Origin of the sequence: Psychrosphaera algicola (assembly GCF_028401425.1) — a bacterium.
Classification (GTDB): Bacteria; Pseudomonadota; Gammaproteobacteria; order Enterobacterales; family Alteromonadaceae; genus Psychrosphaera; species Psychrosphaera algicola.
On the sequence record NZ_JAQOMS010000002.1, the window covers coordinates 230,687 to 461,372 of the forward strand.

The following is a 230,686-nucleotide window of genomic DNA, read 5'->3' on the forward strand; positions in this document are numbered from 1 at the left end:
ATTCACTGCGTTAGGCGGCGATTTTCAAGCATTATATGAACAAGGCAATGTCACATTATGAGTAACATAAATTCATTAAACTCGACCTCAAAGCTAAAGAAAAAGCTTACAGCAATCGTAATTATGCTGGCCGCTATCGCGTTGGCCTTTTTATATTTTCAAACCCACCAGTAGCTAAACGCGAATTTAAAGCGCCGAAAGCCCAAATGACCGTGGATGTAAAAAACATTAAACCAGAATTGTACCAAGTCTATTTAGACAGTTTTGGTACTGTTAAGCCTCGTACTCAAAGTAAGTTAGTGGCTCAGGTATCCGGGCAAATTGATGCCATTTCGCCAAAATTTCGTGAAGGAGGCTTTTTTAAGAAGGGTGATTGGTTAGTCACAATTGACGATCGAGATTATAAAGTCGACGTTAAAGTGGCTGAGGCAAGTTTATTAGATGCTCAACAACAGTTGGCTGAAGAACAAGCTCGGTCAGATCAAGCACGTGCTGATTGGAAACGCATAGGGAAAGGTGGTGAGCCAAACGATTTAGTTTTGCGACTGCCTCAGCTTAAAGCTGCTGAAGCCAATGTATTGTCTGCAGAAGCTCGATTAGAAAAGGCTCAATTGGCACTTGAGCGAACCAAAGTTCATGCGCCTTATGATGGCCGTATATTAACGAAACAAGTTGATGTGGGCCAAGTTGTGTCCAACAACGCCTATTTAGCGGATATTTTTGCAAGTGATTATGTTGAAGTCAGATTGCCTATTAACAACAACGATATACCACTAATTAATCTACCTGAACAACAGCAAGAAACCGACATAATGGCGCTAGCGCAAGTACACTTTTCGAGTCGTTTTGATAATCAAGACTGGGCAGGAAAACTGGTTAGGACAGAGAGTTCTATTGACAGTAATTCGCAACAGTTATACGTGGTTGCACAAATAGACGATCCATATGTTGTTAAAGCAAATGGCATGACATCGTTAAAAATTGGTCAATATTTGACTGCGAGACTCGCTGGCAAAATATTATCAGATGTCATTGTTATCCCAAATAAAGCCATTTACCAAGGTAGCTATGTTTATGTTGTAGAAGAAGGTGTACTGAAACGTCGCGAAATTCAAATCCTATGGAAAAATTCCTCAGACGCAATTATTAATAGTGGTTTAGAAGAAGGCGATAGACTAGTGTTGACGTCACTTGGCCAAGTCAGTTCTGGAACACCTGTGACGATTAATGGTGAAGCAAAAGTGACCAAAATAAAGCCTGTAAAAAATAACTTTGAGCGCAAGTTTGACCAATTGCCGGCGAAAGCTCAGGAAAGGATCAAGCAACTTGCTGCTGAAAAAGGCGTTTCTGTTGATGAAGCAATGAAAATGCATAGACCTCGCAAAGATAAGCAGGCGACGAGCGGACAGGGAGACAAATAGATGATTGCTTGGTTTACCCGAAATCATGTAGCCGCTAATTTATTGATGATATCGATATTATTAAGTGGACTATTTTCTCTATCGAGCCGGATCCCATTGGAAATATTTCCGTCATTTGAATCCGACATTATCAGCGTTTCACTATCATTAAGAGGCGCGACCCCAGAAGATGTTGAAAAGGGCATCAGTATTCGAATTGAAGAAGCGGTACAAGATCTTGAGGGGATTAAAAAGATCACGAGTACTTCTGGAGAAAGTTCTTCAAGAGTTAATATAGAAGTAGACAATGGATATGACGCACGAGAAATGTTAGCTGACATAAAATCTCGTGTGGATGCCATTAATACATTTCCGGCTGACGCTGAAAAACCAATTATTTCAATTGCACAACGTAAACGAGACGTAATGACTGTTACGGTTGCAAGTGATTATGGTGAAGCGGAAATTCGCCAGTTTGCAGAACGAGTGCGTGACGATATATTACGTATTCCAGGGTAACTCAATTAGATTTATCCGGGGTTCGTAACTACGAAATCGCGATTGAAATATCGCAGGACAAGTTACAACAGTATGGCTTAACACTTGGTCAAATCTCTAACTCAATCGCAAATAGTAGCCTAGATATCTCTGCGGGTAATCTGAAAACCTTAGGTGGAGACATTTTACTGCGTTCAAAAGGGCAGGCCTATCGTAAAGACGAATTTGTCAAAATAGTCGTAAAACAAAATACGGATGGCAGTATTGTTAGATTGGGTGATATTGCAAATGTTAATGACGGCTTTGAAGAATCGCCTATTAGGACACGTTTTAATGGTAAACGGGCAGCGTTTATTGATGTTTATCGTATCGGCCAACAAAGCGCAATTGAGGTTGCCGATCTTGTAAAAGAATATATAAAAGAAGAACAGTCCAACTTGCCTCAAGGTTATGAGCTAAGTTACTGGGACGACGATTCGATGATTGTTAAAAATCGTTTAACAACTTTGACAACAAGCGCACTGCAAGGTGGGTTTTTAGTACTGCTGTTATTAACGTTATTTTTACGGCCTTCAATCGCTTTTTGGGTCTTTATCGGGATCCCAATTTCCTTTATGGGCGCGTTCATCTTTATGCCGTTTTTAGGCGTAACCTTGAATGTTATGAGTTTGTTTGGATTTATTCTCGTTTTGGGGATAGTAGTAGATGATGCCATTGTGACTGGTGAGAATGTCTATACCCATTTACGAAAGTCAGACTCGGGTGAACAAGCGGCAATACGAGGAACGCAGGAAGTTGCAACTCCAGTTACCTTCGGAGTTTTAACAACGGTTGCGGCATTTTTACCATTGGCATTTATTGAAGGGCAGCGAGGCGCATTATTTGCACAATTACCGGCAGTTGTTATTCCGGTATTAATCTTTTCTTTAATCGAATCAAAGTTTGTTCTGCCGGCTCATTTAAAATACATTAAAATTCGGAAGAATGAAGACACTAACGGCTTGGCTCGATTTCAACAACGCTTTGCGGATGGTTTTGAAAACGCAATATTGAAGTACTATCAGCCCCTGTTAAACAAAGCTCTTAGAAATAAAGGCACGACCGTATCTTTGTTTGTTGGTGCCTTGCTAGTGGTTATTGCGTTATTAATGAGTGGTTGGACTAAATTTATATTCTTCCCACGAATTCCATCTGAAACCGTCAGAATGAACTTGTCAATGTCGACAGGAACGCCATTTGAGGTGACCGATCGTCATATTCAAAAAATATCTGATGCAGCTTATCAATTACAGCAAAAGTATGTCGAAGAAGATGGACGAAGTGTCATTATGAATATATTGGCATTTACGGGCGGCCGTGGTGGCGCGACACATCAGGGGCAAGTTCGATTTGAAATAATTCCTCCAGAAAAGCGAGAGTCGACCATAAGTTCACGAGAGTTATTAACCGAGTGGCGTAAAGAGATTGGAGAAGTCCCTGGCGCTGAAAGCATGTCATTTAGAGCGGAATTAGGACGAAGTTCTGATCCAATTGATGTGCAGTTGTCATCGACCTCAATGGAGACGTTGCAAGATGCCGCAGAAAAGGTGAAAAAACGACTCGCAACGTACCCTACGGTATTTGATATCAATGACAGTATGTCTAGCGGTAAGCAAGAGCTGCAAATCGAATTAACAGAGCAAGGAAAAGCGTTAGGGTTAACTCGAAACGATATCTCTAGACAAGTTCGTAATGCGTATTTTGGTTCTCAAGTACAACGTATTCAGCGCGGTAGAGACGATGTTCGGGTGATGGTGCGTTTACCATTGGACGAGCGACGTTCAATATCAGAATTGGAACATATCCTTATTAATACGCCAAATGGCGGCAGTGTGCCTTTGGCACACGTTGCTAAGCTCGATCCTGGCGTGAGCCCTTCATCGATTAATCGGATAGACCGTTATCGTGTGATAAATGTGACTGCGGACTTAGATAAAACCAAAGTTAATATGACAGTATTAAACGCAGACTTAAAAGACTATCTTGACGAGTTAGTAGGTCATTATCCAGGTTTGTCACACTCTTTAGAAGGCGAAGCTAAAGAACAAAGGGAGTCATTTGGATCCTTAAAATGGGCGTTAGTATTTGTTTTCTTTATTATTTATTGTCTATTGGCGATTCCGTTTAAATCTTATACGCAACCAATTGTTGTTATGAGTGTTATTCCATTTGGTGCACTTGGTGCCATGTTGGGACACTGGATTATGGGGATGGACTTATCTTTGATGAGTTTGCTTGGCATGTTGGCGCTTGTCGGGGTGGTGGTAAATGATTCATTGGTGTTGGTTGACTATATCAATAAAAAACGAGCGGAAGGCATGGCATTATATGATGCTGTTTCAACTGCGGGGGCCGCAAGGTTTAGACCGGTTATGCTTACGAGTTTAACCACATTTATCGGTTTAATGCCGTTGTTGTTTGAAAAATCAACCCAAGCACAATTTTTGATACCGATGGCGGTATCACTAGGGTTTGGTATCTTATTTGCGACGTTTATTACTTTGATGTTGGTGCCGGTCAATTACATATTACTTGACCGCGTAATCGGGTTTATCAATCCAAGCAAAAAAACAACATAGCGTAAAGCGCTGTGGGAAAAAAATTAGCTTGAGTACGGCTCATTAGTTTCCGTATTTGTTTTAATCCATATAAATCATGCCGCTGTTGTTGATTTACCAACAACAGCGGTTATGATCGTGTCACTCTTCAACAAAAAGTGACTACCAAAAATGATCACCACCTCTGACTTCCATGATATTGAAACACCAACGGGCACAATGCGCACTTATGTGTATCGACCAAATGAAACTGGTAATTTCCCGGCTATAATTTTCTACTCTGAAATATTTCAACAAACAGCGCCGATTGCACGTACAGCAACAATTTTGGCTGGTCATGGATTTGTGGTTTTAGTGCCAGAGGTCTTTCACGAGTTAAACCCTATTGGAACTGTCTTAGGATATGACGATGAAGGAAAAGATAAAGGTAATAATGATAAATGGACTAAGCCTTTAGAAGCGCATGATAGCGATACAGTAGCGTTAATTGATTTTGCTAAATCACTAGATTATTGCACAGGAAAAGTTGGTGCAATGGGGGTATGTATTGGTGGCCATTTGGCGTTTCGAGCGGCATTAAACCCCAATATTCTGGCGGCCAGTTGTTTGTATGCGACAGATATTCATTCAGATACGTTGCCTAGCGAAAAAGACAACGATTCATTTAGTCGAACAGGCGATATCAAAGGTGAATTGCAAATGGTTTGGGGAAAACAAGACCCTCATGTCCCTGACGCTGGGAGAATGAAGATACACCAGCAACTTCTAAATTGTGGTAATCATTTTAGTTGGACCGAATTTAATGCGCAACACGCTTTTATGCGTGATGAAGGGGAACGCTACGATCCCGTTTTGGCAATACGTGTTTACACTATGGCTGTGGAATTATTCCAAAGAACACTTAGATGATCTTTTTAAACTTTAATTTAGGCGCATAATAGAAACTCGACTCTTCTAAAAAGAGCCTCAATAAAAACTAAATTATGATCATTTTGATAAAAATGATTGTTCAGTTGTACAGAAAGGAAATTGAATGGATTACAACATTGGTGTACCTAGCCAACCTTGGGGAAGCACTGAAAAACAACAGTGGTTTGCGCAACAGTCGATAAAACGTGACTATAAGCAAACTGTCATGCCGCATATAGAAAAGCTTAAAACCCATTTTGAGGTAACCCAATACGGGGCGCTGTCATACAATTCTGACCGTTACCCTTTGTTTGCAGTTAAGACAAAAAACGCTGACTCACAATTACCAACAATATTAGTTACCGGTGGGGTTCATGGGTATGAAACCAGTGGGGTAATGGGCGCGTTGAGGTTTTGTGAAACGACCATGCTGGATTATCAAAAGCATTTTAATTTTATTGTAATTCCCTGCTTAAGCCCCTAGGGATTTGAAACTATTAATCGATGGAATCCCAATGCGGACGATCCTAATCGGTCATTTTTCCCGGCTAATATTAATGACAACATATCAGTTGAAGAGTCTGGTTTATTACAAACCTATTTATCGCAACTTGATGTCGAACCTTTGGCCCATTTTGATTTGCATGAAACAACAGATACTGACAATTCAGAATTTAGACCCGCCTTAGCAGCTAGGGATGCAATTGAGCAAAAATCGTGGAATATCCCAGATGGTTTCTACGGTGTTGGCGATACGTTAAAGCCTGAACCTGAGTTTCAAGCGGCTATTATTAAGTCAGTGGAAAAAGTGACGCATATTGCACCCGCGGATAACGATGGCAAGCTCATAGGCAATGAATTAGTCCAGAAAGGCGTGATTAATTATGCGACTAAAGCGTTAGGTTTATGTGCAGGTATGACGGACGCTAAGTACGTTACAACTACCGAAGTTTATCCAGACAGTGATTTGGTTGATCCAGAAAATTGTACCATCGCACAAGTTGCAGCTATTGTAGGTGGCTTAGATTATTTAATTACCGTAATTTAAATTTGAATACTGCATTAAACAATACATTTTTAATGGTACAACAAATACAAACGCCGCTTAATTTAGCGGCGTTTGTGTTTTTGCTGCAGTAAAATGAAGTTTCTATTATTTTAATTTGCGGTATTAAAATGTTGCCGGATATTGGCGCAATGTTAGCGCAATTTCTTCTGCCATAGCGTCAGGAATGGTCATTTCAAATGCCTCAATGTTCTCTGTAAGCTGAGCTAACGAGGTTGCACCAATAATTGTTGATGTAACGCCGTCTATTTGATTCGTCCAAGCTAACGCTAACTGAGCCGGCGTAAAGCCATATTTATTCGCTATTTCTACGTATTGCCGAACTGCGGCGTCGGTTTGTTCTGTATCTCTAAATAAGCCGTTACGTTGGGCCATCCGCCAACGGCTTCCCTCTGGCCTTGCACCACCAATATATTTACCTGTTAGGGCACCTGCAGCAAGTGGCGACCAAGGAAGGTATGCGATGTTTTCATGAACACAATTTTCAATCAAATACGGCCAATCTTTGGTATGCAATAAATTAAACTCGTTTTGAATCGATACCATTTTTGGTAAATCGTATTTGTCACTTAGCTTAAGGTAGGTATTTATTCCCCAAGTCGTATCATCAGAAAGGCCACAATGATGTATTTTACCCGCCTCTTGACAGGTTTTTAACGCTTTTAAAATTTCCAACATTTGTTCGGTATGAAGTTTACTATCAGCTTGCGAAAACTTAACCTTGTTAACATGGTGTTGTGCAAAGTGTGGAGAAGTGCGATTAGGCCAATGCAATTGATACAAATCGATGTAGTCTGTTTTCAGGCGTCTAAGTGAATCATCAACGGCTTCAATTACACTGGCACCGGTAATTTTTCCACCGTCACGAATGTAAGGTAATCCTGGACCTGCAATTTTAGACGCTAGTATCATTTCTTTTCGACGTTCTGGGTTTCGGCTCAACCAGTTGCCGATAACTCGCTCTGTGTCACCATATTTTTCAGGGACAGGTGGAACGGGATATAGCTCAGCGGTGTCAAAAAAATTAACGCCTTTGCTTAGTGCATATTCTATTTGTTCATCGGCATCTTTTTGCGAGTTTTGGTTGCCCTAGGTCATTGTGCCTAAACACACTCTAGACACTTTTAAACCACTGGTTCCTAACGTTGAATACTTCATTTTTTAACCTAGATTTTTCTCAATAAACAATAAATTGTGATGAAAGCTCAATATTCAATGCCAATTGTTGTTTAAATAAAGTAGTTGAAATTAGAATGGCACTATAAAAACGTGGCGATATCTTCAAATGGCTTTTTATCCCGAGCATGATTGGGCACTGTAGCACCTTCTTCAGGGTAGCCTGCAATAATCAACATATAGGGACGCTCATTATCAGGTCGTTGGCATATTTTTGACAGGAATTGCATTGGCTTTGGCGTGTGTGTCAGCGTGACTAAACCACAGTCGTGCAAGGCATTGATCAAGAAACCCGTGGCGATACCGACTGATTCATGAACATAGTAGTTTGTTTTTTGATCTTCGGCTTTGAGGCCACCTTTTTTTGGGAAAAAACAGCGATAAGCCAAGGTGCATGCGCTAAATAAGGTTTCTGAGCATTGGTGCCAAGGGGTTTTAAAGCATCTAGCCATTCGTCGCCTGCGCGCCCGTCATAAAAACCTTGTTCGTGTAATTCGGCTTGTTCTCTAACCTGTTGTTTGATCTCCGAGCTATGTATTGCAACAAAATGCCATGGCTGATGATTTGCTCCGCTCGGTGCAGTACCCGCGGCTTTTATGCAATTTTCTATGATCTTTTGGTCAACGGGTCTGTCACTAAATTGTCTAATACTGTGGCGACGTTTAATATTATTTAAAAATGTTTCTGAACGTTTCAGCATGACATCAGGGGCGTATTCGATGTAGTCATTTAGCGGTGTACAATTGTGTTCATTCATTCTTGAATTCTTATAATTATCAGTGAGTAAAAGGATACGAGTTGCGCCTAGCTTACCCATAGAATGTTATAACGCCAAGTCTATGGGTAAAATTTAACTCAATTCAAATTTAAGGTCGAATGTTCACTCGTATTCTTTTAAGTACACTCACATAGCCATCAGTAATAGTCACGGAAACAAACACGTCCGTTTCCTCTGTCACTGCTAATGACGTCACGGTTACTGTGTTAGTGGGTGGACTATTGGGGTCACCAACAATCACTAATAATTCCGGGTCTCCACTTTCTACCGAAACGACAGAGACGACATCACCGTCTGTGGCAGAATCTGGATCACTAGGCGTAATGTTAAAAGTAAACGTTGAGTTTTGCAGCATTAAAACGCTACCGGTATCGTTGGTTATCGGTGGTTCATTTTCCAAAATCACTGAAACGACAAATGGCACTTCGGTATAGGTTTCGTCGTCGTAAACACGTAAAATAAGTTGAGCGTTTTCGATTACCGAACCCTTACTCGCGCCTGAAATGCGAATGCTATTTATATCAGCTCCGTGGACGACGATCTGGCTTGGAATTATCGCAGAGGTTGGTGTACGCACCTCAACACTTAGTGACAAATTATCAATATCTACAACGCTTAGCGGTAAAGACACAATGTCGTCATTAATTAACGTTAGGTTATTCTCTGATAGTGTGATTACTGGTGGATCATTGACCGGCATAACATTTAACGAAACAGTTTCAGTGGTCACAAACGCATTTGCAGAGTCGTCACGAGCCGTTATGTCAAAATACAATAAAGTGTCGACCAAAACGTTATCTGGCACTGACACTTCAATATACCCGTCCTGTTCGGTAAGAGCTAACTGATTAGGGAACGGGTTTGTAATGGTAATAGCGATATTGTCGCCGTTAATATCAAAAACTCGATAGTTAATAATCAAATCAGCGCCTTCGGAAACGTTACTTAAATAAGCAGACACCGTTAACTCCGGTGGCGTAGGAATAATAGGAACGGTAACTGTGATATTCAAAAACGTCGATAAGAATCCGTCTGATGCCGACGTAGAAAAGATAAACTCCTGTTCATAAGGGCTATCTTCAGAGACGGCGAGGGCCAATATTTGCGTATTAGGATCATAACTATATGTTAAGTTTGAGTTGTTTACAGTGGAAAATAGATTCAACTCGTCGGTATCTGGATCAACATAGGTCAATCGCATTTGCAGTGTTTCACCAGGTAACATAGATACTTCGGTGTATTGTGCCGTGATCACCGGTGCGGTATTTGTAAAGCGTATTTTGGCCGGAATCGATACGAGGGCCTGTTCGGCAAAGTCGTCAACCGCAGTTACGTCGATTACACCGTCGTAGTCTTCCAATACATTGAGTGCTGTTACAAATAGACTGCTACCTTCGACAACAATCGCAAATTTATTTGTGTCGTAACTTAGGGCAAACGGTAATGTACCTTCCTCGGCATCGGTTACGTCAACTTGAATTTCGGCTGTACCGCCTTCCACTAACTCAATACTGTTTGTATAAGTTATTACCGGTGGGGTGTTATTTTTTACGACTACATTAATGTCGGTACTCGATTGAGCGCCAAACTCATCTGTAGCGATAAGTGTTATGGTTGTCTCGATATCATCGTCTGTTTCGTTTGGTAGGGCAGTGATTGCCAAATTTTCGTTTTCTAAAATGACCTGTAAAAGACTATCATCAAATTCAAATGTAACTGTAAAATCGTGAAGTTCAAGATCAGCGATGGCATAAGGCAATAACACACCGGTGGTCTCGAGCACGTCAATAGTTTGTGCAACATCAATTAACGGTGAACTATTCGGGTGGCCACCAAGAAACTCGACAAAGTTATTTTTAATGTATAAGTGATAGGTGAGTTTGGAGTTAAAATTACCATCACTAGCAACAATCGTTATTTGTTCATGGTTTAAATCGGTTACGTCGTCGCTGTAAACATAGACATATGGATAATCAATGCGATAACTGAATGCAGGATCAGAGGCGATAACCGAATATTCTAAGTTACTTTCTAAGTCGTCAAACGCGGCAAATGCTAAAGTCGCGATTAGGTCTGTTTCCACGCCCTGCAATTTGATTAATAAACTCAGGTCTACATTACGTTCTAAGTAGATCTGAGGTGGTTCATCGATAGCAACTTCACCAGTTGACGTTAAGGTAAATGTCGTTTGGCTGCTGTTGTGTGCGTCACTTATTTCTACCGTAATTTCGTTATCATCTATGTCAAATGACGCGATTGGATATAGGGTAATTTGGATCCCTGTTTGGGTTAAATTTACGTGGGTCGTCAGCCATTTTGGGCCTTTAATAATGCGATAGGCAATGCGGTCGGAATCGGGGTCATACAAGTCATAATCGAGCGTGGTTGATTGACCTGTTGGAACATTGATCGTGGTATCTTTGACCGCTAAAGTAGGTATGTGAGTGGTTTCTAAGTCTCGGTTTTTATTGTAATAAATCATATACATGGTGGATTCATTTACCACACCGTTTTTTTCAGTTACGGCTACAATTTCACCATATGTATCTTCTTCTCCGATAAAGGCTTCTATGATCAGGCTGTTCTTATCAGCTGAAAGCTGACCTTTAATCACCGCAGAATTGAAATAAAATTGTTCGGTGACTTCGTCATCATCTGTGTAGTTACGCTGTATTTCAATTTCAACCGTCTCGCCCTCAAAAATGGTTATGTAATTGCTGGGAAAATAAATGAGATTTAGGTTGAGTTCACTAAGGGGGCAGTCATCAACTGAGCCTGTACAGTCAGGGTCTGGATCTTCAGTTCAGGATCAGTTGAAATGGGAGTCGCAACGTAGTTTACGGTCATTTCTGACGTTTGAGTTTGGCTAGAAAACGACAACGTAAATTGTCCAGAACCAGTCTGGTCTCCTAACATAAAGCTGATCTGTTTATTTGTTTGATCAACCGCTAAGGTGCCATGACTTGGTGCGGATGTGATTGCGACATTGATATCAAATTCAGTTTCTTGCACAACAAGATAATTGAGGAGCGCTGTAGAATTAATCTCGACAGTTAACTCCGTTGAGTCGAGTTCAACGGTAAAACTTTCATCAATTGTTGTTGTCTTATTGCTGTCACTGCAGGCCAATACAAGCATGGAGATAAAAATGAGCAATAGATTTCGACCAGCCACTACAAAATGCGTCATCATAAAAACTACAGGTACCAAGGTGAAAAGAGACTTTAATTATAGCGGCAGTTAGCGGATTTTCTTTACTTGAATGTTGAAGATTTGTTGAAATTAATTAGCAAAAAACAAGGGAAACTGAACGTTTCCCTCGACTGTTACACAAGTCTAATTAATGACAAAAGTAGAACAAAATATTTGGTGATAGCGTATTACTCTTGTCAAAGTTTAACGTGCGTCAATTATTGTGTTAATAGCGCAACGGCAGTTTGGAGTTTGTCATTTAACTCTGCATTGCTGAGTTTGCCTTGCTCTACGTCAAAATTGTCGTAGAAACTAGGTATTGACAATGATGCTTTAACATCGCCATTAAAATACGGTGCTGACGTTACCGCTGTATTTAATACAGAAGCAGCCCCACTATGATCTTGGCGAAGTGGCCAGAAGCAACATAGGTTTATTTTGATAAACTTTTGGATCAATACGCGAAGTCCAATCAAAAAGGTTTTTAAACGCCGCCGAATAGCTGCCATTATATTCTGCAAAACTAATCACAATTGCGTCGGCATCAGCAATTTTTTGGTGAAATTGTTTCGCTTGTTCAGGTTGACCTAATTCGGCTTCGCGTTCCATGCTAAAAATAGGCATTTCATAGTCGTTAATATCAATGATGTCAGCTTCTGCATTCTCAATTAATGATGTAGCATAAATGGCAAGTTGTTTGTTTATTGAATTTGCAGAATTACTTCCTGCAAGTGTTAATACTTTCATAATAGTTCTCCTCTTGGGTAATGCTGAGCAGTCTATTATGTTCGATTAGAAAGATTAACAGGCCAAATGGTGAATGATTGTTTCCAAATGGCCTTTAATTGACGGTAAGACGTTGATTTTCAATTTAACTTTTAAGCTATTTTTTTACTTTTGCATTATCTGGATGAACTTGTTCGTAATAATCTTGCTTGTAGTCCGTTAGCAGCTCGTCTTGTTGTTCGAAGGTAAATCCAGAGCTAAGCAGTAACTGACGGCTTAACTCGATACTTGCTTCTAAATTTTCCGAAACGACTTTGTAAGCGCCTAAATCCATAAGCTTTTTACAAATAGGGGCATTATGGCCACGAGCATAAATCTTAATTGATGGGTAGTGTTGGCTCAAAATTTCCACGAGCGTGGTGGCCACTTCTGAGTCATTAACCGTCACGATAATTGACTCCGCATTTGCAATGCCTGCCGAATGTAATGTTTCAGGCTTTGTGACATCCGCATAAAAGACTGGCATTCCCAATGCTTGGTATTTTTCACTAAAGATACTTCACTCTCAAGCGCCACATAGGGCACTCCAGCAAGCGATAATATGTCGCCAACGCGGCGTCCAACACGACCAAAACCGGCAATAACAATGGGTTGGAATTCAATTTCTTTTTGTTCAAGCGGTTTGTCAGATGGCTTTAAATGTAATTTGTAAGCAATTGCAGCCAAAATAGGTGTGACAAGCATACTAATGAGGACAATTAATAACAAAGTATCAAATGTAGATTGAGTTAAAATGTGACTATTAAATGCGATGGAAAACAATACAAGTGCAAATTCGCCACCTTGAGCCAATATCAAAGCCACAGCCAAGCCGTTGTGCTTATTTAAGCCAAATAAGCGACTTATAGGCCACAGAATCAACGCTTTAATAGCGACGAGTGCAAATACCATTGCAATGATAAATAGGGGCGACTGACTTAATACATCTAGGTTTAGCGACATACCCATCGACATAAAAAATAGCCCGAGTAACAAACCACGGAACGGTTGGACTTCGGCTCGGATTTGGTGACGGAACGCGCTGTCTGAAATAAGCAATCCCGCTAAAAATGCTCCCATTGCCATTGATAGACCAGCATGTTCGGTTAAATAGGCGGTACCTAAAACAATGAGAAGGGCAGAGGCAGTAAATACTTCTGAATTAGCAGCATGTGCGACTCGATAAAGTATTGGGTTAAGCAAGTAACGACCAGCCAAAATAACAAGCGCTAAGATCCCAATGGATTTTAAAAATGCATAGCCTAAATGTATATCGCTTGACTGATCGGCGGATAACAGAGGGATCATGGCTAGTAAAGGAACGACGGCTAAATCTTGAAACAGTAAAACCGCCATAGAGCTTCGCCCGTATTCAGAACTTAAAGACTTTTGCTCATTTAAAAGTTGAAGGACAAATGCTGTAGAAGATAATGCGAGCGCTGGACCAATGATAATAGACGCTGCAAAATCTAAATTAAACCCGTAATAACAAATGGAAGTAATAACCGTGCCGGTAAGCACTAACTGCAATGAGCCCTGACCAAAAACCAGTCGTCTAATTTTCCATAGAAATGCAGGTTTCATCTCCATTCCGATCAAAAATAGCAGCAAGACAACACCAAATTCAGAGATATGACTAACATCTTCTACCTGTGCAATAAGCCCGAGACCAAATGGACCTATGGCTAATCCAGCAAGTAAAAATCCTGGAACAGCACCAAGTTTAATAGCTTGGCAAATTGGTACCATGATTACAGCGGCGATGAGTAAATAAATGAATTCGAGCAAGTATTGAGAAGGCACTATTTTTCCTAGTTGTTAATGGCTACGGATACAATAAGTTTATCTTATTATTTACGGATAAAAGTTGTGTTAAATCAAAGTGTTTTTCGATAATTATCAGAGTTACTCTTAATTATTAGAGCCACTTTTAAATTATAGTCTAGTAACAATCCAGCAAAATTTGATAAAAATATTACATTAGAGCCAAAAAAAGGAACGCACTAATTAAAATACGTTCCATTATTTATAAGCATTTAATGAGTTTACTTATCGCCTCGCTAAGAGGCTAAGTAATGCTTGGCTAAAATCTGTGAAGAACGAATATAAGCCAAGCGTTTCGTGTTCTACTTTTGCGACTTGATATGTGAAGCTAGAATTAACACTAAACCCTTACAAACAAACCGAATTTAATTAATAGCACCTAGCCACAGAAACACATAACAGCAAATAAAACGGTTGTTTATACTCAGCCGTTATTTGAGCGACGTGGCGCTCCACTGGAACCACGGTTACTTGTATTTGCTTTACGAGGCCCATTGCTGCGACGAGCGCCAGAATTATTATTTGCCCGGCCACTACCAGAACGATTGTTTGGTTTATTAGACCCTTTGCCCATCGAGCCTTTTTTCTCAGCGTCGTCAGAATTTAAGTCTAAAGATTTAACTTTTTTGGCTTTTTCTTTTGTGGTGCACGAATAGGGCGAGACGCTGGCACCTTTAAGCTAGGTTTAAACTCTTCATCAACAGAACGGTCGATATGTTTTTGAATTAACTGCTCAATCTTACTTAAGCTATCAAATTCCTCTTCACATACAAATGAAACTGCGATGCCTTCGCTACCCGCACGACCTGTACGACCAATACGGTGAACATAGTCCTCTGCAATATTCGGCATATCGAAGTTAATTACCTGTGGTAACTCATTAATATCGATACCACGTGCAGCGATGTCGGTTGCTACCAAGACTCGTATAGAACCATCTTTAAAGTTTGCTAACGCGCGGGTGCGAGCACCTTGGCTTTTGTCGCCATGAATCGCAGCGGCTGTGATGTTTTTAGAGTCTAGGTTACGTGCTAATCGGTTTGCGCCGTGTTTTGTGCGACTGAAAACCAACACTTGTTGCCAGTTATTTTGTTTGATTAGCTTGATAAGAAGCTTAGATTTATTACTTCGGTCAATTTCGTACAGCATTTGATTTACCGTATTCGCCGTCGCGTTTGCCGGAGATACAGACACTTCTACAGGGTCATTCATTAGCCCTTTGGCTAGAGTTTTTATATCGTCCGAAAACGTTGCAGAAAACATCAAATTTTGTCGTTTTGTTGGCAGTAATTTTAGAATACGTTTTATGTCGTGAATAAAGCCCATGTCTAACATGCGGTCAGCTTCATCAAGGACTAAGGTTTCAAGTTCGTCAAAACGCACTGCTCTTTGATTAAATAAGTCCATCAATCGATAAGGGTAGCAACCAAAACGTCAGCACCTTTTCTCAACGCCATCATTTGTGGGTTGATTTTTACGCCGCCAAAGACACAGACATAATTTAAATTTAAGTGCTTGCCATACATTTCAACGTTTTCTGCAATCTGGGCTGCAAGTTCGCGTGTTGGCGTTAGGATCAGGGCTCTTACTTGATTTGAGCTGGCTTTTTTGCCGTCCTCTAAGCGGTGCAATAGCGGCAGAGTAAAGCCTGCCGTTTTACCTGTCCCGGTTTGGGCTGCTGCCATTAAGTCCTTTCCGGATAGTACAGCTGGGATAGCCTGAGCTTGAATTGGCGTTGGTGTTTCATAATTTTTTCAGATAACGCTTTAAGGATAGACTCGGACAAACCTAATGAAGAAAAGGACATTAATACTCTCAAATTGGTGAATTGGTGGATGGTACAAACGCGCTGGAGGCTACAGTAAACAGTGTACTAAGGCAAGCTCGTCGTGTATTCAGCGATGAATTATAGCCTAAAATTTAACATCCTCCATAGTTTGACGTTAACATTCCTCTTAACTTTAGCATTAAAATTCATTACCTTTAGCGATATTCAGTTTCGGGAGCACTAATTTTGAGTTGGTTTGTTTATATTTTGTCCTGTAAGGATAAATCGCTATACACTGGGATCACGACAGATTGTACTAGAAGATTACTGCAACATAACAAAGGTACTGGTGCGAAATATACGCGGGCACGACTCCCTGTAACTTTGGTTTATCAAGAAATAGCCGATTGTAGAAGCACAGCAACCAAACGTGAAATAGCGATTAAAAAATTATCTCGTCAACAAAAACAAGAACTTATAAAATCTAAACCTTGTCAGAATTCATAATTTTCGGCGTCTGGCTCTAAAGTACCATTTTCTATTTATACCTGCTGTCTCATTATCAACCTGTACTGTAAAAAACGGGATTGAAAATGAAATCGACTTACCTAGCAATATTGACGTTAATTAGCGTTAGTTTTTCAACACTTGCTACAACAAAGTTTACTGCCTTAACCCAGTTTGGTGACAACCCTGGACAGCTTACGGCCACTTATCTATCGAGTGGTCAAAATAATAAAGCACTTGTTGTTTTGCTACATGGCTGTGGTCAGCACGGTGAAACCTTTGCGGATCAAAGTGGGTTAGCGGATGCTGCACAAGCTTTAGGATTCGCATTACTCGTTCCACAGCAAAATAAAAGCAACAATGTGCAACTTTGCTTTAACTGGTTTTCACCTATTGATCAGATTGGCATTGAAGGCGAAAGCCAGTCAATTGTAAATATGATCAACTCGCTAAAAATTAAATTACATTCTTCAGACGTTTATATTGCTGGTCTTTCAGCTGGCGGCGCAATGGTGTCAAACCTGTTGAGTTCACATCCTCAAATATTCAAAGCCGGTGCTGTTGTTTCGGGCATTGGTTTCCCATGTGCAGATTCGTTAGTGAAGGCGATTTCTTGTATGAAAAATGGCCCCGCGGAACCACCGGTGCAACTCGCAAAAATGTTAACCCCATTGCTAAAAGACAAACTACTGCCGCAAGTCACGCTTGTTGTTGGCAAAGCGGACAATATTGTTAACCCGCTAAATAGCGATAGTTTGGCGCAAAGCTGGGTAATGTTGAGTAAAGCGCAGCAGGTTTCACAATCGAGCAGTTTGGGTGTGCATCACCAACTTTGGCAGGACAGCAAAAAGGACAGCTCACTCGAGTTAATTAAATTTGATGACTTTGGTCACGGTTGGTCAGTTAATTCAGGTGAAAAATTTGGCGGTCAAGTTGCTCCGTATTTGATCGAACACAAGGTCAGTACCACAGTTTTATTACTTAAGGCTTGGAAACTTATTTAGTTTCATGGTCTTAGTTGGGAAATTCAATGGATAACCGTATACTACTAATGTACAAATTATTTATTTTACAAATTGGTATACAGTTTTTCGAGTCAATGTTTAAAGCTATAAAAATAACTACAACAGGGTAATTACATGAATAAGAAAAGCGTTAGATATACTAGTTTGGCATTAGCCATTAGCGCTGCACTTTCAAGTGCGAATGCGTTTTCAGCTGAACCAACAAAAGAAAAAAAGAGGCACTGGAAGTCATTGAAGTAACTGCTCGTAAAACAGTAGAAAATATTCAAAAAGTTCCAGTCGCATTAACGTCTGTAAGTGCGTCGGATTTAGCTGAGGCTGGTATTTCTGTTATCACCGAGATTCAGCGCTATTCGCCAAATACAACACTACAAACAAGCCGTGGTACGAACTCAACATTAACGGCTTTCATTCGTGGTGTCGGACAACAGGATCCGCTTTGGGGATATGAGCCATGGGGTCGGCATTTACATCGATGACGTTTACATGGCGCGCCCACAAGGTGCCGTTCTTGATCTGCTTGATGTGAGCAGAATTGAAGTATTGCGGGGACCGCAAGGAACCTTATATGGTAAAAATACCATTGGTGGTGCCATTAAATACGTTACGAATGAAATGTCAGGCGATAAAGAATTTAATATTGAAGGCACATTAGGTAGCTATAACCAAACAGACATCAAAGTTACAGGTCAAATGCCTTTAATTGAAGACAAACTTTACGTTGGATTTGGTCATGCAGATCTTAGCCGTGATGGGTTTGGCGAATTTATTATTGCGCCAACCGGCTAGGACAAAGAAAACTACAATAAAGATCTGTCGGCAACTCGTTTAACCCTTGAGTATCACGCAACGGATGATTTGTTTTTCCGTTTAGCGTGGGATAAAACTGTTGATGATTCAAACGCGAAAGGCGGACATCGTTTATTGCCGAGTCTTATTGACACCAATCCGGCAGCAACCAATATATATGATTCGAATACCAATATGCCAACTTGGAATAGTGTTGAGCTCGAAGGTATAAGTTTCATGGCTCGTTATGATATTAACAATAATACTTCGATTAAATATATCGGCTCTTCTAGAGAAAGTTATTCTGAAACCAATATCGATTTTGACAACACGGCAACAGATATTTTTGATGTTCCAGCCATTTATGACGATGAGAACTCGAGTCATGAATTACAGTTATCTCATACTGGTGATGATTATACGGTAGTGGGTGGTTTGTTTATGTCTGATGCGACGTCGTGTGGACATTATGACGCAATTTTGGGGCATTTGGGCAGAGTATTTGGCGCAAGTTCATTTACACGAGAAGTTACCGGATGTAACAACAGCGATAGTGTTGCGGCATACGCTCAAGGTAGCTACAACATTTCTGATAAATTATCGTTAACAGTTGGTGCTCGATATACAACTGAAGAGAAAACTGCATTTGTTAATAACACGGTCCACTGGGGAGAACATTACCCAGAATCTGGCTGGACTGACGGCTATGTGAGACCTGCAGACTTACCTGAAACGATGACATTGGGTATGGATACCAATGGAGATGATGTGCTCGACAGTGCAAAATCAGCAGATTGGTCTCGTTTTACTCCACGTATTGGTGTGGAATATCAAGCAGATGCTAAAACTATGTATTTTGCGAGCTACTCACAAGGGTTTAAGTCAGGTACATTTAATCCTCGTGCAGAAGGTAACGAAGAAGCTGCAGATCCAGAAGTTGTTGATTCAATTGAATTTGGTATGAAAAAGATTGGAACGACGTATTGAGAACTAATATCACGGTATTTTCAATCGACCATAAAGACCGTCAATATATCGTATTAGCTGATACAGATGATGCAACATCAATCCCTCAATATTTAGCCAACGCGGCTGAATCGAAAGTACAAGGGATTGAAGCGGAAGTGACATTTGCCGCAACTGAAGAATTGACCTTTGACGTTGCATTAGGGTACTTAGACGCTGAGCTAACTCAAGCAGAAAACATAGCAACTGAACTCGTTGGGCTAGCAAGTACGCCAGATTATACGCTTAACTTATCGGCTAATTACTTGATGGATACTGATGTAGGTTACTTTATCTTGTCAGGCAGCTACTACATGCGTGATGAATACGTGTTGTATGAAGAGACAGACTACTTATCTCAAGATGCTTATGGGCTATTAAACCTAAGCTTGAACTGGGAAAGCTTAAATGGCGATTGGTATGGCGCTATTCATCTGAAAAACATTACAGATGAAGAGTACTTAGTTGGTGGCTATACGTTTGTCGGTAAAGACGACGACGGTAACTGGACACCAAGGTACTGGGTTTGACCAAACGTTAATCGGTTATTATGGCGATCCGAGCACGGCTCATATCACCATTGGTTACCGTTTCTAAACTAGACAGTTTTATTTATTGTTGTGCTGTAAAAAGAGCTGGCGTCATCCAGCTCTTTTTTACCATAAAATTAATTGCCTTACAGAGTACAAATGATGTTAGCTTCCACTATATTAATTGCCGATGACCACCCGTTATTTCGGACCGCACTAAAACAAGCCGTAGGTCAGTGTTTGCCCAACGTGACTATGCTAGAAGCAAATAGTGTAGATGAGTTGTTTAGTGTAGTAGAGTCAACTCCAGAGCTGGAAATTATGTTTTTGGATCTGCATATGCTAAGGGAATAATGGCTTTACGAGTTTAACTCGCTTACAGAACCATCACCCGGATATCATTATTATTATGGTATCTTCCGATGATGCGCCTGAGATCATGCAAAAAGCCATCGACTTTGGGGCGGCGGCTTTTATTCCTAAATCGGCTGATCTAACGGTAATATCCGATGCAATTACCGCGGTACTAGAAGGGGATACTTGGTTACCAAAAGATGCCAACTTACCGAGTCAAACCAATCATAATGATAAAAAACTTGCTAAACAATTAGCATTGCTAACACCGCAACAGTATGTGGTTTTATCACAAATCGCAGATGGACAATTGAACAAACAAATTGCTTATGACTTAAATATTAAAGAAACGACAGTGAAGAAACATGTGTCTGCTATTTTACTAAAATTAGAAGTCACTAACCGCACTATGGCAGGAATGGCTTTCCAACAGTTAACGTTAAACTAGTCGTTTTACAATATATGGACGAAGGGATTCTCCCGTTATATAGCGCAGCCTGTCCCATCAATTAAACAGTAACTGTTTTAGTTGTTTTTTAAAGCCAGTGATTTAACTGGCTTTTTGGTAAATTGAAAGCCACCTAAGCTAACTTGTTCCCGTACCTGTTCCGATGTATCTGCAGAGCAAACAATGCAAGGTATAGGGGTGTCCGAATAGGCTAAAATGTGGTTGAAAAAGTCGATGCCGTTGTCGCCGTCATCTAAGTGGTAATCAACGATAGCTGCCGCCAGTTTAGGTTTGTAGTCTGAAAGCGTATCTATCTGCTTTGATTCACAATATTCTTGCCATTGTTGACGATCTTTTATCGCTAAAACGGTAAACCCCAGCTTTCTAATTGTTGTTTTAACGCCTCTAATAGCAACTCATCATTATCAATAACCAATATTGTATGCCCGTTAAACAATGGGCTATTTGATTCGATTAGCTCTGGGCTTTCTACTTGGCTTTTTATTTCAGGTGCACAAGTGGGCAGTGTAACGCTAAATACCGATCCTTTACCGACAACTGATCGCACAGCCAATTCAATATTGAGCAATTGAGCGATACGTTTAGAAATGGTTAGACCTAAACCCAAGCCCGGCTTGTCGCGGTTTTGTTCTAAACGCTCAAACTCTTGAAAGATTACGTCTTGTTTTTCCTGAGGGATACCTTGCCCGTTGTCCCACACCTGAATTTGGACTTTATCGGGATAACGACGAACGCCAATCAATACTCGGGCTTGTTTGCCGTCTTTTTGAGTAGGTGAATAATGAAACGCATTAGACAAATAGTTTTGAACAATGCGGCGCAATAAACGAATATCTGAGTTCACCCATAAACAACTTGATTGAAAATCAAAGCGAATGTTTTGTTGTTTTGCCAACAGACTAAACTCATGAAATAGTGGATCTAAAACGTCTTGAATAGCAAAAGGTTCTTCAACAATTTTTTGACTGCCACCTTCCAGTTTTGAAATTTCAACGAGATCCGTTAACAAACTTTCCACAACACCTAAAGAGTCTTGGATATGCTCTGCGATGGTTTCGGACTTTGTCCCTTTGACTTGTTGTTTTAACATGTCTGTGAATAACGACAACGCGTTAAATGGTTGCATTAAGTCATGACTTGCCGCGGCTAAAAAGCGGGTCTTACTTCGGTTTGCAAGTTCGGCTTCCGCCTTGGCTTTACTCAGTGCCAATGTTCGTTCATCAACTTTACGTTCTAAATGTTCATTGGCATATTGTAGGGCTTTTTCAGCCTCGATATGGCGGGTGATATCGGAAAAAGTACTCACAAAACCACCGCCCGGCATTGCTTGACCTCTGATTTCAAGAACAACGCCAGTGGGTAATACGCGTTGGAAATAGTGATTGTTCCCGGCCTGCATATGCTCGATACGTCGCACGACCATAGTTTCTATGTCGTCGCCTTCAAGCATTTTTCGTTCAGCATTAAATTGAATAAGCTCCTGGATAGGCATACCAATCTTGACTAGGTCTTTGGGATAATCAAGGAGTTCAATATAACGTGAGTTCCATAGGCAACTAGTCGCATATCGGCGTCAACGATACTTATACCTTGCTCGATGTTTTCAACACCGGCTTGAAGTAATTCTCGATTAAAATGAAATAACTGACTTGCTTCATCGACAATGTTCGCAACATCTTCTAATTGAATGTGCCGATTACTGTCCTCTACCGCGGCGTTCATCACTAATTTTGTTGATGCTGAGCCTAAAACAGAGGCGAGTTTTTTACGTGCGAACTCTGTTAATTGTGGTGAGGCAGGAGATTGTTTTGAGAGATTTGCATCTACATGCTGCATTAAATCCTTTGCAGCTTCTAGACTGACAAACCGATTTAGCAAACGGTAAAGGTCATCTGTCGTTAACTGGTAAGTAACTCTATTTGTTGGTTTTTTAAAAATATCTCCGCTTGTATTTTTTCACCAACAGAGCGCCGACTATTTAGCGATAACAACACAAAACACAGAGTATTGATGGCGAGACTGATAAATACGCCGTGACTTGTGACATCTAACATTCCTAGACCAAATAAATTGGTCGGTTGCAACCATGAAATGCCAAACAAACCTTGTTCAACGAGATATGAATTAGGCCATACTGTGGGCAATAACAAGGTATAACACCATAGACAACTACCGACTACGATACCGGTAAGGGCGCCGCTCGAACTGGCACTGCGCCAATACAATGCGCCTATCACAGCTGGGGCAAATTGAGCCAGTAACACAAACGATAAGATACCAATACTTGAAAGATGGCTTTGTTGGTCAACTATCCGTTCAAATAGCAATGACAGCATTAAAATGCCAACAATCGCAAATCGACGAAAATTTAACAATAAAGTAGAAAAGCGCTGGTTTTGATCTACATATTTGGGGTTGAAGCGTAATAGACTCGGGGTAATTAATTCGGTTGAAACCATAGTTGATAGTACAATTGAGGCAACGATAACCATACTCGTTGCAGCCGCAAGACCACCAATATAAACAAAGATACTTAACCATTCTTGTTGAAAATATAGTGGCAAAGTTAATATATAAGTATCGGCATTGACACTGCCACCTATGGAAGGTGATTTGTCCCGCAATTGCGATTGGAAGTACAAACAAGTTAATTAATATCAGAAACAATGGATAAAGCCATCGGGCGGTTTTTAATTGTTGTTCGTTGTGATTTTCTATCACCATGACATGGAACAGTTGCGGGGTAATAAAAATTGAAATAAAACCAAGGGCAATCTGAGCTATTGGCATATAAAACGAAGTCGTTTTGACTTCGGCTTGAGGAAGTTGCTGTTGTTGAACAAGTAAATCGGAAAACCCGTCAAATACGCCAAACGTAATGTAATAGCCGACTGTCGTGATGGCGAGTAACTTGACTATAGAACTAAAAGCGATAGCTAAAGTCAGGCCATTATTTTGTTTATTTGCAACAACATGCCGTGCACCAAATAAAACACTAAATACGGAAAGTACCATAGCGACGATAATGGTGGTATTCACCCCTGAACGATAACTGCCAGTCACTAAATCAAAACTTTGGCTAATGGCTCTAAGTTGTAGGGCAATATAAGGAATTGTCCCCAAAAGGGCGATAACGGTAACGATACCCGCAATGTTTAATGATTTGTCGTAGCGGCAGGCAACAAAATCCGCAATTGAGGTTAAATTTTGTTGTTTGCTTATTCTGAGCATTTTTAACAGCATCGGCCACGCTAGAATAAAACAGGCTATCGTACCGTAATAGATATAAGCAAGCCATTGACCGCTTGTTGCAGCTTGACCAATGATCCCGTAAAACGCCCAAGAGGTACAGCTCACGCCCAGACTCAAGCTATAAATCCAAGGGTGATTTGTCCATCTAGAGTTTTTGCCCTGTTGTCCCCAATAGGCGATAAAAAACAGCAGCAATAAATAGCCGAGAGACAACAACCCGATAAACCACGTATCGACAGACAGCCATGTAAACAAAGTATTACCCCAAAATATAAGCGAATCGTTAGCTTAAAGGCAGACTGCGGATAAGCATAGTGTACTAAGGTAGAAGATATTTTTGATAAACCCTGCGTTAATCTCCTACCATCACTTTTCTAAATGAAAAATTAGCATATATGAATATTAGTAACAAATACCTAGTGGAAGCGATTGTTTTTCTTAGTTATGTCTTGTTCGCGATGGCATGGGTGGGGGGAACTGCAAGTATGAGCCAAATAATGGCCAACTTAGATTTGACCAGTTTGGCGTCGGCGAGCTTTATTTCAGGGGCTGTCACGTTTGCAAAGATAGTCGGTACGTTTAGCGCGGCTTACTTTGCTATTCGTTTTGGAATAAAAGGAGCGTTCTTTGTTTCTTGCTTATTGGTCACCGTCGGGTTGATGACTCCTTATGCGCCTAGCTACGACTGGCTATTGGTTAGTCGATTTTTAATGGGACTTGGCGGGGCATTAATGATTGTTTACTTCAATCCAATTGTGATGAATTGGTTTGCAGTAGAGGAACGCGCCACGATTAATGGTCTAAATGCCGTCGCATTTAATGTTGGTACGGCGATTGTTTTGTGGTGTATGAACGACATCAATGCGCTTACCGGAAGCTGGCAAAATACGCTTGTATTGTTTTCTTTTTAAGTGGATTGCTGGCAATTTTTTGGTTGTTCGTTAAATTTGATGGGACTAGTTCTGCAGCGCAAGAGAAACAAGAAGGCGCAGTTCAATATAGTTATAAGTCTGGTATCACCGATAGCTTTAACTGGGCGTACGCTTTAACGTATTCTGGTTTGCTGGCGTTTTATATTTGCCTTTTTACCTTTTATCCAACAGCCGGAATATCCGCGAGTAAATGGGTTATAGGCGCGGGTATTATAGGCACGATTGCGGGCATGTTATATAGCCGTAAAATCAAACAGCGAGTCCCCGTTATTCGTTGGTCAGGCTTAATCCAAACGGTAATGGTTATAGGGTTGTCGTTTTCAGAAAACGCATTAATTCAAACAGGCTCCGCTATCTTACTGGGGTTCTTTATATTTTTCCCTATAACGGCATTGGTTTCTATCCCACATGAAATGAAAAAATGAGCGCGGGTAAAATTACCGTAGTCTTCAGTTTGTTCTGGTCAATCAGTTATTCGGTGGCAACCCTTGTCTTGTGGTTGTTTGGCCTCGTTGTCGATTGGCACCAGGGGGATTTTTTCTATGCATTTGTATTAATAAGTTTTGTTAGTTCAAGCTTCTTTCTAGGTAGTTTCTTTTTACCTGAAACCAATCCGAAATCTGATTTATCTGACAAAACTGAACCAACGACAGAATAGGACAATAAGCATGCGTGGCGAATTATCACCAAAGCTAACGGACTTTATTGCAACGGTAAACGTTGCAGCCAAAGCGTTTAAATCATCTGGTCAAACCCTGACGACGGAGCAGGCGAGATTAAATTTACAAAAACTGTCAGCTTTTGTAACTAAGGTTCCGGAAATTTCCTTTATTGCGGATAAAGAAATTCGTCATGAAACCTTATCAGTGCCCGTACGATTGTTTAGTCCCGATACTCAACGACCCTTGCCAGTACTTGTGTACTTTCATGGTGGTGGGCATATGTGTGGCGATATTGAGTTGTATGATCCTATGTGTCGAAAACTTGCCATTCATAGTCATTGCCATGTTGTGGCAGTTGAATATAGACGCTCTCCAGAGCATCCGTACCCTTGTGGTTTGGTAGATGCCGAGATCACAATTAAAAATATTCAACTGGTGTTGGGCGACGTGCAGCACAATGGTCAAATTTTTATTGCTGGTGATAGTGCCGGTGGCGCAATTTGTACCAGTATTTTGATGCGTCAAACCAGTTATGGATCTATTTTATCTGGTGTCACGATAGACAAGCAGATATTAATTTATCCAAGTGTTGATTACACCGGCTCCACGGGGTCCTATATAGAAAATGGCACGGGATACTTGTTGGAAAATAACCGAATTAAATGGTATTTCGATCATTATTTTACTGCCAATGAAGACCGAAAATTAGCGTCGCCTTTGTTTGGCCCGTTACCTGAGAACTACCCTAAGACACTAATTATTACAGCAGGGTGTGACCCTCTTAGAGATGAAGGTCTAGCTTATCTAGAGCGATTGATAACCAAAGGCGTTGAGACTCAACACGTACAGTTTGAAGGGATGATCCACGCCTTTATGAATATCGAAGATCTTGTCCCAGACGAGTGCCAATCTTTGTATAGTGAAATTAGTCGGTTTGTTCAAGCAGAATAATAGAGGTATGGGTTTTAGATTTTATTCACAAATAATAGTAATAAAAAACGCAGCCAAAGCTGCGTTTTTATTAAGTAAACGTAAAATAGATTTATTGAGCTGTCCAACCGCCATCAATAGGTAGCGATGCTCCGGTTATTCCAGCCGCCGCATCACTGCATAAAAAGTGAATCAATTCACCAATTTGCGATGGTGCTGCCATTTCTGCACGGGGTTGTTTGGCTGTGACGAGTTTTGCTTTAGCAGTCGCAAGGTCAGAGCCGTCTTTATCTGCAATATCTTGAATTTGTTGATTGATTAATGGTGTTTCCACCCAACCTGGGCAAATGGCATTAACCGTAACACCCATATTAGCGTTTTCTATAGCGGTCACTTTCGTTAGTCCAACTAAACCATGTTTAGCGGCGACATAAGCAGACTTGTTAACTGAGCCTACTAATCCGTGTACAGACGCAATATTGACGATACGTCCCCATTTTTTGAGCTGCATTTTTGGTAGTACAGCCTGAGTAGTATGAAATGCTGAGGATAAATTAACGGCTAATATTAGATCCCATTTGTCTTTAGGGAATTCATGAACTGGCGCCGTGTGCTGTATACCTGCGTTATTAACTAAGATGTCGACAGTGCCAAGTTCTTGTTCGATAAAAGAGAACATCTCTAAAATTTGGTTTTGATCGGCCATATTTGCATTTGAGAAATAGCTTAGAACGTTATATTTTTCGGCTAATTCATGGGCGATTTGCTCACCAATATGATCTTCCACTAATCCATGCACAACAATATGGCAGCCGGCATTTGCCAAAACCTCAACAGTTGCCAAACCAATGCCACTTGTAGACCCAGTGACTAACGCAATTTTGCCTTTTAACATGGTAAACCCTTTTATTTTTATTGATGTTATGACAATACCAAATAATGGGGTGAAAAAAATTACTACTAAAGTGCCACACAGGCCAAATTTAGTGGCCTTGGTGTTCTAAAGTAGCAATGACTTTAGGAGATTAATGCCTACACTGTAATAAAGCGTGTAATGACTTCGAAACAAAATGTGTCAAAAGATGTTTACTTACCTATGGTTCTTGATTGAGACAACCGTGCGCTAAAAAATTGGGTCAGTGACAGAGTTATGTAACTATTGGCAGATAAAAATACTAATAAAATAAGAGGGTTGAAAATGGCAGGGTTTGACAAAGTAGTGACAAGCTATGAACAAGCCATGGCGGGATTGGAAGACAACATGACCGTTATCGCAGGTGGATTTGGTTTATGTGGTATCCCAGAGGGCCTCATTGCTGAAATTAAGAAAAAAGGCACAACGGACCTGACAGTTGTATCAAACAATTGTGGTGTAGACGGCTTTGGACTCGGTATTTTATTGGAAGACAAGCAGATCAAAAAGATGGTGTCTTCGTATGTGGGTGAAAATGCGTTATTTGAAAAGCAATTACTCAATGGTGAATTGGAAGTTGAATTAACGCCACAGGGGACACTTGCAGAAAAAATGCGAGCCGGCGGTGCGGGTATTCCTGCGTTCTTTACTGCAACCGGCTACGGCACGTTAGTTGGTGAAGGCAAAGAAGTACGTGAATATAATGGCCGCAACTACATATTAGAAGAAAGCATTACAGGTGACTTCGCAATAGTCAAAGCGTGGAAAGCTGACCGTTATGGTAATTGTATCTATCGTCACACGGCGCAAAATTTCAATCCTATGGCGGCAACAGCAGGTAAAGTCACTGTTGTTGAAGTTGAAGAGATAGTTGAGCCTGGGAACTAAACCCAAGCGAAATTCATACGCCCGGGATTTATGTAGACCGCATTATTTTAGGTACGTTTGAAAAACGTATCGAAAAAATTACCACAGCAGATTAATAGGAGACACACTGATGGCGTTATCTAGAGAACAAATAGCACAACGTGTTGCTCGCGAATTTAATGATGGTGATTACGTAAACCTTGGCATTGGTATTCCAACTTTGGCTGCTAACTTTGTACCTGACGGCATGCAAGTTATGTTGCAATCAGAAAATGGATTGTTAGGTATGGGCCCATACCCTACAAAAGAAAATGTTGATGCCGATATGATAAATGCGGGCAAAGAAACAGTAACCACAGCCACGGGCGCGGCAATTTTAGTTCGGCTGAAAGCTTTGCTATGATCCGCGGTGGACATGTTGATATAACAGTTTTAGGTGCTTTTGAAATGAGATCAAAATGGTAATATTGCAAGCTATATGATCCCTAGTAAATTAGTTAAAGGCATGGGGGCGCTATGGATTTAGTGGCCGGAGCAGACAATATTATTGTTACTATGACTCACGCCAATAAACATGGTGAGTCTAAATTACTTGAAGCATGTACCTTGCCACTTACTGGTGTAAATTGCATTACTAAGGTTATAACTGATTTGGCTTATTTAGAAATAATCGAAGGCGAGTTTGTTTTGTTAGAGCGCGCTCCTAGCGTGTCCGTTGATGAAATAAAGCAAAAAACAGCGGGTAAATTACGGATTAATGGTGACGTGCCTGAAATGCAGTTTTAGTCGATGTTTTAAGCCTTAACGCCAATAACAGTTTGCTTTTTATAGACAAAAAGCAAACTGTTCTTCATTTAAGATTAACCTTTCTATACCCATTTTAAACCCTCATCCTTTTAAGTCGATTGATTATTAAAACATTCTAAAATTCATGTGTTTAGTTATTTGAATTATTCTAAAATCAGCCTAAAGTTAATTGAGTTAAAAAATGATATAACAAGTCAGCTTTCATCATTGACGTTATTTTCTTAATTAGGGTATACAAAAGAGGAATTTAAAATGGATTATATAGACGCCTTTGTCGCAGCGGTACCAACTGAAAATAAAGAACTTTATCTAGAACATGCTAAAACGTCCGTTGCACTTTTTAAAGAATACGGTGCTTTACGTGTGGTTGAATGTTGGGGAGATGATGTGCCAGACGGTAAAATAACGTCATTTCCAATGGCCGTTAAATGTGAAGCCAACGAAACCGTAGTATTTAGTTGGGTTACTTGGCCAGATAAAAAAACGCGAGATGCGGGTATGGAAGGGCTAATGCAAGACCCAAGAATGGACATGGAAATGCCTTTTGATATGACTCGCATAATATTTGGTGGGTTTCAAATGATCCTCAATGAATAATTTTTCTGCTTAATTTAAATCGTAAAAGTGATATAGCAAACAGGGAACTCATGACGTACGCCACTCAATCGGAAACAGAACTTAACCAAATACTTACAAATCGAGAAAAAGACTGGCGAATAGGTGCCGTCGTTTACCAAGTTTTGGTAGACCGATTTGCACCGTCTTCTCAACTCGAAAATAAATGTGGTCTTTATCCTGAACCCAAAGTTCTAAAAAGATGGAATGAAACGCCTAAACACGGACACTATTTAGAACAACACAAATTGTGGAGTCACGAAATAGAATTTTGGGGTGGGGATTTTGAGTCACTTACCGACAAACTGGATTACATCGTGCAGCTTGGGGTAGATGTTCTGTATTTAAACCCGGTTCATGAGGCGTATACCAATCATAAATACGACAGTTTGGACTTTAAAAACATATCACCAGAATTTGGCTCTAAATCAGATGTAAAAATGTTAATAGATGCTGTTCATCAAAAAGGCATGAAAATCGTGCTTGATGGAGTATTTAATCATATGGGGCAAAATGCGCCGGTATTTCAAGATGCACAAGATAAACCTGACTCGATATATAGAGACTGGTTTTGTTTTAGTGATGAATATGAAGTGGGGTATCGAAGTTGGGATAATGCGACCAATTTACCTGAACTAAACTTAGAAAATGAAGCTGTGCGTTCATATGTATATTTAGATGACGACTCTGTGGTTAAAAGTTATCTCACCGACGGTGTTGATGGATGGCGTTTGGATGTTGCCCATGACATTGGTTTTAATTACTTAGCTGAATTAACGTCTGAGGCCCACAAGCATAAACCCGGCTCGCTTATTATTGGTGAAGTATGGAGCTATCCACAGCAATGGTTAGGCAGTGTTGATGGCATTATGAATCTTACAATGCGGCATTTGATAATCCAAAGTGTTCTCGGTGCTATCCCAGCAAATTTAGCGAATAAACAACTTAATCAGATGGTTGTAGACTCAAATTATGAAGGATTATTAAAGTCCTAGGTTCTACTAGACAATCACGATACTGCGCGGCTGGCGACGTTAGTACCTGATATTGCACAGCGTAAACTCGCTATGGCGCTGCAGTTTTGCGTTCCGGGCTCACCAAATCTTTATTATGGCAGTGAGTTGGGAATGATTGGGGAGATGATCCAGAAATGCGAGCGCCGATGTGCTGGGATAAAGTGACGAAAGATAACGAGATGTTGTTGTGGACCTTAAAATTAGTAGCAACTCGCAAACAGAATAGGGCGCTTCGAATTGGCGAATTTAAAACGGTCCATTCATCGGATTTAATTGCGTTTCTGCGCTATACGGACAAAGTGGAAGATGCCTGTATTATAGTGGTGAACCCCAAAAACGAGTCAGTGAAAGAACAGTTGATGATCCCTTATTCGAAATTAATGAATATGGGGAACATGGTTGAATTACTCGGCATGTATCCCGCTCAACTTAGAATTTCAGCATCTTATTTGGCAGTCGAAATGGCCCCACTTTCAATTGCAATATTTAAACCCAATACTGCGCCAACTAATGGCTATACGACATATAAACGAGTTGTCTAAATGCGTATATCAGCGCATATTTTATAGATTTACCGATTAAGTTCACTAATTTATTGGTCAATTATTTGATTGGCCAATTTCTCTCCTTTTGTTCGTTAACAGCGTTTTTTGTTTACCTTTGAAATTTCTTAACGAGTCTGCCGGTTTTTATTGTGACTCGAAACGTTATACTAACCCCCATTGCTTACCAATTAAGATGCCTAATGGAACAGATCCAAGTCGGATATAATGCAGTACACGACCGAATGATAATGTCGATTAAAGCTAAGGGAGATATCCACAAAGTGTGGTTGACACGACGTTTTGTAATGTTGTTTTTAGCGCAATTAAACCAAACAACACAAAACGATCCGGTGATAAAAGAGCAAACAGCTGGCCCCCATAAATCTGAGATCATGGCATTTCAAAAGCAGCAGGCTGAATTACAAGGCAAGATCAATAAATCGGCGGAACCAATTAAAGTTGATTTAGATGAAGGTGAGCCAATTTTAGCTTGCGGTATAAAAATAGATGAACAAACCCTTCACATAGACTGCACAAATAAGCGACGTTTAACGTTAGGACTATCAACTGGTTTGGCTTATTCACTTATAAATTTGATAGAACAAGCGTTAAAACATACCGGTTGGGGCTTTACAGGTGTTAAACCGGTCGCTAAAAAACAACTGATGTGACGGTGGCGTCAAGTTGGTCTGCTTCCATTAATTAAACGCGATCAAATAGCTTACGAGTTCCGCTATACAGAACTACTAACGCCGTTCAGAGGTACTATTGATTGCTGAGTTTTAGTGAGATTTAATGCACTTAGCACCTGACGTAGCTGCAATTCAAAAATATCATTTAATGTCGCCATCGTCACGGACGTAAATTCAAAATAGACTTTTGGCTCGACCACAATTGTTGATGCATCAATAAACTCATTGGAGATTGTTCCGTTGAGCTGGTTTATTTGTTTTTTGCTAATTCAACTTTTTGTTTTTGTTCAAAGGTATAGGATCCACCGAGGATAAATGGTCTAAAACGTGTTCAGTGGTATTGGTTAGTTTTTGTTGTAAATACGCTAGCCTAATCTTATCGACCTTAGCTACAGTGTTTCATTGTGGCTATACCAACGCCAATCGCACGGCACTGACCAACAAATTCCGACGTTTGAATTAACTCGCGCCAAGTGAATCCAACGGAAGGTAATGAGGGCAATTGCGTACCATTTAATGCACTATTCTCAGCAATATCCTCTAATAGATACAGTAAATTTTCAATTAATTTGGTGTGTTGACTGAAGTTTTCTAAAACTGTAATCGTTGTTGTATTTTTTGTAGCCGAGTCCAGTGATCAATATAACTATCCCAACGAACATGGTTAATTTCTAACTCAGGTTTAGCAAGATTAGACTGTACGGATTTGATGTTTCGTTTTATTTTTACCAGATCAGTGCGAGCTTGGGTGTTGCCGTTTAATAAAGCTGAACTCATTCCTCGATGTTTTTGAGTGAGAGAAATGAGATCTTTTAACTGACTTATCTGAGCAACGCCTCGACACTGTGAAGTGACCAGCTGTCGCTTTTTGTGTATCTAAAATAAACAAAAAAACTAAAAATAACAGCTGAATAAATACAAATTTCTATCATAAGCTTCCCTATAGTTTTAGGCGTACTGCTCAGTTAAATGTTCCAAATGTGCTGCGACATGCTCTGTTTGTTTTGCTATTAATGCATTTTCTTTTGCAACAACCACAACTGAATCTACATGCTCTGCAATCTCGTTTGTCGCCACAGCTTGTTGTTCGGCGTTGGTCGCTACAATGGCAATTTGTTCCTGAACATCGTTTGTTGTTTGTTCTATTTGAGTTAGGGCTTGATCTACTATCACTGCGCCATCACAACTTTGCTGAGTCTCTATAACAACGGTGGTCATACTGTCTAATATCTGTTTTGTTTGATTAGATACCTCTAAGACCGCCCGAACAATACTGTCAGCTGCAAGGTGTGAGCGGGTAGCAAGTTCGCGTACTTCCTCGGCGACGACGGCAAACCCAACGCCAAACTGACCAGCACGAGCTGCTTCAATAGATGCATTGAGCGCAAGTAAGTTGGTTTGTTGGGCAATTTTTTGAATGGCATGGGATTCTTTTTCAACGGATGTCGCCATAACGTTCAGTTTTTCCATTCTAGTTTGCGTATCCTAGGCTTCGATAGTAACGTTATGTAACTTTTCAGTTAAATTGATGAGCTCTTTTTTCGCTAGTGATGCGGTACTACTCGCTCCGCATGCGGCACTATGAACCAGTTCTATCTTGTTACTGACTTCCTGTAAAGAATGTGTCATTTCTATTATGGCCGACGCAGTACTTGTGGTGGCGTCAGATTGACGCTGTACGTTTTCACTAACCGAATTGGCTGTACCGATCACTTGTTGGGCTGAGTAGGCCACCTCTCTTAATCTTGCAGTGTTTTGTTCATTGGAGCGGCTTAGTTCGCGGAGAACTTCGACAAATTTAGCAGCAAGTGGATGATTTTGGCTGGCTAAAGATTTTATATTACGGGGATCAAATTGTTCTATGTCTATTTCATCAAGAAAACTAAGGGATGTTTTCAAATAGTGGTAAGTGACATATAAAGTGCCAAATAAAAGGTAGCTAGAGAGTAAACATAAAATATTTATTTGGACAATTCCAATCGACAGAACATTGAAAATATTTAACATATTTAATGTGAGATAAATCGACAGGGACGTAATCGCTAAGACAAAACAGTTTCTTATCCCAATTGATTTTAGTAACAGGGACACAGGATAAAAATAATATTGCCCATAAATATTCCTTGTTAAGCAATGTTAACATCGCATTGCCTTATAAAAATGTGGTGTGGATTTTAACGGTCGATGCCATAAATTGCTTATGAACAGGAACACACGCTAAAAACTAAGTACTTAGGTAAGAAGTAATGGCAAGTTGTATTCCACAAATTAACATGTTGTTATATAAGTGAAAAAAATTAACTATTCAAAAGGGCTTGGAGGATATGAGGTACAACTGTGCAAGGTTGCATCATTTTAGTGAAAACCGACTTTTCACTATATTCATAATGGCTTGTGTATTTTTTTCTAAAACCAAATAAAACGGCTAGATTACTTTAATCTAGCCGTTTTAAAATAGTTTAAATAACTTTCCCTACAATTTTGTTACTGCGGGCGAACAAACGATGGCTTCGGTCTCTGAGTTTTAACAAAAGCACGTATGCAAGTGGTATAAAATAAAGACTGGTCACAGTTGAAAACATTAACCCGCCCATAATCGCTATGGCCATTGGTGAATATTCAGGACTGCCTGCGCCGCCAATGTTGGCATTTCCGACAGCAAGTGGCAATAAACCTAAAACGGTAGTCGCCACAGTCATTAAAATTGGACGAATACGATTACGACTACCTTCTAAAACGGCTTCTTTAATTGCATAACCTTGTTCCCGTAATTGATTAATCCTATCGACCAATACAATTCCGTTGTTTACGACGATACCCATCAAAATTAAGATCCCAATCATTACCATGATTGACATACTGGTGCCGGTTAGCATAAGTGCCCAGAACAAGCCTGAAATCGAAAACAATAACGAGGTGATAACCGCAGTAGGCAAGATCAAACTTTCGAATAATGCGGCCATTACGATGTAAATCATGGCTAAGGCCAACAACATATTAACTTCCATGACGCTTTCAGCTTCACGTTGTCTTTCGAAACTGCCATTGAGGCTCCAGCTATAACCAGTAGGGAGTTGTATTTGGTTTAAGGTTTCTTCTATTCGTAGTTTTGCTTGTTCTAAGGTTGTGCCTTCCGCCATGTTTGCACCAATATTTAAACTGGTTTGGCGTTCAAATCGACTGATTTGGCTCAATCTAGGTACTATTTTGAGCTCAGCAAGTTGATCAAGACGATAGTCAATACCGTCTTCGGAATGGATAACGATAGAACGAAAACGTTCAAGTGATTTTTCAACGTCCTGAGCAAACATTAGCCGTACTTGGATCTCACCAGAATTACGGTCACGATACGTACGCAAGTTTAAACCGCGAAGTGCCGTCCCCGCTGCTTGAGCAACATCTCGGCTACTAAGGCCAATACGTTGCACACGTTCTCGGTCAATAATTATTTGGATTTCTTTTTGATCACCAGTGACCTCAGAATTTACATCTTCCAAGCCTTCAATGTTCGAGATAACAGGAATTAATTGGTCTGCAATTTCCATCAATACTTCCGTCGCATTGCCTTTTAAGGTCACTTGGATGCCGCCGCCGTTGCCGCCACCCCAGCCAAACTGAGGTCGGGCCCGAACAAAGGTTGGCCAGTCTTTTTCTATATCAGTTTTGATGGCCTTAGCAGAGCGCGTAAGTTGTTTTTTAGGTTAATTACAGAGTTCGCGTAACCATTAGTGTAATAACTATAGACTGAATCAAATTCAAACTTGTCTTGATTGGCGTATAAATAGTCTTCCATTCGGTTTACTATTTTTTCAACTTCGTCTTTAGAATAGTTTTTTGCAGTTGGTAGTTGATAAACATGCGGGTGTTATCGACACCGTCGGCTTCATCACTCGTCACGGCGCCCATAGGAATAGCCATAGAAGCAAACAGTAAAAATCCAACTAAAAACGACTTTTTCTGATGGTTCATCACCCAATTTAACGATTTTTGGTAAAACTTCATTAGCTTACCGTCTTCTTTGTTCTTTTTAATCGGGATGTTTTTAATCTTGCTGGTTAGCAATGGGATCAATGTTTGCGCTATAAACAGTGAAGCGAATAAGGAAATACAAATAGCGATAGCCACGTGTTCTAAGAAGATAGTGATATCAATTTTTTTACCTATGATATTTGGTAAAAAACGATCGCTGTAGTACAAGTCCCTGCAATAACAGCAAGTGATACATTTTGTACGCCTTGGTTTGTCGCTTTTATTTGGTCTTTTTCATTTTGACGTTCGTGAAATATAGATTCGGTAACTACCACCGCATTATCCACTAACATACCGACGGCCAACATTAAGCCCATAAGCGACAATATATTGAGGCTGTAGCCCAGCATATACATCGCACCTAACGTGATAAAAATTGCAAAAGGTACGGACAAAACAACGATTATCGTTGTCGCCACATGACGCAGGAACAAATATAAAACGATAACTGACAGAAGGGCACCGATTAAACCGGCTTCCAATAAATTACTAAGGGAGTTGGTAACATCTTCGGCAGTGTTTTGCATGACGAACAAATTGATGCCATTAAATTGCGCACTATTAGAAACTTCATTTACGACTTCCATTACATCGGACGCAACTTGTACTAAATTAGCGCCGGACTCTTTCATGACATCCATGCCAATGGCATAAGTTTGATGCAAATGACGACCATCTTGACGTTCAGGCAACTCCAATTGAATATTTGCAATATCGCCAAGTTTGATGTTTTGTTCGATATAAAGATTATATACGTCTTCTACGGATTCAAATTTACCATTTGGGTTTATCATTATCTTACCGTCGGAGGTATTAAGATAACCGGCTGACTGACTGAAGTTCATGCGTCGAAGTTTTTCTACGACCGTGGGTAAATTTAAACGATAAGACGCTATTTTATTTTCATCTAAACGAATGCTAATTTGGCGTTTATCAACACCATATAGGGTCACTTGAGAAACGCCCGCTACACGTTCGATAGGGCGTTTTAGGTTACGTTCAAGTAAGTCATAAGCTAATGACAGATCTCGATCCGAAGATATACGCAAGTTAAAGACAGGCATGTCGTTCGTATTAAACTGAAATACCATAATGCGCTCTAGATCATCTGGCAATTGATCGCGAATTGCATCAATTTTTCTCTCGCTTCAATAGACTTAGCGTTTATATTTTCGTCCCATTTAAACTGGATAGAAATGTCTGCGCCGGTTTCCTTGGACCAAGTTCTAAATTGCTGGATACCGGAAATCGTTGCTAAAGCCTCCTCCACTGGCTTAGTTATTTGGCGTTCTACTTCAGCTGGTGTCGAATTTGGGTAGGGAACACTAATATACAACTCTGGAATATCAATCCTTGCCACTTTTCTAGCGGCAGTAACCGGCTGGCAACAATACCCAAAATAAGCAATGACACGAACATTATTATGGTTGTTACGGGTTTTTTAATCGCCCAGTTTGCCAACGATTTACTGGCAGTTTGTGTGTTGTTATTTAAATTATTCATTTCAACCTACTGAGCAATTGAGTCAAGGTGATTAACAGGTTCATCGACAGGAGATACAAATCGTTTTCGGTCGATCAGTAAATATAACGATGGAATAAAAATTAACGTCAGCAAGGTAGAAAATATCAGTCCAAAAATGACGGTAAGTGCCATTGGAGAACGTAATTCTGCTCCGTCACCCAGTCCTAGCGCTAGAGGCAGCAGCCCGAGAGTTGTTGTCAGTGTTGTCATTATAATAGGACGCAATCGGCTTTGCGCTGATTCCAAAATAGCCTGTCGTTTTTCAATACCGAGTTCTCGCAGCTGATTTATTCTATCAATTAGGACGATGGCATTGTTGACAACAATACCAGCCAACATAATAAAACCAATAAAGACGACAACGCTGATGTTACTGTTTGTTAAGTACAGACCGTAAATCGATCCGGCTCCTGCTAATGGCACAGTAAATAAAATAATGAGCGGGTGTAATAAAGACTCAAACTGTGACGCCATTACGATATACACCATAAATACGGCCAAGATGAGGGCAATGGTTAATGATTCAAATGAAACTTGCATATCTTCATTTTGCCCTTTCACAGCCCATGTAATTGACAGTGGCATATTTTGTTCCGTAATAATGCCGTTAACGATTGTGACCGCTTTTGCTAAATCAATACCAGTAACATTTAAATCAATAAGGGCAACTCGTTGCTGTTGTAACCGATTTATTTCACTTGGACCTGTGGTTAAACTCACTTCTGCGACATCGGCTAACGAAATTGGCATTGTTGAATTTGAATTGACGATTAACTGTTTTAAATCGTTAATTGAATTGCGGTCATTTTCGTTTGTGCGAACCAAAATATCGACTTTTCTATCGCCAACAGACAATTTGGTTGCGACTTTGCCGCCAATTTGTGCCGCAACAACGTCAGAGACTTGAGCCGCAGTTAAATTAAGTTGGGCTAGTCTACCGTGATTAAACTCGAGTTTTATTTCAGGGTGGCCTTTTTTAAACTTGGATTGACGTCGGTTAGGTAATTGTTTGACTCAAATAGGGCGACCAGTTTATTGCTTTGTGTTTGCAACATGGAAAGGTCATAGCCAGAAAGAACAACTTGTATTGGTGCTTTAAAGGTCAAGAGTTTAGGGCGGTCAATAGTGCCATTTACGCCAGGAATACGATTTAGTTCCGCACGTAAATTAGACATAACAATACTTTCTTGCTCTGATGATTGGCCTTTTTAAGGACAACATTGAGACGCCCCCAATTATCACCACTTTGACCTATGGTGACGCATTCATCAAACTTCCTGTTCCTACGACGCTATAGGTTCTTTCAACAGCCTCGAGGGTTTTGGCAACATTTGCTAATTGCGTCAAACGTCTTTCTGTTTCTTCTAGTTTAGTGCCAGTTGGCATTAATACGTCTACAAAAATTCACCTTGAGCCATCGGAGGTAATAATTCTGAACCAAGCTTTTTAACTAACGGCACGCTACCTAGTGCTAATAATGAGATAGCAGTTATCGTTAACGCAGGCCGCTTTAAAGAGACAATTAGGGTATTTTGATACACCTCACTCAAACGGTTGTAAACAAAATTAAAACCTTTAGCTGATGGCACCATAATAAAGGAAATAATTTTAACAAATAGGCGTATAACGGCTTTTAATACAATAGTGACAATTAACGGAATGTAATAAACCACGACTAAAATTAGCTTTTTAATAGGCTAGGTTAAATACCAAAACGCCAATGCGATCTTATTGGTTGGTTTTTCTTTAATTGTAGGTTGGATAAATGGGTCTTGCTCTTCTTCAAACTTTCTAGTTTCTCTTGCTGCTAACATTGGAATTAATGTGATGGCAACAATTAGCGATGCAAATAACGCAAACGTTACGGCAAGTGCTTGGTCTGAAAATAGTTGTCCTGCGATGCCTTCTACAAATGCAAGTGGAAAAAATACGGCCATAGTGGTCAGTGTTGATGCAGTTACGGCAGTCGCCACTTCTTTGGTACCAATCGCTGCTGCTTGTTTTGGCTCTAAACCCTGTTCTTTGTAACGGGCGATATTTTCGAGTACAACTATAGCAGAATCGACAAGTAAACCGATGGCTAATGCAATACCACCAAGACTCATAATATTAAGAGAAATGCTATTAGCGTGCATAAAATTAAAAGTGGCGATGACAGAAACTGGAATTGAAAGCGAAACAATAAATGTGGTCCAACTGTTTTGCAGAAACAAATACAGGATCAACATAGCCAATAAGCCGCCAATCACGGCTGCAATTTGTACTTCATCTACGGCTGAGTCGATAAACGTCGCTTGGTTATATATAGGCTCTAAAGTTAATCCTTTTGGAAGTATATCATTAACTACTTCGAGTTGACTTAGCACTAGTTCGGCGACTTTAACTACATTTGCATCACCTTCTTTGTAGATAGCAACTTCGATGGCTTCTTCGCCGTTGACCTGAGTAATGCTATCTCGTTCTTTATGAGCGTCGGTCACTTTGGCAATTTCACTTAATCTAATGATCCTGCTGCCGTCATGTTTGACGATAAGTTCGCGGATGTCGGTTAAATCTTTAAATTGGTTTATTGTTCGAACTAAATAATCCTGACTTTGGTCTTTGACTCGACCACCGGATAAATTGACGTTTTCGTCACGCAAACGTTGAATAATTTGACTGATATCTAAATTGTGATGAGCGAGTTTACGTTGATCGATTGAGACATGAATTTCCTGCTCTAAGCCGCCACCTAGTTTTACGGATGCGACACCATTAACAGCTTCTAATTTACGTTTTACTTCTTCTTCAGCAAATGTACGTATTGATTTTAAATCGGCATCTAAGTTGTCTGATTTAAGAGCGAATCGCAAAATTGGATCTAAGCTAGGGTTAAATCGCAGCAATACTGGCTTTTTAACATCCAGAGGCAGTTGCAGAATATCGAGTTTTTCTCGAACATTAAGACTGGCCAAATCCATATCGGCCCCCCATTCGAATTCTAAAACAATGTCTGACTGACCTGCTTTAGAAACAGAGTTTACTATAGCGAACATTTTTGACCGTACCTATGGCTTCTTCAATCGGCTTACTTACCAATTGTTCTACTTCTGCAGGGGCTGCACCTTCATAATCGGTTCGAATTGTTAATGTAGGATAAGATAATTCTGGCAGTAAATTTATTGCTAACCGATTTAAAGACACAATACCGAACAACATTACTGCAAAGACAAACATCCATATTGTGACCGGACGTTTTATGGCAACATCGACTATTTTCATTTTATTGCCCTTAAATATTATTAATTACGTTAACGTCAGCTTGGTCTTTTAGATTATTGTGACCTGCTGTGATCAAAAACGCGTTGTCGTCTAGGCCAGATAAAATTTCAACAAAGCCATTTTCCCGATAACCAATAACCACTTCTGTCTTAATAGCTTTATTTTCACTCACAATATAAGCAATCGATTGATTGTCCATCGTCAAAATACTGTTTGAAGGTGCGAGTAATGCATTGCGATGAACGCCATATTCGAGTTTAACTTCAGCGAACATTCCTGAATTTAAGAGTAATTTTTGATTGTCCATAGTGATTACTACCTTAAATGTGCCGCTTTTTGCATCAATTACAGGACTAATTCTTTCTACCTTAGCAACAAATTGTTGGTTATTTACTGCGGGAACAGACAAATTAACATTTTGGCCCTTCTTAACATTAGAAAATTGACCTTCTGGTAAATGTAAAACGCCCTGAAGTTCACGTTGAGATACGATATGGAATAAGTTTTCATGCTGATATTGTTGGACTAGATTTCCTTTTTAACGTAGCGAGCCGATATAAAACCAGAAATTGGCGCAACTACGTTAGCTTCTGCCACATCTAACTCAGCGATACTTGTTGCGGCTTCAAGCGATTTGTATTGCCATTGCAGTTTTTCGAGTTGATCTGCAGAAACCAAACCTTTGTTTTTAGTTGAATTGAGTCGGTCATATTCGCTTTTAACTTGTTTAAGCTCCGCTCTACGTTGGTCTAATACTAATTGGTAACGTGTTGCATCTATAGTGGCGAGTACTTGTCCTTGTTCGACATAGTCACCTTCTTCTACTAGGACCTGCTCAATAAGACCCTGTACCTTAGCGATTACATCAGCTTCATTGATGGATTCTAGGATGGCGTTGGCTGCATAATAATTTGCGATTTGGCCCCGAGTAATCTTAGTTGCTTCAACAGGGACTTTAACAATTTCTTTTTTTCTTCTTCTTCTTTATCCATTGACGCTGTCGCTTCACCACATCCGCTAATCGCGAATACGCTCGAAAAAGCAAATAAAATAGCGATGAGAGGGGAATGATTTGTTGTTTTTAAGTTTTTCATTTTTTGGCAAATCCATAATCTAAGGTTTGACTGGTATTGCACATAGCGCACCAATAATATTTGTTATATTTATCAACAACTTAGAACAGTATTGTGTTTTAGGTTTGGCGTATAGATAAATAATTTAACGAATATCGTTAAATGTTAGTCGAATTAACCAATATAGATGGATTTTTGTTAAATCATAGGCAAAAAAATAGCAGCCTAAGCTGCTATTTTCTAATAGGTACGTAATAATTAACGTTTATCTGCTGTAACGTAATCACGTTGAGGCGCACCAGTATATAACTGACGAGGACGACCAATTTTTGTCCTTCTTCACCTAACATTTCGTCCCAGTGGCTGATCCAGCCAATAGTACGAGACATAGCGAAGATTACAGTGAACATGCTAGTAGGAATTCCCATTGCTTTTAAGATAATGCCTGAGTAGAAATCAACATTTGGGTATAATTTCTTCTCAACAAAATACGGGTCTTCTAATGCAATGCGTTCAAGTTCCATTGCAACATCCAATAATGGATCTTCGATGTGTAATGCCTTAAGAACATCGTGACATGTTTGACGCATAACTTTGGCGCGAGGGTCAAAGTTTTTGTAAACACGGTGACCAAAGCCCATAAGACGGAACGGATCCGCTTTATCTTTTGCTTTTGCTACGAATTCAGGAATACGATCTACAGAGCCAATTTTTTCTAGCATAGTTAAACATGCTTCATTTGCTCCACCATGTGCAGGTCCCCAAAGTGACGCAATACCAGCTGCGATACATGCGTAGGGATTCGCACCTGAAGAACCAGCAAGTCTTACAGTTGAAGTAGATGCGTTTTGTTCGTGGTCAGCATGAAGCATGAATATCTTATCCATTGCGTCCGCCAAAACAGGATTAACTACATAATCTTCAGCTGGTACTGAGAACATCATATTTAGGAAGTTTTCAGAGTAAGAAAGGTCGTTGCGAGGGTAAACAAAAGGTTGACCGATACTATATTTATAAGCCATTGCAGCGATAGTAGGTAACTTAGCGACTAAACGATAAGCGCTACGTTTGCGTTGCTCTGGATCAGTAATATCAAGGTCGTCATGGTAGAAACTAGACATAGCACCAACAACACCACATAGCATCGCCATTGGGTGTGCTTCAATTACAAATCCTTGGAAGAATGTTGCAATTTTTTCATGTACCAATGTGTGGTTTGTAATGGTGTTTTCAAACGCAGCCAGTTCTTCTGCAGAAGGTAATTCACCGTGCAATAACAGAAAACATAATTCTAAATAGTTAGAGTTTTCAGCTAGTTGTTCGATTGGATAACCTCTATGCAACAGAATTCCTTTACCACCATCAATGAAAGTGATTTTAGACTGGCATGATGCGGTAGCCAAAAAGCCTGGGTCGTAGGTGAAAACCCCTTAGAACCCAAAGTTCTTACGTCAATGACATCGTTACCTGCAGTACCAGACATAATAGGAAGTTCGAAAGCTTCTTGTCCAGTGACTTGAACTGTGGCCTTTTTATCCGCCATTCATGTTCTCCTCATAATTGTCGTTTTTTAATTGTGCGACGTTTCTTAACTTGCACATTCAAAAATTAGTATTTTTGTAAGACAAGTAAAGTCGGTCATTTTTAAAAGTGCAACATTGTAACTACAAAATAGAGTAAAAAGTCAATTTAATTGCACTTATGACTAATAATTATTCAATATTAGCTAATAATTGTTCAATCGTTTGGATTAAAGCGCTTAATTTTAAACAGAAATTGATAAATCGAGAATCGATATATATACTCCACTTGGCTGCACACGTATGCAGTCTGTAATTTCTACCAAATTTTAATAGTTGTAAATATTAAACTTTAGTCGTATTGCAAAAACACAAGTGTACTGGTTTAGTACGCACACACAAAAATAAAAACAGCTCGGATAGGCATGTAACCGTGAAAAAACAAAGACCTGTAAATCTAGATCTGACAACCATTTCAATGCCAGCGTCGGCTAAAGCATCCATATTGCATCGTGTCACAGGTGTCGCATTATTTTTTGCGCTCATTTTTGTGATTGTAGTATGGGCGATATCCTTACAATCAGCTCAAGGATTTGAAACAGCTCAAGAATTAATTAATGGTGTGATAGGCAAAATCATCACTATTGGTACTCTTGCTGTTCTTTCCTATCATGTTATCGGTGGCATTCGTCATTTGATAATGGATATGGGCTATTGGGAAGAATTGGAATCAGGGAACATAAGCGCCAAGGTGTCAATTGCACTTTGGATTGTAACTGTAGTGTTAGCGGGAGTATGGATATGTTGATTAATCAAGCATCCTTAAAGCGTGACGGAATCCAAGATTACGTTTCACTTCGCGCTACGGCGTTATTCATGACAGCGTATGTCATATTTATTTTAGGTTATTTCCTAACAACACCTACTGTGACCTATGAAGGTTGGTCAGGTTTATTCTCTAACATTGCGGTTAAAGTATTTACCTTTATCACCTTACTTTGTATTTGGGTTCACACTCGTATAGGTCTTTGGCAAGTATTAACGGATTACGTTAAAAGCCCAAAAATGCGCTCAATACTAAGCTTTATTCTAAACACGATCGGTTTGGCTTACGTCATAACTGGTTTATTTGTTTTGTGGGGTGTTTAAGTGAGTATTAAAGTTCTTGAATTTGATGCCGTCGTAATCGGCGCAGGTGGCGCAGGTATGCGCGCCGCATTGCAAATTGCAGAGTCAGGCCAATCATGTGCCTTGATTTCAAAAGTTTTCCCAACTCGTTCGCACACAGTATCTGCTCAAGGTGGTATTACCGTAGCACTAGGTAATGCCCATGAAGATCACTGGGAACAGCATATGTACGATACCGTTAAAGGTTCTGATTTTATCGGCGACCAAGACGCGATTGAATACATGTGTAAAGAAGGGCCAGAGGCAATCTTAGAAATGGAAAATAAAGGTTTACCTTTTTCTCGTTTCGAAGATGGTCGAATTTACCAACGTCCGTTTGGTGGCCAATCTAAAAACTTTGGTGGCGAACAAGCTGCTCGTACTGCAGCGGCAGCTGACCGTACTGGCCACGCCTTGTTACATTTGTTGTATCAACAAAATGTTAAAAACAAAACTACAGTTTATAGCGAATGGTATGCACTTGATTTAGTTAAAAATGCCGATGGTGCAATTGTCGGTTGTACAGCAATTGACATCGAATCTGGTGATGTTGTTTTCTTTAAAGCTCGAGCGACTGTTTTAGCAACAGGTGGTGCAGGCCGTATTTATGCTTCTACTACTAACGCGCATATTAATACTGGTGACGGTGTTGGCATGGCGGTTCGCGCTGGCGTTTCATTGCAAGACATGGAAATGTGGCAATTCCACCCAACAGGCATAGCCGGTGCAGGTGTACTTGTGACAGAAGGTTGTCGTGGAGAAGGTGGTTACCTTCTTAACAAAGACGGCGAACGTTTCATGGAACGTTATGCACCAAATGCGAAAGACCTAGCGTCTCGAGATGTTGTAGCACGTTCAATGATGACTGAAATTCGTGAAGGTCGCGGTTGTGACGGTCCTTTAGGTCCTCACCTGAAGTTAAAACTAGACCACTTAGGTCGTGAAACGTTAGAAGCACGTTTACCTGGTGTATGTGAATTGTCTAAGACATTTGCTCACGTTCATCCAGCTGACGAACCAATTCCAGTTCTTCCTACTTGTCACTATATGATGGGTGGTGTTCCAACTAACGTAAACGGTCAAGCGTTAACAAAACTCGACGATGGCTCGTTTGCTGAAGTTGAAGGTTTGTTTGCCGTAGGTGAGATTGCTTGTGTATCTGTACACGGCGCAAATCGCTTAGGTGGTAACTCATTGCTTGATTTAGTTGTGTTTGGTCGCGCTGCAGGTCTATATCTAGAAAAATATTTAGGTGAAGGGCGCGGTGCCACTGAAGTAACTGATGCTGATGTTGAGAAAGCGATGGAACGTTTCAATCGTTGGGAATCGACTTCTCAAGGTGAAGATCCAGTTCAAATCAAAAAGATTTACAACGCTGTATGCAACTTAACTTCTCGGTTTTCCGTGAAGGTCAAGCAATGGCGGAAGGTCTGGCAGAATTAAAAGAAATTCGTGAACGTTTAAAACATGCGAAATTATCTGATAATTCGAAAGAATTTAATACCCAGCGTATTGAGTGTTTGGAATTAGACAATCTTATGGAAACTGCACTTGCTACCGCTGCCGCTGCTAATTTCCGTACAGAAAGCCGTGGTGCCCATAGTCGCGAAGATTTCTTAGACCGTGATGATGTAAATTGGTTATGCCACAGTATTTATGACCCAAAAACTCAAGAAATGAGCAAGCGTGAAGTGAACATGAGCCCTGTGCATCGTGAAGCATTTCCGCCTAAAGCTCGTACATACTAATAGGGGAGTAACGAAATATGAAAACTTTGAATTTCTCGATTTACCGTTATAACCCTGATGTAGATGATGTTCCATACATGAAAGACTATCAACTTGAAGTTGAAGACGGTCAAGACATGATGGTACTAGACGCATTAATGTTATTAAAAGAACAAGATCCAACATTGTCATTCCGTCGTTCTTGTCGTGAAGGTGTATGTGGTTCTGATGGTCTTAACATGAATGGCACAAATGGCTTAGCGTGTATCACGCCGCTATCTGCACTTGGTACAGGGACGACTATATTACGTCCATTACCTTGGTTTGCCGGTTGTACGTGACTTAGTTATCGATATGACTCAGTTCTACACGCAATATGAAAAAGTTAAGCCATTCTTAATTAACGACGACAAAATGCCACCGGCTCGCGAATATATTCAATCTGTTGAAGATCGCGAAAAGCTTGATGGTTTGTACGAATGTATTCTTTGTGCATGTTGTTCTACGTCATGCCCATCGTTCTGGTGGAACCCAGACAAGTTTATCGGACCTGCTGGTTTGTTACATGCTTATCGATTCTTAATTGATAGCCGTGACACCGCAACTGATGAGCGACTGGCTGACTTAGACGATGCATTTAGTGTGTTCCGTTGCCACGGTATCATGAACTGTGTCAACGTTTGTCCTAAAGGGTTAAACCCGACAAAGGCGATTGGACACATCAAGTCTATGTTGTTGCAGAGGTCAGTTTAGAAAGTGAAAACTGAGGCTGTAATGACCTAACAAGAGAAAGAGTCGTTTCATTTATTTGGAAGGGCTCTTTTTATTTTTAAACAAGAAAAAGCTAGTCACAAATCGACTAACAAGGATATATATCTAATGCACGAAGGTGTTATGCAATCTTGGCTGAATAGTTCACATTTATCAGCTAACAGCATGGTATATGTTGAACAGATGTATGAGTTGTATTTAGACGACCCGACTTCTGTTTCTGATGAGTGGCGTGAAATTTTTGATACTCTGCCAAAAGTAGAGGGGGTTTCCGTTGAAACCAAGCATTCAGAAATTCGCGACTTATTCGCTCAACTTGCCAAAACAAAAGACCGTACTGTCGTATCAGTTGCTGACCAAGCAGATGAAAAACAAGTTAAAGTGCTTCAGCTCATTAACGCGTTTAGATTCCGTGGTCACCAGAACGCCAACCTTGATCCTTTGGGATTGTGGCAACGTGAAAAAGTACGTGAATTGAGCTTAGCTCACCACGAACTTGATGACGTTGATAAAACGCGAGAATTTAATCTGGGTTCATTTGCAATCGGCAAAGATAAAATGCCGCTTGGTGAATTGTATGAAGCGCTAAAAGACACATATTGTGGTCCGATTGGCGCAGAATACATGCACATTACTGATACAGACGAAAAGCGTTGGATCCAACAACGTTTAGAATCAATTCAAAGCAAACCTTCATTTTCTTTAGATGTTAAAAAACGCATCTTAAAAGGTTTAATTGCTGTCGACGGATTAGAAAAGTACCTAGGTGCTAAGTTCCCAGGCGCGAAACGTTTCTCATTGGAAGGTGGCGATTCACTTGTTCCAATGATCAAAGAAATTATTCATCGTGCCGGCGAGCAAGGTCAAAAAGAAGTTGTAGTTGGTATGGCCCACCGTGGTCGACTAAACGTCTTAGTTAACGTACTTGGTAAAAAAGCAGGCGAATTATTTGAAGAATTTGGCGGCAAAGTTGATGAATCACTGGCCGCAGGTGACGTTAAATATCACCAAGGTTTTTCATCAGATTTTGCAACAGCCGGTGGTAATGTCCACTTAGCGTTAGCGTTTAACCCGTCTCACCTTGAAATTGTAAACCCGGTTGTAATGGGCTCTGTTCGTGCTCGATTAGACCGTCGTGATTGTGAAAATGGTTCTAAAGCGTTAGCAATTACCGTTCATGGTGATTCTGCAATCGCAGGACAAGGTGTTGTTCAAGAAACATTTAATATGTCCCAAACACGTGCTTATAAAGTAGGTGGTACGGTACGTATTGTTGTAAATAACCAAGTTGGATTTACAACGTCACTGCAAGAAGACGCACGTTCTACTGAATATTGTACGGACATAGCGAAAATGGTTCAGGCACCAATATTTCATGTAAATAGTGATGACCCTGAAGCTGTGGCGCTGGTTGCTCAACTTGCCGTTGATTACCGAAATACATTCCGTCGTGATGTTGTAATCGATCTAGTGTGTTATCGCCGCCATGGGCACAACGAAGCTGATGAGCCAAATGCCACTCAGCCTTTGATGTACCAAAAAATCAAAAAACACCCGGTTCCAAGAAACCTTTATATCAAACGTTTAGTTGCTGAAGGTTCGATCCAAGAATCAGACGTTACGCAATTGGCTGACGATTATCGTGGAATTTTAGATAAAGGCGAATGTACAGTTGAAGAATGGCGTCCGATGACAGAACATTCTGTAGATTGGCGACCTTTCCTAAATCACGATTGGGACATTGAATACAATAAAGCGATTTCAGTTGAAAAATTGAATGAGCTAGGTGAGAAAATCACTCAGTACCCAGCAGAGCACACATTGCACTCTCGGGTTAAAAAACAATATGACGAGCGTCGTAAAATGTTAGCGGGTGAAAAACCTCTCGATTGGGGTTTTGCAGAAACATTAGCCTATGCTGCATTATGTGATGATGGTCACGATATCCGTATTACAGGTCAAGACTCTGGTCGTGGTACGTTTTTCCACCGTCATGCTGTATTGCATAATCAAGTTGATGCATCTACGTATATCCCACTTCAACATTTACATAAAGAACAAGGTAAATTCGAAATATTCGATGCCGTGTTATCTGAAGTCGGTGTACTCGCATTTGAATACGGTTACGCAACTGCTGAACCAGAATCTTTGGTTATATGGGAAGCACAATTTGGTGACTTTGCCAACGTAGCACAGGTAGTAATTGACCAATTTATAAGCTCTGGTGAACAAAAGTGGGGCCGCCTATGTGGACTTACAATGTTATTGCCACACGGTTATGAAGGTCAAGGTCCTGAGCATAGTTCGGCAAGAATGGAACGATTCTTACAATTGTGTGCTGACCACAACATGCAGGTGTGTGTACCTTCGACTCCGGCTCAAGTATTTAACATGATCCGTCGTCAACAGATACGCCCAATGCGTAGACCACTTATCGTAATGACACCTAAGTCATTGCTTCGTCATCCTTTAGCCGTTTCAACTATGGAAGAATTGGCCGAAGGTACTTACCACAATGTAATTGATGAGATTGATGAGATTAATCCAGCAAACGTCAAACGCGTGGTATTTTGTTCAGGAAAAGTATATTACGACTTATTAGATCAACGTCGTAAAGCTGAACAAGACGATGTTGCCATTGTTCGTGTGGAGCAGTTATATCCGTTCCCACATGCAGAAATGGATGCGGTAGTAGAAAAATATAAACACGTGACAGATTTTGTTTGGTGTCAAGAAGAGCCACAGAACCAAGGCGCTTGGTACTGTAGCCAACACCATTTCTGGAATTCAATTCCAGCAAAAGCAAACCTAACATATGCCGGTCGTAAAGCATCAGCTTCACCAGCAGTTGGTTATGCCTCTGTCCATGCTAAAGAACAACAAGCGTTAGTTAATGACGCATTAACGATTAAATAATCTCAAGGATTAATCATGACTACTGAAATTAAAGTTCCAGTATTACCAGAATCAGTTGCTGACGCCTCAGTTGCGACTTGGCACGTAAAAGTTGGCGACACAGTCTCTCGTGACCAGAATTTGGTAGACATTGAAACTGATAAAGTTGTGTTGGAAGTTGTATCACCAGAAGATGGTGTTGTTACTGAAATTCTTCAAGAAGAAGGTGCCGTAGTTTTAGGCGAACAATTAATTGCAACTATTGGTGCAGCAGGAGCCGCGGCGGCACCAGCAGCACCTAAAGCAGAAGCAGCGTCGGCTCCAGCAGCAGATGCAGCACCGTCAAAAACAATTCAAATCAAAGTTCCTGTATTACCTGAATCGGTTGCAGATGCTTCTATAGCTACTTGGCACGTTCAAGAAGGTCAAGCGGTTAGCCGTGACGAAAACTTAGTTGATGTTGAAACAGATAAAGTAGTACTTGAAGTTGTGTCTCCTGAAGACGGAGTTGTCACTAAAATCATTAGCCCTGAAGGCGAAACGGTTCTTGGCGAACAACTTATTGCAGAAATTACCGTAGGTGGTGCTTCTGCAGCGTCTGCTCCAGCGGCTGAAGCTGAGGAAACAACGTCTTCTGATGATGCGTTATCGCCTTCAGTTCGTCGTTTAATTTCTGAAAAAGGGTTAGATGCATCTAAAATTACAGGTACTGGCAAAAGTGGGCGAGTTACTAAAGAAGATGTTGAAAACTTTATGAAAGCGCAATCTGCGGCACCAAAAGCGGCACCTAAAGCTTCTGCGACTCCTTCGGCACAAGTTCTGGGTGAACGCACACAAAAACGCGTTCCGATGACTCGTTTACGTAAAACAATTGCAAATCGTTTATTAGAAGCTAAAAACTCTACTGCAATGTTAACCACGTTTAACGAAGTTAACATGAAGCCAATTATGGACTTACGTAAGCAATATAAAGACGTATTTGAAGAACGCCACGGCGCTCGCTTAGGCTTTATGTCGTTTTATGTAAAAGCAGTTGTTGAAGCATTAAAACGTTTCCCAGCTGTAAATGCGTCAATTGATGGTGACGATATCGTTTATCATAATTACTTTGACGTAAGTATTGCTGTTTCTACGCCTCGTGGTTTAGTTACACCAGTACTACGCGATTGCGACAAAATGAACTTTGCTGAAATCGAAAATGGTATTCGAGCACTAGCAATTAAAGGTCGTGACGGCAAATTAACTGTTGATGAGATGCAAGGTGGCAACTTCACAGTAACCAATGGCGGTGTATTTGGCTCGTTGTTATCAACGCCAATTATTAACCTTCCACAATCTGCGATTTTGGGTATGCACAAAATTCAAGATAGACCAATGGCGGTTGAAGGTAAGGTAGAAATCTTACCTATGATGTATTTGGCATTGTCTTACGATCACAGATTGGTTGACGGTAAGGAATCAGTTGGATTCTTAGTAACAATTAAAGAGTTGCTAGAAGATCCGACACGCTTGTTACTTGATGTTTAATTTATAAACAAAAGTAAAATAAAGCTAACAAAATTAGTGCAATTATTCCAATTTATACTTTAGTTGTATTGCACTAATTTAGGGGTGAACTATAATATCCCCGCATGTAATTTGGGCTGTAGATGTTCTGCAGCCTTTAACTTATAAAAGAGATGGATTGAACCTCATGAATTTGCATGAATATCAGGGTAAACAGTTGTTTGCTCAATACGGGCTTCCTGTATCTAAAGGTTTCGCAGCTGAAACTCCAGCCGAAGCGGCAGCAGCTGCTGATCTAATTCTAGTGATGCTTATGTTGTTAAAGCACAAGTACACGCCGGTGGCCGTGGTAAAGCAGGTGGTGTTAAACTTGTTAATACTAAAGACGAAATTAAAGCATTTGCAGAAAAATGGTTAGGCGAGCGTTTAGTTACTTATCAAACTGATGAGAATGGCCAGCCTGTAAGTCGTATTTTGGTTGAACCATGTACTGACATTGCTCAAGAATTATACCTAGGTGCGGTTGTTGACCGTTCTAGCCGTCGTATCGTTTTCATGGCATCTACAGAAGGTGGTGTTGAAATCGAGAAAGTAGCAGAAGAAACGCCTGAGAAAATTCTTAAAGCGACTATCTGTCCTTTAGCGGGTGCACAACCTTACCAAGGTCGCGACTTAGCGTTCAAACTTGGTCTTGAAGGTAAGCAAGTAGGTCAATTTGTTAAGATCTTCTTAGGTCTTGCGAAAATGTTTAAAGAAAAAGACGTTGAGTTAATTGAAGTTAATCCTTTAGTTATTACACCAGCTGGTGACTTACATTGTCTTGACGCTAAAGTTGCAATCGACAGCAATGCTGTTGGTCGTCACGCAGACATCAGAGAAATGCACGATCCTTCACAAGAAGACGCGCGTGAAGCTGATGCAGCAAAATGGGAACTTAACTATGTCGCACTCGACGGAAACGTTGGTTGTATGGTTAATGGTGCTGGTCTAGCTATGGGTACGATGGATATCGTAAACCTTAATGGCGGTCGTCCTGCAAACTTCCTAGATGTTGGTGGTGGCGCAACTAAAGAACGTGTTGCTGAAGCATTTAAAATCATTTTATCTGATGACAATGTTAAAGCTGTTTTAGTTAACATCTTCGGCGGTATTGTTCGTTGTGACATGATTGCAGAAGGCATCATCGGTGCAGTTAAAGAAGTTGGTGTTTCAGTTCCAGTTGTTGTGCGTTTAGAAGGTACAAATGCTGAGAAAGGTCGTGAAGTATTAGCGAACTCAGACGTAGATATCATTGCAGCAGAAAGCTTACAAAGTGCTGCTGAGTTAGTAGTTAAAGCTGCAGAGGGCAAATAATGAGCGTTTTAATTAATAAAGACACTAAAGTAATCTGCCAAGGTTTTACTGGCTCACAAGGTACTTTTCACTCTGAACAAGCAATTGCATACGGCACTAACATGGTTGGTGGTGTAACGCCTTAGTAAAGGTGGTCAAACGCATCTTGGTCTTCCAGTATTTAATACTGTTGCTGAAGCGGTTGCAGAAACTGGTGCGGACGCGTCAGTAATTTATGTACCTGCTGCATTTTGTAAAGATTCAGTTCTAGAAGCCGCAAACTCTGGTATCAAGCTAATCGTTTGTATCACTGAAGGTGTTCCAACTCTTGATATGCTTGACTGTAAAGTTAAGTGTGACGAGCTAGGTGTGCGTTTAATCGGTCCTAACTGCTCAGGCGTAATCACTCCTTAGTGAATGTAAGATTGGTATTATGCCTTAGTCACATTCATTTACCAAGGTAAAGTAGGTATTGTTTCTCGCTCAGGTACATTAACGTACGAAGCGGTTAAACAAACTACAGACGCTGGTTTTGGTCAGTCTACTTGTGTTGGTATCGGTGGTGATCCAATCCCAGGTACTAACTTCATCGACGTATTGGAAATGTTCCAAAATGATCCGCAGACTGAAGCAATCGTTATGATCGGCGAAATCGGCGGAACAGCTGAAGAAGAAGCTGCTGCTTACATTAAAGAAAATGTAACTAAGCCTGTTGTTTCTTACATTGCCGGTGTTACTGCACCTGAAGGTAAGCGTATGGGTCATGCCGGCGCTATCATCTCTGGTGGTAAAGGTACAGCTGACGACAAGTTTGCTGCGTTAGAAGCAGCTGGTGTTAAAACTGTACGTTCTCTTGCTGAAATCGGCAAAGCACTTGCAGAAAAAACTGGTTGGTAATCTACCACTTAGTTTAATAAAAAAGGCACCTTAGGGTGCCTTTTTTGTATCTAATTTTTGGATTTTAAAAAATGGGTATTAGTTTTTAATATTTGCTCTAGCAATCCGAGTGACTTCGTAAAGAATGTCCATCGCCTTATCAATTTCCATAATGGCATTTACATAATAAACGTCGTCGATAAAAATACCCGATACTACATATTCACCACCAAGCTCTTGTGGCCAATAATCAATATCTTGTGCTGGACTGATACCGCAGAGTGGAGCAATTTCTACATCCATATAATTTGATGTTTTACCTGCTATCTTTTCTGTTACTTCAAATACAATAGCGTTATAACCGTCTAGGTTTGTTTTTGTTATAGGTGACTTATAAAGTCGAGAAACTGAGCCAATATAAACAAAGTCAGCCGTTTTTACGGCGTTAATAAATTTATCATTGTCTGATAGATCATTTTCTTCGCAGGCAAATACATTAACGCAAACCAATAACATCAAACTGATTACTATTTTCATAATTTAACCTTGTAAATTTAATACAGTTAATGACTAGCCTTCAGGCGACTCACAAGGCTCACCTGAAGCTTCTTCATTTTCGTTAGCCTTACACTCAGCTTTTACTTTATTAAGGCCTAAACTGGCAACCATGCCGTCTACTTCTATTTCTTCTAACCCTTCTTCATTAAACGAAAATGTAATTTGAGCGATGTTTTTTGAAAAAAGTAGTCCTTGTCGTCTATCGATAGAATGTAATCACCCATGACCGGTTTTGCTAGTATTTCTTTGTATAACCGAATGTGTTTTTCGCCAATCTTCCAATCAAAAGATTCAATTAAACTTTTTGAAAATTCCTGAACCCATACGTAGTTGTTTTTTGTAAAACTAATACGAAGGAATATTTGTCTGGGCGTCCAGAAACAGCATATTCGGCTTTACCTATTTTAAACGTATGATCGTATTCTTTGGCGACATAACCAATCGACATTTTTGACGATTCTTTAGCACCTGTTGGGTAAACCATTTTAACTTCGCCTTTAATGTCAAAGTCGGCAAGGGCAGACAATGATATTAGAGAGAATGCCGAAACAAATAGGACTTTATAAACAACACTCATTGTTTTATTCATGTGGAAACAACCCTATGGTTTTACAAAATTAACTGCATTAGTCGCTTTAAGTTCTAGTCACATCGACATAGAGCTTTAAAGCTTGTCCTACGCGTAGATATTTGTCTGTGTCTAATTGGTTCCATTTTGCAATATCGACAATTTTAACTTTAAACTTTTTAGCGATACGGGCTAAAGAATCACCGTTTCTAACTCTGTATGTAATTGCGCGCATGACCGCATTTTCAGATTGATGTTTCGTTACGGTATCTTTCCAAATAACGAGTTTTTGACCCGGTTTTATTGGATCTTTTGGCGCCATACCATTCCACTTTGCAAGCGACCTAATACTGACATCGTATTCGCGACTAATATCCCAAAATGTGTCACCAGATTGCACAATGTAAGTCAGTTTGTTTGACGCTTGTTTGGTATTTTGTTTTTTAACAAGGCGATTTTCAGCGGTTAACGTATAGTCTGTTAAGGCGATTGATGATGTCGGGATCAATAACGCTTGGTTCACCCTTATTAATCGGCCTTTGATTTTGTTGACATCTCGAAGTACATCTAACGAGGTATTAAATTTTTGTGCTATCCCACCAAGTGTATCTCCTGATTTGACAATATATCGCGACCAAGACATGCGTTTATTGTTAGGTAAATTTGCTAGAGCAACTTCAAACGCATTTGCCTTCTCAATTGGCAGTATGAATTTATGTGGGCCATTTGGATCTGTGGCCCATTGGTTATAATCAGGGTTTAGATGGTGTAAATCTTCTAGATCCATTTCCGCTAATTCTGCTGCTTTTGCCAAATCTATTTGACTTTTAGCATCAACCACGGCGATTGCTGGTTGATTGCTGATCTTTGTCCAGGCCAAATTAAATTCATCGTTTCTTTTAAGTAGATCTGCAAGGGCCAACAGCTTAGGAACATATGCAGAAGTCTCTTTCGGCAAATCTAACGACCAAAAATCGGTAGGGAGATGCTTTTGACGGTTGCGTTTAATTGCTCTAAGAACACGACCTTCGCCAGAGTTATAAGCGGCAATTGCATTCAACCAGTCGCCGTCTAGCGTCTTGTGTAAAAACGACAAGTAATCTAAAGCTGCACGAGTTGCAGCGATTACATCACGGCGTCCGTCATACCACCAAGATTGTTTTAATTTAAAACGGTTACCAGTCCCGGGAATAAATTGCCATAACCCTGATGCTCGGCCATGTGAATAAGCAAATGGGTCAAATGCACTTTCTACAATTGGTAACAGCGCAAGTTCTATTGGCATTTCACGTTTTTCAATTTCCTCTACAATAAAGTGAAGAAATGGTGATGCTCTAGCTGAAACACGTTTTATATAGCTCGGGTGTTTTGCGTACCAATTACGTTCAGTAACAACTTGTCTGTTTTGAGGTACGTTTATGCTGAGTTGGTAAGAAATTCGATCCCAAACATCCTCAAATTCTGGAGTTTTGAGTTCTTTGGCAAGCTCACCAACTTCCAGTTGTAGTGCAGCTATTGTTAATGCGTCGACAACTTCTTCTGGCGATGCTATTAATTCAGGTGTTTGATTTTTAGCTTGGTACTGGTTTTTCTCTTTGTCAGTGTTAAAAGCAGGTGTCAAATTACAGCCAGACAAAACACTTAGTGATAATAGTCCAGAGAAACAGTATAAATAAGTTTTGTTCATAAATAGTCTTTAATTTGGTTAGTAGTGAACTCAGCTAAATAGGCGTTGGGCTAAGCGACATAAAATTCAGTTACAGGAAAAAATAATATTAACCCATTTATTCTGCCTACGCTAATACCGAATAACTCTGTTTATCAATTAAAAACTATCTTTCCAGCGTCTTAAATTTGCAAAACAGTCTTTCTCATCAAGGTCTTTTGTAGAAAATTGTTTTTCGACAGCGTGTTTTACTGGAAGACTATCACACCGTAAAAATGGATTTATTTTATTTTGAACTTCTACGGTTGTAGGGATAGTTGCGAAATCATGTTTTCGCAAGTCCTTAACAATTGATTCATAAGCAATAAGATCTTGATTTGATGGGTCTACGGTTTTCGCAAATTGAATATTTGACAAAGTGTACTCGTGTGCACAATAAATATTGGTTGATGGAGCTAAACGACTGATTTTTTTAAACTGACAAGCATTTGTTCTGCAGATCCCTCGAAGAGGCGACCACAACCGGCAGAAAAAGCGTATCACCAACAAATACATTGGCTGAGTCGAAATAGGCAATGTGGTCTATGGTATGTCCGGGAACTTCGATAACTTCAATGCGAGTATCCGATGCCTCTAAATTTATAACGTCACCTTGTTTAACTCCTGGGCAAAGGAGTTAAAACGACTTGTGTCAGGACCATATATTTTGCAATTGGGAAAGTGACTTTGTAATTGCTTAACACCGCCAATATGATCAGAGTGGTGGTGCGTAATCAAAATTTCAGTTAACTCAAACTGTTGGATCTGTAAAAATGACATGACGACATCGCCATCGCTAGAGTCGACAATCGCACATTTGCCCTCATTATTGTGTATAGCCCAAATATAATTGTCTGAAAAGGCTGGAATCTTTACTACTTGATACATATGCTTACTTCTTTCATTGTTGATAGTTTAAGTGTAACTAATAATTTAGTTGTCGAGAAGGTCACAAATATATATGAAACCCGCACTCGGTTATCGTTGGATCCAGCCAGTGGAACATTGGCAAGAATTTCCAAATGGAGAGCTGTTAAAACAACAAGAAAACACCTCTATAAGTCATAGACTAAATCTTTGTTTTGGTAATCATTTGCTTAAAATTGGTTCACTTGCCAGTGCAATAGATACCACAACATGCCGTATTAACCATCAAATTAGTTTAGCTAATTTGGCCAGCAGAACTGAAAGTACTGGGGTCGTTGGCGAAATTGATGAATTGCCGTTTGTTCAACATGCAATTGACACTGCGGTGGTTTCTCATGTTCTTGAGTTTAGCGCAGATCCCCATCAAACGTTACGCGAAGTTCATAGAGTGTTAATGCCTAACGGAAACTTAATATTAACCGTGTTTAACCCTTTATCACTTCTTCTAGTTGGCAAGCTTTGGCCATTTAAGTCCAACAAGTCTTTTTGGCATTGCCGACTTTTTCAATTCCACGGATAAAAGACTGGCTGAACCTGTTAGGTTTTGAGGTTATTGATGAACATTATTTATGTCATTCGACCTTATTAGGTGAAATTAAAGAGCAAAAGAAAGGTCGCATAACCAATATGTTCGCCAATATTGCGCCCAAAATGGGTTCTGTTTGCGTATTGACCGCTAAAAAACGAGAGTGGCCTTTAACACCCATTCGACCAAGAGTTCGATATAGAACGGTTTTTCAACCTGCGGTGCGGACGGCGTCCATGTTAGACCATGACAAAAATTAAGTGTGTACATTTTGAGTATTTGTGTCACAATTTGGGGTATAAGATATAACTTTTAGGAATATGCATTTTGTTGGTCGTTGTTGCTCTAATAATTGGATTGGCGATGGGATTGTTTGGATCAGGTGGTGCAATCTTAACTTTGCCGAGTTTAATTTATTTTCTAGGCATTGAAGATAAAGTCGCTATTATTGGTTCGTTAGTCGTTGTTGGTTTTATTTCAGCGGTTACGGCAATACCGCATTTATTTTCAAAAACGACAAATTTTAGTGCTCTAGTGTATTTTGCGCCTAGTGGTATTGCCATGAGTTTCCTTGGCGCAAAAATTGGCTCATTTACCTCAAGTGAAATACAGATAAGCGTATTTGCATTATTGGCCTTTTTAGCCGCAATCAAACTATTAATGCAGCCAAATTTACCTTCGACAGACTCGTCAGAAGTAAAAAACTTTCCCTTGTTATCACCGGCGGTATAGTCGGTTTTTACTGGTTTTATCGGAGTTGGGGGAGGGTTCTTAATTGTTCCAAGTCTTATTCTGCTCGCCAATTTAAGTATAAGAGCTGCGGCGGCAACTAGTGTTGTAATCATATTGCTGCAATCTATAGTAGGTACCGCAGCATATGCATTATATTCACCAGACTATTTTGATCTGTTACCTTGGAAAACCTTAATGTTTATAGGTGTAATTGCGTCTGTTGGCTCTTTGTCAGGTGTCGTTCTTTCACGTTACTTGAGTCAAACCCTATTATCGAGAATACTTGGGGTGTTACTGATCCTTGTATCAACCACTTTGTTATATACCAAATTATTTTAATTAAAAATTAGGAGAAAGCGATGTTAACGTCAATTGGAGACATTGTTGCCAATGTTAAGCAAGAAATTCGTGAAATAAGTGTTGCTGATTTTAAAGAAATACTTAATAAAAATACCGTAGTTATAGATGTTCGTGAGCCATCAGAGTACTCATTGGGACATATAGAAAGTGCCGTAAACTATCCTCGTGGTGTGTTGGAAATGCAAATTACTCAACATCCATCGGTTAAAGATTTAGCTGATCCGATGTTAGGGTTAGCCGATCAAGATATTTATTTAATTTGTCGCTCTGGCGCTCGTTCAGCATTAGCTGCTGAGTCACTTAACCGTATGGGACTAGACGCCGTATATTCTGTTGCTGGAGGCATGGTCGCCTGGGAACAGCAAGCGTCTTAATTTAATGTCGTTTAATTCTCTAATGGTGTTTATGGAATAGATTCTAAATATTGTTTTTATTTCTTAAACACCCTGCAACTTATCTAAAGCAACCTACATTTGTATAAGTTAACTTTACAATTCTATGATTTTTTTAGAGTGATCACAGGTTGACGTTTACGTTAACTGCGATTACATTGTTCTACATTATAACGAGACCGTAAACAAAACCCATATCAGATTGATTTAGGTTTAGGAGATGATATGAAAGTTCTAGTACCGATAAAACGAGTTATTGACTATAACGTTAAAGCGCGCGTTAAAGCTGACAACAGTGATGTCGATTTAGCTAATGTGAAAATGGCAATGAACCCATTTTGTGAAATCGCGGTTGAAGAAGCCGTTCGATTAAAAGAGAAGGGCATTGCGACTGAAGTAGTTGTTGTTTCTATTGGCACAAAAGCATGTCAAGAACAACTGCGTACCGCATTAGCTCTTGGTGCTGATAGTGCGATTCAAATTGAGACTGACCTCAATCTTGGCTCTTTGCAAGTTGCCAAATTATTGCAAAAAGTGGTTGAAGAAATTCAACCTGAGTTGGTCATATTGGGTAAACAGTCAATAGACTCGGATAATAATCAAACAGGGCAAATGCTAGCTGCGTTAACAAATATGCCGCAGGGCACCTTTGCTAGTGAAGTAAATGTAGCAGATGGAAAGGTTGCGGTAACTCGTGAAATTGACGGCGGATTACAAACTGTATCATTGTCTTTACCGGCCATTGTCACTACAGACTTAAGACTAAATGAGCCTCGTTATGCCTCTTTACCGAACATTATGAAAGCAAAACGTAAGCCATTGGAAGTCAAAGTAGCAGCGGATATGGGCGTTGATACGACCACCAAACTAAATGTACTAAAAGTAGAAGAGCCTGCTAAGCGCGTGGCTGGAGTTATGGTCGAATCGGTAATAGACCTAGTCGAAAAATTAAAAAATGAAGCGAAGGTGATCGCATGAGTATTTTATTAATTGCGGAACATGATAATTCTGAATTGAAAGCCGATACATTAAAAGCGGCAGATGCTGCTAGTCAAATTGGTGGTGACATTCATATTTTGGTCGCAGGTAGTGACTGTATGTCGGTTGCACAGAGCGCGCAAAAAGTTGCCGGTGTGACTAAAGTACTGGTGGTTGATAACGCTTGTTATGAACATGCTTTGGCGGAAAATATGTCAGCGTTAGTTGTTTCTTTGGCGGCAGATTATTCTCACATTATGGCGCCAGCAACGACCACAGGTAAAAATTATATGCCTCGTGTTGCGGCATTACTCGATGTTGAACAGGTGTCGGATATTATCGCTGTTGAAAGCTCTGATACATTCAAGCGACCCATTTATGCAGGTAATGCGATAGCAACAGTACAGTCTGAGTACGCTAAAAAGGTTATAACAGTGCGTACCGCTGCATTTGATAAAGCTGACTTATCTGGTAACGCTGAATTAGTAAACATAGAAGCAGCGACATCGACAGATCTTTCGACATTTGTAAGTCATGAATTAACCAAGTCAGAACGTCCAGAACTAACAGCGGCCAATGTCGTTATTTCGGGTGGTCGCGGTATGCAAAATGGTGATAACTTTAAACTGTTAGATGGTATTGCTGATAAACTTGGCGCTGCTATTGGTGCTTCTCGAGCTGCTGTTGATGCGGGTTTTGTACCGAATGATATGCAGGTTGGTCAAACTGGTAAGATAGTCGCGCCGGATCTATATATTGCAGTGGGGATTTCAGGGGCGATTCAACACCTTGCCGGAATGAAAGATTCAAAAGTTATTGTTGCTATCAATAAAGATCCTGAAGCACCAATCTTTCAAGTGGCTGATTACGGTTTAGAAGCCGATTTGTTTGAAGTTTTGCCGCAATTAGAAGCTGCATTATAAATTAACTTGCCTAGTCGCAGTGTCATTTACTCTGCTAAGTTGGTTTATCAAGGCCTGCACATAAGTGTCAGGCCTTTTTTATGCTCTTTTATTAGTACGTTAGGGGTTTTATTATCGGGAGCACTTTGCACCCTAAAGCCAAACGGTTGGTAAAGTGATGTTAGTTCATTTGGGCAACTAAGCAGTAACCTAGCGTCACTTTTATTACACAATAAAGTTAATATCTGTTTGGCGATTCCGTAATGTCGATGCTCTGGGTCCACAAAAAGGCTTCTTAATACAAATTGACCTAATTCGGGGTGGTCATTACTTTGGCAAGACTGCGCTTCAGACCTAATTTTAATGTTAATACCTTTGTTTGTCGGTAAATAACAGCGTATTAATCCAGCTCCTATGATTTTGTCTCCATTATAACTGACAGCAACAAGGTCAGATTGATGGCAACTAACATTTAATTTGAAGGAACGGTAAAAGCGATTTACGGGTTTGAATGTTGTTCCCATCAATAAGTTGCTTTTGATATTTGTATTAGGCATAAAAAAGCAGGCTAGACCTGCTCCTCTGAGGTGTGTTATTTATAAACCCACAATCTATAGATTACGGTATTACCACTTTTTCTTAGGGGCGAATAACTCGTCTAAATCATCTTTTTCGTCTTCAATTTTTTTCTTCACCGCTTTTGCGTTAGCCGACTTCAAATCAGAAGCAATCAGCTCTAAGCGTTCAGTTACATTTTTCTTACGAGCAACAATATAGTCGTCTGAGTAGGGTTGAGCTTCCAATGTGGCAAGTGCTTTTTCAAAATATTGTCTAGCAGAACCTGTCAAGCCATTAGTAATTGCAAGTTTTCCTCGCTTAATCTGAGATTCGACATTTATTTTGAGCTGTAATTTTTCAATTTTTTTGTCTTCTTGCATGAACAAATTGCTAGGTATACGCCCTTTACCATGTTCAGACCGAAGGATCGTGCGGTATTTTTTAATACCTTGGATCAACGCAATCAGAAGTTTTTCATTGTCAGGTAATTCCGTATTTGAAACCTCCGCACTTGGAAAATCTCCAGCTGTGATTTTCTCTTTGATACTTTGTATCCGTGCTACAACATCCTTTTGACCGGGGTTAGTTTCATTCATCCCTGTTAAAGCATGATGCACTCGGCGATAAAGTATAGAATAACCTTCATTGGAAATTGGTACACCAACCTCATTCATTATCGTTTCGTCGGTTTCTTCTATGATTGCTCTATATTTAGCCATCTCTTGTCGCTTCTCAGCTTCAAGTTTGTCTTTTTGTTGTTGCATTGTATTCGCTACAACCGCAATAATGACAAGCCCTATAATTAGCGCGACTATGATCGCAAATAGCATACCGCTTCCTCTGTTTCTATAATAATTAATCGAAGATATATAGATTACTATCTAATTTCATTGTTCATAGTAAACAATAATTGGGCATTAAGGTAGTGTTAATGTGAATACACTGCCGTCTAATTCCCCACCGTTTTCCAGTTGTATTTTGCCTACATTTCCATCTTGAATATGTTTAGAAGCAATAAGTTGGGCAAAATAAAGGCCCAATCCAGTGCGGCTCATAGTCATATTGAATGTACTCGGTGTCGGCATTAGTTTATCTAGCATATTTTCAGGATAACCAGCACCATCATCTAATATTTTTACAATTAATGTTTCACCTTGCTGAAAAGCTTTTACTTTAATTGAAGTTTTACAGTAACGCATCGCATTTACAAAAACGTCATTAAGTAAATTGGCAACTAGTTCATTGTCAAAATACTAAGTACCAGCTCATCTTCTATTTCAAACTCGATGTTTAGTTTTCGGTTATCGATATACAATTCATTTTTTGCGACAAGTTCTTCGAGTATCTCATCAAGGTAATATTCGTCTATATTCAGCGGTAATGTGTCACAATCTTCACGGTATAAAGCTAGGATTTGTAATAAATTTGAATTTAATCTAGAGGCTTCGTAGTGGATCCCAGCGAGTTCTTGTGCTTCTTCTGCGCCTTTCTGCTCTAACTTATTACTTAAGTTTTCTATTGATTGAATGAGCAAACAAAGACTGTTTTTCATATCGTGAACCGATGATGCTAATACCGTTGAAAATTCAATTGTACGAGTTTGTTGAAGAGGTGCATTTGGATCCGCGATAGTCATTTATCGTAATTCTCTTTTAGTTGTTTAAACAAACGTTACCTTAATTATTGCACTTTGATGATAGGTCTTTGGTAATTTTATTCCATCAATTTTACTATCGTTATGTGATTTTTGTTGCAAATATTGCGTTCTTATTCCTAAAAAGTGCATAAAAATGAAGTTTTTATAAAAAATGCAATTCTTTATGGAATAAATTAACGAATATGTATATATTTTTCGAATAACGAAGGCCAAATAAGCAACAATTCAAATGAAATTACAGCAATTACGTTACATCGTCGAAGTAGAAAACCATAATTTAAATGTTTCAGCAACGGCAGAAAGCCTCTATACCTCTCAGCCAGGATCAGCAAACAAGTTCGTATGTTAGAAGATGAGCTTGGTATTCAAATATTTGGTCGCAGTGGTAAGCATTTAACTCATGTGACACCAGCCGGTAAAGAAATAATTGATATTGCGCATGATATCTTGAGTAAAGTGGACAGTATAAAGTCAGTTGCGCGTGAGCACACCTTACCTGATCAAGGTAAGTTGAATGTTGCAACAACCCATACTCAAGCGCGTTACGCTTTGCCTGAAGTTATCAAAGGGTTTATGGCGAGGTTCCCAAAAGTGTCTTTGCATATGCATCAAGGTACGCCGTCACAAATTAGTGATGCTGCTGCAAAAGGAGAGGCCGATTTTGCAATTGCAACAGAAGCACTGCATTTATATAACGATTTGGTTATGTTGCCTTGTTATCACTGGAATCGCTCGATTGTCGTGAAAAAGATCACCCTCTGGCGTTAAAAACTGAGCGTGTGACAATTGAAGATATCGCTCAATTTTCACTAGTAACTTATGTATTTGGTTTTACTGGCCGTTCTGAATTGGATAAAGCGTTTGCTAATAAAGGGCTCGAACCTAAAATCGTATTCACCGCTACCGATGCAGATGTCATAAAGACTTATGTGAGAATGGGGCTAGGAGTAGGTGTTGTCGCGACCATGGCAATCGATGACGATGATAGTGATTTAGTCGCAATTGATGCTGGACACATATTTGAAGCGTCAACAACTAAGATTGGGTTCCGCAAGGGCAGTTTCTTACGTACTTATATGTATGAATTTATTGAACGATTTGCGCCACACTTAACACGTGATGTTGTAGAAAGAGCCTGTTTATTAAGAAACCAAGAAGAAGTTGATAAGATGTTCGCAGATATGGATTTACCACTTAGGTAAGCCAATTTGTAAACAATAAAATACGGGATGCCAAAAACATCCCGTATTTTTTTGCCTAAAATTTAGTGCAAACTCAATTTTACTCGCTATAACGTCACAAATAGTCCTGCAATAGCCGCACTTAATAGATTTGCTAATGTTGCTGCCATTACCGCTTTTAAGCCAAGTTCTGCGAGGTCGTGTCGTCTTTCTGGCGCCATACTGCCAATACCACCAATTAATATTGCGATTGAAGATAAGTTAGCAAATCCGCAGAGGCCAAACGTGATTATAACTTGAGTAATTTCGCTTAATTGTTCTTTATGTTTGATAAAATCTAAGTAAGCAACAAACTCGTTTAATACAAGTTTTTGACCCAAGAAGCTTCCAGCAATGTGTGCTTCAGACCAAGGAATACCTAAAATAAAAGCAATAGGTGCAAACAAGTAACCAAGGATGAGTTGCAACGTAAGTTCATCAAAATCAAATAGTCCGCCAACCGCGCCTAAAATTCCATTTAATAAGCTTATCAACGCGATAAAAGCCATTAACATTGCGCCAATACTCAGCGCAAACTTCATACCTTCAGCGGCGCCATCGGCTGCTGCGTCAATAACATTAACATGGTTACTCGACGTTAAATTAAGCTCTTCTATATCGTTTTTAGGCACTTCCGTTTCTGGCATCATGATCTTAGCCATAAGTAAACCACCGGGAGCGGCCATAAAGCTTGCGGCAATGAGATATTTAAGTTCGATACCAATACCGGATAAACCAGCGATTATTGCACCAGCGACTGTCGCCATACCGCCTACCATTACGGCAAACAATTCTGATCGAGTCATTGTTTTTAAAAATGGTTTTACAACCAGTGGAGCTTCGGCTTGTCCAACGACAATATTTGCGGCGGCACACATGGACTCAGGTTTACTGGTTCGAGTGACATAACGTAACCCCCACCAATAATACTGACTGCTTTACCCATCACACCTAAATAATAAAGCACCGCTATTAACGAGCTAAAAAAGACAATGACCGGAAGAATATGAACAGCAAAGATAAAGCCAAGACTCTTGCCACCAATTTGTTCACCGAACAAAAAGAGAATGCCGTCTTCTGCATAACTAAACACATTGTTTAATGTGCTCGAAACTGCCATAAGAATGTCTTTTCCAGGCTCCCAATAAAGAACCATTGCACCCAAACCAAACTGCAGTAAAAACGCACAAATGGTGGTTCGCTTACTAATAACCTTGCGGTTTGCTGAAAACAGAACTGCAATCGCTAATAATGTGGCGATCCCGAAAACACTTCGTAACCAATCGAATTCCACCAAAATACTCCAAATATTATGTTTTATTTTTCTAGTGGAGGATAATAAGTGGAAAAATCAGAGTTGCAATAGTTGAACCTAGATTCGACCAAATAAAGACTAAAATTAGTCATTTTATAAAAAGTATCGAAATATTATTCAAATTCTAGGACAATGCACTTGTTAACATAACTTTTATGTATTACTAATTTATTAAAATCTAAAATCAAGACACACTTCAACAATAACTACGGAATAGACATGAAACTATTTAAGAAAGCAACAATAGCTAATATTGTGCAAATAGCACTTTTAAGTACAGCTTCAAATATTGCTTTAGCTGCGGATAAAAAGGCTGAAGACGACGGCAAACTAGAGCGCATTACAGTTACAGCGCTAAAACGCACTCAATCTATTCAAGATGTGCCGGTGTCAATAGCGACCTTGTCAGGCGAAAAATTTGAAAATATGTTTTCTTCAGGCGATGACGTTTTAGCACTTGCTACAAAAGTACTAGGGTTATACGCTGAGTCATCAAACGGCCGTGTAGCGCCACGTTTTTATATGCGTGGACTTGGTAACACCGATTTTGATTTAGCTGCCTCTCAGCCAGTTTCTATTATTATGGATGACGTAGTAATGGAAAATGTAGTATTAAAAAGTTTCCCATTATTTGACGTCGACCAAGTTGAAGTGATCCGTGGCCCGCAGGGGACGTTATTTGGACGTAATACGACGGCCGGTATCATTAAATTTACAAGCCGTAAGCCAACAGACGATTTTGAAGCTTATGTAAGAGCCGGCGTGGGTAGCTATGGACTACAAAATTTTGAGGGCGCAGTTGGCGGTGGCTTAACTGAAGACCTAACAGCGCGCTTATCTGTGTTAAATCAATCTAAAGATGATTGGATCGAAAACGGTTTCACTGGCGAAAAAGACGCTATGGGTGGTCACTCTGACCAAGCGGTCCGTCTCCAAGTTGGATACAACCCAACAGATGCATTAGATATTTTGTTTAACTACCACACACGAACTCTAGAAGGGACTTCTTCTATATTTAGAGCCAACGTACTGACTCAAGGTAAGTCGGGCTTAAACAGCAATTACGACCGTGACAAAGTGTATTACGATAAAGGTGATAACAATCCACAGGAATATGATAATTCTGGCTGGAGCGTTAACGTAACCTATGATTTAGGAGCGATTACGCTTACTTCGATAACCGCTATGGAAATGGCGGATGGTCGAAGCTTAGGAGATATCGATGGTGGTGTCTTACGTAATGCCGATGGTTCGACGCCTAGTGATATTGATTACGTTGAATACCAAGATGATTTTAACAATGACCTAATTTCGTATCCTGGATTTATTCCTTTTGATGCGATTACTGAAGATCAATTGAAAGACTTAGAGCAATTTACTCAAGAAATTCGTTTTAGCAGTAATACAACGAACCCGTTGTCTTGGCAAACTGGTGTGTACTTTTTTGATTCTTCATTTAGCGTAACGAGTATTGATGGCTTTTTTGGCGCAACTGAAGTCTTCCACGAAAATACAACTTGGGCGGTATTTGGCCAAACCACGTATCAATTATCTGATGAATTATCAGTAATTGGTGGCTTGCGTTATACCAAAGATAAAAAATCCCTTTCTGTTGGTAAACAAAACGAAGATGGTTTTGCCGTAATTATTGGTGCAGCGTCTATACAGGACTATGACGACGTTTCAGTATCGGATGGTCAATGGAGTTGGGAAGGCATGGCAAACTATAGAGTAAGTGAAGACGTGAGCCTATATGCCAGAATTTCTAACGGTTTCAGAGCACAGTCTATCCAAGGCCGCGACATCGCATTTGAAGGTATGCCGTCTACCGCTAAAGCTGAGACAATTATGTCTTATGAAGCGGGTTTTAAATCAGATTTAATCGACAATACCTTGCGTTTAAACGGTGCTGTTTTTCAATATACTATTGACGACATTCAGTTAACGGCAGTGGGTGGCAATGGAAATAACATTGGTTTAACAAATGCTGGACAAGGCACGGGACAAGGGTTTGAAGTCGATGCGGAATATCGCGTAACGGAAAATTTAGTTGTTACTGCGGGTTATTCATTAAATAAGACAGAACTCAAAGATAAGTCGTTAAGAATTGCAACATGTGGTTCAGGTGCGTGTACACCTACAGACGAAATTGATCCTGAAAACGGTGGTGCCATTGTTCATGGTAATCCATTCCCTAATGCACCAGAGTCTATATTTACAGCAACTGGTCGTTATACAGTTCCTATGGGGAATGAGGGCGAAGTGTTTTTCTATGGTGACTATGCGTACCAAGGTAAAACCAACCTCTTCATTTATGAAACCAAAGAGCATGTTACCGACGGTCAGTTTGAATTAGGCTTACGTGCTGGTTATATCAATTATGACATGGATTTCGAAATTGCTGTATTTGGTCGTAACATTACAGATGAAGATAACTTAAAAGCGGGTATCGACTTTAACAACAATACAGGTGTAGTTAACGAACCTGCTGTTTGGGGCATCGAGTTTAAGAAAAACTTCTATTAGTTCCGATAGCTAAGAACGAACGTCTATGTTTGTTCTTAGCTTTAGACGATAAAAAACCCGGTTAGCTAACCGGGTTTTTTATTTGCGTTGAACAATCTTGAGGGCAATAAATATTATTTGTATTTATTCGCTTTTTCAAAATTAAACAATCATTAACTTCATTGTATTTGTTGCGCCAATTGTTTCCATTTTGTCGCCATGAGTAACCATAACCAAGTCACCGTCATTTAACTTGCCTGCAGCTTTTAGCGAGTTTAATGCTTCACGTCCGTCTTCAACGGCATACTGTGTGGTATCAAACGAAAACGGATATACACCACGGTATAGTGCACAAAGGTTTAACGTTTTTTGATGACGAGATAATGCATAGATTGGAAGGCCAGATGAAATACGTGATAACAAACGAGCCATACCGCCAGATTCAGTCAATGCTATAATCGCCTTTATGCCAGTCATGTGGTTAGCTGCATACATCGTTGCCATCGCAATTGTTTCAGAGATATTGTCAAACTGAATATCAAGGCGGTGTTTTGAACTAAGTACGCTTGGGTGTTTTTCAGCTCCAACACAAACGTTTGCCATTGCTTGAACCGTTTCTAACGGGAAATCACCAGCGGCTGTTTCAGCAGATAACATTACGGCATCGGTACCATCTAAAACGGCGTTTGATACGTCCATAACTTCAGCACGTGTCGGCATTGGGCTCGAAATCATGCTTTCCATCATTTGAGTTGCTGTGATTACGGCTTTATTTAATTGACGTGAACGAGCGATAAGTTTTTCTGAACACCGACTAATTCTGCGTCGCCAATTTCTACACCTAAGTCACCACGGGCAACCATGATTACGTCAGACGCTAAAATGATGTCATCAATTGCTTCATCAGTTGCTACCGTTTCTGCACGCTCAACTTTAGCTACGATACGTGGTTTAAAACCAGCTTCGTGAGCGAGTTTACGAGCGTAGTGTAAATCTTCGCCATTACGTGGAAATGAAACAGCAAGATATTCAACGTCAATCTTAGCTGCTGTCAAAATATCTTCTTTATCTTTTTCAGTTAGAGCAGGGGCCGTTAGACCACCACCTTTTCTGTTTATGCCTTTATTATTAGATAATGGCCCGGCAACCGTAACTTCAGTAAGAACCTTAGTACCTTCGATGCTTTCAACGACGAGTTGAACTCGACCGTCATCTAATAATAATAAATCACCTATGGTTTAACGTCGTTTGGAAGCTCTTTGTAGTCAATACCAACTTGATGTTGGTCGCCTTCATCACGGCCTAGAGCAGCGTCAAGGATAAATTTGTCGCCTACTGCTAAGTGGATTTTAGTATCTTTAAATCGAGCTACTCGGATTTTTGGACCTTGAAGGTCACCCAAAATTGCAACATACGTATTTAATTTAGCAGCGATTGCACGAACTTTATTTGCGCGTTCAATATGGTCTTCTGCAGACCCATGCGAGAAGTTCATACGTACGGTATTTACGCCGGCCGCAATTATTTTTTCTAGTACGCCTTCTTTATCGGTTGCTGGACCAAGTGTTGAGACAATTTTGGTTCTTCGCAGTGCGTTAGCCATTCGGGAAACTCCAATATGATTGAGTAGGAAAACTGTAATTAAATTACATTTTGAAAGATTTAAAAAAATTACAAGGGGATAATGGTCGGATATGAATAAAAGTAACTAAATAAATGCAAAAAAGGCGATATTCATCGCCTTTTATTCATATTTTCAAAAAATTAATTGAAAGTTTCTTTCTTTTCGAAGCGTGATGACCGAAGTGAATCTTTAACTTTCTTTAAGTTGTCTCTAAACTTTGGTCCCCTGCGAAGGGTAAATCCCGTTGCTAATATATCGACAATAACCAAATGGGCTATTCGAGACGCCATCGGCATATATAGGTCTGTATCTTCAGGAACATCTGGACTTAAACAAATATTACACTCTTGAGCCAAAGGGCTGTCTTTAGCAGTAACTCCAATAACGGTTGCATCATTTTGGCGCGCTATTTCTGCAATTTCGACGAGCGGTTTTGTTCGACCGGTATGAGAGAATAAAACGACAACATCTCCCTCTGTGCAGTTCATGCAACTCATGCGCTGCATAACAATGTCTTCAAAACAATTTATTGGTACATTAAAACGGAAAAATTTATTTAATGCATCCTGTGCCACAGAAGCGGATGCACCTAAGCCAAAAAAGCTTATTTTTTCGCCTGAGTTAAAATATCTACAGAGCGATTAATTTGAGAAATATCAATGCTCTTTCTGGCTGTATTTAATGAAGCCATAGTCGATTCGAATATTTTCGACGTATATTCTTCAGGGCCATCACCTTCATCAACATGACGATTAACATACGGTGTACCGTTTGCTAGGCCTTGCGCCAAATGCAATTTAAAATCTGGGAAACCTTTGGTGTCTAATCGACGACAAAAGCGGTTAACAGTAGGTTCACTCACATCGGCAATTTTCGCTAATGTTGCAATTGACGAATGAATTGCCTGCTCAGGATTATCGATAATGACTTCAGCCACTTTTCTTTCCGATTTACTGAACGTAGTTATCTGTAAGTTTATTTTCTCAAGAATATTCATTAAAAGCCCTCGTACTCACAACGTTGCAAAGGTAATATATTGTCTCAAAACAAATAGCTTTGACTAATATAAGCTTTATCAATTGTCAGTAGTAACTGTTGTTGATTACCTAATCTTATGTATCGCATTAGAAAGTAATTACTAATTAAAAACAACATTATTCGTCAAAAGTTTACTGGAAATGTAAAAAATTACAAAATTACGGTTTACATGGGCTATATTAGTTAGTTAGCATTGCGAACATGTAGTTTAATTACAAATTGACCTAAAATTACAATAAACGGAGAATCTAATGGCACAAAAATTGAGCCACAAGCCATGTGATTTAGTACTTTTTGGTACCAAGGGTGACCTTGCACGCCGAAAATTAATACCATCATTATACCAATTAGAGGTTGCCGGACTGTTAGCTGCTGATACTCGTATTACGGGTGTTGCGCGCAACGAAATGACAACAGAAGAATATATCGAGCTGGTGACAACTAGTTTAGAGCGATTTGTTAAAGAAGGTGTAGATGAGGAAGCGAAAACTCGATTTGTCGCCCGTCTAAATTATTGTCAAATTGATATGAAATCACCAGAGCAATATAAAGCACTGTGTGAAGTTGTCGATTTAGAAAACCGCACTATGGTGAATTACTTCTCTACACCACCGTCAATTTTTGGTGACATTTGTAGTGGTCTTAATGCTGCTGGATTGGTCGTAGACGATACTCGTGTGGTTGTAGAAAAACCGATTGGTCACTGTTTAGAATCGTCTAAAGTAATTAATGATAAAATTGCTGAATATTTTAAAGAGTCACAAATCTATCGTATTGACCACTATTTAGGTAAAGAAACGGTTCTTAACCTTTTAGTATTGCGATTCGCGAATGCGATTTTTACCAACAATTGGGATCATGAATGTATTGATCATGTTCAAATCACCGTTGCAGAAGTTGTTGGTGTAGAAGGTCGTTGGGGCTATTACGATGACGCCGGCCAAATGCGAGACATGGTTCAAAACCATTTATTGCAAATTTTGTCATTGTTAGCGATGGAACCGCCAGTAGATATTAGTGCTGACAGTATTCGTGATGAGAAATTAAAAGTATTACGCGCACTTCGTCCAATTGACTCAAACAATTACCAAGAAAAAACCGTTCGCGGACAATACACTTCTGGTTTTGTTGAAGGTAAATCAGCACCGGGTTACTTGGAAGAAGAAGGGGCGAATACCCAAAGTACTACAGAAACGTTTGCGTCAATTCGTGTCGACATCGACAACTGGCGTTGGGCGGGCGTGCCATTTTACCTCAGAACAGGTAAACGTATGGCCAGCAAAGGTACCGAAATTGTTGTTCACTTTAAAGACTTGCCTCACAACATCTTTAAAGATACGTATAAGTCGTTGCCTGCAAACAAGTTGCTTATTCGTCTGCAACCAGATGAAGGTGTTGAAATACACTTACTTAATAAAGTCCCTGGTCTGGGCGAAACAATGGAACTTCAAAATACCAAACTTGATTTAAGTTTCTCTGATACGTTTAAAAATGAACGTATTGCAGATGCCTATGAACGTTTAATTTTAGAAGCCATGTTAGGTAATCAATCACTCTTTGTGCGCCGCGACGAAGTTGAAGCTGCATGGAGTTGGGTTGACGGAATTTTAGATGCATGGAAAGGCTCAAATGAGCCACCTCGCCCTTATGCGGCCGGTTCTTGGGGTCCTGTTGCATCTATTGCAATGTTGGCTCGTGACGAAAGAGAATGGGACGAATAATGAAAGCAGAACTTAGAAAATTTCAAACGTCTGCTGAATTAAATGACGTTTTTGCACCAGAAATAGCGGCCAAGCTACAGGCGGGAATCGACCAAGATGGTCGCGCAAGTTTATTGGTATCGGGTGGCAGTACACCGCGACCTATGTTTGCCAAACTTAGCGAAATTGACATTGATTGGTCCAAAGTGGATATCGCTTTAGTTGATGACCGTTGGGTTAATACTGATGACAGTGCGTCAAATGAAAAAATGGCGTATGAAGCACTGTTAATTAATAAAGCCGCTTCGGCTAAGTTTTACGGTATGAAAACCGAACATGAAGATGCGTTTGCAGCAGTCTCGACCGTAACTACTAATCTAGCATCGTTAAAAAAACCGTTTGATGTTGTTATTTTAGGCATGGGTGAAGACGGACATACAGCGTCTATCTTTCCATGTTGTGAACAATTAGATGAAGCGCTAACAACACAACAAATGATCATGGCGACTCAGCCAACAACAGCACCTCACCAACGTATGACATTTACTTTGTCTGCGTTGCTAAACTCAAAGCAGATTTATCTGCATTTAGTCGGTGAGAGTAAAGAAACGGTGCTTAATGAAGTTATAGGAATTAACGACATTAAAAAGCACCAATAAAAGCATTCTTAAATCAATCTGATGTACCAATGTCGGTGATGTTAGCGACAACTAAATAGATTGATTTAACAAGGGAGAAAAAACATGAATCCAGTTATTCAAGAAGTAACAGACAGAATTATCGAACGCAGTCGAGATAGCCGTAAAGCTTATCTTGCTAAAATAGAAAAAGCCCGCTTGAAAGGTCCACATCGTGGCATCTTGTCATGCGGCAACTTAGCTCACGGCTTTGCCGCGTGCAGCACTGAAGAGAAAAAGGACCTAACGGCACTTACAAAAGCCAATATCGGTATTATTTCGTCGTACAACGACATGTTATCGGCCCACCAACCTTATGAAGTTTACCCAGACAAAATTAGAGCTGCGGTACAAAAAGTTGGTTCTGTAGCACAATTTGCAGGTGGTGTACCAGCCATGTGTGACGGTGTTACTCAGGGTCAACCTGGTATGGATTTAAGCTTAATGAGTCGTGATGTTATCGCGATGAGTGCCGCAATCGGTTTGTCTCACAATATGTTTGATGGTGCTGTGATGATGGGGATTTGTGACAAGATTGTCCTAGGCCTCGTTATGTCAGCATTAACATTTGGCCACCTGCCATTTATCTTTATCCCAGCAGGGCCAATGGAATCTGGTATTCCAAATAAAGAAAAAGCACGTGTACGCCAACTTTACGCTGAAGGTAAAGTAGGTCGTGACGAGTTATTAGAATCTGAATCAAAATCTTATCACTCTGCGGGTACTTGTACGTTCTACGGAACTGCTAACTCAAACCAATTGGTTGTCGAAGTGATGGGACTGCATTTACTAGGTTCATCATTTGTAAATCCAGGTACTGAACTTCGTGAAAAATTAACAGAAGCTGCGGCAATTCAAGCAACACGTATAACTGACCTTGGCACTGAATATCGTCCAATTGGTCACATCGTTGATGAAAAGTCAGTGGTTAACGGCATTGTGGCGTTATTGGCAACGGGTGGTTCAACGAACCACACTATGCATTTAGTAGCGATGGCGAAAGCGGCTGGCATTATCGTTAATTGGGACGATTTTGACGCGTTATCTTCAGCCACGCCACTTCTTACAAAAATCTATCCAAATGGCCAAGCTGATATCAATCACTTCCAAGCTGCTGGCGGTATGGCTTTGTTATTTAGAGAACTTCTAAACGGTGGATTAATTCATAACGATGTTAAGACTATTTGTGGTGAAGGCTTAGAAATTTACACTAAAGAGCCAGTTGTTCGTAACGGCGAACTTGAATGGATTGACGGCCCTACGAAGTCACTTGATGACGACGTAATTGCAACAGTTGAAAAACCATTTAAAGCTGACGGCGGTTTATGTGTACTAGAAGGTAACTTAGGTCGTGCGGTTATTAAAACATCGTCATTACGTGCCGGTAAAACGAAAGTGAAAGCACCTGCAGTTGTATTTGAAAGCCAGCACGATTTAGACGGCGCATTTAAAGCAGGCGAACTCGACAAAGATTGTGTTGTTGTTGTTCGTTATCAAGGCCCAAGAGCGGTTGGTATGCCTGAATTACATAAACTAACGCCACCTTTAGGTGTGTTACAGGACAAAGGCTTTAATGTTGCGCTAGTAACCGACGGTCGTATGTCTGGTGCATCAGGTAAAGTACCTGCGGCGATTCATTTGTACCCAGAAGCGTTAGATGGTGGATTAATTGCCAAAATCCAAGATGGTGACATTATTGAATTAAACGCCGATGAGAACATTATCCGCGTACATGTATCTGATGAAGAATTGGCTCAACGTCAACCATTCATAAAAGATCTTAAAGAAGAACGTGAAGCTATGGGTCGTGAGTTATTTAATGGTTTACGTCAAGTAATGACGACGCCAGAAGAAGGCGCTAGCTGCGTATTTCACGAAGCTTAAAAAGGAATAGTAATGACAATTCAAGCTTTAGTTGCTGATGTCGGTGGTACTAATATTCGATTAGCTGTGGCGAATTTAGAAGATTATTCACTGTCATTAATTAAAACGTATCAATGTGCCGATTTTGACAATATTGATGCCGCGATTAGCCAATATTTTGCTGAAACTGACTGCAAAATTGAGTTTGCCTGTATTGATGTCGCCACTGCTGTGGTGGGCGATCAGGTTAGTCTTACAAATAACCACTGGTCGTTTTCACAAAAAGCGATTAAAGCGCAATTTGGATTCAAAAACTCATTATTATTAATGACTTTACTGCGATAGCGATGTCGGTTCCACATATCAGTGCTGATAAAAAAGTTCAGATAGGCGGCGGTGAAGCACAGCCCAATAAGCCGATTGCAATTTATGGCGCAGGTACGGGACTGGGTGTAGCAAACTTAGTCCATAGCGGCGAAAAATGGATACCTTTGCCTTAGTGAAGGTGGACATGTCGATTTTGCACCAATAGATGCGGACGAAATCACTATCTTGAAAGAATTGCAGAAAAAGTACGCACGCGTATCGGCCGAGCAGTTGTTATCTGGTTTGGGATTAGTTCAGATTTATCAGTCGTTGCAATCTGCACAGGGTCTTGCTGTTTCAAACGTTGATCCAGCTTATGTCAGTACAAGCGCATTAGAAGAAACCGATGAATTGGCAATAAAATCATTGCAGATATTTTGTCGTATATTGGGCAGTTTCGGCGGTAATTTAGCATTAACACTCGTAACGTTTGGTGGTGTTTATATCGCGGGCGGTATTGTTCCACGATTTATTGAATATGTGAAAAATAGTGATTTTAGAAGCCGTTTTGATACAAAAGGGCGCTTTAGTAAGCTAGTTGAAACTATTCCTGTTTATATTGTTACAGAAGATCAACCTGGTTTGATTGGCTGTGCAGCGTATTTGAAACAAGAACTTTAATTGAGTTCTTAACGTATTTGCCACCTTATTAGAGTGGCTCGAATTGAAAGTGAAAAGGATAAAATATGGCAGAACGTAATTGGTTAATGGATTCTTCTGAAGTATTTGCTGCTGGGCCAGTTGTTCCAGTTTTAGTAATAGAAAATGTAGAAGATGCAGTACCGATCGCTGAAGCGTTAATCGCCGGCGGGATCCGTGTTCTCGAAGTTACGCTTCGTACACCGGCTGCCCTAGACGTGATTAAAGCAATTGCAGACAATGTGCCAGAAGCCATTATTGGCGCGGGTACAGTAACTAATGCAGCACAACTTAAGCAAGTGACAGACGCTGGTGCAAAATTTGCTATTAGCCCAGGATTAACGCCTGAGTTATTAGATGCAGGTAATGCGGGTTCTATTGCATTAATCCCAGAGTATCGCCTCAATTTCTGAATTAATGGTTGGTCTAGATAAAGGCTATTCACACTTTAAATTCTTCCCAGCGGAAGCGTCTGGTGGTGTGCAATCATTAAAATCAATTGGCGGACCTTTCCCTGCGGTACGTTTTTGCCCAACTGGTGGCATCAACCCTAGTAATTACCAGGACTACTTAGCACTTAGCAATGTAATGTGTTGTGGTGGTTCATGGTTGTGTCCAGACAATATCGTTAAAGAAAAACGTTGGGGTGAGATCACTAAATTAGCGGCGACGGCAGTTGCTGGTAAATAGTAATCGGTAAAGACAACTTCGTCTTAGAATTTAAAAAGCCTACTTTATGTAGGCTTTTTTCGTTTTAATTTTTAGTGTTTGCAAGTTTTTAAATTACCCGTACTAAGCTTAATCTACCGAATGTTTTGTTTTAACTTATGGGTTTTTCATGATGCTAATATAAACCCTTGAGTGTTGGCCATTTCAATACACACCATATTTAAATATCCGTTGTCGTCAAAGTCAGGTATATCTTTGGCCAATTCTTTCCAAGGGTTCCAGACAACGATAGAGTCGTGACCCGCGCCACTGATTAATCTAGTCGTCGTATTCGTCTTACAGGACAAATCAGGCTGATCCGTGACGTATACTCTGTCTACTGACTGATCTATTTTAATATCTGAGACTTGTTGCTTTGACTCTTTAGTCAGTTTGTCTACAAATTGGCAGTTATCTAACCCTATGATCTCAGTGTTATGGATATCGTCCACTCTAAAATAAGTATGAATTGCTTGAGAAAGGGGACGTGGCGTTTCACTGACGTTTGTCGTAACTAAGCTTATTTTTAATTTATTGGAAAATTTATATTCAACAAATACGTCTAAACCTAGTCTTTCTTTAAGTTCACTCGGCATAATAGGGGATAATCTAACGGTTAACGCTTTATCGTCACCTTCAACGAGAATCAATTCCCAATCAAGACTTCTGATATAACCATGTTGCGGTTCGCCTTCAAATTCGCCCGTTGCCGGACCAAACCAAGGCCAACAAAGCGGTACACCACCTCTTATAGGCTTTGAACCATCTAGTTTAGCACTGGTAGATAACCACAGCCATTGTTCTTGATTGGTTGGTTTAAACGCTAATAAGTGCCCTCCAAATTTACTGATCTGGGCAGTAAATCGCGGGTGTACCAAATCAAATATATCCGAAGCGTCTTTATTTTTTACCAACTTAATATACGGGTTATTCATTTATTCACCAAAATTGAAAACAAAAAAAGGTGGCTAAGGCCACCTTTTACAATCTTATACAATAATGTTTCTTAATTCAGAAAAATTATTTTGCAGTCATTAACTGAACTGCATTATCTAACATGCGGTTTGAGAAACCCCATTCGTTGTCGTACCAGCTCATAACTTTAACCAATCGACCAATTACTCGGGTTTCAGTCGCGTCAAAGTTTGAAGAGTATGCAATGTGATTGAAGTCAACAGAAACGAGAGGTTCGTCGTTCACTGCTAATACTTCCGCTAATGAACCGCCTTTTGCAACAGCGTTTCGGATAGCGTCGTTAACTTGTTCTGCTGTTACGTCTGTTTTAGAGATGAATGTTAAATCAACTAACGAAACATTAATTGTTGGAACACGAACCGCTAAACCGTCAACTTTACCAGCTAGTTCTGGAACCACTAGACCAACAGCCGCTGCAGCGCCTGTTTTAGTTGGGATCATAGACATTGCCGCTGCACGAGCACGACGCAAATCAGTGTGATATACATCGCTCAAACGTTGGTCATTGGTATAAGCATGAATTGTATTCATAAGCCCAGACTCGATACCAAATTCGTCATTTAAGATCTTAGCAAATGGTGCGAGACAGTTCGTTGTACAAGACGCATTTGAAATAACAGTCATGTCACTCGTAATCGTGTCTTCGTTTACGCCGTAAACGATAGTCGCGTCAACATTTTTAGCCGGAGCTGAAATGATAACTTTTTAGCACCGGCATCTAAATGCGCACTTGCTGCTTCTTTAGACTGGAAAATACCCGTACATTCAAAAACAACATCAATTTCTTGCTCTGCCCAAGGCAAGTCAGCAGGGTTGCGTTCAGACGTCACGCTTATCACGTCACCGTTAACAACAATAGAGTCATCTGCCACTTCAACTTGAGCATTAAAACGGCCGTGTGCCGTGTCATATTTCAAAAGGTGAGCATTGATGCTGGCATCGCCAAGATCGTTTATTGCAACGATTTTAAGGTCATAATTTTTTCTGATTCATATAACGCACGAAGAACGTTACGTCCGATACGGCCAAATCCGTTAATAGCTACGCGAATAGTCATAAAGCACCTATAGATAGTGTATTCAATTTACAAAGTTGTAATAAAATTACATTTATTTCTCCGTCATGTAAAGCTATTTGCTGTTATCAACGAATATTTTTTACGACATTACCCTATATCGTAAAAAAATAACCAAATCATCGTGTTTTAGTTGTTTATTAATACAGGTGTCATATTATTTACGTACTTAGTCGATAGCCTACTAACGAAATTTAGCAAGTTTTCTATATAAAAATGCCGCACTTATCTTATGCAAACGTATGTAGTGGTAATAGAAGCCAAAACGCTTTTATAGTTACAACCTGACTGGGTGGGAGTGAACATTTTTTTGGGTCAAACTCCACAAACTCTCTTTAATTTCCATAGCATAGGAATGAGCATGAATGCATCATTAGTCGAACAACTTGTTCAGGCACGCGGTATAGAATCGGAATACACTGACGCATGGGGGACACGCGCAGTAATTAAACAAGAATCTAAAGAAAAAATTCTTGCAGCCATGGGATATCCAGTCCATGACGAAGCGGCATTAATTGAAAAAGTGAATGATGAGGCAGAACAAAGTTGGCTTTGTGTTGTCGAACCTGTAACTGTGGTTCGAACAGGTTCAGTGACCAGATTACTATTTAAATTACCAATCGATTTTGCCAATGATCCTTTGGTGTTAAAGATATCTCAGGGTAATCGCGTTATTCAAGAATTTGAATTTGTGGCTGTAGAGCAAGAACTTATCGCCGCTGTTGAGATCCGTGATGTCGAAATACAACAATATGCATTTGAATTTAACGAAGAACTTGATATGGGTTATTACAAAATCGAGTTATTTGAAAAAGGCGTAGAAGAGGCATTAGGCGAAGGAAAGTTAATTGTAGCGCCACAAGAATGTTATAAACAGCAAGCCTTAATTCAGGGTAAAAAATGTGGGGCCCTAGTATTCAGCTTTACTGTGTACGTAGTGCTCGTAACTGGGGGTAGGCGACTTCAATGACCTCAAAGTATTAATTGATAAAGTGGCAGACCGTGGAGCTGACTTTGTTGGTCTAAACCCAATTCATGCTTTGTACCCAAACAATGCTGACGCCTGTAGCCCTTATAGCCCGTCTTCTCGACGTTGGCTTAATGTTATTTATATCGATGTCCAGAGTGTTGTTGGCTTTAACGAGAGCAAAGACGTTCAAAAGCTAGTTGCATCTGACGATTTTATCGCGCAATTAAACTTAGCCAAGCAAACAAACGACGTTGATTATGGGTCTGTAATGGATCTTAAATTAAAAGCGTTAAAGCCGTTATATTCGTTTTTTGTAGCAAATGAAGTTTCTAAAAATACCAAAACGGCCAAAGCATTTGCGGACTTTAAACTGCTTGGTGGCGATAGCTTAAAGCAAATGGCAACCTTTGACGCCATTCAAGACTCTTTTAAAGCCGAAGGTAAATTTATCGGCGACAATTGGGGATGGCCTGTGTGGCCGGAAGGTTTCCGTGATTATGATTCTGAAGATGTAAAATCATTTGCAAAAGCACATAGTGATTTAGTCGATTTTTATATGTATCTGCAATTTGTAGCAGCGCAACAATTAGAAGATGTCGATCAACTCGCCAAAGCCAAAGGTATGGCGATTGGCACTTATCGAGATTTAGCCGTAGGGGTTAGCGAAGGTTCGACAGAAATTTGGGCAAATAAAGATTTGTATCGTACAGACGCATCGGTTGGTGCTCCTCCAGATGTATTAGGCCCGCTCGGCCAAAACTGGGGTTTACCACCAATGGATCCCGTACGACTTTATCAACAAGCCTACCAGCCAATTATTGATTTATTTAGAGCCAATATGCATGCTTGTGGTGCGCTTAGAATCGACCACGTAATGGCATTATTGAGATTGTGGTGGGTTCCGGCGGGTGAGTCAGCGAAAGAGGGCACTTATGTTTATTACCCGGTTGATGATTTATTAGCAATATTGGCGTTAGAAAGCCATTTAAATAAATGTTCAATCATTGGTGAAGACCTAGGTACTGTGCCAGACAATATCGTAGGCAAGTTAAAAGAAAATGGTATTCACTCTTATAAAGTGTTTTTCTTTGAGCAGGCCGAGGATGGCGGTTTCTACTCGCCAAAACATTATGTTGAACAAGCAATGGCAACGTTGACGACACATGATATGCCAACCCTCATTGGCTATTGGCACTGTAAAGATTTAGAACTTGGTCAACAACTTGGACTATACGAAGGTGAAGAACTCATCAAAAATTTATATGCTGACCGTATACATGCCAAACAATGTATTTTAGATAGTTTACATGGACATAATTCTTTGCCAGAAGAAATTGGGAAAGATGCGAATGAAGTGCCGATGACACAAGCATTGAACTACGGCATGCAAATTCATATGGCTAAAGGGGCCTCTGCTCTGTTAAGTTTACAGTTAGAAGACTGGTTACAGATGGACATGCCGGTGAATATTCCAGGTACAAGTTCAGAATATCCAAATTGGCGACGTAAGCTCAGTACTAACTTAGAAGACATATTTTCTATCAATGAAATAAATCATCTAACAAATGAACTGACAAAAGCTCGACAATCAGCGTCTTAGGATGGTAAAAAATAAGAAGTGAAATTAATATTTTAGGTATTTATTTTAGTCAATGGATAAAAAGTTATTAATTGACTCGAATAGGGACTAACGAATACTGTAATTTAAAGCATCGTCTAAGGTGGTAAATGCCTTAGACGATGTTTCGCATTTAGAATTTTGTTAAGGAATAAATATGCAACAACCGAATGCCTTGGTAAATCGACTTAATCAAGCTAACGTAACCTTTCCATTTGAACATCTTGGTATGCAATACAGACGACAACAATAAAGGCATTATGCTTCGAGTATGGCAACCTAAGGCAAGTAAGGTAGTGGTATTAGATGTAAAAACTGGCAAAAATTTAGGCGAATTAGTCGAAGTTAGAAACGGCTTGTTTGAAAAACAGTTTCCTCGAAGAAAAAATTACTTTAATTACAAGCTAGTTGCGACTGTTGATAACGTAGAAAAAGAAATTAACGACCCTTATTTTTATAAGGTTGAGGCGTATCATGCTGTTCATTATTTGGCGACAGCCGCCGAAAACATATATCAACAACTCGGTGCACAATTAATCACATTAGAAAACGGCGTATCTGCAACACGTTTTGCCGTATTCGCTCCAAATGCCATGAGTTGTAGCTTAATAGGCGATTTCAATGAATGGGATGGTCGTATTTTACCAATGCAAAAACCGATTGTGGACATTTTGTATTAGTCGTACCGGGTGTTGTTGCAGGCGATAAGTATAAGTTTGAATTAAAAGATGCGCATGGGCATAGTCTTCCACATAAAGCCGATCCTGTTGGCTTTAGCCATGACCAATACCCATCATTTGCCTCTGTAGTTTATGACCATAATCAATACCAATGGCAAGACAGCTCTTGGATGTCTAAACCGAAACAAAATGTTTACCGTCAACCGATGTCAATTTATGAGGTTCATTTAGGCTCGTGGCGGACTAAAATTATTGACGGTGAACAGGTTTCGCTTTCTTATCAAGAAATGGCACAGGAACTTATTCCCTACTTAAAAGATATGGGATACACCCATTTAGAAGTGTTGCCAGTAACTGAGTTTCCATTTAATGGTTCTTGGGGCTATCAACCAACCGGTCTATTTGCACCAACTTCACGATTTGGTGACCCAGACGATTTCAAAGCGTTTGTAGACGAGTGTCACAAAAATGATATCGGGGTCATCGTTGATTGGGTTCCGGCTCATTTTCCAGAAGACGCCCATGGATTAGCTCGATTTGACGGCTCTAATGTCTACGAATACGAAGACCCACGTCGCGGTTGGCACCCTGATTGGAACTCATGTATTTATGACTATGGTAAAGACACAGTCAGACAGTTTTTAGTTGCAAGCGCTTTGTATTGGGTTGACAAGTTTCATATTGATGGGCTGCGTGTTGATGCGGTTGCGTCTATGTTGTATTGGGATTATTCACGTAATGAAGGTGAATGGATACCAAATGTTGACGGCGGGAATCATAATTACGAAGCAATAAGTTTATTGCGTTGGATGAATGACGATGTTCATGCCAAATTCCCACATGCTATGACCATTGCAGAAGAGTCAACATCGTTTGCTGGCGTGTCTAAACCGTCAGAACATGGTGGGTTAGGCTTTGACTTTAAGTGGAATATGGGGTGGATGCACGACTCGCTAAATTACATATCTAAAGATCCGTCGTACCGTCGTTACCACCACAATGATATTACGTTTGCAATGGTGTATAACTACGACGAACACTTTGTCTTGCCGATTTCCCATGATGAAGTGGTTCATGGCAAAGGTTCACTAGTGGGTAAAATGCCTTAGGGATGAATGGCAACAGTCGGCGAATCTTCGTTGTTACGCTTCGTTTATGTATGCTCACCCAGGTAAAAACTAAACTTTATGGGGAATGAAATTGGTCAATGCGAAGAATGGAACCACAATCAAAGTTTAAGTTGGCATGTTTTAGAGTTTGATAAACATTCGGGTATGCAAAACTTATATCGTGATTTGAACAAATTGTATCGTAGCGAGACCGCGCTTCATGAATTAGATCATGAACATGGCGGTTTCCAATGGCTTGATCATTCTGACGCTGAACACAGTGTCGTGTCATTTATGCGTACAGATAGCAAAGGCGAGAACATAATTGTAATCTCCAACTTTACGCCTATTCCTAGAAACAACTATCGCGTTGGTGTCGCTCAAGCTGGCGAATATAAAGTGATATTTAACTCTGACAGTGAGTATTACTGGGGTAGTAACTATTCAGCGGGTGAACCGCTAAATTCTGAACCACAGTTATGGCACGATAAGGCAAATAGTCTACTTGTTAATTTGCCACCTTTGAGCACCATCTTTTTAAAATTAAAGTAAATGATTTGCCGTTTTAACGGCAAGTCTGAATGACTACCACAACAACTAAATGGTTACTATGGCTCAAACTAAACAATTTTCACCTCAAACGGGCAGCCCTTGCCCGCTTGGAGTGAGCTGGCAAGCAGAGAAACTAAACATCGCAGTCTTCGCATCTGATGCGACGCAATTATTTATTCATTTTTTCTTACCTGATACTGAAGAGGAAGTGGCTGTAGTTGAATTGGCCCACCGCACCGGCAAAGTATTTCATGCCGAATTTTTGGGGGTAAATAGTGACTGGTTATATGCAGTACAAGCGATACAAAAGACGAGAATAAGGGCAAGCAAGTTAATGACAAATTGCTTATCGACCCATATTCAAAGGGGATAAATCGTCCTGTTATTTGGAATAAAAGTCTGTATGAAGAAAATAGTCCATTTTTCATTCCTAAATCTACTCTCAAATCGCCTGATTTTGATTGGCAAGGGGTGACAAAGCCAAAAACCCCTCGCGAAGAAACCATATTATATGAGACACACGTAAAAGGATTTACACAACTCAATGAGTTAGTCCCTGAAGAAAATAGAGGTACATATCTAGGGCTATGCGATCCTAATGTAATCAAACATATTAAATCGTTAGGGGTTACCAGTGTGCAGTTAATGCCAGTGTTTTCCTATATGTCGGAGCCCCGACTTGAAGACTTGGAACTAACTAACTATTGGGGATACAACCCAATAAATTTCTTTGCTCCAGATCCAAGATACGCCAAACATAACGCGGTTGTCGAGTTTAAAACCTTAGTTAGAACTTTCCACGAAAATGGCTTGGAAGTCATTTTAGATGTGGTCTATAACCATACTGCCGAAGCGGGTAAAGATGGCGCTGTTCTGAGTTTTAGAGGGTTAGCTGAATTCGACTTTTACCTTATGACTTACGATGATTATTGCTTAGACTACGCCAATTATACCGGTTGTGGCAACACAGTTAATTGTGACAGCGACTTCAGTTTACGTATGATCATGGACTCACTTCGTTATTGGTTAACTGAAATGCAGGTAGACGGATTTCGATTTGATCTTGCGGCAACTATGGGCCGAAATGGTGAGCGATTTAATCGTAAATCGGCATTGTTCAAAGCCATCGCTCAAGATCCTATTGTTGGTCAATGTAAATTAATTGCTGAACCTTGGGATATTGGGCCAGAAGGCTATCAATTAGGTAACTTCCCGCTTATTGGAATGAATGTAACGATAAATATCGCGACGGTATTCGCAAGTTTTGGAACGGTGAGAAAGGCCTAGTACCTGAAGTTGCGAGTCGAATATTAGGATCGCGAGATGTATTTCGTAAAGGAAAACGAAGTCAACTTTCGTCAGTAAACTACATTTGTTACCACGATGGATTTACGTTACAAGATTTAGTGAGTTACGACCATCGCCACAATTTAGCTAATTTAGAAAATAACCGTGATGGACATGGCGCTAATTTTTCTAAAAATTATGGCGTAGAAGGGCCAACATCTGAATTTGCAATTGTTGATAAACGCGAATTACATAAACGCAATTTAGTTGCGACCTTGCTCTTCTCACAAGGGATCCCCACCTTTTAGCTGGTGATGAGTTAAGTCGTACACAAAACGGCAACAACAACGCTTATTGCCAAGACAACGAAATTAGTTGGGTGAATTGGTCAATTGACAGTCGTCAATCGGCATTTTTACAATTTATGAAACGTTGTATCGAAATTAGAAAGCGCTTCTCTGTGTTAAAACATTGTTTTCTGCCGGATGATAATTTTGAACACAGCACTTATCATCATAAAGTCAGTTGGATAAGGCCAGATGGCGAAGAGAAACGGATTGAAGATTGGCACAATCATTATAATCAATGCCTATAGGTTTACTCGTTGCTGACGAAGATAAATGTTACCAACTGTTATTGATCTTTAATTCTTCAAATAAAGACGTTGGTTATAACGTGCCAGACGGGCTCACTAAAACATTAGTAATAGATACGTCTAAACCTTATGCTGACGAACATGTTTCGGTCGGAACAACGTTATACAAACAAAATGCAAATAGCATGAGTTTGTGGAAAATCGACTACGATAATTGTGTTATTGGTCAAAAGTCTCAAACAGCCTAATTCGTTTTTAAGGTTTAAAGTGACCTTTAAACCTGTGCCGGATAGTTAACTTTAATATTGGAATTTGTTCCTTTGTATAATTAATTGTTCTTGACGGTATGAATGGAAGGATAGTTTTTGTATAATCCGCGCCAAATTTCAGGCTATGCCGAATTTGGTTCGGATTAAGAGGCGACGTAAAATGTCAGACCAAGAAATATTGTGTGATGTAGGTTTTATTGGCCTAGGTGTTATGGGCAAAAATTTAGCTTTAAACCTAGCAGATAATGGTTACAAAATTGCTGCATTCGACTTAGACACAGACAAAGTTAATGACGCAATAAAACAAGATGAAGTTGAACGAGGTGAAAACCCTCAGCGTATTTTTCCTTGTACCTCTTATACCGAACTATTAGCGAAACTAAAATCCCCTCATTTGATAATGTTATCTGTACCAGCAGGCAAGCCAGTTGATGACGTCTGTCATAAACTTATCGACGCCGGTATACAAGCCGACGATATTGTTGTTGATACTGGCAATAGCTTATGGACTGACACAGTTCAACGCGAAAAAGATTTTGAAGGTAAGCTTTTGTTCTTTTCTACTGCGGTTTCGGGTGGAGAAGTTGGCGCGCGCTTTGGTGCTTCATTGATGCCAAGTGGTGACCGATATGCATGGACTCGTATAGCACCTATGTTGAAAGCCATTGCCGCTAAAGTAGACTCTACTACCGGTAAGCCAATTGAACGTTTCGAACCAGAAATCCAGTGTTAGAAGGCGAGCCTTGTGCCACTTATATCGGTGGAACCGGCAGTGGTCACTATGTAAAAATGGTCCACAATGGTATTGAATATGCTGATATGCAGTTAATTTGCGAAGCCTATAATATCATGCGAACTGGGTTGGATATGCAACCTAGTGAAATCGCCAAGATTTTTAGAGATTGGAATAAAGGCGAATTAAATAGTTACCTAATTGAGATCAGTGCAGAAGTTTTAGAGCACATTGACCCTGAAACACAATTGCCTTTGGTCGATATTATTTTGGATCAAGCAGGTCAAAAGGGGACTGGACTATGGACTGCGGTTAGTTCACTGCAAATCGGTGCCCCTTCACCAACCATTACATCAGCTGTCTATGCACGCGCTCTGTCGACATTAAAAGAAGATAGAGTAAAGGCATCAACGATTTTGGCTGGTCCTGATATTTCAACAATGAATTTAGATAAAGACACGGTTATTAGAGAACTACACGACGCTTTGTACTGTTCTAAAATATGTGCTTATGCTCAAGGCTTCCAACTTATGAGTATGGCCGCTAAAGAATATGAATGGAGTTTAGATTTTGCAGGCATAGCTAAAATTTGGCGTGCTGGTTGCATTATTAGAGCTGTTTTTCTTCAGTCGATCACTGAAGCTTATCAACGTGATGAAGACTTAACCAACTTGTTAATGGACTCGTTTTTTCTGAACAAATATCTAAGTTTCAATCTAATTGGCGTAGAACTGTAGCAAACTCAACTATGATGGGCATTCCGGTTGGAGGGTTTTCATCCGCTTTAGCTTATTATGATTCTTATCGTAGCGCGGTATTACCAGCTAATTTGTTGCAAGGGCAACGAGACTTTTTGGGGCGCATACTTTTGCACGTACAGATAAAGCCGCTGGCAAAAAATACCATGTCGAATGGAGTCATAAAGATCGACCCATCGTAAAAATATAATACGAAAAAACCACATCACAGTATGTGGTTTTTTATGTCTATACTAAACTAACGTTTCGATTAAGCAGGAGTGACAAATGTCAAAAATAGTAAAAACCGATGAACAGTGGCTGGAACAACTTGGTCCAGAAGCATTTAAAGTGACGCGGAAAAAAGGAACGGAATATCCATAAGTACAGGCAAATTTTTAAACCACAGTGAAAAAGGCCTTTATGTATGTACATGTTGCCAAGCACCTTTGTTTACTTTTGATTCAAAATTTAATGCCCACTGTGGTTGGCCTGCATTTGACCAAAGCATTGACGGGGCCGTCGAATATATTAAGGACCACTCAAATGGCATGACCCGAATTGAAATATTGTGCACTAATTGCGATTCCCATTTAGGGCACATTTTTGATGACGGCCCGACCGAAACTGGTAAGCGGTATTGTGTTAATTCTTTGTCACTTTCTTTTATACCGTCTTAGGGGGCTTACATATTCAGGCGTATGTGCCTATAAAGCATGAAACGACTCCGTTTTTGCCAATTTATAAAAGATAAACAATAGTCACGTTGTTCAGTTAATTGTCATTTTTGTTGCAAGGTGTGTAATAGTACAAAATAACTTTCATGTTTTGGTTTGTTCCTTTACAATGTGTTCGTTTTTAGGTGCTTTACATCTAGTTATCCCGCAACGTTAATTAATTGAAGGTAGAAAGAATGACTTTAACTCCAGAACAGCAATATCAACAAAGTTGGTTAGTGCGACAAGAATTTGCAGAACGTATGCAACCGCTTATTGGTATGTTGTATCGTAATCGTGGTATTGAAATTTGCGTCTATGGTCGTCCACTTGTCTCTGCTTCTACAATTGATGTTATCAAAGCACATAAAACAGTTTCTAAATATGAAGACCACAAGTTAAGACTTAAAGAAAGTTTTGAGTTTTTAGAAATCATTAACAATCTTAATTTGAATCCTGCAAAAGTAGACCTTGGTAAATTAGCCTACGGTTATTTATTTAAAAACGCCGGGGAAGGGCTTACAAAAGAAGCGTATTTAAAACGAGAATTAGCACTTGTATTAGATCAGCCACCGGCTGAAAAACCGCAGGATGTTGTGCTCTATGGTTTTGGTCGTATCGGTCGTTTACTGGCTCGATTGCTTATTGAAAAAATGGTCCTAACGCTAATTTACGTTTACGTGCAATCGTTGTTCGTGGTGGTAAAGACGGGGATTTAGAAAAACGTGCCAGTTTATTACGCCGCGACTCAGTTCACGGACCATTTAACGGCAGCATTACCGTTGACGCAAAAGCAAATGTAATAAAAGCAAATGGTGCTTATATTCAGGTTATATATGCCAACTCACCAGATGAAGTTGATTATACTAAATATGGAATTAGTAATGCCTTAATCGTAGATAATACGGGTATTTGGAAAGACGAAGATGGACTTGGCCTTCATCTTAAATCCAAAGGCGCAGCAAAAGTATTGTTAACAGCCCCTGCGAGCGGGAAAATTAAAAACATTGTTTATGGTGTAAACCATTTAGATGTTTTAAAAGACGATAAAATTGTTTGTGCCGCAAGTTGTACAACAAATGCAATAACACCGGTGTTAAAAGCGTTAAATGATGAATATGGCATAAACAACGGTCATGTTGAAACTGTCCATTCTTATACAAATGACCAAAACCTAATTGATAACTTCCATAAAGCTGAACGACGTGGCAGAGCCGCAGCGCTAAATATGGTATTAACGTCTACTGGAGCGGCTAAAGCTGTGTCTAAGGCGTTACCTGAATTAGAAGGTAAATTGACTGGCAATGCGATTCGCGTCCCAACCCCGAACGTATCAATGGCTATAATGAACCTTAATTTAGACCGCGAAACGTCGGTAAAAGAATTAAATGAGCATTTACTCGATGTCGCTTTACATTCTGATTTACGTGACCAAATTGATTTCACGAGCTCAACCGAAATCGTTTCTACCGATTTAGTGGGCAATCGATACGCAGGTGTTATTGATTCAAGAGCGACGATTGTCGATGGTAATCGCGCTGTATTGTATGTTTGGTATGACAATGAATTTGGGTACAGTTGCCAAGTTGTACGTGTCATGCAACAAATGGCAGGTATTCAATACCCATCACTCCCTGTTTAAAAACAAAAACAATTTTAAAAAGGTCACTAAAATCAGTGACCTTTTTTTGTTTTTTGGTTAATCTTCCAAACAAATCTTTTAAGACTTTGAGTTATTTTGAGAAAATATATGATTGATGTCAGATCATCCTTGTTGTTATCGACATTATTGGTTGCCCCTTTGCTCACGCCAAACAAGACAATAGCGATTTATTCACGTTATCAATAGAAGAATTATTGCAAGTTGAAACGACTGTCGCAGGATTTAGCTCCGAGTTAATTGCGGGATCTCCTTCTGTGGTTACCGTATTTTCCAGTGGTGATATTCAGGCATATGGTGTCGACAATCTTTATGACTTAATGAACTTTGTACCGGGTTTTCAAACCACAGTAGGGGAGAAAGTTGGGGCGCAATCAAAGCTACAATCTAGAGGCGTCTATCTCGACAACGGCTATGTGTTGGTCATGATTGATGGCGTGCGAATTAACGAAGTTTCATTTGGCAAAGCAAGTGTATATACCCCTTTCATTAATTTGGAAACGGCCGAGAAGGTAGAAATAATACGCGGTCCAGGATCGGCTAAATATGGCAGCAATGCATTCTTAGGCGTGATTAATATTGTAACAAAAAAGGATGATCACTTAGCTGCAGGGATCGGTAGCAATGGCCAATCACGTTTTAGCTTTGGATTAACTGAATCTGTATTTAATGGCACGCTTGCCGCAAATTTTTCGTTTATAGAAGCTGATGGTCAGAAGTTCATCATTAGCAACCAACAAACGTTAAACGATGTTGAAACCCGTAATCCATATGAACATCAGCAGATGGCAATCAATTGGTCAAATGCCAATTTTGAACTCGGTTACCGAAAAGATAGTCATAAACAAGATGGGTTTATTAACCTTAATGGTTATCATCCACTTAACTATTATCTTTCTGAAAACCAATATTGGTATGGTAAAACGCAGTATTCATTTAATCCTAAGACCCAATTAAGTGCACAATTAGAATATGCCGATCATATAATCGAGTCCGCTGGCTTTATTGAATCATCGGGAATTGCACCATTTAGCCATGATGTCCTCCAAGGGCCTTACTGGGGAACTGACCGCTATTCGCTACAGGCTAATATCAGTCACCAATATAGTGAAAGTTTAGAATTTAGTGTAGGCGTTGAAGTTCAGCGAGAATCTCAAGTAAAAGCCGGTGTGGTAACCACGCATGTTACAGATGATGGCCAATCAACAAGTCCTGCAATTGACGCGCATTACCAAAATGGTTTGATCAAATTATCTGAACTAGGTGATTTTGAAGGCTTAAAAGACTCAATAACAAGCCGCGCATGGTTTGGTGAATTACAATGGCAAATCGATGACCAGCAAAAAGTATTTATAGGTGGTCGCTATGAAAATTATAATAGTGCCGGTGATGCTTTTTCTCCTCGTATTGCTTACATTAGAAAATTAGACCAACAGCATCAAATAAAAGCTATTTATTCGCAGGCATTTAGAGCCCCCGTGACTAATGAGTTGTATTCAAACGACGGTGTAACAGTTGGCAATTCAACACTAAAACCAGAATTGGTTGAAACGTCTGAGTTACAATGGCTAATGACAAATGACAAGCTCATGTTAGAAACCACTTTGTTCCATACAAAAATGACTGATTTAATTGTTTATCAAGAGCTTCCCAGTAATCAACGATTTACCTTCTTTAACAGCGGCAGTACTGAATTAAATGGTATTGAATTGTTAAGTAATGTGGATATAGCCCCAAATCTCTCCGCCAGAGCCACCTATACGCATATATTTAGCGATACAGTAAATGCTCAGTACGATCATTTTGCAACGGCAAGTCTCTTTTGGAGCAATGAGAAGTGGCGTTCAAATGTACATGTCATTTATCGCCCTGCAAGTTCTATAAGTCAGGTGTTTACCGATGGTAACGAGCAATATTTCTCTGAAACTAGTCAATTTATTGTAAACCTTTCTTTGCATTATCAGATGGGTCGCAACTTGTCTTTCCAATTTGCGGTAGAAAACCTAAACGACAATCAATATAACGGTTATGAACCTCGTCAATCACTTAATGACTTTGGGGTTCCACAGCCTAGAAGACAAATGAGTATAAATGCACGTTACGCATTTTAACTGTAATAATAGTCAGTCTCGAACGGTCTTGTAGAGTGACGTTGTTATGAGGTTAAAAATGTTTAAAAATATACTTACTCAAATTGTAGTTGTGTTCCTTGTATTTAATCTAGTGAGTACGATACGAGAGACATCGTTGCTTAGCTATGATGAAACTGTTCATAGGTTCATCATGCCAACAGTCAAGGGCACGACGGTTAATTCTGAGCAGTTAAAAGGTAAGCCTACGCTTATTTATTTTTGGGCCCCTTGGTGCAGCGTTTGCAATATTAGCCTACCAAATCTTCAAGACTTTTATCGTGATTATGGAAGCGAAATTAATATTGTTTCTGTGGTATTAAGCTACCAACAAATTGAAGATGTTCACATGAAGATCATTAAACATAAGTTGGACTTTCCAGTTTTACTCGGAACAAACGAAGTTGCAGATGAGTTTAATATCACTGGATTTCCGACGTATTATTTACTGGATGCGGATCAAAAAGTCGTATCTAAATCGCTTGGCTATTCATCTGAATTGGGAATGCGGCTAAGAGCGTTGATTTTATAAACATTGATCACCTAGATCACCAAGATCCTATGGTTAAAACTAGATAGAATATGATAACCTCATCTAGGTTTAACAAATTGGTGAAATATAATGAAAATAAGCAGTAATTTTGACAGCGGAAATATTGAAGTTGTCCGTTTAGAGTCTGCAACTGATATCCAGTTAAATATAAAGAAAGACAATAATTCTGATTTTTATCAATGGTTTCATTTTAAACTTGAAACTTCAGCTGGTGAAGAACATACAATTAAAATATTGAATGCTCAACAGTCAGCCTACCCAGAAGGTTGGAAAGATTATAATGTTATGGCCTCATATGACCGTAACACTTGGTTCAGAGTCGACACTGATTATGATGATGGGCCACTCGTTATTAACCATATCCCAGAATTTGACCACGTATTTTACGCCTATTTTGTACCATATTCCTACGAACGACATTTAGATCTAATCCACAGCGCACAATTAAATCCCAACACGCAATTAACGACTCTAGGTCAAACCATCGATGGTCGCGATATTTCGGTTATCCAAGTAGGTGAACCTGCAGAACACAAAAATCAATTTGGATCACCGCACGTCAACATCCTGGCGAATCGATGGCCGAATGGTATGTTGAGGGCCTGTTAGAACGTTTATTTGATTTAGACGATGCAACGTCTCGACTTTTACAGCAAAAAGCTGTGTTTTATATCGTCCCAAATATGAACCCAGATGGCTCGGTAAGAGGGCACTTAAGAACAAATGCCAATGGCGTTAACTTAAACCGAGAATGGCTAACACCAAGTAAAGAAAATAGCCCAGAAGTTTATTACGTTCGCGAACACATGTTATCTACAGGTGTTGATATGTTTTTAGATATTCATGGCGATGAAGCAATTCCATACAATTTTGTGGCCGGTTGTGAAGGTATTGAAAGTTACGACCAGAAACACAGAGACCTTGAAACTCTGTTTAAACAATCTTATGCCGCAGTGACACCTGAATTCCAAGATGAATTTGGGTATCCAAAAGATGAACCTTACCAAGCGCTTAAAACGGTGGGTTCAGCTTGGGTAGGTGAACAATTTAAGTGTTTAGCCTACACGGTTGAGATGCCATTTAAAGATCACAACAATGCACCAGATGTCGACTATGGTTGGAACGATGTTCGTTCAGCTAAATTTGGCGCAGATGTATTAACAGCAATTTTAGCTGTAGTTGATACGTTACGATAATAATTACCCTACACTGCGCGGTAATCAATAAAAATAACGCCGCGCATTAATTAAAACAATAACAACAAAAAGGAACAAACAGTGACGGCTTTTAATGACCTACTTGTTTTTCTAGATAGTATTTTAGGCAGCTCGCCTTGGTTTCCGTATGTGTTACTCGGTACGGGTGTTTTTTTCACGCTATATTTAAAATTCCCGCAAATTCGTTATTTTAAACATGCATGGAAAGTAGTTACCGGTAAGTACGACAAAAAAGGAGCGGAAGGTGATACAAATCATTTCCAAGCATTAGCAACGGCTCTATCGGGTACCGTCGGTACTGGTAATATCGGTGGTGTTGCTTTAGCACTTTCCATCGGTGGGCCTGCGGCTCTATTTTGGATGTGGATGACTGCCTTTTTGGTATGACAACTAAGTTTGTTGAAGTAACCATGTCTCATAAATATCGTGTGAAAACTGAAGACGGTACTATGTCTGGTGGCCCAATGTATTATATGGACCGCCGTTTAAACATGAAATGGTTAGCTGTGTTATTCGCCGTTGCAACGGTTATCAGCTCATTTGGTACAGGCAGCCTGCCACAAATTAATAACATTGCCGTTTCAATGCACGACTCATTTGGTATTGACCATATGGTTACAGGTGGTGTTCTTGCGATTCTATTAGCGCTAGTTATCTTAGGCGGGATTAAACGTATTGCGTACATTACATCACGCGTTGTCCCTGCGATGTCAATTCTTTATATCATTGGTGCATTAGGCGTTATATTTTATAACATCGAAAATCTTGTTCCTTCATTTGTCTCTGTTTTTGCAGAAGCCTTCACAGGTTCCGCAGCAACGGGTGGTTTTGTCGGGGCCGCATTTGCCTATGCATTTACTAAAGGTGTTAACCGTGGTTTGTTTTCAAACGAAGCTGGTCAAGGTTCAGCGCCAATTGCTCACGCTGCAGCAAAAGCCGATAACCCAGTATCAGAAGGTATGGTGTCTATTTTAGAACCGTTTATTGATACCATTATTATTTGTACACTGACAGGTATGGTGATCTTATCTTCTGGTGCGTGGCATCAAAAATACGAAAATGTATTCCAGCGCTCAGATATGGAAATATTGAAAGGCACTTACAGCCAACAAAATGAACAAGATTTTGCGGAAATATCCAGTTACTTAAATGGACAACCAAGTAAAGTTGAAGATTTTGATGGCGAAATCATTGTCCGTGAAGGTATTGCGGTTACTGGTGACTTCACAATTTTAAATTCACGTTCATTTGCTGAGAACGTTGTATTTTTGTTACCTTAGTGACCATGTGTATAACGGTAAGTTAAAAGTTATTGGTGGCCAACTGAAAAACGACGAGATTATTGTTCGAGGTGACTCCTTAATCCACTCTGCGGCCTTAACGACCAAAGCATTCACCCAAGGTTATTTTGGTGAATATGGTAAATATATTGTCACAATCGGGCTATTACTCTTTGCGTTTTCAACAGCAATAGCGTGGTCTTATTATGGTGACCGTGCGATGACCTACTTGTTAGGGGCAAAATCAGTAATGCCATATCGTGTTATATATGTTGCCGGGTTCTTTTGGGCTTCTTATGCCGATACATCTCTAATATGGACATTAGCTGCGGTCGCAATCGTCGTCATGACATTACCGAACTTGTTCGGTATTTTATTACTACGCAAAGAAATGAAAGAAACTGTTGGTGATTATTGGGTTAAGTTCAATAAAGAGAACGATACCAAGTAATTATTGATTCGATAAAACAGCACCCTTTAATAGGGTGCTTTCTGCGTTTACGGTGTTGCCGTAAAATTTTAAAACTCCTTTAGGTAGACCAATATGGCGATTATCAAATGTCCCCAATGTGCCAATAACATTTCGGATAAACACAAAGCTTGCCCACACTGCGAACTCGATATGACCGAGTTAACAGAAGAAAAACTTCATAGTTTAAACAAAATACGTTCGTTAAAATCCAACCAAACCCTTATGACACATCAGATAATTGCTATGTTGTTATTTTTGGCAGGTTGTTTCTCGTACTACAAACTTGATGATCCGGAGTCACCGCAATTTGTTGCGGCGCAGGCATCCATTGTAATTGGTTTTGTGTGGTATATCGTCAATCGAATTCGGATCATTCTCGCCAAACGACAAAAGTATTAAGGACAAATAATGAGTATTGAACAACTTTTAGCGGGTGTAACCCCCGAAGTTTTCGAAAACCTAAAATACGTTGTCGAAACTGGAAAGTGGCAAAATGGCCGTGTTGCAACACAGGAGCAAAAGATAATGCTCTGCAACTGGTTATCGCCTATCAGTCGAAAATCGAAAAGTCTACTCAGCACTTCACTATTGGTGAAGATGGTGAAATGGTAGTTAAGTCCAAAAGTGAACTCAAAAAAGAGTTTCTGGCAGCAAACGACATTGCAAGGTTTGACGAAAATGATATTTAAGAATCTTTTAAAAGAAAAAAATGGCTAAGTGAAAAAGTCAGTGACCGATTAGCGGCAATTGCCGAATTAGAATTGAGTGACCTTTCTAATAAACCCATTATTCATGAACTGGCTTTTAACGACAATAATGACAAGTTAGACGCGCCGCTTTGGATAAATTAAGTGATTTTGCATTGTGGTGGCAAGCATTTAAACACGATGTATCAGAACCGATTAAAAAGCACGCTGAAAAAGTTATCGTCGATAGTCTTACAGGAAAGGGCTCCGTAAAAATTGATGCGAGCTTAAAATCAAAATTTATTACTGAATGTAATATTAGCCACATACTTGAGAAAGTGGTTTTTAGCTTAGATGATGAATCGTTAGTTTTATCTGTCCTTAACAAACTAGATAAAGAATCTCTTTATTTTAAGGCCATTACAGACTCAGCCTTATCAGCGGAGTTAAAAAAGCAACTCATAGAAAATACCAATGAGCTAGGGCAGTTACGAAAACTCTCTAAAAATTAACAGCGGCTCAACTTGAATTAGTGAACGCTAAAATTCAAGTGCTTACCGAAGAAGCGGAACGTCCGGTTAAAATCGAAAAGCATGTTCGGTTGTTGTTGGCTCGACTTAATGCATTAAAAGAAAAAAGCGATTTTGATGTGATTCAATCGCAAATGACAAGTTTAAACGCCGAATGGCTTGCCAATGAACGTGATATCAGCTTATTAAGCGAGTCTGTTCAAACAGAACTGGCTACCAAATATAACGCCATAAATGTAAGCTTAGAACGTATTTTAGCGCCGCTTAAAGCGCAATTTGAAAAAGAACAAGCTATACGCCAAACTGCCATCGAACAAGATAAAAATTATACTGCCCTCAATACGCAACTAGACAGTGTGGAAGGTCAAATCACTTCGTCTATCGTGGAAGAAAAAGAAATTGATCAGGTTCAAATCACAGAAACGATCAATTCTATTTCAAAGCAATGTCACGAATTAGCGTTAACTGAACAAAACAAAGCGCAATTAATCAAACGTTGCGAATCAATTTTTAATCGTGCAAATCAAGTCCCACAAATAAAACAAGCGATAATTAATGCTGCGCAAGTGATTACTGAGCTGTCACAGTTAGAGGCGCCAAAAGATCTAGCGTCTTTAAATGTGTTTAATCCTCAGTTTAAAGCCATTAAATTGCGTTGGCAGGAAAATGTGTCGCAGGCAAATATCGCGCTTCCTGAAAACATTGCTAATGAATACAAAGTTAAATTAACAGCGCTGCAAGAACCCGTTTGGCAATTAGAGCGCGAACAAAAGCAAATGTTTAATCAAACGCGTCGTAAAATGGCGGAGTTAGAAGGGCTTGTAAAAGAAGGCCGTTACCATAACGCATTTGGTTTGTTTAAGAAATTGACGTTTTGGTTTGCAGAGTTAAATGATTATCAACAAACTCAGTTGACAAATAAATGGCAAATTCTACAAGAGCAAGTAGATGGCCTGCGTGAATTAGAGCGATCTTTTTCAAATCCTAAAAAACAAGAGTTGCTTGAAGAAATTGGCACACTCGCGACGACGCCTATAGCAGATCCTACAGAACAAGCTCATCGTGTACGTTTGTTACGTTCAAATTGGCAAAGTCTTGGCCATGCTGGTGACGATACGGAAACTGAGTTAAATAAGCAGTTTGACGATTTATGTGAGCAAGCATTTGTACCATGTCGAGAACATTACCAAATGTTAGAAAAAGAGCGCAGTGATAGTTTGGCAGCCAAGCAGCTTATTTTAGAACAACTGCAAAAACTCAACGATAATTTAACAAGTTCACAAGTCGCTGATTGGCGTGAGTTGGAGTCTGTATTTGTTAAGTTAACAAAGCTTTGGCGTGAAACTGGTTTGGTTGACCGTGAAAAAGTGGATGAAGTTAACGGAAAATACCGTACGCTTTGCTCACCAATTCGTAAAGCCATTAACGACCATCACAGCGATAATGAACAAGAAAAACGTGACATCCTTAAAAAGCAGAGGCGATCATTCAGTCCGATGACAAGTTAGACTCGAAGATTGACAACTTAAAAGGGCTACAAAATAAGTGGCAAAAAGTCGGTTTTGCTGGAAAAAATGTTGACCAAAAATTATGGCGAGAATTTAGGGCGCTAAACAATCCTATTTTTGCGCAGCGTGAAGAAGCTTATAAGCAGCAAAAAGAGCAATCGTTAGCTATCTATGATGACTTTGCCGACAGGCTTAAAGACCTAGCAGAGCGAGCGAACAATGGTAGTGACATTAGTGAATTACGAGCAGTTATAGACGACGTTGAGGCTGTTCTAAGTTCGCTCGAAGGATTGTCAAAAGGTCAATATGAAAAGCTGAAACGTACGGGGCAAGAAATTAACGCTGTATGTGACGTTCAGATTGGCAAACAACGAGAGTTACAAGAAAAGCAAGTTTACGTTGATTTGTTTGCTGCGGTTAAAAGCTTAGCCCTTGGCGAAAAGGCCGAAGTTAATCATCTTAAAGCAGCATGGCAAACTGCCTTGAATACAAATGGTAAATCAGACCGCCATCTTGTGACAATAAAACTCGAACTTATTGCCGGTATTAGTTCGCCAGCGGCAGACAAAGCCAAACGTAACGAAATACAAATGATCTTAATGTCGGAAAAACTAGAACAGGGTATCGAATATTCTACTCAAGACTTATTAGAAGAGTGGCTTACAGCCGGAGTATTTGAAGAAACAGATTTAGTTCTGTTAGATAGGATCAAGCCAATCTTTATGAACTAACCCTTAGGCTATTTCAGCCATTAAGCAAAAAGCCAAATACTGTGTATTTGGCTTTTTTATGCGTGTCTCTTTGTTTAATTGGACTATAAGTCGAATGACCGCACATAAACTACAAACTAAGTTCACCTTTTAAGTTTATTTCAAAGCGTCTTCGAACTTCGTCATAACTAAGATCTTGACTCAGCAAGTGATGAATTTTGGTAAGGCAAGCTTCTAGCGTCATGTCTCTCGCGGACAATACACCTGCATCTTTAAGTGCATGACCTGTGGCGTATCCTTCCATGTTAACCATGCCTCTGTGGCATTGCGTTCGATTTACAACCAAAATGCCGCGTTTATGGGCTTGCTCAATTTCGTTCAATAACGCTTCGTTTTCCGGTGCGTTACCAACACCATAACTCTGTATGATTAACGCATTTACAGGTTGAGCAAGAATGTTTGCAATAACCTGATGGGATATTCCAGGGTATAAACTAACGACGCCAATTGGTTGGTCTTTAATTGGAATGACAGTTAACTTACTTTCATTGCGCGGCGGGGTAACAACTAACTGACCTAGGTCGACGTTGATTTGAATTCCAGCGGTAATTAACGGGTCACAATTGGGACTTTCAAAAGCATTAAACCCTGAAGAGTCCGCCTTAGTTGAGCGATTTCCCCGGTATAATTTGTTATTAAAAAATAACCCAACTTCAGCGAGCGGGTAATGAGCTGCTAAATATAACGAATTTAGTAAGTTAAGTTGTCCATCACTGCGTATTTCAGAAAGTGGAATTTGGCTCCCTGTAACGATAACTGGTTTTTTCAAGTTATCTAACATAAAAGACAACGCAGATGCTGTATACGCCATTGTGTCGGTACCGTGCAATACCACAAAGCCATCATATTGGTCGTATTTTGCTTGTATATCATCAGCAATAAACTGCCAGTCATTAGGGGTCATATTGCTAGAATCAATAACAGGGCAGTATTCGTGTATATCAAAATTAGGCATCTCTTCTCGGTGCAGTTCAGTCAACCCTTTTACCACATCAGAAACATATCCTTGTACTGGAATATAACCGTTTTTAGATTTTTTCATTCCTATGGTGCCGCCAGTATAAGCGATATAAATACGTTTTTTGTTTATGTTCATAGAAGTGTCACTACCCAAGTAAATTTAAGGCATTGTAATTAAATAAATCGGCGAGGCAAATTGTCTCGCATTATCGTTCATTTGAAACATTCTATTTTGTACTAAAAACTTGACCGGGACTAATGTGCTAAAAAAACGTACTTCAATCTTGTTAATAGAAGTACGTTAAATTCATCTGTTGTTTGTTGAGGCCAATCTAAGATGATTTTAGTAGCATCAAAGTTTGTTTACAGCTCATTTGGTTTTTACTGCAAGGTGTCGCACTCCAAACAGTAAATGTAAACGCCTGCTGGATCATTCATTTCTGTCCATTTTTCTGCTTGCGTAGCTATGGTGCCAAAGAGCGATTGAATTGATTGACGACGAATATCGAAGTTGTCAGTTAAATTAGGTCCGTACGTTTTAAATAACTCTTGCATGAATTGCTCCATTGGATTGAGTTTTGTTTCTACGACTTTAATATCGTAATCACTTAACTCAGCTAAATTAGCTGCAGAATCAATGGCATCATTAAAGTAACCTAACTTATCTACAAGCCCAATTTCAAAAGCCGTTTTACCAGACCAAACTCGGCCCTGTGCAATTTTGTCTACATCAGATTTACTTATCGAACGTTCTTCTGCGACAAGAGAAATAAACTGGTCATAACCATGTTCAATCGCGAGTTGAATGACTTTTCCCATTTGCGGATCTAAAGCACGAACGGCTGATAGTCCATTAAGTTCCGTTGTAGCAACACCATCGGTTGTTACACCTAGTGCACTTAAGCTATCTTCATAGGTCAGGAACATTCCAAAGATCCCAATTGAACCAGTAATGGTAGAAGGGCGGCCCAAATTTCATCAGCTGACGCTGAAATCCAATAACCACCAGAGGCGGCCATAGAACTCATCGATACTACGATCGGTTTTCCAGCCTGTTTCATGGCTTCTACTTCATTTCGAATTAATTCAGACGCAAATGCAGAGCCTCCAGGGCTATCTACACGCAGTACAACCGCTTTGACGGACTTATCAAGACGTGCTTGCTTTAATAGCGCAGCAGTTGATTGACCACCAATTTCACCGGGTTTACGCTTGCCATCGTAAATAGTGCCTTTAGCAACGACTATAGCGACCTTATCCATAGGCTCCATCTCTAGTTGTTGACTCATTGACGCTAAGTAATGATTAAAGTTTACGTAATTTACATCTTTACCGTACTTTTCCGCTAAGTAGCTATCTAATTCTTGATGTGATTTAAGACCATCAATCCATTTGTTTTGCAATGCAAATAGCGAAAAACTACCATTGGTTTGAGTTAGCTTTTCTAAAAAATCATCTAAAGATTCATCAAAATTAGAGGTTTCAATATTTCGAGCTTGCGCTACGTCTTCTTTGTAGATTGTCCATAAATCGCTTAACCAATTGATATTTGCTTCTTTGGCGGCAGCTGACATATCGTCACGAATAAAGGGTTCTACTGCAGATTTAAATGTACCCACTCTAAAAATATGGGCATTGATTTTGAGTTTTTCCAAAGCCGCTTTGTAATACATATTAAAACGACCAAATCCGTCTAAACTAATCGACCCCATGGGATGCAGATACAATTCATCGGCGTGGGCCGCAAGGTAATATTGGCTTTGGCTAAAATAGTCGCCATAGGCAATGACAGGTTTACCGGCTTGTTTAAATTCGTCAATAGCAAATGCAATTTCCTGCAGTTTATTTAATCCGGTATTTTTTAAACTGTGTAAATTTAACACCAGTGCTTTAATTTTATTATCGTCTTTAGCTTCTGCGATTACGTCTAATACGTCGATTAATAATATTTCAGGACTTTGATTTCGATTACCCGCAAAATCAGCCATGACCTCATCGTAAGGGTCGACAAACGTTTTTTGTTCGACGATGTCACCAACGAGGTTTAGCGTTAGAATGGAATTGTTTTTACTACAATAGGAGCCGTTTGACTTGCACTAAAAATGATGAATAAGGCAATTAATACTAATATAAAACCGATATTTAAAAAGACTCGACGACTAAAATTTATGACATTCCAACTTGCTTTAATGAGATCTCTTAACCAATGTTTATTCTGAGATAGATCGCTACGCATAATATTCCTTGCTTTGACTTTAAATGGATTTTGTTGGTTATTGCTTATTACTCTGATTCTAAGACCAAAAGCAAATAATTTCAGTAGGTATTTAGGGAAACCTTGTAACAAAATATACAGTTGAAGTCCGACCAGTTGTTGGGTAGAGTAATACCATAATTATAAAAAGGGTTTTACAACATGTCATTTCCACACATTTTTGAACCATTAGACCTTGGATTTACCACTTTAAAAAATAGAGTATTGATGGGCTCCATGCATATGGGGCTTGAGGAAGAAAAAATGGATTTGATAAGCTTGCTGCTTTTTATCAAGCGCGAGCTAAAGGTGGTGTAGGTCTCATAGTTACTGGCGGCATTGCGCCTAATTTTGCTGGTCGTGTTGAACCCAAAGGGTCGCAACTCAGTTTCTTCTGGCATGTAAACAAACATAAAAAAATTACAAATGCGGTTCATCAAGAAGGCGGTAAGATCTGTCTTCAAATCTTACATACTGGCCGATACGCCTACCATCCGTTTAATGTAAGTGCGTCTGCTATAAAATCACCAATTTCTCCATTTAAACCTAAGGCATTATCAGAACGTGGTATTAAAAAGACCATTAATGACTTTGTTAATTGCGCCTATCTAGCACAAAAGGCCGGCTATGATGGGGTGGAAATTATGGGTTCGGAAGGGTACTTGATAAATCAATTTATTGCTCCGAAGACCAATAAACGAACAGATGACTGGGGAGGGAGCTTTGAAAATCGAACGCGTTTGGCATTAGACATTGTTCGTCAAACACGAGAAAAAGTAGGCCCTGACTTTATTATTATCTTCCGATTGTCCATGTTGGACCTAGTTGATGAAGGCTCTACTTTTGACGAAGTGGTCAAATTAGCGAAGCTATTAGAAACCGCCGGAGTAACTATACTTAATACCGGTATTGGATGGCATGAAGCTCGAATACCAACAATTGTAACCTCCGTGCCCCGTAAAGCCTTTACGTGGATAACAGAACGCATTAAGCAACAAGTCAGTATTCCTGTAATCACCACCAACAGAATTAATACGCCTGAAGTTGCGGAACAAATATTATCCTCTGGTCAAGCGGATATGGTTTCGATGGCTCGACCCTTTTTAGCGGATGCCGATTTTGTTAATAAAGCCAAAGAAAATAACAGTGATCAGATAAATACGTGTATCGCCTGTAACCAAGGTTGTTTAGATCATGTTTTTCAACGTCAAAGGGCAACGTGTTTAGTAAATCCAGTTGCTGGCTATGAAACCGAATTACTATTTAAGACGGTTGTCGAACCGAAAAAATTGGCTGTAGTCGGAGCGGGTCCGGCGGGTATGGCGTTTGCGTGTTATGCGGCTGAACGAGGTCACGAGATCCATTTATTTGACGCTGAACAATCTATCGGTGGTCAGTTTAATATCGCCAAGACCATTCCAGGTAAAGAAGAATTTTATGAAACGATTCGTTACTTTGAAAATCGATTAAAGCAACTCGGTGTGCATTTGCATTTAGGTGAAACAAAAGACGCGGAATCGTTAGTTGCTGGTGACTTTGACAAAATCGTAATTGCGACAGGTATAACCCCACGAAAACTACCAATTCCGGGTTTTGACTCAGACAAGGTTCTTGGTTATTTAGATGTCCTTAAGCATCATAAATCTGTTGGCAAAAACGTTGCGATTATAGGCGCTGGCGGTATCGGTTTTGATGTAGCATGTGCACTTACGCAACCTAAATCACATACATTAGATTTGGAACATTGGTTAGCCTATTGGGGCGTAGATACCGACTATTCGGAACGTGGAGCGATTAAAAAGCAAAAGAAGACCAGCCAACTCGTAAAATATACTTAATGCAACGTAAAAATACTAAAGTTGGAGCTGGTTTAGGGAAAACGTCTGGTTGGGTACACCGAATGGAACTGAAACGTTCTGGGGTCGATATGATGGCCGGTGTAGAATACAAAGCACTTACCGAAGAAGGTTTAGAAATTATTATCGATGGAGAAACACGTATTCTCGATGTGGATAATGTCATTGTATGTGCGGGTCAATTAAGTAATACGACACTTGCAGATGAACTAAAAGCACTTGGAGCAGATGTCGAAATAATTGGTGGCGCGAGTTATGCGTCAGAACTAGATGCAAAACGAGCGATACGCCAGGGCGCCGAATTAGCGTCGACGATTTAAATTGTTGGTGTTAGGTGGGTTAGAATTACAATTAGCTCATGGTAAACTGCGCGCAATTTTTTGTAATTAGAGTTTTTATGACAGATGTAACCATATGTTTGACCAACCCAAAGAGCCCAACCAATGTGGGTGGTGTAATGCGGGCTGTAGGTTGTTTTGGCGCGGATAAGGTACTTTATACTGGGAATCGGTATGATATTGCGAAAAATTTCATACCGATACACAAAATATATCGGCTGATATTGGACTTGTTCATGTTGACGATTTTTTGCGGAAAAACCGAAAGAAGTACCACTAATCTGCATTGAATTGGTTGAAGGGGCGATTCCTTTAAACGAATTTAATCACCCGCCAAAAGCATTTTACTTATTAGGTCCAGAAGATAGTTCGGTAAAGCAAGAGTGGGTCGACCAAGCAGACGCTGTTGTTTATATTCCAACTAAAGGCAGTTTGAATTTAGCCGCAACGGTCAATGTGTTGTTGTACGATCGATTTTCTAAATCAACTCAGGATATTGACCATACCTCTTTGATTAAGCAAAGTAGGGATGTCAATAATCGCTTAGCGGTCAAATAGTTCTCTAAAGTACTAGATTAGCGCCGAACTCAATCGACCTTACCTTAGTACCAAAAGCGATAACAAGTTTTGCTAAAAATGAGTTATCGCTTTTTAAGTTCAGCTCTCAAATGTACCTATTTTGACCGACTCTTTAATCGCATGATTGTGTTAAAGCACTTTTTTTAGTCATTAAAGAAGTCGTTTTAACAACCTATCAATTTGAGTTAACCGCAGCTTTTTAATTAACTTTTGTGGTTTTTGTGGATAGTCACGCAAAGATTGTAGTTCTGTAACCGACTTAACAACCGTTGTATTTTGATAAATTTGGGCAAGTTCGTTTTCGACCTGTTCGTTCAAAACTCCGTTTTTATCGTCAATGAGTAAACCATTTTCAAGGTCTAATGCCCACGCTCTTGGGTTTACATTACTGCCCGTAATTAAGTGGTATCTACTATCAGAAATAATGCCTTTTAGATGATAGCTATTTTTGTCATGTTTCCATAGGCGGATGGTTAATTGCCCAGACAAAATGTATTTCTGCCACTTTTTAACAAATCTAACCAACAAAATTTCATATAAATAGGGTATCGCGCCAATGGTTGAAAACTTGTCAGGATCTTCGATATAAAAGTCATTTGCAGTTTTATCGCCGACGGTAATTTCAACATTAACGCCACGTCGTAACGCTTTTGCAAGATCACGGACTAATACTTTTGGCATATTAAAATAAGGGGTAAATATAACAACCTTATCGACAGAGCGTTGTATTGTCTTTCTTATATGCTTATTTAGTTGATTATTTCTAGCTCCAAACCCAACAAGCGGTTTAACGGTAAGTTCACAATTTAAAGGTCTATATTGTTTTGTTTTATATTGCGTAACTGCCAATAACTTTCTTAACTTCTGAACAATTGTTTTGCGAGTTTGAAGATCTGGGTAATATTCGATATTAAGCTTTGGGGCTAATGCAGAATCGATAAATACAGTATCTAAGTATTGGCAGAAGCTATCGGCTAATGACTTGGAGTTTAAAATGTAATATCTATCAAGGCGGTATTTGTCATGTTGATGACAATAAACATCATTAATGCTCGCGCCGGTATAAAGTACATGATCATCAAATACCATGCCTTTGAGATGTAACACACCAAATAGTTCTTTATTTTTGACCGCTACGCCATAAATATTAATGGTATCGCCATATTGTTGTGCGAGCTTAAGGTAAAGTGCGCGGTTACCAAGTTGTTGTTTTTCGCCAATTAGTCCTCGCTGAGCTCGGTGAGCGTCTACAAATACATTAATATTAAGCTTAGGACGAAGTTGTTTGGCCTGATATAGCGCATCTAAAATGATTTTACCTGCGTCATCATCTTGCAGATACAACGCGGTAATGTAGATCCGTTTTTCAGCTCTTGAAATGTGCTCTAGTAACGCACTAAGGTATGATTTGGCTGAATCTAAGATGTTAATGTCGCCAACATCTAGTGCAATTGGTTTTGTCTCAAATAACAACAGCTTTACTCTTCAAGTAATAAAATTAGAAAACAAACTTTCACTTTAACAACTCTGAAAGATCTTGTTGCGGTTGAACAATGGTCTTACCGCCAGACTTAAATATAAAAGCGTCTTTATTGCCTTTAAGTGATAGAGAATGTCCATTTAGTTGTAGTGCACTTCCTTCTTGGATGCCGACAATCGTTGCGAGAGGGTTCAATACCATAAATTCTTCAATTCTCATTTGTCGCGTTTCACCGTTGTGGTCTGGAGGCTGAAAATCGGTGTAATGAGGGTTTAGTTGAAAAGGCACTAAATTAAGTGCCGTAAATGACTGAGGTTGCACTATTGGCATGTCATTGGTAGTTTTGATTGATTGTCCGGCAATATTTGAACCTGCGCTCCAGCCAATATAGTAAGTATGTCTTTCAACAGATTGTTGGATGACATCTAGTAAATCATGATTGTATAACTGATTTAACAACTCGAACGTATTTCCACCGCCAACGATGATCACGTCAGCATCTTTTAACGCCTGTTGGTAATCATTAAACTCGTGAATACCCTTAATCGAAAAAGGCAATGAAGCTAACGCTTGTTTAACCTTAGTCGTATATTCACCATAACTAATTGTGACGCCAGCAAACGGAATAAATACAGCATTAACTATTGTACGGTCAGCTAAAAATTCTGAAATTATGGGTAAAGCATGTTCCAAGTATTCAGTATTGCCTTCTTTTGAGGCACTTAATAATAGGGCATTCATATATATTCCATCTTCAACGCCTAAGGACTAAAACATGTCATATGTGTCGCTAAAAGTCGAATAAGTGCGACACATATAGAAGTCATAATCGCTGTAATAATTTGCAATTAAGCAACTTGCACAGTCTCGAGATTAAGTCGTTTGAGTAAATTTTTAAGTTTATGGGGCGAAATCGGTTTCGTTAAAAACCCTTTTGCGCCTTTATCCCAAGTTAATTTAACGTTTTCTACCGAATTATGGGCGGAGCACATGACAACATCTGTATTGCTGTCGCTTGCTTGGATCTGGTCTAGAATGACAGTCCCGCACAAATCAGGTAATTCAATATCCAAAAACGCCAAATCAAATTGTTCATTTTGGATTATTTCTAAAGCTTCTTTCCCGGTGCTTACTAAGGTTATGTCCTGATAGCCTAATTGATTCAGAAGGTGTTTGAAGAGGTGCAAAATGTCTGCTACATCATCAACAACCAAAACCTTTATTTGCATATTATGCTCGTTATTATTATTCGCTCTTATTTAAACTTAAAGCGTAGGTGTACGCAGTGTAAAAAGCTTGTTCTTGAAATTGTCTTAACTCAAGATCCTTCATGGAATATTCCATAGGATTATGTTTTAAGTTATCTTTTATTTCGTTATTTGTAATTAACTCGACATTAGCGCCTTCAATTAATTGAATGGCGGCTTCCATTTTAAAGCTATTTGAACTTCCGGCAAACTTGCCTCGAGTATGTCTTTGTTTAATTACTATTTTATCTATCTTGTAGTCTTCAATTAACTTTTTAAATTGAAACTGAAAGTGCTGCATGCCTTCGCTAGTCTCAGGCGTATTAGTACCGATACCGCGAGTTCGACATTCTTTGACGTTAAACAACCCATGTTCGAAGCTAATAATACAAATAACGGCTTCTTTGTTGTTTAACTCAACGCCAAGTATGTTCATAATATTTCCAGTTTAATAATAAATTTAAGTAACTATTAAAAATGGCCCAACTTAGAAAGCAGGACCATTTTTGTGTTTTTGTTAAAAGTTTGCTGTACTCAGGCGCACGTGGAAATGCGATAACATCTCTTACGTTTTGCATGCCAGTAACATAAGCAACTAGGCGCTCAAAGCCAAGACCAAACCCTGAATGCGGTACTGAACCGTAACGGCGTAAATCGCGATACCAGCTGTAGTCTTCTTTATCTAAGCCCATTTCTTCTAATCGAGCATCAAAAACGTCCAAACGTTCTTCACGTTGAGAACCGCCAATGATTTCACCGATACCTTGGTGCTAAGACATCCATAGCAGCAACCGTTTTACCGTCGTCATTTTGTCGCATATAAAACGCTTTAATGTCACGAGGGTAGTTTTGCATAATAATAGGAGCACCAATATGCTCTTCAGCTAAGTAGCGCTCATGCTCTGAAGATAAATCAATACCCCATTCAACAGGGAACTCAAATTTCTTGCCACAGTTTTGCAAAATTTCAATAGCGTCTGTGTAGTTCATTCGAACAAAATCACTTGTTACCAACGCTTCTAGGCGGCTAATCGCTGTTTTTTCAACACGCTGTGCAAAAAATTGCATATCGTCTGGCAACTCGGTCAATACCGCGTTTGCAACATATTTAAGTAAATCTTCAGCTAGTTGCGCAATATCACCTAAATCAGCAAATGCCACTTCAGGTTCAATCATCCAAAATTCAGCCAAATGACGACTTGTATTAGAATTTTCCGCTCTGAATGTTGGTCCGAACGTATATATTTTACTTAAAGCACAGGCATACGTTTCGCCATTTAATTGGCCAGAAACGGTTAAATACGCTTCTTTACCAAAAAGTCTTGGCTGTAATCCACTGTGCCTTCGTCAGTCAATGGTGTGTTAACCATGTCTAACGTTGAAACGCGAAACATTTCCCCAGCACCTTCACAATCGGACGCAGTAATTATTGGTGTGGATATCCAATAATAACCCTGTTCGTGGAAAAATCTGTGTATTGCTTGTGACAAGCAGTTACGAACACGCGCAACTGCACCAATAATATTAGTACGTGGACGTAAATGAGCATGTTCACGTAAGTATTCAATAGAATGACGTTTCGCTGACATTGGATATGTGTCTGGGTTTTCTACCCAGCCAATGATCTCTACTGTCTCAGCTTGAATCTCTAGGTTTTGACCCGCACCTTCAGATTGCACCAACGTACCGGTAACTGCAACTGAACAACTTGTTGTTAACTTTGTCACATCGTTATAATTTGGTAATTCGTTTGGAACTACTGCCTGAATTGGATCAAAACACGAACCATCGTGTACAGCCAAAAACGAGATCCCTGCTTTTGAGTCACGTTTCGTTCTTATCCAACCTTTTACGGTTACGGTCTCGCCAGCTTTTGTATCGCCAGCTAATAATGATTTTACAGTTTGATGTGACATATTTTTCGTTTTCAGAAGTTTCAATAATGTTCAAGTGGGGGCCAATTTTACTTTGTTCAAGTTGAGATACAAGACTTAAAACCGATATAAGTTAGCAATTTTTATTTATTTGCCAAACTAATACGGTATTGGCACAGAAATAGCTATCTTACGAATTAGTGTGTTAATTAAATAACGTACTCTTTCCTAAATTAGGTTCTGGTAGTTAAGTTTTTGTTTTGTCAGATTGCCATTAATTTACCTAATTACTAAATAAAGCGCATAATAGAGGCCGTCTACTAATTATGAATAAAGTTGTTACTATGATTAGAGTACACAAGTTAAAGTTGAGTAAAAATGTGGGATGGTAAAAATCGCCGCAAGGGCCCTGATAATTTAAGTATAATGTTGAATGTGCTTAACCTTATATCTTGGATGGTATTTGTCGCTGCATTGGGGCTATTTCACTATGCCCGTCCCGAAGTGTTTTATTTAACAGCGATGTTCCATGATGTGCCAGTTAGAACAGTATGGGTTGCATCACTTAAACATTGGCTGCTTATTACCTTATATTTTAACGTTGCGATAAGTATGTTAACGCTGTTTATCAATCAACGACGATCTAAACGAGCTAGTGACCACAGACGTTACAATTTGGTTTTTTAGTGCTCATCGTCGCTGCATTTTTATTCGCTACGAATACGTAAACAAAAATACAACAATTAAGTGACGCTCTGTTTGTCCCGTGCGCTGGCCTAAACGGCCAACGTGTTAATCTAACCTTTAACTTCGAGTCCGCGGATTACGCTATTTAAGCCATCGGTTAGTGCAGTGAGTTGTTCATCTGTGATCACATACTGAGGCATAACGTAAATAAGACGTCCAAATGGTCTAATCCACAAATTATGTTCAATAAATTGTTTTTGTATCGTCGCGACGTCGACATTTTGACACATCTCTATTACCCCAATTGCGCCAAACACCCTGACATCTTCAACGTGATCTAAATCTGCTAAAGAACTTAAGTTTGAACGGAGTAGGGTTTCTATGTTCTTAACATTAGATTGCCAATCATATTGACTTAACAAAGCCAAACTGGCATTTGCAACAGCGCAGGCAAGGGGATTGGCCATAAAAGTAGGGCCATGCATGATAACGCCAGCCTCACACTTTCCAATATCATTAGCGACTTCCGTTGTACAAATTGTTGCCGCTAAGCTCATATAACCGCCGGTTATCGCTTTACCAACACACATGATGTCAGGGAAATATTGGCATGTTCACAGGCAAACATTTTACCCGTGCGGCCAAAGCCAGTGGCTATTTCATCAGCAATAAGCAATATGCCGTATTTATTACAAATTTGACGGATTAAAGAGAGGTACTCAGGATGATAAAATTTCATTCCCCCAGCACCTTGTACTATTGGTTCTAATATAAATGCAGCAATTTCTAAATGATGTTTTTCTAGTGTGTCAACAAGTTCAGCCATATCTGCATTATCAAATGCTTGATGGGGTTTTATTGTCGGTGCTGAAACAAAATAATGTTGCGGTAAAATACCGGTATATAAGCTATGCATCGAATTATCTGGATCACAAACGGACATTGCGCCAAACGTATCACCGTGATAGCCGTTTTTAATGGTAATAAATCTATTTCTGCTTTTAAATCCTCTGCCTAACTGTGCCTGAATCGCCATTTTTAAGGCAACTTCAACTGCAACAGAACCACTGTCTGCTAAAAATACTTTATCAAGTCCAGCGGGTGTTAAATGAACAAGCTTCTTGCACAAATCAATGGCGGGTTTATGGGTTAAGCCACCAAACATAACATGGCTCATATCTGCTAATTGTTCGGTTACGGCTTTGTTTAAAATAGGGTGGTTATAGCCATGAATTACTGACCACCATGAGGACATGCCATCAATTAGCTTGGTGCCGTCTTCTAATTCTATATACACACCTTCCGCTCGCTTTACGGGATAACAGGGTAACGGATCTTTTAACGAGGTATATGGATGCCATACATGATTTAAATCAAATGTTGAATCGACAGTTTGGGTAGGTATATTACTTTTTACAGATTTTGTGGTCATAAATTGTTCACTTGTAAACTTTTGTGTAAGTCTTAAATTGACTTATTATTTGCGCAGGATAGACTACCGACTTTTAAAATTCATCAATTTTTGATTATTTGGATTAAATTATGTCTGCAGAAATACGCCACGATTGGTCTCACGAAGAAGTAAAACGCTTGTTTGAAATGCCATTTAACGACTTGATGTTTAAAGCACAGCTTGTTCATCGTGAACATTTTGATCCAAATTATGTCCAAGTAAGCACTTTATTGTCAATTAAGACGGGGCTTGCCCAGAAGATTGTAAATACTGCCCACAAAGTGCGCGTTATTCTACGGGACTTGAAAAAGAACGCTTGATGGAAGTTGAAAAAGTCCTAAAACGAGCTGAAGAGGCAAAAGAGATTGGTTCTACTCGTTTTTGTATGGGCGCTGCGTGGCGTAACCCTAAAGACCGCGACATGCCTTATGTAATTGAAATGGTTAAAGGTGTGAAAAAGCTAGGTTTAGAAACCTGCATGACTCTCGGAATGCTTACAAAAGAACAAGCGTTAGCATTAAAAGAAGCGGGCCTCGATTACTATAACCATAACTTAGATACCTCTCCTGAATATTATGGCGATATCATTACGACTCGTACTTATGAAGACCGTTTAGAAACTCTTGATAATGTTAGAACTGCCGGTATGAATGTCTGTTCTGGCGGTATAGTTGGCTTGGGTGAGTCTGAAAAAGACCGTCATGGCTTATTAATGGCGCTAGCAAACTTGCCTCACCATCCTGAAAGCGTACCAATTAATATGTTGGTTAAAGTGGAAGGTACGCCACTTGATTCAGTGGATGATTTAGACTCTTTTGAATTTGTTCGCACAATTGCAGTTGCGCGCATTATGATGCCTAAATCGTTTGTTCGTTTGTCTGCTGGACGTGAAGGCATGAATGAACAAATGCAAGCGATGTGCTTTATGGCAGGGGCAAACTCGATATTTTATGGTTGTAAATTACTAACAACAGCAAACCCTGATGAACATTTTGACCGCAAATTGTTCCAAAAATTAGGGATTAACTCTGAACAAACTAAAGACTATTCAGACGAAACTAAAGAAGCTGCGTTGTTAGAACAGATCAGTGATCAGACTAAACCAGCTGAAAAAGAAATGTTTTACGAAGCGTAATACGATGTTTCATCAGTATGTGGCGGAGCAGCTGGCTGAACGAGAACGGTCTGGCTTGCTGCGTAAAACGCAACTTGTTAATCCTAAAAGCGCTAGGCTGATAGAAGTCGAAGGTTCGCATTATTTAAACTTTGCGACGAACGATTACTTAGGCCTAGCAGCTGATTCAAATCAGATATTATCGTCAGCTAATACTAGTCTATTTAGCGGTGCGATGGCGAGTCCTTTAGTTACCGGTTACCATCAAATTCATCGCGATTTAGAGCAACAGTTGTTGCAACTGGTCAAAGCGCCTATTGATTTTGGTTGTTTGTTATTTAGCTCTGGATTTGCCGCTAATATGGGCGTCATTAAAGCGTTATTTAATAGCTTGAGTGGTAACGCGTTACTGATTCAGGATAAGCTGAATCATGCGTCCTTATTAGAATCCGGCAGTAATTCGCAGGGTCAAGGCTATTGCAAACAATGGCGATTCAAACACAATGATAATTCTAGTTTAGAGCAACTTCTTACGGCTAAAAACGCACATGAAACTCGATGTTTGACGGTAACCGAAGGCATTTTTAGTATGGATGGTGATGCGCCAGATTTGTCTGGTTTATCTCAAGTTGCTCGTCGAGCAGGTAGTCTTGTAATGGTCGATGATGCACATGGGATAGGTGTATTAGGACCCCATGGGATTGGTAGTTTAGCAGAACAGAATTTATCCTTTAGTGACATTGACATTTTAGTGGTTACCTTTGGTAAAGGCGTCGGTGCACAAGGGCTGCCGTCATTGCTCCGCAATTATATATTGATTATTTTACTAACTACTCAAAAGAGTTTATTTATTCGACGCATCTATCGCCAATGCAAACCTATTTGGTTAGTGAGAATTTAAAGAAAATGGTAAGTGAAGATTGGCGTAGAGAGAAGTTACACAGCAACATTGCCTATTTTAAAACCAAAATGAAAAACGCAAACAGAACCGTGATGCCAAGTGGCTCTGCAATCCAACCTATTTGGATTGGTGATGAGAAAGTGGCTTTGTCGGTTTCTGAGCAATTAAAACAAAAGGGAATTTGGCTCACCGCGATTCGTTATCCTACTGTTGCTAAAGGCGCTGCTCGATTGCGTTTAACACTGACAACTGATCATACCCATGACGATATCGATTTTCTTGTAAAAAGCTTAGTAGAATGTACATATGACTAAGCAATTTGAATCGCAACTTATAGCGCAAGATACGTTTCAACAATTGTCTCAGCGAGAAAAGATCCAGACTTGCTTTTCAAATTCAGCGCAAACGTATCGTTGCGGAGCCCAGTTACAACAAAGAGTTGGGCAAACTTGTTTATCTAAGATAGCTAACAAAAAATATAAACGCATTTTGGATTTGGGGTGCGGCCCGGGTTTATTTGCGCCTGAGTTAGAATTGTTAACAACACAACTTATCAGTCTTGATTTATCAAAATCCATGTTAGAAACAAATCCATCGTCTGGCGTTAAGATACAAAGTGATAGTCATAAGTTGCCTTTACAACCAAATTGCTTTGATTTGGTTTTTTCAAGTTTGATGATCCAGTGGTGCAATATCGAAACCGTTTTAAGTGAGATACACCAAATATTAAGACCTTACGGACAAGCCGTTATTTCTACTTTAGTAAGCGGTACGTTAATTGAATTGCAACAAGCTTGGTCTGCTGTTGATAACGATACCCATATTCATCAATATTCGACTTTTGAAGACATCGAGCGGATCGTTAACTCAAGTGATTGGAAAAAAACTAATGCAGAATTGGCAACTATATCGTTAAAATTTGATTCTGTTTTATCACTTGCAAAAGAGTTAAAGTTACTTGGTGCTAATTTTGTAAAAGATCGTAAGAACAAAGGTTTAGTGACCAAAAACAAATGGGTAAAAATGGAACAAGCATATCAACATAATTGTGGTAGCGACAATTCAATCCCCGCAACCTATCAGGTTGTTTATATAACGTTGGAGAAATAGCGTTTATGGATTTTGCTAAATTACCGACACGGTTTTTTGTCACTGGTACAGATACAGAAGTAGGTAAAACCTATTGCAGTGCTTTAATAGTAAAAGCCTTAATCCACAGTGGTCACTCGGTTTTTCCATTTAAGCCTGTCGCAGCTGGTGTTGAGCCATCATTGGTGGTTAACGGCAAAGCGGTAAATGAAGATGCTTATCATCTTTGGTTAGCGTGTAATAAAGTGTACTCGTTAGATCAAATAAATCCCATATTATATCAACAGCCCATAGCACCTCATATTGCAGCAGAGCTTGAGAATAAGGTTTTAGATGCATCGCTGCTTTCGTTGCTTAGTTCAAAAGTTCCTGGAGCGGAGTACACTTTAATAGAAGGAGCAGGGGCTGGCATCTTCCCTTAATAATGAAGAGCTGATGTCTGAATGGGTCGTTAATGAAAAATTACCTGTTTTATTGGTGGTAGGTATTAAACTCGGGTGTTTAAATCATGCGCTGTTAACTGCGGAGTCGATAATAAATTCAGGTGGCGCAGTTATTGGGTGGGTTGCTAACTTTATAGATGGTGAAACAGATATCGGGCGAAAAAACGTAGAGTATTTGCAAACTCAACTGACTAAACGCTTTAATATTTCAAAGTTGTTTGAAATCCAAAAAAACCAACGGACGCTTTTGTGACTCAACAAATTGAACTGATTGACGTGGCGCTATCATTTGTTCCTGTTAGCGCTGTTTTGTTTCTCATGTACCGCTCTAAAATGCCGGTGACCGGGCCCACTATCTCTATTGCTCGTATGTTATTGCAACTTATGGTCGTCGGTTATGCGCTGTTGTGGGTGTTTCAACAAGCGTCCCCTCTATTTATCACTTTGTTGATATTTTTAATGATGTTGATAGCAAGTTGGCTTGCTCTTAATGTTATTAAAACTAAAACGGTTGTGTTATTTCGCCACGCCTTAATTTCTATATTAATTGGCAGCGGCCTTGTTCTGATTTTTATAACTCAGGGGTTTTGAGAATTGAACCTTGGTACAACCCACAATATTTGATCCCACTTGGTGGTATGCTATTTAGTAGCAGTATGACCGCGATTAGCCTTGCGTTGGAGCGATTTGTTGCTGAACTTGAATATCACACAGTAGCTTCTGGCTAAAAATATTGCGATAAAAGCCGCTATGATCCCAGTAATCAATTCCATGTTGGCAGTCGGCGTTGTATCCTTGCTAAGGTATGATGACCGGTCAAATACTTTCCGGCGTAGAACCATACATTGCTGCCCGGTATCAAATTTTGGTAATGACCATGGTTTTTTCAGCAACCGGGTTAACGGTATTTGTATTTATGTATTTGTTGGCTAAAACCAACCTGTCTTATTTGAAGAGTAAAAACTGACTATGGCTTTAAAAGCAACGATTTATAAATTTGATGTGTCTATTACTGACCTAGATCGAAATTATTATAATGACCACCAACTGACGGTTGCAAAACATCCATCAGAAACAAGTGAGCGCATGATGTTACGCTTATTAGCCTTTATTTTAAATGCGTCAGAAACACTCGAGTTTACCAAAGGGTTAAGTGACACAGACGAGCCTGACTTATGGCAAAAGACATGTCTGATGTTATTGAACTTTGGATTGCGTTAGGCCAACCGTCAGAATCTCGAGTGAAAAAAGGCAGTAACCAATCGAATAAAATGGCTATCTATGCTTACGAGGACGGCTTTTTTAATGAGTTTTGGGCTAAGCAAAAGAATAAAATTAGCGTTAAAGATAACATTTCGGTTGTGACTGTACCTTCTACCATCGGACAACAACTTGTTGCAGCATTGCAGCGTACCATGGCTATTCAAGTCACGATTCAAGATGGTACTGTGTACTTAACGGTTGCGGGTGAAAGCTTGTCTTTTTCCCCTACAACTCATCTGTAGGTTTATCGTTAACCTTTGTATGCTCAGATGATTTCTCATCTGATTTTTCGAATTTTCAATGGGCTCCTGTTTTAGGTTCTTCATTGAAAATTTTGCGGAGTGTTTTAACAGCATAATGTTGCCGACTATCATACCAAGCGCGATAACAATAATTACAATTGCAAATCCTGACATTACTCTACTCGATTTACGTTCAAAATATAGTAATCAAGTATATGCTCAAAATTCCTAAGTATCGTGGTTTTGCCAGCTATATCTTCATTTATGATCAAATCGAACAATATCTTTGGTTCCGACTCAAGTAATTCCAAATAGCCTGAAGATAGCGGGTGATAAGACATGTGCCAAGGTTCTTCGGCAATACCGCCATTGTGGTTTAGATAAGGGAAATGGAAGCCAAAGTTTTCAGCATTGTTTAGTAGCCATTGGTGTAAATTAGCAAACGGTCCGTCGCCCTGATATTCAGAACTTACCAATTTAAGCCCCAACGTTTGATCAAAAGTAGATTTATCGTAATAGTCAAAATCAGTGCCCCAATGATGACGACTCGCACTATGAAGCGCGGAAAACCTCAAAATAGCTTTTATTCGCTCGAAGGGTTCAAGGGTATCAACGTCAAGTTGTATTTGATTGTCATCAAAAATTGGGATCATACCTAAATATTTGCCGTTCCATATTTTTAACTGTCTTTCAAAGTCTCTAAATCCTGATGCAATCTGCATGTCGAAACCGGCATCAAATGCTGCAGTTTGTAAGGCATTATAAGGCTCTATAACGTCGCTATGTATTGCGACGCCATTTGATTGAAAGATTATATTAGCGGTGTCCTTGCCGGTTAGATCCAATTTTTTCATTAACTAATTATTTTCCTAAATTATGGTAATAGGGCATTTTCTAAAACTTTAAAATACATTTCAGTTAGTTGATCTAAATCTGCGATAGCAACAGATTCGTCTACTTTATGTATCGTCGCATTACATGGGCCTAATTCAACGACTTGCGCGCCAGTAGGGGCAATGAAACGACCATCGGACGTGCCTCCTGTCGTTAGTAGTTGTGGCTTTTTCCCGGTAACTTCTTCAACTGCTATGTTAACAGCGTCGACTAACGTACCTTCGTCTGTTAAAAACGGTAGACCGTTATATGTCCATTTTAACTCGTAGTTAAGTTCATTATCGTTAAACAATGTTTCAACTTGATGAACAAGTTGTTCAGCGGTCACTTCAGTTGAATATCTAAAATTGAACATGATTTCAACATCGTCAGGATAACATTCCCAGCGCCAGTGCCAGAATTGATATTTGATATTTGAAAACTGGTAGGTGGGAAAAAATCATTGCCCAGATCCCATTGTGTTTGCGTCAATTGGAAAATAGATTGCGACACTTTATGAATAGGGTTTTCAGCAAGGTGCGGATAAGCGACATGGCCTTGCACACCTTTAACCGTTAAATCGCCTGTTAAAGACCCCCGACGGCCATTTTTTACGATATCTCCACAATAGTTGGTACTAGAAGGTTCACCAACAATGCACATATCAATCTTTTCATTTCGGGCTTCTAACGTTTCAATGACTTTCATCGTGCCGTTGATGAATGGACCTTCTTCATCACTGGTAATTAAAAAAGCGATAGAGCCTTTATGATCTGGGTGAGCTTTGACAAAATTTTCTGTTGCGACAACCATAGCCGCTAAACTGCCTTTCATGTCTGCTGCACCACGACCAAAAATATGACCGTCCTTGATAACAGGTTCAAAAGGTGGTGTAGACCAGTTTTTAACATCTCCTGTCGGTACAACATCGGTGTGCCCTGCAAAACAGAACACCGGCGCTTCTGTGCCTTTTCGTGCCCACATATTTAATGTGTCGACATAAAACATCGATTCGATATTAAAACCTAATTTTTCAAGACGAGAAGCCATTAACTGTTGGCAGCCTGCATCTTCTGGAGTTACAGACTCGCGACTTATAAGTTGTTGAGTTAATTCAATTGTTGGAGATATTTGCATATTAAGATTTGCCAAAAAGTGTTTCGTAATCAGTTTGTTTAAAACCCAGGTAATAATTACCGTTTGTATATAAAATAGGGCGTTTAATCATCGCTGGAGCGTCTAGCATACATTTAATCGCTAATGATTCGTCCATGGCTTCTTTTGTCGAATCGTCTAGTTGTCGAAAAGTTGTACCACGTTTGTTTAATACATTTTGCCAACCAAGTTCTTTACATACATTAACAAGCCATTGGTGTTCGATGCCGTCTTTGCGGTAGTCGTGAAATGTAAAAGAGATGTCTTGTGTGGTTAGCCATTTTTGCGCTTTTTTTATGGTATCGCAGTTCTTAATACCAAATATAGTTGTTGTATTCATAGTTTATTTATTCTGTCACTAAGGTAAATAAAGGGTCTGCACCATGCTCGACGTGAGTTCTTGGTACGACTATTCGTTTTATCGTTTGAGCATTTAACCAAAAGATATAAAGATGGGTCGGTGTTGAGTTGTGACTCATCTTATAAAGGTTAAGTTCCATTAATGGTTGATCAAGGGTTACTGCTTGACCTAATTTAACTAAAATCTTAATGCCTAGGCCCAAGTTTTGTTTGTATTCAAAAGGTAACTGAATAGCTAGTTTAAGCTTGTTTTTTGCTTGTAAAACGATCTGGCCGATTGAGATATCAATAGCAATCACATGGGCATTAAACGGTGCGGTTACCTGACTTGTCGTCGGAGTAATACTTACGCCACACCCTAATTGGTTGACTAATGGGCATGAAATTCTGGAGACTTTCCCCGATATAGGAGCAGGTATTTGTACCCCAGTTACAGTGGCCCCTTGTTTAAATTCTATTTTACTGGATTGACCAATCATGGTTTTACTAAATCTCAGCCCTTATTTTGTAGCCGGCTTTTTCGAGATGAATAATCGCGGCTTCAACATTTTTACTTTTAACTAAAATGTAGTCAGTATCGAATGTTGAAATTACGAATATGCTGATATCAGCAGCAGAGAGTACGCCGCTAATGTCTGACAAAATCCCTGTCAATGAAAAACCCAATGGCCCTATAACTTCTAAACTCTTCCAGCCATCCTCTTGCTCGTCGCTCTCTAATTTTAAATCAGAAGAGCAAACAATAGATAACTCGTCTGCAGTTTTACCTATAAAAAAGATATCAGATTGCAAAACGACTTGAGGTACCGGCGTTTCTGGTACGAAACTGTGTACTGAAAACTCTCCGTCTAGAAGGTGTAATGTTTGTTTAGGCATGAAGCCGATATCCTTATTCGATCTAGTAACCGATGCCTTTTATATTACTATGCTTTAAACAAAAAAGCAGTCTAAAACCTTTAAAATAGTCTAACGTTATTTTCTACAACGTTGTTAAACTCCTGTTTATTTACACAGTTATCAACTGTGCTTAATACTTTTCCACAGATTGTGTGGATAACTCTGTTGAGTAACTCTGTTATAGTCTGTAAGTTGTTGATAATAATATGTATTAACAAGTGGTTAAATATTGTCACCGAACAAATAACATACGCACGTAGTTGCTTAAGTAATCGGATTTGGGCCTGACTTTTAACCTATGAACAAATAGACAACAAAAGCAAGTATAAACTTGATGTAAATAGTGGATAAGTCGGTGTTTTTAAATTCGCTTGTGGATAACTTGTAAATAACATTTAGATAAAAATATGGTACTTAGATAGCTGATAAATAGCGCAAAAATTGATTATCCAGTGATAATGTCCATTTTGTATTTTGACGGTGTTGAGAATTAGGTTATCTTTAATGGTAGTGAGTCTATTTAAGAGGTAGTGAAATTTGCTAATAATTAAAACTCTAAAAACCGGATATGATTTTAGCCAACTTTGGCCAAAACGAGAACCCTATTTGGCGATGTTTGACCAAACAAGGGCGGTGAAACTAGCGTTGTTGTCTTTGACACTAATGCCTTCACTTGCAATTGTAACTGCGTTTCTGCATTTACAGTTTTTTGGAACAAGCCAGATAAATCTTACATTTGCGATGACGATTTTGTTTTTAAGTATTCCTGTACAAGCGTTTTATGTACTGGGTCTAAAAGCGAATAGTCAACTACCTGTAAGTTTACGAGTATGGTACAGAGAGTTAGAGTCTAAGATTAAATTGACGCCACTTGTGGAGCCTGGTTTAGAAGGTAAAGCAGATAAACGTCTGGGTAAATCAGATAATAAACTAACATTTTTAGACTTAGCCTGTGTATTACATGACCTGTTTGATCCAAGCAAAAGAACAAACAAGTCATTTAATTAACAATATAATAGACGATAGTAATCGAGTCATCATTTAAACGTTTTTTACTAAAGTGGTTTTGGACCAAAGTCGGCGCCACTTTTTATTTTAACGCTGCGATAACCTTAAACTTCAAAATCGATTTCAATAAATATAAATAGATTAGCCAATAGCAACGTAGTGTTCGTTGTTTTCGATACGTTTGAGCCAATTTGAAATATTCGGAAATTGACTGAGGTCAAAACCCCCTTCATCTGCAACATGGGTGTAAGCATAGAGCGAAATGTCCGCAGTTGTAATTGTATCACCTGTTAAAAATGCGGAGCTTTGCAAGCATTTTTCCATAACTGTTAGCGCTTTATTGCCGCCGACTTGTTTATCTTTATATTCTTGTAACCTAGATTCAGGCATTCCCAAATATTTATTAATAAAGCGCGCAACGGCAATAAATGGTTCGTGGCTGTATTGTTCAAAAAATTGCCATTGTTGGATCAGTGCTTGGGCTTTAGGATCAGAAGGGTAAAACTTACTGCTATTTGCAATATAGTTAATAATAGAATTAGATTCCGATAGGCAAAAGCCGTCACTAAAACGAACAAACGGGATCTTGCCATTTGGATTCATAGAGACAAACTGATTGGTCTTGGTATCGCCTTTTAATATGTCGACCTCAATCCATTTATATTTGACTTGTAACAACTCACAAACAAGTTTTACTTTGTAACAATTTCCTGAATTTACATCGCCATATACTTCAATCATCGTTAACTCCAGAGTTGATTTGTTAATCGTTATTGGTGACTAAATGCAAGGGAAAACGTAATTGGAACTGAATAGCTGATCGAACTTAGTCCCGCTAATTGTTTAAGTTTATCGATACCACCAGTTAACTGAAATTGGTCACTATTTATCACAAGCGGTTTGATAGTACTTATTGTCAGAGTTTTGTTTTTTCCTTTCACAAGCATCACTTCAGTTGTTATTTTTTGGGAAATACCATGGAGTGATAACATTCCCTCTATGGTCGTTGTTGTGTGTTCGCCCAAGGTTAGATTTTCATAAACGCTAGGTTTAACTTGGGTTGTAAAAACGGCCTGAGGGTATAGGTTCGTTTCAAACAACTCTTTTGTCATTCGCTGATTACGGATCTCGATATTGCTTTCGACACTATTTAGATCAATTGATAAACTTGCTAAGCCTTGCTTGTTTATTGTGCCACTTAGTTGAGTAAACTGATGAACTTCAGTGGTTGTTTGTTTTTTAGTCGATAAAAAGTGGAAGGCTGAATTATCATTATCCAATTTATAGTCGGCAAATACGCCAGCAGAGGCACTCATCATCAATGCCGACATGGCCAAATTAGTTATCATTTTACTGTTCATGTCTTTTCTCAATTTTTATTGCTAAATTTAGTTTAAATTTCAAACGTTGACCAAATTGGTGCGTGGTCAGAAGGTTTTTCTATACCGCGCAGTTCATAGTCAATATCTGATCCAACTAGAGTATCCGTCAACGATTTTGTTGCTAAGATCACATCTATTCTAAGGCCTCGGTTGTCATCAAATCCCTTAGAACGATAATCAAACCAGCTGTATTTTTCTGTAGTATCAGGGTGCAGTTGCCTAAACGTATCAGTAAAACCCCAATTTAAAAGGTCACTGAGCCATTCGCGCTCAATCGGTTGGAATGAGCATTTTCCAGTTTTTAACCAACGTTTGCGGTTTACTTCGCCAATTCCGATATCTAAATCTGTTGGAGAAATATTTATATCGCCCATAACAATCAAGTTTTCCGTGGGCGTTTGATTAGTCTCTAAGTGGTTCATTAAATCTTTATAGAACTGCTGTTTGTACGGAAATTTAGTCTCGTGTGAAAGGTTATCACCCTGTGGGAAATAGCCATTCATTACTGTTAACTTATTGCCTTTGGGCGTATTTAACGTCACTGATACCATTCTTTTTTGATGCAATTCTGTATCTGTCGAAAAGCCTTTATCTTCGCTGATGATCTGTTCAACTAAGTCTTGGCGAACTAACATAGCCACACCATAATGAGCTTTTTGGCCATGTACTATAGGATAGTATCCAAGAGCAGTTATATCGTCGAATGGAAAAACTTCATCATGTGCTTTAGTTTCTTGCAAGCCAATTATATCTGGATTGTGTTTAGTGATAAGCGCAGTTAGTTGGTGAATTCGAGCGCGAACGCCATTTATATTAAAAGAAATAATTTTCATAGAATTTAATCACGATGCTAATGTTTTATGGTGGAGATGATGCCTGTAAGTCATTAGAATCGCAAATATAAGTCTATTAAATTGTAGCTAGGAGCTAACTATTTTTCATTTATTTTTACACTTTCTAGTGCCGTGCTGCATTGCTTTAATTTTTGCACCAAAACAATGGCAAAAACCACTACTCATTATGATGTTAACGATGGTTGTTGATATTGACCATGTCGTTGCGGATCCGATCTACGACCCAAACCGTTGTTCAATAGGTTTTCATCCATTCCATAAACTTTATTTTATTTTGCTTTATGGTGTTTTGTTATTTTTTAAAAGAGTACGTTGGATTGGGGTCGGCTTAATGGTTCATATGTTGCTCGATAGTATCGATTGCTATCAAAATATGGGCATTTGGTGGCACAGTGCAGTGTAATTAATTCTTGTTCTTGGAATTACCCGTATAAAAGTTATACGGTCTTTTTAATAGTTTAAATTAATCACTGAAAACCAAGTCAATTTGAATTAGAGTTAAGCGATAACTAGGATACAACGAAGATCTTGTTTTCATGCTGAATGTTTTTCAATCTAATCGACTTGAAGCTCTCGTCACCATTTTATCAAAACAAATGAGTGACAATGCCGTAGATTCTGTACTAACCCCGGATACGATTTTAGTGCAAAGCCCCGGCATGGCGCAGTGGCTTAAACTAGAAATCGCAAAATCAAATGGTATAGCAGCAAATTTGGCGTTTCCGTTACCGAGTAGCTTTATTTGGCGACTTTATCAAAAAACCATGCCAGATATTCCAGAACAAAGTCCATTTAATAAAGACCGAATGACCTGGATATTGTTTAAGTTATTACCCCAGTTTTTAACCCATAAGCAGAATTTAACGCTCTGAGCCACTTTTTGGAAAGTGCTAAAATTGATACAAGTAATGGAAGTGAACATTTTTATCAACTTAGATTGTTTCAACTGGCCGAAAAAATAGCTGATGTACTCGACAATTACTTAATGTACCGACCTCATTGGTTGACGCACTGGCAGGAAGGCAATAATGATTTACCACTTACAGAACCCAATATCGATATAGAACAACACGCGTGGCAGGCCATATTGTGGCGAGAAGTTGTTCGATACGTAGAAGCAGATTATGACGATGTGGACAACATTCCTGCATTACACCGAGCGGAAATGCAAAGGGTGTTGTTAAATTGGTTAGCGCAAGCCGATAAGGCAACAATTCAGGCGATGGTTGGTGCTAGGGTCAGTGTATTTGGTATTTCAACGTTACCTGAGCAACAGATTGAAGTACTGGAAGCGCTCGCGAGAAACATTGAAATTGATGTTTATTGGTTTAATCCTTGTCAACTATACTGGGGCGATATTATTAGCCCTAAACTTGCTGCCCGATTGACGAGTCAACAACAAAACATAGTTAAGATTAATAGTGAATTACATGACCAATATTATATTGTTGGCAACCCATTATTGGCCAGTTGGGGAAAAGTAGGTAAAGATTACCTGGATTTGCTAACCAATAGAAATGTTGAAGTATATGACATCTTTATTGACCAAGCTGATCAAGCCACTAATTCAGTTTTACAAAAATTCAGCATGACATTCTAAATTTGGAATATCGTGACAGTCAGGTCCCGTTGACGCCTCAAGAGTTAAATTCAGAGCAGGGCAAATTAGTTTGGCCTCAAGACGATACATCAATACAAGTTCATATTTGCCATAGTCGTTTACGTGAACTGGAAGTATTAAAAGATAACTTGCTTCATTTATTAGCTGAGAACGAGGGGTTATTAGCGAGTGACATACTCGTGATGATGCCAGATGTTAATGCTTATAGCCCGTTTATAGAAAGTGTTTTTGGTGGGTTACACCAAGGTGCAAAGTACATTCCGTATACAGTTGCGGACCGCAGCGGTCACGATCTAAGTCCATCACTCACAGCATTTGTTGATATGTTCCTACTGCCTGAATCACGATTTACCATCATTGAAATATTGGACCTTATTGAAGTTCCTTTTATGAGTCGTTTATTCAGTTTTGACCAAGAAGATTTAAATCTTATTCGCAGGTGGGTTGATGGTTGTCAGATTAAATGGGGAATATCTGGACCGCATAAAACCAAATGGCAAATGCCAAATAGAGATATGAATACGTGGCAAAGTGGTTTAAAGCGTATGTTGCTCGGCATATCCGTAGGTGAAGATGCACTATGGCATGACATTGTTTCTTTTTCAGAAATTGAAGGTATGCAAGCGAAAACACTGGGTAAGCTAATCGATTTTTTCCAGTTTGTTGTAACGTTACAAGTTGAATTAGACGCGGCTAAAACCCCTGAACAGTGGCATCACTATATAACTGAGCTATTGGCGTATAGTTTTGACTTAGACACACTCGATGAAATTGAACAAAACGTATTAATGGCTATTCGGGACGTCAATGACAAACTCAAGGACTTCTCTAATACGTTACGTCTTGATCAAAAAGTGAGTTACAAAATTATTCACCGACATTTTGATACTTTTTTACAAGAAGATGGGGTAACGCAGCGATTTTTAGCGGGTAAGCTTAACTTTTGTAGCTTAATGCCAATGCGATCTGTGCCATTTAAAGTTGTTTGTGTATTAGGCTTAAATGAAGGTGAGTACCCTCGGAACGTTGACCCAATTAGTTTTGACTTAGTCTCGTTATGTTCGCCTAAAAAAGGCGATCGTTCGAGAAAATGGGATGACCGCTATTTATTACTAGAAGCATTGTGCTCAGCCAGAGACGTGTTTTATTTAAGTTATGTGGGTATTTCTCTCAAAAATAATGAAATGGTGCCTCCTTCAGTGTTGTTAAATGAGTTTAAAGATTACTTGTGTCAATCATATTTACCAACAAACAAGCAACAAAAACTAACGGATAGCTTTGAATATATCCATAGATTACAACCATTTGATAGCGAATATTATACGCAATCAACACAGAGTAATTTGCAAAATTCTTACCATAAACAGTGGTTTGATGTAGCAAAAGCAGCACATGCTGAAAACAATGGGGAGGAACTTACATCGTCGCCTTTGACCTCTGACCAATCAAATTTGGAGAACTGGTTTCAATACAGCGCGAATGCTAACGACAGTGAAATTAATATTGATCAGTTTATTGAATTTTGTCGCAATCCAATCAAAGCGTTTTATCGTCAACAATTAGATGTTCGATATGAGTTCTATACAGATACTTTAACAGAGGTTGAAAACTTTAGTCACAACGGCCTAACTAAATACACAATGAATCTTAAATTTATTGAAGCTGCACTTAATCAACAACTACCAAGTAAAACGCTTATGTTACAAAATGGTCAGTTTCCGTCGGACGAATGGGGACAACGACTTTATAAAAATTATAGTGCAAATAACGAAAAATATACGTCTGGATTGCATCAGGTAGTTGAGATTGAAGAAGGCGATAACATTCAATCAACACCACTTTCAATTGAATATAAACCAGCGTTTGGTAACGGTAATATTACCCTAGAAGCTGATTACCATTTGCTCGCAGGTCAAAACGTGCAACTCAGAGCTGGACGAATAAGAACGGTTGATATTATTAGTTGTTGGATTAACCATTTAGTGATAAATGCCAGTGGCTTTGAAATTAAGTCAGTGGTTTATGGGATAGAAGGTACGTCACCTAAATGGCATGGTTTCCTGCACTTAGTAAAGCGTACAGTGCACAGATGTTAAATGACTGGTTGCGACTTTATTGTTATTCAATGGACCAACAACGTTTGTTGAAATGGCACCCGGAAACCGCACTTTTATGGCTGCAGAAACGTAAAAAGATGTTTCACCACAAGAACTTGAAAGCGTATTGATGGATGCAATTGCAGAGGGCAGCGCTGCAGCTACAATTGCTATAGATAGTTACAGTTGGCGTTTATTTACCAAGCTTGATGATTTCACGCCTGAGTTTTTTGCTTTAGCAGATAAAATGTTATTGCCCATGTTAGAAATAGGAATGGGTTGTGGAGTTAGAGGGTTAAAGCACTATATTTCTCACATTAATCAAGCGCCAGTGGAGAGCCTTTAAATGAACGTACTTAATCCACTCTCTTTAGTGCTGAATCAAAATTGCCTAATCGAAGCGAGTGCAGGCACCGGTAAAACTTATACTATTACAACATTATATCTTAGGGCCATTTTGGGGCTCATAGACCCCGAACGTGAATTGAGCCCAATTGAAATTCAGAAAATTTTAGTGGTGACCTTTACCGATGCTGCAACAAAAGAGCTTAAAGATAGGATCAGAGATAAGTTAATTGAGGCGCAACATTATCTAATCTCTAGCCAATCTAGCGAAAAAACAAAAGCTGATCCTAATCTAATTGCGGTCATTTCCTTGTATCAACTAAAGTGCCAACAGCAATATGATATGGCGTCAGAAGCGGCTAGTTTACGGGCGTATACTCAGCTTCAACAAGCCATAGTACTTATAGATGAAGCGTCTATCTTTACGATTCATGGATATTGTCAACGGTGCTTAAACCAGTTTGCGTTTGAAACACAATCTGATTTTGACAAAGAAATGGACTTAGACAGCAAACCGACTACAGATAAAGCGCTTTATGATTTTTGGCGTCGTGAAGTATTAACGCTGACCTCTATTGAATTTGGATTATTTTCAGAAAACTGGGCGACACCTGAGGCTTTATATAACAATATTTCAAATGTTCTTGGTAAACGGATTTTAATTAACCCAACGTTGGATGAGGAAGGTTACCAGAGCCAACTTGCTACATTAATTGGTCTAACAGAAAAAATCCGTACACTGTGGAATGACTGTAATTTTAGTGACATTATTTTAAGCTCTGGAATGATTGCAAAGCGAAAAGCCGTTACGCGATTAGCTAGTTTAGAACCGTTTTTAGCGGGCGATATCGCTTACCCAGAGTTTGCCGATAAAGACAGGTGGTCAGTTTGGGGTCAGGAGGTTTTTGGGAAGCAAAGTAATTACAAAAAAGGTCATCCCTGTTTAGAGCACGAAATTATCGCTTTAATCGAACAACTAATCGCATTAGATGAGTCTTTTTGTGGCTCAGCTTTTAAAGGTTACTGGTTAACACACGCAAAAAATAGTATTGAACGACTTGCGAGTCAATCAAACTCACAGCAACAAACGATCACACCGGATGACCTGTTAACGTCCTTAGCCAACGCATTAGAAAATGACGAACAGCACGCTTTAGTTAATGTAATAAGAAATTCGTATCCGTTGGCATTTATCGATGAATTTCAAGATACGGATCCAGTTCAATATCAAATATTTTCTACGATTTATAAAACCTATTTTGAGCCTGAAAGAGAAGCGGGTGAGTCGGCCGCTAATATGATTTTAATTGGCGATCCGAAACAAGCGATCTCATAAGTTCCGTGGCGCAGATATTTACACGTATATTCGGGCAAAACACGACATCGCGCCGGAACGTCATTTTACTTTGAATAAAAATTGGCGCTCACACCCTGAGTTAATTCAATCAGTAAATTATATATTTGAACATAGCCCAGAACAATTTGAGCATAAATCAATTCCCTTTGTCTCTGTTGATTCCGGTCGCTCATTTGATTCACAACAAGCCCCAATTGACCACGACCAAGCGGCGTTTGAAGTATGTCATTTGGTTGTTGATGAACAGCAAGATAGTGGTAATTCGGAAACAAATATAAACAATACCGACGACACAGCAATTATTAACGCTGAAGAAGTTAAAGATAAAAACAAATCAACGTCATCAACCAAAGAGTGCGATAAAACAACTATAGCAAGTACACAAGGTTATGATCTCATGGCCAAATGGTGTGCCGTCGATATTGTTAATTTATTAAACGGACATAAACATAAGGGACCTGATGATCCAAAAGCGGTATCCACAGGTGATATTTGTATTTTGGTTCGTAGTCGTCCGCAAGCCAAAATTATAAAAAATAGCTTGAGTCAACTTGGCTTAGATTCCGTGTACCTGAGCCGTGATAGTATTTTTAGTAGTAAAGTTGCTCAGGACTTAAATCTTTTACTCGTGGCAATTGCAGCGCCGAACAACGAACAAAAAGTAAAAACCGCACTGGCGACTCAGCTTTTTCAATACTCAGTAGAAGACTTACTCACATTTCAACACGACCCAAATCTATGGCAAGAAAAGCTCAATTGGTTTTTCGAAGCTCAAGTTGAACTGCAAAGGGGCAATATTACGAGCAGTGTCGAACATTTAATGTTTTGCGCTGAAAGCTATTCAAAATGGTCATCGAGTGTCAATGACTTCAACCGACACGTAACCGACTTACGCCATTTGTTGGAAATATTGCAAACGCAACAGAAACAGCATGCTGGTATTGAAAAGCTTTTATTGTGGTTCGAACAGCAAATCTCGATGGATGTATCAAATGAATCAAACGATGAAAAAGTACTGAGACTAGAGTCGGATTCAAATTTGATAAAAATAGTGACATATCATGCGTCTAAAGGTCTGGAGTATCCTTATGTGTATTTGCCTTTTATCTGCAATGCAATGTTAAGTAAACAAGCTATTTATACCTCGGAAAAGGACAATACCACCTATTTTAGGGCCGATAATAGACTTATTGAACTGCAATACGCAGAACAAGAGCGCATGGCAGAAGATATACGATTACTGTATGTCAGTTTAACAAGGCCGATTTATCGCGTCGTTATTGGCATGTTTAACGTTGTAAACAGACAGTTTAAACTGCATCAAACCGCGATTTATAAATTGCTATTTGGCCGTGAAGAACAATCGAACATTGATGAGCGGATCAGTGATTATTTTACTGCAATGTCAAAGCAGGTTACTAATAATCAAACCGCTGGGGTTGTTTATAAAAAAGTAACTGTCTCTGAGGTTCATGACGCGTTTAAATCTTCACCAGTATTGTTGATGCCTAAGAATAGCGACGAAGCTTCGATGGTATTTAATCATTATAACCCACCTAAAAAACATGACTGGCGGATCATAAGTTATTCTATGATGAGTAACCAAATTGGTCATGCAAGTCATAGCGACGTCATTAAATCTGAGCCTGATGTTCTATTTGAAACTAGGGGGTTAACGAAGCAGAAGAAAGTGAATCTAATGATATCCTTGTCGCACCAGAAGGGGTTTTTAATCAGTTTCATTTTCCAAAAGGCGCTAATGCGGGAACCTGTATCCATTGGATTTTAGAGCATGTTGATTTTCAACAACCAATGTCTGCACAGACCCAGGTTATCATTGATGGGTTAACTAAATTTTCAATATCTTTAGAGTGGGTTGAGACGGTAGAACAATGGTTGCAAAATGTAATTTTAAATCCCAAAGCTGGTTTTTCTTTATCTCAATTGGCACCTAATAAATTTATTAATGAATTGGAGTTTTACTTTGATTTTAGTGGCCTCGACATGTCCATTTTTGGTAACGCGTTATCAATGTTGGGGCTAGAACAATTGAGTAACAAAATGAAAGGCTCAATGTTTTCAGTGTCTAGAGGCGTTGTTAAAGGGTTTATCGACGTTGTTGTCCAACACGAACAAAAGTTTTATGTAGTGGACTACAAATCCAATTTTCTAGGGTTTGAACTTCAAGATTATGACCAAACCAAGCTATTTGAAAGTATGATTGACCATCATTATCACTTACAAGCGCTGATCTATCTTTTGGCGTTACATCGCTTTTTAGCTACACGTTTAACGGACTACAATTACGACTTACATGTAGGTGGTGCTGTGTATTTATATGTCCGTGGGATGGATGAAAAAGATGACACTGGCGTATACAAATTTGAAGTGAATTATGACGTAATTCAATATCTTGATAATGCCCTAAAACAACACGATGTAGCGCAACACGACTTAGCGCAAAATGCCGATTTTGGCGAGTCAAAGTCAGCTGGAACGGATGTTAAAATTGTCGATGAAGGTTTATGGTCACAAAAAGGATTTGGGTTTTAACAATGAATTTTTTATTAAGAACAAATAGCAATACGTTAATAAATGATAACGGCTCCTTTATGGAAATAGGCTCAACCGATAAATCAATACTTAAATTTGATCAGACTCCCGTCGCACATTTGTTAACTGAGTTGGTCGCCAACGGCAAAATTGAGTCGGTCTGTAAACACTTCGCTAATATGATATTTGATGAACACTTAAGTCAAAATAAGCAAACTGAGGGAGATTCGAGTAGGAACCTATTAACGATTTTAGCGGCGTTTGTAATGGACGCAATGTTAAAACAACATTCATGTATCTATATTGATAGAAAAATCATTAGTAGCTGGTTAGCGATAAGCGATATTCTTGAACTTAACATTTTGCTACCCGATCACCAGATTTGGCTCGATACCGTTAGAGGTGAAACAGACTTTGTCCAAAATATTGACGACATTAGTTCGCTAAGTACTGCACAACAGGTTATTAAGCCATTTGTTTTGTGGCAAAACCGATTCTACTTGCACCGTTATTTTATCGCTGAACATTGTATTGCAAATAAAATTACTAAGATGTTAGGTCGAGCACCTAAGCAATCAAACAATAAGCTTGAAAGCGCAGATGAAGATCAAGCAGAAAATAATATTACGCCACGTACTTTAGGCTTTATCGAAAGCATGTTTAAGCGCAGCGATGAAAATAAAGAAAACGACAATGTTGTAGATTGGCAAAAAGTCGCAGTCACAAACGCTCTTCAGTCTCAGTTTTCTGTTATTAGCGGCGGTCCCGGCACTGGCAAAACGACAACCGTGGTTAAGTTACTTGCCGGAATTCTATTTGATCATCAGATCTTAGGTGGACAGGGAAAATTAAAAATCGCAATTACCGCGCCGACAGGTAAGGCAGCGTTACGACTTGAAGAGTCTATTAAAGGAGCGTTAGGTTCTCTTGATATTGAAGACGAACTTGCGGCTCAGGTTCCTGTTTCGGCCTCTACAGTCCATCGATTAATGGGCTCCCGAGGCAACGGGCAATTTAAACATGATCATAATAATTTATTGCGACTCGACATATTGCTTATTGACGAAGCTTCTATGATTGATGTCACATTAATGGCAAAAGTATTTAATGCGTTGCCGTTAAACTGCCGAGTGATATTGATCGGAGACAGACAACAATTAGCCTCTGTAGAGGCTGGTAATGTGTTAGCCGATTTTTACATTGCTCAAAACCAATTGTCCTTACGTTACCTTGTTGAACTAAAAAGAGTTTTCGGTTTGGTGCAGAAAGTTCGATAGGGCAACTCGCCGCGGCAATTAACGTTGGTGACTTTAATAGCGTCAATGCTACTTTTTAGCGGATACAGCAAATGAACAGTCGTTAAATTGGTATCGTCAGCCACACGCTGAAATTGATAAAGTAGTTGAGTTAGTTACAGAACATTATTCTAATATCCATAGATTGGCGGCAACATTAACAATTGAAAATGAGGCCAAATTGATCCCCGAGGTGTTTAAAACGTTATATCAATTACAGGTGTTATGTTGTGTCCGTAAATCAGAATTTGGTACTGAATCTCTCAATAGGCGTGTTCATAGACGATTAATGCAAAAATCGTTAGTGCCCAACAAAGAGCAACATTATGTTGGTCGGCCAATTATGATTGCAACAAATGCGTATAATTTGAAATTATATAATGGTGATATTGGGATTCAACTCATTGACCCGGTTTCGGGGTTATTAATGACGTATTTTCAAGTCGGAAAGTCTGCATTCTCTAAATTCCATTGCCAAAGGTTACTAAGGTCATGAGAGTGTTTATTCAATGACAGTGCATAAGAGTCAGGGTTCGGAATTTGACCATAGTATACTGATACTCCCAGCGGAAGATGAGTCTTCATCGTTAGTTTCAAGGGAAATTGTTTACACTGGACTAACGCGTTCCAAAATCAATTTTTCATTACTGGCCACTGAAACCAGTTTGCGTTCCGCGATAAATAGAACAACCCATCGTTACTCTGGACTAGCGGAAATGTTGGTCAATCAACTAAGCTAGTATATCTTTTGGTTTAATTAACGGGTGGTTTTTTGACAAAAACCACCACAAAAAGTGCGAGCGCAAAGCTACCAATAAAAGCTTCTACTGCTGCGATGAGTCGCGAAAATCCTACCGGCTGTATGTCGCCATAACCTAATGTTGTAAATGTTACGACGCTAAAATAAATGGTCGAGAAAAAGTCCGAAAGATTCGACGCGAGTGAATTTTCTGTTGAAAACTTAATAATGCCTTCGTTGGCTTGGACACCAAAGATAAAAAATAGCAGGGCGCAGACAAAGATCAGGGCGAGTGAAAATGAAATGACATTCATGGGACGTTCGCCATATCCACAAAATAAGTCCACCGTTTTTGATATTATCCGTCCTTTTGAAAACTTAGGAAACTGCTTACGTCGCATGGTAAGTTCTTTATGGGCACAGTGCCCCGCGAGGCCCAATAGACCGTCGGACTCAGCTGATTTTCTTAAGTTTCGATATATTTCTTCCGATTGTTCATAGTGGTCAGCCGCTTCTTCCCTTAACCCTTTTTTATCAAAAGAATCTGCGATTGCTTCTTGTTGAACAAAGTCACCAATTTTTATGTTATCTAACCGAGCGCCATGGAGTTTGGTGCCTAATAAGTTGCAATTGTGTAGGTTGGCACAATGCAGATTGGCTTCGTTGAGGTTCGCTTTCATTAACGAAGCACCACTTAAATCCAAATTAAACAAATGGGCTTCTTGCATATTCGCGCGATAAAGGTCGGCACTGCGCATGTCATAACCGATAGGGGAGTCTGGGCGCACTAAATTAACGTGGAATAAGTTGGCGCGTTTTAGTCTTATTCCCTGTAATAAGCCACCACTCGAGGCAAAGGCTTCTAAACGTTCACTCAATTCCATTCCGGTTTTGTCTATTATTGGGTCATGCCAAAAACAGAATCCAGTGCCTAAATCCTTTTCTTTACACTTTTGTTTGTCCTCCGAAACATAACTACAGGGTCTATACTCAGACATAAATTAAGTGCACTCTTAAGAATTTGTTCTTGTTATAAAAACAATAGTTGAAGATCGTTAACTCGGTAACAATTTTTTTACAAATTCTTGCAATTTAAATACACCTTTACGATTTAATTCTCGTTTTAACACGATACACTTAGTCAAACGACTAAAACTGATTTTCTTACATTACTTTTAATTAAGGGGCTAAAGCGTTATGCATATCATTGTTTTAGCTTCATTTATCTTTGCGATTGTAGGTATGTTGTTAGCAAAATATAAAGGTCTAAATTGGTTGTGGGGCTTTTTGGTTGGTTTAATTTTAGGCCCAATAGCGATCCCCTTATTTTATTAAAAGGAAAATAAATTTGTCAGTTACCCCTTCTATTTTATGCGGCCCTATACTACGACGTCTGTTGTCATCTGAGTTACTGATATGGTTGGTCATGGACAAACACCGTAACCTGACATTGAATTTATATTTAGAGCAAATCAAATTATTAGATACTGAGTGTTCAGTAGAATGGATCCAGATAGGTGATAATGCGACAATCGCGTTATTTAGACTTATTCCAACATATGAAGACGCCTTACCGAATGGTGTTGATATTGAATATGAGCTCAAAGATGATGATAGCGGTCATGTATATGATTTATCCCTTTTAAGTTTAAGTCGAACCAGACCAAGTTTTTGTTATAACCAAACGATGAGTTCGGTTATCCAAGGTTCATGTCGTAAACCTGACCATATTGCGAAAGACGCTTTTGCTGGGATTTATGCCAAACTTCAAGATGGCACGCTGTCTCGCCCTGATTATCTAATTATGGCGGGCGATCAAATCTACGCTGACGATGTAAGTGCGCCGATGTTGATTGGCGCTCAGTTACTGTCTAAAAAGTTGAAGTTGTATTCCGCTACTCACTACACAGATGCGCTACCAAGAACTGCATTAGAATGGCAAAAGTCAGTAAATAAACGACATCAGCTATTACCGCAAAAAGAAGGCTTAAGTCGGTGGCAAAATTTTTGGCATGGCTCAACCATTATTTCTGCACGATTTCATGAAAACCATTTAATTACATTAGATGAATTTTTGCGACCTATCTACTCACCTATGGTCGACAGCTTGTTGGCAATTGGTCATGGAAGAAGTGGAACTTGCAGCTGGTGATTTTTCTGGTTTAGAGCAAAAAAATACCTTGAAGAGTTACATACCGTAAAACAGTTTGTCGAGGAACTTGACCGATTTGAAGCGGTTGTCGCAAACGTACCTACATTAATGATATTTGATGATCATGACATCACCGATGATTGGAACTTAACAGCGGATTGGGAATCACATATTTATGGCAATACAGTGACCAAGCACATGATAAGTGATGGTTTGTTGTCTTATTGTTTATTCCAAGGTTGGGGCAATAACCCTGAACGGCTAGACCCCATAATAGAAAAACTTAGATCCCTCGCACTGAAAAAAGACTTTGCGAATAAACAACTCACTGAGCAACTCCTAGATTTTAATCAATGGGATTATGTCGTTGAAACATCGCCTAGAATTGCAGTATTAGATACGCGCACGCAACGGTGGCGTAGTGAGACGTCCGCTAAAAATCCAAGTGGGTTAATGGATTGGAGGTCACTTGAGCAGCTTGAAGATCAACTTTATGAATCGTTTGGTTCTATACTTGTTGTGTCGGCGGCGCCCGTTTTTGGTGTTAAAGCAATTGAAGTCGTACAAAAAGCTTGTGAACTTGTAGGCCAAGAATTGTTAGTTGATGTTGAAAATTGGATGGCTCATCAGGGCTCTGCACGTAAATTGATGAGTATGATGCGCCACGATAATGCGCCTGATGAGATAATCATTTTGTCGGGCGATGTTCACTATTCGTTTTGTTTTTCAGCGGAAAGACGTTTTAGCTCAAGTACCGACAAGATATGGCAACTAACATGTTCGGGATTTAAAAATGAATTTCCTCAAAAATTACTTAAGTTCTTTGATTACATAGATAGATTTCTCTATTCGCAATACAGTTTGCTTAACATTTTTACCAAAAGAAGAAAGTTAGCGGTTGATCATCATCCCTTAAAAACACAGGATAATGCGTTTAAACATTTAAATGGTAGACATTTAGTGAGTAGTTCTGCTGCAGGTGTTGTTGAGTTAGATCAAAAAGGAATGTTAAAACACTACCGGCTTGTAACCGGTAGTGGTGATATTCACGAATTTGCGCTCGATGAATAATTAGAATACTTGCGCGACAAAGCCTTTTAAATAGTAACCTTCAGGATACACACTGCTAATTATATGGTCTTGAGCCTGTGAAAGCTTTTCGATAAAGACCATATCACGTTTTGCATCTAATGCAGCATCGGCCAGAATTTTTTGGAATAAAGATGGTTCCATTAATCCTGAACAAGAGAAACTGAGTATGATGCCACCTGGGTTTAGCAACTGCATGGCAATCATATTAATGTCTTTATAACCACGACATGCGCCTCGTAACTGCGCTTTACTTTCCGCAAATTTAGGCGGATCCATGATGATTACATCGAATTTTGTACCTTCTTCGCGGTATTTTCTTAATAGTTTGAAGACATCATGTTTTACAAGAGAAACTTTAGCTTGGTCAAAATTATTTAAGTCAATGTTTTTAGCAGCAATATCTAGCGCCGACTGTGACATATCAACTTGTGTAACATGTTTTGCACCACCTTTAAGGGCGGTTAACCCAAACGTGCCGGTATAGCTAAAACAATTTAGAACCGTTTTACCTTCAACGTATTTTTCTAATGTTTTTCGATTATCTCGTTGATCTAAATAGAAACCTGTCTTATGTCCATTTTCAACGTCTACGTACGCCTTAATGCCGTTTTCTTCAATAATGATAGGTGATTGCAATTTGCCAAAGATCTCGCCGCGACGGTTTTTCAGACCTTCTTTTGACGCACATCGACGTCGCTTCTTTCATAAATGACATGATCAGGGAATACCGTCTTAAGGGCTTCGACGATTATGTCTTTATTTGCTTCAACACCCGCACTTAAGATTTGGCAAACAAGCGTAGTGTTATAAACATCAACGGTTAAACCTGTAATTCCGTCTGACTCTGCACAGAGTAGACGATAACCGGTTGTTTGAGCTTGTTTGATCATCGGTTGTCGAATAAATAAAGCTCGTTCAATTTTAGCTTTAAAGAAATCGATGTCGATTTCTTGGTTTTGCTCAAAACTCCAAATGCGCGCTCGGATCTGTGAGTGCGGAGAGTAGGCCGCCTTAGCTAACCACTTGTTATTTTCATCTAAAAGATCGACGGTTTCGCCTAATTGCGGATCACCGATGACTTCTTTAATTGCTTTAGAGAAAATCCAAGGGTGTTTGCGTTTGACCGCTTTAACTCGGTCATTTTTAATAATGATTGCTGACATGTGTATACCAATAGAAAATAAATTAGACGCAGTTTACCTTTTTATCACTAAACTAGATATTGTTCCGTTACGTGAGTAGTCGTTTTTACTTTTTAGTCCCAGAAAATTATTTTTTGTCTCACTAGAAATAAAACCGTAAAAACATCGTTCTTATTACTAACCAATAATAAATATTAGAAAGCAAAGGTGTATTTTGAAAATATATTCGACTTATAAAAATTTTGTTGAGCGCTTATCTCTGGCAGATGGTTTGCCGCTTTTATTTATCAGATTATACTTGGCTCCCGTCCTTATCCAAGCTGGCTGGACTAAATTTCAAGCGTTTGATCAGACCTCAGCATGGTTTGGTAATAATGAATGGGGATTAGGATTACCGTTTCCGGATTTAATGGCAAGTTTAGCGATATCTGCTGAATTACTAGGCGGGATTTTTATACTGTTCGGCTTACTCACACGGTTAACTTCAATACCACTTTTAATAACGATGTTTGTTGCTGCTAAAACCGCTCATTGGCAAAATGGGTGGCTGGCCATTGCCGATCCGTCTAGCTGGTTGGCCGACGGAACTCTATTTCTAAATGAGCAAATAATGGCCTCTGTAGAAAAGAAACAAAAAGCGATAGAGATAATACAGGAGCACGGTCATTATGATTGGTTATCGAGTAGCGGATCATTTGTTATTCTAAACAACGGCATCGAGTTTGCGGCAACGTATTTTATTATGTTACTGGTTTTACTTGTTTTTGGTGGTGGTAAATATACCAGTATTGACCATTATCTAACGGGTTTGGTAGACAAAACAAAAAGTTAATTTTAGTTCGTATCTATCACTTTAAAACTTAATGGGAATTACGTACTATCCTGTTTAAATTCACTTAATAAGTTTAGATATTTAATGGATGCACTAGAGTTATTGCTAACACGAAGTTCCTTTGCCCGTCTTGATGCTCCGGCACCAGAGGGCAAGGCTTTAGACAACATCATAAATGCGGGTTTGAGAGCTCCAGATCACGCCAACCTAACACCATTTGAGTTTGTCGTATGCACTGGTGAAGGTTTAGACCGACTCACCGATATATTTACAAATGCTGCCGTGGCTGCGAATCGAGAAGAACTCGTCATCGAAAAATCAAAAAAATGTGTTACCGCGCACCTATGATTATTGTTGCTATTATGCGTTATAAAGAACACGAAAAAGTACCGAGAGTTGAGCAAATAGCGACAACGGCTTGTGCTGTTCAAAATATGCAAATGGCCGCATTTGCCCAAGGATATAACGGCATTTGGCGCACCGGTAGTTTTGCTTTTGATGACAATGTACGAACCGCATTTGACTTGCAATCTCAAGATGAGATAGTGGGTTTTTTGTATTTAGGCACACCTGCTATACCAACACCAATTAAAAAAGCAAAGGCTATTGGTGATACTGTGTCTTATTGGCGCTAAAATTTCATTCGTTTACTAATTAGTTTTTCTTAACTCAGATTGCCTAAAATTAACGTGACGCCTACAAATAAAGGCTTCACGGTTAATTTAGACATTGTAATAACGATAAAAATCAATCACCTCTGGCATAAATATTTCTAATGATTTTGCCTTAATATAATTCGTTAACGCTTGTTAAAATTGCTGAATTAGAATGCGGAAAATTCACTAAACACATTCATAACTAAAGTGGTTATTAATGGTATTCAGATTAGAGGCCGTCCTATGTTGTTTTCAGAAAATTTAGCAGCGACTTGTCCAATTCGTCAAAAAATCCGCGATTTTTATCGAATTGAAGAAAACGAAGCTGTTGCGCATATTTTGCCATTAGCTGAGGTTGATTTACGGGCGAAAACCCGAGCATGGGAACGTGCCCGTAAAATGGTTCTACAGATCAGAGCAGAATCTGAAGGCAGTGGCGGTATAGACGCCTTGTTAAATGAATATTCATTATCGTCGGAGGAAGGTGTTGTATTAATGTGCTTGGCTGAAGCACTATTACGCGTGCCTGACAAAGCAACTCAAGATGAGCTTATACGCGATAAATTAACACAAGGTAAATGGAGTGCGCATCTTGGTGCTAGCGATTCTCTTTTTGTTAATGCATCGTCGTGGGGACTGTTAGTTACCGGTTCTATGGTTAAGTACTCTGATAAAAATCTGCATAAACATTTTGGCATTATCAAACGTTCACTAGGACGTTTTGGTGAGCCTGTTATCAGAAAAGCCATGAATATTGCAATGAAGATCATGGGCAAACAGTTTGTGATGGGTGAAACGATTGAAGAAGCAACGGTTAGAGCTCAATCTAAAGAACAGAAAGGATATGTCTACTCGTATGATATGTTGGGCGAGGGCGCTCGAAATGCTGACGATGCGCAACGCTATTTTAATTCATACAAAAATGCGATCCACGTGATTGGCAAGGCGGCTGGCAATAAAGGTCCACGCCAAAGCCCAGGCATTTCTATTAAATTATCTGCAATTTTTTCTCGCTATGAATTTACGCATCGCGAACGCGTGATGGCGGAACTTGTCCCAAAATTAAAAGAGTTGTGTTTATTAGCAAAGCAATACGACATAAGCCTAACTGTTGATGCTGAAGAATCGGAGCGTTTGGATATATCACTTGATGTAATTGAAGCCGTATTTTCTGACAGTGATCTTGGCACATGGGCTGGATTTGGCCTTGCGGTGCAAGCTTATCAGAAGCGATCTATCTATGTCATAGACTGGTTACGTCAACTAACTGAAAATGTTGGACGTAAACTCATGGTTCGTCTTGTTAAAGGCGCTTATTGGGATAGTGAAATAAAAAATGCCCAGAAAGACGGCATGTCACATTTTCCGGTATTTACTCGCAAAGCCAGTACAGACGTTTCTTACCACGCTTGTGCTAATAAACTTTTGTCGTACAGAGATACCATTTATCCGCAATTTGCAACCCATAATGCATACACAGCGTCAGTGATTATTGAACTAGCCGGTGAGGATAAGAAAGGTTTTGAGTTCCAATGTTTACACGGAATGGGCGATACACTTTACGACCAAATCGTAACAATGGATTATATTCAATGCCGTGTTTATGCACCTGTTGGTTACCACGAAGACTTACTTGCTTATCTTGTTCGCCGGTTATTAGAAAATGGCGCTAATTCATCATTTGTAAATGCCATCGTTGACGTTGATCGTCCAGTGGAAGAGTTATTGGAAGATCCTGTTGAGAAAATTAAGCGTACGGCGTCTAAATACAACAAACAAATTAAATTACCTATTGAGATGTTTGGCGAAGAGCGAGATAACTCCATTGGTTTCGATGTCACAGATATTAACCAACTAACGCCGCTTAAAAACAGCCTTGTAAGCTGGTTTGAACTTAATCAGCAGCTAGTACAACAGAACAAAAATGATGACTTAGTGGCAGTTACCAATCCAGCGAACTTGTCTGAAGTGATTGGTTGGAGTCAAGTCAATACAAAAGTGGATATGGAGCATATGCTCGAGCGTTCACAAACTGCCTTTGAGTCATGGTCTAAAACATCTGTTAAGGTGCGCGCAGACATTTTGCGCAAAACCGCCGACATGTTAGAACAACATAGTGACGAACTTTATGCCTTGTGTATTAAAGAAGCAGGGAAGGTTCTAGCAGATAGCGTTGATGAAGTTAGAGAGGCCGTGGATTTTTGTCGCTATTATGCAGCACAAGCAGAGCAACTTAGTGAAGACACTCGATTAACGTCACGTGGTGTCGTGTTGTGTATTAGCCCGTGGAACTTTCCATTGGCTATTTTCTTAGGGCAAGTTGCTGCTGCTATTGTTACGGGTAATACCGTTATTGCTAAGCCAGCAGAGCAAACAAGTTTGATTGCATTAAGAGCAATTGAATTAATGGAACTTTGTGGTCTGCCGAAATCCGTTGTTCAGGCGGTAATTGCTGCTGGACGAGATGTTGGTGATACTTTGTTACCAGATGAACGTATCGCAGCGGTAATGTTCACCGGCTCAACACAAACAGGAACATTGATTTCTCAAATTTTGTCCAAACGCGGTGATGAGCAAGTTCCGCTTATTGCCGAGACCGGTGGTCAAAATTGCATGATTGTCGATTCTACCGCTTTGCCAGAACAAGTTGTAGACGATGTTATTGCAAGTGGTTTCCAAAGTGCTGGACAACGTTGTTCTGCGCTTAGAGTTTTGTTTGTACAAGAAGATATTGCAGACAATATGATAAGAATGATCAAAGGCGCAATGGCAGAATTACACGTTGGTGACCCCCAGTTTTTGGGTACCGACGTTGGGCCAGTCATTGATACTAGAGCACTAACGGCGTTACAAAATCATGCCGATTATATGGAGAAAAATGGTAAGTTAATTTACCAATGTCCGTTGTCTAGTTCAGCTGATAAAGGTCACTTTTTTGCACCTCGTTTGTACGAAATTGACAGTATTGATGTACTTAAACAAGAAGTATTTGGGCCTTGTGTTCATGTTGTTCGTTTCAAAGCAAGTGAAATTGAATCCGTCATTGATAAAGTAAACTCAACAGGGTTTGGCTTGACCATGGGGATCCATACAAGAATTGAACGTCGAGCGGAAAAAATAATTAAATTGTCACGAGCGGGCAATGTATATGTTAATCGCAATATGATTGGGGCCGTTGTTGGAGTTCAACCATTTGGCGGTCGAGGTTTATCGGGGACGGGACCAAAAGCAGGTGGCCCAAATTATCTACAACGTTTGATGAAAGAAAACGTTGAAGTGGAGTTAAGTACCAACTTAAATAATGACCAAGCGCTATTGTCGGACGAAAAAATAGCTGCCGAAGCGACCGATTTTATGGCTAATGCAAGTCGTGTAGAAAAAGAATGGCGCTTAACGCCGTTAAATGACCGTATCTCTTTTGTGCGACGTTTACTCGCTGAGATTTCAAAACTAGACAGTATTGACAATTTTGCCGATGATTTAAACAACACGCTATTAATTGCCCGAGAGCAGTTAATCGATATTGAATCTAAATTAAAACGTCCAACTGTATTGCTCAGGCCAACAGGAGAATCTAATACGTTGTATTTAGAACCTCGTGGAAATGTAGTGGTGTTCGCTGATTGCCAAGTGACGTTTCATTACTGGGTACTTGCAATTATTACCGCGCTCGCAACAGGTAATACAGTTATCACTGTAGTGTCTGATATCTTTTATGATAAGGCTGCGGCATTTAGAAACAAGTTTTTACTTACGGATGCACCTGAAGGTGTTTTACAAATAGCTAAACTAAATCACTTGCAGGCACTGTTAAAAGAAGAGCAACTTGCGGGGGTGGTAATGCAGTCAAACTGTCAGCGACGTAAGTTAGTAGCAACATGGTTGTCTGAACGTGAAGGTGCTATTTTACCAACTATCACCGCGGAGTTTAATGACAACCTAATTACGCGATTAGTAACAGAGAAGACCGTAAGTGTTGATACTACAGCGTCAGGTGGTAATACATCGTTAATGACGTTGGAAGATGAATAGGGCGAAGTTATTTAAATATTTGAAATGCATTAAAAATTAATGTCAAAAGTAAATCAAGGCATAGAGTAAACACATCGCTCTATGCCTTTTTTGTTTCTGATTAACTTAGCTAATTACAAAGGGTTTACTATGTCCTTCAGTAATTAACGGACTGGCATTTTTTCTATGGATTTTACTAAGTTATTTAATTTCTAATAACTAAACGAAGTTTTCCGGCATTTGGGGCTTACTAAGCTGTTGCTTTAAACTGCGTAGGGTCCATCTAAGCTTAATTAGAAACATTACAGACGCTGCCGTTAACCCAAACACTATGCCTATCCAAAACCCCTCTGCTCCCATCGCGGGTACAAGGATATCTGTTCGTCCTAAGGTATAACCTAGTGCAAATCCCATTGGCCAATAAGCTATAAAGGTAATGTAGAATAAAGGTTTAGTGTCCTTTAATCCTTTAAAAACTCCCGCAGCCATCACTTGTATCGCGTCAGGTAATTGGTAAATTGCAGCGATAACTAAAATGGAACTCGCCAATAAAACCACAGACGGCTCGTCTGTATAAATAGCAATGATTTGTTGATTCAAAAAAGTGTTATAACCATTACGATGGCACCAAATACAAAGGCAATGTTAAAACATGTTTTAATCGAATGGATGAGTTTTGAATAATCCCCTTGACCCCTTAAATAACCGATGCGGATTGTGGCGGCCATCGCCAAGCTTAACGGTGCCATAAAAACAACGCTACTATAACTAAACGCGACTTGGTGGCCTGCAACAGCAATCGCACCGAGAGGCGCTATAAACAGTGCGGTAAACGCAAATAAACTGCTTTCGAACAATAAAGCGAGTGAAATGGGGGTGCCAATTTTGACTAAATTATTAATGGCAGAGAAGTCGGGTTTGCCAATGACTAAGCTTGCATAAGGTTTAAATACTCTTGAAACTTTAAAGTAAATTAATAGGCTGATAATTGAAATCCAGTTGACAATTGCGGTAGCAAGACCACAACCCGCGGCCCCCATTTTAGGCATTCCAAATTCACCAAATACAAAAATATAGTTAAGCGGGATGTTTGCAAGTAGCCCAACAACGCTAACTATTAATGCTGGTTTTGTCGCACCAACGCCTTCACAAAACCCTCTATAGATAAAAAATAAACACGTCGGCACTATGCCCCAAATTACATAGTTTAAATAACCCAAAGACTTTTGATGTAATACCGTTTCGAGTTCGAGTTTGTCGATGGGAATGTGAATAAATTGAAAAATAATCAGTACAAAGATGGAGACAAACAAAGCTAAATAGACGCCTTGTTTGAGGGATGCTTTTAAATCGGCAGTAGAACTGTTTTTATTAGCGCCCAGTAATTGAGCGACAACAGGGGTAATTGCGACTAATAAACCTTGCACAGAAAAAACGATCGGACTCCAAATACCTGTTGCTACAGATACCGCAGCCATGTCGACGTGACTCGCGCGACTGGCCATTACTGTGTCGGTAAAAAACATCAAACTAACGACAATTTGGGTTGCTAATAAAGGTAAGGCGAGCTTTAAAATTTGTTTAACTTCAGACATTGACTCATTTCTTAAAAGAGAACTAAAAGGTCGTTTTAAAACGGTTTTGAATTCTATCATGGATAAATTATTGCGGATAAGAATTTGTGGTACTCGCGCAATAATAGTCAGAGTTAATTGCCCTTAAATTGGTTTTGTATTCCATAGGTGAAGGTAAGAATTTGATGGTTTTATATTCAAGTGTGAGTGGGATCAATAATCAATAGTATATTAGCTCTAAAAAGTACCAATTATCTGTTTCAATTTGGCCGTCTATATGGCAGTCTAAACCAAAAGTGGTTAACGGTTTTACGCGGTTATTATGCGTTTTACAAAGACAATAAAGGTTTTTCCGTTGCACTAAAAATAATGTAACGCCAGCTTAGTTAGCTATTTATGAATGGAAGATCTACCAACATGTCGGACGCTAAAATTACATCAGTATTGTTTGTATGCTTGGGCAATATATGTCGCTCACCAACAGCACATGCCATCTTTCGTCAGAAGGCAGAAAGTATCGGATTATATATTGACGTCGAAAGTGCAGGAACGTCTGCATATCACGAGGGTACAAGGCCTGATCCGCGTTCCGTGGCTGCAGGAAAAAAACGAAATTACGATTTTTCGGACATTAGTTCACGAAAAATAAAAGAACAAGACTTTGAGCATTACGATTTAATTTTGGCAATGGATAACGACAATTTGGCTTCGCTGAAGCGTCGGTGCCCAGCAGAGTTTCAATCGAAAATTAAACTTATGTTGGCGTTTTCAGAAAAATACAATGACGTTGTTGAGGTACCCGATCCATATTATGGTGGCGCTGCAGGTTTTGAATTTGTATTAGATCTAATTGAGGATGCTAGTGACGGTTTGATATCAGCCATCTCTAAAAATTAAAAGTAACACAATAAATAAAGACAAAATAAAAGGGTATATACGTGAGTAACTGGACACCAGATAGTTGGAGAAAATTTCCAATCCAACAACAGCCAAATTATAAAGACCAAACATTGCTGCACAATGTAGAGGAACAAATTCATAGCTTTCCTCCTTTGGTTTTTGCTGAAGAGACACGTGATTTAAGAAAACAGCTAGGCGATGTTGCTGAAGGTCGAGGTTTTCTTTTGCAAGGTGGTGATTGTGCTGAATCGTTTTCAGACTTTAATGCTGCGAACATTCGCGATACATTTAAAGTTATGCTGCAAATGGCAGTTGTACTTACATTTGGTGGAAAAGTTCCAGTTACAAAAATTGCGCGCGTTGCAGGTCAGTACGCAAAACCACGTTCAGCTGATTTAGAAACAATCGACGGCGTTTCATTTCCTAGCTATCGTGGAGATATCGTCAATAGTTTTGAATTTAACGAACAAGCCCGTGAACCAGATCCAAATAGATTAGTGACTGCTTATCATCATTCTGCGTCAACCTTAAACTTGTTGCGTGCTTTTGCCTAGGGCGGTTTAGCAGACTTGCACCAAGTTAATCGCTGGAATATGAGTTTTGTTGCTTCAAATCCAAATCGTGAACGTTACCAACATCTTGCTGATCGTATTAAAGAAACTCTCGAGTTTATGAAAGTAATTGGATTAACGTCTGAAACGACACCAGTTATTAAAGAAACCCAGTTATTTACATCTCATGAGGCGCTACTGTTAAATTATGAGCAAGCTTTAACACGTCGTGATCATTTAACCGGTAAATGGTATGACTGTTCAGCGCATATGGTGTGGATTGGTGAACGTACTCGACAACTCGATCATGCCCATATCGAATTTTTTAAAGGCATAAATAACCCAATTGGGGTGAAAGTTGGCCCGGGAATGGACCCTGACGAATTAATCAAATTGATTGATACATTAAACCCAAACAATGAGCCTTAGCCGTTTAACTCTGATCACGCGTATGGGGGCAAATGTGCTTGAAGGTAAATTGCCTGCGTTAGTGCGTAAAGTGAAAGAAGAAGGTCGTCACGTGGTTTGGAGTTCGGATCCAATGCATGGCAATACTATTAAAGCAAGCAACGGATATAAGACTCGTAACTTTGATTCTGTATTAAAAGAAATTCAGCAGTTTTTTGCGGTTCATAAAGCTGAAGGTACATGGGCTGGCGGTGTTCATTTTGAAATGACAGGGCAACACGTTACCGAATGTACAGGTGGCGCGTATGGGTTAAGTGAAGCTGACTTATCACAACGTTATAAAACGCAATGTGATCCACGTTTAAATGCTGACCAAGTTCAAGAACTGGCATTTTTAATTACAGACGCATTAAAATTCGCTAAATAAAGTTGAATTTTAGATAAAACAAAACCGGATGTAATAGTCCGGTTTTTTGATTTTAACACTAACGTTAATTGCTTAAATAAGTGGTGTAATAGGTATGATTAATAATAGGTATTCTTTGTTAGATTGGCTTCGAGGGTTTGCCATTTTACTTATGGTTATTTACCACTTTTGCTACGATCTCTATTATTTTAACTATATCGACACCATGTTTGGCAAAGGCTATTGGATCCCGTTTAGATACGTCATTGTCATTCTATTTTTAAGTTTAGTCGGGGTGAGTTTAGTTTTGTCACACAATCCTAAACTTCGTTGGCGTAATCTTATCAGACGCTCTGGACAACTCGGTTTGGCAGCGTTCTTCGTCAGTGTATCAAGTTATTTTATTGCCGCTGATAAAGTAACTGTGTTTGGAATAATTCATTTCATTTTACTGGCGACATTTTTAAGTTTGCCGTTTATATCACGCCCAAAGATTGCGTTAGTGCTTGGGGTAATTGTCTTCTTTTAGGACATTATGTTCAATCCCAATTTTTTGACCCCTTATATTTTCACTGGTTAGGAATGGTAGAAACTAAACGTCCTGCGTTGGATTACGTTCCCGTGTTTCCATGGTTTGGTATCGTTTTGATTGGGATCTTTTTCGGACACTTAATTCAAAACAATAACGTGGTTCAGAAGGTCTTTAAAACAAACCTTGCAGAACAATTCCATTTACCTATGTTAACCATTTTTAACTCACTGATTGAACGAGCAGGCCAGCATAGCTTAATCATCTATTTGGTACATCAACCTATCTTGTTTGGGTTATTTATGGCCGTTGAGTTGTTGATCAACTAATGATTAAATCGCTCTAATGCCATTTCAGACATGATTTTTGCTGAAATCTCTTCAACAGAAAACGAAGTGGTGTTGATGAAAGGGATCTTAGATTTACGGTAGAGCCGTTCGACTTCCCGTAACTCCATACGGCATTGCCTTAACGACGCGTATTTGCTGTTAGCGTAACGTTCGTTGCGGATCGCTGCCAATCGTTTAGCGTCGATTGTTAAGCCAAATAATTTCTTTTTGTTGTTCTTCAAAATAGCAGGTAAGGTCAATTCATCCATATCGTCTTCAATAAATGGATAGTTTGCTGCCTTAATTCCATAATTTAGCGCTAAATAAATGCTTGTGGGGGTTTTCCCACTTCTCGATACGCCAACTAAAATAACGTCCGCGTCGGCATAATTCTGCATAGTCTGGCCGTCGTCGTTTGCTAAAGCATAGTTCATAGCTTCAATTCGATAGTCATAACGGTTTGTTTTCATGGAGTGGGTGCGGTGCAATTTTGGCGTTGCTGTAACGCCTAATGCCAATTCCACTTTGCTAGTAAACGGAATAAGTACGTCAAAACATACCGCTTTTGCATGCTCAATAATTTCTTTAAGTTGTTGGTCAACAAAGGTATAGAAGACAAGCGGCATTTTTCCGTTGGCAGCATATATTTGATTTATTCTAGAAACGACCTTTTTAGCCATCTCTATATTTTCGATAAAAGGTAGAGTAACGTGTTCAATTTGCATTTCAAACTGCGATAGTGTGGCGTGCCCAACCGTCTCAGCAGTTATTGCAGTGCCATCTGAAATATAAAATGCATGATGATCGAACATGTTTTCACTCCTAAAAAATTAAAAAAATCAATTTGCGCAATTGAATCACCTGTGTAAAATGCCGCAATATGTAATTCGTTTTGTATTATTACAATTTTACTTACATAATAATACTTACATAACAAAACAATACTATAGTTCATCTAAATATTAATGAAAATTACGGAGTGTTTGTCGTGCAAAATTATGTCCTTTGGTACAAAGAGTTAGGCATGGGTGATGTTAACCAAGTCGGTGGAAAGAACGCCTCTTTAGGTGAAATGATCAGCAATTTGTCTAGTGTTGGCGTACAAGTGCCAAATGGTTTTGCGACAACGTCTTACGCCTTTAATGAGTTTTTAGAACAAAGTGGCTTAGAGCAACGCATCCATGATTTGTTAGATGCGCTCGATATCGACGACTTAGCTGCGCTTTCGGCAGCCGGCGAAAAGATTAGAAACTGGATCATAGAAACGCCTTTCCAACCTGAATTTGAAAATGAAATGGAACGATCGTATGCGGAATTAGCTGGGAAGTTAGGGGATGAAGCGTCATTTGCAGTTCGTTCATCTGCAACTGCGGAAGATATGCCAGATGCATCGTTTGCAGGACAACAAGAAACCTTTCTTAATGTAAAAGGGCTAGATTCAATTAAAACCGCGGTAAAACATGTTTTTGCTTCTTTGTTTAACGACAGAGCAATTTCATATCGTGTTCACCAAGGTTACGATCACAAAGGTGTTGCATTATCAGCTGGTGTACAGCGTATGGTTCGTTCGGATCTGTCTTCGTCAGGTGTTATGTTCTCAATTGATACGGAATCAGGATTTGAAGATGTAGTATTTGTGACTTCATCTTTTGGTCTTGGCGAAATGGTTGTGCAGGGTGCTGTTAACCCAGATGAGTTTTACGTACACAAGCCAACGCTTGCAAATGGTCGCCCTGCAGTAATTCGCAAAAATATGGGCAGTAAAGCGATTAAGATGATTTATAGCGACGACGTGGAACATGGTAAACAAGTTAAAGTTATTGATGTTGAACCTGAACTCGCGAATCAGTTTTCATTAACTGAAGATGAAATTATGGAGCTTGCTAAACAAGCGGTGACAATAGAAAAACATTATGGTCGACCTATGGACATTGAGTGGGCTAAGGATGGTATGGATGGTCAACTATATATAGTTCAGGCACGACCAGAAACGGTACGCAGTAACGAAGAAGCAAATGTTATTGAATCATTTCAACTAGAACGACGCGGCAAAATATTAACAGAAGGCCGTGCAATTGGGCACAAGGTTGGCGCTGGTGTTGCGAAAGTGCTCGGTTCAATTGCTGAAATGGACCAAATTTTACCTGGAGACGTTTTAGTTACGGACATGACTGACCCGGATTGGGAACCGATTATGAAACGTGCTTCAGCGATTGTAACAAATCGCGGGGGCAGAACTTGCCACGCAGCTATTATCGCACGTGAATTAGGGATCCCTGCTGTGGTTGGTTGTGGTAATGCAACTGAGTCTATTGTCACAGGCGACGAGGTTACGGTATCGTGCGCAGAAGGTGATACCGGTTTTATTTATGGTGAAGTATTGCCATACGAAGTGGTGACTTCAAAGGTTGACGACATGCCAGATTTACCCGTTAAAGTAATGATGAATGTCGGTAACCCAGACCGTGCTTTTGACTTTGCTCGTTTACCACATGCGGGAATTGGCCTCGCTCGATTAGAGTTTATAATTAATAGAATGATTGGGGTGCATCCAAAGGCATTATTAAATTACGATGCTCAACCAGAAGATATTAAAGAAGAAATTGACGAACTTGCAGCAGGCTATGACTCTCCAGTCGAGTTTTATATCAATAAAATTAAAGAGGGTGTATCGACGCTAGCATCTGCTTTTTATCCAGAAAAAGTAATTGTTCGTATGTCAGACTTCAAATCAAATGAATATGCCAATTTAGTTGGTGGTGACCAATACGAACCTGAAGAAGAAAACCCGATGATAGGTTATCGTGGCGCATCTCGTTACATTTCAGATAGTTTTAGAGAATGTTTTGCTCTGGAGTGTGAAGCTCTAAAACGAGTTAGAAATGACATGGGATTGACTAATGTCGAAGTTATGATCCCATTTGTACGAACGGTAAGCGAAGCTAAACGTGTATCTGAATTATTAGAAGAACATGGTCTTAAACGTGGGGTAGACGGTTTACGAGTCATAATGATGTGTGAGCTACCATCAAATGCCTTATTGGCTGATCAATTTTTAGAGTACTTTGATGGCTTTTCGATTGGATCAAATGATCTAACTCAATTAACGCTTGGTCTTGATAGAGACTCAGGTCTTATTGCTGACCTGTTTGATGAACGAGACGAAGCCGTAAAAGCATTACTGTCTTTGGCTATTAAAGCCTGTAAAAAGGCAAATAAATATGTTGGTATATGTGGACAGGGACCTTCAGATCATGAAGATTTTGCTAATTGGTTGGTCGAACAAGGAATTGATTCAATTTCATTAAACCCCGACACGGTTCTAGAAACTTGGTTATATTTGGCTGAACAACAAAATAATTAATGATTTAGTCTAAAACACATAAGTAAATTGAAATGGTAGGCTTGGCCTGCCATTTTTATTTGATTTCACCTAAATCTAAATCGTTTTTACTTTTACAGAGGAACATCAAGAAGATATTAATCCCATTAAAGCAAATGCCTTAAACGATCATCTCATATGACACTTTTTAAATTTTTTACCGCTGTCGCACGGACAAAGGTCATTTCTATTTAACTTATTAATAGGTTCGTCAAATAGAGTTCCAGTGTCGTACTTCCAAATGCCATTTTCTACTACAAATTTAGAACGTTCGTGTAATACGCCACAATGTTCATGCTCGATAAAAAACGCTTTAAACTCCACAAACTGAGTTTCTGTATTAACAATTTCTAACTTAACAAAACAATTTTCAATACATGATTGACGCAACTGTTCAACCGTTAGCTGACTTTTTAGATTGACTGAACTTGTATCGTACAAATATTCTGGTTTATTTAGTACAAACGCAGAGTATCTTGACCTCATCAATTGTTCAGGTGAACTTGGGCTGCTTTTCCTTTCAATTAAAGGCTTGCAACAAATTTCATATTCACGATCACTGCACGGACAACAAAACATAGCTTAGGCACTTAGTGGGTTTGAATATACTCATTATAAGTGGTTTGATCTGAGTTTAATAGATATAGCGCAGTACCATTCTCGTGGGCTTGTTTTCGTATTAATTCTAATTCGAGACCACTAATCGAATCGTCCCAAATGACTAAAACGGCACAGTTATCAAAAAATATGGCCTTTTTGGCAAGTTCGAACGCGCTTTTGCAGTATCGCTTATGCACGGTAAGTACTTTACTTAAATTGATACTGCATGAATTAAGAATTTGCTTATCTGGAAGTTTTTCTGGCGCAATGAGCAACGTCCAACCATCGCTAAATTCATATCGTTTAATTATCTTCAGCAATTCTAAGTGTGTATCTAAAAGGTCGGCATTAATTGATGGTTTAATCGGTGAAATTGCCGGATGCTGAAATTTGTTATTACTAAAGTTTAAATAGTTCATCGCCAATACCTGTTTTTATTAATAGTATTTCTATACAGTGGTTTATACAGTAGTCGTAGGAGATTAAAAATGCAACAAAAATATTCTGTAAAAGAGTAAATATTTTTACTAAATAAGAACTATAATATGGCTTAACTATTGAGATATTTAGGAAATATAATGAAAAAAGCTGGGAGCTGGGCAATAACAGGATGTGTCCTTTTCATCTTATTTTCACTATTGTGGGGAATTAAAAGTTCTTTTGACCGTATAAACGAATTAAATATAAACACCAATAATCTGCAATTAAAAATTGATCAAGCGTATTTTGTTGATGACAAAAATCAATTTGTTAACTCTAATTATAGTGAATTTAAAAGTCGATTTAGACCAACTAAACTCAACTATTCAAAGATAGAATTTGGTGAAAGTGACGTTTGGTACCAATTAAAATTTAGAAACCTGACAACCACCAAAATGAATTTGGTCCTTCTATTAGATAATCCAATGTTAGATTACATTGATATTTATGAATTGAAGAATAATGACCTCCACGTTTTGTCAAAACTAGGCGATAAACGAAAGAATACGGAACTCGAGTTACTTGCTTTACCTCACTCCGTAATCGAACTTAACGGTTCTGGTGAGATGGAAATGGTTATTAGAACCAATTCTAAAGGTACGCCGAATTTACCTATATCTATTTTTACCGATGAAAACTTTGAACAATACAAATCCATGGTGTTTCTTATCTGGGGAAGTTTTGTCGGCATCGTCATATTAATGTCTATTTACAACATTATTTTATTTGTAGGTGTAAAAGATAAACTTTATCTAATTTATGTAGGTTACATATTTGCCTTTTAGTAGTCCTAGGTGTAGTTCATGGATTTTTAACTTACCTTGTGCCTTATTGGGTGTATGACCTAATAGCGGATAATGTCATCGCACTGTTTAGCATGGTTGGGGCGCTAATGTTGGCGTTTGCCATGAAGTTTCTAAAATTTGATCAAGACAAACGCAGTCTTAGTTTTCGGACGGGCTAAGGTCGTTATTAATTTGCTTTTGGCACTTAGTTTTTACGCGTTGTTTGTTGTTGAATATAAGGCGGCGCAACTGTTTTTATGGCACAAGGTTCTGTCTATATTTTTGCCATCATTTTAGTCGCAATCCGATTAAAGTTAGATTTTAGCTGGGCAAAATATTATGTGATTTCTAGTTACCGTTATTCATCGGAGCTGCAGTAGGCCCATTAATGTTAACGGGTAATCTGGAGTATAGTTTCTGGAGTCGTCATGCACTTTTGTTGGGCGTATTATTTGAAATGACCTTCATTTCGATGGCTTTAGCAGAACGATTACGAATGAGCGAAAATCAATTGCTGTTCCAGACCACACATGACCACTTTTTAAATATTGGCAATTCAATAATTTTGGAACAGGAACTTAAAAAACAATTTGATGTTGTACCTAATCCTTCATTTAGTTTAGTGGTAATTAAAGTTGAAAATTATCACCAGTTAACGCCTTATTTAGATCAAATAAGTTTAAAAGTCGTCGTTGATAAATTTTTAACAAAAGTTGAAACGTTTTTTAGTGACCATGTCACCTTAGCGACACTTGACGAACATATCGACGTAAAACATATTGCTGCTGTTAAAGATGGCTATTTTGCATTAGTAATTTTAAGTACCGATCAAATACTAATCGACAACTTACAAGATGAAATTGGAGAATTGCTTCCTTTTACCTATCGCCTGAAAGGATTTGATGTTTCGTTTAATTGCTTTATTAGTTGCGTAAATTCAGCAGAATTTGAGTCACCAGAAGAAATTATTACTTTTAGCTTTAATGTATTACAACAGAGCAATCGTGCCACGACTACATTTCAAACTTTTGAGAAACGGAGCTCGGATAAAAGGCATCAGCTAGTTTCGGAACTTGTAAAATCTAACGAACTACAAGATTTTCAAATAGGATTTCAACTTACAACAAACTCGGTTAACAGTAAATTATCGCTAGTTAAATTGAGTATAAGTTCCTCTAAAAATAATGAGTTCTTTGAACTTTCTGCCTGTTTAGATACAACGACTAACAATATGATGGCTAGTTTGTTCGAAGAACGAGTTTTCGAGTTAATTTGCAGTCAAGTTGCATTGTTAGACTCGACTAAAACTAAGTTTTTAATCGACTTCTCAACTCAAAATAGAATAACAAAAACCTTTATTTCCATGCTGATTAAAACGTTAAATAAATATGGTTTGAAGGCCGATTTATTTGTTATTACGGTAAGTAGCAAGCTAATGAATTCGCAAAACATACAGGAAATCAGCACGCTTCGAGAATTTGTCGACCTCGGATTTTTAATTAGTATTAAGGAAGATACATTTGGAATAGAAAGTGCAAACTGGATCAGTGAGTTGCCTATCTCAGTAGTTACGTTTCAAGCGGAAACAATGAAAAAACTTATAAGGACAAGCGACCCCGAACGAGTTCTCAATTTTTCTTCTACTCTACAAAAAATGGATATTTCGATATTGGTTGAGAATATAAAAAATCAAACGGATTTTGATGAGTTAAAAGTGCTTCCTTTTAATTTAGTTGGAGCGCTATCAACAAACGTGTTGTCAGAAATAGAATTTAAGGAATACATTGATCAGCGCTTTATCGACTCTCTCGCTAAAGACCAAAGTTTACATAGCTTTGTTTTAAATGGGGTGAAATCATGAAACTTCATTTAAGGTTCATTTCAATTCTGTTCATGTCCTTTTTAGTTGTTATTTTTACTAGCTATATCATTAGTAAACTCGAAAATATTAATAAACTGGCATTAAATAGTAAAAATTTGGCAGTCGAATCAGTTTACAGGAATGTTCAAGGTGACTTTAAAACTGACTCGCAGACCATCTACAATTTCTTTAAAAATGATACTCGAGAAAAGAAAACAATAAGTTTAGAGTTTGGTGAGAATGAATACTGGCACTTAATTAAAATTAGAAATCTACGTTCTGTATTGTCTGAATATGTTTATTTATTTGATAATCCAATGTTAGATGAAATAGACATTTATGAAATAAAAGCTGGTATCCCAACTCTCGTTAAACGATTAGGTGATAATCGAATTAATAAGAAGCGCGATATGGCGTTACCTTCAATCGCAGTGAGTTTGCAAAAGCAACAACAAAAAGAATTACTTATTAGAACTTATTCTTTAGGAACACCACATCTACCAGTGGCCCTTTTTGAATCTAATGGCTTCAATCGTTATAAAAATATGCTGTATTTGTTGTGGGGATCAATCGTAGGGATCGTCTTTGTTATGACAGCCTATAACTTAATCTTGTTTCTCGGTGTTCACGACAAATTATATATTTTATATGTTGGCTATATTATTAGCTTTTTAATGGTTTTAAGTTTTGTGCATGGTTTTGGAATTTATTTATTACCAGTCAGTTTTTACCAGCACATTGGCAACAATATTATTTCAGTTTATTACCTGCTTGGCATCTTCTTGCTGTTATTTAGTTATTACTTTTTACATTTCAATAATAAAGAACAATTAGTGATTCAGCGCTCTGTGAAAGGGTTAACGATCATATTGTTTGTATTTGGAGTATACGCCACAACCCAAAGTGAGTATGAGGCTGCTAAACCATTTTTTTAATGCAGCTATTTATTTATATTTTGTGCTTAATCATGTTGTTTCAGAGAATAAGAAAAAATAAGAGTTGGGGGACGCTTTACATCATCTCATGGTTGCCGCTCTTTGTCGGTTCAGCCGTTGGAACTCTATTGCTGCAAGGGCAGTTAGAATATGGCTTTTGGACGCGGCATGCGGCGTTTTTTGGCGTCGTTTTTGAAATGACATTAATTTCGATGGCACTTGCCGAAAGATTACGGGTAAATAAAGCAGAAATACTTTATGAAGCGACACATGACAAGATCTTTAAACTGGCAAATATTGCAAAATTAGAATTTTGCATTAATCAAACGCCTAAGCTAGCTAAGAATAAATACTCTGTAATATTAATTGAGTTAGATGAAGTTGATAATTTTACAACAATAGATAAAAACCAAGAACAAATAGCGTTTATCAATAGTTTTGTGAGCGATATACAACGATATTTTTCAAGTTATCTCCATGTTATTGACGTTGATAATGACTCGACGATAAGAAAAGTCTGTTTAGTGCGTGAGGGATTGTTTGCCATTACGATTACCAGCAGTGATGAAGCGTTACTCAAAACTACGATTAAAGAATTTTGTAAGTTACAAAAGTTAAACAATAGTACAACAGCACAATTGTATAAAATGCATTTTGTTATTGGCGCAGCGACCAAGGAAAGTAATGATTTTTCATTAACTGATATTGTCAATCAGGCGCAACAAGCGATTAATATCGCGAATTCTAAAAAATTAGATTTTTGGATTTTTAATGAATTAGATAAATTTAACCAAAATAGAAGAGTTGAAATTGCCACTGAATTACAAAAAGCGATCGATAACAAAGAACTCATTATCTACCATCAACCGAAATTGGGTGTGGATAAGCTTGAAGTGATTGGTAGTGAAATATTAGTTCGCTGGGAACATTCTGAGTTAGGTGAAATTAGCCCTTCAGAGTTTGTACCGATTGCCAAAGATACAGGGTTGATTTCGTCATTAACTGAATGGGTGATAGACACCTCGTGTCAAAACTTAAGTAAGCTAATTAAAGAGTTTGACCCTAATTATCATGTCGCCATTAACATTTCTGTTTCTGATTTACATTTGTCGCAGTTTTTAGCGATGGTCCAAAAAAGTTTAGATACATATAGAATTGCAGCCAAGCATTTAACGTTTGAGTTCACTGATCTAAAATTTGAAAATTTAGACAATAATATTAAAAAAACAATAATAGGACTAAAGAGAAAAGGGTATCGGATCTCAGTAGATGCACTAAAAACGCCGTTATCTAATTTAGGATTTGTATTTAACGGACTGGTGTCTGAAATCAAATTGGATTGCAGAGAAATTCAAAATATAGAAGCGACACAAGGTAATACAACCGTCATTCGTCAGCTTGTCAGCTTGACAAATACCAATGGTATTGATGTTGTAGGTATTGGGATAGACTCATTAGATTCTGAAAATATGATGCTTGAACTACCTTGTAATATCGTACAAGGGTTTAAATATTGTGAGCCTTTGCCTTTTCATATGTATATCAACTGGCTAAATACAAACGCAAGGTGAGTTTATTCAATACTTTTGATAAGGCGTTATAAATCGCTGTCGTCGTTGTATTAGAATGTTAGTAACCTATTTGTTTCTTTTCAACTTTACAAATAAGAGCTTAGAATGTATTTTGCTACTATCAAATCAGTAAGAGAAATCCATGTCGTCTGCGTTTACTAGAGCTTGCGTAATTATAACAATGTTGTTGTCCGTAATAGGGCAATCGCTTGCTAATACCGTTATGCCTTGCGAAATGACAGATAGTGGCCAACACATGACGATGAATCATACTGGGAAAACATCTACATCTTCATCAATGGCAATGCACAAAGATATGAAAGTATCTGGAAATATGTCACATGGTGCACCTTCTAATCATGAGCAAAGCGGGAAAATGGATTGTTGTGATATTGAATGCAGTTGTCCCGCAAACGCCTGCTCAACTTACACGTTTGTAACCGTTGACATACAGTCAATATTATCTCTAGTAACAATCGAAAAAGTGCCGAGCCTAGAACATACATCACCAATCTCAATTTATAAGTCTTTCTACCGTCCTCCTATAATTTCTTAATCCACAGGACAAGTGCATCTTAATTTTGGTGCACATACATAACTCTCTCAAAACCAAAAAGTTAGAACGACTTAGTCTATTTATTTGTCTAACGCCGTTTTCATTTAAAGATGGTAAAGCATGTATTTACAAACAAAAGAACTAATTGCCATGCTGGTATTTTTCGTCGCAGGCGCGATTTTGGCAGCAATGGCTAATGCAATGGCTAATGCAATGAACAAAATTGAGCCTCTTATTCACCCAGAGAAAAAGCGCCAAGTTTATAAAAACCTAGTTGTGGATGCTGTAAAAAATGGGGCTTGCATATTGACCACTACGAGGAGCAGTTTTGATGGCTCAACTTAATTTTCGTAATGCTACCTTAATCGGAGCGGTATTAATTTCTACTATGTCTAATTCGGTGACGGCGAATCCTGTTATTTCGTTAGACGACGTAATAATTCAAGCCATTACAAATGACCCTTGGGTGAATGGCAATAACCAAAAATACCGAGCGACATTAGCAAGAAGTTCTGCCGTCGCCACGATGTCTGATCCGCTTGTGTCAGTTAGTTTAATGAATGTACCTGTCGATTCTATGGATTTTAATCAAGAGAACATGACGCAGTTAAAAGTTGGTGTATCGCAATTGCTGCCAAGAGGAAACGTACTCGACATTAAACAAGCGAAACTGACTACAAGTGCGCAAAAATATCCGTTGATGCAAGAAGAACGAAAAGCCCAACTAACGCTAAATGTGACACATATTTGGTTAGACATTTATTTGGCCCAAAAGACCATTAACCTTATAACTCGTGACAAAACCTTATTTGAACAAACTGCAGATGTTGCTAGAGCGAGTTATTCTAGTACCGTAGGAAAAACCCGACAACAAGATGTTATTCGTTCACAACTTGAGCTTATCCAATTAGACGACAGATTAACGGTAGAGTATCAAAAGCTTGAATCCGCTATCGCAAGGCTTAATGAATGGTTGCATGTTTTTCAAGACGGTTTACATGACAATAGACCTAATTTTGACGCAATAGCAACAGACATCAAAGTAACTGATTCATTGCCATCAATACCTTTGAGAAGCAATATTTTGTCTAAAAATAAACTATTGTCTAGAAATTCATTAGCTCAACTTGTTTCAAATCATCCCACAGTACGTCTAATCGATGTTGACCAAAAAGTGGCATTAAAAGATGTTGAAATAGCGAAAGAACAATACAAACCACAATGGGGTATCAATGCGTCTTATGCGTATAGAGACGCTATGGAAAATGGTGATGATAGGGCAGATTTTTTTCCATTGGGGTTACTTTTGATGTGCCATTATTTACCAATAAACGACAAGATAAACTTGTATCTGCATCTATTTCCGACGCAGCGTCCATTAGAACGGACCACCTTTTATTAACAAAAAGCCTAATTACACAAATTGAAAAAGAATATAGAAACTTACAACGCCTTACCCAGCGACAGCAACTGTATATAACGCAACTAATAACCCAAAGTCATGAGCAAGCAGAGGCCTCGTTAACAGCTTATACCAATGACGACGGTGATTTCTCTGAAGTTATTCGCGCTCGTATCGCTGAACTTAATACACAAATATCGGCACTTAACATTGATATCAATTTGCTAAAAGCAACGGCTCGAATTAACTATCTAACGACGCAATCGCTACTGCCATATTATCCAGACGGATGGACTAAATAATGACTATTACACAAAAATTTGTCGCAACAATAATAGCTAGCACGATTTTAGGTGCAGTGTTAACCGTAATTAGTGCACCTACTTTACAACTGCTTGGCTTTAATCTATTCCCCAACAACGGTGCTGCAAATAGTACAGATGAGTCAGCAAGTAAGAAGCCACTTTATTGGGTAGCACCTATGGATTCAAATTACCGTAGAGATAAACCGGGTAAGTCACCAATGGGAATGGATCTGGTTCCGGTTTATGCCGAGAGCAAGCAACAGGGAACCGCTGGACAGGTGACAATTGCGTCTCACGTTATCAATAATATGGGCGTTAGGACGGCAAAAGTCGTTCGCGGTGAAATGATGACCGAAATCTCTACGGTTGGATATGTACAATATGACGAAGATCAATTGGTTCATATTCATCCCCGCGTAGAGGGATGGATAGAAAAATTGTTTGTCAAAGCCGCAGGGAATCCCGTTGAAAAAGGCCAACCTTTATATACGCTTTATGCGCCACAATTAGTTAACGCTCAAGAAGAGTTTTTAATCGCGTTAAAGCGCAATAATAAAACACTAATCATCGCAGCGCGAGAACGTCTACAGGCATTGCAACTGTCAGATGCGTTTATTCTTAACTTAGAAAAAAGTCAAAAGGTGGTTCAAAACATCACTTTTATCGCACCTCAATCAGGCGTAATAGATGGGCTTAAAATTCGCGAAGGATTTTTTGTAAAGCTAGAGCACAACGTTAATGAGTATTGGACAGCTTGACCAAGTTTGGGTTGAAGCCGAAGTCTTCGAACGAGACGCCGCATTGGTGCGAGCCGGATTAGATGTATCAATGACGTTAGATTACCTGCCAAGTAAAACGTGGTCAGGAATTGTTGACTATGTTTATCCAACTTTAAACCCTACAACTCGTACTCTACGAGTCAGATTAAAGTTTGAGAATCCGGACCACAAATTAAAGCCTAACATGTTCGCGCAAGTCTTAATTCACGCCACTGGTATTACAAATACGTTAATGGTACCAAAAGAATCTGTTATAAGAACGGGTAAACAAGATAGAGTTGTTTTAGCGTTAGGCGATGGTCAATTTAAGTCTATCGAGGTCGTCATAGGTCGTGTTTCAAATGATTACATTGAAATCAAACGTGGCTTAAATGATCAAGACCGAGTCGTTGTTTCTGCCCAGTTTTTGATTGATTCAGAATCAAGTAAAAGTTCAGACTTCCTCAGAATGAGTCCAACGGTTCGCAGTGAAACTGTATTTGCTACGGGCGTTGTAAACAGTCTGATGCAAGAACATCGTATGATAAATATCACACATGAGCCCGTAGAGGAATGGCAATGGCCTGAGATGACAATGGATTTCATTGTAGCCAATGAGGTCGATTTATCTGACGTTCGAGTTGGTCAAACACTACATTTTGAAATGACAAAACTGCCCAACGACGAAATTAACATTACTGTTATTCATATTAGTGACGAAGGTGATAATTCAGCAAAGGATTCACCTAATTACCCAACGGCAACTGTGGGCGGCATTATTAACAGCGTTGACAAAAAAATAGGATCGTAAACATAAGTCGAGAAGCCATAACCAAATGGCAAAGAGACGCAGCAACTTTGGATTTTGAAATTGAAGAAAATTTATCATTAGACAAATTTGTGGAAGGTAATCCTGTGACATTTACTTTTGAAGTTAGAGATGAGTTAACAGTGATTGCGATAAAAGTAAATGATAACCCCGCGATAAAACCTAAAGACAAGGTCGAACCAATGTCTATGCATGACGGCCATTAGGAGACTATTTAATGATTGAAGCAATTATCAGATGGTCAATTCAAAACCGCTTTTTTGTTATTTTAGCCACAATAATAATCGTTGGTGCCGGATTATATTCCGTCAAAAATACACCTGTAGATGCATTACCTGATTTATCAGATGTACAGGTGATCATTAAAACCAATTATCCAGGTAAGGCACCACAGGTTGTTCAAGACCAAGTAACCTATCCATTAACCACGGCAATGTTATCTGTGCCTTAGCGCTGTAACCGTGCGTGGTTATTCATTTTTTGGCGATTCATTTGTCTATGTCATATTTGACGAATCTACCGATTTATACTGGGCTCGCAGCCGAGTGTTAGAGTATTTGAGTCAAGTTACACCTTCATTACCACCAAGTGCACGTCCGCAATTAGGACCCGACGCTACCGGCGTTGGCTGGGTATATTTGTATTCATTAATTGATAAAACCGGGAAACACGACATTAGCCAATTACGTAGCTTGCAAGATTGGTTTTTAAAATATGAATTACAAACAGTGGCTGGGGTGTCAGAAGTCGCCGCAATTGGTGGCATGGTTAAACAGTACCAAGTCCAAATTGATCCAGATAAACTTAGAGCTTACGGTGTACCACTAAACCATATAAAAACCGCTCTACAACGCGGTAATCAAGAAACCGGCGCTTCTGTCGTCGAAATGGCCGAAGCTGAATATATGGTTACCGCGTCTGGTTACATTAAGAATATTCAAGACATTGAAGCAATTCCACTTGGTGTTAATAAACAAGGAACACCATTAACCATTGGTGACTTAGCCCAGGTAAGTTTAGGGCCACAAATGCGCCGAGGTATTGCCGAGTTAAATGGTGAAGGCGAAGTTGTTGGTGGGATTGTTGTTATGCGATTTGGCGAAAACGCACAGCAAACGATTGAAGGTGTTAAAGCAAAACTTAAACAACTCAAAAGGGACTTCCTAAAGGCGTCGAAATTGTCACGGTTTACGACCGTTCAGGACTTATTGACGATGCTGTAGAAAACTTATGGACAAAATTGTTAGAAGAATTTGCTGTTGTTGCATTAGTTTGTATGGTCTTTTTATTCCACTTACGATCGTCATTGGTTGCTATCATCAGCTTGCCAGTGGGTATCCTAACGGCATTTATCATCATGCATTTGCAAGGGATCAATGCCAATATCATGTCATTAGGTGGTATTGCAATAGCTATAGGTGCAATGATAGACGGCGCAATTGTCATGATTGAAAATATGCATAAACATATGGAGAAAACACCGCTAACAGACAAGAATCGCTGGCAGATCGTAGCTCAATCGGCAAGTGAAGTTGGCCCTGCGTTGTTTTTTCACTGTTGATCATAACGGTTTCGTTTTTACCGGTATTTACGTTAGAAGCCCAAGAGGGAAAAATGTTTTCTCCATTGGCGTTTACTAAAACGTACGCAATGGCTGCATCAGCGGCCCTCGCTATAACTTTAGTACCTGTTTTAATGGGGTATTTTATTAGAGGTAAAGTATTAGCTGAGCATAAAAACCCAATAAACAGATTGTTGACGGCAGTATACTTACCGACATTAAATAAGGTTTTAACTTATCCAAAGTCGACTATTGTTGCGGCATTTTTAGTAACCGTAGCTGGTTTTTGGCCAATAAGTAAAATAGGTAGTGAGTTTATTCCGCCCTTAGATGAAGGCGATTTAATGTATATGCCCACAACATACCCAGGTATTTCAATTGGTAAAGCCCGTGAATTATTACAACAAACGGACAAGTTGATTAAAACCGTTCCAGAAGTAGAAACTGTATTTGGCAAAGTAGGGCGTGCTGAAACGGCTACCGATCCCGCGCCATTAACTATGATTGAGACCATAATTCAGTTTAAACCACGGGAGCAGTGGCGTGACGGTGTCACAACTGAGAGCCTCAAGAAAGAATTTAATAATTTAGTTCAATTTATAGGTTAACCAATGCCTAGGTAATGCCGATAAAAACTCGAATAGACATGTTAGCTACAGGCATTAAAACGCCTGTCGGGATTAAGATTGCTGGACCTAAATTAAAAGATATTGAAGAAATAGGGAAATCGTTGGAAAAAATATTGATGACTGTACCTGGTACTTCGTCTGTTTACTCCGAGCGAGTCGCCGGTGGCCGTTATCTTAAAGTCGACATTCAACGTAAAAAAGCAGCGCGCTATGGTTTAAATATCGCCGATGTACAACAAGTTGTAGCCTCTGCGATTGGTGGTATGAATGTTACGCAAACAGTTGAAGGTCAAGAACGATACCCGGTTAATTTACGTTACCCACAGGACTATCGAGACTCACCTGAAAAACTTTCACGATTACCAATAGTTACACCGGATGGGATGCGTATTTCATTAGCGGATGTCGCTAATGTTTTGATTGAAGATGGTCCGCCGGGAATTAAAAGTGAGAATGCCAGAATAAACGGTTGGGTGTTTGTCGATATAGAAGGGGCGGATATCGGCACTTATGTGCAAGAAGCACAACGAGTCGTCTCGGAGCAATTAAAAATAAAATCAGGTTATTCTATCGCTTGGGCTGGGCAATATGAATATATGTTGCGGGCTAAAGAAAAGCTAACTTTTGTAGTGCCATTAACATTAGCGATAATTGTAATATTGTTGTACCTCAATTTTAGAAACGTTGCGGAAGTATTCATTATTATGGGGACTTTGCCATTGGCTATGGTAGGCAGTATTTGGTTAATGTACTTACAAGGCTTTAATTTTTCAGTGGCAGTTGGTGTCGGCTTTATCGCATTGGCCGGTGTTGCTGTGGAGATCGGGGTGATCATGTTAGTTTACTTAAATCAGGCAATTTACTCGATGTATCAAACATTGCTAAAGGAAAATAAACCGGTGACTAAAGCGGATATACAGAGTGCCATTATAGAAGGTGCTGGTATGCGGGTAAGACCTGTAATGATGACTGCCGCGGCAATAATTGTCGGTTTGCTACCTATTTTGTATGGCACAGGCGTTGGTTCTGAAGTGATGAGTCGAATTGCTGCTCCTATGGTAGGTGGCATGGCAAGCGCGGTAATGTTGACTCTCGTGGTATTACCGGCTGTTTTTATCTTAAGGAAGTAACAAAGTTAACGGTCGGAAATAAGGAAACGTAATGAAAGGAAAGTTCATGATCCGAAGTATTCGAAAATACCACAAATGGCTTATGGCGTTTGTTGGTGTGCAGTTTCTATTTTGGTCTTTGACTGGCCTATATATGGTGAGTTTTGATATCCACTATATTCATGGCGAAACCTTAGTTAAAGAGAATGAAGCGTCGATAGCGTTATCACAGGTAACGTACCCAATAAGCGACCTTTTAGCGCAATATCCAAAGGCTGAGTCGATTTCGTTGACGACTTTAATCGACCGGCCGGTTTATCTGTTTTCAGAGCCAAAAAGCAAACCTAGCTGGCGGTTGGTAGATGCTAAAACAGGGCTTATATTACCGGTAATCGACAAAATGATGGCAATTCATATCGCTGAAAGTAAATATAGCGGCAATAGTGAAATAAAATCAATAAGGCTTCTGAGTGAGTCTACAGACGTACCTCCTGAATTATCTTCTCGTTATATTCCTGTTTGGAAAATAGATTATGATCAGTTTTCCTCACCGACGCTATACATTAGTAAGGAGTCGGGCAAGTTAGTCACTAAAAGACATGATTTTTGGCGATTATTTGACTGGATGTGGCGCTTCCATATTATGGATTATGATGATGGAGAAAACGTCGCTAATTGGTTCTTATTATTAGTGGCTTCTCTTGGGATTTTGGCAGCATTTGCAGGAGCAGTGCTTACTTATATTCGCGTATTTAAACCCAATTACAATGAGGTTAAATAACGAATATGTATAAATTGAGTAAAACAGTTCACAAATGGGCATCGTTATTTGTAGGTATTCAATTACTCATTTGGTTAGCAACGGGTCTCTATTTTAATTTGATGGACCACGAAAAAGCCACGGGGAACAACAATCGCCAACATGTTAGTCAAATTGGGAACCATCAAGACTTTGTGTTTAAGCCGATAAAATCATTGGGATTACCCGTGCCGAAAGCGCTCAATCTAGTTTGGATCTTAGGTGAACCCTATTATCAATTAAAATATGAGCTACCAGCACATGCAGAAGCGCTACAGGATCAACTCGTTGTTCACGCGGTGACAGGCACGTCTTTTCAGTTAACAGAAAGGGATGCATTAAAAATTGCAAAGCAGTCATTCACAGGGACGGTAACTGAGCCAATAATAAGCTTTGTTCAACCGCCTATAGATAATTTGCCAAAACAAAAAACAGCTGTATGGAAAGTACAATTAGGTGATGTTGATAATACGGAAGTTTTTGTAAATGCCTACACAGGTGAGGTTGTTGGTCACTTTAATGACGATCGTCGATTACGTGACCTCATGTTTACTTTGCATTTTATGGACTATAACAATCAGGGAGTTTCAATAATTGGTGGATTATTCTATTTGGCGCGGCTACGTTTTTTGTCAATATCAGGACTGATTTGGTTGGTAGAGTTAGTTAAATCTCAACAGTTTAAAATTTCATTTTATAAAGAAAATAAGGCGGTCCAGTTACATTATTCAGATAACTCTAAAACTGAGACTCTCATCTTAAAGAGCAACGACACTGTATTGGAAAGTTTAGCGATTAAAGGTGTCTTTATACCATCTAGTTGTGGCGGTGGGGGAACCTGCGGTAAATGTAAGTTTATTGCAAATAAAGATGCATCTATATGGCCAGCGGATAGACAACAATTATCAAAGGAGGAATTAGAGCAGGGATACCGACTTTCGTGCCAACATAACGTTAGTGAATTAGAGAATATTACGTTGGCTAAACAATTAAATGCAAAACACATTTACCTGACTTTAGTTTCTAGTGAATTTGTTACGCCATTTATAAAAGAACTTAAATTTGAACCTACTTCAAATGCGGTTTTAAACTATAGAGCTGGGGCGTATATGCAACTCCATATTCCTGCTAGCCAATATGAAGCGACGTTTGACGATATACCAGAGGGTTATCAATCGTTTTGGAAAGGTATGGCAAGCCAAACATTACAACACGACAAAACCGTTAGAAGTTATTCAATTGTCAACTTTGATACTGAAACTCATCAGTTAACATTTGCTGTTCGGTGGCAAGTTCCGGTAAATAAAATTGGCGAGGTAGGGATTGGTTCAAGCTATTTATGTTCACTCTCGCTTGGCGATACTATCGAAGCAACGGGGCCTTTTAGTGAATTTTACGCTCGTCCAAACTCACTAAACAGACGTGTTTTTATTGGTGCAGGTTCTGGTATGGCTCCGCTGAGGGCAATTATTTTTGAACAGTTTAATAAGTATGACGTTAGCAACCCAACACTTTTTATTTTTGGCGCACGAACTGAAAAGGATTTGCTTTACAAAGATGAATTTCAAAAATTAGAGTCAACTAATAGCAGCTTTAATTATGTCCCTGTTTTATCGCAGCCGAGTTCAAACTGGCAAGGTCGCGAAGGCTACGTTCAAGACATATTGGAAGATTACATTAATCAAGACGACCCCCTTACCGACATTGAATTTTATTTGTGCGGCCCTGCTGCAATGATGATTGAAGTAGAAAATAAACTGCATTTGTTGGGTATCGATAGTCTAAATATATTTAAAGATGACTTTAGTCGTAACTCAAAATAATTGAAGGCTCCCTAACATCGATGTGGCCTGCTTTAGGCCCGTTGTATATCTAATATATGGCTCTTAAGCGATTAACTTAGCTTTCGAACATACGGGTTAATAATTCTAAAACAAGGTTGACCTGTGTCTAACTCACAGGTTTAAACTGACCATATTAATTGTATAACCACCAAAGGATATGCTGATGAAAGTATCTGAACTCGCCAGTTTGTTAAACATTTCTGCTGATACTGTACGTTTTTATACGAGAGAAAAATTGCTTAAGCCTACTAAAAGTAGCAATGGCTATAAATACTATTCCCCTCAAGATGTATCTCAGCTCAAATTCATACTTAGTGCTCGTAGTTTGGGCTTTACGATTTCAGACATAAAAAACATTTTAATTGAGGCAAAGCAGGGTAAAACCGCGTGTCCTATGGTTCGAGAAATAATTAAACAACGGTTAGCAGAAACAGAAAAACAGTTCCAAGCGATGTTAGCGCTACGACAGAAAATGACGGATACGCTGTCTTTATGGGAAGAAATGGACGACCGGTGTCCTACATCTGATATGGTCTGTCATTTGATTGGACATGCTGGCATGAGTAAACCTGAGGAAGTTACATTAGCTGGTATTGAAACTTCTAATCACAATAGCAGTCCTCAAAAGACAGGACCAAAAACGTTAGGAGGCGAGACTCATGACAAAGAATAGCTCAACGATAAGTGAACTTGCAAATTCAAAAGAACAGTTAAATCCAGCCCAAAGTAGCTGCTGTAAAGCTAAACAATTGCCTGAAGAAAAGGATAGTCAACGCAATATCGGCACTGAATCTAAATCTGAAGCACAACCTCAAAATCAGATGGAAATTATATTACTCATTGAAGGCGCTTCTTGTTCGAGTTGTGTATTAAAAATCGAAAAAGCTTTGCGAACGGTTAAAAATGTATCGTCGGCGGAAATGAATTTTGGCGACAGGACGGTTGTTGTCGTTGCCAACGTCGAAAATAATAGTAAAAAAGCTATCGTAACAAAACTCCAAAATGCAGTGGATATAGCGGGGTATAAAGCAACTATCGTTAACGACAATGTTAGTGAGGAAGCCGAGGAAGAAAAACAAAAGCTTGATGAATTACAATACAAAAAGTTAATAAAAAATACCGTTACGGCTTTGTCACTTGGTATTCCTCTTATGATATACGGCATGTTTATTGGCGAGATGACCGTCGTAACAAACAACGAACGCGCGGTCTGGGGCACCATTGGTTTATTGACCTTGGCTATTATGTATTTATCCGGAGGCCATTTTTATAGCAGTGCTTGGAAAAGTTTTAAAAATCATTCTGCCAATATGGATACCTTAGTTGCATTAGGAACAGGTACTGCGTGGCTCTATTCTATGGTAGTTGTTCTATCGCCAATGATGGTTCCAGAAATGGCTCGTCATGTGTATTTCGAAGCTACGGCGATGATCATAGGGCTTATTAATTTGGGACTTTCGCTTGAATTTACAGCTCGTGGTAAAACATCTGAAGCGATTAAACGGCTTATTGGTTTACAGCCCAAAACAGCGATTGTTGTTAGGGACAACGAAGAGGTTACGATTGCAATTGAACAAGTGGTAATTAACGATATTGTGAAAGTACGACCGGGTGAAAAAATACCAGTTGATGGACATGTTATATCTGGCGCTTCAACGGTTGATGAAGCCATGTTAACCGGTGAACCTATGCCTGTTGAAAAAACACAGGCGACAAAGTAATCGCTGGCACCATAAATAAAACCGGTATGTTCTTATTTAAGGCGAACAAAGTAGGTAAAGACACCGCATTAGCTAATATCATTACCTTAGTTAAAAAAGCCCAAAACTCTAAGTTGCCAATCGCTAAATTTGCAGATGTCATATCCGCATACTTTGTCCCTATTGTACTAATTATCGCGGTCTGTAGTGCATTGGTATGGCTCAACTTTGGACCTGAACCCACTATCGCTTTTGCATTGGTGTCCGCAACGACCGTGCTAATTATTGCGTGTCCGTGTGCACTCGGCTTAGCAACACCGATGTCTGTTATGGTAGGTGTTGGTAAAGCTGCTGAAGCCGGCATATTGATCCGTAACGGCGATGCGCTGCAATCGGCATCAAAGATTACCACTATGGTGCTTGATAAAACAGGCACTATTACAGAAGGTTCACCAAAGGTGACCGACATCCATGTTGTAAATCTAATGTCAGAAAACGACATATTATCTCTGGCCGCGAGTTTAGAGTCTGGCTCTGAACATCCATTAGCTCAGGCAATTGTAGAAAGTGCAAAAGAACGTAATTTACCGTTGGTCAAAATAACGCAGTTTTCTTCAAAAACAGGGAAGGGTGTTGAAGCTCATTGTGATAATAAATTGCTATCGTTTGGCAATGCTAGGCTTATGGCCGACAGTGGCATTCAAATTGATGAATATACAGATTTAACAAAAAGCTTTGCCCTACAAGCAAAAACGCCTATGTTTTTTGCTGTTGATAATAAACTAGCCGCGATTATCGCCGTGGCCGACCCAATCAAATCGGATTCAAAGCCAGCCATTCTACGATTACAACAACTTGGTATTAACGTCGTTATGTTGACTGGTGATAATTATGACACGGCAAAAGCAATTGCAAAATCAGTCGGGGTAGACGATTTTAAAGCGGAAGTATTACCAGAGGAAAAAGCGCTTTATGTTAAACATCTTCAATCTGATCATCAAATCGTAGCGATGACTGGTGATGGAATAAATGACGCCCCCGCATTGGCGCAAGCTGATGTTGGTTTTGCGATTGGGACCGGCACAGACGTCGCTATTGAAAGTGCCGATATCACACTCATTAGAGGTTCACTCCATGGGTTAGTTGATGGTATTGCCGTAAGTCGAGCAACGATTAGAAACATCAAACAAAACCTTGTGGGGGCCTTTATATACAATATTATCGGGATCCCAGTGGCCGCAGGCGTACTTTATCCATTAACTGGAATGTTGCTAAACCCAGTCGTCGCGGGCGCTGCGATGGCTTTATCGTCAGTAACGGTGGTGTCGAACGCTAACCGATTGCGCTGGTTAAAAATCAATTCTACTCATATGAGTCCAAAGCAATAATCAATTAGTTTTTGAGCTAACACGCTCTATATTTGCTTAAGTAATATTAACTAAGGATAAAATCAATGTTATTGATAAATTTAGTTGGAATCGGTTTAATCGCCTTCATTGTGTGGTGGTTTTGGTTGTATCAACCACCGAATAAATAACAAATATAAAAAAACGGGCTAATGATTTGCCCGTTTTTTTACATTTTTGTACATCTTAAATTGCGAGTAAGAACCTAACTTGTTGTTAAATGTATCGCGTGAAAGCGTAAGTGTTCTTCAATAAAACTCGCAATAAAAAAGTAACTATGATCGTAACCATCATGCTGAGTTAATTGAAGCGGATAACCACTTATTTGTGCTGCCGAAACGAGTGTTTCAGGCTTCAGCTGTTCATTTAAAAAATTATCTGCGTTTCCTTGATCAACTTTTGTAGGAACAAATTTGGTGGCAATTCGCATAAGTTCACTGGCATCATGCTTGCGCCATGCAACTTTGTCGTTACCTAAATATGCACTAAATGCTTTTTGACCCCAAGGGCAGTTCATAGGGTTACTAATAGGACTAAAGGCTGAAACCGACGTGTATCGGTCAGGGTTTAACATTGATATCGTTAATGCCCCATGCCCACCCATAGAGTGTCCAGAGATCGCGCGTTTGTCCGTTACCGGAAATGTTGTTTCAATTAGAGCTGGCAACTCATCAACAATGTAGTCATACATTTTGTAATGTTTATCCTAGGGGATTGCGTCGCATTTACATAAAACCCAGCGCCTTGACCTAAATCATAACCTTCATCGTTAGCAACATTATCGCCACGAGGGCTGGTATCTGGCGCAACTATAGCAATGCCTAGTTCTTCAGCAATACGTTGAGCACCGGCTTTTTGCATAAAATTTTCATCAGTGCAGGTTAATCCAGATAACCAATATAAAACAGGCACAGGCTGACCGCTAGTTGCCTGCGGTGGTAGATAAATAGCAAATTGCATTTCGCAATTAAGTACGTTGGACTTGTGTCGATACTGTTTGTGCCAGCCATTAAAACTCTTAGTTGCACTAATATTTTCAATTGTCATGTTTTTGCCCTAACTGCCTAATTTGAACTTCACAAACCAATACGACCTAACTCACTAATTTAAAAGCGACAATAAGTTTGTGTTTTATAGTCAATAAAAAGATGTAATTTAAGGTGACTGCTCAACATAAAGCAGCCACTAAAATCATTTACTATTTATCAAAGTGAATAACAGTGCGAATACTTTTGCCTTCATGCATAAGGTCAAATGCCGAGTTAATATCCTGTAAAGGCATAGTATGTGTAATAAAATCGCTAAGCTTAAATTCGCCTTGTAGGTAACGTTCTACGTAGTTTGGTAATTCAGTACGACCTTTAACGCCACCAAATGCAGTGCCGCGCCAAACTCGACCGGTCACTAATTGGAATGGACGAGTTGATATTTCTTGACCGGCACCTGCTACGCCAATAATCACCGATTCTCCCCAACCTTTATGACAACATTCAAGGGCAGAGCGCATAACATCAACATTACCAATACATTCAAACGAATAATCTACACCGCCATCAGTTAGCTCAACAATAACGTCTTGGATAGGCTTGTCATGCAATTTAGGATTAATACAATCTGTTGCTCCCAATTTTTTAGCCAATTCAAACTTGCTTTCATTGATGTCAATAACAATAATTCGGCTTGCCTTTGCCATCGTTGCACCGATTACTGCAGATAAACCGATGCCACCAAGGCCAAAGATTGCAACCGTGTCGCCTTCTTCTACTTTGGCTGTATTCATTACAGCGCCCATACCTGTTGTGACACCGCACCCCAATAAGCAAACTTCTTCTAGTGGTGCAGCTTTGTTGACCTTCGCCAATGATATTTCTGGTAAAACAGTATATTCAGAAAACGTTGAACAACCCATATAGTGGAAAATTGGCTGACCATCTTTATAAAAGCGGGTAGTACCATCCGGCATTAACCCTTGGCCCTGAGTGGTACGTATTTTTTGACATAGATTGGTTTTGCCAGAAGTACAAAATTTACACTCGCCACATTCAGGCGTATAAAGTGGAATGACATGATCGCCAACTTGCACGCTTGTAACACCTTCACCTACCTGTTCTACTATGCCACCACCTTCATGACCTAAAATTGCAGGAAAGATCCCTTCCGGATCTTCACCAGATAGGGTAAATGCGTCAGTATGACACACACCAGACGCAACAATTTTAACCAAAACTTCGCCTTTTTTGGCAACATGACGTCAACTTCTTCAATTGTCATTGGTTGGTTTGGACCCCAAGCAATTGCCGCCTTTGATTTAATAAATTGATCGGACATCATAATTCTCGCTTTTAATTAATATGTGTTTATTGCAATAGCCGAAACTAGCTAGATATCTACCAAGGTTTTGATTTATCTACAATTAGAGACAGAAATCTATGTTATTTAAGCTGACCTATGGCAGAACGTATTATTAACATTAATGGATCTGACTGCATTAAGTGAAGTAAGTCTAGTTCAGATTTTAGTTTGTGATAATAGGTCAAAATTACAAATCAGTTTTACCTATATGTAATAATCAATGGTATTTAAGGGGTAAGTGTTACATCATTACGACTATTATTTTTGTACTGCTAAATTAAATTTTATTACGGTTGAAGTCGTACTTTAACAAAAGGCATTTAAAGGTAGGTTTTAATGAATTGGGAAGGGATCAGTGAATTTGTATTTGTCGCTGAAAGTGAAAGCTTTACCTTAGCTTCAAAAAAGCTGGCTATTTCAACGGCTCAAGTAAGTCGTCAAATTAGCGCATTAGAACGTCGTTTAGACGTAAAACTGTTTTATCGAACCACTCGAAAAGTCGCTTTAACGGAAGAAGGGCGTATATTTTATCAACATTGTAGAAGCGTGCTTGACGGATTAGATGCGGCAGAACGTGCAATCACCAATTTGCAGTCGACACCTAAGGGAAAGATTAAAATGACTGCGCCAGTCACCTTTGGTGAGCAGTATATTTTACCTTTGTTAAACAACTTTATGGCACAACATAATGAAATCGAAATTAATGCGTATTTAAGTAATCACCAAATAGATTTAGTCGACGGTGGTTACGACTTAGCCATTCGAGTTGGAAACTTAGCTGACTCAACTATGATGGCTAAAAAACTTGGATCTAGAACAAACTATGTCTGTGCGTCACCTAGTTACATAACACAATTTGGCACACCGCATACGTTATCTGAGCTAAACAAACACAACTGTTTACTTGGCACGTTAGACAGTTGGCATTTTAAAGGAGATGGACGAGACCTAAATGTGCGAGTAAAAGGCAAGCTTAGATACAACAGTGGTTTTGGTCTAGTCGACGCGGCGCTCAAAGGGTTGGGCATCGTGCAACTACCAGATTATTACGTACAACAGTACTTAGAAAACGGTGAACTTGTTTCCTTGTTGGATAACCACCGGGTACCCGACGAGGGGATTTGGGCCCTTTACCCTCAAAACAGGCACCTATCACCGAAGATCCGCTTTTTAGTTGACTATTTAGCAGCAGAACTTAGTTAACTTTAGTCTTCATCCAGACCACTAGACCGAATAGGGCGATCAAAAACGGCAAGAAAAACAGTATCACGACGACTACCCGTTTTTGTTGACTGGTTAAATCAAGTCGCTCAACTTTTATTTGGTTTGAACTCATCAAGGTTTGATAGTCCAAATCGGCTAACCAATTAACAATGTTTAATCCCATTTTTGAATTACTGTATTGATTGATATAAACATTCGTCAAGAAGTCTGCATCGGTGAATACAATTAGCCGAGTATCTGATTTTGCTTTTAGTGTTACGCCATCGCCTGCATGTCGCCCTTTATGTTCTTCAAGGACGACATAAGACATTGGCACAGGCCCTAAGGTGTCGACGCCTGCATCATATTGAACTTCTAAATATCGATTTGTTTCCGCCCAACTTTGATCTTTAGAAGCTGTGGCGGCAATAACAGCAAGTTTAATGGTTGGACGACGACCATCAACTATTTTAATAGAACGAGGTCGAACGTAGAATGTGTAATCAAGATCAGCTGTGATGGCTTTATGATTTTGATAATTTTTAGTCGCAGGGCTGCCCACATCATTTCCTATATGATTGGTCAAGTCGACCACAACATCGGACTCTACATTAAGTCCCCACTGATTTATGATTTCATTAAGTGATGGATTTAGCTGTTGCTGCTCGTCGGTTAGCGGCTGATCTGGGGTTGTTACCAAAGAATGTTCAATCAAAAATAACGCATCACCACCATCTCTTAAGTAGTTGGTAATTAATGTTTGTTCCTGTGTAGTTAAGTATGTTTTTGGCCCCGCGATAATTAACACGTCACAGTCCGTTGGAATTTCAGGCTTGATACCTAACATTAGTGGATAACTTTGAATGTTGTTGTCGTCGAGTAGCTGCTTAAACGTCGACAAACCAATATTGCCTTGATTGGAAGTTGAATATTCTCCGTGCCCTTGGAGAAAATACACTTTTGCTGGCTCTCGAGTCACACGAGCGATTGCATTGGTTAGTTGTTCTTCTGTCAGCAAGTCTTTAGTAAAATCAACGTCCTGTCGTACGTTGTCGGACTGTACGATAACTTTCTGCTCGTCACTATTAACAACGTTACCAAAGGTTGCAGCAAATGAAATGTTTTCAATTGGGTCAATTATTTGAGTGGTAATAAAGCCATTGGACAATCGCTCGTAATTGTTAAATAAATCCTGTAGATATTTTGGCGGAGTCCCTACGTGCAACGCGGTTAACTCAACATTCTTATTTAGAGAACTGACCAATTTAATGGTATTACTAGTCATTGTATGCTGTTTACCAGCAGTGACGTCCCAAGGCGTTGGAAACTTTCCTGCAATGTAATGACTTATTCCTAAAAATCCCACGCTCGCTATTATTAACAAAACAATCAAAATAGGGGTGCGCCAGCGACCATAAAGGCTGTCTTGTGTTTTGTAACTGTTTTCTACGGTTTGCTCGTTTTTTGTGAATAGAAACCAAAATAAAACTACTGTGGATAAACAACCGATAAAAATTAAAAAACTTGCTAACGTCCATGACCAAAACGTGCTTTGTGCATTGATGTAAAACAGAGATAACCCTAAAGCGACCATCACTAGAGACATTGCCATCAAAATCGGCGAGATTGATTTAAATTTGCTTTTTAACACTTCCATGTTGTTCATTTAAGACCAGCTCCTATGATTTATACTGACACGGGTGAGGGTCAAACAAAGAACAATACCTGCAAGGTAATATACAAGGTCACCAATGGATATCATGCCAATTGCAAAGTTCTCAAGATGTGTACGGGTACTCAGTTGTATGACGAAGTTTTCAGCGGCTCCCGTAAAATACTTACTAAAGGTAACTGAAAAATAGAGCATAAATAAAATGATGTACGACAACATTGCAGCAATAATTTGATTGCGGGTCCAAGAAGAGGTTAATAGTCCGATAGCAATAAACAGTGCGCCTTCTAACCAAATTCCGAGATAACCGGAAAGCATGCTACTTGAATCAGGTTCACCAAAGTACTCAACGATAAAATAGTAACTTCCAGTTAGGCCAATTAATAGAGAGTAAAATAGTAAAACACTACAATATTTTCCTAGTACAATCATGCTCGGTGTTAAAGGCGCAGTTAATAAAAATTCCATCGTGCCATTTGCTTTTTCTTCAGCAAAACTTTTCATCGTTAACATTGGAATAATGAAAATAAACATAAATTCCATTACCTGAAACACATCTCTTAACGACACTTCTTTATTTTGGTCAATGATCATAAAAAACAAAATATTGAACAAGGACAAGCACGCAATAAGAATAATGTAGGCAATAGGACTGCTAAAGTAACTTCGCAATTCTTTTTGGTTAACGCATATATTTTATTCATTGTGTTTTATTATCTGCTATTGCTGACTTGGCACTAACGCCGTGAAAATCGATAAATATCTGCTCTAATGTAGCAACCTTGTTTAGGGGATTGTCACCTAAAGCACCTATACTTCCGCCTTTATAGTTTTGAAGCAGTGTTTCTAAAGGTTCGTCGATAACCAACTTACCTGTCTTAATCATTAAAATGCGCTCTGCTATTTGCTCAATTTCTGACAAAGTGTGAGTACTGAGCAATACGGTTCGTTGTTCACGTTGATTTTTAATTAACGACAAGACTTGTTGAATTTGAATCGGATCCAAACCACTCGTGGGTTCGTCTAAAATAAGTAATTTGGGGTCGTGGATAATAGCCTGCGCTATACCAACACGCTGTTTGTAACCCTTAGACAAGGTTGATATGGTTTTTTTGCAACCTCTTGTAAGTTACACTCATCAATTACTTTTGCTATTTGTACCGTCAGTTTTTTGCTGGAACTTCTTTTATTTCGGCAGCGAACTTCAAATATTGATAAACCGACATTTCTGCGTATAAAGGAGGGGATTCCGGTAAATAACCTATCTTTTGCCTTATAGCTAGGGAATGTTTGGAGATGTCATCACCGTCTACCAATATTTTACCCGTCGTTGGGGCCAAGAATGACGTAATCATGCGCATTAAGGTTGTTTTACCAGCGCCATTTTTTCCTAAAAAACCAACAATTTCACCTTGGTTTATTTCAAAACTAACATTGTCTACCGCCAGATGTGAACCAAAGCGCTTACTGATATTATCAACTGTTAGGATCTTCACTAAATCGCCTTCTATAAAGATGGGTGTATTCAAACCTGATTAAAACCATATTTTAGCGCGTTCATATATCACGAAATGAAATATACAAAACCGTTTGTTGTTTTTCTAAAAAATGAGTACGCAAAACAACATATTAACCATAAACCCCTCAGGATCTAAACAATTGTTGAGATGAGCGCTTAACTTTAATTTTGAGTGTAACACGTACTAGTAACTTTGGTTTTTTAACGTTACTAATTAGGAGAGGAGATGACGTAATAAAGCAGAAAATACCAAAGCTTATTCAAATGCTTTTAAGTTACATTTTGACGTAATGTTCTGGGTTATGCATATGGCGGGAACTTGCAGGTAATTTTACGATTAAAGCTTTGCTAAAAAGGTATCAATGTTCTTTTTAGGCATTTTTGATAACCTCTGTATAAGTGAAAACGGAACGTCACTAACACTTGTTTGTTGTTCTATATCATTAAGCATCACTAACCATAACTTCGCAGTCATTTCAGAGTCATATAACGCTCTGTGAAAGCTGCCGTTGGATTCAATATTTTTGTAGTTTACCAATGTGCCAAGTTTATGGTTTGGTGCATCTTGATATAATCTTCTTGATAAGAGAAGAGAACAAGCAAAGTCGCCATCATAATCTGCGGAAATACGTTGAAGTTCACTGTCTAAAAATCGTTTATCAAATGAAGCGTTATGGGCAACTAAGTTGTGTCCCTGTATAAAGTCAGCAAATCGGGCCATAACTTCACCGCAAGGCGCAGCCGAACTTAACATTTGGTTGGTAATTCCGGTGTAATCTTCGATAAAATAATTTATTGGCCGTCCAGGATCCATTAATTCCTGAAATCGCTCCGTAATAACACCATTAACTAATTTGACCGCACCAATCTCAATTGCTCTATCCCCGTTATCCGGTGATAAACCTGTGGTTTCAAAGTCGAGAACAATTACAGTGTGTGCGTTCATTTTAAAAATCTTTTAGTCAAAGTGACAGCAATATACAACAAGTCTTTGGATCCATTAAGAATAAATTTAGATTATATAAATTGGCATATAAATTTGAAGCTTTTAGACAATTATTGACTTATCGATACAAGATCCACTAGATAATACGGTTTTTGAACGGATGTTGTTGAGTATAGTTAAGTTGCTGCTCAGTACACTTTGTTATTGTTCATTCTAGTCATTTGTTCCTTTAGGTTTACTTTTTAAGCAATAAACCTCGACATTTTTATTAGGCTATAACCGTAAAACAAGGTTATCGCTCGCTAGATAATATACAAAATATTAACTTTTTATTGCTGGGTAGTTTAAATAAGTTGCGGATGAAACATTTGAACGTTCAAATGTTTGCAACGAAAATACTCGTACTATTTAATATATAATAAAAACAGTGGCTTATATTTGTATTTCGTTTTACGTTTTTTAGTCCAATTTAACCTATTGAATAAGTTTTTTTGAAGGCTTAGATTGAATTGTTGACTTTTTACTCATTAATTATTGTTTAAATACAATACGTTAAAGGGAAGGTGAATGCCGTTTTATAAAAGGAAAGTTAACAATAGAAAAACCAAAAATAATAATCCAAAAAGGAAGCTTAATATGATCAACATTTTAACTAAAAAAACCTATGTAAGGCAATGTTTTTATCATTGGCTGTAATAATGGCGTCAACTAACGCCTACGCTGGAAACATAACTGAGGAGCTATGTGATCCAGCAGAATCAGATACCGGTTTTGGTGCAGGTACTTTTAACGGAAAATTTTACTCTTGGTTTGAACTAACTCAAGAAGACAAAACGGATTGTAATACAAAGATCAGTTTTTATGATGAAGCTACAAGACATTTTAGAGTGGAATGGAATGTGGCTGAATCTTATGGAGAAGATGCTATAGGTGGTATGGGTTGGAGCAAGGGTTCAAGAAATAGAAAAATCGGTTATAACGTTGGGGAGTTAACGACTAATTCATCTATTCAAAAAGCGCTAGTTGCTTTATATGGTTGGTCTTGCGATACAACTAATGGTAAAGAAACTTCTCAAGAATACTACATTGTTGATACATGGGACGGTGGAAAGTTTGTTCCTTGGGACGAAAATACAAATAGCCCAGCAGAAAAATACGGAAGCGTAAAAGCAAATGGTGCTTGGTACGACGTGTATAAAGTTGGCCGTGAAGGTGCACAAGCTTGTTTCGGTGGGGATGAAATAAAATTCGAACAATTTTGGAGTGTTCGAAGAAGTCCTAGAGGTACTGGTGCAGACAGAAATATAGATTTCCGTCCACATGCAAACCGTTGGGATAATAATGATATGAAGTTTAAAGTGGGTGGCTTAAAAAAGGTTATCAAATTATGGCTGTAGAAATCTTTGGTGACGCAAGTGTAAGACATGAAGGAGCTGTTGATTTATCTGTATGGCTTCGTTAAGTAAATCGACGTCACTGATAATAAAATAAACGATAGGTCGAATTGCAAATAGAATTATTAGTAAGCACTTCGACCTATCAAATTTAACTTATTTAATTAAGTTTATCCGGAACGATGGGAATTTATCTTGAATAAAATTATCTCCCCCTTATCTTGGCGTTGGTTTGTTTTGTTGCAGGTTACCAATATTCGTCATTTAGCCAAAAGGCGTCAAGTCAAATGACGAAATGCACCGTCGAAAAGCAAAAACAACAATCAACGAATAATCAACATCAACAATTACCTACTCTTGTTAATGATACGGTTACATATCAGCAAGAAGTATCTCATTCTACTCTTAAACCTTTTGAACTAAATGAAAATATAGAGGCGTCAAACAATGATGATGTCGACTCAATATTTTATAAACTTCAGCAACTTAGATCAGTCCATAGGTAATGAGCAACTTATTGCTACTCAATTTGATTTACTGAAAAACGCTCTCATTAATCAACCTAATAATGTTGATGAGTTAGTTGATCTATTATCCAATGCAGAGGTAAACAGTAATACTTTCGATACAATACTAGTTGCAATAGGGGCATTACCTAATGAGGATGCAGACTCTGCGTTGCTTCAAATCGCTGAACAATATGTAATTACTCTTGACGATGAAACCTCGAGAGAAAATTTTCTAGCCGTGTTGTCAAATACCACAAGTCTGATAAAACCTGATCACATGATACGCTCATTAGTAGAAATCGCTATGCTAGATCAACCTGAAATAGACATAACGCTTGAAGCTCTTAATTTTACAGAGCCACATCAATTATATGAATCTGAAAGAACTGAAATAACACACAAGTTAAATCAACTTATTAGTAATAGTAGCGAAGAAGATGCTGCTCGAATGCTGCCACAACTATTACGTTTTTCACAAAAAGAACAACGAACTGAAATAGCAAAACAAAGCATCATGAAAGACCAACCAGATTCAATGCGAAACGCAGTTTTAGAAGGTATAGGCGCTGGCGAAATTTCAGCATCTGAAGAAATGAAAATAGTCCTATTGGGTATAGCGAAAGACCCAAATGATGCATTAAGCACAGAAGCTTTTGAAATACTTAATTATGCTTTTGACTTAAGTCATCAAGAACTTTCAAGTTTAGCGTTAAATATTGGTCAAAATTGATTATATTAGTAATTACTAAAAATGTATTAGTTCCGACTGAATTTTAACATTATCCGTTTTACATACAGGGTTTTGTCAAGGTGTTGAAATATTGCGTTTGCAACTTTCCAACACTTTGTTGACAAGCATATTAAGGCTTCTTTAACGCAATATCATTTGACCATAATATTGCGCAATTAAAAAATAGAAAGTACAGATTTACTTAATTATGTTCTGCGGTTTACAAGGGTCAATTGCATATCCAAAAAATGAGATATCAGTAAATAAACTGAAATGTATTTGGGGTGACAAAATATTGATTTAGTTGACATATAGAAAGAGAATTAAATCTACTTAAGTTATTGATTTAACGCCTACGACCGTGTGGAACCCAACTTTTCTTTTCAATTTTTGAACGAAAAATGTGCTAGGTGCGCGACAGCCTTTGGTCTGCCTATACTAGCGAAGAAGCTGGAAGGAGGATTTCAAATGATTTTATTTAAGCCCTATGTACAACAGGTGGGTTTTATTCGATACGGCATCGACTTTCACATTCGCTGAGGCATGTTAGGTATTGAGAAGTAACCAGCCCTGCATGAGAGCGCTTAGCTAAAGTCAAGTCTTTACCTACCGCATCAATCACGTGTTTCTAACTGAAGTGACATTGAAGTGTGGTTTGGAAAGACCTGACCTTTGTTTTAAAAAGGTGATTACACTTTTTTGCGTCGATTAAAGACAATTCCTGCAATACTAAGACTAAGAAGCATTAATGTTGTAGGTTCTGGCACAGCATTGGCTTCGTATGTCACTGAACCAGTAAGACCGTAAACTCCAAAACCGCCGCCTGCACTGTTGTGTGCCTTAAAGGCGATGACGTTGTCACCAGATACCAAATAGCTCGTTATATCAGCCGTTTGAACGCCACTATTGCCACCGTTATTATCAATTAGCCCAGGAACAAGTATACCGTTAACCCAAACTAGCGAGTCATCATCAACGCCTATGGAAAATGTTCCATAATTTGGAGTCCCACCGATGTTGAATACTTGACGTGCATAGAATGGAGTAAGTGCCCCCGCAGGTAAGCCACCGCTGTATGCAGACCAAGAAGAGTCATCATAGCTAGCGCTACTGTTCCAACCGCTGTTCGCTGATTCCCATGTTGAGCCTGTCGCAAAGATATTAGAAGCACAGGGGTAGCAGGTATTGTCAAATGATTCTGGGGTGACCGTTGCCTTCCAATCACTGCCTAAATAGGCGTCTAAGGAAATAACGGTAGCCTGTGCTGTAGCTGACAATATTAAGGCAGCAAATATCAGTGCTAGAGTGGTTACTTTTTTCATTATTCAATTTCCTAATTTATGAGGTTTGTTAATTAGGAAAAAGCACATAATAAGCCAATTGAATATTTTGTAATAATTACAATATCTTAGCTTCATAAGTAAACAGCCAAATTTCATGAGTGTAAAAATTTTCGACACTTAGGTGCAGCAAAACAATTTAAGCCGAATAATTTAAGTTTATCCTTCGCTACCTAATAAGTTGGTTTACCAGAATAGGGGAATAGCGCCAGTGAACTATAATGGCACAAAGGGGCCATTATTTTCTATATTTTCAATTCTTTTAGGGGATAAAGAATTGGTACGACCGAGTGGATTCGAACCACCAACTATCGGACCGGGTCACAAGGAGCGGTGTGCTTTTTCTTGTTTGAAACTACTTTTTGAATTTGCATATTTTCAATTCTTTTAGAGGGTAAAGAATTGGTACGACCGAGTGGATTCGAACCACCGACTATCGGACCGGGTCACAAGGAGCGGTGTGCTTTTTCTTTCTTGAAGTTGTCTTTTGAATTTGCATATTTTCAATTCTTTTAGGGGATAAAGAATTGGTACGACCGAGTGGATTCGAACCACCGACTATCGGACCGGGTCACAAGGAGCGGTGTGCTTTTTCTTTCTTGAAGTTGTCTTTTGAATTTGCATATTTTCAATTCTTTTAGGGGGTAAAGAATTGGTACGACCGAGTGGATTTGAACCACCGACTATCGGACCGGGTCACAAGGAGCGGTGTGCTTTTTCTTGCTTGAAACTAATTTTTGAATTTGCATATTTTCAATTCTTTTAGAGGGTAAAGAATTGGTACGACCGAGTGGATTCGAACCACCGACCCCCACCATGTCAAGGTGATGCTCTAACCAGCTGAGCTACGGTCGTACATTTTTAAATAGTTTGTCGTTAAGACGGGCGCTATGTTAAGTAGGCGCCTATAAAAAAGCAAGACGTTTTTTTAAAATGCCGTTTGTTTGCGGATTTTATAATCAGACAACGATTCTAATTCAGTAATTTCGTCTATTTTACACTCTTAACCTGATCTCAAATTAGATATTTTGGTATAGTCCTGCCATTATCTTTTTATTTAGATTAGCGACTTATATGTTTACAGGAATAGTTCAAACCAAAGGCACCGTAATTTCATTTGTTGGTAATGACAAATTTAGGACATTAACTTTGTCTGTAGCCAGTGAGCACCTGCAACGTTTAAATATTGGTGCAAGTATTGCGATAAATGGTGTCTGTTTAACGGTAACTAAATTTGCAAGCGATTTAGGTGAGAGAAATGGCCACGTGCAATTTGATATTATCGATGAAACATTAGACAAAACAAATTTAGGCAAATTGCAGAAGGGCGAAAAGGTTAACTTAGAACGCAGTGTTACATTTGGCACTGAACTCGGCGGTCATATTGTGTCGGGTCATATTCACGATTCTGTTTTAGTCGTTAGTGTTGAACAAAACAAAGACAACTGCTCAATCCAACTGCAAGTCGATCCAAATTGGATGAAGTTTATTTTATATAAAGGTTTTGTCTCGATAAATGGTTGCAGTTTAACCGTTGGTGAAGTCAAACCTGATGGTTTCTCTCTACACTTAATACCTGAAACATTGCAGGCCACTAATTTAGGCACTGTTAAAATGGGCGACCGTTTAAACCTAGAAGTTGATCAACAAACGTATTCTATCGTGCGAACAGTAGAACGCTATTTAGCAAATAATAAATAACGATAACTAGGTTTGCCACAGTGATTAAAAGCCGTAGGGCGACGACTAATAAATTTGTTCGTCGTCCGCATCAAGTTTCAATTCAATTTTTTGATGAACGTTATCTAAGTGCATGTCTATATGGATTGCATTGCAGCAAGCGGCACAATCTTCATAGTAGTTCTGGTCACCATTTGATGCATCAAACGTAAAGTGCACGTGGTGTCCACAATGTGGGCATAAAATTGTTTTTTCAAAGGTATCCATAGTTCACCTCTATTTAGTTATGCTTTGGCGCCTCCATTGACACTTCTCCCTCCGTCTACGGCCAAAATTTGTCCTGTTACATAATGTGCTCTAGCTAAATACAATATTGCTTCTGCAATATCATCGGGACTTCCAAGTCGGTTGAGTGCTATTTCATTTAATACTGTGACCTTATCTTCTTCAGCAAGTTCATTTTCGTGCCACAATATTGCACCCGGTGCGATGCCATTCACTCTAATATTAGGTGCTAATTCACGAGAAAGCGACTTTGTTAACATCGCTAAACCGGCTTTTGCCATGCAATAAATTGGGTAGCCTAAAAGGGGCCTGTCAGCATGGATATCTACCATATTGATTACACAACCTTTATTCGTTTCTAATTGCTGTTGAAGCGACTTAATCAAGAAGAATGGGGCCTTTAAATTAGTTGTCATTAAATCGTCCCACTGTTCGAAACTGGCGTTTTCGACATCAGTTGGATAAAACGTACTGGCATTATTAATAAGTAGGTCTAGTCGGCCGTAATAATTAACAGCTTGTTGTGCAATGATATTGAGTTGGTTTAGTTCCAATAGATCAGCGATGAGTAAGTGTGCTGAATTACTGCGTTTTTGATTTAACTGTTCAACAAGTTTCTCAGCATCTTTTACCGACTTATGACAGTGAATGATCACATTATAACCGGCGTTGTGGAGATGACACGCGGTCGTTTTACCAATACGTTTAGCCGCGCCGGTGATTAAAGCAACAGGAAATGTCATAGATTAAAAAGCCTTTCGTTGTTAATTTTAGCGATTTTGTCTTAGTGGTACCAATAGTACGGAAAAACTAGCCAATATCATACGGCTAACCCTTGCGAATTTGCACTAGATAAAATACCATTCGTCGTTCTTAGGCGCAGCTTTGAATAGGTAGTATCTGTTCTTGCGCTTTCAAATTAAAACACATTTTATTGTATATGCGACGTTTCGTATGCGCCGCCACTGTACTAAGGAAATTTCATGCCTGTAATTACTCTCCCTGATGGAAGCCAACGTGTCTTCGAAAATGCCGTTTCAGTAATGGACGTTGCCAATGACATCGGTCCTGGATTAGCTAAAGCAACAATAGCGGGTGCTATAGACGGTGTTCGCATCGATGCTTGTGACTTAATTGAAGCTGACGCTAATTTACAAATTATCACCGCACGCGATGATGATGGACTCGAAATTATTCGTCACTCATGTGCTCACCTTTTAGGGCACGCGATTAAGCAAATGTTCCCAGATGTTAAAATGGCCATAGGTCCAACCATCGAAAATGGTTTCTACTACGACCTAGATTTAGAAAAATCGTTAACTCAGGAAGACATTGATGCGCTTGAAAAACGCATGTTGCAACTTGCTAAGACCAACTACGATGTTGTTAAGAAAACAGTATCGTGGCAAGAAGCGCGTGATACGTTTGAAGCGCGTGGTGAACCTTACAAGCTTGAAATTTTAGATCAAAATATAGAACGTGACGATCGTCCTGGTTTATACCATCACGAAGAATATGTTGATATGTGTCGTGGTCCTCACGTTCCTAATATGAAGTTCTGTCAGCACTTTAAATTAATGAAAGTTGCAGGTGCTTATTGGCGTGGTAATTCTGACAACAAAATGTTGCAACGTGTATACGGCACAGCATGGGGCGACAAAAAGCAACTTAAAGCGTATTTAAAACGTCTTGAAGAAGCTGAAAAACGAGACCATCGTAAAATTGGTAAAGCCCTCGATCTATTCCATTGGCAAGAAGAAGCGCTATGGAATGGTATTTTGGCATAATGACGGTTACGCGATTTATACTGAATTGGAAAAGTTCATTCGCAACAAACTAGTTGAATACAACTACGACGAAGTTAAGGGCCCATTAATGATGGACCGTTCGTTGTGGGAAAAATCAGGTCACTGGGACAAATACGCTGAAAACATGTTCACAACAAGTTCTGAACACCGTGAATACGCGATTAAACCAATGAACTGCCTAGGTCACGTACAGATATTTAACCAAGGGCTTAAATCTTACCGTGATTTACCACTGCGTATGGCTGAGTTTGGCTGTTGTCACCGTAATGAACCTTCAGGTGCTTTACACGGATTAATGCGAGTACGTGGATTTACCCAAGATGATGCGCATATATTCTGTACTGAAGAGCAAATTCAAAAAGAAGTCAGCAGCTGTATAGAAATGGTTTTTGATACTTACAAAACATTTGGTTTTGAAAATATTAGTATCAAACTGTCAACGCGACCTGAACAACGTGTTGGTACAGATGAAAGCTGGGACAAAGCAGAAAAAGCGTTAGAAGACGCTTTGAAAGTAAATGAACTGGATTTTGATTTCCAACTGGGAGAAGGCGCGTTTTACGGTCCTAAAATTGAATTTACCTTACATGACTGTTTAGGTCGTGCTTGGCAATGTGGCACAATCCAAGTTGATTTCTCAATGCCTTAGTCGTTTAGGTGCAACTTATGTTGCAGAAGACAACGAAAGACGAACGCCTGTTATGATCCACAGAGCGATTTTGGGTTCTCTTGAGCGCTTTATTGGAATTTTAATTGAAGAATATGCAGGCTTGTTGCCAACTTGGTTAGCACCAAAACAAGTCGTCGTTATGAATATTACCGACTCACAAGCCGAATATGTGCAAGAAATCACCGAAAAATTGAAACTAAATGGAATTAGAGTCATTTCGGACTTGAGAAATGAGAAGATAGGCTTTAAAATCCGCGAGCACACATTAAAACGTATTCCTTATATGTTAGTTGTGGGCGAGAAGGAAAAAGAATCTGGTCAAGTTGCCGTTCGTACTCGAAAAGGTGAAGACTTAGGTTCGATTGATTTAGTCGATTTTGTCGGCTTAATTAAAGAAACGATTAGCAATCATAAATAATCGGTTCTAAAATTTGATGAACGGAGCTTAAAAATGAGAAATAGCTTCGTTCTTTTATATTAATTTCGTGGAGGATTTTGCCATTAGAGCGCAAAACAAACGAGGCCAAAAGGTCGCGGCAAACAGGTTAAACGATGAGATCACTGCTCAAGAAGTAAGATTAGTCGGGGTTGAAGGCGAGCCACTAGGTGTAGTTACTATTAGTGAAGCGTTAGGTACAGCGACTGAAGCTGGAATGGATTTGGTTGAAATTAGCCCAAATGCAGAGCCACCTGTTTGTAAGGTAATGGACTACGGCAAATTTTTATATGAAAAGAGCAAAGCTCAGAAAGAGCAGCGCAAAAGCAAAAACAGATCCAGGTTAAGGAAATCAAATTCCGTCCTAGGACTGACGAAGGCGACTACTAGGTAAAACTACGCAACCTGCGTCGCTTCATTGAAGCTGGGGACAAGGCGAAAGTCACGATCCGCTTCCGTGGTCGAGAGATGGCTCATCAAGATATCGGTATTGCACTTTTAAATCGCGTGAAAAAGATTTAGAAGAAATAACCAATGTTGAATCTTTTCCTTCAAGAGCTGAAGGACGACAGATGATCATGGTACTCGCGCCTGTTAAGACCAACTAGGTCGTTAACATAGCAAGTAATTAGGGCCTTTAAAAAGTAGCTCGATTAATTTATTAGTCGTCTCGCCTTATTACTATTATTAAACTTAACAATGCGGAGTTCAGGCTATGCCTAAAATGAAAACTCACAGTGGAGCGGCTAAACGCTTCAAAAAACTGCTTCTGGCGGTTACAAACGTAAACAGTCTCACTTACGTCACATTTTGACTAAAAAGAGCTCTAAGCGTAAACGTCATCTACGTAGCAAACTTATGGTTTCAGCGGTTGATAAACCGTTAATCGATCGTATGTTAGCTGGCGCTTAAGAGAGGAGACTGAAAAATGGCAAGAGTAAAACGTGGTGTACAAGCTCGCAAGAGTCACAAAAAAGTACTAAAGGCAGCTAAAGGTTATTACGGCGCACGTTCACGTGTTTATCGTGTAGCGTTCCAAGCAGTAACTAAAGCTGGTCAATACGCTTACCGCGACCGTCGTCAGAAAAAACGTGTTTTCCGCCAATTGTGGATTGCTCGTATTAACGCTGCAGCGCGTCAAAACGGTTTATCTTATAGCAAATTCATGAACGGCTTGAAAAAGGCGTCTATTGAAGTTGACCGTAAGATCCTAGCTGACATAGCAGTGCACGACCAAGCTACATTTGCAGCATTAGTTGTTAAAGCGAACGAAGCTTTAGCGGCATAATAGCAAACAGTTTGTTGAAAAAAGGAAGCTTATGCTTCCTTTTTTATGCCCGAATTTGAGTAACTAGGTAACTAGGTAACTAGGTAACTGCGACGACAACATACATCGAAAAAAGTACATGCTCGTACTTATATAGTTAAGCTATTTTGACTCGGTTTGTTGGGTAACTAAATCTTCTATTTCTATTTTTAAAAAACGTTCCGTCTGATCTTTACCAAATAGGCCATATTCATTGGTATCCGTATAATTTTTCAAAAATATCTGATTTGGCAAAAAGCACGGGCGATTAAACTGCACTTTTATTGAAGATACTTTTTCGGTTCGACTTTTTAAGATGTGTTTTAAACTAAAGTGCAAATTGAACATACCGTGAATTAACGCACGTTTTAGCCCAAACTGTTTAGCTAACGCAGGGTGAAGATGGATAGGGTTAAAATCCTTCGACATCCACGCATAATACTAGGCTGTTTTTAGTGACAATACCGTCGACGCCAAGGTTTTGCTAAGTGACTTAGTTTGCTTTTTTCTGGTGCAGAGCGGCTAGGGCGATAAGATGGATCTTTGTCTAACATTCTATTGGAATTGATGATCGTTATTTCACCGTTTTGAAATAACTTAGTCACGACCAAATAATTAAGGCCTTTTTCATCTTTAGTGACATCTTTAATTGACACTTCTATATCAGTCGGCAATAACCAATTATGCGGAGTAGCAATATTAAAGTCTGAATTTAAATGGATGAGCCCCATCAAATTTGATGTGATATTTGATTGCGCTAAGCATTGCAAAATTAATTTGAACGTTGCAACAAATGCAAAACTCGGAAGCTCATTTGGATGAGCGAAACCTTTAGTGAATTTTTCTAACTGAGCTCGTCGACAATAAAAATTATTGACGCGAATACTAAATGGCCGGAAATCTTCCGTCGGGTCTTTTTCCGAGACATTGCTTTATAAATTATTTTGGCAATCGAAAATTCTTTTTGAAGCTTAGACATAACAACACTCTTAATGTCAGTTGAAACCAGTTTATAGCTATCAATGTATTCAATTTGAATTCACCTTACCAGTGTTATTTCTATTAAATTTTAGTTCGTCCAGATCCAACTCTAGGCTGTTTTTAACTGCTGGTTCAGGTAGAATTCGATTAATTCCATTGCCCATTCTTTTAAATGGTTTTCCAACTAAATTAAGTCCCAACTAGGTTTGTTTAAATGAAAGTCGAAATTATTCCAGTAACGCCGTTCCAACAAAATTGCAGCATTATTATTTGCAGTGAAACAAATAGAGCGGCAGTTGTCGATCCTAGTGGCGAAGTAGAACGTTTAGTCGATCGAATAGACGCTCTGGGCGTAACGCTTGAAAAGATCCTAATTACTCATGCCCACATTGACCATGCCGGCGGCACCAAAGATCTCGCAGATAAATTTGACCTGCCTATTGAAGGTCCTCAACAAGAAGACATATTTTGGATAGATCGCTTAAGTGACCAATCTCGTATGTTTCAGTTTCCTGAGGCAAAACCTTTTGTTCCCACACGTTGGTTAGAACACGATGACACAGTAACTGTCGGGAACTTAACCTTTGATGTAAAACATTGTCCAGTGCCATACACCTATAGTCATGTCGTTTTTATAAATCACGAGAACAAATTAGCATGGGTTGGAGATGTATTATTTAAAGGCAGTATGGGAAGAACCGACTTTCCAAGAGGTGATCATCAAACATTAATTGACTCAATACATTCAAGTTTAATGACGCTTCCAGATGATTATCAATTTATCTCAGGACACGGTGATATTTCAACAATTGGTCATGAAAGACAAACAAACCCTTATATTAGATAACAAAAACCAGTGACGTTTTTCATGCGTTAAATTTTTTGTCTGCCCCTAAGTTAGAGCTACGGATTGGTTAACTTAGGTGGCTGTTTTATCGCACTTTTATACATTCAAATTATAAACTTCAAAAGCAGGTAAATTCTGCCTTCGGATACGTGTTATAGTTATATCTTGTGTCACATCTCGATAGGTTATTTGACACGTCTTGATCAAAGCAAAATACAGCTGTTCATTTCTACAACTAATGTTCGTACGCTGCTCTAATACTCTTTCCTTAAATCATTTTTAAATCGTTACTTAAAATATTTATACGTAATACCCAAATAATAATTGCGGCACACTAAATATCGTTATCAGACGTCTCACCTATTAAATATTTAATAAAAGGAAAGACAAATTGAATAACTTAATTGTAGGAGTCATTGGAACTTCTAAAAAACAAGATGAAAAACGTTTCCCTATCCATCCTGAACACTTACCAAGAATACCCGAATCTTTTCGCCGCCAGTTAGTATTTGAAACAGGTTATGGGATTGAATTTGGAATGAGTGATGAAGAAATAGCGGCAATGACAGGTGGTATAGCAACACGTTCTGAAATTCTAAAAGAGATAGGGACGGTTATTATCGCTAAACCCGTTCTTGAAGACTTACTTGAGCTAAAAGAAGGCGGTACTTTATGGGGTTATGCACATTGTGTGCAACAGCAAGATATTACGCAGGCGGCCATTGATAGAAAACTAACAATAATTGCTTTTGAAGATATGTTTGTTTGGTCGGCAACTGGACAGATAGGGCGACATACATTTTATAAAAATAATGAAATGGCAGGCTATTGCGCCGTGATCCATGCTTTACAACTCAAAGGCATAGATGGCCATTATGGTAACCAACGGAAGACTATTATCTTTGGTTTTGGTGCAGTTAGTCGCGGCGCTATTTACGCTTTAAAAGCCCATGGATTTAGAGACATTACTATCTGTATTCAACGAGTTGAAGATGAAGTTCGAGAAGAAGTCTTAGATTGTAATTATGTCCGAGTCAAAAATGGCAAAGAAGGCGAAGACAGAATGATGGTTTTTGAACATGACGGTACCTCTAGACCACTATCTGAATTGATAAGCGAAGCGGATATAATTGTAAATGGCACTTTTCAAAATACCCTAAAGCCGACCAACTTTGTAATTGAATCAGAACAAGAATGTCTGAAGCACAATAGTCTAATCATTGACGTGAGTTGTGATGAAGGCATGGGCTTCTTTTCGCCAAACCGACCACTTTTAAAAACCCGATGTTTAGGTATAACCAAACAGACTATTACGCAGTTGATCATACACCGAGTTATCTTTGGGAAAGTGCAACTCGTTCAATCTCCGCAGCACTAATTGTTTACATACCAGTCATGTTAAAAGGGCGGGACAGTTGGTTTAAAAACGATACGATTAAGCGTGCCATTAACATAGATAACGGTAAGATAAATAATTCAGCGATTTTTACGTTCCAAAAAAGAGTCCAAGACTACCCACATTCTTTAGTAGGAGAAGGCGAAATGAATGTTTAGCCTTTAACGCGATAGAAATTTAATAGACGTTAAAACATGAGATACAAAAAAGCAGCTAATTGCTGCTTTTTAATATTAAACACTAAAAATGAACGTTAGTTGTTATTTTTATAGTCTTCACATGCTTCTGTATCGTTACATTCGCCGTATAGATATAAACTGTGGTGAGTCAACTTCACATTGTAGCGTTTAGAAACCATCAATTGACGCTCTTCAATTACGTCGTCTTCAAATTCGATGACCTTGCCGCATTTTAAACAAACAAGATGATCGTGATGATGTTTATCGCTGAGTTCAAATACTGACTTACCACCTTCAAAATGATGGCGCGTAACGATACCTGCGTCGTCAAATTGATTTAACACTCGGTAAATTGTTGCTAGACCAATCTCTTCGTCTTGATCTAACATTAATTTGTACAAGTCTTCTGCACTGATATGTTCATCAGGAATAGACTTTAAGATCTCAAGGACCTTAAGTCGTGGCGACGTGACCTTAAGTCCCGCCTTTTTTAGTTGAATGTCGTTTTCACTCATTAGTCACTTTTTCTTATTTTAGTTTGTGTATGATTATAGGCATACAAAAATATAATTAAACCCAGTATTTAGTGGGGGATTATAAAGTCCCAACAAAGCGCGTTATACTGGTGTTCCCCAAAGATCATATTCGTCACTGTGTTCAATCTGAACATCAATCATATCACCCGCTTCAACATTAAATACGCCATTGAGATAAACCATACCATCAATTTCAGGAGCGTCTGCAGTTGTACGTCCAATTGCGCCTTCTTCATCAACTTCATCGACAAGCACCTTCATCGTGCTGCCAATGCGAGCTTTCAGTTTATTTGTACTTATTAATTGTTGTTTCTCCATGAAACGCGCATAGCGTTCTTCTTTTACATCTTCGCTCACATGGTCGGCTAAATCGTTTGCGACCGCACCTTCAACTTCGCTGTATTTAAAACAACCTACACGGTCGAGTTGAGCGTCTTCTAACCAATCCAACAACAATTGGAAATCTTCTTCGGTTTCACCTATGAAACCCACAATAAACGTTGAGCGGATAACAATTTCAGGACAAATTTCACGCCACTTTTTGATGCGCTCAAGAACTCGTTCTGCTTGTCCCGGTCGTTTCATTGCTTTTAATATTTTAGGAGACGCATGTTGAAAAGGAATATCTAAGTATGGCAATAATTTACCTTCCGTCATCAACGGAATGACTTTATCAACTGATGGATATGGGTAAACATAGTGCAAGCGAACCCATAACCCTAATTCACCTAACTTTTCACATAACGTTTTCATGTCAGTTTTTACTGGCATGCCGTTCCAAAAATCCATTTTATATTTGACATCAACACCATAGGCGCTTGTATCTTGCGAGATAACTAAGAGTTCTTTTACACCCGCTGCTTTTAACCGCTCCGCTTCAGATAAAACTTCACCAATTGGGCGACTAACTAGATCACCACGCATAGAGGGGATAATACAGAAGGTACATTTGTGATTGCAGCCTTCCGATATTTTTAAATAGGCGAAATGTTTAGGCGTAAGTTTAACGCCATGATCTGGGATTAAGTTTTCAAAAGGGTTATGTTCAGGTTTTGGTAAATGCTCATGAACTTGATTTAACACTTCTTCATAGGCATGTGGGCCTGTTACGGCAAGCACATTTGGATGTATTTCTCGAATTTCATCACTTTTAACACCTAAACAACCTGTAACGATAACACGGCCATTTTCTTTAAGTGCTTCTCCAATTGTATCGAGAGATTCCTGTACTGCGTCATCGATAAATCCGCAGGTATTAACGATGACTAAATCTGAATCATTGTATGTATTAACAACTTCGTAACCTTCTGTACGTAATTGAGTCAGAATGCGTTCTGAGTCAACCAAGTTTTTAGGGCAACCTAAGCTTATAAAACCAATTCGAGCTGCACCAAGGTTTATTTGCTGACCTTCTTTGGCGCTATTTGACTGTTGTTCTAAGACTTTTTTGGGTGTCTCTAAAGTCGTAGTTTGTGTCGGGTCAAATTTGTTTACGGTCATATTGGGCCTTATTTTGTGGTTCTATATTCGAAGTATGAATTGCGTTGCGTATAATACAGGATTTTAAACTCAAAAGGTACTTACAGAACCCTTAGAAACGTTTAAATTTAACAAAGATAAGTAGCCCTAAATATTACTCAACGTCATCGTATAATTGGTAATATTTACTTAACAAAATTTGTATTTTATCAAGTTCGTAGGGCTTTCCTAAATGCGCGTTCATACCAATTTTCTGATAATAAATGACTTCTTCTTCGGTGACATTCGCTGTTAATGCAACAATGATTAGTTCATCAAATTCGTACGTTTGTCTTAATACTTTGGTTGTTTCTATCCCGTCCATTACAGGCATTTGAACATCCATCAATACCACTCGGTAGGCATATTTTTCTATCGCCTCTAACGCTTCTTTGCCGTTTTCTGCTAAATCAACTGTTAAACCAAGGCTTTGTAGAAGATTCATTGCAACAATTTGATTTATTTTATTATCTTCAACTAGCAATATTTTTTGAATTAATTTAGATACCGTCGTTTGATTGTTAGGTACTTCCTTGACTAACTGGTTAGATTTTCCGATAAAGTCTAATTCGCTATGGTTTTTTTCTTTTGCTATTTTTAATATCTGATACAAACTTTCCATTGTTACGGGCTTAGGCAGAAATTGGCCGGTAAATGCTACGTTTGCGTGGTTTTCTATGTACTCTTTACTGTATGCACTACATATGACCAATAAATCAGGGCGATTTGCATGGTTTTCCATTGCGACAATAAAGTCGAGACCAGATTCTCCTTTTAAATTCCAATCTACTAGTGCAAGGTCATAATGATTTTTTCTACTAAAGTTAAGGCTTCTGAAATTGTTGTGGCGATATCAACGTCAACTTTAAAATGATTGGCCATTTTGCTTATAACAATTTGAGTCACTTCATAATCTTCAATAAGTAACATTCGTAAGCCGGGTAAGCTATCGGGCTCAATTTTTGATTTTAATTCGATAAGCGGTAACGCTACATTAAATTTCGAACCCGAACCCAATTCGCTTTCTACCCAAATTCGACCTCCCATTAACTCAACCAATAATTTTGCGATTGCTAATCCAAGACCAGTGCCGCCATATTTTCTAGTCGTTGAATGGTCTGCTTGAGAAAATCGTTTAAATAACCTCAGTTGTTGTTCAGTGGATAGACCGATACCCGTGTCTTCTATTTGGTAACAGATCCAGTCTTTATCATCGTATTGAGCCAAATTAACGTGCAATATGACGTGTCCATGTTCAGTAAATTTCACTGCATTGCTCATCAAATTAAGTAAAATTTGGTTAACTCTAACTGGGTCTCCGGTAAGGGTTTTTGGTACATCTGGGGAAATATCAAAAATAAGTTCTATTGCTTTATCCTCGGCAACACGACCTAACATAATGTTAAGACTGTCAAACAGTTTTATATGTTCAAAAGTAATGTTTTCGATACTGAGCTGGCCAGATTCTATTTTAGAAAAGTCTAAAATGTCGTTAATGATAGTGAGTAGGGCATTTGCAGAAAAGTCGACTTTCTCTAAGTAGGCGCGTTGCTGAGGCATCAACGTTGTTTTAAGTGTTAACTCAATGAGTCCAATAATCCCAGTCATAGGTGTTCGTATTTCATGGGACATATTGGCGAGAAACTGGCTCTTGATTTCTACGGCATGTTCTAATGATTCAGACGTCTGCCTTAATTTCATCTGTTGACGTTTTAACACGATTATAAGCAATAGCAATAGGCACAAAATACTGGCTGAAGTTGCAGTAATCAACGTTCGTTGTGACCGTGTAATATTAAGATATTCGGTTTCTACAGCTTTGTTAACATTACTAATAATAGGAAGGTTTATTAAGTGTTGCCGTTGCGTTGCTGACTGTTGGTAATTTTCCAAAACAAATAGACTATGCAGTCTAAATAAATTCCAATGGTTCAATTCTGATAGCGTCAACTGTGTTGAATCAAATGAATTTAATCGTGTCATTATTGCTTGTTGCAGTCGGCTCGTTGGGTTATTTAGAAAGTTAAAAACATCTATTTTTCCCTGCTGTATCACGCTGTTTGTAACCACAAATGCACTAGTTTCATAACCACTAATTAGTCGTAGTGACGTTTTAAACATTGTGACTAATTGAATGTATTTAGATGTACCTGATGAATAATTTCGAATGAGCGTTTGCAGTTGAGTCTTATTTTCTAAGTCTTTGGCAGCTTGTTCAATTTGCGAATCTAACTGGGCAAATCTATCATAGTGGACCTATAGTCACTAAAATTGACGTTCAATAATTGAATTTGATGTTTTGGTAATAACATTTCTAATGTTTTTAACTTTTCCAAGTTCACATATAAATGTTGACTATCTAGATATGCTTGACTTCCATTGTTTGCAAAATATGCCAGTAAAGACAAACAAAGAGCTTCAGGTAGATATTTAAATATACTCATATTAATCAACCTCTACCCGAGGCCCACTAAACGAATAAAGTAATGCGACAATGTCTTCAATTTCTGTCGATGTTAACTCCCGTCCTAACTGTGATCTTGCCATTATCTTTACGGCTTCATCCAATGTTGCGATTTCACCATTGTGAAAATAGGGCGCTGTTTCAGCAACATTCCGCAGAGAAGGTACTTTAAAAACATGATTGTCATTAGGGTCATTGGTAATAGCATAACGTCCAGGTCAGTTTTAAGCCCAAGTGGAACGTGTTGCAAACGCCCAAATTTTTGAAAAATGTTGCCACCTATATTAATACCTTGATGACACGTTGTGCAGCCGTAAGATTTAAACAAGTGTAAACCTCTTTGTTGCTGTATCGTTAATGCGTTGCTATCACCCAAAATAAACCGATCAATTGCTGAACCTGGGGTAATTAACGACTCTTCGAATGTGGCGATCACCTGCGTTATATTTTTTGCGTAATACCGTCTTCAAACAACTCTGAGAATTGACTTGCAAAATACGCATCATTTTTAAGCTTTGTAATAATTTCTGGTCAGGTAGTGCCCATCTCTATAGGGTTGTGAATAGGGCCAAGCATTTGCTCCTCTAACGTGTTTGCACGACCATCCCAAAATTGCTTAAAGTTAAATACGGCGTTCAATACGGTGGGTGAATTTCTAGAACCTTTTCGATTTTTTATGCCCGTCGATACTGGAAAACCATCATCACCACCATAATCAATTAGGTGACAGGATGCACATGAAACCGTATTGTCTTTAGATAACAACGGACTATGAAATACGGCTTTACCTAAACTTACCCATTCTTTGTTAATTTCAATGATGGTCGGAATAGGCTGTATTGCACCGTAAACTTTCTGAAAATTATATCGGGTCTGCGTAAATTCCTCTTTAAGTTTCAAATGTTCACCGTCAAATAATTTTAATAACGGGACAATTAAACACACTAAAACAGCACAAATTAATGCTACGTAATATTTTTTGTCCATTCGGTTAATTCCATTCGTATTTAAACGCTTAGTAAAAGCTTAGTAGATAAATAACATAACAACTTAATTTTGATAGAATTCATATTTCGTTCTATTCTAAACGCCTGTTTAAAACAAAAGTATTACTCCATGAATTCAACCAAAATTAAAATTTTAAATGCGGCAGAATATTTGTTTGCTACACACGGATATGCAGAAACATCCATGCGACAAATAACGAATCGAGCAAATGTAAATTTGGCATCGGTTAACTATCATTTTGGTTCAAAAAAGCGTTAACCATTGAAGTTATCGATAGGTATCTATCTCAATTGATGCCAGATATTATTGCAAATCTAAAACAACTTCAAAACAAAAAGAAGAACCAAGTATAAGCGCGATATTTTCCATTTTTAAACAACCATTATTAACCTTAAATTCAATAAATGATGGTGGAACTGTCTACTTTCTTAAGTTACTTGGTCGAGGTTATATTGATTCACAAGGCCATTTGCGAGGCTTTATTACCCACAAATATCAAACCGAGTTACGATTCATCCGTCAGGCATTTCATCAAAGTTGCCCACAATTGTCTGAAGAAGAATTATTTTGGCATTTACATTTTGCGTTAGGCACAACATCATTCACTTTGTCGGCATCTGATGCGCTGACAGATATTGTAAAAGCCGATTTTAATACAGAGCTTTACCTTGACGACATCTTAGATCGAATGGTGCCTTATATTTCGGCCGGTTTTATACGTCAAGGAAATTTAAATGTTTGACCCTAAACAAAGCCTTACCTTGGATAGCACCTATCGTCGCAGTATTTACAGGTTTCATATGTTTTTATTTAGGGTTATCACAGGACATTGCAATTACCATTGGATTAACAGTGTGGGTTGGCACTTGGTGGATATTTGAATGTGTACCCATCCCATTTACTTCTCTATTACCTTTTGTTGTATTGCCTACCTTTAACATTATTGATTATAAACAAGCTTCGTCGTCGTTTGGCAATCACGTCATTATTTTATTACTTGGTGCATTTTTACTCGCAAAGGGTTTAGAAAGCTCGCAGGTGCATAAGCGGATCGCATTTAAAATTATTAACGTTATCGGTGGTACTAGTGCATTTCGTATTGTTTTTGCATTTATGTGTGCCAGTGCTTTTTATCTATGTGGATGTCTAATACAGCGACTGTATTGGCATTAATGCCAGTTGCCGCAGCGGTATGTGCTGGCAGTTCTAATAAAGCATTTTCGGTAGCACTGCTGCTTGGGTTAGCTTACTCAGCTTCTATTGGAGGAGTAGGGACACTAATTGGTACACCACCAAATGTTATTTTTGCATCTGTTTATGAACAATATGCCGGTATGGAATTTAACTTTGTTGATTGGATGGCAATTGGTGTACCCATTGTCGTTGTAATGATCCCACTAGTGGCATTGTGGTTAACACACAAAATTAAACTCGACCACAAAATTGAGTTGCCCCAAATGGGACAGTGGCGTTTGGCTGAAAAACGGGCTTTAGCAATTTTTTCTGTTGTTGTTTGCCTCTGGGTTTTCAGAAAAACACCGTTTGGCGGTTGGACAGCTTGGAGCGGAATAGAAGGTGTTGGCGATGTTACCATTGCTATGTTTGGGGCGATCATAATGGCCATTGTTAAAGGCGATAATGACAGGCCAATACTCACTTGGGAGACGGCTAAAACCATCCCATGGGACATGTTAATACTGTTCAGTGGTGGTATTTGTTTAGCAAAAGGATTTAGTGCATCTGGCCTGAGCGAGCTTATCGGTAATTCGCTTTCTAGCGCATTAGAAATGCAAATATTTTTAGTAATGATTGTCCTTTGTTTAACTTTATCTTTTTTAACAGAGGTCACTTCTAATACTGCCACCGCGACGTTATTTATGCCAATACTAGCAAGTGTCGCTTTCGAAAAAGGGATCCCTATCGAATACATAATGATCCCAGCAGTTATTTCATGCAGCTTTGCATTTTGTTTACCTGTTGCGACTGCGCCAAATTCTGTTGTATTTGCAACAGGGCAAGTCACTGTAAAAGATATGGCAAAACAAGGTGTCCCGCTTAATATAATGGGCGCTTTCGTTATTTCTGCACTCTGTTATTTGATTTTATAGCCTAAGGTCTAATACCTTAATGTGTGTTTATTCTCTAGGTTAGTAGTGATAAAACTAGTCTGGAGAATAAACATGACCTATTTTACATCCTATCAAGCGGCTAAACATGACCCTGAAGGCTTTTGGGCTGAAGAGTCTAAAACTATCGAATGGTTTAAAAATCCAGATTCGATTTTAAGTAAAGACAGCAATGGCTTTTATCGGTGGTTTGATGGTGGTGAACTAAATACGTCTTACCTCGCACTGGATTGCCAAGTAAAACTCGGTCTTGGCGATAATGCGGCAATCATTTACGACTCGCCAGTAACCAATACTAAATTGACGATAACCTACAATGAATTACTAGAGCGTGTATCAAAATTTGCTAGTGTATTGGCGGCTCAAAATGTGCAAAAAGGCGATCGTGTATTAATCTATATGCCTATGATCCCTGAAGCTTTAATCGCAATGTTGGCAACTGCGCGCCTCGGTGCTATTCACTCTGTTGTATTTGGTGGGTTTGCAGCACATGAACTGGCCATTAGAATTGATGATGCGGAACCAAAAGTCATTGTTACTGCGAGTTGCGGTATCGAAATAGACAAAGTCATTCCATACAAACCTATTGTAGACAAAGCCATCGCCAGTTCGGATCCCCAGGTTAAACCAAATGCTTGTATTGTTTACCAACGTTCTCAACTGTTTGCCAAATTAGACCAAGAAATTGATATAAACTGGATGGACGAAGAGCAACTTGCACCTTTACATCCTCCCGTTCCTGTTAAGGCTACCGATCCGCTTTATATTTTGTATACGTCTGGTACCACAGGCAAACCTAAAGGTGTTGTGCGGGATAATGGTGGCCACGCCATTGCAATGAAATACAGTATGAAAACCGTTTACGGTGCTTCACAGGGTGATGTGTTTTGGGCCGCATCAGATGTTGGCTGGGTTGTCGGGCATTCGTATATTTTATATGGCCCGCTTATGTCTGGTTGCACTACGTTATTGTATGAAGGTAAACCCATAAAAACACCGGATGCAGGCGCTTTCTGGCGCGTGTGTGCTGAACATAAAGTAAATATTTTGTTTACTGCGCCAACCGCATTTAGAGCGATTCGAAAAGAAGACCCTAAAGCGAGTCTTTTAAAAGAATATGATCTTTCAAATCTTAAACGCCTCTATTTAGCAGGAGAACGGCTAGACCCCTCCACTTATCTATGGTTAAAAGAAGCTACCCATAAGCCCGTTATCGATCATTGGTGGCAAACTGAAACCGGATGGCCTATCGCTGGCATACCTGTAGGTTTAGAACAACTCGAAGAAAAGCTTGGCTCCGCTGGTTTACCAATCCTGGGGTTTCAAGTCGAGATCCTTAATCAAGACGGCCATCAATGCGAAGCCGGAAAAATGGGTACCATTGCGATTAAATTACCATTACCACCTGGGTGTTTACCGACTATCTGGAAAAACAATGACAGGTTTAAAGCCGGTTACCTAAATAGCTTTGATGGGTATTATGTGACTGGTGATGGGGGATATGTCGATGACAACGGCTATTTATTTGTTATGGGCAGAACTGATGACGTAATAAATGTTGCAGGTCATAGACTGTCTACCGGTGAAATGGAAGATGTTATTTCAGGACATACTGCTGTAGCAGAGTGCGCTGTAATGGGAATACATTGTGATATTAAGGGGCAAGTACCCTATGCATTGGTTGTCTTAAAAAATGGGATTGAATACCTAAATATATACGATAAGGAAATTAAGTCATTAATAAGGGAACAAATTGGCGCAATTGCATCGTTAAAAGAAGTGGCTGTTGCAAAACGTTTACCAAAAACACGTTCAGGTAAAGTCCTGAGAAAATTAATGAAGCAAATGATTGATGGTGAAGACATTCAAATACCATCTACTATCGATGATGTTTCTGTTATTTCAGAGTTAAAGAGTATATTTTCTCAACGATTACCAATTTAACCAAAAATAATATCGGTAACAGCCATTCACTCGCGGTTTTTAAAGGATTTTTTATCCATTAACAAACCGCGACGCTGTTACTACTGCCAAATTTTAATGTTTCGGTTTTCAAATATTTGTTTACCCTCTGTTAACAAGTGTTGAACAGCAGGGTATTTAATCTTTCGCTTTGGTAATACTTACATAAGTCGCAATCGCCTGAAAATAGTGCCACTGAAGATAGTAAAGCCAATCCTAAAGGTCATAGAAATAATATGTATAAGGAAGTTATTTTATATCACAGCCTTTAAAAATGATTTTTGATAAAATTGTAAGCTAAGCACATATTTCTATCGGAGATCCCTTTATGTCAGAGAGTCGTTTTAAACATATAGATCTAAAAGGTGATGTTTTTGGCGGTGTAACCACCGCCGTTATTTCTTTACCGCTAGCACTTGCGTTTGGTGTTGCCTCGGGCGCTGGTGCAGAAGCTGGTTTGTGGGGGCTATTTTAGTTGGTTTATTTGCCGCACTGTTTGGCGGTTCTACCACTTTAATATCTGAACCGACCGGACCAATGACAGTCATCATGACCGCAGTACTTACAACGATGATGGCTAAATATCCTGAAACTGGAATAGCAATGTCATTTACTGTTGTCATGATGGCCGGGGCATTTCAAATTTTACTGGGGACTTTAAAACTCGGAAAATATGTCACGTTAATGCCATACAGTGTCATATCAGGCTTTATGTCTGGGATTGGTATTATTCTCATTATTTTGCAGTTATCTCCGCTCGTTGGCCATCCTGCACCTGCCGGTGGTGTCATAGGAACATTAAGTTCACTGCCAGAACTTTTAAGCAATTTAAAACTAAGTGAAGTTTTTCTAGGTCTGATCACATTAGGGGTATTGTTCTACTTTCCTAAAAATATCGAAAATTTGTACCTGCACAACTCGTTGCTTTGATCTTTGTCACAATCGTCTCAGTCATCATCTTTGACACCGATAGTGTACGTAGGATTGGCGAAATACCATCAGGGCTACCTTCTATCGTCATACCTCATTTTAATGCTGAAATGTTAACAATTATGGTTATTGATGCGTTAGTTTTAGGTACTTTAGGTTGCATTGATACTCTACTAACTGCGGTAATCGGAGATTCATTAACTCGTAAAGAACATGACTCAGACAAAGAATTACGGGGTCAGGGCTTTGCAAATATGATCTCAGGCTTATTTGGCGCACTGCCAAGGTGCAGGCGCAACAATGGGAACTGTCACCAATATTCAAGTTGGCGCTCGTTCTCCGTTATCAGGCATTATACGTGCTGGAACCCTAGCTTTGGTCGTTTTAGTTGCTGGCGGATTAACCGAACCCATTCCGATGGCCGTTCTCGCTGGCATTGCGGTTTATGTTGGGTTAAATATTTTAGATTGGAGTTTTATTCAACGAGCCCATAAAGTTAGTAAACAAGGCATGTTTATTATGTATGGCGTTATGCTCCTTACGGTTTTTGTAGATCTAATTGCTGCAGTCGGTTTAGGGGTATTTATTTCAAATATCATTGTTATTGAAAAATTAAGTAAAGAACAAGCTCGTAAAATTAAAGCAATTAGCGACGCCGACGATAATGACGTGCCTCTGACAAATCGTGAACGGGAACTATTAGAACAAGCGAACGGCAAGGTATTGTTTTTTATCTCTCTGGGCCAATGATTTTTAGTGTCTCTAAAGCAATTTCAAAACAGCATGCAAGTATTTCAGACTATCTAGTCATGATCTTAGATTTAACAGACGTACCTATGATAGATGTAACCGTTGGTTTAGCGTTAGAGAACGCTATTAAGGATGCGGTAGATGCCAACTGTGAAATTTTGTTATTGTGTGACGATGTAAATACGAGACAACAATTAGAAAAATTTAAGATAATGGATTTAATAAAACAAGATGCGCTTTGCGAAAGTAGAGAAATCTCGTTGAATAGGGCACTTGAGTACATAAAATAAGTTTTTTAGCGTCAGACATAAAAAAGGACGGCTTACCGTCCTTTTTAATGCGCTATCTAAATATTATTTTAGTTCATCTAAACACATTTCTTCGTTTATCTGTGCACACCATTGTTTAATTCGTTGCTCGGTTAGTTCTGGTTGACGGTCTTCGTCTATACCTAAACCAACAAAATGGTTGTCATCTTGTAACCCTTTAGAAGCAACAAAATCATATCCTTCAGTAGGCCACAAGCCCATTAAAATACCGCCTTTAGCATCAACAATATCTCGTACCATACCCATGGCGTCTAAGAAATATTCAGCATAATCTTCTTGGTCGCCACAGCCAAATACAGCATATAACTTACCATCAAAATCTATTTGCTCTAATTCAGGAAAAAAATCATCCCAGTCACATTGTGCTTCGCCGTAATACCAAGTAGGGATCCCGAATAACAACAAATCGTATTCTGCAATTTCTTCTTTTGTACTTTTTGCGATGTCATGAACGTCAACTAGCCCTTTACCAAGTTCTTTTTGGATAAGTTTTGCTACATGTTCAGTATTACCAGTGTCGCTACCGAAATAAATGCCTACGCTTGCCATTTAAAATAACCTTCTATAAATTTTTTAATGATTCGTTTATCAAGTCAGCTAAAAATTCGCCGCGACTTAACCCTCGTTCTAGGGCCAATTCAGACGCTTTATCATAAGTTTCTTTATGAAGCTTAATTTCGACTCTTTTTAAACCCGCTTGTCTATCTCTAACAAGCTGATTTTTCTTATTAATTCTTAGTTGTTGCTCTCGACTATATGGAGACGATTTAGGTCGCCCCGTTGCTTTTCAGTCTCAAACAAGTCAATGGTTGTACGATCAATTGTTACTTTAGCCATTAAGAAAGTCCGTTTGATTCCCAAAGAACCTGAACTATGCCTTTAAACACAAAGCCGGCGCATCCCAAAAACAAAACAAACCAAACAAATACCCGACCAAATTTAGGCACTTCGCCTTTTTTTAGAACATCTTGAATTGCCATACCTATAAAAATGAAAATTCCGATAAAAAACAGATTTAATCCTATCGTTTCGGCAATGGCATACTGTTGCGGTGTCATCGTTTTAACTTACCTAAAATGTTTTTGAAAATTGTCTTAAACCCACCGTTTTATTTAATAAACAATAAACGGCGGCGGATTCTATCAAACTACGACACTAATTTCAGCTCTGAACTAAAAATTCTCGACAAATTTTTTCAAAAGCTGCTGGTTTTTCGGCATGCAGCCAATGGCCTGTGCCATGGATCACTTTAGAACGGGTATTTGGGAAGCGAGAGAGTATTGCTGTCTTATGTTCCAACGTGACGTAATTTGACTCACCACCGATAATAAATAGGGTATCTACCGGAGACGTTACATTGGTATTTCCGTCTATAAGATTGTCGTAGTTTTTGGCTAACGCATCTAAGTCAAAAGCCCACGGAGAACTTGCATTAGGTAGAAAACTTTTCAATAAAAAGCCTCGCACGCCAGGTTCTTGAATGTAGCCTTTTAACTTACTATCTGCATCACGTCTATTATTCGTATCAACCGTTACAGATTGCAGGCCATTTATTATTGCATCATGTCGGCGTGTATATTTAACGGGGGCAATGTCCGCTACAATAAGTTTAGTAATTAATGTTGGCTCTTTTAAAGCTACTTCCATTGCAATTTTACCGCCTAAGCTATGTCCTAATAGGCTGACTTTTGACAAGTGTTGTTGCTTTATAAAGGTTATTACCATGTCAGCCATAGATTGCAGATCCAATGGCGTCGGGGTTGAAGATTTGCCATGTGCAGGAGCGTCTATTAAAAACACTTCAAAATGATCAGAGAGACTTTTCCCGACTGTTTTTAAGTTGTCCAAAGTACCAAATAGGCCATGAATAACAATTAATGCAGGGCCACTACCAAACTTTTCAAAATGAATAGACATGTTTTTCTCTTTATTAATCTTAATTATCTACTCAACGTAGGCTAAATTTTATTTGTTTTAGCGGTATTTAGTCTATCCTAATTATTCAATAAAACTGTAATATCGCGGTAAAGCAGTAGTAAAACCATTTAAACACAACAGATATTTTTAATATTGGCGTTGTGACGATTTAGGTTAAAAGCTCTAGTGGGTTTATTGTCTAATAACAAAGGTTTTTATTCAATATCGTCTTTGGTATAAGATGGTTCTTTAAGCTGAGCAGGAATTCTGGTTATAATAGGCTCAACTCAGTGTTTTAATCACAATCCTCCAATGAACTGATCAATATTTATGAAAACTATTCAAATTGAAGATGATTTATACCAATACATAGCGTCGCAAACCCAAGATATTGGTGAAAGCGCGTCTAGCATTTTACGTCGATTGTTAATCGACCAGCAGGCAGAGAAGGCAATGACGCCTAATGTGTTAAAGCCTCTAACAGCAGAGGTACAACAAAATAAAGTCGCAATGTCCTCTGAACCAGACAGTGCCCCGCAATCAGCTTCTGCTGTTATAGCTAAATCTGTTGCTGATAATAAAGATATTATTAGCGAAGATGCGACAGAAGAGTTAAAAGAAGACATACAAGTCAACGGTAATGTTTTTGACGTTCTTAATAAAGAAGAAGTCATGACACAAAAAGGTGCGGTAGGCCGTTTCCTATTTATTTTGGCCGCTTTTTATCGTTGTCATAATAAATCATTTAAAAAAGTATTGGACATAAAAGGCCGTGAACGCCATTACTTTGGTGAGACGGCGAAAGAATTAGAAGCCAGTGGCAGTAGTATTAAACCCAAGCAGATTCCAGAAAGTCATTATTGGGTTGTTACAAATAACAATACGCCAAGAAAGAAATTAATAATTACAGAAGTAGCGTCTGCACTTAATTATACACAAGAGCAGGCAGAAGAATTACGTGAACTCATTTAGAATTTTAAAGGAATTGACCTATGGCGTTACATCCAAATGCTGGTAAACCCGCTCAAAAATCGGACTTAATTAATGTCCCTCGAGTGATGTCTGCCTATTATTTAAATGAACCTGATGTTGATAAGTTTCCTGAACAACGCGTAGCGTTTGGAACATCTGGTCATCGTGGCGCGTCTCTAAATACCACGTTTAATGAATCTCATATTTTAGCGATTACACAGGCCATCTGTGACTATCGCAAAGCCAATCATTTTGAAGGCCCACTATTTTTAGGGTTTGATACTCATGCGTTGTCAGAATCGGCATTTTATTCTGCGATAGAAGTGCTTGTAGCTAACGAAGTTGAAACTCATGTTCAGCAAGATTTGGGTTATACACCAACGCCGGTAATTTCGAATCTCATTATAAATTATAATGAAGCTCATCCATCCTTTTTAGCCGACGGCATTATTATTACGCCATCCCATAATCCGCCACAAGATGGTGGTATTAAATATAACCCTCCACATGGTGGACCGGCAGATAGTAAAGCGACAAAATGGATTGAAGACCGCGCAAATGAATTATTAAGGAACGACTTATACGATGTGCAAATCTTTCCTTATACTAATGCAATGAAAACAGGCTACGTTAAAGAACAAAACTTTATTGAGCAATATGTCGAAGGGCTAGAGCAAGTTATTGACTTTGAAGCAATTCGCAACGCTAAAGTAAAGATTGGTGTTCACCCGTTAGGAGGCTCAGGAATTCACTATTGGCCGGCAATTGCTGAACATTACAATTTAGACATAACTATGGTGTCTGACGTCGTTGATCCAACATTTGAGTTTATGACGCTCGACAAAGACGGCAAAATTAGAATGGATTGTTCCTCTGCATCGGCTATGGCTGGGTTAATCGCACTAAAAGATCAATTTGAAGTTGCGGTTGCAAACGACCCTGACTACGACCGACATGGAATTGTGACAAAAACACATGGATTAATGAATCCAAACCATTACTTGTCAGTTTGTATCGATTATTTAAGCAAGAATAGACCTCAATGGAATTCAACACTTAAGGTCGGTAAAACATTAGTGAGTACGTCTTTAATAGACCGAATTGCTAAAGACAATGATAAAGACGTTGTTGAAGTACCGGTAGGGTTTAAATGGTTTGTAGAAGGGCTGGTAAATCATCAACTTATGTTTGGTGGTGAAGAAAGTGCCGGTGCATCGTTTCTAACCAAAGAAGGCAAAGTTTGGTCGACCGACAAGGATGGAATAATCCTTGCGCTACTCGCCGCTGAAATAACAGCCGTAACCGGTTTAAATCCATCTCAGTACTACGAACAATTAACTGAAAAACTTGGTTCACCTATTTATAAACGTATAGATGCACCAGCAAATCCAGAACAAAAAGCCATTTTAACTAACCTTAAGCCTGAAGACATCACGTCAACAGAGCTAGCGGGTGAACCCATTACTGCAATTTTAACTAATGCCCCCGGAAATGGCGCTGCAATTGGCGGTTTAAAAGTTGTTACGGAAAATGGTTGGTTTGCTGCGCGTCCATCTGGAACTGAAAATATTTATAAAATTTATATGGAAAGTTTCTTAGGTCAGGCGCATTTGGATAAAATTGAAGCAGAAGCTCAAGCAATTGTCTCTTCATCTTTTAATAAAAAGTTATAAGAATGAATAAACACTGGCCAGAAACTTGCTGTGCAAACGTATGTTGCTAAAAACTTCGCAGACCACCTTGGTCTGCGGGGCTCTAGGATATATTCTTCACTCATCATTCAAGACTAAATCATTTATTTGTCATATATCGACTATAAATTTAACCATGATTTCAATAACTGCAACGGCGCAAAAGAGACGCTGTTTAAATAGGCAGTAATAAAGGAGTAGATCCCAATATGAAAAATAACAAGATGATCGCGGGCGAGATTACCGCCGAACAATTCAAAGACTCTATTATTAAACATTTACACGGTACGTTTGGTACTGACGCAAACAAAGCGAGCAACCGCTCTTGGTGGAATGCGACATCAGCAGCATTAAATGAATTTGTTTACAGCGGATTGAGTAATACACAAAAACCTATTTTGAAAATGATACACGTGCCGTTCATTATTTTTCTTTAGAATTTTTAATGGGACGTTTAACGGGAAACAACTTAATCAATTTGGGTTTGTTCGAAACAGCAAAACAAGCACTTACCGATTTAGACATTAACATTGACGAATTAGTTGATGAAGAAGAAGATATGGCGCTAGGGAACGGTGGCTTAGGTCGTTTAGCTGCCTGTTTCATTGATAGTTTAGCAACAATGGAATTACCTGCGGTTGGTTATGGTATTCATTACGAACATGGATTATTCCGTCAAGAATTCCAAGAAGGTCATCAAATTGAACGCCCAGATAGCTGGCGTGAATACGGTAACCCATTTGAAATATGCCGTCCTGAAAGTGTTCAAGACATACCGGTTTATGGTTATGTTGAAACAAAATTTGATGAGTCGGGCAAAATTGTAAAAGAATGGCACCTAGGTCGTATCATTAAAGGTGTTCCTTGGGACGTGCCGGTTGTTGGCTATACTGGTAATAACGTTAACGTTCTTAGACTTTGGGAATCTCGCGCTTCTAATTTCTTTAACTGGGATGTATTTAACTCAGGTGGCTACCATGATGCTCATAAAGAAAATGTAGAATCTGAGACAATTTCAAAAGTACTTTATCCAAATGATGAAACGGACGCTGGTAAAGAATTACGCTTAATTCAGCAATACTTCTTTAGCGCTTGTTCATTAAAAGACATTATCCGTCGTTATAAACGTGTTCACGGTGATGATTGGAGCAAATTTAGTGCTCAAGTTGCCGTACAGTTAAATGACACTCACCCGGCAATTGCCATCCCAGAGTTGATGCGTATATTAATCGACCGAGCAGAGTTATCTTGGGATTACGCATGGCAAATTTGTCGTGAAACTTTTTCTTATACCAACCACACCTTGTTGCCAGAAGCGCTAGAGAAGTGGTCTGTACGTTTATTTGAAAAAGTTTTACCACGTCATTTAGAAATTATTTATGAAATTAACCGCCGCTTCTTAGAAGACGAAGTTGAAGCAAAATGGCCTTAGTGACGACTCGATTAAATCTAAGCTTTCTATTATAGAAGAAGGTCATGATCGCATGGTAAGAATGGGTAACTTAAGTGTTATCGGTTCTAATAAAGTTAATGGTGTTGCAGAAGTCCATTCACAGTTGGTTAAATCTGACTTATTCCCAGAATTTGACGCTTTATGGCCTGACAAACTAACAAACGTAACAAACGGCGTAACACCACGTCGTTGGTTGAAGTATTGCAACCCTGAATTAGCTAGCCTAATTGACGATACGGTTGGTGATGAATGGCCAACAAACCTAGAGTTATTACGCCGTTTGGACAAAAAAGCAGGCAATGCTAAGTTCCAAAAGCAATACATGGACATCAAACATACTAACAAAGTTAAATTAGCTAAAGTTATTAAAGATTTGGTTAATGTTGACGTTGACCCATCAGCTATATTTGATATTCAAATCAAACGATTACACGAATATAAGCGCCAACATTTGAATCTAATTCACATTATGGCTTTGTACCGTCGTTTATTACAAAACCCAGATTACGATATGCACCCTCGTGTGTTTATCTTTGGAGCGAAAGCAGCACCTTAGTTATCGTTTAGCAAAAGACATAATTTTTGCTATCAACAAAGTTGCTGACAAAGTTAATAATGACCCAAGAATAAAAGACAAGCTTAAAGTAGTATTTTTACCTAACTACCGCGTTTCACTTGCTGAAAAAATGATCCCTGCTGCAGACGTATCTGAGCAGATTTCAACAGCCGGTAAGGAAGCATCTGGTACAGGTAACATGAAACTTGCGCTTAATGGTGCAATTACCATCGGTACACTCGATGGCGCGAACATTGAGATTGCTGAGGAAGTGGGCGAAGAAAACGTTGTTATCTTTGGTTTAACTGTCGATGAAGTTAAAGCAGTTAACGCTGAAGGTTATAATCCTTGGGATTATTACTATGGCAACCCTGAAATTAAAGCAGTGTTAGATTGGTTCGATACAGATTACTTCACGCCGGGTAAACCTATATGCGTTATCGAGTATCAAACATAGTTTATTAGACGGTGGCGACCCATACCTATGTTTAGCTGACTTTGAGTCTTATTCTGAGGCGCATAAAGAGATAGATGCTAAGTATCGAGACACTAAAGGCTGGGCGAAAAGTGCGATTTTAAATACTGCATATATGGGTAAATTTAACTCAGACCGTTCAATTCAAGACTATGTTGACCGTATTTGGAAACTAAAATCTTGCAAAACTAAATGGTAGTCGCGTAACAAAAGCGATACAGCAAACCCGTTGCTAAATTATTAGCAACGGGTTTTTTATTTTCTAGAATAAGCGTTAGACTCTAACTAAGTTAAAAATAATAATTATAAAATCCTATGACAAACATAAAAAATAACGATTTTTTGGCGTTAACTCGCCAACATGAGAACCATTTACCTGCAAGTCGATTTGAAGATAATAAACATAGTTTTGAGATCTGGGATACCGGAGTGTTGCAAGTCAGTCCTATTGGGGCCAGTAAATTTGACTTAGCAATTGTATTGTCCGCCGGTATACATGGCAATGAAACCGCACCGATTGAAATGATCAATGAATTGATCAAAGAAATACTCACTAAAGAGATAACGTTAAAACGACCAGTATTATTTATATTTGGTAATCCACCATCAATGAATATCAACAAGCGATTTGTTATTGAAAACCTCAATAGACTATTTTGCTCTACCTATTTAAACGGTGTCGATATTAATGGTGATAGAACCAACTTAGAACGTCAACGTGCTGAAAAACTAGAAGGTTATGTCGCACGTTTTTATCAAACCTATGATTCCGAAAACAAATGTCATTATGATTTGCATACCGCAATCAAAGATTCGGTCCATGAAAAATTTGCTGTTTACCCTTACATTGGCAATTCACCTTGGAAAACTCAGCAGTTTGAACTACTACGTGCAATGGACGTCACGACGGTTATGTTAATGCAAAAACCGGCTACCACATTTAGTTATCATTCATCGAGTGTCCACGGCGCAGATTCGTTTACCATTGAGTTAGGTAAGGTTAGGGGTTTTGGTGAAAACGATAAATCAAAATTTGAAAAAGCCAAAGTAACACTGCGAAATTTGATGTGTGGAATTGACGTAGACAAAACACTATTTGATGAAGCTAATTTTGTCATGCTAAAAGTGCATCGTTCTATTACCAAAAATTATGGCGACTTTGAACTTGGCTTTGACGACCAACTCGCGAATTTTAGTGAATTTAAAGAAGGTGAATTGCTCGCAAAGGAAAATGGGGATGACATCGTCGCTGAAATAGATGGGGAAGCCATCGTGTTTCCAAATGCAGCGGTTGAAATTGGCCAACGAGCCATATTAACAGTCGTGCCCACCAGCGTTTCAAAAAGCATAATTTAAAAACACATAAGGCACTGATATTAGTGCCTTTATTATATGTAGTGGCAACATATTTGAACACTTACAAGGTCTAAACTAAAAGCTCTAAAATGCCAGCTAATTGAATCCAACTTTACGTAAAGGTAAAGTCCCGCCAAATAATAACAATCAAGCTGTTTATCCAGACCGAGAATCGTTTTATTGGTCTAAAATCACATTAGTGATGGGATTAAGGGGAAGCCTAATGGGCAAGTTAAACAACATAGATAATCCAAATAACATTACAAAAGAAGAAACTTTGAAATTAGAGTTTATTTCTGAAAATGCGTTATCTATACCTGTATTTAAAATGATGGATGCCGATGGTGAACTTTACGACGGTGCTTGTCATTCGTCATTAGATAAAGACACTGCAATTAAAATTTACGAAACAATGCGTTTCATCCGTATATTAGACGAACGAATGCTGGCTGCTCAACGACAGGGGCGGATCAGCTTCTATATGCAGTGTTTAGGTGAAGAAGCTGCTGTAACAGCTTCTGCGGCGGCATTAGAATCCCAAGATATGATATTTGCTCAATATCGCGAACAAGCAGCGTTAGCGTATCGCGGGTTTGAACTTGAACAATTTATGCATCAAAACTTTTCAAATTCTAAAGACCTAGGGAAAGGCCGTCAAATGCCCATTCACTATGGTTCTAACGCGTTAAATTACATGACGATTTCATCTCCCCTTGGAACCCAAATTCCACAAGCTGCTGGTTATGCTTATGGCCAAAAACTAGATGGTAATGGTGGATGTACTATTTGCTATTTTGGTGAAGGTGCGGCTTCAGAAGGAGACTTCCACGCCGGTCTAAATATGGCCGCTGTTCATAAAGCCCCAGTGATATTTTTTGCGCGTAATAACGGCTATGCGATCTCAACTCCAGCAAGTGAACAGTTTAAAGGCGATGGCATTGCGTGTCGTGGCGTCGGTTATGGTATGAAGTCTATTCGTGTCGATGGCGTTGACACTTTAGCTGTATATGAGGCAGTTAAATTAGCGCGTGAATATGCTGTTAAAAATAACGAGCCGATTCTAATTGAATCAATAGCTTATCGTTTAGCTGCCCACAGTAGTTCAGATGATCCGACGGGCTATCGTTCGAAGGACGAGGAAGAAAATTTCCGTCTAAACTGCCCGGTTAATCGTTTTCGTAATTATTTGATCAAGCAAAATTGGTTAGATGAGCAAGAAGACGAATCAAGCAAAGAAACTATTCGTAAGGAAGTATTAGCGGCGTTGAAAAAGCCGAAGTTGTCGAAAAGCCGTCACTTGAAGACTTAATAACAGATGTATATGAAGAAGTACCACAGCATCTTCGTAAACAGATGGATGAACTTAAAGCTCACATTGCTAAGTACCCTGAGCATTATCCGGCCTCGTCAGGCGCTAAAGGGAGAACCACTAATGGCTAAAATGAACATGTTACAGGCGATCAATTCCACATTGATGATTGCATTGGAAGAGCACCCTAAAGCCTGTGTATTTGGCGAAGACGTCGGATATTTTGGCGGGGTATTTAGAGCAACAAGTGGACTCCAAGAAACATTTGGTAAGTCACGTGTGTTCAATACACCTCTAGTAGAACAAGGCATATTAGGCTTTGCGAACGGGTTAGCTGCGCAGGGCGTAAAAGCGATCGCTGAAATTCAGTTTGCTGACTATATATTTCCAGCATTTGACCAAATCGTTAATGAAACCGCAAAGTTTAGATACCGTTCAGGTAATGAATTTAACGTCGGAAATCTAGTGATAAGAACGCCTTATGGTGGCGGTATTGCCGGTGGACTGTATCACTCACAGTCACCTGAAGCCTATTTTGCCCATACACCAGGTTTAAAGTTAGTGTTTCCTAGAAACGCATATCAAGCAAAAGGGTTGTTAGCATCTTCAATTGAAGCGAATGATCCTGTGATCTTTTTCGAACCAAAACGTTTATATCGAGCATCTGTTGGCGAAGTGCCTGAGGAAAAGTACCTGATCCCGCTCGATAAAGCTGAAATCATCAAAGGTGGTAATGATGTCACGTTACTGGTACTGGGGCGCGCAGGTTGAGATTATTGAGAAGGCTGCTGAACTGGCGGAAAAGCAGGGAATATCCTGTGAAGTGATCGACCTAAGAACGGTATTGCCTTGGGATGTTGAAACCGTCGCAAACTCTGTGAGCAAAACGGGTCGTCTAATTATTTCTCAAGAAGCCCCATTAACCGGTGGTTTTGCCTCTGAAATATCGGCCACAATTCAGTCTGAATGTTTTCTACATTTAGAGTCGCCAATCGATAGAGTGTGTGGTTTAGATACCCCGTATCCATTAGCGCAGGAAAAAGAATATATGGCAGACCATTTAAAAGTTTACGAAGCGATTTTACGCTCAGTTCAGTATTAGTAAGGCGGTACACATTATGAGTAAAGACTTTATATTACCTGATATTGGCGAAGGCATCGTTGAATGCGAGGTTGTCGAGTGGTTTGTTCAAGAAGGCGATACTGTCGTTGAAGATCAACCTGTATGTGATGTTATGACGGATAAAGCGTTAGTACAGATACCAGCGATTTCTGACGGCGTTGTCACTAAGTTATATTATGAAAAAGGTGAAGTGGCTATTGTCCACGAGCCCTTATTTGCAGTCTCCTCAGTTGGAGAGCCATTGTCGGAATCAACGCCGATGCAGGGCGTATCTGAGCAGATTATGGATCAAACTCCTGTTGTTTCTATTAACAACAATGCGACAAAAACAGAAGACTTTTTATTACCTGATATCGGTGAAGGGATCGTCGAATGTGAAGTTGCTGAATGGTTAGTGGAAGAAGGCGAGGAAGTACTAGAAGATCAAGCCATTTGTGAAGTCATGACAGACAAAGCACTTGTGCAAATTCCAGCCAAAAACGACGGTATTGTTAGTAAGCTTTATTATGCAAAAGGCGATATTGCCAAAGTACATGAACCGTTATTTGCAATTACAAGTAAAGTAGAGGGCATTGCTCAGGTTACGTCACCACACATAGCAAGTGACGAAGATACTCAAACTAGAAGCTTAGCTAGTGCTGTCGGGTCAAATACAACAACAAACCCAGCGATAAGCGATACCAGCAATAACACAAGCAATAACACAAGCAATAACACAAGCAATGTGACGAGCATCACGGCTTCAACTGGTAAAAAGAAAGCAGTAGCGTCGCCTGCGGTCCGTAGGATGGCAAGAGAAATGAACCTCGACATTACAGCGGTTGTTGGCAGTGGTGAGAAAGGACGAGTATTCAAACAAGATTTATTGTCTGTCGGTAATTCTGTTAATACGGTTGTACAAGCCAATGCCGGAGTAAGTGGTGATATGACAGCGTCAGTTGCTAAAGCCTCAGCTTCAAATACTAATACAGGGTCTAATCGAGTAGAGCCGATACGCGGCGTTAAAGCGGCGATGGCAAAAGCAATGCAAGATTCGGTTTCAAGCATTCCACACTTTACCTACAGTGATGAAATTGACTTAACTGAGTTGATTAAACTTAGAAAAGCTCTAAAACCTAAATTTGAGCAAGATGACATTAAACTGACAATGATGCCTTTTTTCATTAAAGCAATGTCATTAGCGCTTAAGCAATTCCCTATAATGAACAGTCAGCCAAACAGTGATTGTACTGAATTAACCTATCTGGAAGATCACAATATTGGTATGGCTGTCGATAGTAAAGTTGGCTTGCTTGTTCCTAATATTAAAGGCTGTCAGAGTAAATCGATACGCGATATCGCTGTCGATGTCATGGCCATCACCAAGAGCGCTCGGGACGGTCGGTTAGCGCCTGAACAGCTAAAAAATGGCACTATATCGATATCTAATATCGGTGCAATTGGTGGCACGACAGCAACACCAATCATCAATAAACCCGAAGTCGCTATTGTCGCGCTTGGAAAAATGCAAACGTTACCGCGTTTTGATGAAAGTGGTAATGTGGTTGCGAGGCAAATAATGACGGTAAGTTGGTCAGGCGACCACAGGGTAATCGATGGAGGAACCATAGCTCGTTTCAATAATTTATGGACGAGTTATTTAGAAGAACCATCATCAATGTTAACTGAAATGATTTAACTTGTTGAAAATGCCCGCTAAAGCGGGCATTTTGCTATATGTGACTTTACCTAAGCGGCCACTTAGTTTAGCTTCAAATGAGATACGACTAAAAAAATAGCGATATAAAATGGAATATGACTTTGGAAATTAATTTAAAAAATTTTTATATTTCAGACGAACAGTCAATTTATTTATTGGCGGCAAACGACGCTAAAAAACTAAGAGATTGGGTCGCCTTGTGTCAAACACAATTACAAAAAATGGGCTACCAACAAGTCCATTTAATTGGTAAAGGTGCCTATGGATTTGTATTTGTCGGTACGGATAAAAAGCGCAATGAACGGGTATTCAAATTCTCCCGAATTACGTTACCTCAAGCTGTCCGTGAAAGACTCGAAGAAGAAGGGTATATGCTTGGTTTGTTAGATCACCCGAGTATTCCAAAATATATTGCATTTGAGAGCATAAAAAACAGGGCATTTTAGTAATGCAACGAGGTCAAGGAGTTGATTTACACGAGCTCTCTCGTAGTTATGGTCGTTTACCCGTGTACCTAATTATAAAAATTGCAGAACAACTCGCCGATATATTAGTTTATTTGCGAAGCGTACAAATACAAGGCGCAAATGGCCAATTAGAATCCCGTCCGATAGTGCACGGCGACATAAAACCATCCAATTTGTTATGGGATGAACATACTCAAAAACTTTCGCTTGTCGATTGGGGCTCTAGTGTATTTGCCCAGCTTGATACTCAATGCCAACCCATAGTTAACAACGTCATGGAATTAATGTCTGCAGATATGCAAAATACTAATTCTCGGTTAGGTGACGTATATTTTATCGGTAATGACCAACTAAACGGTGGTCTGTCTAGTCCTAGGTTCGACGAACAAGGCGCCGCGGCCACACTATATGCCTTAGCGTCTAATCAAAATTGCCGCTACGGTGTCGCGGCCATACCGACAAATTCGTTGTGCCTGCCAAAAGCGTTCTCAGATGTGTTGTCAGATATGTTGAGTGACGATGTCGCTAAACAGCACAAAGCCGGTGACACCTTTATTACGCAAATAAAACATTTAAAGAATTGGGTATTGAGTGACACCGAAAATTATCAAGACGCAAATCATTTGCCTATTTGGACAAAAGTACGAAAACAAAATGTAGAAACAGTTGTCTATTCATCGCGTAAGTCGTTTTTACGGCAACATCAGGCAGACGCGGCTTCACTTGACGGCATTAAAGATGCACAACTCGACAAATATTATAAAAACTATCTACAGGGCATGGGAGAAAATGAAAAAGCGTTTGTCGCGGCGGTAAGCCGATTGAATGAATTTCCCATCGTTGGTGGATTTGCGATTCACTGGTTAGCGGACAACATTTCTGTAGAATCGAATCTAAATCTATTTGACGTCAAATACCAAGTCAGTGTGGGTCAAACAATAGATAATATTATTGATTTAGCCCGAAGCTTAGAACTTAGAGAAGGTATATTTAAAGCGTGTTTATTTGATGCTAAAAATACCCTGCATTTTGAGCGTGAAAACGAACACCAACCATTTTATTGTTCGGATACCACACATATTTCATTTGAAATTACCCCGTACCGGAAACCGATGACAACAAACAACACTCATATTTTGAAGATGGTGATGATCCGGACGAAAAATTAGCCTTACCAGAAGAAATAATGCAACACATAGTCGCCCTGAACAACATACGGCATACTGGTTGTATTATTTTTGAGGCGTTGCCAAAACATCTAAAAATTCATAATTACTATACGTTATTAGATGAGTCACAATACTTGCAATTTAAACATCATTTAAGCGGGGTTTTGGCAAATATTAAGCATATAAAAGGCATAGGTGTATCTGGATTTATGAAGTTACCGTACAAAGACACTAAATCGTTTTCTTATCAAACCAAGCGACCTGAGTTGTATTGCAATACACTTAAACGACTCACGGCATAAGCGCGTTAAACGCACGATTAAAAACGTCAATTAGTTTAAAAACGACTCATTGAGAATTATTTTTTAGGTTCTGTCACTAGCGTATTAAATTTTTCAGCCAACGACATAGCTCTTTGATTATTTGCTTGAGCCAAAGGCATACCGTCGATTATCTTAAAGATAAACCGACATCTATCAATTAATTGCCAGCGCGACCTTGGCTCCGATTCAATTAAAGAAATTAGGACCTGGATAAGGTTTAGCGCCGTACCAGAGTTCATTGGAGCAATATTAAGTGCCTGTTCAAAGTATTTAAGCGAATTGTGCAGTTCACCTTTATGATAATCTTCAATACCTTTTTTATTGAGCGTTTTAACAAGATCAATATTTTCACCTGCATTCTCCCGGGCCCGCGCAATCATTTCAATTGCAAAGTCATCTAAATCATCTTTTACCATTTCAACTTTTTGGGCATATTCTTTGGCTTTTTCATATTCACCAATTTTCAGCATCAATGAAACACTGTCAGGCAATAAGTTAGAAGGGAGATCGATTTTGCGATTAGTAAATTTTGCTGATAATTCAAAAAATGATCGCTTGGCCTGATAATTTAGCCCATTTACAGAATCGAGTCGGGCCATGCAAATTTGTTCAAAGTCTTCAATTTTCAGTGCTGCATTCACATGTTGTTCATGTTTTGACTTTTGCAAAGCGTAAATAGCTTCTTGATTATACTTACGTTTTTTATTTACATCTTGTTCTAGTTCACAAATATCGATGATATTACGAATGTGGTTCAAAAGATGTTTTTGATCTCTACGAAATGATTTTGATGTCAGTTCAACAACTTGATTACATGCTTTTATTGATACGTCGTAGTCTTTATTCAATTTTGCAATAGAGCTTAATTTATATTGGCGTTGAACAGAAAAAGGGGATTTTTCGATGCCAGACCTGATCCAGTCGTAAGCGGGTTTAGTTTCCGAGTTTTGCAAATAACAATCAGCAATTATATCGTATGCTTCAATGGTCAGTTTGCTCAACGAGAGCGCTTCTTTACTATATTTTATCGCTAGACTGTGTTTGCCTTTGGACCGCATTAGTTTACTTTTATAAACCAATGCCCAATTTAAACTCTTAACTTTAAGTACTTGATCTAAAAAGGCCTCTAACTCTTGAAACTTGCCTAATTTAAACAAAATATCCGCTTTGTATTTTAAGATAAGTGTTCTTAATCGCGGAGCCGTTTTAGATAATTCATCAACCTGTATTAACGCCTTATCTAATTGATCCCTATCTAGATACATTAACAATGGCAATAATGTTTGCTTTTTGAGCCAAGTACGGGACACTCGTTGCTTTAATAGATTTTGAGAAAAGGGCTTAACAACGTAATCGTCAGGCCTAACTTCAACAGCCCCGATAACCATGTTTAATTCACTCTCACCAGTTACCAACATACTTACGTTATGCACTGGTAATAATTTTCGTTCCTTTAATTCTTCAAATAGCTGTCGACCGTTACGGCCATCACCTAAATTGTAATCGATAAAGATCACATCAAACTTTTCTTCATTACAACGCACAAGAGCTTGTTCTCCATTTGGAGAAACAACTACGTTTCTAGCCCCCATGTTTTTTAACATTCCCTTGAGCATGACTTGAAAAGGCTTCTGGTCTTCTACGATAAGAATGTTTTTGTCAGCAAATGAAAATTCAGTTTTCAAAGTTACAACTTATTGATATTTAATCTCACCTCAGTTTTGGTAAGTTTACGCTGAAATTCAAGTGTTTATTTAAAAGAATGGAAAAAATAGTAAAAGAAGACGAAAAAAACCGAAGTCATAGGACTTCGGTCTACATAATAAGTGGTGGAGGGAGGTGGATTCGAACCACCGAAGGCAGAGCCAGCAGATTTACAGTCTGATCCCTTTGGCCACTCGGGAACCCCTCCACTTAGTACGAGGTGGATATTAACAAATTATTAAGTGATGTAAATAATTTATTAAAGTTATTGGTTTAACCGTCGATAAAACGCTCAATAGCATAATAAAAAGTTGTAATATGCACACCCAACCGTCCTTAAACACTAAATTCGAACAAACTGCTGATGTGATCCGCGAGTCGTCTTTTCGCGCTGAACTTACTCAAGCGGTTACCGATAACGATAAAGCATTTTATAATTTGCTTATGTCTATGGTGAGTACTGACGCGACCGACTTAGATCAATTTCATCAATACAAAACCACACCTGTAGAAACATCGAACGACTTAAATAAGAAATTTAATGTGGCACACTTTGAATCGGTAGGGCAATTTGATGTTGAAACTGAATTAAAGTGCAATGGATTTGCAAATAGTGGCAACATATCTTCAATCAATTTAGCGCAGTCTCTCGCTCGACAACCCTTAGTTGCAAAGTCAGATAACAACTTGCCTGATGAGGTGATTGCAAATTTAGACTACAACATTAAGTTAAAATATTTAGCTCAACAGAAACTAAATCGAGATACTGAAACTAATTCAATTCTTGATGAAACCAAGGTTACGCCAAAACTTGATGTAGAAACATGGTTTAATACGTTAAACCAAGCACGTGCAATGGAAAATATTCGATTTAATAATAGCAACCGCCTTTCTCTTTCAGCTTAGCTTCTACGCAGACATACTGTTCAGTGGATTGTTCTCCTTCTACTTAATACAATGCCCATAAACACACATGTCGAAATACTTCTTAACCGTATTTAGTGCTTTTATTTCCAAAGAGGTAAGAATACGCTCGCAGTTTTTATCAAAGCCAAGTAAGTTAGCGTTTCAATATTAATAACTCAGTTGATAACTTACTGACTAAGCGGGTATTACATGCATATCGACAAGGCTAAAAAACGAATTAGCAAACACCTAAAGTCTGGTTTTAAGGGCTATCCACAGATCACGTTAGAATATTTTGGACAAACTGCAGCGTGTGCAAACGAAGTCGCTGTTCAATTTATCTTTGAGGAAGGTGCCGATGTTCAAGTTGAACGGTTCACGTGCGAAGAAGATGCAAGAGAAAGCGAACTAATCCAATCAACCATAGTTAAAATTATCGAACGTACTGATGTAAAAACAGTATTAGAGATTGAAGGTGTGACGATTCTATAATACAGAGGTTAACCGCACGTAATGTTTATCAATGACAGACGCCGCTAAAGGGCTGGTTCGGTCGGTAATAACCTTGTTTTTAACACTAAAAATGCTTATAAGCGTTAGTATTTTTAGACCGGTAAACAATCATCGTTGCATTTGATAGTACTTATTCTAATTTGGTAATTTCAATTTCAATTTAAAACGATATAATTCAATTCAAATCCAACAATTTGTCTTGCATATGATCCGCCGTATTACTGAACAAGAAACGCTTTCTCCGATTGTTTTCAACTTTTGTCGTCAATTGTCGCAACTCAACGTGTCTACCGACGCCACGCAGGCCGCCGACAACAAAATATCCATCACTACACCATTTTCCGGTGATATCGATACTACGTATGCTACGCGCGTTACATTGGCCTCTGATAATAGTATTTATCAAGAGTTACCACAGGCTGCCTTGTTTCCTAAAAACGAAAATGATTTATTGCTCATTACACAATTAGCCAACGACAAGCAATTTAGTGCCATTAAGTTTTCTCCACGAGGTGGCGGTACCGGCACAAACGGGCAGTCCTTAACCGAGCATGTCATCGTAGATATGTCTCGGTATATGCGTGAAATCATCGAAATTAACCTTGATGAAAAATGGGTCCGTGTTCAATCAGGAGTTATTAAAGATCAACTTAATGATTATCTAAGACCATATGGCTATTTCTTCGCCCCGGATTTATCTACATCTAACCGCGCAACAATTGGTGGCATGGTTAATACAGATGCATCTGGGCAGGGCTCTTTAGTGTACGGAAAAACCAGCGACCACGTACTAGCATTAGAATCAGTCACAATTTCTGGACACAAGCTTTCGACTAAACCTTTACCGGTAACCGAAGTCAAAACCATAATTGAAGAAAAGTCGCCATTAAGTCCGCTCTATCTTCAAGTATTTAAAACAGGTTACGAGCATAGAGAAGAAATCCTTAACGTTTTTCCACGTTTAAACCGGTTTTTAACAGGTTACGATTTAGAACATGTTTTTAACGACGACATGACCAGTTTTGACTTATCTCGAGTACTTACAGGCTCAGAGGGTACACTGGCATTTGTGACAGAAGCAAAGCTGAACATTACCCCAATCGCCAAATTTAAAACATTGATAAATGTTAAGTACGACAGTTTTGACTCTGCATTACGTAACTCACCATTTTTAGTAGAAGCACATGCAACCTCGGTAGAAACTATAGACTCAAAAGTATTAGGTTTGGCCAAACAAGATGTCGTATGGGATACCGTGTCTGACCTCATTCAATCGGTGCTTATGGTAAAGTGATGGACGGCTTAAACATTGTTGAGTTTAATGATGAAGTTGCTGAGTCGCAGCAAATCAAAGTTGAGAGTTTATGTGCTCGATTAGACCAACTCATCAGTTCTGAACAAGCCGGGGTTATTGGTTATCAAGTCATCAACGACTTAGGCGCAATACAACGTATTTATGGAATGCGTAAAAAGGCCGTAGGCTTGCTAGGTAATACCAACGGTAATAAAAAGCCAATCGCATTTGCAGAAGATACAGCAGTGCCACCAGAAAATTTAGCCGATTATATCGCAGAATTTCGTCAGTTATTAGACAGTTACAAATTAGACTACGGTATGTTTGGCCATGTCGACGCCGGTGTATTACACGTACGACCGGCTTTAGACTTAACCGATCCAGAACAAGAAACCTTACTGCGTACGATTTCCGATAAGGTCGTCGCATTAACTGCAAAATACGGTGGTTTAATGTGGGGTGAACATGGTAAAGGCTATCGTAGTGAATATGGCCCTGCATTTTTTGGCGAAAAGTTATTCGCTGAAGTTCAAAAAATTAAAGCGCAGTTTGACCCACAAAACAGACTGAACCCGGGTAAAATTTGTACACCATACAAATCGACAGACAAGATGGTTTCGGTTGATGCGGTAAAACGCGCTTCATTTGATAAACAAATTCCAATTGAAATAAAAACAGAGTTTGAAACCACCGTTAATTGCAATGGTAATGGGCAATGTTTTAACTACGATACATCATCGCCAATGTGTCCTTCTTATAAAGCGAGCAACGACCGTCGTTACTCACCAAAAGGACGAGCTTCATTAATGCGTGAATGGCTCAGATTACAAGGCAATACGTTTAGTGCTGATAATCGGGAAATGTATCGCACTGGTTTTACGCAGCTTTTAACATTCCCATATAAGGTATTTAGAACCGCTGGTGCAAAACTCGGCAACTACGACTTTAACCATGAAGTTAAAGCTAGCATGGACGAATGTTTAGCATGTAAAGCCTGTACAACAGCCTGTCCAATTAAAGTTGATGTGCCCACGTTCCGAACTAAATTTATCGAAGCGTATTATTCACGATACCTAAGACCAATTAGCGATCATCTTGTGGCTAACGTAGAAGGGTTATTACCTTTACTTAGTAGAACGCCATCTGTTGGCAACCTAATTATGCACAATCCTATTAGCGCTTGGGTAACGCGTAACCTTGTTGGGTATGTTGATGCGCCTAAGTTTGGCGACAATTTAAGAAAAGCGATTGCCAATGAAAATTGGTATTCACCTGAACGGGTAAATGCGCTTAGCGAACAACAAAAACAACGTGCTGTTTTTATCGTTCAAGACCCATTTACCAGTGCTTATGAAAGTAGCTTAGTTGTTGATACTGTTTCAGTCCTAACAAAACTTGGATATTTGCCAATTGTTTTACCTTTTTATGCCAATGGTAAACCAGCCCACGTTAAAGGGTTTGTTTCTAAATTTGCACGTATCGCGGCTAAAGCCACAACGTTTTTTAATAAAGTTGCACAGCACAACATACCGATGATTGGTCTAGATGCTTCTTTAGTATTTGCCTATCGTGATGAATACGTAAAAGCACTCGGTAAAGACGCGGTAAAATTTGATGTCATGGTACTAAGCGAATGGTTAAAGGACGTCGATGTGGAAGTTGAGGTAACACCAAGCCTGCAAAGTCAAGCCACCTACACGTTATTAGCGCATTGTACAGAAAAGTCGATAATCAATGGAGTTGAAAAACATTGGGTGAGTATTTTTAACAAAGTTGGCCTCAACCTTAATATTAGAAACACGGGGTGTTGTGGTATGGCAGGAACATTTGGGCATGAAAAACAACATCAAGAAACGTCAAAAACAATTTATAACTTAAGTTGGAAACATGCAGTTGCGCAGGAGAAGCCAGAACTTATTTTGGCGACAGGATTCTCTTGTCGAAGCCAAGTTAAACGTCTCGATGGTGTCGAACTAAGTCATCCAATTCAAATGTTAGATAAAGTGTTAAGTTAATGGACAGTTCTAGTCTTTTAATAGAGTTTTTAACGATTGCAACAGCCCACTTTTTTGCAGTTGCCAGTCCAGGACCAGACTTTGCAATCGTGTTAAAACATTCTATTAACTATGGTAAACGGATAGCGATTATCACCAGTCTTGGTGTTGGTACTGCGATATTCATTCATGTAGCGTATGCACTAATGGGCATTGGGCTTATTATCAGTTCAACACCTTGGTTGTATGATCTTCTAATTCTTTTTGCGTCAGGTTTTTTGTTGTACTTGGGTTTTGGTGCTATTCGTTCATCTAAAAATGTTAAAACAAACGAGCAGGTAATTGACAATAACGTTGTAGAAATTAGTGGAAAAAGGGCGTTTTACTTAGGTTTTCTAACAAACGGCCTTAATCCGAAAGCAACCATATTTTTTCTCTCGTTGTTTACCGTTGTCGTCAGCGCTGAAACACCATTAATTATTAAAGGGTTATATGGCGTTTATCTCGCATTAGCAACAACCGCGTGGTTTTGTTTTTTATCACTAATATTAACTCGACCAAAAGTTCGTGAATTTTTTAACGGACATGCCTATATTTTTGACAGAGTAATGGGGTGGGTATTGATCTTATTAGCCGTTAAAATTACCTACAGTGAAATAATCACAAAATATCTATTCTAAATTAATAAGATAGATATTTGGCTGAGATGTTGGCACCACTATTGTATGATTTTTATGCAATAGTGAACTTACCCGCCAAACTGCAACGAAGTGAGACAACAAACTTATTTATTACGTTGTTTATGTCTTGGCTAAGGTTTTAGGCAACCCCATGGCAAATCAAGCAGTGTTACTCAATTACCATTACGATATGGTAAAAGCAAAGTCTCATAGCGCAGGACATCTATCAGTCCCGTTAACTAATATAACTTCTTTTACAGATGTCCTGTTAGCGCAAAGCACATCTTTAAGTCAACTTGAAACGTTAACAAAATTATTGTCTATTGCATTATTTAACGATCTTAACGCCTATGTGGACGTAAAAACACGACTGGATCAATTGACAGAATTAGATGGTTTGTATTTAGTTAACCGCTACCAACATCATATTAAACCAGTCATATTCGTTACAACGGAACTCACCGATTTTGTATTTAAAAACTTCATAACAAAGCCAACTTAGTAAATGTAACTGCGATGTTTAATCAAACAGTAGATACCATACCTACTGACAAGACCTGTACGAAACGAAAAACACCTAACCTCACCTTTATATGCAAATCTAACAGCTTCCCTGAAATTGACTTTAACAAACGTGTGTCGTTAGATTGCTACTTAGAGCATAACCAATTGTCAGTTGTCGTAAACAAGCTGCATTATATTGATTTTGAAGTTGTTAACTTACGAAAAATAGAAGACTTGTTAATAACAAGTCTTCTAGCTGATGCGGGTAAATTAAATGATCATAAACGATGAGTAACGCTCCTCGTTTATTTATATCGTAGGACAAGCTATTTAGCGGTCTTCGTAATCGTCATTTTCATTAATTTTGATTAAATCAAAGTTAGCAAATTTACTATTTGACGCCGTTAATTCATCTTCCATTTTATCGACCAGTTTTAATTTTTCACAAAACTTGTTGGCCTTTATTTCAATTTCATCCGCTCGTGATTCTATTTCTTGTTCAATACGGTCATCTAGATTATCTAAATCGCTAAAAGACGATTCTCCATTTGCAATAGAGTTACCAATATTAGAGATAAGGCCACCAATTAAGCTAGGGATCATATCTTCCATTAACTCTTCCACAGATTCGTCTATACCACTGCCGTCAATCTGATGATTAAATTCGCCATTAGAAAACGAATAATGGCTGTCTTCACTTTCATACTTATCTTTTATCTTTGTCTTTATTTCATCAAATTTACTGCTTAATTTAGAATTTTCAGGCATTTGGCCAAACGCCGCTTGTATACCTTGAAACGCTATATCAACGGCTTCGATTGCAATTTCACCAATGTCTGGAATGGCCGCACGCAACGACGCTGCATATTCTGTTACAAGTTTTTGCTGTTTGCTGTCTAATTCGATTAAATCGCCTCTGACAAACACCATTTTATCGTCATAGATGTCGATAAGAGTTTCATCTTCATTTTTGATAAGAATATGCTTTGGCGTAATTGTTAGCGCGTTGTTTAATTCAAGATCACAATGATTATCCATAGATACATTGGCAGCTTGAGAATAGGGTGAGACAAAAGAGTTGCTGCGACAAGTGTCGTTAGGGCCAATAGTTTCATAATGTTTCCTTTAATAAAAAATGGTGCAATTTAGTGATTGTCGCAAACGATAACATTAACGCGACATATTTAGTTTAATAATGACTTTAAAGGCAATCTTAATGCCAACTAAAAAACACATTAAATACAATAAGATAAAAATATTCAGTGATTTACAATAAACAAAAAACGTAGATGAGTTGGTGATTTTTGTCAAAAACTGGTTAATTTTGTTAAGTGCTTAAAATATCAGCTAATGAACTATTTACACTTGGCATACTTAATACCAGCAGTGGTATACTCTTGGCAATTATTTAGTTAAAAAGGCACTATCAATGGCAGAGATGCAAGCTCGTCCGACGAACTTTATCAGAAATATAATTGATGCAGATTTAGAAGCAGGAAAACATCAAACAACTCATACCCGTTTTCCGCCAGAACCAAACGGTTATTTGCACATCGGGCATGCAAAATCTATTGTGCTTAATTTCGGTATTGCAAAAGATTATAACGGTTTTTGTAACTTGCGATTTGATGATACAAATCCTGAAAAAGAAGACATTGACTACGTAAACGCAATAAAAAAGACGTTAACTGGTTAGGCTATCAGTGGCACGATGAAGTCCGCTATTCTTCTAATTATTTTGACCAGCTTTTTGGTTTTGCAGAAGAACTCATCTCCAAAGGCCTCGCGTATGTAGAGTTTTCTAATCAAGAAGAAATTCGCTCAATGCGAGGTACGCTTACATCATCAAGGTAAAAACAGCCCATATCGCGACGTATCCATTGAGGAAAACCTCAAACATTTTCATGATATGCGCGATGGGAAATACAAAGAAGGTGAGTGCTGCTTACGAGCTAAAATAGATATGTCGAGCAGCTTCATGTGTATGCGTGATCCTGTTATTTATCGTATTCGATATGCTAATCATCACCAAACTGGCGACAAATGGTGCATTTACCCAATGTACGATTTTACTCACTGTATTTCTGATGCGATTGAAAACATTACGCATTCTTTATGTACGCTAGAATTCCAAGATAATCGTCGTCTTTACGACTGGGTTTTGGATAATATCACTATAGAGTCGCGCCCACATCAATATGAGTTTTCAAGACTAAACCTTGAATACACGATGATGAGTAAACGTAAGCTAAATACGTTAGTAACAGAAAATTACGTGAGTGGCTGGGATGATCCTAGAATGCCAACTATTGCGGGTTTACGTCGTAGAGGGTATACGGCAGCAGCTATCCAAGAGTTTTGCCAACGTATTGGTGTGACTAAGATGGAAAACACGGTCGAAATGGGCATGTTAGAAGCCTGTATCCGAGATGACCTAAATGAAAATGCACCTCGCGCAATGGCTGTTTTAGATCCGATAAAAGTGGTTATCGAAAACTACCCAACTGACAGTGTTGAATGGTTAGACGCACCAAATCATCCCAACAACGAAGACATGGGCAGTCGTAAATTGCCATTTACTCGTGAAGTATTTATTGAACGCGAAGATTTTCGTGAGGAAGCCAACAAAAAATACAAACGTCTAGTCATTGGTAAGGAAGTTCGTTTACGTAATGCTTATTTCGTCAAAGCAGAACGCTGTGATAAAGATGAAAACGGCGAAATCACGACAATTTATTGTACTTATGACGATACTACGTTAGGTAAGTTGCCTGCGGATGGCCGCAAGGCTAAAGGCGTTATCCATTGGGTGTCAGCGAGCGAAGGTGTTCCAGCCGAAATTCGAGATTATGACCGTCTATTTACCGTTCCAAATCCAGCGGCTGCAGAATCAATTGATGAGATCTTAAATCCAGACTCATTAATTATCCGCAACGGATTTATTGAACCAAGTTTACTTGAAAGCCAAGCTCAGCAAGCATTCCAGTTTGAACGATTAGGTTATTTCTGTAACGATGGAACTAAGAATGAAGCCGGAAATTTAGTATTTAACAAGACTGTTGGTTTACGTGATTCTTGGGCTAAAATTGAGCCCAAATAAATACTACTTTATTGCCTGATAAGGTTTATCTTCAGCGATGCGATAACGGTTGCAAATAGATCAAAAAGCCACTTTACAGTGGCTTTTTTATTGTCTTTAACTTAATTCAACAAATTGAGTGACTGTGCTGTCATCATCGATCACATCGTCGTCAATTACAAACGAAGGAATTTCAGGTGCATCAAACGCAATATCACCTTCATCTACTTCCTGACTTAAGGTTTTAAAATCATATAATTCGTTGTCAGCAAGGTGACTTGGAACAACATTTTGCAATGCTTTAAACATACTTTCAATGCGGCCCGGGAATTGTTTGTCCCAACTGTTTAACATCTCTTTGATGTTTTGTCTCTGCAGGTTTTCTTGTGAGCCACAAAGATTACATGGAATGATAGGGAATTGTTTAGCGTCGGCAAAACGTTGAATGTCTTTCTCTTTTGCGTACGCAAGCGGACGAATGACAACATGTTCTTTATTATCACTTTTTAACTTTGGCGGCATAGATTTTAATTTACCACCGTGAAACATGTTCAAAAACATAGTTTCTAAAATATCGTCTCGGTGATGACCCAACGCAATTTTAGTTGCGCCAAGCTCCTTTGCAGTCCTATATAAAATCCCACGTCTTAGACGAGAACATAAAGAACAGGTTGTTTTACCTTCTGGTATTTTATCCATCACGATTGAATAAGTGTCTTCAGTGACAATTTTGTATTCAATGCCAAGTTCTTCTAAGTAGTTAGGTAAAACTTGGGCAGGAAAACCAGGCTGCTTCTGATCTAAGTTAACTGCGATTAGTTCAAATTGAATGGGTGCAGAACGTTGCAGGCTCATCAAGATATCCAACATAGCATAGCTATCCTTGCCACCTGATAAACAAACCATAACGCGATCGCCGTGTTCGATCATATTAAAATCTGCAATTGCCTTACCGACATCTCTACGCAAACGTTTTTGCAGTTTGTTAAAGTTGTATTTTTCTTTTGCTTGAACTGAAGTCGCCATAATTACCCTCAAAAACTAAGGCGCGCATTATATATTTTGTATCAGCAAAGATAAATTGATTATTGGTCAACACAACGCAAACTTACTTATAGTGGTTTAACACTACTTACAAAGCCGGGGGTTTTAATGCTAATAAATCGCAATCGATATTATCGATAACATGTTCCGCTGTATTGCCAATCAATGCGGCGCTTAAGCCACTTCGACCTACTGTACCGATGACAACAAGCTCAGCGTCTATTTGTTCACTTATCTTAGGTATAACATCTTCAGGCATACCTTCTTCGCAATAGACGTTTTCCATTGGTACACCATGTTGCTTAGCAAATTTTTTGACTGCCGCGTTATGATGCTCCTGCATTGAATTTTGGTATTCAATAACATCAAATTCTGGTATTTCTACTGCAATATTCATAGGGGTAGGTGGGAAAGCATTAACTAAATTGACTTCAGCGTTTAGCAAGTCACTCATATAATGGGCATGTTCAACAATAGATTCGTTGAGCTTCATATGATCGATGTCGTCAGTACCTGCGTTGATAGCACCTAATATTTGACCGTGGTCAGGCCATTGATGTTCTTTGACTAACAATACACTACAGGGGCACTTACGTAGTAGATGCCAATCAGTTGGCGTAAAGATCACTGATTTTAAAATATCATGTTCGTGAGTGGCTTTAACTACTAGGTCAAAATCACCCTCTATTACGGTTCTAATAATGCTTTCATAAGGGCGGTTGTGCCAGACAACGATGATATCAATTAGACTGCTCGTGCCCTGTGCTTCGATTACCAATTGGTTTAACCAATCTTTCCGATCTTGAATAACCGCATTTCTCATTGACTCGCGTTCTGTTGGCGACAACATAGTTGTCATTTCATAGGAAAAATCATAAATTGTGAGGAAGAGCGTCACATTACAATTTGAAACGCATGACGCTAACTGCAGAGCTCGGGAAAGTGCTTTTTGGTTATCTTCTGCTGGATC

General features: G+C 39.1%; 168 protein-coding genes, 2 tRNA genes and 64 pseudogenes (1 of these 234 only partly in view). 145 read left to right on the forward strand and 89 right to left on the reverse strand.

Translation table 11 applies throughout. The features are described 5' to 3' along the window. Window positions 1-212 precede the first annotated feature (212 nt). The 4 genes and pseudogenes from PN838_RS01295 to PN838_RS01310 all read left to right on the forward strand — a co-directional run bounded on the left by PN838_RS01295 (window position 213) and on the right by PN838_RS01310 (window position 6,452). The gene (locus PN838_RS01295) at window positions 213-1,421 is read left to right on the forward strand and encodes an efflux RND transporter periplasmic adaptor subunit (RefSeq protein WP_370660995.1); all 1,209 of its coding nucleotides are present in this window, start codon (window positions 213-215) and stop codon (window positions 1,419-1,421) included. Continuing rightward, a pseudogene (locus PN838_RS01300) lies at window positions 1,422-4,516 on the forward strand (efflux RND transporter permease subunit). Between the two features lie 150 nt (window positions 4,517-4,666). Next, on the forward strand, window positions 4,667-5,404 hold the full coding sequence (locus tag PN838_RS01305) for a dienelactone hydrolase family protein (RefSeq protein WP_272179539.1): 738 nt from the start codon (window positions 4,667-4,669) through the stop codon (window positions 5,402-5,404). Window positions 5,405-5,528: 124 nt separating this feature from the next. Further along, a pseudogene (locus tag PN838_RS01310) lies at window positions 5,529-6,452 on the forward strand (M14 family metallopeptidase). Between the two features lie 123 nt (window positions 6,453-6,575). Here PN838_RS01310 and PN838_RS01315 read toward each other — a convergent pair. The 8 genes and pseudogenes from PN838_RS01315 to PN838_RS01355 all read right to left on the reverse strand — a co-directional run bounded on the left by PN838_RS01315 (window position 6,576) and on the right by PN838_RS01355 (window position 16,012). Next, window positions 6,576-7,628, reverse strand: a pseudogene (locus PN838_RS01315) (aldo/keto reductase). Between the two features lie 101 nt (window positions 7,629-7,729). Continuing rightward, window positions 7,730-8,403, reverse strand: a pseudogene (locus PN838_RS01320) (nitroreductase family protein). Between the two features lie 109 nt (window positions 8,404-8,512). Continuing rightward, window positions 8,513-11,038 carry a hypothetical protein gene (locus PN838_RS01325; protein WP_272179540.1) on the reverse strand — a complete coding sequence of 842 codons (2,526 nt, stop codon included), beginning with the start codon at window positions 11,036-11,038 and terminating at the stop codon, window positions 8,513-8,515. A 122-nt stretch (window positions 11,039-11,160) separates the two neighbouring features. After that, a complete protein-coding gene (locus tag PN838_RS01330; RefSeq protein WP_272179541.1) occupies window positions 11,161-11,616 on the reverse strand; it encodes a hypothetical protein in 456 nt (151 codons plus the stop codon). Between the two features lie 218 nt (window positions 11,617-11,834). Next, window positions 11,835-12,363: pseudogene (locus PN838_RS01335) on the reverse strand (NADPH-dependent FMN reductase). A gap of 136 nt (window positions 12,364-12,499) precedes the next feature. Further along, entirely contained in the window at window positions 12,500-12,868 is a 369-nt protein-coding gene (locus tag PN838_RS01340) for an NAD-binding protein (RefSeq protein WP_272179542.1), read from the reverse strand. Beyond that, window positions 12,787-14,184, reverse strand: a complete 1,398-nt coding sequence (locus PN838_RS01345; RefSeq protein WP_272179543.1) for a monovalent cation:proton antiporter-2 (CPA2) family protein — start codon at window positions 14,182-14,184, stop codon at window positions 12,787-12,789. Before PN838_RS01345 ends, PN838_RS01340 begins: the two co-directional genes overlap by 82 nt. 445 nt (window positions 14,185-14,629) lie before the next feature. Next, window positions 14,630-16,012: pseudogene (locus tag PN838_RS01355) on the reverse strand (DEAD/DEAH box helicase). Between the two features lie 207 nt (window positions 16,013-16,219). On the opposite strand from PN838_RS01355, the gene PN838_RS01360 reads away from it, so the two are divergent. The 5 genes and pseudogenes from PN838_RS01360 to PN838_RS25875 all read left to right on the forward strand — a co-directional run bounded on the left by PN838_RS01360 (window position 16,220) and on the right by PN838_RS25875 (window position 20,631). Further along, window positions 16,220-16,480, forward strand: coding sequence for a GIY-YIG nuclease family protein (locus tag PN838_RS01360; protein WP_256448301.1), 261 nt, complete (start codon window positions 16,220-16,222; stop codon window positions 16,478-16,480). An 86-nt stretch (window positions 16,481-16,566) separates the two neighbouring features. Continuing rightward, entirely contained in the window at window positions 16,567-17,484 is a 918-nt protein-coding gene (locus PN838_RS01365; RefSeq protein ID WP_215962781.1) for an extracellular catalytic domain type 1 short-chain-length polyhydroxyalkanoate depolymerase, read from the forward strand. A gap of 135 nt (window positions 17,485-17,619) precedes the next feature. Next, a pseudogene (locus PN838_RS01370) lies at window positions 17,620-19,896 on the forward strand (TonB-dependent receptor). 92 nt (window positions 19,897-19,988) lie between these two features. Next, the gene (locus PN838_RS25870) at window positions 19,989-20,183 is read left to right on the forward strand and encodes a helix-turn-helix domain-containing protein (RefSeq protein WP_334313246.1); all 195 of its coding nucleotides are present in this window, start codon (window positions 19,989-19,991) and stop codon (window positions 20,181-20,183) included. 55 nt (window positions 20,184-20,238) lie between these two features. Beyond that, window positions 20,239-20,631 carry a LuxR C-terminal-related transcriptional regulator gene (locus PN838_RS25875; RefSeq protein ID WP_334313247.1) on the forward strand — a complete coding sequence of 131 codons (393 nt, stop codon included), beginning with the start codon at window positions 20,239-20,241 and terminating at the stop codon, window positions 20,629-20,631. Window positions 20,632-20,992: 361 nt separating this feature from the next. Here the strand turns inward: PN838_RS25875 and PN838_RS01380 are convergent, their stop codons facing one another. Genes PN838_RS01380 through PN838_RS01395 form a run of 4 tightly spaced genes read right to left on the reverse strand, consistent with a single transcriptional unit; the run spans window position 20,993 to window position 24,159 of the window. After that, on the reverse strand, window positions 20,993-22,144 hold the full coding sequence (locus tag PN838_RS01380; protein WP_272179545.1) for a sensor histidine kinase: 1,152 nt from the start codon (window positions 22,142-22,144) through the stop codon (window positions 20,993-20,995). Between the two features lie 11 nt (window positions 22,145-22,155). Beyond that, window positions 22,156-22,530: a hypothetical protein gene (locus tag PN838_RS01385; protein ID WP_272179546.1), complete on the reverse strand. Its 375-nt coding sequence runs from the start codon at window positions 22,528-22,530 to the stop codon at window positions 22,156-22,158. Window positions 22,531-22,550: 20 nt separating this feature from the next. Next, window positions 22,551-22,988, reverse strand: coding sequence for a hypothetical protein (locus PN838_RS01390; protein ID WP_272179547.1), 438 nt, complete (start codon window positions 22,986-22,988; stop codon window positions 22,551-22,553). After that, window positions 22,969-24,159 carry an SLC5/6 family protein gene (locus PN838_RS01395; protein ID WP_272179548.1) on the reverse strand — a complete coding sequence of 397 codons (1,191 nt, stop codon included), beginning with the start codon at window positions 24,157-24,159 and terminating at the stop codon, window positions 22,969-22,971. Before PN838_RS01395 ends, PN838_RS01390 begins: the two co-directional genes overlap by 20 nt. Window positions 24,160-24,299: 140 nt before the next feature. On the opposite strand from PN838_RS01395, the gene PN838_RS01400 reads away from it, so the two are divergent. The 3 genes from PN838_RS01400 to PN838_RS01410 all read left to right on the forward strand — a co-directional run bounded on the left by PN838_RS01400 (window position 24,300) and on the right by PN838_RS01410 (window position 26,449). Further along, a complete protein-coding gene (locus tag PN838_RS01400; RefSeq protein ID WP_272179549.1) occupies window positions 24,300-24,815 on the forward strand; it encodes an MFS transporter in 516 nt (171 codons plus the stop codon). A 23-nt stretch (window positions 24,816-24,838) separates the two neighbouring features. Continuing rightward, window positions 24,839-25,261, forward strand: a complete 423-nt coding sequence (locus PN838_RS01405) for a hypothetical protein (RefSeq protein WP_272179550.1) — start codon at window positions 24,839-24,841, stop codon at window positions 25,259-25,261. 243 nt (window positions 25,262-25,504) lie between these two features. Continuing rightward, on the forward strand, window positions 25,505-26,449 hold the full coding sequence (locus tag PN838_RS01410; RefSeq protein ID WP_272179551.1) for an alpha/beta hydrolase: 945 nt from the start codon (window positions 25,505-25,507) through the stop codon (window positions 26,447-26,449). Between the two features lie 91 nt (window positions 26,450-26,540). Here PN838_RS01410 and PN838_RS01415 read toward each other — a convergent pair whose 3' ends face one another. Continuing rightward, on the reverse strand, window positions 26,541-27,323 hold the full coding sequence (locus tag PN838_RS01415; protein WP_272179552.1) for a 3-hydroxybutyrate dehydrogenase: 783 nt from the start codon (window positions 27,321-27,323) through the stop codon (window positions 26,541-26,543). A gap of 303 nt (window positions 27,324-27,626) precedes the next feature. On the opposite strand from PN838_RS01415, the pseudogene PN838_RS01420 reads away from it, so the two are divergent. The 7 genes and pseudogenes from PN838_RS01420 to PN838_RS01450 all read left to right on the forward strand — a co-directional run bounded on the left by PN838_RS01420 (window position 27,627) and on the right by PN838_RS01450 (window position 31,862). Continuing rightward, window positions 27,627-28,324: pseudogene (locus PN838_RS01420) on the forward strand (CoA transferase subunit A). 14 nt (window positions 28,325-28,338) lie between these two features. Next, window positions 28,339-28,994 (forward strand): annotated as a pseudogene (locus PN838_RS01425) (3-oxoacid CoA-transferase subunit B). A 273-nt stretch (window positions 28,995-29,267) separates the two neighbouring features. Beyond that, a complete protein-coding gene (locus tag PN838_RS01430; protein ID WP_215962789.1) occupies window positions 29,268-29,612 on the forward strand; it encodes a DUF1428 domain-containing protein in 345 nt (114 codons plus the stop codon). Between the two features lie 50 nt (window positions 29,613-29,662). Then, window positions 29,663-30,625, forward strand: a complete 963-nt coding sequence (locus PN838_RS01435) for an alpha-amylase family glycosyl hydrolase (protein WP_272179553.1) — start codon at window positions 29,663-29,665, stop codon at window positions 30,623-30,625. Between the two features lie 51 nt (window positions 30,626-30,676). Further along, complete coding sequence (locus tag PN838_RS01440) at window positions 30,677-30,811, forward strand: hypothetical protein (RefSeq protein ID WP_272182489.1); 135 nt, start codon at window positions 30,677-30,679, stop codon at window positions 30,809-30,811. Continuing rightward, window positions 30,781-31,188 (forward strand): hypothetical protein, encoded by a 408-nt coding sequence (locus PN838_RS01445; protein WP_272179554.1) that lies wholly within the window; start codon window positions 30,781-30,783, stop codon window positions 31,186-31,188. Before PN838_RS01440 ends, PN838_RS01445 begins: the two co-directional genes overlap by 31 nt. A 203-nt stretch (window positions 31,189-31,391) precedes the next feature. Then, window positions 31,392-31,862 (forward strand): hypothetical protein, encoded by a 471-nt coding sequence (locus PN838_RS01450; protein WP_272179555.1) that lies wholly within the window; start codon window positions 31,392-31,394, stop codon window positions 31,860-31,862. Between the two features lie 62 nt (window positions 31,863-31,924). Here the strand turns inward: PN838_RS01450 and PN838_RS01455 are convergent, their stop codons facing one another. The 10 genes and pseudogenes from PN838_RS01455 to PN838_RS01500 form a co-directional block, all read right to left on the reverse strand. Then, window positions 31,925-32,083, reverse strand: coding sequence for a hypothetical protein (locus PN838_RS01455; RefSeq protein ID WP_272179556.1), 159 nt, complete (start codon window positions 32,081-32,083; stop codon window positions 31,925-31,927). A gap of 391 nt (window positions 32,084-32,474) precedes the next feature. Then, entirely contained in the window at window positions 32,475-32,660 is a 186-nt protein-coding gene (locus tag PN838_RS01460) for a hypothetical protein (RefSeq protein WP_272179557.1), read from the reverse strand. Window positions 32,661-32,831: 171 nt separating this feature from the next. Then, complete coding sequence (locus PN838_RS01465) at window positions 32,832-33,353, reverse strand: methyl-accepting chemotaxis protein (protein WP_272179558.1); 522 nt, start codon at window positions 33,351-33,353, stop codon at window positions 32,832-32,834. Window positions 33,354-33,368: 15 nt separating this feature from the next. Then, window positions 33,369-33,890 carry a methyl-accepting chemotaxis protein gene (locus tag PN838_RS01470; protein WP_272179559.1) on the reverse strand — a complete coding sequence of 174 codons (522 nt, stop codon included), beginning with the start codon at window positions 33,888-33,890 and terminating at the stop codon, window positions 33,369-33,371. Window positions 33,891-34,342: 452 nt separating this feature from the next. Further along, a pseudogene (locus tag PN838_RS26855) lies at window positions 34,343-37,415 on the reverse strand (efflux RND transporter permease subunit). A gap of 6 nt (window positions 37,416-37,421) precedes the next feature. Continuing rightward, window positions 37,422-40,697 (reverse strand): annotated as a pseudogene (locus PN838_RS01480) (efflux RND transporter permease subunit). 10 nt (window positions 40,698-40,707) lie between these two features. After that, complete coding sequence (locus PN838_RS01485) at window positions 40,708-41,190, reverse strand: efflux RND transporter periplasmic adaptor subunit (RefSeq protein WP_502592196.1); 483 nt, start codon at window positions 41,188-41,190, stop codon at window positions 40,708-40,710. Between the two features lie 32 nt (window positions 41,191-41,222). After that, the gene (locus tag PN838_RS27915; protein WP_502592197.1) at window positions 41,223-41,660 is read right to left on the reverse strand and encodes an efflux RND transporter periplasmic adaptor subunit; all 438 of its coding nucleotides are present in this window, start codon (window positions 41,658-41,660) and stop codon (window positions 41,223-41,225) included. Then, window positions 41,582-41,791, reverse strand: coding sequence for a hypothetical protein (locus PN838_RS01495; RefSeq protein ID WP_272179561.1), 210 nt, complete (start codon window positions 41,789-41,791; stop codon window positions 41,582-41,584). The genes PN838_RS27915 and PN838_RS01495 overlap by 79 nt, the downstream gene beginning before the upstream one ends. Window positions 41,792-42,028: 237 nt before the next feature. Then, window positions 42,029-43,313, reverse strand: a pseudogene (locus PN838_RS01500) (citrate synthase). A gap of 410 nt (window positions 43,314-43,723) precedes the next feature. On the opposite strand from PN838_RS01500, the gene sdhC reads away from it, so the two are divergent. The 8 genes and pseudogenes from sdhC (at window position 43,724) to sucD (ending at window position 53,585) form a co-directional block, all read left to right on the forward strand. Further along, on the forward strand, window positions 43,724-44,098 hold the full coding sequence (gene sdhC / locus PN838_RS01505; RefSeq protein WP_215962798.1) for a succinate dehydrogenase, cytochrome b556 subunit: 375 nt from the start codon (window positions 43,724-43,726) through the stop codon (window positions 44,096-44,098). Further along, the gene (gene sdhD, locus PN838_RS01510) at window positions 44,092-44,439 is read left to right on the forward strand and encodes a succinate dehydrogenase, hydrophobic membrane anchor protein (RefSeq protein WP_215962799.1); all 348 of its coding nucleotides are present in this window, start codon (window positions 44,092-44,094) and stop codon (window positions 44,437-44,439) included. Before sdhC ends, sdhD begins: the two co-directional genes overlap by 7 nt. Further along, window positions 44,440-46,205: pseudogene (sdhA, locus tag PN838_RS01515) on the forward strand (succinate dehydrogenase flavoprotein subunit). Between the two features lie 17 nt (window positions 46,206-46,222). Then, a pseudogene (locus PN838_RS01520) lies at window positions 46,223-46,937 on the forward strand (succinate dehydrogenase iron-sulfur subunit). A 126-nt stretch (window positions 46,938-47,063) separates the two neighbouring features. Continuing rightward, window positions 47,064-49,871, forward strand: a complete 2,808-nt coding sequence (locus PN838_RS01525) for a 2-oxoglutarate dehydrogenase E1 component (RefSeq protein WP_215962802.1) — start codon at window positions 47,064-47,066, stop codon at window positions 49,869-49,871. A gap of 15 nt (window positions 49,872-49,886) precedes the next feature. Beyond that, on the forward strand, window positions 49,887-51,377 hold the full coding sequence (gene odhB, locus PN838_RS01530) for a 2-oxoglutarate dehydrogenase complex dihydrolipoyllysine-residue succinyltransferase (RefSeq protein ID WP_272179562.1): 1,491 nt from the start codon (window positions 49,887-49,889) through the stop codon (window positions 51,375-51,377). 166 nt (window positions 51,378-51,543) lie between these two features. Continuing rightward, window positions 51,544-52,709, forward strand: a pseudogene (gene sucC / locus PN838_RS01535) (ADP-forming succinate--CoA ligase subunit beta). Continuing rightward, a pseudogene (gene sucD / locus PN838_RS01540) lies at window positions 52,709-53,585 on the forward strand (succinate--CoA ligase subunit alpha). The pseudogenes sucC and sucD overlap by 1 nt, the downstream one beginning before the upstream one ends. Before the next feature lie 78 nt (window positions 53,586-53,663). Here sucD and PN838_RS01545 read toward each other — a convergent pair. The 5 genes from PN838_RS01545 to PN838_RS01565 all read right to left on the reverse strand — a co-directional run bounded on the left by PN838_RS01545 (window position 53,664) and on the right by PN838_RS01565 (window position 57,283). Next, window positions 53,664-54,101 carry a hypothetical protein gene (locus PN838_RS01545; RefSeq protein ID WP_272179563.1) on the reverse strand — a complete coding sequence of 146 codons (438 nt, stop codon included), beginning with the start codon at window positions 54,099-54,101 and terminating at the stop codon, window positions 53,664-53,666. Between the two features lie 316 nt (window positions 54,102-54,417). After that, window positions 54,418-54,711, reverse strand: coding sequence for a hypothetical protein (locus PN838_RS01550; protein WP_272179564.1), 294 nt, complete (start codon window positions 54,709-54,711; stop codon window positions 54,418-54,420). A 46-nt stretch (window positions 54,712-54,757) separates the two neighbouring features. Beyond that, window positions 54,758-56,377: a lytic transglycosylase gene (locus tag PN838_RS01555; RefSeq protein ID WP_272179565.1), complete on the reverse strand. Its 1,620-nt coding sequence runs from the start codon at window positions 56,375-56,377 to the stop codon at window positions 54,758-54,760. A gap of 138 nt (window positions 56,378-56,515) precedes the next feature. After that, on the reverse strand, window positions 56,516-56,773 hold the full coding sequence (locus tag PN838_RS01560) for a hydroxyacylglutathione hydrolase C-terminal domain-containing protein (RefSeq protein ID WP_272179566.1): 258 nt from the start codon (window positions 56,771-56,773) through the stop codon (window positions 56,516-56,518). Between the two features lie 222 nt (window positions 56,774-56,995). After that, window positions 56,996-57,283 carry an MBL fold metallo-hydrolase gene (locus PN838_RS01565; protein ID WP_272179567.1) on the reverse strand — a complete coding sequence of 96 codons (288 nt, stop codon included), beginning with the start codon at window positions 57,281-57,283 and terminating at the stop codon, window positions 56,996-56,998. A 73-nt stretch (window positions 57,284-57,356) separates the two neighbouring features. Between PN838_RS01565 and PN838_RS01570 the strand changes: the two genes are divergently transcribed. From PN838_RS01570 to PN838_RS01600, 7 genes and pseudogenes are all read left to right on the forward strand, one after another. After that, window positions 57,357-57,842 (forward strand): class I SAM-dependent methyltransferase, encoded by a 486-nt coding sequence (locus PN838_RS01570; RefSeq protein WP_272179568.1) that lies wholly within the window; start codon window positions 57,357-57,359, stop codon window positions 57,840-57,842. After that, entirely contained in the window at window positions 57,809-58,108 is a 300-nt protein-coding gene (locus PN838_RS01575) for a hypothetical protein (protein ID WP_272179569.1), read from the forward strand. The genes PN838_RS01570 and PN838_RS01575 overlap by 34 nt, the downstream gene beginning before the upstream one ends. A 70-nt stretch (window positions 58,109-58,178) precedes the next feature. Further along, the gene (locus tag PN838_RS01580) at window positions 58,179-58,580 is read left to right on the forward strand and encodes a sulfite exporter TauE/SafE family protein (protein ID WP_272182490.1); all 402 of its coding nucleotides are present in this window, start codon (window positions 58,179-58,181) and stop codon (window positions 58,578-58,580) included. 15 nt (window positions 58,581-58,595) lie between these two features. After that, a pseudogene (locus PN838_RS01585) lies at window positions 58,596-58,919 on the forward strand (TSUP family transporter); the annotation flags it as partial. A 20-nt stretch (window positions 58,920-58,939) separates the two neighbouring features. Then, entirely contained in the window at window positions 58,940-59,314 is a 375-nt protein-coding gene (locus PN838_RS01590; protein WP_215962812.1) for a rhodanese-like domain-containing protein, read from the forward strand. 243 nt (window positions 59,315-59,557) lie between these two features. Beyond that, on the forward strand, window positions 59,558-60,310 hold the full coding sequence (locus tag PN838_RS01595) for an electron transfer flavoprotein subunit beta/FixA family protein (RefSeq protein ID WP_215962813.1): 753 nt from the start codon (window positions 59,558-59,560) through the stop codon (window positions 60,308-60,310). Continuing rightward, complete coding sequence (locus PN838_RS01600; RefSeq protein WP_272179570.1) at window positions 60,307-61,233, forward strand: electron transfer flavoprotein subunit alpha/FixB family protein; 927 nt, start codon at window positions 60,307-60,309, stop codon at window positions 61,231-61,233. The genes PN838_RS01595 and PN838_RS01600 overlap by 4 nt, the downstream gene beginning before the upstream one ends. Before the next feature lie 47 nt (window positions 61,234-61,280). On the opposite strand, the gene PN838_RS01605 is transcribed toward PN838_RS01600, so the two are convergent. From PN838_RS01605 to PN838_RS01620, 4 genes are all read right to left on the reverse strand, one after another. Next, the gene (locus tag PN838_RS01605; protein ID WP_272179571.1) at window positions 61,281-61,769 is read right to left on the reverse strand and encodes a GNAT family N-acetyltransferase; all 489 of its coding nucleotides are present in this window, start codon (window positions 61,767-61,769) and stop codon (window positions 61,281-61,283) included. Window positions 61,770-61,838: 69 nt separating this feature from the next. Next, window positions 61,839-62,600 carry a hypothetical protein gene (locus PN838_RS01610; RefSeq protein ID WP_215962816.1) on the reverse strand — a complete coding sequence of 254 codons (762 nt, stop codon included), beginning with the start codon at window positions 62,598-62,600 and terminating at the stop codon, window positions 61,839-61,841. Between the two features lie 87 nt (window positions 62,601-62,687). After that, window positions 62,688-62,969, reverse strand: a complete 282-nt coding sequence (locus PN838_RS01615; protein ID WP_272179572.1) for an ATP-binding protein — start codon at window positions 62,967-62,969, stop codon at window positions 62,688-62,690. A 35-nt stretch (window positions 62,970-63,004) separates the two neighbouring features. Further along, window positions 63,005-63,406: an ATP-binding protein gene (locus PN838_RS01620; RefSeq protein ID WP_272179573.1), complete on the reverse strand. Its 402-nt coding sequence runs from the start codon at window positions 63,404-63,406 to the stop codon at window positions 63,005-63,007. A gap of 250 nt (window positions 63,407-63,656) precedes the next feature. Between PN838_RS01620 and cysB the strand changes: the two are divergent. Further along, window positions 63,657-64,629, forward strand: a pseudogene (gene cysB / locus PN838_RS01625) (HTH-type transcriptional regulator CysB). Window positions 64,630-64,715: 86 nt separating this feature from the next. Here the strand turns inward: cysB and PN838_RS01630 are convergent. Beyond that, window positions 64,716-65,941: pseudogene (locus tag PN838_RS01630) on the reverse strand (NupC/NupG family nucleoside CNT transporter). Between the two features lie 240 nt (window positions 65,942-66,181). Here PN838_RS01630 and PN838_RS01635 point away from each other — a divergent pair. After that, window positions 66,182-68,488 (forward strand): TonB-dependent receptor, encoded by a 2,307-nt coding sequence (locus PN838_RS01635; protein ID WP_272179574.1) that lies wholly within the window; start codon window positions 66,182-66,184, stop codon window positions 68,486-68,488. A gap of 141 nt (window positions 68,489-68,629) precedes the next feature. Here the strand turns inward: PN838_RS01635 and pyk are convergent. Beyond that, window positions 68,630-70,070 (reverse strand): annotated as a pseudogene (gene pyk, locus PN838_RS01640) (pyruvate kinase). A 161-nt stretch (window positions 70,071-70,231) separates the two neighbouring features. Next, a pseudogene (locus PN838_RS01645) lies at window positions 70,232-71,088 on the reverse strand (MurR/RpiR family transcriptional regulator). A 292-nt stretch (window positions 71,089-71,380) separates the two neighbouring features. Here PN838_RS01645 and zwf point away from each other — a divergent pair. The 6 genes and pseudogenes from zwf (at window position 71,381) to PN838_RS01675 (ending at window position 77,064) form a co-directional block, all read left to right on the forward strand. Beyond that, window positions 71,381-72,850 (forward strand): glucose-6-phosphate dehydrogenase, encoded by a 1,470-nt coding sequence (zwf, locus tag PN838_RS01650; protein WP_215962823.1) that lies wholly within the window; start codon window positions 71,381-71,383, stop codon window positions 72,848-72,850. After that, entirely contained in the window at window positions 72,850-73,488 is a 639-nt protein-coding gene (pgl, locus tag PN838_RS01655; protein WP_370660996.1) for a 6-phosphogluconolactonase, read from the forward strand. Before zwf ends, pgl begins: the two co-directional genes overlap by 1 nt. A gap of 84 nt (window positions 73,489-73,572) precedes the next feature. Further along, entirely contained in the window at window positions 73,573-75,390 is a 1,818-nt protein-coding gene (gene edd / locus PN838_RS01660) for a phosphogluconate dehydratase (RefSeq protein ID WP_272179575.1), read from the forward strand. Window positions 75,391-75,402: 12 nt separating this feature from the next. Next, window positions 75,403-75,869: pseudogene (locus PN838_RS01665) on the forward strand (glucokinase). Window positions 75,870-75,921: 52 nt separating this feature from the next. After that, window positions 75,922-76,356, forward strand: coding sequence for a glucokinase (locus PN838_RS01670; protein ID WP_272179576.1), 435 nt, complete (start codon window positions 75,922-75,924; stop codon window positions 76,354-76,356). A 65-nt stretch (window positions 76,357-76,421) separates the two neighbouring features. Then, window positions 76,422-77,064: pseudogene (locus PN838_RS01675) on the forward strand (bifunctional 4-hydroxy-2-oxoglutarate aldolase/2-dehydro-3-deoxy-phosphogluconate aldolase). A 146-nt stretch (window positions 77,065-77,210) separates the two neighbouring features. Here PN838_RS01675 and PN838_RS01680 read toward each other — a convergent pair. Then, window positions 77,211-78,017, reverse strand: a complete 807-nt coding sequence (locus PN838_RS01680; protein ID WP_272179577.1) for a D-hexose-6-phosphate mutarotase — start codon at window positions 78,015-78,017, stop codon at window positions 77,211-77,213. A gap of 85 nt (window positions 78,018-78,102) precedes the next feature. Beyond that, a pseudogene (gene gap, locus PN838_RS01685) lies at window positions 78,103-79,114 on the reverse strand (type I glyceraldehyde-3-phosphate dehydrogenase). A 379-nt stretch (window positions 79,115-79,493) separates the two neighbouring features. Between gap and malQ the strand changes: the two are divergent. From malQ to PN838_RS01780, 21 genes and pseudogenes are all read left to right on the forward strand, one after another. Next, a pseudogene (gene malQ / locus PN838_RS01690) lies at window positions 79,494-81,702 on the forward strand (4-alpha-glucanotransferase). Between the two features lie 175 nt (window positions 81,703-81,877). Beyond that, a pseudogene (gene glgB / locus PN838_RS01695) lies at window positions 81,878-84,061 on the forward strand (1,4-alpha-glucan branching protein GlgB). 58 nt (window positions 84,062-84,119) lie between these two features. Continuing rightward, window positions 84,120-84,434, forward strand: a complete 315-nt coding sequence (locus PN838_RS01700; protein WP_272179578.1) for an early set domain-containing protein — start codon at window positions 84,120-84,122, stop codon at window positions 84,432-84,434. Next, the gene (locus PN838_RS01705) at window positions 84,404-85,348 is read left to right on the forward strand and encodes an alpha-amylase family glycosyl hydrolase (protein ID WP_272179579.1); all 945 of its coding nucleotides are present in this window, start codon (window positions 84,404-84,406) and stop codon (window positions 85,346-85,348) included. The genes PN838_RS01700 and PN838_RS01705 overlap by 31 nt, the downstream gene beginning before the upstream one ends. Window positions 85,349-85,467: 119 nt before the next feature. Continuing rightward, the gene (locus PN838_RS01710) at window positions 85,468-85,656 is read left to right on the forward strand and encodes a hypothetical protein (protein ID WP_272179580.1); all 189 of its coding nucleotides are present in this window, start codon (window positions 85,468-85,470) and stop codon (window positions 85,654-85,656) included. 71 nt (window positions 85,657-85,727) lie between these two features. After that, on the forward strand, window positions 85,728-85,943 hold the full coding sequence (locus tag PN838_RS01715) for a hypothetical protein (RefSeq protein ID WP_272179581.1): 216 nt from the start codon (window positions 85,728-85,730) through the stop codon (window positions 85,941-85,943). Then, window positions 85,934-86,191, forward strand: a complete 258-nt coding sequence (locus tag PN838_RS01720; protein WP_272179582.1) for a hypothetical protein — start codon at window positions 85,934-85,936, stop codon at window positions 86,189-86,191. The genes PN838_RS01715 and PN838_RS01720 overlap by 10 nt, the downstream gene beginning before the upstream one ends. 181 nt (window positions 86,192-86,372) lie before the next feature. Beyond that, the gene (locus PN838_RS26865; RefSeq protein ID WP_370660997.1) at window positions 86,373-86,945 is read left to right on the forward strand and encodes an NAD(P)-binding domain-containing protein; all 573 of its coding nucleotides are present in this window, start codon (window positions 86,373-86,375) and stop codon (window positions 86,943-86,945) included. An 86-nt stretch (window positions 86,946-87,031) separates the two neighbouring features. After that, window positions 87,032-87,885: pseudogene (locus tag PN838_RS26870) on the forward strand (NADP(+)-dependent, decarboxylating phosphogluconate dehydrogenase). A gap of 85 nt (window positions 87,886-87,970) precedes the next feature. Continuing rightward, window positions 87,971-88,362: pseudogene (msrB, locus tag PN838_RS01730) on the forward strand (peptide-methionine (R)-S-oxide reductase MsrB). A 233-nt stretch (window positions 88,363-88,595) separates the two neighbouring features. Then, a pseudogene (locus PN838_RS01735) lies at window positions 88,596-90,040 on the forward strand (glyceraldehyde-3-phosphate dehydrogenase). 215 nt (window positions 90,041-90,255) lie between these two features. Further along, window positions 90,256-92,169, forward strand: coding sequence for a TonB-dependent receptor plug domain-containing protein (locus PN838_RS01740; protein ID WP_272179583.1), 1,914 nt, complete (start codon window positions 90,256-90,258; stop codon window positions 92,167-92,169). Window positions 92,170-92,227: 58 nt separating this feature from the next. Continuing rightward, the gene (locus tag PN838_RS01745; protein WP_272179584.1) at window positions 92,228-92,719 is read left to right on the forward strand and encodes a TlpA family protein disulfide reductase; all 492 of its coding nucleotides are present in this window, start codon (window positions 92,228-92,230) and stop codon (window positions 92,717-92,719) included. Window positions 92,720-92,809: 90 nt separating this feature from the next. After that, window positions 92,810-93,936, forward strand: a pseudogene (locus tag PN838_RS01750) (M14 family metallopeptidase). An 81-nt stretch (window positions 93,937-94,017) separates the two neighbouring features. Continuing rightward, a pseudogene (locus PN838_RS01755) lies at window positions 94,018-95,688 on the forward strand (alanine/glycine:cation symporter family protein). A gap of 93 nt (window positions 95,689-95,781) precedes the next feature. Continuing rightward, on the forward strand, window positions 95,782-96,108 hold the full coding sequence (locus PN838_RS01760) for a hypothetical protein (protein ID WP_215962839.1): 327 nt from the start codon (window positions 95,782-95,784) through the stop codon (window positions 96,106-96,108). A 9-nt stretch (window positions 96,109-96,117) separates the two neighbouring features. Further along, window positions 96,118-96,183 (forward strand): annotated as a pseudogene (locus PN838_RS25900) (hypothetical protein); the annotation flags it as partial. 11 nt (window positions 96,184-96,194) lie between these two features. After that, complete coding sequence (locus PN838_RS01765) at window positions 96,195-96,398, forward strand: hypothetical protein (protein ID WP_334313565.1); 204 nt, start codon at window positions 96,195-96,197, stop codon at window positions 96,396-96,398. 149 nt (window positions 96,399-96,547) lie between these two features. Continuing rightward, on the forward strand, window positions 96,548-96,907 hold the full coding sequence (locus PN838_RS01770; protein ID WP_272179585.1) for a hypothetical protein: 360 nt from the start codon (window positions 96,548-96,550) through the stop codon (window positions 96,905-96,907). A 20-nt stretch (window positions 96,908-96,927) separates the two neighbouring features. Continuing rightward, a complete protein-coding gene (locus tag PN838_RS01775; protein ID WP_272179586.1) occupies window positions 96,928-98,433 on the forward strand; it encodes a DUF349 domain-containing protein in 1,506 nt (501 codons plus the stop codon). A gap of 290 nt (window positions 98,434-98,723) precedes the next feature. After that, entirely contained in the window at window positions 98,724-99,164 is a 441-nt protein-coding gene (locus tag PN838_RS01780) for a hypothetical protein (RefSeq protein ID WP_272179587.1), read from the forward strand. Between the two features lie 109 nt (window positions 99,165-99,273). Here PN838_RS01780 and ansA read toward each other — a convergent pair whose 3' ends face one another. The 3 genes and pseudogenes from ansA to PN838_RS25915 all read right to left on the reverse strand — a co-directional run bounded on the left by ansA (window position 99,274) and on the right by PN838_RS25915 (window position 102,510). After that, window positions 99,274-100,293, reverse strand: coding sequence for an asparaginase (ansA, locus tag PN838_RS01785; RefSeq protein WP_272182491.1), 1,020 nt, complete (start codon window positions 100,291-100,293; stop codon window positions 99,274-99,276). A 251-nt stretch (window positions 100,294-100,544) separates the two neighbouring features. Then, window positions 100,545-102,220: pseudogene (gene sppA, locus PN838_RS25910) on the reverse strand (signal peptide peptidase SppA). Continuing rightward, the gene (locus PN838_RS25915; protein ID WP_334313253.1) at window positions 102,214-102,510 is read right to left on the reverse strand and encodes a hypothetical protein; all 297 of its coding nucleotides are present in this window, start codon (window positions 102,508-102,510) and stop codon (window positions 102,214-102,216) included. The pseudogene sppA and the gene PN838_RS25915 overlap by 7 nt, the downstream one beginning before the upstream one ends. 69 nt (window positions 102,511-102,579) lie before the next feature. On the opposite strand from PN838_RS25915, the pseudogene PN838_RS01795 reads away from it, so the two are divergent. Both PN838_RS01795 and PN838_RS26875 read left to right on the forward strand, forming a co-directional pair. Then, window positions 102,580-104,593: pseudogene (locus PN838_RS01795) on the forward strand (oxidoreductase). Window positions 104,594-104,670: 77 nt separating this feature from the next. Then, window positions 104,671-105,169 (forward strand): annotated as a pseudogene (locus tag PN838_RS26875) (RNA methyltransferase). 171 nt (window positions 105,170-105,340) lie between these two features. Here the strand turns inward: PN838_RS26875 and pssA are convergent. The 5 genes and pseudogenes from pssA to asnS all read right to left on the reverse strand — a co-directional run. Beyond that, the gene (pssA, locus tag PN838_RS01805; RefSeq protein WP_272179588.1) at window positions 105,341-106,663 is read right to left on the reverse strand and encodes a CDP-diacylglycerol--serine O-phosphatidyltransferase; all 1,323 of its coding nucleotides are present in this window, start codon (window positions 106,661-106,663) and stop codon (window positions 105,341-105,343) included. A 40-nt stretch (window positions 106,664-106,703) separates the two neighbouring features. After that, complete coding sequence (gene pepE / locus PN838_RS01810) at window positions 106,704-107,417, reverse strand: dipeptidase PepE (RefSeq protein WP_370661080.1); 714 nt, start codon at window positions 107,415-107,417, stop codon at window positions 106,704-106,706. A 101-nt stretch (window positions 107,418-107,518) separates the two neighbouring features. Further along, a complete protein-coding gene (locus tag PN838_RS01815; RefSeq protein ID WP_215962847.1) occupies window positions 107,519-107,899 on the reverse strand; it encodes a response regulator in 381 nt (126 codons plus the stop codon). Window positions 107,900-107,915: 16 nt separating this feature from the next. Then, entirely contained in the window at window positions 107,916-108,353 is a 438-nt protein-coding gene (locus PN838_RS01820) for a DUF3010 family protein (protein WP_215962848.1), read from the reverse strand. 100 nt (window positions 108,354-108,453) lie between these two features. Then, window positions 108,454-109,833: pseudogene (gene asnS, locus PN838_RS01825) on the reverse strand (asparagine--tRNA ligase); the annotation flags it as partial. A 336-nt stretch (window positions 109,834-110,169) separates the two neighbouring features. On the opposite strand from asnS, the gene PN838_RS01830 reads away from it, so the two are divergent. Then, window positions 110,170-110,478 carry a hypothetical protein gene (locus PN838_RS01830; protein ID WP_272179590.1) on the forward strand — a complete coding sequence of 103 codons (309 nt, stop codon included), beginning with the start codon at window positions 110,170-110,172 and terminating at the stop codon, window positions 110,476-110,478. A gap of 110 nt (window positions 110,479-110,588) precedes the next feature. Here PN838_RS01830 and bioA read toward each other — a convergent pair. Next, window positions 110,589-111,910: pseudogene (gene bioA / locus PN838_RS01835) on the reverse strand (adenosylmethionine--8-amino-7-oxononanoate transaminase). A gap of 110 nt (window positions 111,911-112,020) precedes the next feature. On the opposite strand from bioA, the pseudogene bioB reads away from it, so the two are divergent. The 9 genes and pseudogenes from bioB (at window position 112,021) to PN838_RS01880 (ending at window position 116,983) form a co-directional block, all read left to right on the forward strand. Beyond that, window positions 112,021-113,066: pseudogene (gene bioB, locus PN838_RS01840) on the forward strand (biotin synthase BioB). Window positions 113,067-113,070: 4 nt separating this feature from the next. Continuing rightward, window positions 113,071-113,946 carry an aminotransferase class I/II-fold pyridoxal phosphate-dependent enzyme gene (locus tag PN838_RS01845; protein WP_272179591.1) on the forward strand — a complete coding sequence of 292 codons (876 nt, stop codon included), beginning with the start codon at window positions 113,071-113,073 and terminating at the stop codon, window positions 113,944-113,946. Then, a complete protein-coding gene (locus PN838_RS01850; RefSeq protein WP_272182492.1) occupies window positions 113,892-114,260 on the forward strand; it encodes an aminotransferase class I/II-fold pyridoxal phosphate-dependent enzyme in 369 nt (122 codons plus the stop codon). Before PN838_RS01845 ends, PN838_RS01850 begins: the two co-directional genes overlap by 55 nt. Next, window positions 114,253-115,056, forward strand: a complete 804-nt coding sequence (locus PN838_RS01855) for a methyltransferase domain-containing protein (RefSeq protein ID WP_272179592.1) — start codon at window positions 114,253-114,255, stop codon at window positions 115,054-115,056. The genes PN838_RS01850 and PN838_RS01855 overlap by 8 nt, the downstream gene beginning before the upstream one ends. 5 nt (window positions 115,057-115,061) lie before the next feature. Continuing rightward, window positions 115,062-115,731, forward strand: a pseudogene (bioD, locus tag PN838_RS25925) (dethiobiotin synthase). After that, window positions 115,728-116,069, forward strand: a complete 342-nt coding sequence (locus tag PN838_RS01870) for an ABC transporter permease (RefSeq protein ID WP_272179595.1) — start codon at window positions 115,728-115,730, stop codon at window positions 116,067-116,069. The pseudogene bioD and the gene PN838_RS01870 overlap by 4 nt, the downstream one beginning before the upstream one ends. Continuing rightward, the gene (locus PN838_RS01875; RefSeq protein ID WP_272179596.1) at window positions 116,066-116,206 is read left to right on the forward strand and encodes an ABC transporter permease; all 141 of its coding nucleotides are present in this window, start codon (window positions 116,066-116,068) and stop codon (window positions 116,204-116,206) included. The genes PN838_RS01870 and PN838_RS01875 overlap by 4 nt, the downstream gene beginning before the upstream one ends. Before the next feature lie 80 nt (window positions 116,207-116,286). Beyond that, on the forward strand, window positions 116,287-116,445 hold the full coding sequence (locus tag PN838_RS26880) for an ABC transporter permease (protein ID WP_370661081.1): 159 nt from the start codon (window positions 116,287-116,289) through the stop codon (window positions 116,443-116,445). Between the two features lie 2 nt (window positions 116,446-116,447). Continuing rightward, window positions 116,448-116,983: pseudogene (locus tag PN838_RS01880) on the forward strand (YaeQ family protein). Here the strand turns inward: PN838_RS01880 and PN838_RS01885 are convergent. The 6 genes and pseudogenes from PN838_RS01885 to PN838_RS01910 form a co-directional block, all read right to left on the reverse strand. Then, on the reverse strand, window positions 116,933-117,157 hold the full coding sequence (locus tag PN838_RS01885; protein ID WP_272179597.1) for a DUF2897 family protein: 225 nt from the start codon (window positions 117,155-117,157) through the stop codon (window positions 116,933-116,935). The pseudogene PN838_RS01880 and the gene PN838_RS01885 overlap by 51 nt on opposite strands. Continuing rightward, window positions 117,157-117,837, reverse strand: a complete 681-nt coding sequence (locus PN838_RS01890) for a M15 family metallopeptidase (protein ID WP_272179598.1) — start codon at window positions 117,835-117,837, stop codon at window positions 117,157-117,159. Before PN838_RS01890 ends, PN838_RS01885 begins: the two co-directional genes overlap by 1 nt. A gap of 20 nt (window positions 117,838-117,857) precedes the next feature. Further along, window positions 117,858-118,993 (reverse strand): annotated as a pseudogene (gene dapE / locus PN838_RS01895) (succinyl-diaminopimelate desuccinylase). 1 nt (window position 118,994) lies between these two features. Then, the gene (locus tag PN838_RS01900; RefSeq protein WP_272179599.1) at window positions 118,995-119,351 is read right to left on the reverse strand and encodes an ArsC family reductase; all 357 of its coding nucleotides are present in this window, start codon (window positions 119,349-119,351) and stop codon (window positions 118,995-118,997) included. A 7-nt stretch (window positions 119,352-119,358) separates the two neighbouring features. Continuing rightward, complete coding sequence (locus tag PN838_RS01905) at window positions 119,359-119,850, reverse strand: PTS glucose transporter subunit IIA (protein WP_272179600.1); 492 nt, start codon at window positions 119,848-119,850, stop codon at window positions 119,359-119,361. A gap of 7 nt (window positions 119,851-119,857) precedes the next feature. Beyond that, window positions 119,858-120,247, reverse strand: coding sequence for an ACT domain-containing protein (locus PN838_RS01910; RefSeq protein WP_215962861.1), 390 nt, complete (start codon window positions 120,245-120,247; stop codon window positions 119,858-119,860). Window positions 120,248-120,805: 558 nt separating this feature from the next. Here PN838_RS01910 and PN838_RS01915 point away from each other — a divergent pair. Continuing rightward, the gene (locus PN838_RS01915) at window positions 120,806-121,276 is read left to right on the forward strand and encodes a DUF412 family protein (RefSeq protein ID WP_215962862.1); all 471 of its coding nucleotides are present in this window, start codon (window positions 120,806-120,808) and stop codon (window positions 121,274-121,276) included. A 141-nt stretch (window positions 121,277-121,417) separates the two neighbouring features. Here the strand turns inward: PN838_RS01915 and PN838_RS01920 are convergent, their stop codons facing one another. The 3 genes from PN838_RS01920 to xthA are packed head-to-tail and all read right to left on the reverse strand — an operon-like array spanning window position 121,418 to window position 123,491. Then, window positions 121,418-122,014, reverse strand: coding sequence for a glutathione S-transferase family protein (locus tag PN838_RS01920; protein ID WP_272182493.1), 597 nt, complete (start codon window positions 122,012-122,014; stop codon window positions 121,418-121,420). Between the two features lie 32 nt (window positions 122,015-122,046). Continuing rightward, window positions 122,047-122,637 carry a YceI family protein gene (locus PN838_RS01925; protein WP_272179601.1) on the reverse strand — a complete coding sequence of 197 codons (591 nt, stop codon included), beginning with the start codon at window positions 122,635-122,637 and terminating at the stop codon, window positions 122,047-122,049. A 32-nt stretch (window positions 122,638-122,669) separates the two neighbouring features. Beyond that, window positions 122,670-123,491, reverse strand: coding sequence for an exodeoxyribonuclease III (gene xthA / locus PN838_RS01930; RefSeq protein ID WP_272179602.1), 822 nt, complete (start codon window positions 123,489-123,491; stop codon window positions 122,670-122,672). Between the two features lie 100 nt (window positions 123,492-123,591). Here xthA and PN838_RS01935 point away from each other — a divergent pair, with 100 nt between their 5' ends. The 11 genes from PN838_RS01935 (at window position 123,592) to PN838_RS26885 (ending at window position 133,519) form a co-directional block, all read left to right on the forward strand. Next, on the forward strand, window positions 123,592-123,915 hold the full coding sequence (locus PN838_RS01935; RefSeq protein ID WP_215963046.1) for a DUF6122 family protein: 324 nt from the start codon (window positions 123,592-123,594) through the stop codon (window positions 123,913-123,915). Between the two features lie 133 nt (window positions 123,916-124,048). Further along, a complete protein-coding gene (locus tag PN838_RS01940; RefSeq protein WP_272179603.1) occupies window positions 124,049-124,384 on the forward strand; it encodes an exodeoxyribonuclease V subunit gamma in 336 nt (111 codons plus the stop codon). 8 nt (window positions 124,385-124,392) lie between these two features. Then, window positions 124,393-125,112, forward strand: a complete 720-nt coding sequence (locus tag PN838_RS01945) for an exodeoxyribonuclease V subunit gamma (RefSeq protein ID WP_272179604.1) — start codon at window positions 124,393-124,395, stop codon at window positions 125,110-125,112. A gap of 2 nt (window positions 125,113-125,114) precedes the next feature. Further along, entirely contained in the window at window positions 125,115-127,229 is a 2,115-nt protein-coding gene (locus PN838_RS01950; RefSeq protein ID WP_272179605.1) for an exodeoxyribonuclease V subunit gamma, read from the forward strand. Window positions 127,230-127,356: 127 nt separating this feature from the next. Next, entirely contained in the window at window positions 127,357-127,575 is a 219-nt protein-coding gene (locus PN838_RS01955) for a hypothetical protein (RefSeq protein ID WP_272179606.1), read from the forward strand. After that, window positions 127,576-128,910 (forward strand): UvrD-helicase domain-containing protein, encoded by a 1,335-nt coding sequence (locus PN838_RS01960; RefSeq protein ID WP_272179607.1) that lies wholly within the window; start codon window positions 127,576-127,578, stop codon window positions 128,908-128,910. Further along, window positions 128,882-130,720 (forward strand): 3'-5' exonuclease, encoded by a 1,839-nt coding sequence (locus tag PN838_RS01965; RefSeq protein WP_272179608.1) that lies wholly within the window; start codon window positions 128,882-128,884, stop codon window positions 130,718-130,720. The genes PN838_RS01960 and PN838_RS01965 overlap by 29 nt, the downstream gene beginning before the upstream one ends. 23 nt (window positions 130,721-130,743) lie before the next feature. Then, complete coding sequence (locus PN838_RS01970) at window positions 130,744-131,484, forward strand: PD-(D/E)XK nuclease family protein (protein WP_272179609.1); 741 nt, start codon at window positions 130,744-130,746, stop codon at window positions 131,482-131,484. 2 nt (window positions 131,485-131,486) lie between these two features. Further along, a complete protein-coding gene (locus PN838_RS01975) occupies window positions 131,487-132,761 on the forward strand; it encodes an AAA family ATPase (RefSeq protein WP_272179610.1) in 1,275 nt (424 codons plus the stop codon). A gap of 163 nt (window positions 132,762-132,924) precedes the next feature. After that, the gene (locus tag PN838_RS01980; protein WP_272179611.1) at window positions 132,925-133,275 is read left to right on the forward strand and encodes a hypothetical protein; all 351 of its coding nucleotides are present in this window, start codon (window positions 132,925-132,927) and stop codon (window positions 133,273-133,275) included. 13 nt (window positions 133,276-133,288) lie between these two features. Continuing rightward, a complete protein-coding gene (locus tag PN838_RS26885) occupies window positions 133,289-133,519 on the forward strand; it encodes an ATP-binding domain-containing protein (RefSeq protein WP_370660998.1) in 231 nt (76 codons plus the stop codon). A 13-nt stretch (window positions 133,520-133,532) separates the two neighbouring features. Here PN838_RS26885 and PN838_RS01985 read toward each other — a convergent pair whose 3' ends face one another. Next, on the reverse strand, window positions 133,533-134,516 hold the full coding sequence (locus PN838_RS01985; protein WP_272179612.1) for a pentapeptide repeat-containing protein: 984 nt from the start codon (window positions 134,514-134,516) through the stop codon (window positions 133,533-133,535). A 350-nt stretch (window positions 134,517-134,866) separates the two neighbouring features. On the opposite strand from PN838_RS01985, the gene PN838_RS01990 reads away from it, so the two are divergent. Beyond that, a complete protein-coding gene (locus tag PN838_RS01990; protein ID WP_272179613.1) occupies window positions 134,867-135,670 on the forward strand; it encodes a hypothetical protein in 804 nt (267 codons plus the stop codon). Window positions 135,671-135,778: 108 nt separating this feature from the next. Then, on the forward strand, window positions 135,779-136,741 hold the full coding sequence (locus PN838_RS01995; protein WP_272179614.1) for a metallophosphoesterase family protein: 963 nt from the start codon (window positions 135,779-135,781) through the stop codon (window positions 136,739-136,741). Here PN838_RS01995 and PN838_RS02000 read toward each other — a convergent pair. Then, window positions 136,742-137,925, reverse strand: a pseudogene (locus PN838_RS02000) (class I SAM-dependent rRNA methyltransferase). A gap of 199 nt (window positions 137,926-138,124) precedes the next feature. Between PN838_RS02000 and PN838_RS02005 the strand changes: the two are divergent. The 3 genes and pseudogenes from PN838_RS02005 (at window position 138,125) to putA (ending at window position 143,424) form a co-directional block, all read left to right on the forward strand. Further along, the gene (locus PN838_RS02005) at window positions 138,125-138,736 is read left to right on the forward strand and encodes an HvfX family Cu-binding RiPP maturation protein (protein WP_215963047.1); all 612 of its coding nucleotides are present in this window, start codon (window positions 138,125-138,127) and stop codon (window positions 138,734-138,736) included. Between the two features lie 84 nt (window positions 138,737-138,820). After that, a pseudogene (locus tag PN838_RS02010) lies at window positions 138,821-139,371 on the forward strand (NAD(P)H nitroreductase). Window positions 139,372-139,635: 264 nt separating this feature from the next. After that, a complete protein-coding gene (putA, locus tag PN838_RS02015; RefSeq protein ID WP_272179615.1) occupies window positions 139,636-143,424 on the forward strand; it encodes a bifunctional proline dehydrogenase/L-glutamate gamma-semialdehyde dehydrogenase PutA in 3,789 nt (1,262 codons plus the stop codon). 198 nt (window positions 143,425-143,622) lie between these two features. Here putA and PN838_RS02020 read toward each other — a convergent pair. Next, window positions 143,623-145,058, reverse strand: a pseudogene (locus PN838_RS02020) (MATE family efflux transporter). A 336-nt stretch (window positions 145,059-145,394) separates the two neighbouring features. On the opposite strand from PN838_RS02020, the gene PN838_RS02025 reads away from it, so the two are divergent. From PN838_RS02025 to PN838_RS02035, 3 genes and pseudogenes are all read left to right on the forward strand, one after another. Further along, window positions 145,395-145,874 (forward strand): low molecular weight protein-tyrosine-phosphatase, encoded by a 480-nt coding sequence (locus PN838_RS02025; RefSeq protein WP_272179616.1) that lies wholly within the window; start codon window positions 145,395-145,397, stop codon window positions 145,872-145,874. 41 nt (window positions 145,875-145,915) lie between these two features. Further along, window positions 145,916-147,263 (forward strand): annotated as a pseudogene (locus PN838_RS02030) (class II 3-deoxy-7-phosphoheptulonate synthase). A 151-nt stretch (window positions 147,264-147,414) separates the two neighbouring features. Next, window positions 147,415-148,100, forward strand: a pseudogene (locus PN838_RS02035) (heparan-alpha-glucosaminide N-acetyltransferase). On the opposite strand, the gene ppsR reads toward PN838_RS02035, so the two are convergent. After that, window positions 148,097-148,912: a posphoenolpyruvate synthetase regulatory kinase/phosphorylase PpsR gene (gene ppsR, locus PN838_RS02040; protein ID WP_215962878.1), complete on the reverse strand. Its 816-nt coding sequence runs from the start codon at window positions 148,910-148,912 to the stop codon at window positions 148,097-148,099. The pseudogene PN838_RS02035 and the gene ppsR overlap by 4 nt on opposite strands. Before the next feature lie 176 nt (window positions 148,913-149,088). Here ppsR and ppsA point away from each other — a divergent pair, with 176 nt between their 5' ends. Then, window positions 149,089-151,464 (forward strand): phosphoenolpyruvate synthase, encoded by a 2,376-nt coding sequence (ppsA, locus tag PN838_RS02045; protein ID WP_272179617.1) that lies wholly within the window; start codon window positions 149,089-149,091, stop codon window positions 151,462-151,464. Between the two features lie 147 nt (window positions 151,465-151,611). Here ppsA and PN838_RS02050 read toward each other — a convergent pair whose 3' ends face one another. After that, window positions 151,612-152,061: a YchJ family protein gene (locus PN838_RS02050; protein ID WP_272179618.1), complete on the reverse strand. Its 450-nt coding sequence runs from the start codon at window positions 152,059-152,061 to the stop codon at window positions 151,612-151,614. 11 nt (window positions 152,062-152,072) lie between these two features. Further along, window positions 152,073-152,501 (reverse strand): hypothetical protein, encoded by a 429-nt coding sequence (locus PN838_RS02055; protein ID WP_215962881.1) that lies wholly within the window; start codon window positions 152,499-152,501, stop codon window positions 152,073-152,075. A 159-nt stretch (window positions 152,502-152,660) separates the two neighbouring features. On the opposite strand from PN838_RS02055, the gene PN838_RS02060 reads away from it, so the two are divergent. The 18 genes and pseudogenes from PN838_RS02060 to PN838_RS02130 all read left to right on the forward strand — a co-directional run bounded on the left by PN838_RS02060 (window position 152,661) and on the right by PN838_RS02130 (window position 170,594). Beyond that, complete coding sequence (locus PN838_RS02060; protein WP_272179619.1) at window positions 152,661-153,347, forward strand: 7TMR-DISMED2 domain-containing protein; 687 nt, start codon at window positions 152,661-152,663, stop codon at window positions 153,345-153,347. A gap of 257 nt (window positions 153,348-153,604) precedes the next feature. Then, window positions 153,605-153,727, forward strand: coding sequence for a hypothetical protein (locus PN838_RS02065; protein ID WP_272179620.1), 123 nt, complete (start codon window positions 153,605-153,607; stop codon window positions 153,725-153,727). A gap of 8 nt (window positions 153,728-153,735) precedes the next feature. Next, complete coding sequence (locus PN838_RS02070; protein WP_272179621.1) at window positions 153,736-155,208, forward strand: EAL domain-containing protein; 1,473 nt, start codon at window positions 153,736-153,738, stop codon at window positions 155,206-155,208. Between the two features lie 116 nt (window positions 155,209-155,324). After that, on the forward strand, window positions 155,325-156,143 hold the full coding sequence (locus tag PN838_RS02075) for a 7TM diverse intracellular signaling domain-containing protein (protein ID WP_272179622.1): 819 nt from the start codon (window positions 155,325-155,327) through the stop codon (window positions 156,141-156,143). 32 nt (window positions 156,144-156,175) lie between these two features. Then, window positions 156,176-156,313 (forward strand): annotated as a pseudogene (locus PN838_RS26890) (hypothetical protein); the annotation flags it as partial. Between the two features lie 42 nt (window positions 156,314-156,355). Next, complete coding sequence (locus PN838_RS02080) at window positions 156,356-157,714, forward strand: EAL domain-containing protein (protein WP_272179623.1); 1,359 nt, start codon at window positions 156,356-156,358, stop codon at window positions 157,712-157,714. 142 nt (window positions 157,715-157,856) lie between these two features. After that, a complete protein-coding gene (locus PN838_RS02085) occupies window positions 157,857-158,270 on the forward strand; it encodes a hypothetical protein (RefSeq protein WP_272179624.1) in 414 nt (137 codons plus the stop codon). Between the two features lie 120 nt (window positions 158,271-158,390). After that, a complete protein-coding gene (locus PN838_RS02090; protein WP_272179625.1) occupies window positions 158,391-158,615 on the forward strand; it encodes a hypothetical protein in 225 nt (74 codons plus the stop codon). Further along, window positions 158,602-159,672 (forward strand): TolC family protein, encoded by a 1,071-nt coding sequence (locus PN838_RS02095; RefSeq protein WP_272179626.1) that lies wholly within the window; start codon window positions 158,602-158,604, stop codon window positions 159,670-159,672. The genes PN838_RS02090 and PN838_RS02095 overlap by 14 nt, the downstream gene beginning before the upstream one ends. Next, window positions 159,582-159,974: a TolC family protein gene (locus PN838_RS02100; RefSeq protein WP_272179627.1), complete on the forward strand. Its 393-nt coding sequence runs from the start codon at window positions 159,582-159,584 to the stop codon at window positions 159,972-159,974. Before PN838_RS02095 ends, PN838_RS02100 begins: the two co-directional genes overlap by 91 nt. Next, a pseudogene (locus tag PN838_RS27805) lies at window positions 159,974-161,770 on the forward strand (efflux RND transporter periplasmic adaptor subunit). Before PN838_RS02100 ends, PN838_RS27805 begins: the two are co-directional and overlap by 1 nt. An 11-nt stretch (window positions 161,771-161,781) precedes the next feature. Further along, entirely contained in the window at window positions 161,782-162,015 is a 234-nt protein-coding gene (locus PN838_RS26910) for an efflux RND transporter permease subunit (RefSeq protein WP_370661001.1), read from the forward strand. A 10-nt stretch (window positions 162,016-162,025) separates the two neighbouring features. After that, window positions 162,026-163,733, forward strand: a pseudogene (locus PN838_RS26915) (efflux RND transporter permease subunit). 38 nt (window positions 163,734-163,771) lie between these two features. Continuing rightward, entirely contained in the window at window positions 163,772-164,884 is a 1,113-nt protein-coding gene (locus tag PN838_RS26920; RefSeq protein ID WP_370661083.1) for an efflux RND transporter permease subunit, read from the forward strand. 31 nt (window positions 164,885-164,915) lie between these two features. Further along, window positions 164,916-165,644: a PepSY-associated transmembrane domain-containing protein gene (locus PN838_RS02115; protein ID WP_272179628.1), complete on the forward strand. Its 729-nt coding sequence runs from the start codon at window positions 164,916-164,918 to the stop codon at window positions 165,642-165,644. A 14-nt stretch (window positions 165,645-165,658) separates the two neighbouring features. Continuing rightward, entirely contained in the window at window positions 165,659-167,485 is a 1,827-nt protein-coding gene (locus PN838_RS02120) for a 2Fe-2S iron-sulfur cluster-binding protein (RefSeq protein WP_272179629.1), read from the forward strand. Between the two features lie 184 nt (window positions 167,486-167,669). Further along, window positions 167,670-168,053: pseudogene (locus tag PN838_RS02125) on the forward strand (MerR family transcriptional regulator); the annotation flags it as partial. 274 nt (window positions 168,054-168,327) lie between these two features. Beyond that, window positions 168,328-170,594 (forward strand): annotated as a pseudogene (locus PN838_RS02130) (heavy metal translocating P-type ATPase). 223 nt (window positions 170,595-170,817) lie between these two features. Here PN838_RS02130 and fghA read toward each other — a convergent pair. Together fghA and PN838_RS02140 are read right to left on the reverse strand one after the other, a co-directional pair. Continuing rightward, a pseudogene (gene fghA, locus PN838_RS02135) lies at window positions 170,818-171,659 on the reverse strand (S-formylglutathione hydrolase). Between the two features lie 151 nt (window positions 171,660-171,810). Next, a pseudogene (locus PN838_RS02140) lies at window positions 171,811-172,940 on the reverse strand (S-(hydroxymethyl)glutathione dehydrogenase/class III alcohol dehydrogenase). Window positions 172,941-173,300: 360 nt separating this feature from the next. On the opposite strand from PN838_RS02140, the gene PN838_RS02145 reads away from it, so the two are divergent. Continuing rightward, window positions 173,301-174,167, forward strand: a complete 867-nt coding sequence (locus PN838_RS02145; RefSeq protein WP_215962892.1) for a LysR family transcriptional regulator — start codon at window positions 173,301-173,303, stop codon at window positions 174,165-174,167. On the opposite strand, the gene PN838_RS02150 is transcribed toward PN838_RS02145, so the two are convergent. The 5 genes from PN838_RS02150 to PN838_RS02170 form a co-directional block, all read right to left on the reverse strand. Further along, complete coding sequence (locus PN838_RS02150; protein ID WP_272179630.1) at window positions 174,160-175,833, reverse strand: Gldg family protein; 1,674 nt, start codon at window positions 175,831-175,833, stop codon at window positions 174,160-174,162. The genes PN838_RS02145 and PN838_RS02150 overlap by 8 nt on opposite strands. Beyond that, window positions 175,834-176,433, reverse strand: coding sequence for an ABC transporter permease (locus PN838_RS02155; RefSeq protein ID WP_272179631.1), 600 nt, complete (start codon window positions 176,431-176,433; stop codon window positions 175,834-175,836). 106 nt (window positions 176,434-176,539) lie between these two features. Next, on the reverse strand, window positions 176,540-176,935 hold the full coding sequence (locus PN838_RS02160; protein WP_272179632.1) for an ATP-binding cassette domain-containing protein: 396 nt from the start codon (window positions 176,933-176,935) through the stop codon (window positions 176,540-176,542). Window positions 176,936-177,002: 67 nt separating this feature from the next. Next, window positions 177,003-177,335 (reverse strand): ATP-binding cassette domain-containing protein, encoded by a 333-nt coding sequence (locus tag PN838_RS02165; protein WP_272179633.1) that lies wholly within the window; start codon window positions 177,333-177,335, stop codon window positions 177,003-177,005. A gap of 360 nt (window positions 177,336-177,695) precedes the next feature. Continuing rightward, window positions 177,696-178,304, reverse strand: coding sequence for a 3'-5' exonuclease (locus PN838_RS02170; protein WP_272179634.1), 609 nt, complete (start codon window positions 178,302-178,304; stop codon window positions 177,696-177,698). A 698-nt stretch (window positions 178,305-179,002) separates the two neighbouring features. Between PN838_RS02170 and PN838_RS02175 the strand changes: the two genes are divergently transcribed. The 3 genes from PN838_RS02175 (at window position 179,003) to PN838_RS02185 (ending at window position 180,937) form a co-directional block, all read left to right on the forward strand. Further along, window positions 179,003-179,701: a glycoside hydrolase family 11 protein gene (locus PN838_RS02175; RefSeq protein ID WP_272179635.1), complete on the forward strand. Its 699-nt coding sequence runs from the start codon at window positions 179,003-179,005 to the stop codon at window positions 179,699-179,701. 218 nt (window positions 179,702-179,919) lie between these two features. Further along, window positions 179,920-180,204 carry a hypothetical protein gene (locus tag PN838_RS02180; protein ID WP_272179636.1) on the forward strand — a complete coding sequence of 95 codons (285 nt, stop codon included), beginning with the start codon at window positions 179,920-179,922 and terminating at the stop codon, window positions 180,202-180,204. Continuing rightward, a complete protein-coding gene (locus PN838_RS02185; protein ID WP_272179637.1) occupies window positions 180,146-180,937 on the forward strand; it encodes a hypothetical protein in 792 nt (263 codons plus the stop codon). Before PN838_RS02180 ends, PN838_RS02185 begins: the two co-directional genes overlap by 59 nt. A 689-nt stretch (window positions 180,938-181,626) precedes the next feature. Here the strand turns inward: PN838_RS02185 and PN838_RS02190 are convergent. Both PN838_RS02190 and PN838_RS02195 read right to left on the reverse strand, forming a co-directional pair. Next, window positions 181,627-182,259 carry a PEP-CTERM sorting domain-containing protein gene (locus PN838_RS02190; protein ID WP_272179638.1) on the reverse strand — a complete coding sequence of 211 codons (633 nt, stop codon included), beginning with the start codon at window positions 182,257-182,259 and terminating at the stop codon, window positions 181,627-181,629. Between the two features lie 796 nt (window positions 182,260-183,055). Beyond that, window positions 183,056-183,132: transfer RNA gene (locus PN838_RS02195), tRNA-Val, on the reverse strand. Between the two features lie 219 nt (window positions 183,133-183,351). On the opposite strand from PN838_RS02195, the gene PN838_RS02200 reads away from it, so the two are divergent. Then, the gene (locus tag PN838_RS02200; protein WP_272179639.1) at window positions 183,352-183,978 is read left to right on the forward strand and encodes a riboflavin synthase subunit alpha; all 627 of its coding nucleotides are present in this window, start codon (window positions 183,352-183,354) and stop codon (window positions 183,976-183,978) included. Window positions 183,979-184,023: 45 nt separating this feature from the next. On the opposite strand, the gene PN838_RS02205 is transcribed toward PN838_RS02200, so the two are convergent. Continuing rightward, a complete protein-coding gene (locus PN838_RS02205) occupies window positions 184,024-184,224 on the reverse strand; it encodes a CPXCG motif-containing cysteine-rich protein (protein ID WP_215962904.1) in 201 nt (66 codons plus the stop codon). Between the two features lie 17 nt (window positions 184,225-184,241). Continuing rightward, the gene (locus tag PN838_RS02210; protein ID WP_272179640.1) at window positions 184,242-184,985 is read right to left on the reverse strand and encodes a pteridine reductase; all 744 of its coding nucleotides are present in this window, start codon (window positions 184,983-184,985) and stop codon (window positions 184,242-184,244) included. A gap of 240 nt (window positions 184,986-185,225) precedes the next feature. Between PN838_RS02210 and thrS the strand changes: the two are divergent. The 4 genes and pseudogenes from thrS (at window position 185,226) to rplT (ending at window position 188,444) form a co-directional block, all read left to right on the forward strand. Continuing rightward, a pseudogene (gene thrS, locus PN838_RS02215) lies at window positions 185,226-187,138 on the forward strand (threonine--tRNA ligase). A 67-nt stretch (window positions 187,139-187,205) separates the two neighbouring features. Beyond that, window positions 187,206-187,764, forward strand: a pseudogene (infC, locus tag PN838_RS02220) (translation initiation factor IF-3). A 107-nt stretch (window positions 187,765-187,871) separates the two neighbouring features. After that, window positions 187,872-188,068, forward strand: a pseudogene (gene rpmI / locus PN838_RS02225) (50S ribosomal protein L35). Between the two features lie 16 nt (window positions 188,069-188,084). After that, entirely contained in the window at window positions 188,085-188,444 is a 360-nt protein-coding gene (gene rplT / locus PN838_RS02230) for a 50S ribosomal protein L20 (protein WP_215962909.1), read from the forward strand. 141 nt (window positions 188,445-188,585) lie between these two features. Here the strand turns inward: rplT and PN838_RS02235 are convergent, their stop codons facing one another. Together PN838_RS02235 and PN838_RS02240 are read right to left on the reverse strand one after the other, a co-directional pair. Next, window positions 188,586-188,891 carry a MaoC/PaaZ C-terminal domain-containing protein gene (locus tag PN838_RS02235; protein WP_272179641.1) on the reverse strand — a complete coding sequence of 102 codons (306 nt, stop codon included), beginning with the start codon at window positions 188,889-188,891 and terminating at the stop codon, window positions 188,586-188,588. Between the two features lie 23 nt (window positions 188,892-188,914). Continuing rightward, the gene (locus PN838_RS02240; protein WP_272179642.1) at window positions 188,915-189,232 is read right to left on the reverse strand and encodes a hypothetical protein; all 318 of its coding nucleotides are present in this window, start codon (window positions 189,230-189,232) and stop codon (window positions 188,915-188,917) included. Between the two features lie 425 nt (window positions 189,233-189,657). On the opposite strand from PN838_RS02240, the gene PN838_RS02245 reads away from it, so the two are divergent. Together PN838_RS02245 and PN838_RS02250 are read left to right on the forward strand one after the other, a co-directional pair. Continuing rightward, window positions 189,658-190,290, forward strand: coding sequence for an MBL fold metallo-hydrolase (locus tag PN838_RS02245; RefSeq protein WP_272179643.1), 633 nt, complete (start codon window positions 189,658-189,660; stop codon window positions 190,288-190,290). A gap of 391 nt (window positions 190,291-190,681) precedes the next feature. Beyond that, window positions 190,682-191,668 (forward strand): Rossmann-fold NAD(P)-binding domain-containing protein, encoded by a 987-nt coding sequence (locus PN838_RS02250; RefSeq protein WP_272179644.1) that lies wholly within the window; start codon window positions 190,682-190,684, stop codon window positions 191,666-191,668. Between the two features lie 271 nt (window positions 191,669-191,939). Here the strand turns inward: PN838_RS02250 and fur are convergent, their stop codons facing one another. The 6 genes from fur to PN838_RS02280 form a co-directional block, all read right to left on the reverse strand. Continuing rightward, window positions 191,940-192,380 carry a ferric iron uptake transcriptional regulator gene (gene fur / locus PN838_RS02255; RefSeq protein ID WP_215962913.1) on the reverse strand — a complete coding sequence of 147 codons (441 nt, stop codon included), beginning with the start codon at window positions 192,378-192,380 and terminating at the stop codon, window positions 191,940-191,942. A 102-nt stretch (window positions 192,381-192,482) separates the two neighbouring features. Further along, entirely contained in the window at window positions 192,483-193,901 is a 1,419-nt protein-coding gene (gene rimO / locus PN838_RS02260) for a 30S ribosomal protein S12 methylthiotransferase RimO (protein ID WP_272179645.1), read from the reverse strand. Window positions 193,902-194,034: 133 nt separating this feature from the next. Continuing rightward, a complete protein-coding gene (locus PN838_RS02265) occupies window positions 194,035-194,661 on the reverse strand; it encodes a response regulator (RefSeq protein ID WP_272179646.1) in 627 nt (208 codons plus the stop codon). Window positions 194,662-194,708: 47 nt separating this feature from the next. Continuing rightward, complete coding sequence (locus tag PN838_RS02270; protein ID WP_272179647.1) at window positions 194,709-196,040, reverse strand: ATP-binding protein; 1,332 nt, start codon at window positions 196,038-196,040, stop codon at window positions 194,709-194,711. 431 nt (window positions 196,041-196,471) lie between these two features. Then, the gene (locus PN838_RS02275; RefSeq protein ID WP_272179648.1) at window positions 196,472-196,819 is read right to left on the reverse strand and encodes a hypothetical protein; all 348 of its coding nucleotides are present in this window, start codon (window positions 196,817-196,819) and stop codon (window positions 196,472-196,474) included. A 95-nt stretch (window positions 196,820-196,914) separates the two neighbouring features. Further along, window positions 196,915-197,370 (reverse strand): cytochrome-c peroxidase, encoded by a 456-nt coding sequence (locus PN838_RS02280; protein WP_272179649.1) that lies wholly within the window; start codon window positions 197,368-197,370, stop codon window positions 196,915-196,917. 204 nt (window positions 197,371-197,574) lie between these two features. Between PN838_RS02280 and PN838_RS02285 the strand changes: the two genes are divergently transcribed. The 5 genes and pseudogenes from PN838_RS02285 to PN838_RS02310 all read left to right on the forward strand — a co-directional run bounded on the left by PN838_RS02285 (window position 197,575) and on the right by PN838_RS02310 (window position 203,449). Beyond that, window positions 197,575-197,649 carry a TetR family transcriptional regulator gene (locus tag PN838_RS02285; RefSeq protein ID WP_272182494.1) on the forward strand — a complete coding sequence of 25 codons (75 nt, stop codon included), beginning with the start codon at window positions 197,575-197,577 and terminating at the stop codon, window positions 197,647-197,649. A gap of 142 nt (window positions 197,650-197,791) precedes the next feature. Further along, complete coding sequence (locus PN838_RS02290) at window positions 197,792-198,133, forward strand: hypothetical protein (protein ID WP_272182495.1); 342 nt, start codon at window positions 197,792-197,794, stop codon at window positions 198,131-198,133. Between the two features lie 58 nt (window positions 198,134-198,191). Then, window positions 198,192-199,496: pseudogene (locus tag PN838_RS02300) on the forward strand (SLC13 family permease); the annotation flags it as partial. A gap of 75 nt (window positions 199,497-199,571) precedes the next feature. Continuing rightward, entirely contained in the window at window positions 199,572-201,461 is a 1,890-nt protein-coding gene (locus PN838_RS02305; protein ID WP_272179652.1) for an AMP-binding protein, read from the forward strand. A gap of 346 nt (window positions 201,462-201,807) precedes the next feature. After that, window positions 201,808-203,449, forward strand: a pseudogene (locus PN838_RS02310) (SulP family inorganic anion transporter). Between the two features lie 63 nt (window positions 203,450-203,512). Here PN838_RS02310 and fldA read toward each other — a convergent pair. The 4 genes from fldA to PN838_RS02330 all read right to left on the reverse strand — a co-directional run bounded on the left by fldA (window position 203,513) and on the right by PN838_RS02330 (window position 205,405). Further along, window positions 203,513-204,037 carry a flavodoxin FldA gene (fldA, locus tag PN838_RS02315; RefSeq protein ID WP_215962921.1) on the reverse strand — a complete coding sequence of 175 codons (525 nt, stop codon included), beginning with the start codon at window positions 204,035-204,037 and terminating at the stop codon, window positions 203,513-203,515. A 13-nt stretch (window positions 204,038-204,050) separates the two neighbouring features. Continuing rightward, on the reverse strand, window positions 204,051-204,221 hold the full coding sequence (locus PN838_RS26925; protein ID WP_370661084.1) for a hypothetical protein: 171 nt from the start codon (window positions 204,219-204,221) through the stop codon (window positions 204,051-204,053). Between the two features lie 103 nt (window positions 204,222-204,324). After that, entirely contained in the window at window positions 204,325-204,546 is a 222-nt protein-coding gene (locus PN838_RS02325) for a DUF2788 domain-containing protein (protein WP_272179653.1), read from the reverse strand. A gap of 103 nt (window positions 204,547-204,649) precedes the next feature. Next, complete coding sequence (locus PN838_RS02330; protein WP_272179654.1) at window positions 204,650-205,405, reverse strand: alpha/beta fold hydrolase; 756 nt, start codon at window positions 205,403-205,405, stop codon at window positions 204,650-204,652. 330 nt (window positions 205,406-205,735) lie between these two features. On the opposite strand from PN838_RS02330, the gene PN838_RS02335 reads away from it, so the two are divergent. From PN838_RS02335 to PN838_RS26930, 8 genes and pseudogenes are all read left to right on the forward strand, one after another. Next, window positions 205,736-206,377 carry a replication initiation regulator SeqA gene (locus PN838_RS02335; RefSeq protein ID WP_272179655.1) on the forward strand — a complete coding sequence of 214 codons (642 nt, stop codon included), beginning with the start codon at window positions 205,736-205,738 and terminating at the stop codon, window positions 206,375-206,377. A gap of 20 nt (window positions 206,378-206,397) precedes the next feature. Further along, window positions 206,398-208,050 carry a phosphoglucomutase (alpha-D-glucose-1,6-bisphosphate-dependent) gene (pgm, locus tag PN838_RS02340; RefSeq protein ID WP_215962926.1) on the forward strand — a complete coding sequence of 551 codons (1,653 nt, stop codon included), beginning with the start codon at window positions 206,398-206,400 and terminating at the stop codon, window positions 208,048-208,050. A gap of 227 nt (window positions 208,051-208,277) precedes the next feature. Beyond that, a pseudogene (locus tag PN838_RS02345) lies at window positions 208,278-210,751 on the forward strand (glycogen/starch/alpha-glucan phosphorylase). A gap of 116 nt (window positions 210,752-210,867) precedes the next feature. Then, a complete protein-coding gene (astE, locus tag PN838_RS02350) occupies window positions 210,868-211,908 on the forward strand; it encodes a succinylglutamate desuccinylase (protein ID WP_272179656.1) in 1,041 nt (346 codons plus the stop codon). 241 nt (window positions 211,909-212,149) lie between these two features. Then, window positions 212,150-213,348 (forward strand): annotated as a pseudogene (locus tag PN838_RS02355) (thiamine pyrophosphate-dependent dehydrogenase E1 component subunit alpha). Then, window positions 213,341-214,319, forward strand: a pseudogene (locus PN838_RS02360) (alpha-ketoacid dehydrogenase subunit beta). Before PN838_RS02355 ends, PN838_RS02360 begins: the two co-directional pseudogenes overlap by 8 nt. Before the next feature lie 16 nt (window positions 214,320-214,335). Continuing rightward, window positions 214,336-216,018 carry a dihydrolipoyllysine-residue acetyltransferase gene (locus PN838_RS02365; RefSeq protein WP_272179657.1) on the forward strand — a complete coding sequence of 561 codons (1,683 nt, stop codon included), beginning with the start codon at window positions 214,336-214,338 and terminating at the stop codon, window positions 216,016-216,018. 116 nt (window positions 216,019-216,134) lie between these two features. After that, a pseudogene (locus PN838_RS26930) lies at window positions 216,135-217,977 on the forward strand (protein kinase domain-containing protein). A gap of 56 nt (window positions 217,978-218,033) precedes the next feature. Here the strand turns inward: PN838_RS26930 and PN838_RS02375 are convergent. Beyond that, window positions 218,034-219,683, reverse strand: a complete 1,650-nt coding sequence (locus PN838_RS02375) for a tetratricopeptide repeat-containing response regulator (protein ID WP_272179658.1) — start codon at window positions 219,681-219,683, stop codon at window positions 218,034-218,036. Between the two features lie 142 nt (window positions 219,684-219,825). Next, window positions 219,826-219,910 (reverse strand) — tRNA-Tyr (locus PN838_RS02380). 110 nt (window positions 219,911-220,020) lie between these two features. On the opposite strand from PN838_RS02380, the gene PN838_RS02385 reads away from it, so the two are divergent. The 6 genes and pseudogenes from PN838_RS02385 to PN838_RS02410 all read left to right on the forward strand — a co-directional run bounded on the left by PN838_RS02385 (window position 220,021) and on the right by PN838_RS02410 (window position 225,884). Then, window positions 220,021-220,608: a VC2046/SO_2500 family protein gene (locus tag PN838_RS02385; RefSeq protein ID WP_272179659.1), complete on the forward strand. Its 588-nt coding sequence runs from the start codon at window positions 220,021-220,023 to the stop codon at window positions 220,606-220,608. A gap of 210 nt (window positions 220,609-220,818) precedes the next feature. Then, the gene (locus tag PN838_RS02390) at window positions 220,819-221,100 is read left to right on the forward strand and encodes a hypothetical protein (RefSeq protein WP_215962934.1); all 282 of its coding nucleotides are present in this window, start codon (window positions 220,819-220,821) and stop codon (window positions 221,098-221,100) included. A gap of 226 nt (window positions 221,101-221,326) precedes the next feature. After that, window positions 221,327-224,430 (forward strand): annotated as a pseudogene (gene ydiJ, locus PN838_RS26935) (D-2-hydroxyglutarate dehydrogenase YdiJ). Then, window positions 224,430-225,089 carry a LysE family translocator gene (locus PN838_RS02400; protein ID WP_215962936.1) on the forward strand — a complete coding sequence of 220 codons (660 nt, stop codon included), beginning with the start codon at window positions 224,430-224,432 and terminating at the stop codon, window positions 225,087-225,089. The pseudogene ydiJ and the gene PN838_RS02400 overlap by 1 nt, the downstream one beginning before the upstream one ends. Before the next feature lie 151 nt (window positions 225,090-225,240). Then, window positions 225,241-225,591 carry a hypothetical protein gene (locus PN838_RS02405; protein ID WP_272179660.1) on the forward strand — a complete coding sequence of 117 codons (351 nt, stop codon included), beginning with the start codon at window positions 225,241-225,243 and terminating at the stop codon, window positions 225,589-225,591. Window positions 225,592-225,605: 14 nt separating this feature from the next. Beyond that, window positions 225,606-225,884 carry a hypothetical protein gene (locus tag PN838_RS02410; RefSeq protein ID WP_272179661.1) on the forward strand — a complete coding sequence of 93 codons (279 nt, stop codon included), beginning with the start codon at window positions 225,606-225,608 and terminating at the stop codon, window positions 225,882-225,884. A 39-nt stretch (window positions 225,885-225,923) separates the two neighbouring features. Here PN838_RS02410 and PN838_RS02415 read toward each other — a convergent pair whose 3' ends face one another. Next, entirely contained in the window at window positions 225,924-226,631 is a 708-nt protein-coding gene (locus PN838_RS02415; protein WP_272179662.1) for a DUF2884 family protein, read from the reverse strand. Between the two features lie 391 nt (window positions 226,632-227,022). Here PN838_RS02415 and glnS point away from each other — a divergent pair. Continuing rightward, window positions 227,023-228,693 (forward strand): annotated as a pseudogene (gene glnS, locus PN838_RS02420) (glutamine--tRNA ligase). A 96-nt stretch (window positions 228,694-228,789) separates the two neighbouring features. Here glnS and ttcA read toward each other — a convergent pair. Both ttcA and uspE read right to left on the reverse strand, forming a co-directional pair. Then, on the reverse strand, window positions 228,790-229,698 hold the full coding sequence (gene ttcA, locus PN838_RS02425; RefSeq protein WP_215962940.1) for a tRNA 2-thiocytidine(32) synthetase TtcA: 909 nt from the start codon (window positions 229,696-229,698) through the stop codon (window positions 228,790-228,792). 106 nt (window positions 229,699-229,804) lie between these two features. After that, window positions 229,805-230,686: the 3' portion of a universal stress protein UspE gene (uspE, locus tag PN838_RS02430; RefSeq protein WP_272179663.1), read on the reverse strand. Its footprint extends 33 nt past the window's final position; the window shows 882 of its 915 coding nt (coding positions 34-915); its start codon lies off the right edge, out of view; it ends in the stop codon at window positions 229,805-229,807.

Coding starts and splice junctions, on each gene's coding strand:
- PN838_RS01940 (WP_272179603.1), top strand. CDS start 124,049: ATGCTGAATGTTTTTCAATCTAATCGACTTGAAGCTCTCGTCACCATT.
- PN838_RS02080 (WP_272179623.1), top strand. CDS start 156,356: ATGGCACTTGCCGAAAGATTACGGGTAAATAAAGCAGAAATACTTTAT.
- PN838_RS01815 (WP_215962847.1), bottom strand. CDS start 107,899: ATGCAAATAAAGGTTTTGGTTGTTGATGATGTAGCAGACATTTTGCAC.
- PN838_RS01400 (WP_272179549.1), top strand. CDS start 24,300: ATGAATATTAGTAACAAATACCTAGTGGAAGCGATTGTTTTTCTTAGT.
- PN838_RS02385 (WP_272179659.1), top strand. CDS start 220,021: ATGCACACCCAACCGTCCTTAAACACTAAATTCGAACAAACTGCTGAT.
- rimO (WP_272179645.1), bottom strand. CDS start 193,901: ATGACCGTAAACAAATTTGACCCGACACAAACTACGACTTTAGAGACA.
- PN838_RS25870 (WP_334313246.1), top strand. CDS start 19,989: ATGATGTTAGCTTCCACTATATTAATTGCCGATGACCACCCGTTATTT.
- astE (WP_272179656.1), top strand. CDS start 210,868: ATGACAAACATAAAAAATAACGATTTTTTGGCGTTAACTCGCCAACAT.
- PN838_RS01745 (WP_272179584.1), top strand. CDS start 92,228: ATGTTTAAAAATATACTTACTCAAATTGTAGTTGTGTTCCTTGTATTT.
- PN838_RS02070 (WP_272179621.1), top strand. CDS start 153,736: ATGTTAACGGGTAATCTGGAGTATAGTTTCTGGAGTCGTCATGCACTT.
- ttcA (WP_215962940.1), bottom strand. CDS start 229,698: ATGGCGACTTCAGTTCAAGCAAAAGAAAAATACAACTTTAACAAACTG.
- PN838_RS01985 (WP_272179612.1), bottom strand. CDS start 134,516: ATGTCTGAGTATAGACCCTGTAGTTATGTTTCGGAGGACAAACAAAAG.
- odhB (WP_272179562.1), top strand. CDS start 49,887: ATGACTACTGAAATTAAAGTTCCAGTATTACCAGAATCAGTTGCTGAC.
- PN838_RS02410 (WP_272179661.1), top strand. CDS start 225,606: ATGTTTAATCAAACAGTAGATACCATACCTACTGACAAGACCTGTACG.
- ppsR (WP_215962878.1), bottom strand. CDS start 148,912: ATGTTCGATCATCATGCATTTTATATTTCAGATGGCACTGCAATAACT.
- PN838_RS26865 (WP_370660997.1), top strand. CDS start 86,373: ATGTCAGACCAAGAAATATTGTGTGATGTAGGTTTTATTGGCCTAGGT.
- PN838_RS01390 (WP_272179547.1), bottom strand. CDS start 22,988: ATGCTGTCATTGCTATTTGAACGGATAGTTGACCAACAAAGCCATCTT.
- PN838_RS01975 (WP_272179610.1), top strand. CDS start 131,487: ATGAATTTTTTATTAAGAACAAATAGCAATACGTTAATAAATGATAAC.
- PN838_RS02200 (WP_272179639.1), top strand. CDS start 183,352: ATGTTTACAGGAATAGTTCAAACCAAAGGCACCGTAATTTCATTTGTT.
- PN838_RS01565 (WP_272179567.1), bottom strand. CDS start 57,283: ATGTATCAAGTAGTAAAGATTCCAGCCTTTTCAGACAATTATATTTGG.
- PN838_RS01590 (WP_215962812.1), top strand. CDS start 58,940: ATGTTAACGTCAATTGGAGACATTGTTGCCAATGTTAAGCAAGAAATT.
- zwf (WP_215962823.1), top strand. CDS start 71,381: ATGGCACAAAAATTGAGCCACAAGCCATGTGATTTAGTACTTTTTGGT.
- PN838_RS02025 (WP_272179616.1), top strand. CDS start 145,395: ATGTCGGACGCTAAAATTACATCAGTATTGTTTGTATGCTTGGGCAAT.
- PN838_RS01545 (WP_272179563.1), bottom strand. CDS start 54,101: ATGAAAATAGTAATCAGTTTGATGTTATTGGTTTGCGTTAATGTATTT.
- PN838_RS02365 (WP_272179657.1), top strand. CDS start 214,336: ATGAGTAAAGACTTTATATTACCTGATATTGGCGAAGGCATCGTTGAA.
- PN838_RS01885 (WP_272179597.1), bottom strand. CDS start 117,157: ATGTCAGGATTTGCAATTGTAATTATTGTTATCGCGCTTGGTATGATA.
- PN838_RS01570 (WP_272179568.1), top strand. CDS start 57,357: ATGAAACCCGCACTCGGTTATCGTTGGATCCAGCCAGTGGAACATTGG.
- PN838_RS01925 (WP_272179601.1), bottom strand. CDS start 122,637: ATGAACAGTAAAATGATAACTAATTTGGCCATGTCGGCATTGATGATG.
- PN838_RS01890 (WP_272179598.1), bottom strand. CDS start 117,837: ATGAAAAAATTGGATCTAACCGGCAAGGACACCGCTAATATAATCTTT.
- PN838_RS02400 (WP_215962936.1), top strand. CDS start 224,430: ATGGACAGTTCTAGTCTTTTAATAGAGTTTTTAACGATTGCAACAGCC.
- PN838_RS01435 (WP_272179553.1), top strand. CDS start 29,663: ATGACGTACGCCACTCAATCGGAAACAGAACTTAACCAAATACTTACA.
- PN838_RS01960 (WP_272179607.1), top strand. CDS start 127,576: ATGAACGTACTTAATCCACTCTCTTTAGTGCTGAATCAAAATTGCCTA.
- PN838_RS02175 (WP_272179635.1), top strand. CDS start 179,003: ATGGCGTCAACTAACGCCTACGCTGGAAACATAACTGAGGAGCTATGT.
- PN838_RS25875 (WP_334313247.1), top strand. CDS start 20,239: ATGGTATCTTCCGATGATGCGCCTGAGATCATGCAAAAAGCCATCGAC.
- PN838_RS01445 (WP_272179554.1), top strand. CDS start 30,781: ATGCGAGCGCCGATGTGCTGGGATAAAGTGACGAAAGATAACGAGATG.
- PN838_RS01635 (WP_272179574.1), top strand. CDS start 66,182: ATGAAACTATTTAAGAAAGCAACAATAGCTAATATTGTGCAAATAGCA.
- PN838_RS01995 (WP_272179614.1), top strand. CDS start 135,779: ATGATATTTGATGATCATGACATCACCGATGATTGGAACTTAACAGCG.
- PN838_RS01760 (WP_215962839.1), top strand. CDS start 95,782: ATGGCGATTATCAAATGTCCCCAATGTGCCAATAACATTTCGGATAAA.
- PN838_RS01820 (WP_215962848.1), bottom strand. CDS start 108,353: ATGAACATACTTGGCGTTGAGTTAAACAACAAAGAAGCCGTTATTTGT.
- edd (WP_272179575.1), top strand. CDS start 73,573: ATGAATCCAGTTATTCAAGAAGTAACAGACAGAATTATCGAACGCAGT.
- PN838_RS02325 (WP_272179653.1), bottom strand. CDS start 204,546: ATGACACCGCAACAGTATGCCATTGCCGAAACGATAGGATTAAATCTG.
- PN838_RS02270 (WP_272179647.1), bottom strand. CDS start 196,040: ATGTTTAAAACGTCACTACGACTAATTAGTGGTTATGAAACTAGTGCA.
- PN838_RS01900 (WP_272179599.1), bottom strand. CDS start 119,351: ATGAATACAACAACTATATTTGGTATTAAGAACTGCGATACCATAAAA.
- PN838_RS01620 (WP_272179573.1), bottom strand. CDS start 63,406: ATGACTATCGCGGATCCAAATGCACCTCTTCAACAAACTCGTACAATT.
- PN838_RS02265 (WP_272179646.1), bottom strand. CDS start 194,661: ATGGAAAACCATGCAAATCGCCCTGATTTATTGGTCATATGTAGTGCA.
- pgm (WP_215962926.1), top strand. CDS start 206,398: ATGGCGTTACATCCAAATGCTGGTAAACCCGCTCAAAAATCGGACTTA.
- PN838_RS02205 (WP_215962904.1), bottom strand. CDS start 184,224: ATGGATACCTTTGAAAAAACAATTTTATGCCCACATTGTGGACACCAC.
- PN838_RS01680 (WP_272179577.1), bottom strand. CDS start 78,017: ATGAATAACCCGTATATTAAGTTGGTAAAAAATAAAGACGCTTCGGAT.
- PN838_RS02065 (WP_272179620.1), top strand. CDS start 153,605: ATGGCACAAGGTTCTGTCTATATTTTTGCCATCATTTTAGTCGCAATC.
- PN838_RS01460 (WP_272179557.1), bottom strand. CDS start 32,660: ATGAGTTCAGCTTTATTAAACGGCAACACCCAAGCTCGCACTGATCTG.
- PN838_RS02305 (WP_272179652.1), top strand. CDS start 199,572: ATGACCTATTTTACATCCTATCAAGCGGCTAAACATGACCCTGAAGGC.
- PN838_RS02390 (WP_215962934.1), top strand. CDS start 220,819: ATGCATATCGACAAGGCTAAAAAACGAATTAGCAAACACCTAAAGTCT.
- PN838_RS01610 (WP_215962816.1), bottom strand. CDS start 62,600: ATGCTATTTGCGATCATAGTCGCGCTAATTATAGGGCTTGTCATTATT.
- PN838_RS01470 (WP_272179559.1), bottom strand. CDS start 33,890: ATGTTAAATATTTTCAATGTTCTGTCGATTGGAATTGTCCAAATAAAT.
- PN838_RS01910 (WP_215962861.1), bottom strand. CDS start 120,247: ATGCCTAAACAAACATTACACCTTCTAGACGGAGAGTTTTCAGTACAC.
- putA (WP_272179615.1), top strand. CDS start 139,636: ATGTTGTTTTCAGAAAATTTAGCAGCGACTTGTCCAATTCGTCAAAAA.
- fldA (WP_215962921.1), bottom strand. CDS start 204,037: ATGGCAAGCGTAGGCATTTATTTCGGTAGCGACACTGGTAATACTGAA.
- PN838_RS01970 (WP_272179609.1), top strand. CDS start 130,744: ATGTCTGCACAGACCCAGGTTATCATTGATGGGTTAACTAAATTTTCA.
- PN838_RS02150 (WP_272179630.1), bottom strand. CDS start 175,833: ATGAACAACATGGAAGTGTTAAAAAGCAAATTTAAATCAATCTCGCCG.
- PN838_RS02405 (WP_272179660.1), top strand. CDS start 225,241: ATGGCAAATCAAGCAGTGTTACTCAATTACCATTACGATATGGTAAAA.
- xthA (WP_272179602.1), bottom strand. CDS start 123,491: ATGAAAATTATTTCTTTTAATATAAATGGCGTTCGCGCTCGAATTCAC.
- PN838_RS01855 (WP_272179592.1), top strand. CDS start 114,253: ATGACTAAGCAATTTGAATCGCAACTTATAGCGCAAGATACGTTTCAA.
- PN838_RS26910 (WP_370661001.1), top strand. CDS start 161,782: ATGATTGAAGCAATTATCAGATGGTCAATTCAAAACCGCTTTTTTGTT.
- PN838_RS02145 (WP_215962892.1), top strand. CDS start 173,301: ATGAATTGGGAAGGGATCAGTGAATTTGTATTTGTCGCTGAAAGTGAA.
- PN838_RS26880 (WP_370661081.1), top strand. CDS start 116,287: ATGACCGGTCAAATACTTTCCGGCGTAGAACCATACATTGCTGCCCGG.
- rplT (WP_215962909.1), top strand. CDS start 188,085: ATGGCAAGAGTAAAACGTGGTGTACAAGCTCGCAAGAGTCACAAAAAA.
- PN838_RS02155 (WP_272179631.1), bottom strand. CDS start 176,433: ATGATCATTGACCAAAATAAAGAAGTGTCGTTAAGAGATGTGTTTCAG.
- PN838_RS01845 (WP_272179591.1), top strand. CDS start 113,071: ATGTTTCATCAGTATGTGGCGGAGCAGCTGGCTGAACGAGAACGGTCT.
- PN838_RS01615 (WP_272179572.1), bottom strand. CDS start 62,969: ATGCGTTACTGTAAAACTTCAATTAAAGTAAAAGCTTTTCAGCAAGGT.
- PN838_RS02050 (WP_272179618.1), bottom strand. CDS start 152,061: ATGTTTTGTTGTCCGTGCAGTGATCGTGAATATGAAATTTGTTGCAAG.
- PN838_RS02210 (WP_272179640.1), bottom strand. CDS start 184,985: ATGACATTTCCTGTTGCTTTAATCACCGGCGCGGCTAAACGTATTGGT.
- PN838_RS02095 (WP_272179626.1), top strand. CDS start 158,602: ATGGCTCAACTTAATTTTCGTAATGCTACCTTAATCGGAGCGGTATTA.
- PN838_RS01380 (WP_272179545.1), bottom strand. CDS start 22,144: ATGCCTATCCAGGAGCTTATTCAATTTAATGCTGAACGAAAAATGCTT.
- PN838_RS02060 (WP_272179619.1), top strand. CDS start 152,661: ATGAAAAAAGCTGGGAGCTGGGCAATAACAGGATGTGTCCTTTTCATC.
- PN838_RS02415 (WP_272179662.1), bottom strand. CDS start 226,631: ATGGATAATCATTGTGATCTTGAATTAAACAACGCGCTAACAATTACG.
- PN838_RS02185 (WP_272179637.1), top strand. CDS start 180,146: ATGATGATGTCGACTCAATATTTTATAAACTTCAGCAACTTAGATCAG.
- fur (WP_215962913.1), bottom strand. CDS start 192,380: ATGAGTGAAAACGACATTCAACTAAAAAAGGCGGGACTTAAGGTCACG.
- PN838_RS01330 (WP_272179541.1), bottom strand. CDS start 11,616: ATGATGACGCATTTTGTAGTGGCTGGTCGAAATCTATTGCTCATTTTT.
- PN838_RS01525 (WP_215962802.1), top strand. CDS start 47,064: ATGCACGAAGGTGTTATGCAATCTTGGCTGAATAGTTCACATTTATCA.
- PN838_RS01495 (WP_272179561.1), bottom strand. CDS start 41,791: ATGAAAAACTTAAAAACAACAAATCATTCCCCTCTCATCGCTATTTTA.
- sdhD (WP_215962799.1), top strand. CDS start 44,092: ATGTTGATTAATCAAGCATCCTTAAAGCGTGACGGAATCCAAGATTAC.
- PN838_RS02330 (WP_272179654.1), bottom strand. CDS start 205,405: ATGTCTATTCATTTTGAAAAGTTTGGTAGTGGCCCTGCATTAATTGTT.
- PN838_RS26920 (WP_370661083.1), top strand. CDS start 163,772: ATGTTAGCTACAGGCATTAAAACGCCTGTCGGGATTAAGATTGCTGGA.
- PN838_RS02170 (WP_272179634.1), bottom strand. CDS start 178,304: ATGAACGCACACACTGTAATTGTTCTCGACTTTGAAACCACAGGTTTA.
- PN838_RS01450 (WP_272179555.1), top strand. CDS start 31,392: ATGGAACAGATCCAAGTCGGATATAATGCAGTACACGACCGAATGATA.
- PN838_RS02335 (WP_272179655.1), top strand. CDS start 205,736: ATGAAAACTATTCAAATTGAAGATGATTTATACCAATACATAGCGTCG.
- PN838_RS01605 (WP_272179571.1), bottom strand. CDS start 61,769: ATGCCTAATACAAATATCAAAAGCAACTTATTGATGGGAACAACATTC.
- PN838_RS02115 (WP_272179628.1), top strand. CDS start 164,916: ATGAAAGGAAAGTTCATGATCCGAAGTATTCGAAAATACCACAAATGG.
- PN838_RS01905 (WP_272179600.1), bottom strand. CDS start 119,850: ATGATTGGTCAATCCAGTAAAATAGAATTTAAACAAGGGGCCACTGTA.
- PN838_RS01465 (WP_272179558.1), bottom strand. CDS start 33,353: ATGGAAAAACTGAACGTTATGGCGACATCCGTTGAAAAAGAATCCCAT.
- PN838_RS01595 (WP_215962813.1), top strand. CDS start 59,558: ATGAAAGTTCTAGTACCGATAAAACGAGTTATTGACTATAACGTTAAA.
- PN838_RS01830 (WP_272179590.1), top strand. CDS start 110,170: ATGTGGGATGGTAAAAATCGCCGCAAGGGCCCTGATAATTTAAGTATA.
- PN838_RS01410 (WP_272179551.1), top strand. CDS start 25,505: ATGCGTGGCGAATTATCACCAAAGCTAACGGACTTTATTGCAACGGTA.
- PN838_RS01430 (WP_215962789.1), top strand. CDS start 29,268: ATGGATTATATAGACGCCTTTGTCGCAGCGGTACCAACTGAAAATAAA.
- PN838_RS26885 (WP_370660998.1), top strand. CDS start 133,289: ATGACAGTGCATAAGAGTCAGGGTTCGGAATTTGACCATAGTATACTG.
- PN838_RS01415 (WP_272179552.1), bottom strand. CDS start 27,323: ATGTTAAAAGGCAAAATTGCGTTAGTCACTGGGTCTACAAGTGGCATT.
- PN838_RS01555 (WP_272179565.1), bottom strand. CDS start 56,377: ATGAACAAAACTTATTTATACTGTTTCTCTGGACTATTATCACTAAGT.
- PN838_RS01340 (WP_272179542.1), bottom strand. CDS start 12,868: ATGCCAGTCTTTTATGCGGATGTCACAAAGCCTGAAACATTACATTCG.
- PN838_RS02235 (WP_272179641.1), bottom strand. CDS start 188,891: ATGTCGAAGGATTTTAACCCTATCCATCTTCACCCTGCGTTAGCTAAA.
- PN838_RS01600 (WP_272179570.1), top strand. CDS start 60,307: ATGAGTATTTTATTAATTGCGGAACATGATAATTCTGAATTGAAAGCC.
- PN838_RS02245 (WP_272179643.1), top strand. CDS start 189,658: ATGAAAGTCGAAATTATTCCAGTAACGCCGTTCCAACAAAATTGCAGC.
- PN838_RS01550 (WP_272179564.1), bottom strand. CDS start 54,711: ATGAATAAAACAATGAGTGTTGTTTATAAAGTCCTATTTGTTTCGGCA.
- pgl (WP_370660996.1), top strand. CDS start 72,850: ATGAAAGCAGAACTTAGAAAATTTCAAACGTCTGCTGAATTAAATGAC.
- PN838_RS01365 (WP_215962781.1), top strand. CDS start 16,567: ATGAAATCGACTTACCTAGCAATATTGACGTTAATTAGCGTTAGTTTT.
- PN838_RS02055 (WP_215962881.1), bottom strand. CDS start 152,501: ATGAACTATTTAAACTTTAGTAATAACAAATTTCAGCATCCGGCAATT.
- PN838_RS02085 (WP_272179624.1), top strand. CDS start 157,857: ATGTCGTCTGCGTTTACTAGAGCTTGCGTAATTATAACAATGTTGTTG.
- PN838_RS02190 (WP_272179638.1), bottom strand. CDS start 182,259: ATGAAAAAAGTAACCACTCTAGCACTGATATTTGCTGCCTTAATATTG.
- PN838_RS01700 (WP_272179578.1), top strand. CDS start 84,120: ATGGCTCAAACTAAACAATTTTCACCTCAAACGGGCAGCCCTTGCCCG.
- PN838_RS01305 (WP_272179539.1), top strand. CDS start 4,667: ATGATCACCACCTCTGACTTCCATGATATTGAAACACCAACGGGCACA.
- PN838_RS01720 (WP_272179582.1), top strand. CDS start 85,934: ATGCCTATAGGTTTACTCGTTGCTGACGAAGATAAATGTTACCAACTG.
- PN838_RS02280 (WP_272179649.1), bottom strand. CDS start 197,370: ATGGACAAAAAATATTACGTAGCATTAATTTGTGCTGTTTTAGTGTGT.
- PN838_RS02090 (WP_272179625.1), top strand. CDS start 158,391: ATGTATTTACAAACAAAAGAACTAATTGCCATGCTGGTATTTTTCGTC.